We start from the raw sequence: 230,686 nt of genomic DNA, 5'->3' as shown, positions 1-230,686 counted from the left end.
CTGGAAAACAATGCCGCCTATTTTGAAGACCTGAAAAATACCGCCGCAAAGGATGGAAAGGTATTGCGCTATATCGGGAAAATGGAACAGGGAAAAGTCTCCATTACCCTGCAGATGGTAGGCGAGGGGCACCCCTTCTTTACGCTTTCGGGCAGCGACAACGTCATCTCCTTCACCACCAACCGCTATAAAGACCGCCCGCTCGTGGTCAAAGGTCCGGGTGCAGGGGCCGAGGTTACCGCTGCCGGCGTTTTCGCAGACATCATTAATATAGGTAAAAGATAGATCAGAGATAACCATGAAATCCGTAAAAGTATTTGCCCCGGCCACTGTTGCCAATGTCGTATGCGGATACGATATCCTCGGCTTTGCCGTCAACCAGCCGGGAGATGAAGTCGTCATGCGCCTCACCGGCGGCAAAGGCATCAGCATCACCAAAATCACAGGCGACGAAGGCAAACTGCCGCTCGACCCTGAAAAGAACACCGTAAGTGCCAGTGTGCAGCACTACCTGAACCACATCGGCATGCCCGATACCGGAGTAGAGATCGAGCTCCACAAGAAAATGCCCATTGGAAGCGGGTTGGGTTCCAGCTCGGCCAGTACCGTCGCAGGCCTTTTCGCCATCAATACCCTGTTCGACAACCGGCTGAGCAACCGCGACCTGGTTCCCTTTGCTATGAAGGGCGAGGAACTGGCCTGCGGTTACGGGCATGCGGATAACGTAGCGCCCGCACTGATGGGCGGTTTTGTCCTCATCCGGAGCTACGAACCGCTCGATATCATCAGCCTGCCCTTTCCGCAAGACTTCCATGCGGCCATTGTGTACCCCGAGGTAGATGTGCCGACTAAAGATGCCCGGCAGATGATCCGTTCCAAAGTCCAGCTGAAAGACGCGGTTACCCAATGGGGAAACGTAGCCGGTCTGGTCAGCGGATTGTTCCTCAATGACTATGGGCTTATCGGGCGCAGCATGACCGATATCCTGGTCGAACCGGTCCGCTCCATCCTTATCCCTGATTTTGCGGTGCTCAAATCGCTGGCACTGGAAAACGGAGGCTTGGGTTTCGGCATCTCCGGCTCCGGGCCTTCCGTATTTGCACTCACCCGCGATGCAGAAACCGCCGCTGGCATTACAGCCAGGCTGCAGCAGCACCTGAAGAAAATGGACATCAACAGCCTTGCCTTTGTATCCGAAGTCAACAAAAAAGGGCCGATCCTGCTTGACTAACGGCATTTTATTATTACCCTCTCGTCATTCCGAGGCACGAGGAATCTCTTGATTTGCTACCTCAACAAGAGAGCTCTCACGATGTTCGAGATGACGGCGTGATGAACTATTAATGAACTAAAACCAGAAATGAAACTCTATAGCACCAATAACCACGAACTCCGCACAGACTTCCAGACTGCAGTGTTCAACAGTATGCCTGCAGACAAAGGTTTGTATATGCCACTGCACATCCCCAGGCTAGATGCAGACTTTATCGATCATATTGAAAACTATACCCTCGCTGAAATCGCCTTCAAAGTTGCCGCTGCACTCCTGCAGGATGCCATTCCTGCCGCAGACCTGAAGTACATCATCGATGAGGCCATCAATTTTGACGCCCCTGCAGTTCCGCTTCAGGAGGCCGGCGAAACCCAGCCGGACAGCTATGTCCTTGAACTCTTTCACGGCCCCTCACTGGCCTTCAAAGATTTCGGCGCCCGTTTCATGAGCCGCATCATGGGCTATTTCCTGAAGAACAACGAAAAGACCCTCGATGTACTTGTGGCCACCTCCGGCGACACCGGTGGTGCAGTTGCACTGGGCTTCCTGGGCGTTCCCAATACCCGGGTAACCATATTGTACCCCAAAGGAAAGGTCAGTGACATCCAGGAACTCCAGCTCTGTACCAATGGACAGAATATTCATGCCCTTGAGGTTTCCGGTACTTTCGATGATTGCCAGGCCCTGGTCAAACAGGCTTTCGCAGACGAAGAACTAAACGATAAACTTCGGCTGACATCGGCCAACTCCATTAATATTGCAAGGCTTATCCCCCAAAGCTTTTATTATTTCCATGCCTATGCCCAATTGAAGCGTCAGGGCAAGACCGATGTGGTATTTTCTGTGCCCAGCGGTAATTTCGGCAATATCGCCGCCGGCCTGCTTGCACATAAAATGGGCCTGCCCGTCAGGCAGTTCATTGCGGCGACCAATATCAACGATACCGTGCCGCGCTACCTGGAAAGCGGTGTTTACGAAACCAGACCATCTGTGCAGACCTATGCCAATGCCATGGATGTAGGCGCTCCCAGCAACTGGACCCGCATTATGGACCTTTTCGGCAACGACCTGGAAGAAGTCAGGAAAATCGTAACGGGCTATACCTTTACCGACGAACAGACATTGCAGGGCATCAAAGAACTCTACAGCCGTTTCCATTACATTGCCTGCCCGCATACCTCCATTGCCTGGCTGGCACTGGAAAAGTATAAGGAGAACACGATAGCTGATGCTGATTTTGCAGGCATTTTTGCCTCAACTGCGCACGCCTGCAAATTCCCTGATATTTTTCCTGAGGACATAAAGTCCAGGATTGAGGTTCCCGGACAAGTAAAGGAGCTGTTGGGTAAGAGCAAACAAGCCACCCCGATCCAGGCAGATTTCGGAGAGTTTAAACGCTATTTAAATACTTACCAGGGGCAGGAAGGGAACGCTACTTCTTACTGAACCGCATAATGGCGATATCCCCCATTCTGAAATTAAGGGTGGTATCGCCAACAATATCATAGTGGCTTACCTTTTTCAGCACCTCCAGGAAGGTTGCTTCCCCTTCTCCGGGACAGGCCATTTTCGTCATCATAAAAGGCTTTGTGAAATTGATCGTCGTATCATCTGCCGCCAGCGCCCCTGAAAAGGAATTACAACTGGTATTCCCGCTGAACCGCTTTTCAGAGACCTCAAACTTAATGACAGGTTTTTTGGCCGGATACAAGCCGTTAAATGCAATCCTTGGCCCCGAAATATAGTTCAGCTCCCAGGTGCCGCTCAGTGCCGACAAACCACCGTTTCCTATCGCGCCGGGTTTCATGGTGGTACAGGCCGTAAGAAGGGCCAAAATCACGACGGTCAATAGCAAATTTCTCTTCATAGCGTTCTGTCTTATCTGTATGAAATTACAAAGAGTATTCCAAAAAAGCTAAATCAGGACCCATCTTAATAGGCCAGGTTCGGGCTCAGCCATTTTTCCGCCTCTTCCAGCGACATTCCTTTGCGCTGTGCATAGTCCTCTACCTGGTCACGGGTGATTTTACCCAATCCAAAGTACCTGGAATCGGGGTGCGCAAAATAGAACCCGCTCACTGCTGCGGTAGGATACATCGCAAAACTCTCCGTAAGCTTCAGTCCGATCCTGTTCTCTGCATCCAGCAGCGCAAACAATGTACCCTTTTCTGTATGTTCAGGACAAGCGGGATAACCTGGCGCCGGGCGTATTCCGACGTATTCTTCCTTGATCAGCGCCTCATTGCTCAGCGATTCGCCCTTCGCATAACCCCAGTATTCCTTTCGTACAAGTTCATGCATCTTTTCTGCAAAAGCCTCGGCAAGCCTGTCGGCCAGTGCCTTCACCATAATGCTGTTATAGTCGTCAAACACGGCTTCATATTCGGCTACCAGCTCATCGCAGCCAATGCCGGCCGTCAGCGCAAAGCCACCGAAGTAATCCTGCACACCGCTGTCTTTCGGGGCAATAAAATCGGATAGTGCATAGTAAGGATTACCGGCAGTCTTTTCCGCCTGCTGGCGCAGCGTGTGAAATGCCACTTCAGTCTCCGGCAGCTGTACCAGAATGTCATCACCAACCGCATTTGCCGGCCAGAAACCGATCACTGCTTTTGCCTTCAGTAATTTCCCGTCAACGATCCGTTTCAGCAAGGCCTGTGCATCATTGAACAGCTTCTGTGCTTCCGTGCCTACAGCCTTGTCCTCCAGAATGCGCGGGTAACTGCCGCGCAGTTCCCAGGTCTGGAAGAAAGGGGTCCAGTCGATGTAATCCAATAGTTCCTCCAGCGGAAAATCTTCAAAAACCTTAGTTCCTGTAAACGATGGGGCAGGGGCCACTTTGTCCAGGTCAATTTTAAACCCTTCTGCACGGGCCTCTTCAATGGTCTTATAGCGCTTATCCGAACGCTTGTTCAGGTGCGCCTCGCGGGCCTTGTCGTATTCCGCTCTGATCCCTGCAATATACTCGTCCCTCAGGTCTTTGTTCATCAGCGTACAGGCCACGGTTACACTCCTGGAAGCATCCAGTACGTGTATGGCTGGTCCGGAATAGTTAGGGGCAATCTTCACCGCCGCATGGATCCGAGAAGTGGTCGCGCCGCCGATCATCAGCGGAATGGTAAAGCCCTCGCGCTCCATCTCCTTGGCGAAATGGACCATTTCGTCCAGCGAAGGCGTGATCAGCCCGCTCAGTCCGATGATATCCGCATTAATTTCCTTTGCTTTTCTGATGATCTCCTGCGCAGGTACCATTACCCCCATGTCCACGATCTCAAAGTTGTTGCAGGCCAGTACCACCCCGACAATGTTCTTGCCGATGTCGTGCACGTCACCTTTTACCGTCGCCATGAGGATCTTTCCTGCAGACGAGCCGGCGCCGCCATCAGGATTGTTCAGTTTCTCTTCCTCGATAAAAGGCAACAGGTAAGCCACCGCCTTTTTCATGACCCTGGCCGATTTCACGACCTGGGGAAGGAACATTTTTCCGGCGCCGAACAAGTCGCCGACCACATTCATTCCGTCCATCAGCGGGCCTTCGATCACTTCAATCGGCCGTGCATATTTCTGGCGGGCCTCTTCCACATCTGCATCCAGGTGCTCGATCAGCCCTTTCACCAGCGCATGCGATAACCTTTCCTCTACCGTTCCCTTGCGCCATTCCTCATCACGCACCACCTCTTTGCCCTTAGATTTGATCGTATCTGCATACTCTACCAGCCGCTCTGTAGCGTCGGGCCTGCGGTTCAGCAATACGTCTTCCACCATCACCAGCAGCTCCGGCGGAATCTCTTCATAGACTTCCAGCATCCCCGCATTGACGATACCCATGTCCATGCCTGCTTTGATCGCATGATAAAGGAATGCCGAGTGCATAGCCTCGCGCACCACATTGTTGCCCCTGAAAGAGAATGAAATGTTCGAAACACCGCCACTCACCTTGGCCAGCGGAAGGTTCTGCTTGATCCATCGTGTGGCGTTAATAAAATCTACCGCGTAATTGTTGTGTTCCTCCAGACCGGTGGCTACGGTCAGGATGTTCGGATCAAAAATGATGTCTTCCGCGGGAAAACCCAATTCTTCAACCAGTATCCTGTAAGAGCGCGAGCAGATCTCTACCCTGCGCTCGTAATTGTCTGCCTGTCCCTGTTCGTCAAAGGCCATGACCACAACGGCAGCGCCATAGGTCATGATCTTGCGCGCACTTTCCCTGAACTTGTCCTCACCCTCCTTCAGCGATATCGAGTTCACAATGCCCTTACCCTGCAGGCATTTCAAACCTGCTTCAATGACTGTCCATTTGGACGAATCGACCATGATGGGCAGCTTTGCGATATCCGGTTCCGAGGCGATCAGGTTGAGGAACTTTGTCATCGAAGCCTCCGAGTCGATCATGCCCTCGTCCATGTTCACGTCGATCACCTGCGCGCCGCCTTCCACCTGTTGCCTGGCCACCGCCAGGGCAGCCTCAAAATCGCCGCTAAGGATCAGTTTCGAGAATTTCGGCGAACCCGTGATGTTCGTCCGCTCGCCTATATTTACAAAAATGCTTTCAGGAGTTATCGTTACCGGTTCCAGTCCGCTCAGGCGCAGGTAAGGTTCAGTCTTAGGGATTCTTCTTGGCGTCACGCCTGCGGCTTTCGCTGCAATACAGCCAATGTGTTCCGGAGTAGTGCCGCAACAGCCACCTACAATGTTCACGAAGCCATGCTGTATAAAATCCTCTACCAGATGTGCCGTTTCATGTGGCTTTTCATCATAAGCACCAAATTCATTGGGCAGCCCGGCATTTGGATAGGCAGATACATAACACTCCGCTTTTGCAGCCAGCTCTTCGATGTGCGGGCGCATCTCTTTGGCTCCAAGCGCACAATTGAGCCCGATACTCAGGGGCTGTGCATGCCGCAGGGAATTGTAAAATGCCTCTACAGTCTGTCCGGAAAGTGTTCGGCCAGACGCGTCAGTGATCGTTCCCGAAATCATGATCTCAATCTTCCGGCCGATCACCTCTTCATATTTCTTTACCGCCGCGATCCCTGCCTTGGTGATCAGGGTATCGGTTATCGTCTCAAAAAGCAGCAGGTCGGCACCGCCGTCAATCAGGCCGCGTACCTGTTCATAGAACGCATCAAAAAGCTCATCAAAGGTTACTGCCCGGTAGCCCGGATCGTTCACATCCGGCGACATGGAAGCCATTTTTGTAGTCGGCCCCAGCGCCCCGGCAACAAAACGCGGTTTGTCCGGTGTTTTCGCCGTAAACTCCATCGCTACCTCTTTGGCAATGCGCGCACCCTCATAGCTCATTTCATAAGACAGGTCTTCCATTTCGTAGTCTGCCATGGAAATGCGTTGCGTGCTGAAAGTATTGGTCTCGATGATGTCCGTACCGGCTTCCAGGTACGCCGCGTGGATTGCCCTGATCACATCCGGACGGGTAATGTTGAGCAAATCGTTATTGCCCTTCACCTCGCAGGGATGGTCCTTAAACCTTTCCCCCCTGAAGTCTTCTTCAGTCAGCGCATAGCGCTGGATCATGGTGCCCATTGCACCGTCAATAATCAGGATGCGCTTTTCTAGTTCTTCTCTAATGTTCATTTAATGAGGATACAGTATGAGCATACAACAAGCTATTTTTGATAGAGGCCAGGGCCTAAACAAGTGCCGAACCCATTGTATGCAAAGCCTGACCACCGCACCTCCGTGCGTATACTGCAGGCCTTACAAAAATGCAATAAAGAAAAATTAAATCCAAAAATGAACGGGCCTGGAAGGTCACAGGCCCAGCACCAGTTCCTTTGCCAGCTCCAGCTCCTTCGGGCTGATGGTATGCGGCCGGCCGTTAAAGATCCTTGTGGTTACTTTCGCATTCATCTTAGCCAGTATCCCGGCGCTTAATTCTACCCGGCGTACCGGTACATGCGGATCGGGGTCGCCCGTAGTGATCAATACAGGGGTGTTTTTGAAATCGCCTTTATAATTTGCCATGTTGATTTCCTGGCCGATGAGCCCGCCGGTGAAGGCGACCGCCCCACCGTATTGCTGTGCGTTCCGGGTAATGTATTCCAGCGTGAGACATGCTCCCTGAGAAAAGCCCACAAAATACAGTGCACTTGCCGGGATGCCTGCCGCAATCACTTCATCTGCCAGTTCTTTGATCAGCGTAAGTGCAGAATCCAGCGCGGGCTGGTTCTGGCTTACGGGTGCAATAAAACTGTAAGGGTACCAGCTATTATTGGTGGCCTGTGGGGCCAGCAGCGCAGCATCTTCTATACCCAGGTGCCTGCCCAGCGACAGGATATCTGTCGCTGTGGCACCCCTGCCGTGCAGGAAAATCACTGCCTTTTTTGCCTCCGCCAGCGGAACGCCGGCGGCGACTATTTGTCGATCATGCGTGTACATTTTTAATCCAGTTTAGGTAAAACCTTTTCTATTTCCTGTCTGTCTGCTTCATATTGTGCAGGCAGTTTGAGGTTGCTGCCCAGTTCTTCCAGCGGTTCATCCACCGTAAAGCCGGGGTTATCGGTAGCGATCTCGAACAATACACCGCCTGGTTCCCTGAAGTAAAGCGAATAGAAGTAATTCCTGTCTATCTTTTCGGTAATGTGCAGGCCCATCGCCAGTGCCCTGTCCCTGTAGTGCATCAGGGTCTCCTCATCCTTTACCCTGAAGGCAATGTGGTGTACAGATCCGCCTGCGACATGGCCTATCGGTTCTCCGGGAGCTTCCACGATATCTACGATAGCTGCATACTCCACGGCATTTGTCACAAAGCGGTGCCGGTTCACTTCTGTCGCGGCAAGTTTATAGCCCAAAAGTTCCGTAAGCACTTGTGCGGTGGCCTCCATTTTGTTGGCGGTAATAGTTACATGATGAAAACCATATACCGCATTTTCAGTACCGATCTCCGGGCTGAGCCATTGTTTCCTGGTATCGGTTTCCACCTCAGTCAGTTCAAACTTCAGACCGTCGGGATCCAGAAAGGTCAGGTATTTCTGCCCGAACTTTTCGGCAGGCTTGTTATAGATCACATTGTTCTTCTCGAACCGGTCCTGCCAGAAGGCAAGACTGCCTGAAGGTACACTGTAACCGATCTCGGTAGCCTGACGCGAGCCCCTTCTGCCCTGTACGATGCCCTCCCAGGGAAAGAAAGTCAGGATGGTGCCCGGCGTTCCCTGTTCATCGCCATAATAAAAGTGGTAAGTTCCCGGATCATCGAAGTTGACCGTTTTTTTGACCAGTCTCAGACCCAGTACCCTGGTATAAAAGTCGTAGTTCCTTTTGGCGTTCCCTGCTATCGCAGTGATGTGGTGGATGCCTGAAATTTTAGTTTCCATAATTGTTCTCCTTAAAGACAAACAAATTTACGGCAGGTCTGCCAGGTAAATCTTAACATAGAATAAGAAATGGAGGCTGATTGTCCGGTCCTGGTATTGGGCTGAACCAGGCCTGGTACAGGGTTTAGACGGGATTTGTTCGCAAAACGGGTACCCTTTTGCGAACAAAGTGCGAACCAATCCCGACTCAGCCCCGAATCATGTGGGTTGAGAGACCATTGTGTCTCGTCCTATGTCTCGTCCTGGTATAGTGCTGGTCTTGTTCTTGTATCGCTTCAGGAATTATTTTCTGCGGCATTGGTTTTATCGGATGATTTGCAATAATTTAGCATATATGATGGCTGATTACAGCAAACACAGCGAAAACGAGTTGCTTTCTCTTTTACAGGGAGGCAACCAGCAGGCATTCGGCGTTTTGTACAACCGTTACAAAGCCCCGCTTTACCTGCATGCTTTCCGTATGCTGCAGGATGATGAGGAAGCGCGTGACATTGTTCAGGAACTTTTTTCGGTCATCTGGGCAAGGCGAGAATCGCTGAAGATCAGTACAACGTTTGAAGGTTACCTGTTCAGCACCATCAAAAACCGGATACTCAATTTCATTGCCCACCGGAAGGTCGTTGACCGTTACACGAAATACCTGAGTACTTTTGTTGAAGAAGGCATTTCAGGCGAGGATGAGCGTTTCGTCAACAGGGAACTGCTGGCGATCATACAGGAAGAAGTGGCCATGTTGCCGCCGAAAATGCGTGAAGTATTTGAAATGAGCCGGTACGAGGGAATGAGCAACAAAGAAATCGCGGCCCGTCTGGGCATCTCTGATCTTACCGTAAAAAAGCAGTTGAACAATGCAGCCAAGATACTGAAGCCGAAGATCGGCCTTTGCGTCGCGCTGTTCCTTTCCCAGCTTTAGGTTTCCGTTTATAGCGTCAGCTTATTTTTTATTTGTAGTTTCGATTGACGAGATTTAAATAAAAAAATAAGTTACGAACTATACATGAAAAACTCAGATAAGATACTGGAGGATAAGGAAATCGCCACGATGCTGGACCAGAACGCCGAGCACATGAGGAAGCTGCACGAGATCGTTCAGAAGACGATGCAGGAGGAAAAGCTCATTGTCGATAACCTGCTGCACCCGCCTAAGGAGACCTTAACCAGCGGGCAACGGGTTTCAGACAAAGTAGCGCGGTTCGGGGGTAGCTGGAAGTTTATTATCGTGTTTACGGTGATATTGATTGTCTGGATCATATACAATAGTTCCCTGCCGGTTGCGGACAGGTTCGATCCTTATCCTTTCATCCTGATGAACCTGGTGTTGTCCTGCCTTGCCGCACTCCAGGCGCCCATCATTATGATGAGCCAGAACCGGCAGGAGGAGAAGGACAGAATGCGTGGAGAGAACGATTACCTGGTCAACTTAAAGTCTGAACTGGAAATCAGGAGCCTTCATGAAAAGATAGATATGCTGCTGCAAGAGCAGATCAAGGGACTTTATGATGCACAGGTAACGCAGCTCAGGTTGCTGAAAGACCTGTCGCAGAAAATTGAGGGATTGGAAAAGCATAAGTGACGTTGTTAGCTCAAACCGTTGGGGAAAGCGGTTTATGCCAACAGAATAGCAGCAGGAATGCCTAATTGTTTATGCAGTATTTTGGCTATTCTTAATGTCAAAGGTTTTTTTTTATTGAGTAAAGCCGAAACATATGCCTTACTACCAATCCAGTTTACTAAATCTTTATTCATTAAACCCTTTTCTTCCATTTTTAACTTTACAACTTCAATAGGATCTGGAGACGGGACTGAGTAATTCTCATCTTCGTAATGTTTGATCAGTAACAGGGCAATTTGAAGTTTTTGACCCTCTGGAGAGCTAGGGAGGGTATTTTCATCGAATTGCTTATCTACCCAATCTAGTATTGACTGATATTGTTCTTCTGTTTTTATAATTTGTAATTCCATAACTAAGCCTTGAATTTAACTTTTGTCACGTCTATTTTATCGTATTCCTTATGCGTGCCAAACCACTTGATTTGTATAACCTTATAAATAAAAACAATCCTAACGACCAGGCGATATCGATTACCCATAATATTGATCACTACACGATCATCCCCGATCAGGCTTGCGTTTGCATATTGAGATTTAAGCTGCTGAAAGTTGGCAAATTCAGCATTTAAAAACTCATAATACCATTCATATAAAGCGTTTTTGGCAGTAGGATACTTTTCTGCATATTCTAAAAGTGTCTTTCTATTTATAATATTAAACATTTTAGGTTTACTATTAGTGAACAAATATAAGTTGTTTTTTGCAATCTTAGTTAATTTCTGGTTGCTGAGGCGGAGATTATCCGGATAAGTTATATTGTGTTGATTTTCAGCGTTTTTGTTTCTATAAGTTCTGCGAAATAGCGGGATAAAAAATATTTTCATTTTTCCCTACTACCAAATGCAGGTCTTGCTGTCTTATAGTTGTATGGGCCGAAATGAGCGGATATAGCAGAAATAGAAACAGGGGAATATAAAAGCGGCTGGAAAGCAATATGAATAAGGAAGAACTGGAAATATTGTTGCAGAAATACATGGACGGGACGCTGACCGGCGATGAGCGGTTGCGGCTGGAAAGGTGGTATTTGCATCAGGCCAGGTCTGGAAAGCCGCTGGAAGATGCAGGAGTTTTCGCGTCAAGGTTAAGGGAAATGGATATCGAGGTGCTTGCAGATGTTCTCGGCAATAACGAGCCGGGTCGAAAGCTACTGATAAGCCCGTGGACAAGGTGGGTAGCCATGGCTGCGGCGGTGGCGACGGTGGTGTTTGGCGTGTGGTTTTTCAATTATAAGATTGCTTCGCAGGCTCGCAATGACGGTTTGGTGATGAATGATGTTGCTCCGGGTAAGTATGGTGCGACGATCAGACTGGCAAACGGGCAGATAATACAACTGGACAGTGCGAAGCGTGGCGTGGTTGTGGGAGGTGCTGCGGGCATTGCTTATAGTGACAACACTCCCGTCATTTCGAACGAAGAGAGAAATCTCCTGAACAGCAAAGACAAGAGATCCCTCGGAACTCGGGATGACGTTGTGCAGTTGACCGCGACGACCGCCAGAGGGCAGACTTACCAGTTTACCTTGCCGGACGGAACTAAGGTATGGCTGAACGCAGACTCAAAATTGGAATTTCCTGATCAGTTTTCTGGAAAAGAGAGAAAAATATTGATGCAGGGTGAGGCATATTTTGTGGTAAAGCATAATGATAAGCAACCATTCAGGGTAGTGAGCAAGGCAAGAGATGGAAGGGAGCAGGTTGTTGAGGACATTGGAACTGAGTTTAACATTAAGGCTTATCCCGATGAGCCGAGTGTGAAAACGACGTTGGTGGAAGGCAGTGCGCGGGTTATACCAGTGGCGAGCCTAACCCGTCATTCCGACGACAGGAGGAATCTCTTGAATAGCAAAGACAAGGGATCTCTCGCTATGCTCGAGATGACGGGTAAGGGCGGAGAGGGCGTGACGCTAACCCCTAACCAGCAGGCAAGTTTAGCCAACGGTACCCTGAAAGTGGAAAAGGTAGACACCGAAGAGGTTACTTCCTGGAAAAATGGCTTCTTCGTGTTCAAGTCAACAACGCTGGAATCGGTGCTGAGCCAGGTGGAGCGATGGTATAATGTAGAGGTGGTCTACAGCAGTGAAGCATTGAAGAAGCTGACGCTGAGCGGTTCGGCTTCCAGGAACAGCAATGTATCGGTAGTGCTGCAGGCGATAGAAAATACCGGCACAGCAAAATTTAAAATAGATGGAAAGAAAATAACTGTATTGAAATAAATGATGAACCGCCTGACCAGCGGCTGGCTATAGGTATTGATCGTCCCTGTAGAGAGCATCAACAAACTATCAACTAAACAACCAAAACGACTATGATCAGATATTTACGACAGCAGAGTTAATGCAGCAAAGGGGCAGACCAGATAAAAAAAGCCGGAAAGTGAGTTCGAGACACTTGCCGGCAAAGGCCTGAGTCAAACCCAACAGAACAATTTTGACAAGTTTCCAAGGTATTTAACTCAAACCAACTAAAAGTATGTATAAAATTACTTTTAACCAAGGTATGCTGCGAAGGCGGCTGCCTCAAAAAATACTATTGATTATGAAGTTGATCGTAATCATCATGACCACCTGCCTGGTGCAGGTAAGTGCCGCGGGCTTTGCCCAAAAGCTCAATTTCACCAAAAGGGGCGCTTCCCTTTCCCAGATCTTCACGGAAATCAGGAAGCAGACGGGCTATTTCGTGATCTATTCAGACGAGCAGGTAGACGATGAGGCTAAACTGGATGTAAATTTCAAAAACACAGACCTAAAAGACGTCATGGATGTGATCGGCAAGAGCCAGTCCCTGGATTATTCCTTTGCGGAAAGGAACATTAGCCTGAAGCCGAAGGAGAAAGGATTTCTGGATAACATTATTGCGCGATTTCAGGCGATTGATGTACGGGGTAAGGTGGTGGATTCGCTGGGTAACGGACTGGCCGGTGCGACGGTAAGTGTGAAAAATGGTAAGGGCTCTACATCTACCGATGCCGCCGGAAATTTCCAGTTGAAGAATGTGGATGAGGGGGCCGTGTTGGTGGTGAATTATCTCGGGTATATAACCAGGGAAATTGCTGCCAGTAAGGAGTTTATGAATGTGGTTTTGCAGCAGAGTGCAAGTAAGTTGGATGAGGTGCAGATACAGGCGTATGGGGTGACTTCAAGGAGATTGAGTACGGGAAATATTTCGACAATTAAAGCTGAAGATATTGCTAAACAACCGGTTGTGAACCCACTTTTAGCGTTACAGGGAAGGATTCCGGGATTAAACATAACACCGACAACGGGTCTTTCTGGTGGATCAGTAAAAGTAAGATTGAGGGGGCAAAACTCATTGAACTTCAAAGCCGAACCCTTAATTGTTCTCAATGGCTTACCTGTTGATAATAACGTCGTCGGACTCGGGCATTTTAATTTGAGTGATCTTTCAGCATTGAGCTTTCTCAATAGCAATGATATTGAATCGATAGACGTTTTGAAAGATGCCGATGCGACCTCAATTTATGGAAGCAGAGGAGCGAACGGTGTTATCCTTATAACCACCAAGAAAGGAAAGTTGGGTCGACTCAGCGTGGACGCGACGCTCCAAACGGGTATAGGAAATGTTCCCAAAAAAATGGAGATGTTAAAGACACCTGACTACTTGGCGCTGAGAAGACAAGCGTATTTAAACAGTGGCATTAATATCAACAGCTTGTCTCCTGCACTTAATAATGCTGATGTACGTTACTGGGATCAAAAACGGTATACAGACTGGCAGGAAGAACTGATTGGCAAAAGTGCTCGCTACACCGACTTCCAAACATCAGTGTCAGGAGGAGCTGCTAGCTTTCAATATCTGTTGGGAGGAAATTACCACAAGGAAACCGTTGTGTTTCCGGGTGACAATGCTGATAAAAAGGGCAATGCACATGTCAGTATTTCTGGAAGCTCGCCCGATCAACGATTAAAAGCTACAATGATGGCTAGTTTTCAAGTAGACAATAACTCCTTGCCTGGAATTGATTTGACTGCACAGGCATTAAATTTAGCACCAAACGCACCTTCGTTGTTTACAAATGAAGGGCTAATAAATTATGAGCCATTGCCAAACGGCAATAGAAGTTGGAATAACCCATACCGGGAATTGTATAAAACATATGAGGCGAGAGTTACAAACTTAAATGCAGCAGGCAGCTTTACCTATAATCTACTTGATCCTCTAACTTTCAAAGTCCAATTTGGCTATAATGAATTGAGAGGCGAAGCATTCAATAAGATAGTACCTTTCGCTGGGCGGCCCCAAGAATCGTCGAATTTATTAGCAGCGGCTGGATTTAATACAACAGGGACAATAGGAGTTTCCGTAGAACCACAAGTCACATACAGGTCCCCTTTGCTCTCAGGTGACCTCGACATTTTAGTAGGCGCCGCCTACAACTCAAAATCAAATACTGACCAGTACATATTCGCTTCAGGAGCAACAAGCGATGCCCTACTAGGTAGTTTAGCAGCTGCGACTTCTTATATCCTATCAAACAACACACTTCAATATAAATATGCTGCTATTTTCGGGAGAGCAAGTTACAACTTTAAAAATAAGTATCTTTTCAATTCTACTATTAGGAGAGACGGCAGTAGCAGATTTGGGCCAAATAAAAAATATGGAACTTTCGGATCCCTGGCCGCGGGGTGGATTTTCACGGAAGAGGCAGCCCTCAAAGAACATTTGCCTTTGTTAAGCTTCGGAAAAATCAGGGCAAGTTATGGAAGCAGTGGTAATGATGGAATTGGGGATTATGCTTACTTCGAGCGATTCAACCCTGTGGATGTCGATGATTTATATCAAGGAGTAAGGGGATATAGAACGAGCGGTTTATTTAATAGCTATTATAGTTGGGAAGTCACAAGGAAATTAGAAGTCGGATTAGACCTTGGATTCTGTAAGGATAAACTTTTACTTAATTTTTCGGCATTCAGAAATCGGTCGGACAATCAGTTGATCGCTAACGCATTCCCTAGCATTGCAGGCCCTGGCCAACCGATTTACAATTTTCCCGCATTGATTCAGAACTCGGGACTCGAAGTAACTGCTACAGCCAATGCGGTAAACTCCCAAAACTTTACCTGGAAGCTGTCGTTTAATATTTCAAAAGACCGCAATAAACTTGTTTCGTACCCAGACATTCAAAATAGCGTCATCTATCAATCTGTCATAGGAAAGCCTTTCTACGGCGAAGTACGAGTCTTCAAAGCTGCAGGCGTAGATTCGAAAACGGGGCTGTATCAATTTTACCAGCCTGACGGGCAAATTACATCGGCACCAGATGACTCCTATTTGCTCGACGAAGAAGCATCCACTAGAATACTAACCATTCCGAAATATTATGGTGGTATTTCGAATTCGTTTACATATAAGAAATTTAGTTTAGACATCTTTCTTCAATTTACTAAACAAATGGGTAAAAATCCGATGGTTGATTTCATCGGTGCAGCGGGTAATGTCCTCAGCAACTTACCTATAGAATTCTTAGACAGATGGCAAAGAGAGGGAGATGTTAAAAGATTTCAGAAGGTGTACAGGAATTATCCAGACGAATATTTACAGGCCGCCGGTCGTGCCCAGGCAAGCGACTTTGGATATGTTGATGCATCATTTTTGAGGCTAAAAAATGTTGCGCTTTCTTACAGTATCTCGAATTCATCACTCACTAAACTAGGATTAAACCAGCTCCGCTTTTTTCTGCATGGACAAAACCTCCTAACCTTCACAAGCTATAGAGGTCTTGATCCAGAGACTCTTTCGACAAGCACATTGCCGCAACTCAGAATAATAACAACAGGGTTACAGACCACTTTTTAAAACATTTGAAATGAGACCAACATCAAGACTTTATATAATCCGATTGGCAGTACCTATTATCGCAATCCTAAGCTCTTCATGTAAAAAGATTATTGAGGTAGACCCACCTGTTAACTCGGTTATTGGACGGGAAATATATGAGAATAACACAACGGCGACTTCAGTTCTAATTGGAATTTACACGGACATGAGCCTAATGGACGGTTTTACCGGGCAAAACTCAATTTCTGTAAGAACCGGATTGTCAGGCGACGAGCTAGTATCTGTTGCCGAGCCAAATAGTATACTAAGCCTTCTCTATACCAACCAATTGACAAACAATGGTAATCTCTTATTCTGGCCAATTTACTACTCTTACATATTTAGGGTTAACTCGGCGATTGAAGGAATTACCAATTCAAATAACATATCCGCTACAGTTAAGCGGCAACTTATAGCTGAAGCGAAATTTTTGCGTGCATTTCTTTATTTCTATTTGGCCAACTTGTACGGAGACATACCTCTAGCTACTACAACAGATATTAAAAACAACATTGTTCTACCAAGATCTAACAAAGCGCTAGTGTTTGAACAAATACTCAACGATTTAAAGGATTCTAAGAGCGAAATTAGCAGCTTTTATGTTGGTGGAAACAGTATTACAGCCTCCGACCAAAGAATAAGGCCAAACAAGGCTACTGTGACCGCCTTGTTAGCTAGAGTGTATTTATTCCTTGGGAACTGGAAAGAGGCAGAAGCGGAAGCCGACTCGATAATAAGCAATAGCTCAAATTATACTTTAGAAAGTCTAGATGAAGCCTTTTTATCAAATAGTCGAGAGGCGATTTGGCAACTTCAACCAGTCGTTGCGGCGTTAAATACGATGGACGGTAATCTTTTTGTTTTATTGCCAGGCAGTAACCTACCGGCTGGTCCGGATGGCTTTGGGAGACCGGTATATTTAAACAAAGACCTTTATAACTCGTTTGAGGAAAGCGACCTTCGTAAAACGCATTGGATAGACAGTGTATCTGTATCAGGCACAACATATCCTTTCCCTTATAAATACAAGGCTTGGGAGTATCAACAGCCTCGCACTGAATACTTAATGGTATTTAGACTCTCGGAACAGATATTAATTAGGGCCGAAGCAAGAATGCATCTTGGACGCTTATCTGGAGTTAATTCTGCGGAATCAGATTTGAACCTAATTAGAAAAAGAGCAGGATTGAATGACATTAGTTTAAGCACTGCGAACGCTATGGAATTAATTGTGAGCGAGAGGAGACATGAACTCTTTACCGAATGGGGACATCGATGGTTAGATCTTAAAAGGCTCAATAAAATCGACGAGGTGATGAACAAAGTAGCATCGACAAAGGGAACAACTTGGGCAAACTATAAATCTCTCTATCCTTTACCGATTGAGGACATCAAAAGTAACCCAAGCCTAGTAGGACACCAAAACCCCGGTTATCCGGAGAATTAGCCTATAGGTCAGTATGCCCGTCGCGCCGCGAAGGCTTAGTGACCTTTTTCTAGTATTCACAAACTAAATGAATCGTGAAGAGAAATATAATTTTTCCATTCTTAATATTACTGCTTTCATCTAATTTATACAGTCAGGCGACCGACAGAAGACAGGCTATCGACAGACAAGCTATAGAGAATTGGCAAACTGTGGAAGAGCCTAATATTTCTAGCGATGGACGCTATGTAAGTTTTATGATCGCTAGCAACTCATCAAGGGAGAAAATAGCAGTAATAACTAGGCGTTCCGACGAAAAGAACGCGATAATAAAAGGTTGTATATCAGCACCTTTGTTTTCTGGGAAAACTGACCAGGCATTTATACTAACTAACAATAATTTGACGATTTGTAAATTAAAGAACTTTTATACATCAACACTGCGAGATGTATCCAGGTTTCACTTGATACAAGTTGGAAAAAAAGAACTACTACTGACATACTCAGACTCCTCTAAACATTTCACGATACGCGACGCCGACTTAAAAAAAATAGGTGAATACGTCAACGTACATTCCTATAACTTGAATGAAAAAGCTGAAAGCATTGCATTAATGATGAAAGATAAGTATGATACAAATCGAGTCCAAACCATCGTATGGATTAATCTCAAGGAAGGCGTTATAGAACATATGGAGTCGGCCGACCAAATACTATTTTCAGACATCAGCAACAATGATAAATACTTAGCGTATGTGACGGAAGAGCCTAAAAGCGGCCGAAGAAAAATTTGGCTGAAAGAACGGGAAATCAAAAACCCGAAACTGACTTTTAAGGATGAGGACACCGGTAAGCTGCAATATGATGTCAAGTTCACCCAAGATAACAGGAGGCTTCTATTTAAAACTGAGAGAGAAACGAAGCTTGACACTTCATCAGTACTGTTATGGTCTTATAGGGATATGTTCCTACATGGCCAAAGGAAGCCATTAGGAGTCCAATACAATAACAATAACGACTACTATATCTATGATATACGTTCTAATCAAAAGGCTAGACTTGGTGATGATCACACATATATCTACATGCCGGAACGGATTAATTCAGTTGCATTGATTTGCCCTGCGCTTGATGGCCTCTGGTTCGACGAGAAAAGTAAGGATTCTCTTAAAGTGTTAAATCTTAATTCTGGGTCTTTGGACAGTTTCCTTCCTCTAACTCATGAGAACAGACGCTTCTATATATCTCCAGATGAAAGTTTTATTGTTTGGTTTGACGCATCACTTGGATCTTGGTTTTCTTATGAAGTTTCTAAAGGCATAACAAGAAATATTAGCGAAGGCATTCCAGAAAAGTTTTATAACGAAGAGTTCCAAAGGCGGGGTAGACGATCGAACTTCGGCCTGTTTGGTTGGACTGACGAAGGCCGTTCGGCAATTATTGCAGATCAGTATGACATTTGGGAAGTAGCTCTGGATCTAACTAGTTCGCCCAAGAATCTAACTGGGGGTATCGGGAAGAAAAATAGGATAGAATTAACAATTGCAAATCCTGACTTACAAAGAAGTTATAAAGTAGACGAACAATTAATAATTATCGGATATGATAGAGAGTCAAAGAACGGCGGCTACTTTAAACTTCGATTAGGTAACAGGTTTCAGTTTAAGCCGGGACACCTGTATCCTTTTGCCGTATCGTCCAGATTAGAACCTGGGTTTAGTGAAGCACCTGCAGGTTTCGTGAAACGTTCAGAGAAATGTGAGATTTTCTTGGTAATGCGTGAAAATGCTTCTACATCACCAAACTTATATCTGACAGCAGATTTCAATTCGTACAAACGGATATCAAGTGTCTATCCTGAGGCTGATTACAACTTCCTGACTGCGACATTAGTTCGTTTCAAAGGTGTCGACGGACAAGAATTATCGGGGATTCTATATAAGCCTCAAGATTTCAAATCTGAAAACAAATACCCCGTAATTTTAAATTATTACGCGAAGCGAAGCGACTTACTACATAAATATCTTAAGCCAGCATATTCTGAGGGAAATATAAATATACCTCTTTTTGTAAACCAGGGATACCTAGTCTTCGTGCCCGATGTTTACTCTGAGTCAGGCGAAAATGGAAAAGGCACCTTCAATTCTATTGAGGGAGCCGCCAAACATCTGGCATCGTTGCCTTTTGTCGATCCTTCCAAAATCGGTATCCAAGGTCACAGTTATGGTGGATGGCAAACGAACTACATGATAACACATTCTAAACGCTTCGCTGCGGCATGCGAAGCAGCAGGTGTCTCGAATCAGATATCCGCTTATAATCAACTTCAATATGATTTGGGGCCAGACAGACAACAGTTCTATGAGATGCAATCACAAGGTAGCCCATATGGTTTAAATGTAACCCCATGGTCAAGTACGGAGCTATACCTCGCCAACTCACCCGTGTTGAAAGTGGACCGAATATCCACCCCGTTTCTTATGATGCATAACAGAGAGGACGATTTGGTGCCATTTGAGCAGTCGGTAGAAATGTTCTTAGCCATGAGACGGGCGCGTAAACAGGTTTGGATGCTAATTTACAAAAATTCTGGGCACCAACTGTCTTCGGATAACGCTAAAGACTTTCATTCAAAAATGCTTGAGTTTTTTGATTACCTATTAAAAAATAAAAGTGCTCCAAACTGGATGAAACACAATAATGAAATTTAATACTCTTTGAAATCAAAATTAAACTGCGTCATGAACAAACAACTATTAGCCCCGATAATATTTATTTACGCTATGCTACCGGTAAGAGTGTGCCAAAGTCAAGAGTGGCGACCTAAAGAACTGGCACTACCAACTCAATGGGCGGAGAGAGTGGGGCCAAACAACGCAATGACAGCATATCCACGCCCGCAAATGATACGGCAGAGCTGGCAGAATCTGAATGGCTTGTGGCAATATCGCATAACAAAAAAGGTGGACAATCTACCGACCAATTACGCTGGGGACATTCTAGTTCCGTTCCCGATAGAGTCGTCTCTATCAGGCGTTAAGAAGCAGTTAATGCCGGACGAACTACTTTGGTATAAAAGAAGCTTCTTCCTACGACGGATTTCGAAAAATGAGCGGATATTATTACATTTTGGCGGGGTCGACTGGGAATCTACCGTTATAGTTAATGGAAAAGAAATAGAAAAACATACTGGAGGTTATACTTCTTTTTCAGTTGACATCACTGAGTGTGTGAAACTTGGAAATAATGAACTTATAGTTAAGGTTTTGGATCCTAGTGATCGCGGCATTGGTCCACATGGAAAACAAGTGTTATTGCCTGGAAGTATCTATTACACTCCAAGTTCCGGAATATGGCAAACTGTATGGATCGAAACAGTTCCTATAAACTACATTAAAAGCCTTAAAATCACACCTGATGTTGATCGGTCACTCGTAAATGTAATAGTGAATTCATCGAAGCAAGCAGCTGTCACTTTGACCGTTTCGGGTAAGAGTTTCACTGGGATGAGTAACACTACTATCTCTATACCTCTCTCAAGTGTGCGGCTATGGTCGCCTGATGACCCATATTTATATGACATCGGTGTTAGTTTGGGAAAAGACATAGTAAAAAGTTACTTCGGTATGCGAAAGATAGATGTCCAAAAAGATGATAATGGAAATGATCGCATCTTTTTAAACAACAAGCCTTTCTACAACCATGGTGTGCTTGATCAGGGCTTTTGGCCAGATGGTCTTTATAGTGCACCTACTGACGACGCCCTAGCTTTCGATATTAAACTTGCTAAAGCAATGGGATTTAATACAATTAGAAAGCATATCAAGGTAGAACCTGCAAGATGGTATTACTATGCTGACAAAATCGGAATGCTTGTATGGCAGGATATGATAAATCCTCATCAAGACTTGCGTGAAGGAGCAAAACTGAGATTCGAACAGGAGTGTGCAGAAATTTTATCCCAACTTCATAATTTCCCTTCAATCACAACTTGGGTGTTATTCAATGAACATTGGGGACAGTATGATCAAGAAAGACTTACTAAATGGATCAAAGACTCCGACCCTTCAAGAATCGTTAACGGACACAGTGGTGAGTATTTATACGTGAACAGTGACCTTAGATCACCGCCTGATAATCCATATGCCGCGTCAGATATTACCGACGTTCATAGTTACCCAAACCCAATGATGCCAATTAAGCAAGCAGGCAAGGCGCAAGTTCTAGGAGAGTTTGGAGGAATAGGTGTTAGAGTCGAGGGTCACCTATGGGACGACATCAAGGCTAGTTGGGGTTATGACGGGATAAATTCTCCCAAAACAATGGCTCTCAAATACTCCACAATGGTTGATTCCCTGGCAATGCTTAAAGCTCAAGGATTGAGTGGATCAATCTATACACAACTTTATGATGTCGAAACCGAGCAAAATGGGTTGGTGAGCTACGATCGAAAAATTATCAAAATACCTTTGGATACAATAAGGCTAATAAACGAAAGATTATCTTCAATCAGCAAAAAACAAACCATCGACGTGATGGACCTTAATCTAGCGGTACAGGTCACTTCATTTCAGAACTATGAGGATATGTTAAGAGAATATCACCATGGACGACTAGATTCCGCTTTCTTAAGACAGCTTGCAATCATGGCAAATCAACGTAAGGATACAACTAGTCTCAAAAGGATCTCTAATGAATATATCAGAAGATTAACTAATCCGCTAAAAGAAATAAATTTGAAATTCCTCAAAGCATTCACTAACTCCACATCAGACAGAGGCTTTGAAATTTATTATAATAATATTCGAAAAATAAATGAAATCTTAGGTGCCGATAAGGCAGAATTTAAGATTCTAAGTGTCATTGAAGAAACACACATCAAGCCTCTCACCGGTCGTTTCAATGTTCTAGATTGGGATGAACTCGACAAAAAAATGACTGCGAAGTACGGTGCCTTAGGCCAAGAATCTGTTTGGCAATCCCGTTGGCTGTACAGCATTAATCATTCCGATTATGAGACTTTTTACACGATCACCAACAATTGGTTTGAAAAATATGGAAAGAAGCGTAGTTGGATCAACGGGGGAATAATAAATAACATTTGCTGGAATATTTTTGAGAATAGTTTGGACGAGAGAATTCTTAGGCAAGCGGTTGTCTTGACTTCACACGCACTAATGTTGGAAGAAACGGGTTTACTGTTGGACACCCATGCAAATCTGTTATACAAGTTAGGCGAAAAGGAGAAGGCACTCCTGTATGAGGAGAGAGCAATTGAACTCGAACCGAACAGACCAGATATCCATGATTCGTATAGAAAGATGCTGACTGGCATTCCCACATGGAATGTGCCTGAGGACGATAAGAAGGGAGGCAATTTAATGCCAAAACACTAAAAAGAGTCAATACAATGAATTCGTATATTCCTAAAATACAGTTGACCAGATGTGAATTCTTAGGTTAGTTATGATGTTTTTCGTAAACACTTAGCTGACTACAGCCCGATTTGCTTAGCAATATAAACAGCTTTTGATTTCATTAAAAAGCTGAAGTCTGCAAGAAATATGACCATCGAATTCGAAATCCTTCTTGAACAGCATTTCCGGGAGCAGCATCATCCGGAGTTTTACGCGGCCCGGTTGAATACCACGCTGTACGTACTGAACGGCATTACCAGGCGCCGCTTTGGCAAGACAGTTTACGAGCTGATCCAGGAACGGCTGCATCAGGAAGCGCTTCATCTCCTCATACATTCATCCCTGAAAGTAAGCGAGATCGCGTATACCATTGGCTGTTGTGACCACGGGCATTTTACAAGAAGTTTTAAAAGGAGGGTAGGGGTTTCACCGGCACAGTTCAAGAGATCTCTCGTAACCTCCAGATGACGGGGGTAAGCTGCGAAATTCATTCGGTAAAGAACTAACGAAATAAGATAAATTAATGGCGAAAAGAATACCATCTAAATTAAGCGAGCGACAAAAACTGGAATTTAAACAAGAAGTATGTGACTATTTAAAGGGACTTTACAGCAACATACCCGATGAGATGATAGCGGGGCTGATGTCGGATGACGGGCTGAAACCATCTATTAAATATAAGGGCGATTTTTTACTGTCGCCGGGTATAGTGGTAAATCAGGCCTACTTTCTGCGTAAGGGCCTGGTGAAACTTTACCAGATTGATCCCAAAACGGGCAGGCAGATTATTTTATTTATATGGCCTGCAAAAAAGATTGTGGTGCTTTTTGATGAGTTTGTGCAGAATACGAATAGTAGTGATCTGTACATGCAGCTGTGTACGGATTGCGAGTTGGTAGCCATAAGCAACGTGTTTATGGATGGCTTGTATGAAAAGCACATTGCGGCGCATAAGCTGACGCAAAAGATACTTGGCGATAAGATGCAGGTTTGGCGGCAGCATACGGCACTTTTGAAAAGCGTAGATAAGAAGTTTCGGTATTGCGAAATGAAGCAGGTTTTTCCCTGGTTGTTCGATGCTGAGGGCAAGTGTTTGCTGAGCAATGAAGGGGTTTGTGATTTTCTGGGTATTTCGGAGACGTGTCTGAAGCTGTCGAAAGGGAGCTGCGATTGAGAGGGGTTAAAGTGTCTCTGCGGCGGGGGCTAAAGTGACTTTTGGATTGCTGGCTGCCTTGATACTTTTGTACTATTCAAGAATTACAAAATCTCTATTTATGACGCAAAGATTGACGCTTAGAATTAGTTTTTACAGGATGTACAATGGCCGGAAGGCTTACCTGGTATTCAGGAAGCAGGGCGTTAATTTCAGGATCGCGGTGCGCAATCCGCTGCCTTTTATTGGCGATCTCCAGCAGCTGGCCAGATCGGCTGAAGCCGGCGGCAGGATTGATTTTTCCTGTGAGCTGGATGGTTGCCGCGGCAATGCCTGGAGGTTTGCGGTAATGCTTGTAAATGATGCGGTTGATCTGCGGCTTGAACCGGTTGTGGGGAATGAGGGAATGGCTGGTAAAAGGTTCGAGTGGGGCGGAGGCCCGGCAGTTTTTACCGCCGCCATTTATTACTTAACGAATGCAATGAAAGGGTAATCGGCTCGCCCTAATGAGCTTCATCACGGCCCCGGCGGTTGTTCATATCAAATTACTTTGCCGGGGTACGTGATGTTTTGAACCCATTAAAAATATAGAAGAATGGGAAAGTTTAAACAAGGCATCCTGGGGGATGTATCTGGACGGGTTGGCAACGCGGTTTTCGCGAGCTGGCGCGGAATCAATGTGGTAAGGGAGCGTCCGACTCCGACTACCAAACCGGCCACGCTGCCGGAGCTGGCCGCAAGAGCTGCTTTTACATTAATGAACGGATTTATGAATGAAGACTGTGCGCCGCTGTTTAAGGTGGGCTTCCAGTCTGTGGAGAAAGGGATGACACCGTTTAACAAGGCGTTTTCGCTGAATCGCAGGGAGGCGGTGACGGGTGTTTATCCTGCGCTGTCGATCGACTATTCAAAGATCGTTTATGCAAGGGGCAAGCTGCTTTCGGTATCAGCGGTGGTGTTGGCAACGACAGTGGACGCGCAGATCGATGTGAGTTGGGAGAACAATGCACCTGCTCCGGTAGTGCCGGCTGATCCGCTGGACCCGAATGACGACAGGATTACGGTGGTGGCGTATTGCCCGGTGAAGCAGGGCTGGGCAATAAGGCAAGGTGCTGCCGAGCGGAGTGCTGAGGGCTATGACCTGCAGGTGCCTGCCTCGTGGGCAGGGTCTGTTGTGCATGTCTGGTGTTACTTTGTAAGGAGTGACGGAATGAAGGTCTCAGACTCGGTTTACGCGGGGCAGCTTGAAGTGCAGTAAGTTAGTGCTCCGTCATTGCGAGAATGCGTAGCTTTCGAAGCAATCTCTGACAAGCGAGTGAGGGATTGCTTCGTCGTTCCTCCTCGCAATGACGAATGGATAATTATTGGGATTTATTATGGCAAAATATAAAAGTGGAATCATCGGGCCGCTGAGCGGCAAGATGGGTAATGTGGTAGCGGCGAGCTGGCGGGGTGTTGCGTATTTGAGGGAGCTGCCGGGGAAGAGCGGGAGCAAGGGGACGGCGAGGCAACTGGAGCAGCGTTTTAAAATGGCGTTGGTATCGGGCTGGCTGCGGCCGCTTCGGGATGTCATCTGGCTGGGCTTCCGGTCTCACGATGAGGCGAAAACGCCGATGAATGCTTGTATCGGCTACCACCTGGTACATGCGCTGAAGCAGGATGCGGAAGGAGTCTGGGTAATTGATTTTGAAAAGGCAGTGTTTAGCCGGGGTGAGTTGCTGGTTTCCTATGTGACGGGACTGACGGCGGTGAACGGCTTGCTGATGGTGAAATGGATGAATGGAACAGCGTCGGTTTTTTCTGCACCGGATGACCGGGCTACGTTTGTTGTTTATAGTGTGGCCCGGAGGCAGTTTGTAACTTTTGAGGAGGTCTGTAAGCGCATTGATGGTGAAGTGGCGCTACGGCTGCCGGATGTTTTTGCCGGGGAAACCCTGCAAGTATGGATGTATTATGTGGCTAGGGAGCGGCGGGCAGTAAGCACGACTTTGTATCTGGGCACGGTAGCGGTTATTGCCTGAAAAATTGTGGCTAAAATTTTATATTTGATGCGGAATGAAGAAAACACTGGTACTTTTTATTTTATCTCTTTTCCTTTTTTCGAATACCGGATTGAGGGAGATGGTGAAGTTGCCGGTGCTTTTCCAGCATTACTTTGAGCATAAGGAACTGGACAGCAGTATTACGTTTTTGACTTATCTCATGGATCATTATAATTCTGTGCCGCATACGGATAATGATGAGGACAGGGACAACCAGCTTCCTTTTAAGTCGGTACATTTTGCGGGAGTTTTCAGCCCTGCGATTGCTGCTATTTACATCAGCCAGTTAAAAAAGCCTGTTGCTGCGATTATTACAGGGCAGCATCCGGTTTATACGGACTGCTTTGTGCCCGGTGCCACCGGGGGCAAGATCTGGCAGCCTCCGAAATCAGGATCAGTTTTCATTGTTTAGGGCATGACCTTTTTTGGTCTGTCCGTATTATTCAGAGGATTGATCAAATAAAATTGTCATGCTTAACCATATTATCGGGTTTTCCATAAGGAATAAACTCATTATTGCGCTGTTTACGATAGCGCTGTTGATATACGGGATTTTTGAATTGTTTAAACTCCCCATAGATGCTGTACCGGATATTACCAACAACCAGGTGCAGATCATTACTGTGGCCCCTTCTTATGGGGCTACGGACATTGAAAGGTTGGTAACCTTCCCGGTTGAACAATCGAGCAGTAACATTGCCGGGATTAAGGAGATCAGGAGTTACAGCCGCTTCGGGCTTTCGCTGGTGACACTGGTATTTAACGATGATGTAGATGTGTACTGGGCGCGCCAGCAGGTTTCGGAACGGCTGGCGGTGATACAGGAGGCGATACCTGCGGGTATCGGCAAGCCGGAAATGGGCCCTATCTCTACGGGCCTGGGTGAAATTTACCAGTATGTGGTGAAACCAAAAAAGGGCTTTGAAAGCAAATATGACATAACGGAACTGCGGACGATCCAGGACTGGATGGTGCGTAGACAGTTGCTTGGTGTAAAAGGGGTAGCTGAGGTGAGCAGCTTTGGCGGTAAGCTGAAGCAATATGAGGTTGCATTGAATACAGGGAAACTTCAGGCCCAGGGGGTGACGATTGCCGATGTGTTTAATGCACTGGAAACGAATAACCAGAATACGGGTGGTTCGTACATTGAGAAGCAGTCTACGGTACTTTACATCAGAAGTGAGGGCCTCATTGGCAGTAAGGAGGACATAGAGAATGTGGTGATCAGGAGTGGTAAAGGGGGTGTGCCTTTGCTGGTCCGCGATGTTGCTGAAGTAAATATAGGTGCGGCTACCCGCTATGGGGCACTGACTTATAATGATGAGGGTGAGGTTTCGGGTGCCATTGTAATGATGCTGAAGGGTGCCAACAGCAATGTGGTGATTGAAAGCATTAAAGCGAAGATCGCGGAGATACAGAAGACGCTGCCGGAGGGTGTGGTCATAGAGCCGTTCCTGGACCGTACGGATATGGTGAGCAATGCCATTCATACGGTGGAGACGAACCTGCTGGAAGGGGCGCTGATTGTGGTTTTTGTGCTGGTATTGTTCCTGGGCAACCTGAGGGCGGGCTTACTGGTGGCTTCGGTGATCCCGCTGTCTATGCTTTTCGCAGTGATCATGATGAACTGGTTTGGGGTGAGCGGTAACCTGATGAGCCTGGGGGCGCTGGATTTCGGGTTGATTGTGGATGGGGCGGTGATCATCGTAGAGGCGGTGATGCACCAGCTGAGCCATAGCCGGAAGCTTGCGGGTGCGGCGATATTGTCGCAGCACGATATGGACAAGGAAGTAAAAAGTGCCTCTTCGAAGATGATGAACAGTGCGGTGTTCGGGCAGATCATCATCCTGATCGTGTACCTGCCGATCTTCAGTTTGCAGGGCATAGAGGGTAAAATGTTTAAGCCAATGGCACAGACTGTGGCTTTCGCGCTGCTGGGCGCATTTATTTTATCGCTTACTTATGTGCCGATGCTGAGCAGTGTATTCCTGAGCCGGAAGATGAAGCTGAAGCAAAACCTTTCGGACAGGATAATGGCACGTGTGGAGGCTTCGTACAAGTCGCTGCTGGTGAAGGCGCTGGGGATGCCGAAAGCAATTGTGGCTGCGGTGGTGCTGATGTTTGTGTTTGCGCTGTTCCTGCTGGGCAGGATGGGCGGAGAGTTTATTCCTTCGATAGAAGAGGGCGACTATGCGGTGGAAACCAGAGTGCTTCCCGGCAGCAACCTGAACACGACGATGGAAAATGTGCAGAAGGTGGCGGGTGTTTTGAAAAGCCGGTTTCCGGAGGTGAAGAACATTGTCACCAAGATTGGCAGCAGTGAGGTGCCGACTGAGCCTTTGCCGATGGATATGGGGGATATGATCATTAACCTGAAGCCGAAGAAGGAATGGACATCGGCAAAGTCCTTCGATGAGCTTTCGGAAAAAATGGGCGCGGCGGCCTCGGAAGTGCCCGGTGTGACGACCAGTTTCCAGTTCCCGGTGCAGATGCGGTTTAATGAACTGATGACCGGTGCGAGGCAGGATGTGGTATGTAAGATCTTTGGTGAAGATCTGGACACGCTTGCGGTATATGCAAAGCAACTGGGGAATATTGTAAAGAAGGTGCAGGGAACGGATGAGTTATATGTAGAGCAGGTTACCGGCACGCCGCAGATCGTCATTAAGTATAACCGTGCGGCCATAGCGCAATATGGGTTGAATATTTCAGACATCAACAGGAATATCAATGCTGCATTTGCGGGACAGCGTACCGGGTTGGTGTTTGAAGGCGAGAAGCGTTTTGACCTGGTGGTGAGGCTTCAGAATGCACAGCGCAGGGACATCAGTGATGTGCAGAACCTCCTGGTTGCCACCGGAACCGGCATACAGATACCGCTTTACCAGGTGGCTTCGGTTGAACTGGTGGACAGCCCCAGCCAGATACAGCGGGAAGATACGCGGCGCAGGATCCTGGTAGGATTTAATGTGAATGGCCGGGATGTGGAAAGTATCGTGAAGGAGCTGCAGGAAAAGGTGGCGCAGGATATGAAGTTGCCGGCTGGTTACACGGTGAGCTATGGTGGTTCTTTTGAGAACCTGAACGAGGCAAAGGCAAGGCTCTCTGTAGCGGTGCCGGTATCGCTGATACTGATTTTCCTGCTGCTTTACTTTGCCTTCAATTCGATCAAATACGGCCTGCTGATCTACACGGCGATACCGCTTTCGGCTATTGGCGGTATTTTCTTGCTGGCGATGAGGGGCATGCCGTTCAGCATCAGCGCCGGGGTAGGCTTTATTGCGCTTTTCGGGATCGCCGTGCTGAACGGCATCGTGCTGGTTGCAGAATTTAACAGGATAAAAACTTCGGGAGAAACGGATATGAAAACGATTGTGACCAAGGGAACGGTGACCCGGCTGAGGCCGGTGCTGATGACCGCCTTTGTGGCATCGCTCGGATTTTTGCCGATGGCGCTGAGTAACGGGGCCGGTGCTGCTGTGCAGCGGCCTTTGGCGACGGTGGTGATTGGCGGATTGATGATTGCGACGCTACTGACTTTGTTTGTGCTGCCCATATTGTATATCGCATTTGAAAGGGGCATTAAACCAGGACGGAAGAAACGTGCAGCGGCGACGGCAGTCTTGCTGTTGCTGGCATTTTGCCCGGCTATGGCCCAGCGGCCGGTACGGATCGCTGAGGCCCTGGATTCTGCCGTGAAAAACAACTGGCAGGTGCGTAACAGGGTACTGCGGGCGGAGCAGGCGAAGGCCCTGCTGGGTACTGGGGTAAATTTGCCGAAGACTGTGGTGACTGCGGAATACGGGAGGTTTAATAGCCCGCTTACGGATGACCGGATAACGGTTTCACAGAACTTTAGTTTGCCGACGGTATACCGGAGGCAGGCTGAGCAGTTGAAGGCGGAATGGAAGGCTGCTTTGCTGGATGCTGAGCTAAAGGAGGCTGAAGTAAGGAAGATCACGGCCGGGATATTTTATGGCTTGCTGCTGAATGCGGAGAAGCAGGCACTGCTGGCAAAGACAGATTCTGCCTATAGTGCTTTCCAGCAGGTTGCGGCATTGCGGCTGAAGGCCGGGGAGAGTAATCTGCTGGAGAAGGCGGCTGCAGAGAACCAGCTGTTGCAACTGAAGATAAGGCAAAAGGAACTGAAGCGTGAACAGGGCGTGATGATGCAGGAGTTTATGTTGCTGCTGAATACGAAAGAGCAGCTGGTGCCGGTGGCGGAAACTTTCAAACTGACCGGTGCCCTGACGGATACTGCCGGACTTTCTGCCCACCCTTTGCTGAGATGGCAGCGCCAACAGGAAAAGGCTGCTGACGCGGCGCTGCTGGTAGAGCAATCGAAGCTGCTGCCGGATGTGAGCGTGGGTTATAACAACATGAGCATACAGGACGGGATCTTGTATGACCGCGGCAACCGTTTCCAATCTTTCCAGCTGGGCCTGGAGATTCCCTTGTTTTCAGGCGCGCAGCGGGCGAAGATCAGATCGGCCAGGGCCGGACAGCAGATTGCCAGGAATGAGACGGCTTACCGTATGGCGATGCTGCAGCGCGAATATGCGGCGACGCTGGCCCAGGTGCAGCAGTATGGCGATATCGTGTCGGAGTTTGAAAAGGCCGCACTGAAAAATGCCCGTGATATTGCACAAACCCTGAACAGGCAGTTGCGGGCCGGAGAGATCAATTACCTGGAATGGACGGTATTGAACCAGCAGTCGCTGAATACGGAGCTGGAGTACCTTGATGCGGTGGAAAACCTGAATAACAGTATGATCAATTTGAATTACCTTTTGTCTAAATAAGCTATGAATTTTAAAGCAATTTCTTTCAGCACAGGCCTGATGGCATTTTGTGCTTTGGTATATGGATGCGGCGGTAAGGCCGGGGATAAAACTGCAGAGGCCGTAGTACCCGCCGATCCTCAGCTGGTGACTTTGACCGCGGAGCAGGCCGCCAATATTGGCCTGAAAACAAGTAGCCCTGTGGAGCAGGAGATGAGCGGTGTGTTGAAACTGAGCGGACAGATCGATGTGCCGCCGCAAAACCTGGTCTCTGTGAGCATTCCGCTTGGCGGTTACCTGAAGTCTACCCGGATGCTGCCGGGTACGCATGTACGGAAGGGTGAGGTCCTGGCCGTGATGGAAGACCCGCAGTATATCCAGTTGCAGCAGGACTATCTGATCGCTAAGAACAGGTTGGGTTATGCGGCGAGGGAATATGAACGACAGAAAGAACTGAACAGTACCAAAGCTGGAAGTGACAAGGTGTTGCAACAGGCCGAAAGTGAATTTAAAGGTTTGAGTATTGATACCAGGGCATTGGAAGCGAGGCTGGGCCTGATTGGTATTGATGCCCGGAAGCTGACGGAAAATTCGATTTCGAAGACGGTCTATATTTATTCTCCGATCAGTGGGTATATCAGTAAGGTAAATGTGAATATTGGCAAGTATGTGACACCATCGGACGTGATCTTTGAGCTGGTGAACCCCGAGGATATTCACCTGAACCTGACCGTATACGAGAAGGACCTGGACAAGCTGGTGGTAGGGCAGTCGGTTACGGCCTTTACCAATGACAAACCTGACCGTAAATATGCAACGAAAGTGATATTGGTAGGGCATTCGCTGGGTGAGGACAGGAGTGCGGAGGTGCATTGTCATTTTGAGCGTTATGATAAAAGCCTGGTACCGGGGATGTACATGAACGCGGAGATACGTGTAAAGAACAGCAAGGAGAAGGTACTGCCTGATGAGGCTTTTGTCAGTTTCGAAAATGCCGACTATGTTTTTGTGCAGGAGCAGGCACGTACTTTCCGGATGGTGCCCGTGCAGAAGGGCCCTTCGGAAAATGGTTTGACAGCGCTGGCCTCTGCTAACCTGGATGGCAGGCAGGTGGTGACTTCAGGAGCTTATTCTCTGCTGATGAAACTGAAGAATACGGAAGAATAGCACGTTGCTGTCTCCGTTTAGGTTCATAATGAATAAAAAAAATCCCCGCAATTGCGGGGATTTTTATAAAGTAATACTTGGTTTTTTAATCTTAACGCCTGTCGCCGAAGATCCTGAGCAGGTAAAGGAAAATGTTCAGGAAGTCGAGGTATAGGGAAAGTGCACCCATAATGGCCAGTTTCTTGGTATCGGCATCCTGGATCTGCCCGCCGTTTTCTTCGATACCTGCACCGATCCTTTTCAGTTTCTGAACGTCATAGGCAGTGAGAGCGGTAAAGATGGCAATGCCAACAAAGGCCAGCACAAGGCTGAAGCTTTCACTTTGTATAAAGGCATTCACAACGCTGGCTATGATAAGGCCAACGAGGCCGACCATTAAAATGGTACCGAATTTACTCAGGTCTACATCTGTAGTGTAACCCAGGAAGGCCATGATGCCAAAGATACCTGCGGCCGCGGCGAAACAGCTGATGATGGAACCTGAGGTATAGATGAGCAGGATAAAACTTAAGCTGACGCCTGTCAATACGGAATAGAGCAGGAAAACACCCAGCAGGGCGCTGTAAGACAACTTGCTGAGTCCTGCGCTCATCAGCAATACCAGCCCGAGCGGGGCCAGCATGACTACCCAGCCCAGGATACCCATTTTGCCGGTTTCGTAGTTGATGAGATAGCCCATGAGCTGAGGATTGCTGCCTACGAAGTAGGCGGCGAAGGTAGAGATGCCAAGGGCCACGAACATCCAAAGGAAAACGTTCGCAAAGAATCTTTTTGCCACCGCACCTTCTTTTTGTACAAAGACGGAGTCTTGTACATAGGTCCAATTTTTATCGTCGTTCATATTCATATCTATTTAATACTATTAACGTTGTTTATTGCTTTTAAATATAGGAATACTTTTACTGCATCAAAAGCTATGCCCCCAGCCTTTTTGTCAGGATTTCCTCAACTTTTTTGAAGAATTGTAAGGGTTTCAGGGTACGCCATGCCAAATCGTCAAGCTGGCCACCGAAATTGAGGTAATAATCGATGTTGTTGTTGCGGAATTCGTTGATGACGTGTTCCTGGAAGTTGATGCCGGTGATCCAGCCATCTTCTACGTCCTGAAACCATTCTTCGTAATAACTATCTTCAGAATAGTGGAAATTGAGCACATTCTCTCCGATGAGGATGAATTTATTGATCCCTTCGTTCATCATCAGTTCGATGATTTCACGTTTCAGCATCATAATGTCGTTGCCGATCGCATCGTTCCATTCGCCGATCAGCTCGATGATGGCGTATTGCCGGTCGTAATCGGCGAACAGCACTTTGATGTAAAGTGTATTGGAGCCAAAGTCGTCCCACTGGGGATGGATGAGGAAGTTATAGAGCTGCTTGTCGAAGTAGAACTCGGAGTACTCGGTGTTGTAGAAGGGAGAGCGTTCGTCTTCTGCCGCGATGTAATCGTCTCTCCAGAGGTAAAAAGGTTCTATTTCGTGCATGATTCGACTGCTTTACGTACACTTCCGTAGCGGAGCAGCAGATCGGCTGCGGCGGCATGATCAATGTTTAATGCTTCCATGACCATTTGGGTGCCGCGGTCGACCAGCTTGTGATTGGTTAACTGCATATCGACCATTTTGTTTCCTTTGATGCGGCCTAATCTGATCATGACGGTGGTACTGAGCATGTTGAGTGCAAGCTTTTGTGCAGTACCGGACTTCATGCGGGTAGAGCCGGTAAGGAACTCGGGGCCGACTACAATTTCGACAGGGTAATCGCTCTCTGCTGCTACCGGGCTGCCTTCATTGCATACGATGCAGCCCGTGAGGATGCCGTTCTGACGGGCTGTCCTGAGCCCGCCGATCACATAGGGTGTGGTGCCCGAAGCTGCGAGCCCGACCAGGCAGTCTTTTTCATTGATATGGTATTCACGAAGATCTGCCCATGCTTGCCCGGTGTCGTCTTCTGCATTTTCTACAGCCTTTCTTATGGCCCTGTCGCCGCCCGCGATGATGCCGACTACCCAGTCGAAAGGCACGCCAAAAGTTGGCGGACATTCAGAAGCATCGACCACACCCAGACGACCGCTGGTGCCGGCGCCGATATAAAATAACCGGCCGCCCTGCTTCATTTTTTCCGCAACGGCGGTCGCCAGTCTTTCGATCTGGGGAATGGCGGCCTCTACGGCCAGGGGCACGGATTTGTCTTCGTTATTGATGCTTTCCAGGATTTCCCGGACGGACATCTGGTCTATGTCCCTGTAGTTGGATTCCTGTTCGGTTACTCTTATCATCCCGGTGGTGTTTCATTTTTAATGAGGCCGGACTCGCGGCCTGCCGGTAAAAATCGTCAATTTCTTTTTAAGGGAAAAAAATATTGGGAAAACAATTAAAAATGATGAGGGTTAGCTATTTACAACCTAGTATTTGTGTAACTTTACACTGTCGCTATCCTGATGAAGAAAAATACCCGAATTAATGTCCTTATTGCGCTGGCTTATTCGCTTACGCTTATAGGCGGGATGTTTATGGGCTATAAATTTTTAAAGGACCAGGGATATGAATTCCGACGCGTGACCCTCCATGCAGATAATAATACTGCCAAAGTGGATGAGATTCTTCATATCATCAAGAAAAATTATGTGGATGATGTGAATGCAGATTCACTGAACCATTTACCGATTGACAGCCTGTTGCATAAACTGGACCCGCACAGTGCATACCTTCCACCTGCTGCGGCTTCGGAACTTGCGGAAAATCTGGGTGGTAACTTTGATGGTATCGGTATTGAGTATTATATTTTGAAGGATACTTTACTGGTGACGGATGTGATCCGGGACGGGCCTGCATATCTTGCCGGGATCAGACAGGGTGACCGCATACTGAAGATAGATACGGTTTACGTGAGCGGAAAGGCTTTGCCGCGCGAACAGATGGTGGGAAAGATCAAGGGAAAGAAGGGTACGGTGGTGAAGCTGACGATCATGCATCCGGGTACCACTGATGCGGTTGTATTTACGGTAAAGCGGGACCGCGTAAAAGTAAGCAGTGTAGATGCGTCTTATATGTTGTCTGACGATATAGGATATGTCAGGATCAGTAATTTTGGTGCGGAAACAGACAGGGATTTTATTGAATCGGTGCGGACGCTCAAGGCGAGGGGAATGAAGAAGCTGGTGCTTGACCTGAGGGATAACGGCGGCGGTTACCTGACTGCTGCCACGGGATTGGCTAACCAGATTCTGCAGGAAAATGCCCTTATTGTATATACGGAGGGCAAGCATGAGCCGCGTACGGACTATATTGCTACCGGTGGGGGAGAGTTTGAAAATGGTAAACTGGCGGTACTGATCAATGAGAATACGGCTTCTGCCAGTGAGATACTTGCGGGCGCTGTACAGGATCTGAAGCGTGGCATTATTATCGGAAGGCGATCTTTCGGTAAGGGGCTGGTGCAGGAGCAGTTTCCTTTTGGAGATGGTTCGGCGTTGAACCTGACCATTGCGAGATATTATACACCTTCGGGAAGAAGTATCCAGAAATCTTACAAGGATGGGTACCAGGTTTATCAGAATGAGATTGACAACCGGTTGGCAGATGGAGAGATCACCGGTATGAAGAAAAAGGATAGTTTGAAAGCCAGGGGTTTTTCGGGCGGCGGGATTTTGCCAGACATCTATGTGAAGGCGGATACCTCAGGGTTTAACCGCTTTTATGCTACGCTTTCGGAAAAGCGGGTATTGCCTGATTTTGTATATGATGTGCTTGCCCCAAGGTATACGGCGTTATTTATTGAACAGAATATTAACGGGTTTAACGTATCTGAAGCCGACTTTAAGGACTTTGTCCGGTATGTGCAAAATGAGGGAATTGCTGTTGACCAAAAGCAGTTATCTGCCTCAAGGCCATTGATCATGAGTGACCTCAAAGTGCTGTTGTGTAAGTATTATCTGGGTGAGGCAGGTTACTATAAGGCGCTGAACCAGGACGATCCGGTAATCCGGCAGGCCATGAGCAGCTTACAGTAAGCCTGTTTATTTCTGCCTGAAATAGATCTGGATGGGCACGCCGCTGAAGTCGAAGTTTTCCCTTAGCTTGTTTTCCAGGAAACGTTTATAAGGCTCCTTGATGTATTGCGGAAGGTTACAGAAAAATGCGAACATAGGCGAAACACCGTTGATCTGGGTAATGTATTTGATCCTGATGTATTTGCCCTTGGTTGCAGGTGGCGGGTAACTTTCAATGATTGGCAGCATGACATCATTGAGTTTCGAAGTAGGAATTTTCTTGCTCCGGTTGTTGTAAACCTCGAGGGCCTTTTCTATGGCCTGGAAGATCCGTTGTTTATTGAGGACCGAAATGAATAGGATGGGGATGTCGGTAAAAGGCTCTAGTTTTTGACGGATCTGGCTTTCAAAGACATTGATGGTCTTGCTGTTTTTTTCGATGAGGTCCCATTTATTGACGAGGATAACAATGCCTTTTTTGTTCTTTTCAGCGAGGTGGAAGATGTTGACGTCCTGTGCCTCGAGCCCTTCTGCGGCATCGATCATGAGCACGACCACGTCTGCTTCTTCGAGGGCTTTGATGGTGCGCATGACCGAATAAAATTCGATGTTTTCCTTTACCTTGGTTTTTTTGCGCAGTCCGGCAGTATCGATGAACATGAATTCGTGGCCGTACTGGTTATAGTGGATGTGGATGGAATCGCGTGTGGTACCTGCAATCGGCGTAACAATGTTCCGCTCCTTGCCGATAAGTGCATTGATGAAAGAAGACTTTCCAACGTTGGGACGGCCTGCTATCGTGATTTTGGGCAGTGCATTTTCTTCTTCAGGTTCTTCGCTGAAGTTTTTGATAACGTCGTCCAGAAGATCGCCGGTTCCCGACCCGGTCATGGATGAGATGGGATAAATCTCGCCCAGGCCGAAGCTGTAAAATACAGCGGCCTCATGCTGGAGCTGGGTATTGTCTACTTTGTTGACGACGGTAAAGACAGGTTTTTTACTTTTCCTGAGCAACTGGGCAATCTCATCGTCAAGATCTGTAATGCCTGTAGTCACATCTACCATGAAAAGTAATACGGTAGCTTCCTCGATGGCGATAACGACCTGTTCACGGATCGCAGTTTCAAATACATCTTCGGAATTGGCAACATAACCTCCTGTGTCTATGACTGTAAACTGCTTGTCTGTCCATTCTGCAGAACCGTAATGACGGTCCCTGGTTACACCACTGAAGTCGTCGACAATGGCTTTCCGGGTTTCAGTAAGGCGGTTGAAGAGGGTCGATTTGCCTACGTTTGGTCTTCCTACGATTGCGATGATATTGCTCATGGTGTGCTGTGAATGGTATTAATTATTAAGGGGTTGCAAAGGTACGCTTAATTTTCGTACCCGAAGCTCTTCAGGTAGTTCTTTTTAGTGCGCCAGTCGGGAATGACCTTTACAAAGGTTTCCAGGAAGACTTTTTCGCCGATAAATTTTTCGATGTCTTTGCGGGCTTCCATGCCTACCTTTTTCAGGCTAGCACCGCCTTTGCCGATCAGGATATTTTTCTGAGAATCACGTTCTACAATAATTTCTGCACTGATGCGGGTGATCTTTTCTTCCTCTTTATAGGAGGTGACGATAACCTCGGTGCTGTAGGGTATTTCTTTCTGGTAATTGTTGAAGATCTTTTCGCGGATGATCTCGGAAACGAAGAAACGCTGATTGCGATCGGTAAGGTCTTCTTTGTCGTAATAAGGCGGGTGTTCGGGCAGATAATTAAGAACGGTATCGAGCAGGCCCCCGAGATTGTATTTTTCCAAAGCAGATATGGCAAATATTTGCCTCGGATTGAGGGTTTGTTGCCAGTGGTTTATTTTTTCATCTACTTTTTCCGAGGTTGCATTGTCTATTTTATTGATGAGTACAATGATCGGGATGGAGGAATCTTTGATCTTTTCGATAACATCGTTCTCATCATGCTGCTCGTTGACGTCTGTTACAAAGAGGATAAGGTCTGCATCGATGAGTGAACTCTTTACGAATCCCATCATGGAATCCTGCAGTTCGTACTTCGGTTTGATAATTCCCGGGGTGTCCGAGAACACAATCTGGTATGCTTCTTCATTGACGATGCCAAGTATACGGTGCCTGGTTGTCTGCGCCTTAGGTGTAATGATGGACAGTTTTTCTCCTACCAGGGCATTCATTAAGGTGGATTTGCCAACGTTTGGCTTGCCGATGATGCTGACGAAACCTGCTTTATGGGACATAAAAAATTTTTTAAAATAAATTTGCAGTACAAAGGAACGAATTATATCTTTGCATTCCAATTCGGAAGGAACGTTAAGGATTTAATTACTACCAGGAATTGTATAGAGTGCGGGGTGGAGCAGTTGGTAGCTCGTCGGGCTCATAACCCGAAGGTCGCACGTTCGAGTCGTGTCCCCGCTACCAAATAAGGTTCACAGTTGTTAAGACTGGGGCAATCTTAAATGGCCCGTTCGTCTAGGGGTGAGGACGCAAGATTTTCATTCTTGAAACAGGGGTTCGATTCCCCTACGGGCTACAAACCCGCTCTATGCTAGATAGGGCGGGTTTTTCGTTTTTAAGGAATTTTTGAAACCGCGCTGATTGAGCTTAAACTTAGCTTTTGTGTTCGATTCCCCTGTCAGTTCTTATTATAGAACCCTAAAATTTTGGCTTTGAAGACATTGTTACAATTCTGGTCAATTCTTTCTTGTGCGTAGCTGGCCCCTAAATCCTTCGCGGTATGCCAATCTTCGCAAGCTCCTTTTTTATCCTTTAAATTGAACTTTGAATTGCCTCGATTAAAATACGCCATCGCATTTTGTGGCTCCAATCCTATAACTGTTGTATAGTCTTTTATCGCATCATTGTATTCTCCAGCTTCATCCTTATTAGCAGCTCTATTTACTAATGCATCTGTAAAATCAGGTGCTAATACAATCGCTCTGTCATAATCTCTTCTCGCGGATTTCCACGTGTGTAATTCATCTTTGACGATCGCTCGTGAATACCATGCATTAGGATCTTCTGGATTAATTTTAATTGCCGTTGAAAAATGAATGAAAGCCATGCCTAAATTTCTTTTATCGTATGCCGCCATTGCAAGATCAAAATATTCATTATATCGGTCGGAGTCTAAGTTGAGGAATGCTTGATCATTTGGATCACCCATTGCACCATACCCGTCTAATTTACAGTCAAATTCATAACCTTTGCAATATAAATCAAGCGCCCAATACAATAGATTATGTTCGTCAACCGGAAACTCCGTACTATCTCCCGCCATTTCATAATATTCCTCATGTCGAGTTACCGATTTGATATTATACTTGTAATTTTGAGATAGAAGTTCCCCGAGCAATTTAAGTTTTTGTTCAGTATCTGAAATGAAAACAAAATCGTAAATAGCTAAGGAGTATTCTATCATGCCACTTTTTTGGCGTTGCTCGTAAACGCTGGTTGCTGAAACCATTTCTTTTCCAAAATTGGCATTGAAATCGGACTGAGTATGGAATGTATTAGCCATATTATTTAGTCAAGTTCTGTGATAGCTAATGTATATAATATTTGCAAGTCTTCTACAAACGTGTTCGACCTTGGTAGCTTATCGGCTACAAATGGGATTACTCCCAAAGCAGACAAGGGTTGCTCCAAAGAGCAGCCCTTCTTCTTTTAGTATTTGTGAGTTAGGAGTGGTACCTTTTGTCCATATACATTAACGAACATGGTAAGAATTGTATATTTTGTTTTTTTTCTTTTGGCTGGTGCTATTGCGGCATTTGGTCAATCCCCGATTGAACATTTATCTGAGAAGCCACATATTTCGTTGAACACGTCACAGGAAGCGTTCATTGATGCGTTCAAGCTGCTGTTAATTGATCATATTGATAATAAGGCCCTAAATGCAACTCCGAAAGGATCATCATATCCACTGGCGATTGCGCTTTCTATGGATAAGGATGGTAAAGTTGACCAAGTTTACACCTCGTTAAATTTGACATCGACTATAAAGCGATTTCTCAGGCCGGGGAAGGAATTGCTCGCTACAATGCAAAAATTAAAGCCGATCTATAATGATCTCAAAAACAAGATTGTCATTGTCACCGTACTTTTTATTAGGGCTGACGCGCTCACAATAAATGCCGACAAAGAATTTAGCACATCTTTTATCGACCTTTGGCCTGATTTTCCACAGGACAATTCAAAGCCAGTTATCCTAATAAAACCCAGCATTTGCCGATACGACTTTCCTGTCAGGCATTAGCATTATTTGATACGCTGCGAGAGTCCGTATCGGACGCTATCGTTCCAGGCATCGTAAATGGTGCAAAGTAAACTTCTGTTTAGTGGCTGCTGTAAAATCTTTAGAGAATAAACAGGAAAGAACATTTTTGGCTACAACAATAGCAGATCAGGCTACAGCTGTTTGCTGAGGCCGGCCTAATTTTGCTATAACAAAACCAAAGAAAATGAAGATTGTATTAACTGGCTCGCTTGGCCATATCAGCAAACCGCTTGCAATAACATTAATTGAAAAGGGACATGATGTCACCGTTATAAGTAGTCAGGAAGAACGAAGCACAGCAATAGAAGCAATAGGGGCAACACCCGCCATTGGTCAGTTATACGATACCAGTTTCCTTACAGAAACATTCATGTCAGCGGATGTTGTTTACCTGATGCAGCCTCCGGGAATCTATTTTGATAAGACACCTGACCCCAGGATGTCCTGGACACACCTGGCAAACGTGTATGCAGAAGCGGTACATGATTCAGGAGTAAAAAAAATAATTCATCTCAGCAGTATCGGCGCACACACAGATACAGGTGTAGGCATGTTGGCCGCACACCACAAAGTTGAAAGTGTTTTGAAGGAGCTCCCACCGGCGGTGAGTATTAAATTTATGCGTCCCGTCGGATTTTACTATAACATGTTTGCTTTTATACCGGCTATAAAGGCACAAGGTGCTATCATTCAGAACTATGGTGGTGACTTGCAGGAACCCTGGGTATCTCCATTGGATATCGCAGCAGTTATTGCTGATGAGATAGAAGCGCCATTTGAAGGAAGAGCAGTGCGATATATAGCAAGCGACGAGGCATCGCCTAATGTGGTGGCAAAAATATTAGGCAAGGCTATCGGTATGCCTGAGCTGAAATGGAAAGTCGTTTCCGATGAAGATTTTCTTAACGGGTTACTGTCTAACGGGATTAATGCCAATACTGCGAAAGGACTGACAGAAATGAATGCAGCAAGAATGAAGAACCTGTATGACGATTATAACAAGCATAAACCTGAGGCTGGCAAAGTAAAACTGGAAGCGTTCGCAAAAGATTTTGCCGAAGTGTATAGCAGGTCTTAGTCTGACCTCGACTTTACCCCGCACAATATACACTTGCGTCTTATCTGGAGAAAAGGCAAAAAATTTACACTCCTGACAAACAGCTGTCATAAAGGCCAGCGAATTTTGTTCTAAATCAAATTAAAGAACAAGAACATGAATTTCGTTTCAACCAGAATTATTACCGAACAGGTCAGTAAATTAATAACTTTTTATGAGCAGGTGACCAAAATTCCTGCCACTCGTTTTACTGAAGACTTTGCGGAGCTGCAAAGCCCGGGCGCAACACTTGCGATTGGCAGCACGAGAACGCTTCAATTTTTTGGCGGTTCCGAAGTGGCTAAAGCCGCAGCAAACCGTACAATGATCATTGAATTTATCACCGCTGATGTGGACGGATTTTTCCAGGAACATGCTGCTTTCCTGGCACCTTATCTGGTGCAGGAACCAACCACGATGCCCTGGGGTAACCGATCTTTACTTTTTCGCGATCCGGACGGTAACCTCGTTAACTTTTTTACCCCCGTCAGCGCAGAGGCTATCAGGAAATTTGGAGGCAAAGCCGTTCAGATGTAATTTAACGGGAGTCAAAGCGCGGGCGATCGCATCAAATTAAGTTGCAAAAAATTATCAGTAATAATTTGTTTAACTAATTGGTTAGTTTTAAATTGGTTTTTCTAACCTAACGCTCATGACTACAAAACCAATACTATTCCTTTTCTTTTTCCTGGGTTTTTATTTTATTGCCAGCGGTCAGGAAAAATTCCGGGTAAAGGGAACGGTTGTGGATTCTGTGAACAGGGTTGCACTGACTGATGCTACCGTAACTGTTCTAGCTGCAAAGGACTCTGTCCTGGTACGGTTTTCCTACACTGATAAAGGTCTTTTTGAGATTAATAACCTTGACAGCGGACAACTTTTGCTGATAGTCACTTATCCTGATTATGCGGATTTTATTGAGCGTTTCTCGGTTAATTCCGGACATGTCTTACATGATTTCAAACGTATTGAAATGATCTCTGAAGTCAATTTGTTGAAAGAGGTCATAGTGAAAGCCAGAATGGCCTCAATTAAGATAAAGGGTGATACGACAGAATTTAATGCCGCAGCTTATAAGACCCAAAAGAATGCAAAGGTTGAAGATTTGTTAAAGCAACTGCAGGGCATGAAAATCAATCAGAGTGGCGCAATCATCTTTCAGGGCGAGCAGGTAAGCAAGGTACTCGTAGACGGAGAGGAGTTTTTCAGCGATGATCCTGCTTTAGTGACGAATACGGTACGGGCAGATATGGTAAGCAAGATACAGGTATACGATGATAAGTCGGTAGAAGCAAAGCAAACTGGTGTGGAAGACGGGAAAAAGGTTAAAACCATTAATATCGTATTGTTGGAAGACAAGAAACGTGGTTTGTTTGGAAAGGCGGATGTTGGTTATGGTACAGATGAATATTACACCGGCCAGCTGATGTTCAATAAGTTCAGTCCGAAGGAAAAGGCATCTATATACGGAAATATGGGCAATACTGGTAAGGTTGGCCTTTCTGGTGCTGATCATAACAAATTTGGCGCTGGTTATAGTCCGGGTGACTATGGTGGTAACGGGTTACCATTCGCACGTGATGGAGGAGTTCATTACGATAGAAAATGGAATAAAGATAAGCAATCGGTAAATGTGAATTATAAGACCGGGTTCCTTCAAACCGAAGGGATCAGTAATAGTCTGACACAGAATAACCTGCCAGGCAACTTTAATAAGAGTAGCGCTGACAGGAGTTTTGTAAACAGGAGTGGCAGTCAGATTTTCGAAGGAAATTTTCGTTCAGCGATCGATTCTGTTTCTGACTTAAGTACCTATGCTTCTGCATCAAGATATAAGTACAATTCCATGAACACGACCACCTCGAAGACCCTGAGGGGCAATAACGTGATTCAAAACAGCAATGATAGCAGAGCTGAAAACGAGACCGATAGCAGATACTTTTCCTTTAGCGCAAGTTATACACGACGTTTTAAAAAAAAGGGCAGAAGTCTGACGGTCAATAGCCGAATCAACGCAAGCGATGCTAATAGTGAAGGATATCAATGGTCTGCGCTAACTTATTATGATGGTTCCGGGAATCAGGATAGTACAAGAAGTATAAATCAGTTTAAGCCAACAATCTCGAATTCGAAGGTATTTTCGGCAGGTGGTACTTATACGGACGTAATAAGTAAACCGCTAACGATAAGCGGGGGCATTAATTATAGTGCAGATGAACAAGATAATAAAAGGCTTGCCTATGACAAATCTGCGGGGGGAATGTATGATCAGTTGGATACTGTATTCAGCAGCGATTACAGCTCGGGTACACAAAGAAATGGCTATAACTTAACCCTGAATTATTCTTCTGGTAAATCAAGAGCTTCAATAGGAAACAATACTGACTTAGTATGGCAGAGACAGAATGATCAGTTTTCTTCAACGTCACTTGCAAGGAATTTCATTAACTGGTCCCCGTATGGGAGTTTCAGTTATCAGCTCAGCAAAGCGGCATCGTTAAATTTTAACTATAATGGATATACGCTTCAACCCAGTATCTTTTACCTTCAGCCAATCAGGCAAAACAGTGATCCGCTGAATATTACTGTAGGCAATCCAAACCTCAAGCCGGAGTTTGAACAAAGGTTTAGTTATAACTACCGGGTATATCAGCCTACGAAGGACCAGGGAATTAATTTTCGTGGAAATTATACATCAACTTTGAATGACATTGTGCAGGATAAGACAATTGACTCGGCGGGGGTAAGTACCATTAAATATGTAAATGTACGGGGCAAAAGTCCAGGTTACTGGAACGTGTATGCGGAAGTATATGGTCACGCTACAAAACTGGATTTTATTATGAGCATTAATCTAAACGTTAATGGCAGCACGTATTACAATTTAATCAATGGTCAGCTTAACAGGACGAAGTCTGTAAGCTACTTCCCACAACTTGATATATGGACAAATAAGGGGAGCTATTCTTATAGCTTTAGTATTGGTCCTAACTTTTCATTCGGAGAATCCTCACTGCAGCAACAGTTTAAAAATAACACACGTGGATTCCTAGTGAGTGGAAACTTTTATACGAAGTTGCCGGGAAAATTTTTCATCGGTGCCGACTGCAGCTATAAGAGCAATGCGGGTAACGTGGTTTTTGACAAGCCTTTCGAACAGACTTTACTGAAGGCTTATACTGGCAAGACCTTTTTAAAGGATGAGAATCTGAAGCTCACAATTACTGGTAATGACTTGCTTGACCAGAATACCGGATATTCGCGGTCTTCCTCGGAAGGCCGGTTCTCGGAGTCGAGGAATCAGACGATCAGGCGTTATTTCATTTTTACCGTTACCTGGGACTTTAGCAGGTTTAAGAAGACACTTCAAAGGCAAGAATCATGATCAAACCAATTTTACTGACACTTTTATACCTAACGCTAACTTTGGATGTCAATGCCCGGCAGAAGCACTTTATTAACAGCGGGACGATAGAATTTGAACGCACCGCTAATATGTTTGCGCTGGTTAAGAAAAAGGTGACCAAGAATACCCAGGATATAAAACCTTATTATGAACGTTATCTAACCAGCGAGCCTCAGTTCCGAAAGCTTAAGAGTACGCTGTTCTTTAATTCTTCTAAGAGCTTATATGTGCCTGTACCTCCTGAGAGAGGGCTGTGGCATTACTACGATACACCAATGGCCAACCAGTTGAATACCGTTTTTTCAGATTTTAGAGGCGGTAATAGTGTGGTACAAAAGGAATTCTATGAACGAACTTATCTGGTAAAGGATCAGATGCGGAAGATTAAGTGGAAGATTACGGAAGAAAAGCGCGTTATAGCAGGTTTCAGATGTCGCCGTGCTAATGGTCTGATGCTGGATTCAATTTATGTAGTTGCCTTCTATACTGATGAGATCCATATACCTGGAGGCCCTGAATCTTTCAATGGATTGCCGGGTATGATCCTGGGTGTATCTGTTCCGCATGAGAACGTAACCTGGTTTGCAACAAAAGTAACCGAGGCTCCGGTGATTGAAGCGCAACTTGCTGTCCCGGTTAAAGGTAAGGTGGTGAACAATAAGCAGCTTTTCGAGGAGATTTGGAAGGCGGTGGCTAATTATGGTGACTACGCTATGGTAATGGTGAAGGGCTTGTTGTTATGAAATAGAATCAGGGTTCCATCTTAAGGTAAATCTGCCTACCTGTTGAAGTGATCCTAGTCAGAAAAGCAGTAGTTGCTCCACTTCTGTGTCGCTGCCGCTGAGTTTAAAGCTAGCTACTCTTTGATATGCTCCCGTAGCGGCCATTGTTTCGGGGTCTAATGGCCGTTTCAGTAATAAAATCTCCTCTGCGTTTACGATTGCTTTAAAAGGGCGGTTCCTCCATTCATCCCAGGCCAGTTCAAACTGTGCTTCATTCATTTTGCGGGCAATGGTAATGTGGGCCTTTTTGACGTAAACAGGTTTGAGGGTCTCTATCTTTTGCAGGAAGGGACGAAGTTTGACCTTTATGTTTTTCATGATCTTTTCCAGTTCCGGGTTTTGGTCGACCCCGACATATATCGTATGGTGAGGGAAATTACCAAAACCGTCCAGATTCAATTTAGCAGGAGTTAAGGTGCGGGCAATTGACTCAAACCGTTTAATCATCTGCTTTTCCAGGTGTGTATATTGCGGGAACTTTAACAATGTACAATGTGGCTTCAGCTGTGCCGCGTATTCACAGCCATATTCATTCTGGAAATAATTCTTAATCTCCTTAATTCTGGCACTTACTCCATCGTCGGGCTGGAGGACGGCAAGGTATTCGAAAACAGGAATATCCATTGTATCGTTTGCTAATTTTTTTATTAAACGTATAAAAATACTAATTTATTTAGTTTATTTGATCTGTTGTTGTAATTTTTTTGGATTATATATTCTAACCGTTATCTTTGCGTGCCTTTCCCGAAAATCATGAAGGATTTTCTGATAGGAAATGGCCCGTTCGTCTAGGGGTGAGGACGCAAGATTTTCATTCTTGAAACAGGGGTTCGATTCCCCTACGGGCTACAGAGCCGCCTTACGAAATAAGGCGGCTTTTTTTGTCCTTTCACTAAAACAGCCCTGCAGGCATCTGACTGCAGGGCTGTTTTAAAAGTGTTGTGTTGAATGATCCGGTGTTTATTTCCAGCCTCCGCCGAGGTCACGGTAAACATTGACTACAGCATTGAGCTGTTCTTTTTTGGTGTCGATCAGTTCCAGTTTCGACTCCAGCGCATCTCGCTGGGTCATCAGCACTTCAAGGTAATCTGCGCGGGCCGACTTGAACAGATCGTTAGAGACTTCGATGGACTTGTTAAGGGCGTCTACCTGTCCGGACTTCAGGCCGTAACGCTTTTCCAGGTTTTCGATATTGGATAGCTGGGTGGAGACTTCGAGGTAGGCGTTTAGGATCGTCTTTTCGTAGTTGTACATCGACTGCAGCTGGCGTGCATTGGCGTTAAGGAACTCTGCCTTGATGCCGTTACGGTTGATCAGCGGTGCTGCCAGGTCTCCGGCCAGGGAGTATAGCATGGATTCGGGAAATCTGACCAGGTAAGAGGGTTTGAAGGCCTGTAACCCAAATGCTGCCGAGATGCCAAAGGAAGGATAGAATTCTGCCCTCGCAACCTTTACGTCGATCTTAGCGGCGGCAAGGTCCAGTTCTGCCTGTTTGATGTCTGGACGATTGGCCAGAAGTTGTGATGGAATTCCTGTATGGACTGCAGATGGTACGAGATCCAGGAAGTTCTCCCTGTTTCTGGGAATTTCCTGTGGATAGCGGCCCAGTAACAGGTTGATCCGGTTTTCTGTCTCTTTCCTTTTCTGGAGGATCTCGTATTCAAGGCCTCTGGAATTGAGGACCTCTGCCTGAAATTTCTGTACCGCGAGCTCGGTGACGCGGCTGGCTTCTTTCTGGATTTTGACAATTTCAAGTGCCCTGTTCTGAAGTTCGATGTTTTGTCTTACTACTGCAAGCTGGTTATCCAGTGCAAGCAGCTCATAATAAGAATTGGCTACTTCTGCGATAAGATTGGTCAGTACGAAGTTTTTACCTTCGACGGTAGACAAGTACCTGGTTACGGCCGCTTTTTTTGCATTGTGCAACTTTTTCCAGATGTCTACCTCCCAGTTGGCATAAAGTGACGCGCCGTAGTCCATCAGTGGATCGGGTACTTCTTTTCCCGGAATAATGTCTGTAGAGGCGTCACCAGCACCCTGGCTGGTGTATCGGCCTACCTTTTCGACGCCGACACCGGCTCTGACCCCTACTGCCGGAAGGATATCACCTTTTCTCATGCGGATTTCGTTTCTGGCGATCTCGATCTCCTGAAGGGTGATCTGCAGTTCCTGATTGTTCTTGATTGCAGTGTCGATCAGGCTGATCAGATTTTTATCGGTAAAATAATTGCGCCATTGCATGGCTGCCATGTTCGTCGTATCAGCATTGTTGCTGTAGGCCGAGGGAACAGATTTGTTCTCGGTGCGCTGCACGACCGCCGGTATTTTACAACCCAGGGCCATTACCGTGCCCAGCACGGTAATGGTCTGAAAGATCCTGTGTTTATACATTGTGTTCGATTTCTTCTGTTAACGGATTTTCCTCTTCATTTTTAACGAACAGGTGTTTTTCGGATATCTTACCGAAGATATAATACAAGCCGGGAATGATCAGTACACCGAATACTGTCCCGAAGAGCATACCGCCGGCTGCTGCCGTTCCTATCGTCCGGTTACCGAGCGCACCGGGACCGGAAGCAAACACCAGTGGGATCAGGCCAGCGATAAAGGCAAATGAGGTCATCAGGATAGGACGGAACCGGACTTTTGCACCTTCCATGGCCGCCTTATAGACAGAGTATCCTGCCCGGTGCTTCTGTACGGCAAATTCGACGATCAGTACTGCGTTCTTGCCCAGCAGACCGATCAGCATGACCATAGCGACCTGTGCATAAATGTTGTTCTCCAGGCCAGAGATTTTCAGGAGCAGAAAAGCTCCGAAAATGCCCATGGGCAGTGAAAGGATAACGGATAGGGGCAGGATGAAACTTTCATACTGTGCGGACAGGATCAGGTAAACGAAGCCCAGACAGATCAGGAAGATGTAGATGGCCTGGTTGCCCTGTGCGACCTCATCTTTTGAGATGCCGGCCCAGTCTATCCCGAAACCTCTCGGCAGCGTCTTTTTCGCTACCTCGTTGATGACGCTGATGGCTTCGCCGCTGCTATAGCCCGGGGCGGCAGCACCGCTGATCTCGGAAGCATTGTACATGTTGTGCCGCGTGATCTCTGAAAGGCCATATACTTTTTCCATTTTCATGAATGCCGAGAAGGGAACCATCTCATCCTTATCGTTCTTTACGTAGAGTTTCAGGATGTCGTCGGGCAGGGCGCGGTATTGCGGAGCCGCCTGTATGATCACTTTATACTGACGGTCATACTTAATAAAGCTGATCTCGTAGTTACTGCCAACCAGTGTGGAAAGCGTGTTCATGGCATTTTCAATACTTACGCCTTTCTGCTGTGCAATATCATTGTCTACACGGAGCATGTATTGCGGAAAGCTGGCACTGTAGAAGCTGAATACTGAAGACAGTTCGGGCCGTTTGCTGAGCTCTCTTACAAAATCCTTGCTGACGGTTTCCATCTTCTTGTAGTCTCCTGAACCAGCTTTGTCCAGCAGGCGCAGCTCAAAGCCACCGGCAGCACCATAACCGGGAACGGCGGGCGGAAGAAAGTATTCGATGGTGGCACCGGTGATATCTTTGGATTTCTCTTCCAGTTCGTCCATGATCTGCTGAACAGAATGCTTGCGCTGGCTCCAGTCCTTTAAGTTGATCAGACAGGTTCCGGAATTCGCGCCCGTACCTTCTGTCAGGATCTCGTAACCAGCGAGTGCAGACACAGACTGGATGCCGTCAATGCCTTCTGCGATCTTTTGCAGCCGCTCTGCAATCTCGTTGGTCCTTTCCAGTGATGATCCCGGAGGTGTCTGGATAATGGCATAGAACATACCCTGGTCTTCATTAGGAATGAAACCGGAAGGGACCTGGCTGTTCAGGAACCAGGTGCCTGCGCAAAAAGCTGCAAGTACAATGAACGTAACTGCCCGCCTGGTCACGATGCGCTCGAGCAAGCCCTGGTATTTATCGGAAGTACGGTTGAATATCCTGTTGAAGCCGTCGATGAACTTGTCTACAGGTGTTTTCTTTCTGGCTTTGCCATGGTTGTTTTTAAGGATCATGGCGCATAGCGCCGGTGTCAGCGTTAATGCTACGATACCGGAAAGGATAATGGATGTCGCCATGGTAATGGAGAACTGCCGGTAAAACAGTCCGACCGGCCCGGCCATAAAGGCGACCGGGATAAAAACGGCGGCCATCAGGAAGGTAATGGCAATGATGGCCCCGCTGATCTCTTTCATGGCTTTTTTAGTAGCCTTCAGGGCAGACAAGTGTTCCTCTTCCATTTTGGCATGGACGGCCTCAATTACCACGATAGCGTCGTCGACGACCACGCCGATGGCAAGTACCAGCGCAAACAGGGTGATGAGGTTGAGCGTAATGCCAAAATATTGCATAAAAAAGAAGGTACCCACGAGTGAAACCGGAACGGCCATAGCAGGAATGAGTGTTGAGCGCCAGTCACCCAGGAATATGAAGACGACCAGGCCTACCAGGATGAAGGCTTCTACCAGGGTGTGGATCACTTTCTCGATGGAGGCATCGAGAAATTTTGAAACGTCGTAGCTGATCTCGTAATCCATACCTTTGGGGAAGGAGTTCGCTTTGATCTCTTCCATCCTTTTTTTGACATTTTCAATGACCTGGCTGGCATTGCTTCCGTAAGACTGCTTCAGCACAATGGCTGCCGAAGGCTTTCCGTTAAGGTTGGAATAGATATCGTACATTGAACTGCCGAATTCTATATCGGCTACGTCTTTCAACCTGAGCAATTCGCCATTTGGATTGGATTTCAGAATGACGTTTTCGTATTGCTGCCTGGTGGTAAACCTGCCTGAATATTTCAGTACATATTCGAATGCCTGAGATCTTTTTCCCGAGCTTTCTCCTGTTTTGCCCGGTGATGCCTCCAGACTTTGTGCACTCAGGGCTTCCATCACCTCATCTGCCGAGATTTTGTACGCGAGCATCCGGTCTGGTTTTAACCATATCCTCATGGCATATTCCCTGTTACCCAGAATATCTGCGTAGCCTACGCCGTCAACGCGTTTGAGCTCGGGCAGGATATTGATATCTGCAAAGTTAAACAGGAATTTCTGGTCGGCGTTGGGACCTGTATTGTACAGGTTGATGTACATGAGCATATTGGATTCCTCCCGGCTCACTTTTACACCTTCACGCACGACAAGAGGCGGCAATTTGTTGACTACCGAAGCTACCCGGTTCTGAACATTCAGTGCGGCCTGGTTCGGGTCGGTGCCCAGGTTGAATACGACCTGGATGGAGGCTTCGCCGTCGTTGCCGGCATCGGATGCCATATATTTCATGCCGGGGACACCATTGAGTGCCCTTTCAAGTGGAATGAGTACCGACTTTACCATAAGTTCGCCGTTTGCGCCAGGATATTCTGCGGTTACATTTACCTTGGGCGGCGATATAGAAGGAAACTGGGTGACGGGTAATTGGGTAATGGCCAGTACCCCCAGGAAGACGATAATGAGTGAGATCACTATCGACAATACAGGCCTTTGTATGAATCTGTTAAACATTGGTTTTCGCGATTGAAATGAGCGGTTATTCTGCTTTTAACCTCAGGTGAGTGAGTACGTCCTGCGGTTTCTCAAAGATGTAGTCGATCTTGTCGTCATCTTTTACCTTTTGTACGCCTTCAAGGAGGATTTTATCGCCTTCCGAAAGTCCGTTTGTCACAACATACAAGTCGGGTATACTGCCACCTACCATAATGTTACGGGACCTGGCAACATTATTTTTGTCGATAACAAACACAAAAACCTTATCCTGTATCTCGTATGTGGATTTTTGCGGGATAACCAGCGCATTCTTTAGCGGCATTACCATCTGTACCTTACCGGTTTCCCCGTTTTTCAGCAGCTGATCAGGGTTGGGAAAGCGTGCCCTGAAGGCGATATTGCCGGTTTCATTGTCAAATTCGCTTTCTATGGTTTCTACTTTGCCTTTGTATTTTAACGGCTGATTATTGGCCAGGAGCAGGCTTACCTGACTGCTGCCGCGATCTTTTGCGTTAGTCTGATAATCGAGGTATTCCGGTTCGGAAACATTGAAATAAGCAAACATCTGCCGGTTGTCGGACAGGCTGGTAAGCAATTCACCTTCATCGATCAGGCTGCCCAGTTTCTTAGGAATACGGTCAATAGTACCATCAAATGGTGCCCGGATTTCCGTGAAGGATAAGTGTAGTTTTGCGAGTGCGGTTTCAGCCTTTGCCTGGTCTAGCTTTGCCTGGGCCATAGCGAGTTCATTCTTCGATACTACGTTTTTGTCAGCAAGCGTCTTTGTATTCTGCAGTTCGATTTCGGCGGCCTTAGTTTCGGCCTGAGCCTTCATGAGCTCAGCCTCATAGATCTTTGGCATGATCCTGAACAACAACTGGCCTTCTTTTACAAACTGCCCTTCATCGACATAAATGTTTTGCAGATAGCCTTTTTCCTGGGCCCTTAATTCGATGTTGCGGACAGAGCGGATCTGTGATACATACTCTTTCGTGAAGGAGGTGTCAATTTTCAGGGGATTGGTTACCTTGTACTTCTCTACTTCTTCTTTCTCTTTTTTTTCAGATGTGCAGCTTGTATGGCATAGTATTCCACACAAGCCCATGAGCAATATGCTTCTCTTCATGGCATTAATTAATAAATTACTTTGCGAATTGATGATGTGACGGGCCTTAAGCGCCCGTAGATTGAAATAAATGGATAAGACAGAATGCCTTATCTGAAGAAGATCATAGTCTCAATACCCGTTGAAGGATATATTTAGACGAGGATAAACAAAGTAAGTGCCTGCAGGAGGGCAGCGGCTTTTTTAAGAACTGGTAAAAGCCTGTATATAATGCGATATAAGAGAGTGTAAAGAAATAACTGCTCAGCAGGGCGGATTTGCGTGAAACGGAAATGCCGTCATCTTCGTCCTCTGAACTGAGTGCGTAATCCTTTTTGTCTTCAAGCTTAGACTGTGGAGCTTTCTGGATATGTCTGGCTGCAGAATTATGGGTAGACTGCGGCGGTATTGCAGCACGAACGGAATAACTGATCCCTAAGACCAGGAAGCATAGTGAAAGTAAGAATATTGCAGCCGCTCTCATATCCGGGGCCAAAAATAATACTGGTTTGTGTAGTTACGCTACGCTTAACATTATTTAACGGTCAAAAATTTGTAAATAATGTACATTCAGGTGACGCTGCACAGCGAAATTCGGTTTTTTCAGGGCTAGCGTAGGAAACTGACTTCATTCCGGAGCTGATCCTGCAATCTTCACAACGGGAATCACCAGATATGGCACGCGCAGAAAATCGATTTAGTTGTTACATTAGCAATTGTATTATATTATTTACCTTAGGCCCATAAATCAATAAATTATGAAAAAAATATTCGTCGTTTTGGCTGTCCTTGTTCTTTTCGTTGATGCGGTAATGGCCCAGGCTCCTAACAAACTGACAAAAAAGGAAGAAAAAGAAGGCTGGAAATTGTTATTTGATGGTAAGACTACCAATGGCTGGCACACCTATTTGAGAGATACGGTAGGTTCGAAATGGCAGGTTGTTGACGGGGCGCTTGTTTTTGACCAGACTAAACCCAGGAGCGGGGGAGGGGACATCGTTACTAATGAGGCGTATGAAAATTATGAGCTTCGGTTGGAATGGAAGATATCCAAGGGCGGGAACAGCGGTATTATATTCAATATCCAGGAGGATCCGAAATATACGGCAACTTATGCTACTGGCCCCGAGATGCAGGTACTGGACAATATCGATGCCTCAGACAATAAAAAGCAAAACCACCTCGCAGGATGCCTTTATGATATGGCAGGAGATGCAACGGTTTCCAAACCTAAGCCTGTAGGCGAGTGGAACCAGGTCAGGCTGATACAGGATAAGGGACACCTTACCTTCTACCTTAATGGCATTAAAACTTTTGAAGGTCAGATCGGAAGCCAGGAATGGAAGAATATGATTGCCAACAGCAAATTCAAAGATCCCTACTTTGCAGATTTTGCCAAGGTAGCAAAAGGAAAGATTGCTTTTCAGGAGCATCCCGGATCAAGCCAGTGGAGGAACATTAAGATCCGTTTATTATAAGAGATCTATTTTTCAGATTCTCTTGGTAGAACATAAATTGACAGGGGGTGTCTCAATTGAGACACCCCCCTTTTTTAATGCACGAGAAGCGAATGGCATGACTGGATCAAAGCTTGCCGATCTCCGTATTTAACCACGAAACCCGGGCAGACAGCCATTTTTTGAGTTGCGCAACTTCATTTGTATAGCTTCCCAGTACATATTGATTTGGCCAGACGTATGTGTTCAGGATAGGCCATCTTTTAAAATTTTCATTCTGGGACAAAGACAGATATAGGGCAGTCTGGTCGATTACGGTGAATGTGCCATCTATGTGTGTTGTCTTTACCTCGCTCCATCGCTGTTTTACTTTTTTCCGGAATTCGGGATCGTTGAACAGATGTTTGAATAATGGCCCCTCTTTTATCCACCAGCCAGTTGAAAACTTTGAATCAGAATAATCTATATTTCCGGCTCCGATATCGAAGTCCCATAATGGACCGAGTCCGAGTTTCCCGTTACGGTCTTTGAAGTAAAAAATACTTGTTTTCTCTTGCGCATCTTCATTTTTCATAATTTCCTGGACAATGAACCAGTCAATAAATGAAGCCGTATTGATGAAATGGTCATAACTTTTTTCCGGATTGGTAAATTGCTCTGAGGTAATGGCGTCTTCCGTTTGCTGCAGATAATCTTTGATGTAGGCCAGTTGCGCATCTGTAATGTCTTCCGGAGATTTGACCGTGATGGGCAGCCCACCTTTCGTACGAAACCACACTTTTTCATCCAGCCTCATATCTTGTTCCAGAAGGTAACCGCCGGTAATATCTGTCGCTGATTTTTTTAATTCAGTAATATTAACCCGGTTTTCGTGCACTTCCACCTGGCTGGTAAGATAATAGTTGCCCTGGTAGTGACCGTTCATAACCAATTCGACAAATAACCCCCTGGGTGTAAATGACGCGTTTAGCTTTCGGCCCAGATCAAGTGCTATAGCGTTTCGCATGAGTGTCTTATCACTATAATTAGCCAGTAGTACCCAGTTTTTGGCAGCAGGCATACCCAGGATCTCTGCCTTGTCTGTCAGTTTTAAACGGTAGGGCTTTTTGGGCATATTCCATGTTGAATTTCCCCTGCCTTTTGCCTGCAGCGCGATGTGTTGTTTAGGCTGTTCGGTAAGCTGGTTGGTATTGATGTCCAATGTTCCTGTGACGTATGTATCTTTTGAGGTGATCGAATCGCTGGTATTAAGGTAAAGAATAGGGATTTTGGTGAAGTTCTTAAGTATGATCCGGTAGGTCTTTGTCGTTCCTTTTCCAGAAGTGAGTTTGTATTCAACAGGTTTACTGAAGTCGGTTAGGGTAACTCCGCTTTGCTGTAGGGTATCCCCTACTTTGACGGAGGCGTTTTCTGTGCTGAAAGTAACGACGAATTTTTTGTTGTTCAGAAAGGAGGGGATGGTCACGTTTACCGTTTGTCCAATTATTTCAGCATACACATCCTGTAATAGCTTTCCCGGATTTTTACTGGATTCTATTTTCATAGACAGGAGTGCTACACTGTCCTTTATTTCCGGTTGCGGATCCTGAGGTACAGTATTGCCACTGTCCTTTTTACAGCTATACAAGAGCAATACTATGCACAACAGATATGGTATTTTTTTCACTATGATTATATTTGGCTGATGCAATATATCAATTTTTTACGCTGCTGTTCACATGCTTATTAATTTGTAATGTTGTCTTATGGTCTTTATCTTAGACACTTAGAGAAAACTGATGAAACACATATCGATTATTGTTCCTAAAGGGGCTATTCTGGGTAGCCTGGAAGGGTCGAGGCAGATATTAAGTCAGGTAAATGACTTTTTTAAAATGAAGGGACAGCCGGCTGTTTTTGATATACGACTGGTTGGATTATCAAAAGCTACTGCTGTAAGCGGAGGTTTGTTTACCGTAAATACAGATGTGACAATTGCTGATGTCGATAGAACTGATCTGATCATCATTCCGGCGATTGATGGCGTCATTACTGAGGCATTGGAAAGAAACAGTGAATTTGTTCCCTGGATAAAGAAACAATATGAACAGGGAGCAGAGATTGCCAGTCTTTGTCTTGGTGCATTTTTGCTTGCTTCGACCGGTTTGCTGGAAGGAAGGAAATGTGCTACCCACTGGTTGGCGGAAAATGATTTCAGAATGATGTTCCCTGAAGTGGATCTGGTCACGGAAAAGATCATTACAGACGAACACGGCATTTATTCCAGTGGTGGTGCTTTTTCCTATCTGAACCTGATCCTATATCTGATTGAAAAATATGTCGGCCGTGAGATTGCTATTATGGCGGCTAAAGTATTTGCAATTGAACTCGATCGTAAGGATCAGTTGTCATTTACGATTTTTCAAGGTCAGAAGGCCCATGAGGACGAACAGATCAGAAATATCCAGGAGTTTATAGAAAAAAACTTCCACGAAAAGATCACCATCGACCAGCTTGCAGATATGCAGGCAATAGGCAGAAGGAACCTTGAGCGCCGGTTTAAAAAAGCTACTGCAAACACGATCGTTGAATATATTCAACGTGTAAAAATGGAAGCTGCTAAGTTTAGCCTGGAAACCTCCAGAGAGAATGTAAATGAGGTGATGTATAAGGTTGGTTACTCTGATACCAAAGCCTTCCGTACTACCTTTAAAAGGATTACAGGCCTTTCTCCGATCCAGTACCGCGCAAAATATAACAGGACGATAAGCGTTAACTGATGTACCTGTAGTCTTACTTTACAGACTGCCCTTCTCATCCCATGAATACCGTATCGAAGAACAGTTTTGTCAAAGCGATGAAGAGCAAAGTGATTATTGCTTTGATGCTTGCCTGTTGTGCGTTGTTTCTTGCCTGGGGTATCAGCAATGTTGCTTTTAAGGAGATGTTGGGAACGCTGGAGAGCATTTCTGCTCCGAGTGAAAAACTGCGGCTCGTAAATGTGGTTTCCAGAAAAATCAGTTCGATGGACCAACTGCAGCGGGAACAGATCCTGCAGAACCCTGAATCTTATCGGATCGGTATCAGGGCCTCGAGACAACTGAGGAATGTCCTGGATACGCTGGGAACACTATACGCAGAGGATTCGGCGCAACTGGCGCGTATTCTTAGTATAAAGCGCTTGCTGGCAGAAAGAGATAAACAGTTTGCCAGCTATCTGAGAATAAGGGAAAAGGTTATAAATGATGACGCTGTTTCCGATAAGGTAAGGGATATCAACTCAATTGTCTCCAGAAGTAATGGGAGGCCAGACAGTACCGTACTCGCTTCTGAGGAAAGGTCCTCTACCACCACCATCTATCCGGAAGAAAAGGAACGTGGTTTCTTAAGCAGGCTGTTTGGTAAAAAGCGTAATGAGGAAGGAAAATCTATAAAGATCGTTAGCGAGGAGCGTGTAAAAAGGGACACAATTGCTTTAGCTGCCGAAGATAGTATAGCACGCGAGCTTGAGCATTCGCTGAGGGTGATGGAAGTGGAGCGGAAGAAAAAGAGTGCAAGCTTTCTGAAAGAGGAAGCTGTACTGGCCAGAGCCAATGCCAACCTGATCCGGCAAATGCAGGATCTGCTTGGAAAGGTAGAAAGTGAAGTCGTCTCACAAATTGAAGTGAACAGTGTCCAGGCGAAGCGGGTAGTAAATACCGGGATTGATACAATGGGTATAATCATGGTGGTTTTTGGTGTAATCACCGTCGTGTTGTTATACCTCATTTTAACGGACATCACCAAAAGCGCAAAGTACAGGCATGAGCTGGAGCTGGCAAGAGATGAGGCTGAGTATCATGGGAAGGCGAAGCAACGTTTCCTGTCGAACATGAGCCATGAGATACGCACGCCGCTGCAATCTATTGTCGGATATTCAGATTTGATTAAAGATCAGGATATACCGGACAAAAAGCATATTCTGGCCATTCGCCATTCGTCCGAACATCTGCTTCAGATCGTTAACCAGATACTGGATTATAATCGGATTGTCTCGGGGAAATTTACTTTCAATCGGGAAGTCTTTGATATATGGTCTCTGGTTAATGAAGTTGTAAACGTGATCAGGCCCCAGGCTGAATCAAAAGGGCTGACATTGAAGACACATCTTGAAATTGAAGGCGCCAGATATGTGGAGGGTGATTCTTTCCGCTTAAAGCAAATACTGTATAATCTGCTGGGTAATGCGGTAAAATTTACTGATTCGGGAGAAGTACTCCTTAAGGCTTTTTACAAGCGTAAAAATGACGAAGCTTTTTATACTTTTAGCGTTAAAGATACGGGCATTGGTTTTTCAGAGGAGGAAGGTAAAAGGATCTTTGGTGAATTTGAACAGGGTGAATCTACTATTACTAATCATAACGCAGGAACTGGACTTGGCCTGGCTATTGTTAAATCCTTAACCGAAGCACAAAACGGACGGATCTATGTGAAAAGTAATCCCGGAAAAGGAAGCCTGTTTACAGTTTATCTCACCTACCAGATTGCAGAACCTCCCGCAGTTGTACCTGAGGATTCCAAAAGCACACATGCTTTTGAAGGCTTAGTCTGGATAGTAGATGACGATCGTCTGATACTCGATCTGTGTGGTATTTTTTTGAAGAGAAACGGGATTTCCTATCATTCTTTCGATACACCTTCAGCACTCTTGGCACAGAAGGTCACGCATGGCCTGAGGTTTGTATTTATGGACATCAGGATGCCTCAAATGGATGGGATTACACTTTGCAGATTGTTGAGGGAAAAGGTAGGCGACCTTGTGAAAATTTATGCGATTACCGCACAGGTGCTTCCCGATGAACGGGAGTTTCTGCTCGAGAATGGTTTCGACGGGTTATTGATGAAACCTTTCAGGGAAGAGGAGCTTCTTTCCATGTTGTCGAATGAGGGTCAGTATGAAGATACTGGTGCTATGTTTGACTTTACCGCGTTAAAAAAGATGACAATGGGTGATGAAAAATTGCTCAAGGCAATAGTGGAACGCTTTAAGACGGACAGTATTGAAGACATCGGTATGGTTAGAAAGGCAATGAAAGATGACCGCATTTCCGATGTCATACTGATTGTCCATCGTCTGGCAGGAAGAATAGCCCAGATAGGGAATAGGGAGTTATCCGCTACTTTCCGCAAATGTGAGATCAGGCTGGACAAGTCGAAGGTGCTTGATGAAGAAATGCGTAACGAATTATCCGGATTGCTGTGGGAACTGGAGATATTTTGCTACTCAATTTCATAACGTTCCATTTTGCTGTAAAGCGTTTTGCGGTCAATATTCAGGAGTTTTGCGGCTTTGGATTTATTGTATCTGACTTTAATCAGCGTTTCCTGTATCAGCGCCTTTTCATTAATCTCATTGATGGCCTTCAGATCTGAGCCGGACACACTGGTGTCCCGGTCAATTGCGAGCATCATCTCCTCCGGAAGGGAATCCAGTTCTGCGATGTCGCCATTTGTCAGCAATATCATTCGCTTGATCACGTTTTTCAACTCGCGTAAGTTTCCCGGCCAGTCGTATTGAAGCAGCAGTTCTTTTGCGGGGTCAGCTATTTTGACGACGTTTTTTCCCAGTGCCTGATTTGACTGTTTAATGAAATGATTGATGAACAGTTCAATATCCCTGCCCCGCTCCCGGAGTGGTGGCAGCTGAATCTTGAATTCGTTCAGCCTGTGGTAGAGATCTTCTCTGAACGTGCCATTTTGAACACTTGCTTTCAGGTCGTCATTGGTCGCCGTAATAATGCGTACATCTACCTTAAGGTTCTTCGTGCTTCCCAGAGGCTGTATTGTTCTTTCCTGGATGGCACGCAGGAGTTTTACCTGTACTTCATAGCTTAGGTTGCCTACTTCGTCCAGGAATAATGTCCCGCCATGTGCAGCCTCAAACTGTCCTTTTTTATTATTCAGCGCTCCGGTAAAAGCTCCTTTTATATGTCCGAACAGCTCGCTTGCAGCCAAATCCTTTGAAAGCGCCCCGCAATCGATGGCTATGAAAGGGTTGTCTCTTCTCTTACTCTGCATATGCAGGCTCCTGGCTGCGTATTCTTTGCCGGTACCGCTTTCTCCCTGAATGATCACAGACATATCTGTTGGTGCAACAAGACTGATATATTCATTGATTTTATCTGAAACAGGGCTCTTCCCTTTAATCGCATCCTGATACTCCACCGTACCTGAGTTAGATGAAGTACCTTTGTTTAAAACTGAATTGATAATCATCAGGAGTTCATCAGGATTAACGGGCTTTGTAATGTAATCTGAAGCACCCATCTGGATTGATCTTACCGCTGTTCTTACATCATTAAAACTGGTCATAATGACTACAGGCTGAGTAGCTGCCTGGTCCGTGATGTAGGTAAGTACATCCAGCGCTGTTCCGTCCGGCAGGCGGTAATCCGCCAACAGCACATCCGGGCACTCACTTTTAAATATCTCCAGCGCTTTACGGACATTATTTGCTAACATTACCTGATGTCCATTTTTACTTAAAAAGCCGTCAAGTATTTGAGAAAAAGTCAGGTCGTCTTCAATAATAAGTATCTTAGCCATAGGGATCAGTTTTTTCAAAAATACAAAAAAGCTAATAAAGTATTTTCAAGCGGGTTCCATCCAATGAATAGAACGTAGAGGTCCTTTTTGGTTGTTTTGATGTGGTTATAAGAAGTAATGATGTTTTTATTTTAGATTATAGTTTTTGTTTATTTTATATTCGGTTATTTTTGTGGGTAACTATGTGGGCTTTTCCGCTAAGACGATGTAACTGGCCATATTTATGTTCCGGAGACATGTTTTTTCTGATAACTTTATTTCGTAAATTTGCTTATATGCTGTCTAAGAAAACAAAATATGCCATTAAGGCTTTAGTTGCACTTGGGAAAAACATCGGGAATCCTCCTATGCAGATTGTAAAACTGGCAGAAAGGGAAATGATTCCCAGGAAATTCCTTGAACAAATCCTGCTTGACATGCGTAATGCAGGTTACCTTTACAGTAAAAAGGGTGCCGGAGGAGGATATAGCCTTAATAAGGCTCCTGAGGATATCTTTCTTGCAGATATTTTAAGGATAACAGACGGGCCTATTGCAATGGTCCCTTGTGCAAGCCTGAAATTTTATCGTAAGTGTGATGAATGCCATGACGAAATTACCTGCGGAATTCGCAAGACCTTTATCGATGTTAGAAATGCTACACTGAATGTTCTGGCCAGTACATCAATTGCTGATGTAATCTCCAGAGAATCTGACGGTACTAACCTCTTTTAATTAATTTATATCATTGTTTCTTTCCCAGTTATTGAACTTACCTGAAATGTTATTGTCTTCTATAAAGCATAACATGTCGTACTTAAATTCGTTAGCCCGGGTATGATCATTCATTTTCTTGAAGATTTCTATGATCGTACTGTAGATATATGTACAATGTAAGTTCAACTTGTTTCTTTTAAAGATCTGAAGACAATCCAGATAATATTGATAGGATACAGCGTACTCTTTTTCCAGAAAATTTAGTTGGGCATTGATAAGCTTGGTAGTTGCTTCTGTATATTTGGTAACGCCAAATCTCATTTTGTCTTTACCCAGTAGGCTAAGGATATTACCAAACTGAAATATCCTGGTATTATTTCCCTGGATCAGGTTTGCCAGTGCCAGGAGGCTGACCAGGAATATAGCCAGTTGAGAGCGGGGCTGAGACTCGAGGGCTGTATGATTATAAAGAGATCTAATGTTCTTTACGTCTGCATCGTTATATTTATAAAAAAAGCCCAGTACAATGATCAGGATAAGCGAAACAGTTTGCTGGATCGAATAGACGCCGGAATAACTCTCTGAACAGGCCTTTATCAATTCCTGCATGGCGATCTTGTTATCTGTTTTTCCGTTTATCCGGTCTAATATAAGCTGATTGATTTTTTGAGGATGGACAGGCCATTTTTTTGAGTCAAAACTATAAAGTATGTTCGTACGTTTTTTAATGAGATCGGTATTTAAGCTGAAAACATCAAATATCGACAAGATAGCGTGATAAACCATTAATGTTTCTTCATCTTCAGTTATCTCGATCAATACATTAATGGCATCACGATAGAAAGAATCAATAAAGTCGAAACTGATTAATTCCTTTACTATTGCTTCGTGAAACTTATGTTCGTGCAAAAGCCTATTTGTGTCTGGGTTGTTCTTGCACCTGTAATGGAGATTTTCCGCAACGAATAGAATAAGATAATTCTTCTCGTAGTTATTCAGATCAAGCTCGAAGAGCAGTGCAAGAGATTTAAAATCGCCAATTCTTATGATGAAGCGAATTGTCCACTGAAGTAACTGGAACCGAATTTGTTCACTTTTGTATTCTTTCTGGATAAAGTCAAAATATGAGCCGTCTACCTTAAGGTCAAATTTTTCAAGTATTTCAATAAAAAGGAAATACTCAAATATATGAGGGTGGATAAATTTAACATACTCCTTGGGATGAAAGTCTTCGTTACTTTTTTCTTCCATGAGTATGCCATCGGAAAGTAACTCTATATATGCGTTCTTGAAGGCGAGCAGGTCTCCAATCAGGTCGTCTTTTAATATTGAGCTTCCATTTCTTCCGAAATCAGTCAGTAGTATGATTTTCTTCAGGAAGAGGATTTTTTCCGTGTAATAGTTTGAACGATAAATCTGGTTCTGTATAAATTTAAAGATCAGCTCATAAAAAGTGATATTGGTTGAATAATTAAAATTCGGATCTTCCTTTTTCAACTGATGGTATAATTGAATGTGAAAGGGGAATTTTAACTGGTCTTTCAGATTTGGGCCTATTTCCGGATGTTCCTTCGAATTGATTTTAGATAAAATCTGGTCTACCTCTTTTTCTGTGAGTGGAGGGACATTTGAAATCTCAGCAACATTGAAGTAACTTCCGGGAAACCACTTCGATTTGAGGTATGCGGAATGCCTGATTTCATTGTAAAACCGAATCCAGGTAGTTGATCTCATACTTAGGACCAGTTTGATCGCCTTGCAGTTCTCGATGGTACAAAGAAAATTCGTAATGCTTTCAAATAGCTGTTTTTTTAAGTCTTTTTCGAATTCATGATCTGAGAAGCCGTCAATAAAAATAATCAGCTTTCCACCTGTTGTATCGTAGTTCTGGGCCGCCTGAGCGATCAGGCTGTCCTTTGCAGGAATGCCAAGATGAAACTTAAGCTGTTCTTCAAAATTGACCAATCCTTTTTCGCCGTTGAAAAGGCTGCTTGTTGTAATAAACAACAGAGAGGAATCTGAGAAGATATTCCGTTCATTGCTGATTAGTTTCTCAGCAAGGTGGGTGAGCAGAATGCTTTTGCCATATCCAGGCTGCGAAATATAGCTGGTAAAACTGTAGTCACTTTTGAAGAAGAGTTCAAAATCGTGTTCACTGAACTTTCTGCTGATCGTCATTTCATAGGGAATGCCAGAACGGTTTTTTATCGCTTTGACAGTATATTCGGAAACCTTTATCGCTTTCTCATGAATTTCTTTCCAGGTCCTGGGCGAGTTTTGAATGTTCAGGCCCTTGTTTGGGGAGCCTTGTTCAAGATGCTCTTCGTTCACATATTCTGAAAGCGTAGTCAGCGTAAACTTGGAGAAGTTGTGCTTGACCATGGCAAAACCAAACAATCGCTTAATCGTAGTTTCGCTCACATTCTTATTTAATGTTTTGCTTATCTCAATCGAAATGCGCTTACAATCAGCTGGCGTAATTGTACGTATTCCTGTCTTGGAAAGAATTAAGCTTTTTAGTTCATTTAATATAAATGTCTCGTCCATACAATATTTCGTTAAGCGTTAAATTCTTGAATGTATCGAATATAACGCTTTAAACAAAAACAAAGAACCCCTTTGTGTGAACGAAAAATGAATGGGAGTAAAAATATTTGAGTAATCGTCTATAAAGCAAACAAATATGCGGGTTTTTATTGAAAAAGCGCGAATACCTCTTGTCCCAAAATGAATAAAATGAACAGCGTGTAATTGGCGAGAGCGCTTAAATGAACAATTCGAACGGGAATTACGAGCTGATCTATGATTAAACTTGCATCAAGTTAATTTAAGATAATCTCAATCTCTCTCCTATGAAATGGACATCTACCTTATTAGGGAAATCTCAAAAGTCTGTTATTATTCTTATTGCTTTATTGGGTATAACGTTTTTTGGTTTCAAATCGTATGCGCAGTCCCGGATTTATGCTAATCAGGTTACTATCGGTAGTGCTGCTGACGACCATGTGGATAATCCTGGTAATGCGGTTTTGGCCAACAATAGTTTTGCGACTGTAAAATCGAACGGAGGTTTGGCCCTCGGCATCGGGCGTTACACCGGGCAATTGGAAATCAAATTTCCTTCTGTTGTTGCGGCCGGTACAACATCTTTTGTGCGTATAGATTTTGACCCAGACGTTTTAAACGCCCTTATTGGTGGAAACCTGGGCGGAGTACTCGCTGATGTTTTGGGGAATGTCGCGTTGGGTAATCATTTCTTTAAAATAGAGGCGAGAAACGGAAGTTCTGCTGTGCTTTCAGGGAGTAGCACGGGGGCGTTTACTAACCCTAACCTCAGATTGATCAAAGACGCCTCTGGAAATTTCTATGTGGCGCTTACACCTTCATCAAGCTATGATCGTATTTATATACAGGACGTGACCAATGCGTTGTTGCTGGGTGCCAGTAACAGCATGAGAGTATATAATGCTTTCTATACAACGGGAACTGACCCCTGTGCCCAGGGATTTGCTACCGGTTATGAAGGAACTGGGCTTACGGTTGATCTGCTGGGATTGGGCAAGGCTGGTGTGACCAATCCTGAGAGAGCAATAGATACCGACCCGAACAACTATTCTGAGCTCAGTTTAGGCATTCTTGGTGTGGCGGGGACAATTAGTCAGAATATATACTTCGAAACCCTGTCTAATCCGACTGATGATATCAATATAAAGATCCAGGCAGATCCGGCGCTTTTAAACGTAGGTTTATTGAACAATGTATCGGTAACTGCATACAATGGGATTACAGAAGTTGGTACGGCCAGCTTATCTTCACTGATCAACCTCGACCTCCTTGGTTTGCTGAACAGCGGACAAGTTGTGTCTGTTTCTTTTGCACCTGGAATAGCCTACAACCGTGTTAAAGTGTCCATGTCGTCACTGCTAAATGCCAGTTTGACACAAACTTTAAACCTTTATGCTATAACGCGTTCTGCAGGAAGGCCTACTTTTACAGCTCCGGCCTCAAATATGGTCTCCGTCTGTTCAGGGAGTGCTGTGAGCCTAACCGCTACAACAGCAGCTACCAACGAACTGCGCTGGTATGATAGTCTGACCGGAGGCAGCCCTTTAGCTACTGTAGCCTACAACGCTGCATTTGTTACACCTGCACTGAGTGCCAATAAAACTTATTATGTAGCGGCCAGAAGAACCGGCTGCCTGGATGAGTCTGTGAGGGTGCCGGTGCGGGTTACCGTTACAGCTGTCCCCGCTGCTCCTGCAGTGACAGCTGTTGCGCCAGTATGTTCCGGTTCAACTGCATTGCTGACAATCAGTAATCCTGTAACAGGTTTGACTTACCGCTGGTATTCCACTCCGACGGGCGGCACGCCACTGGCTACAGGCAATGCGTTTACTACTCCTGTACTTACCGCAACTACAAATGCTTATGTTGAAGCTGTAAATGGAAGTTGCGTAAGTGCTACCCGGACAAAAGTCGAAATTGTGGTAAATCCCGTTCCGGATTTACCTGTTGTATCTACAAATAACGAAACAATTACCGCAGGTCAGACTGCTACATTGAGGGCCACAGGTACAGGTACATTGAGATGGTATGCAGTGGCTACTGGTGGAACTGCAATCGGCAGCGGGGCTGAATTGACTACCCCGGTATTGACTGCTACAACTACCTACTATGTAGCGGCAGAGAATGCAACAGGTTGCGTTTCTAAAAGAGTTCCTGTTACGGTAACTGTAATAAATGGTACTACAAATACAAATTGTAACGCAGCAGTGGCACAACAGACCGGTATCGACGGTATCTGTGTATTGTGCAGCATACAGGGCGCTGGAAATTCTACTGATGCCAATCTTAATAATTTTACAAAAATAAACCTGGCTGTGGGTGTCGGCGCTACCGGTTACCAGAGATTGATCTTCGGTAAGGATGGCGTTGCTTCGGATAGTATACGTCTGGATCTGGAAACTCCGGTTGGGCTTGCAGATCTCAGTGTGCTTAGCGGTGTTACTATCAGAGTGATGAATGGTGCCGATGTCATCAAGACTTACCAGCTCAATTCTGCCCTTGTTGATCTGAAGCTCTTGAGTGGCAACAGATTTAAAGCCACATTTCCTGCCGGCGGGACATTTGACCGTGTAGAGGTAAGATTTGGGGCACTTGTAGCAGCATTAAGTAACCTCAGTATTTATGGTGCCGAGATCGTTTATCCAAAACCCACTATTAATACTGTTGGCCAAACGGTATGTTCGGGAAGTGCAGCAACATTGTCTGCTTCTGCAAATGGTGGCACAACATTAAGATGGTATAGTGCTGCGACTGCAGGTACGCTCCTTCAAACAGGAGAGAACTTTACGACTCCAGTACTTACCGCAAACACGACTTATTATTTAGAAGTAAGCAGGGGAAGCTGCACCAGTACTCCAAGAATACCTGTTACGGTTAACGTAACCACAGCTCCTGCTGTTCCTGTTGTCGCTGCTGTTGGCCCTGTTTGTTCCGGATCTTCCGCAACAATCCAGGTAAGTGGGCCGGTAAGTGGTTTAACTTATAACTGGTATAATACTGCAACCGGTGGAACTCCGGTATTTACTGGACAGACATTCAATACTCCGGCACTTACGGCTACAGCTACTTATTATGTAGAAGCTGCAAACGGAGGCTGTACAAGTGCTTCCAGAAGACCAGTAACCATTACCGTCTTGCCCTTGCCTGCGTTACCACAGGTACAGGCTTCTTCTGCTACGGTGAATCCGGGCCAGACGGCAATACTGACTGCTACTTCTTCGGAATCGAATATTACCTTTAGCTGGTATACATCAGAAACATCAGTAACTCCTGTTTATACAGGTCCTACTTTTGTTACCCCGCCGTTAACTGTTGCTACAACCTATTATGTAGAAGCAAAATCGAACGCCAGCGGTTGTTCAGCGCCTGGAAGGGTCTCGGTTACGGTCAATGTAAGCGGCGGGGGGCTGCCTAACCCTGTACCTTGTGAGGCACCTGTCGCCCAAGTAAATGGTGTAGATGGCGTAGCTTTGCTGGCGGGTGTATTCAATCCGCAACTGGCGATCGACAACAATACAACTACCGGGTCTTCACTGGTAATGCCAGTCGGCCTTCTTGGCGCATCCGTTTATCAGCGGTTGAGTTTTGCAAACCTTTCTAATATAGGTGATACAGTACGTATACTGCTCACTGCTCCCGGCAAATTACTTTCAGTTGGCGTCCTTTCAAATATTGAAGTAGGTACTTATAATGGAAATACCGGCAACAATGATGTAATTAAACTTAACAATGCCCTGATCCGTATCGAGCTTTTAAGCGGAAACAGCAGAGCCCTGGTGAGTTTTGTCCCAACCAAGCAATTTGATAAAGTTGAAGTAAGGTTGAATTCAGGGCTCGCTGGTGCATTGACTTCGATCGATCTCAACTATGCACAACGTGTTCCTGTTTCACCTGAAATAGTCGCGGCAGATGTTACGGCCTGCGCAACGCAAACCGCAGTCCTCACCGTTAAGAATCCAAAATCAGGAATCACCTATAAATGGTACGATGCTTCCGGCAACTACCAGACAGGTAAGGACGGCGTTACCTTTACTACACCAGCCTTGTCTGCAAATACAAAATATTATGTTGAAGCAACCACCGCTTCTGGCTGTTCAAGCTACAGGACTGCAGTGAACATCACTGTAACACCTGCACCACAGACGCCGGCATTGGTTTCATCCTCTGTAAATACTTGTGCTGGTAATTCTGTAGTACTCTCCGTAAGCAACCCAGTTACCGGAATTACCTATAAGTGGTATAACAACGCAGGTGTTTATCAGACAGGTAAAGACGGCCCTACTTTTACCATTGCCTCGGTAGCTGCCACGACAACTTATTCAGTAGAAGCTGTAAACAGTTGTGGTGTGGCTTCGGCGTCGAAGGCAGTGGCTACTGTACAAGTCGGAACACTGGACGCCCCTGTAGTTACGCCTGCAGCTCCTGTAATTGCTTCCGGTTCAGTTGCAGTATTGACAGCAACGTCAAGTACTGCCGGTGCTACATTCAGCTGGTTTAATACTACTAATCCTGGTGAAACTCCTGTTTTCAACGGGGCAAGGCTTGTGACTTCCCAATTCATTAACGATGGCACTGCTCCGATCCAGATCACTTTCTATGTTTCAGCATCGGTAGCCGGAGGTTGTACTTCGGTGCGGAAACCTGTTGTCGTAACTGTGCTGCCCAGGGTTGCACCTACAGATGTCCCTTGTGAAGCTGCCACAGTATCCGTTAAACATGGTGTAGATGGCGTGGCCCTGCTTACCGGGGTATTTAATCCAGGCCTGGCCGTGGACAACAATGCACAGACGGGATCTTCATTTGTAATGCCTGTCGGCGCACTTGGTGCTTCTGTTTACCAGCAGGTAGGCTTCAACGGTCTGTCAGCAATAGGTGATACTGTCGTCGTAAGGATCAGTTCGCCCGGAAAATTGCTGTCACTGGCAGTTCTCCCATCCATTGAACTGAGAACTTTCAACGGGGCGACAAGCAATAATGACCAGCTTGTGGCCAGCAACCCGCTTATCCACCTGGAACTGCTGAGCGATAACAGTGCAGCGACACTTAAGTTTGTTCCCCAAAAGCAATTCGATGGGGTGGAATTAAGATTGAAATCAGGCCTGGCAGCGGTCCTGACTACGCTGGACTTTAATTATGCTAGAAGGATCATTGCGGCACCTAAAGTGGCCAGCCAGACAGTGACTGCCTGTGCAGGAACATCTGCTATACTAGCAATAGCCAACCCCGCACCAGGTACTACTTATAAATGGTACAGAGGTGCTACTTATCTGGCTGGGAAAGATGGCATCTCTTTTACTGTTGACAATACTTTAGCAGCAGGTACCTACGACTATTTTGTATCTGCTACACGGAACAATTGTGAAAGCGCAAAAACAAAAGTAACAGTCACCATAGTTGAAGCACCGCTTCCGCCAGTTGCTGCGGCGGGCAACCCTGCGACGGCCTGTTTCAACACTCCGGTTACCTTACGTGTAAATGCCGTAGCAGGGGTAACGTTTAACTGGTACGATGCGGCATCAGGGGGTAATCTTGTCGCCGCTAATACAGCAAGTTTCACTACCCCGGCCAGCCTTGCTGCAGGTTCACATGACTACTATGTTGAAGCTACAAATGCAAATGCATGTGTCAGCGTAGGTACAAGGACCAAGATCACGATTGTGGTGAATCCTGCAGCACTTGCGTCAGACTTAAATGTAACCGGAGCCGGATCACCTTTCTGTGCCGGAACCAAAGCCAAGCTTACCGCCAGCAGTGTGACGGTAACTAATCCTGTATTTACCTGGTATACTGATGCGGCATTGACCAATGCAGTGTTTACAGGTGCTGAATATGAAACCCCAGTGCTCACGACGGGCAGAACTTATTATGTAACGGTACGTGGTACCAACAAATGTGCAAATACAGCGGCTGAGGCTAAGGTTGTTGCGCTTAAAGTAAATCCACCGGCCACGGCAGCTGATCTGGAAGTTTCAGGAGCTGGTACTACTTATTGCGCCGGTACTACAGCGAAGCTTACCGCAACCACTACTACAGTGACCAGTCCGGTCTTTACCTGGTACAAGGATGCAGCGCTGACTGATGTTGTATTTACCGGACCTGAATTCACCACGCCTGTACTGACCGCCACAGTTACTTATTATGTAACTGTAAAAGGGGCAAACAAATGCGAAAATCTTGCAGCCGGGGCAGAAGTGGTTACTTTAAATGTCAATCCACCTGCACTAGCTGCAGACATCAGTGTGAGCGGCGGAGGAGCACCTTTCTGCGCCGGTACAAAAGCAACGCTTACTGCCTCGAGTACTACTGTGACCAATCCTGTATTTACCTGGTACAGCGATGCAGCCCTGACCAATGTAGTCTTTATCGGTGCGGTGCTTACTACTCCTGAACTGACGGGCACAAAAACATACTATGTGACTGTTAAGGGATCTAACAGATGTGAAAATACTGCTGCGGGGGCGAAAACTGTTGTGCTGACGGTCAACCCACCTGCAGTAGCTGCCGACGTAAATATCGCCGGAGCAGCTTCACCTTTCTGTTCAGGAACTTCAGCCAGTCTGACAGCTTCAAGTACTACCGTTACCAATCCTGTATTTACCTGGTATAGCGACGCGGTATTGACCAATGCGGTGTTCACCGGAGCAGTATTCAATACGCCTGTACTGACAGCTACCAAAACATATTATGTAACAGTAAGGGGTGCCAACAAATGTGAAAATACTTCAGCAACAGCTAAAGCCGTTACGCTGACGGTTAATCCACCTGCTGTGGCGGCAGATATTACCGTTTCGGGTGCAGGAAATCCTTTGTGTGCAGGTAATAAGGCAACTTTAACTGCCGGCAGTACCACCGTCACCAATCCGGTGTTCACCTGGTATACCGATGCAGCATTAACAGATGCAGTATTTACCGGAGCGATATTTGAAACACCAGTGCTGAATGCAACAACGACCTATTATGTAACTGTAAGAGGTGGTAATAAGTGCGAAAATACAGCGACAACTGCAAAAGCAGCAGTAGTGACCATCAACCCTCCTGCGTTGAATTCTGATATCGCTGTTGCGGGAGCAGGAACTTCATACTGCGCCGGCACAAAAGTCAAGCTTACCGCCTCAAGTACTACTGTTACTAATCCTGTATTTACCTGGTATACCGATGCCCAATTAACAAATGCGATATTTACAGGAGCTGTATTCGATACACCAACCTTGCAGACAACAACCTCTTATTATGTAACTGTAAGGGGAAGTAACAAATGCGAGAATACTGCTTCTACAGCAAAGGCGGTAACCATTAACATCAATCCATTACCTGAAACTCCATCGGTAACTTCTTCAGGTACAGTGTGCAGTGGAGAAACTGCAATACTTGTCGTGGAAAATGCAAAAGCAGGCATTACTTATAAATGGTATACGCAGGCTACCGGTGGTACACTTTTATTTACAGGTAACCAGTATACTACATCAGCACTGAATGCTACAACCGACTTCTATGTAGAAGCTAACAGCGTATCCGGCTGCGGAAATGCCAGTGGGAGAGTAAAGGTGACCATAACGGTGGCACCTAGGCCGAATACACCTGCTGTGGTTTCAGCTGCTGTCACAGCCTGTGAAGGTAGTATTGCTGTCCTTAGCGTTTCCAACCCGCAAAATCAAGTTACTTACACATGGTATAATACGGCCACAGGTGGCAATGCTATAGGTACAGGTAGTGACTTTACTACACCGGTGATCATCTCAAATCAGGTATTTTACGTAGAAGCATCTACAGCGACCTGTACCAGTAGCTCACGTGCTGCGGTGACCATAACTGTAGCGCCGAAACCAGTGCCGCCTGTTTCAGTATCCGGAGCAGCTGACCCGCTCTGTGCGTCATCAACAGCAGTATTATCTGTCAACAATCCGGACGCAGCCTTAACATACAGATGGTATTCAGTACCTACCGGAGGAACTAAGCTTGCCGAAGGTAATACCTTTACCACTCCGGCAGTTTCAGCCAATACCATATACTATGTCGAAGCAGTAAGCAATATGACTGGTTGTACCAGCAACACGCGTACGCCAGTCCAGATAACAGTGCTTGCTAAGCTGGATGCACCGGTTGTATCAGTACAATCGACAACTGCAACCAGCATCAACTTCCAGTGGAACGCTATTGCTGGTGCGGTTGCTTATGAAGTTTCCATCGACAACGGATTGACCTGGATAGCGCCAAGTGGCGGACCGTCTGGTACAACCTATCTGTATGCGGGACTGCAACCAAATCAGACGGTCTCGATCAGGGTACGTGCTAAAGGCCAGCTGGATTGCCAATTGAGCGATGCCACCACTTTCTCCGGTAAAACCGAAAATCCTCTGGGCAATACCATATTTGTTCCCAACACTTTCACTCCTAATAACGATGGAAGGAACGATGTCCTGTATGTATATGGAAATACGATCGCTAAGATCAGGTTCAGGGTTTACAATCAATGGGGACAATTCCTTTATGAATCACAGCATATGCAGAATGGGTGGGACGGTACATATAAAGGAAGCCTGCAGCCAAATGGTGTTTATGTGTATTATCTCGAGGCTGAGTTTACCGATGGTACAAAGACAACTAAAAAAGGTACGATAACGCTATTAAGATAAAAGATGATCGCAGTAAACTTCAATCATTTACCTACAAAACTGAAAAACAACTTAGTTATGAAGAAGCTAATCAATATACTGGCAGTGGGAGCTGTATTGTGTTTCGGAGCCACAAAGGTCTCCGCACAGATAGATCCGCACTTCTCCCAATACTATGCGCATCCGCTTTGGCTTAACCCGGCGCTGACGGGTGTGACCGACGGCGAATACAGGGTTTCTCTTAACGCCAAGCAACAATGGGGGTCGATATCCAATTCATTCCTTACCGGGGGTGCTTCCTTCGATATGGCACCTGTAAAGAATCTGGCGTTTGGTGCCATGGTATTAAACCAGAATGCCGGTGATGTCAGTTATAATCATCTCAATGCACTGGTTTCAGGTGCTTATCGTATACACTTTGGTAAACAAGGGTTGAATATGATCAATTTCGGATTGCAGGCAGGTATTCTTAACAAAAGCTTTGATCCTTCAAAGATTACCCTTGGTGCCCAATTCAATCCTCTAACCGGCTATGACCCTAATTTCGGTATCAACGAGTCATTCGCTTCTTCAAATACACTTGTTCCTGATGTGAATGCAGGGATTATGTATTTCGATGGAAACCCAGGACAACTGGTAAATGTTTTCGCCGGAGCGATGGCAGGCCACCTGACAAGGCCCGTTGACAAGTTTCTAGGCAGTAGCGTACGCATGCCAATTCGCTACGCCGCACATGGAGGGGCAAGGATCAAGGTTTCGGAAGCGCTTGACGTTACTCCAAATGCACTGTACATGAAACAAGGCAATGCGCGGGAAATTGCCGCAGGTGCATATGCGCAACTGATGTTAAACCAGGAGACAGATCTGCTGTTCGGTTCCAACTACAGGGTAGACGATGCAGCGATCGCATTTTTTGGCCTTCATCTGAAGAATATGGTTTTCGGGGTAAGCTACGATTTCAATACTTCCAACCTGAGCAGGGCTACGAGAAGTCAGGGTGGACTTGAGCTTTCAGTTTCGTTCACCAGCAGGAAAGGCTTGTTTGGTCCCAACTTTTTCTGTCCAAGGTTATAATCAAACGCGATAACTATCAAATTACTTTTACAGATGAAATTGCTTAAAACAATATTGATCCTGTGCTTATTTTCAACAGTGGTAAATGCGCAGTTTGTAACTGACAGCAAAAGGGCAGCTGATGTTTACTTTCAGAATAAGGAATATTATGCAGCTGCTGAGTATTATAAGAAGACATTACAATTGTCGGCGGACAGTTCCGGTTTTGTAGTGCCTTATGGCTTTATTAACAAGATAAAGCAGGAAAGCCCGGATAAGAGCGACTATGAATACAGCGTATTCCAGCTTGCAGAGTCCCTCAGGCTGTATAAGGACTTTAAAGATGCGGAGGCCTGGTATGCTATTGCCAAAGGGTTTACTGAGCCGAAGTATATTTTAAGCGGCTTCTGGTATGGAGAGACTTTGAGAGCCAACCAGAAATATACAGAAGCAATTGAGGCATTTAATGATTTTCTTTCAAAGTACAAGGCTTATGACACTTACCTGGCCAAAGCCAGATCAGAAATCGCTTCTTGCCAGTTTGCACTTTATGAGTTACGTTATCCAAGGCTGTTTAAAGTCAGCAGGCTGAATAACGGTATCAATGACAAAGGGTCCAATTACGCAGCGGTATGGAATAATAGCAGTTTTTATTTTACCTCTTCAAGACCCGTAGGTTCATCAGGGAAGAAAGAGGTGCTTACAGATAAGGATAATGCGAAGGTAAGCAAACCAGAAACACCTTATCTGAACGAGATTTACGAAGCCTCCGGAAATCCGCTTACAGACAAGGTGACCATCCGCAAGATCGTGACATCGGATGGTAAAAACAGGGAGTCAGCAGCTCCGGCATTGCATCCGAATGGTAAAGCAATGTATATTACCGGCTGGAACAATAATGGAGAGAAGAAAATCTATCAGCTGGTAGCTACTCCAGGCACTTCCAAACCCTGGTCTGAGCCCATAGAACTTCCGGCACAGGTTAATGTTAAAGGTTTTAATTCTATTCAGCCTTTTATTACCAAAGATGGTAAATACCTTATCTTTTCTTCCGATAAGCCAGGCGGCTCGGGTAAATATGACCTTTGGTATTGCCCGTTAAGAACTGATGGTTCTTTGGGGCAGTCTGTAAATATGGGACCTGCGATTAATACCGCAGATGACGAGCAGGCACCCTATTATAATTCTGATAGCAAGAAACTTCTTTTCAGTACAAATGGAAGAGTAGGTATGGGTGGATATGACTTCTTTGAGAGCGAAGGTGAATTTGGGGCGCTGTCAGTACCCAGAAATCTTGGTTTCCCTTTCAACTCATCTAAAGATGATATGTACTTTACCCCTTCAGCTGATCACGATTCAGAGGGATACATTAGCTCTGACCGCGAATCCTTGTGCTGTCTTGAGATATTCCATATCCAGCGCCAGTATCTGACTGTCAAGGGAATAATCCTGGACTGCAATACACTGAAACCGCTTGCCGGGGCAATGGTTACCCTAAGCGATTCGGCAGGTTCACAGGTTCAGATCACCAGCGAATCAGGTGCCTATAACTTTCAGCTTAATGCTAACCGTGGCATGAAGATCAAGGCCGAAAAGGATAAGTACTTTGCGAAAGTACTGACCTACACTAAAGAGGACATGATGAATAAAGATACGCTATTCAGTCCGGAGATATGCCTTGTGCCGTTTGAGGTTGACAAGCCGATAGTGCTCAAGGACGTATTCTACGAATTTGATAAAGCGACCTTAACCGAGGACTCGAAAACCAAACTTGACTATCTGTATACCATTATGGTAGATAACCCGAGTATTGAAATCGAACTTAGCGCCCACACCGATAGTAAAGGGTCTGATATTTATAACCTTGATCTTTCCAATCGCCGTGCTAAATCCTGTGTCGATTACCTGATATCAAAGGGAATTTCCCAATCGAGGATGACGAGCAAAGGATATGGTGAATCAAGGCCTGTGGCACCCAATACGCTACCCAATGGCAAGGATAACCCTGAAGGAAGGGCACTTAACAGGAGAACTGAGTTCAAGGTGACCAAAAAATAAATGTATTTTTTCTAAAGCAATACTCTTTCTGAAAACCCCGGGACATGTTTCCGGGGTTTTTTTATTTAAAAAAAGAACGAGAAACTTCAGGTCAGATCCGGCTAAAAATAATACATTTTCAAAAATACAACCGATGAAAAGACGTATTTGCCAACAATGCGGAACCCAACTTAGGGGCAGGACCGATAAAAAATATTGTAATGAACGCTGCCGGGCGAGAAGCAGATATTTGTTCAGGAAACAACAGGCAACCAATCCGGTACGCCTGATCGATGCCAGGTTAAAACAGAACCGCAACATGCTCAGTAACCTCCTGTCACAGGGAATCCATCAGGTAAGCAAAGCACAATTGCAGTCCGGAGGTTTTGACTTTACATTCTATACTTCCATAAAGCACGAGTGTCCGGAAAGCCTTTCCATCTATTGCTATGACTTTGGTTATTCAATCGTCGACGATATCAATATCAGGATCTTTGAAGTTACAGCTTTACCAGTTTTAGTATAACAGGCTTAGATCCCGGTAAACTTAACTTCAGCAGGTATGTGCCGGTTTCGAGTTCATGACAACTGATCATTGTTCCTCCCTTACTGACAGGCAGTGCCCTGTATGCGGCTCTGGTCTTACCTGAGAGATCAGTAATTTCTAAATCCATAATCGTATTCTGTTCAGCGGGCACTTCTACAAAAAGGTCAGAGGATACCGGGTTTGGGTAAATCCGATAGGACCGCCCCGGTTTAATATTTGTGTGCGGTCGGGTTTGTGTTATAGAGTCTTTTTTGGCAGTGAGTTCAAGCACAAACCGTCCTTTGCCTGCAGCAACTTCTGCTGCCTTGGTGTTAAAAAATGTATAGTCAAATGAAGTTTCGTTTACCTTGATCAGGTCGTTCGTATAACGGTCGTTCAATTGGATATCTGCAAGTTGCAGAAGTGGCTCGCTTAACTGCAAACCTAGACGACAGCTGCCTTCCCCTGGTAATATAGTATGCAGTTCCAGCCTTGCCGGTAAAACTAGCCTTGCACGTTTTTCAATAGCCATTAGCGTATCGTTTCTTTGCACTGCAATACTGACAAGCCCTTCATTGATCTTTGGAGCATCAAGTTCGTCTATACAATCGTTACCGTCCTCTGTAAAGCTGACACGATACGTGTCAGTATAATTTCCGTAGGTAAGACAGGCGCTGATTTCCTGTACCGACGCTGCCCGGTTAATATTTTTAGCAGACGCTAAAGCAGACTGAGGCCGGGAGGATGACAAGAAAGCTGGCACGGTAGCGGATTTTTTAGCCGGCTCATTGAATCTGACCATTCCAAAGGTTTTTCCAGAAACCACCCTTACGAAGAATCCGGTACCTGAAGGGATTTCCGTGTCAGGCAAATCAGTGACTTTATAATCCTTATTCATTGGGTCATACACCCAGATATATGGTCCCAGATTCTCTTTTTCAAGTGCGCCCCATATCACAGGTGCAGGATAGGGGTTTCCAACCAGGTTAAATCCGTCCCCGGGAGTGCCGTGATTGATATTGCTCAGTTTAACAAGTAATTCTCCGGTAAACACTTTTCCAGTATATCTGATGCGGTATCCGGCAGGATTAGAGAATACAGGCCCCTGCACTTGTTCTAAATAGGCGTTAGCGGCGTCCCTTGGCCCTCTGGAAAACACAAAGACGCCCCTCCCCAGCGGTATGGTGGCGGTCATGTCGGCTATTGGAACATACTTCTCGACCAGGATACCGGTTTTTTGTGGGTCGTGGGTATAAATCGTATGGTTGTTCAGGGGAGACGGATCGAATCCCTTCGCCGTACCTCCCGGTCCGGTGATAAACATAGCCTGTTGATAAGCAGAAAGCGTATATGCAGGCAACTCAGTATCCGTGTTCTGAAATACCGGCGATGACAGCAACCGCCAACCCCTGGCTGATCCTGGGGCCGGATACATTCCCGTTACCCAGTATTGCACATTTACATCGCCTGTGATGGCTGCTGTTTCCCTGTTCAACACCGGTAAAATCCTTGCCGTGCTTTTTCCAGGGGTGTCCGTCAGGGTAAGAAAGCCACCGGCATCCAACACGCCAGACCTTAGGTCGAGCCATGCCGCCACATCCAGCGGAGTTTTCAGCACTACGGTGTCTGTAAGTGCAGTCTTGTCTATTTCCATCTTGTCCGTGTAAGCATGCCCCCTTCCGCGCAGTTCCTGCCTTACACTTTTCCCTGAGATCAAAAGCCCGCCTGACTTAATGCTGCCATCGTTGACCACATCTCCCAGGCAAGTCAGCACTCCGGTCAACTGCATTGACGCTTCCGCATTCAGGCACAGGGTGCAACTGACTTTTATGCCGGCAGCACTGGTCAGGCTGGCGCCCTCCCGTACAATGAGCCTGCCAAATGTCAGACCTGTTCCCCCACTGATGACAGCCGATTTACCTGCACCGATCACTACATTCCCGGAAGCAGATGGCATTGCTGAATTTTTCCAGTTGGCAGCCAGATTCCAGGAATTGCCTGAGGTTCCTGTAAATGTCGCAAACTGAGCAGGATCATATTCCTCTTCGCCGGCTGAAATAAATCCACCCGGATCGTTCTGGTTTATACGCTGGGTATTGTACCATTCAGCTTCCCGGGATGTACTTTGTATCCGCAGTTCATCCAGTACTCCTGAAAAAGACATGCCGCCCTGTTTAGCCTGCCCGATCCGTAACGATCCGCCGGTACCCAGTACATTTGAAGATTTACTGCCGATAATTTTGTCGTCCAGTCTGATATTTGCCACCGCCGACGAAACAGTGATCACCAGGTAATGCCATTTGTTGACTTGCAATGCCGTGCTTCCTGTGATGATCGAAACCGACATGCTGCGGTACATTTCCAATACAGGTTTTCCGTCGGTCGTCAGTCTGACGACACAGCCATTACGTATATTTCCGCTAACGCTGTCATTGGCAAAGATGACCTGATCAGAGCCAGCCGATACCGGTTTCAGCCATAGGGAGATTGTAAACGATGAAGAAACGGCTTCCGCAGAAGCCAGGCAGCCATTCTTACCACTGAACCCCGCACCTGTTCCGGCTTTGCCATTTACTGCCTGTACAGCACCCGCAGCTCCATTGGTCAGTAGGGTCCTTGCGGTTACACCGAGCGCGTCAGGTACGTTGCCGGACGATACCCCGTCCATGTGCCATACCCGCAGGAAGTCACTCGTCCAGGTCATTACAGAGGGAGTGCTGTAAGGATCATTCCATATAAGCCCCCCATAATACAAATAAAGTGATGTTGCAGCAGTAGCCGTACCATTTGCAGATAGTGAAGCCAGCCTTACCCAGCAACTCAATTTACCCGACGATGGTTCATAATGTTCCAATTGGAAGTTCAGGGATACCGAGGGAGAAGAAGCCAGTGCAAAGGAAATGTCCATTCCGGCAGCATCGGCCACCTTGTTGGCGCAGGAGCCCGGTACATGGACGAGGTCTGCATCCTGTATCTCGATCAGTACCTGGAAATCGCTGAGGTCTTTGACCACAGGTTTTCCGTTTTCGGTCACCGTAACCGGTAATACCTTACTTTTATCAATCGTGATCTTCTTCCTGTAGGCATAGCCCGTCATCCATGACTGGGCACCAGCCTGTTCTGCAAGGGTCAGCACCATAATAAGGCCCACCCATTTCATCTTTTCCGTTAAACACATGCGGACAAAGATGACAGCATAAGCGTAGACAAACGCATATTATCCGGATAAGTTCAAAACCGACTTTTTTTTGACAGATCATTTATCTAGCATTGCCTTATGAAAATAACGAAATACCTGACCGCACTGTTACTGCTTGTCTTCCAACTGTGCATTATGATACCTGCGGCCAGAGCTGATGAAGACCCGGGCGTTCCCGGAGGCGACCCCGATGTTCCCCTGGATGGGGGAACAGGGATATTACTGGCGGCGGGTGCGCTCTATGGTTTCAGAAAACTTAAAAAAGCGAAGTGAATTACGCCAGGATACCCTCTTTGCGCAGAATATAGTTATAAATGCCCTCGATGGGCTTCTGCAGGATCTTACCTACGTTCACCCCGTTTTCTCTACATACGGTACTCAGCATATCCTGATAATAGAAGGCGATGGAACCTACAAAGTGACAATCCAGACTCCTGTAATCGGGGTAATCCTTGATATTCGTATCGATAAATTCCTGGAACCCCTCGCGCAAAATACCCTGTATATACGGATGTTCCATGTGTGCGGACATAAAGCGGCTCACCGAAGCCAGGTATATATTCGGTGCCGGCTTCTGGTAAACATTGGTAATTACCGCTTCCTTGTCGATCTCATAGGCAGCAGACAATTCTGTACCCAGATCTGTAGGCATATGGCCATAAAGGTAAGCTGTGATCAGCTTGCGGCCGAAATAAGTTCCGGACCCTTCATCTCCCAGGGCATAACCGAGGCCGTGAGCCCCGTTGTGCAGGTCCTTTCCATCAAAAAAGGAAATATTAGAACCCGTGCCCAGGATGCAGGTCAGGCCCGGCTTGTCCCCGCAGGTCGCGTAGGCCGAGCCCATCAGGTCATGCTCCACTGATACATAAGCATTGGTGAAAAAAGAAGAAATCCCGTTAGAGATGAGTTCAATTTTGTCAGGAGAGGAGCAGCCCGCCCCAAAGAAATAGATTTCCCTGACCCGCTCCGCATAAACAGCAAGCTCCTTTTTCCTGGAAAATAACTTGAAAATATCATGGGCATTCAGAAAGTAGGGATTAATCCCCTGCGTACTGAAGCTGACGGTTTCGTCCGGGCTATAACCCATCCAGTCTGTTTTGGAAGAACCACTATCTGCTACTAGAATCATGGTCTAAAAATAGCAAATTATCGGATATTTAAGGTCCCGCTGATTTCCTTCAGGCTAATTTCGTTCAGCTTTGCCTGGTACCGGGCTTCCAGCAGTCTGGTTACTGCATCAATTGCATTTCGCTGGGCCTCACGGAGTTCGAGCGGTGCGATGCTTCCGAGGCGGTATTTTGCCAGAGTAATGTCCAGACTTTGCCTGGCAATCTCTACATTGTTGCCTTCTACTTTCAGCAGATTCAGGCTGGTCTGGTAATCCTGGTAGGCAGCGGTCAGCTGGGCACTGATATCCTGCCGTGTTTTCTCCAGCGCCAGTTCAGACGAATTCACTGAAATCTTTGCATTCCGTTCGTTCTGCCGTTGCAGGAAACCGTTGAAAATGTTCAGACTGGCTGTTACGCCATAGGTAAAACCTTTAGTCTTCTGCTGTGTATTGAAGCCGGTCGGGCTGGTACTGCGCTGGTATTCATAACCACCGTTCACCCCGATCACGGGGTAACGCTGCCCCTTTATCTGCTTAAGGTTCAGTTCCGCCAGTTTTTTGCTGATGAAGGCATTCTGCAGGTCAGGGTTCAGCTGTTGCATCTGGCCCGCGAGCGTAGTATAGTTCAGTGCGCTGTCCACAGTAATATCACCTTCAGCGATAAGATCTGTGTTCACATCGCGGGCCATTACCTGGTTCAAAGCTGTCTTCGCATTCTTCAATAAGCCTATCTCCTGCAGATAAGCAGATGTGTCTGTGTTGTAGTCTACCTGAGCGGTAATTACATCCAGTTTAGAACCACGGCCTATTGATAACTTATTATTTGCTATTCGCAGGCGCAACTGAGAGACGTCCAGGGCACTGTCCCTTGCCATTACCAGTTGCTGCTCCTTCAAAACGTTGTAATAAGCTGAAATCACGGTGCTGATCGTATTGAGTACCGTAGCCTTAGCCGTTACCTCACCTTGCTTTTGTAGTTCTTTCAGCCGTTCATAATTGGTAAACATCTGCAGGCCATCGAAAATGGTCCAGCCAAGTGATGCCCCGTAACTCATGTTTGTGTTGCGCACCCCGCTCAGCGTCTGTTCGTTGCCGTTGCTCTGTGTCCGGGTCGTATTCTGCCTGCTTCCGCCATCGGAAAAACTCGCATCTAGTCGTGGCAATAGCCCCGCGTTTCCTGCATTCACATTGTTCGTGGCAATCTGCACGTCGTTGTTCACCAGCCTGATGTCATAGTTGTTCTTCAGGGCCACGGTAACCGCTTCCTTCAGGGAAAGTTTTTCCTGGGCGTGTAACGGCATAAATCCCCAAATCATGACTATCGTCATAGCGGTGCCTTTGAGTTTATCATGTAACCAACTTCTAAACATGCCCGCTCCTCTCATTTTCCAAAGCAGATTTCAAAGATTTTTCCAGTTCTGTATTTGCTTTATGTTCTTTTGACCAGTAGGAGTAAATCGCTGGGATCACAAATAAAGTCAGGATCAGCGAAAACGTCGTTCCGCCAACGATGACGATACCCATGCCCATACGGCTCTTTGCCGCTGCACCCAGAGCCATTGCAATTGGCAAGGCACCTATCGCGATGGCGAGGCTTGTCATCAGGATAGGACGCAGCCTCGCTACTGCAGCTTCCCTGATGGCATCGTGGATACTTGCGCCCTTTTCCTTCAGCTGGTTGGCGAACTCTACGATCAGGATACCATTCTTCGTCACCAGTCCGATCAGCATGATTGTGCCGATTTGACTGAAGATGTTCCAGCTCTGGCCAAATAGCCATAACGAAAGGAAGGCCCCTGCTACTGCCATCGGCACCGTAAGGATGATGATCACCGGGTCTATGAAGCTTTCGAACTGCGCCGAAAGGATCAGGTACACCAGCAGCAATGCCAGTCCGAAGGCAAACATTGTATTCGAAGAACTTTCCTTAAAATCCCTCGATTCTCCGCCCAGATCAGTAGTAAAGGACTCGTCCAGTACCTTGGCCGCAATCTTGTCCATAGCGTCCAGGCCATCACCAATACTTTTACCCGGAGCCAGACCTGCCGATACCGTCGCCGATATAAAGCGGTTGTTACGGTACAATTGCGGCGGGCTGCTTTCTTCGCGGGCTGTCACCAGGTTGTCCAGCTGGATCAGCTGATTCTTGTCGCTGCGTACATATACGGAACTCAGATCAACCGGGTCCTTTCGGTCATTCACTTCAAACTGCCCGATTACCTGGTATTGTTTGCCATTCATGAAAAAATAGGAAAAGCGCTGTCCGCTCAATCCCAGTTGCAGTGCCGAACCGATGTCTGATGCCGAAATCCCGAGATTTTTTGCCTTGTCGCGGTCTATCGTCAGGTCAATTTCCGGTTTATTGAATTTCAGGTTTACATCAGAAGTTGTAAAAGTCGGATCTTTGGAAACCTCATCCATAAATACGGGAACCTTTTCCCTCAGCTTTTCGAAATTCTGAGCCTGTATAATGTAATTGATCGGGAGGCCGCCACGGCGCCCCACAGAGATCGTCGGCTGCTGGGTCACCACCACTTTACCTTCTGTATATTTCCTGGTAATAGCGGTTAGTTTATTGGCGATGTCTGCCTGCGAACGCTCGCGCTCATCCGGGTTTACCAGTCCCATCCTCACAAAACCGCTGTTGGTAGATGCTGTACCACCGAAACCGGGAGATGTGATGGTAATGTTTACCTTCTTTTCCGGGACGGAGTCATTCACCATCTGCTGAATCTTGCTGATAAAGCGATCTGTAAATGCAAACGTGGAGCCCTCTGGTGTAGTCACGTTCATATTGATCGCGCTGCGGTCGTCATAAGGGGCTGTTTCCTTAGGCAACACATTCCAGAACAAAACGATCAGGCCTACGCAAACCAGTATGACCGGTATTGCCAGCCAGCGCCTGTCCAGGAAGATGTTCAGTTTTTCTTCATACCATTCGTTCAGGCGCACGAAATAAGGCTCGGTCAGATTGTAAAACCTGGATTTCTCATGTCCCGTGTTCTTCATCAGGTATGCATTCAGCATAGGGGTAAGTGTCAATGACACAAAGGCGGAGATGAGTACCGCCGCGCCGATCACAATCCCGAATTCTCTGAACAGTCTGCCTACGAAACCCTGGAGGAAAATAACGGGCAGGAACACCGCCGCCAGCGTGATCGAGATCGAGATCACCGCAAAGAAAATCTCGTTTGAACCTTTGATGGCCGCTTCAAACGGAGAATAACCTTCTTCCACTTTTTTGAAGATATTTTCGGTCACCACAATGCCGTCATCCACCACCAGGCCCGTCGCCAGTACAATCGCCAGCAGGGACAACACATTAATGGAAAAGCCAAAAATGTACATGATGAAAAAGGTAAAGACCAGCGATACGGGTATGTCCAGCAAAGGCCTGATGGCGATCGCCCAGTCTCTGAAGAACAGGTAAATGATCAGGATCACCAGGATCAGTGAAAGAATGATCGTCTCGGCTACCTCTGTTACTGATTTCTTAATGAACAGCGTGTTATCGAGCGAGATGTTCAGTTTAATGTCTTCCGGTACATCTTTTTTCAGTTGCTCGAAACGTTTGTCAAATTCTTTGGAGATGTCCAGGTAATTGGCCCCCGGTTGGGGGACTAGACCTACGGCTACCATCGGCTTTCCAGATTCTCTCAGCACGGTTTCTTCATTTTCTGACCCCAGTTCCGCGTAACCCACATCCTTCAGGCGTACTACGTTTCCGGTATCATTTTTCAGGATGAGGTCATTGAATTGCTCCGCATTCGTCAGCTTGCCCAGCGTCTTTACGATTAGTTCCGTATTGGCCCCCGTGATCTTCCCCGAAGGCAATTCTACGTTTTCCCGGTCCAGTGCAGTCACAATGTCCTGTGACGTCAGTCCATAAGCGGACAATTTATCAGGCGATATCCGGATACGCATCGCATACTTGCGCTGACCCTGTATCTGCACGCTGCTCACCCCGGTAATCGTCTGCAGGCGGTCTGCGATCACATTTTCCGCATAATCACTCAGTTCCATGACGTTGCGCTTGTCACTTTGAATCGTCATGGTAATCACCGCATCAGAGTTTGCGTCCTGCTTGCTCACAACCGGGTTCCCATCGATGTCTTTGGGCAGGCTTCTTGCCGCCTGCGACACCTTGTCGCGCACATCATTGGCCGCGTCGTCTATGTTTTTGTCGAGGTTAAACTCGATGGTTATATTGCTGGAGCCCTGGTTGCTCGAAGAAGAAATATTCCTGATCCCGTCAATACCGTTGATCGACTTCTCCAGCGGTTCGGTGATCTGCGACTCGATGATGTCTGCGTTCGCCCCGGGATAGGAAGTTCGCACCGACACCACCGTCGGGTCAATGTTCGGATATTCCCTGATGCCCAGGAAATAATAACCGATCACCCCGAAAAGCAGGATCATCAGGTTCATTACAATCGCCAGTACCGGCCGTTTTATACTAATGGTCGAAATACTCATAGCGATTATTTTTTTACCAGGTTTACCTTTACCGGTGCATCTTGTTTCAGGGCCATCGCCCCCGTTGTCAGTACCGTATCCCCAATCTTCAGGCCAGAGACCACTACAATCCGGTCTGCCGTGCGTGTACCTGTTTCTATCTTTACCTGTTGTGCTTTTCTGCCCTTGCTGATGTATACTGTTTTGCCGTTCAGCACCGGGATGATCGCTTCGTTCGGGATCAGTATCGCGTCCTTCAGCGTGTTCAGCTTCAGTTTGATCCTTGCAAAGGAGCCTGGCAAAAGTTTATTGTCCGCATTCGGCACCAGCGCTTTGATCTGCAGTGTCCGGGTCTGGACGTTGACGCCCGGTTCAATCGCGTAGACCTTCCCGGTAAATGTCTTGGTAAAGCCATCGGTAGTGAAACTGATCTCCGAACCCTTTCCGATCTGTCCGATGTACTTCTCTGGTACTGAAAATGCGATCTTCAGCGGGTCGATGCTCGACAGTGTAGCAATCACTGTAGCGGGCGTAATATAACCGCCTGCAGAAACCGAACGCAGGCCTATTCTGCCACTGAAGGGCGCTACGATTGAAGTCTTTGCCAACTGAGCCCTGATGAGCTGGGTCTGCGCCCTCAGGGATTGCAGGTCAGCCAGGGAAGTATCGTATTCCTCCTGGCTGATGGCCCCCTTTTCCAGCAATTGCTTAGAGCGGTTCTCATTGGTTGCCGATAACCTTTCCCTGGTCAGTGCATCTTGCAACTGCGCCTGAATATCTCTGTCATTGATCCTGACGAGCACACTACCTTTGTTCACATTAGATCCTTCCGTAAAATTGATCTTGGTCACCAGCCCCGGAACCTCGCTGTGCAGTTCCACGGATTCGTTCGCTTCAAGTGTTCCTGTAATGTCCAGATCCGAACTGAAGTCTGTCACTGCAACCACGACGCCATCTACGTTCATTCCGACTCCGGAAGATCCGTCCTTCCCGCTTTTCATACCCTGCCGGCCCCTTCCACCACCTTGCTCCTCTATTTTTTTATTGGCAGATATGCGGTAATAGACCAGGTAGGCAAGGCCAAGTATGATGATCGTGTAGATAATGTACTTTAGCTTCATGATTTCGTGTAATTCTCTTTAGTCAGCATGCAAAAATATTCAAATATGGTACCTCAGGCCGCTTGTATTAAGGATGTTACAGCCTATTCAGGCTTCATCTCGGTAAATGTTACATCTCCTGTAAAATATAGTTAATTTTGCAGCATGAAAGCCACAATAGCAGGAGTCTTAATTTTATTAGCAGCCAGTATGACCAGCAGATCACAGGTAAAGATCGGTTTTGAGGTGAGTTTCACCGAGCCTCAGGCCCACTATGCCGAGGTACAAATGGACCTTTCGGGTTTAGACAAGGACTACATCGATCTTAAGATGCCTGTATGGACGCCCGGATCTTATCTCGTGCGTGAATTTGCCCGCAACATCGAAAGCTTTAAGGCAAGCAGCGACGGCAAAGCCCTGAGGTTTGAAAAGGTAAGAAAGAATACCTGGAGGATTTATAACAATAAGGCTGGGCAGGTCAGGGTCAACTACCGTGTCTATGCCTTTGAGATCAGTGTTCGTACCGCTTTCATTGATGAAAGCCATGCATTCTTATCGAGCAGCGGCATCTTTCTGTATCCGGACGGTATGCTCAACTTGCCAAGTACCGTGCAGATCAGGCCTTACAATGGATGGAAAAGTGTATCTACAGGCCTGGAGCCTGTTCCCGGAAAGGCTTTTACTTATACCGCGGCAAATTTCGACATTCTGTTTGACAGCCCGATCGAAGTAGGTAACCAGGATATTTTTGAGTTTACCGCTTCAGGCGTGAAGCATGAGGTAGCCATGTACGGCGGTGGAAACTATGATAAGGAAAGACTTAAAAAGGACATGGCCAGAATCGTGGAACAGGCCACTGCCATTTATGGTGAAAATCCAAATAAGCACTATACTTTCATCGTTCACAATTTCCAGCAGGGCGGGGGTGGCCTGGAACACCTCAATTCTACGGTACTCGGCAGCACCCGGGACGGTTACAGCGATGAAAAGAAATATAAGGAATTTCTTGCCCTCGTAGCTCATGAATATTATCACCTGTGGAACGTAAAGCGTTTGCGTCCAATGGCGCTTGGTCCCTTTGATTATGACAATGAAAACTATACGACCAATCTTTGGGTGGCAGAAGGATTCACCTCTTACTATGAGAACAAACTGCTGCTCAGGTCTGGTTTCAGCAGTACACAGCAAACCGTACAGAACCTGGCCGATGCCATTTCTGTGGTCATGAATACCCCCGGATCAAAAGTGCAGTCAGCAGCAGAAGCCAGTTATGACGCCTGGATCAAGGCTTACCGGCCTAATGAAAACTCCAGTAATTCAACCATCTCTTATTATAATAAAGGAGAAATCATCGGTATGCTTATGGATATTGAAATTGCAAAGGCTACCAAAGGCAAAAGGAATCTTGATGATGTGATGAACGCGATGTACGATGCGTATTACAAGAAACAACAGCGCGGTTATACTGATGCCGAGTTCAAGGCGATGGTGGAAAAGATAAGCGGTATCAGCTTCAGTCCCTTCTGGGACAAGTACGTCAATGGTACCGACGAGATCGAATATGAAAAATATTTCGGTTACGCAGGCGTGACGGCGAAAGACCTGTATAAAGGCAACCAAACACCTTACCTAGGTGCAGCTTCCAAACGGGTAGAAGGCAGTGTCGTCATAACCAAGGTGATACGCGGTACGGCAGCCTGGGATGGCGGCCTGAATGTTAATGATGAAGTGCTGAGCGTAGAAGGCTTACCGGTAGAGGCGTCCATAGACAAGATGTATGTCATTACCAGCCGCAAGCCTGGTGATCTTATTACGATCATGGTACGCAGGGACGGGCTCATCAAGACCATTGGCCTGAGACTTAAAGCCAATCCCAATGTAAAGATAGAAGCCACCATAGATCCTGCGGCCAGCCCGGAGCAGGTTGCTGTTCGTAAAGGCTGGTTAGGACAATAACTGAATAGGCCAATAAAAAAGGAGCAGAATTCTGCTCCTTTTTTATTAACAATAGGATAGATGTAGGGGGGATGTTATTCAGTCGTCTTATTAAAATGCGTAGCGGAGTGATATGCCGAAACGGGCTGCCGTAAATTCAGTGCCCTGATTCAAGGTAAACATCGGGCGCCAGTCAAAGGCGAAGTCGATGGGAGCACCCGGAACTTTGAAGTCAAGGCCTGCTACCGGTCTGAGTTGAACTGCTGTGTCGTGCTTGCCAAATAGGAAATTCGGGCCGACACCAATGTACCAGTCCAGTCCTTTTGCACCCGCAATGCGGTCGTTGTACTGAAATTCTGCACCCAGCCCAACTACGCCACCGTCAAAAAACACCAGGTTTCCATCAATTGCTCCGTTACGTGAAAAGAAATGCTTCGCGTTAAAGCCAACGCCTGTAGAGCCATCACCGGCATCGATGCGCATACCTAATGCGGTCTTATAATTCTGTGCCTGGGCGTTGGTTGTGCTTACCAGGAAAGCACCTGCGCACATCATTAGGGTAAAGATTAATTTCTTCATAGTGGTTATTTTGTTTGTTTTTCTAAGATTAAACAACATTAACAACTATTGTGCCGTTCTGTTGAGCTACTTCAGTATGATCTTGCCGATCTTAACCTACATCAATGCGTCACGATATATTAATTGTCTAATTTTGAGCAGATCAAGAAAGGAAATAAATTATGGAATTAGGAATTGGAATGTTTGGCGATCTTTCGTTTGATGCGCAGACCGGGAAGCCCCGTGAAGCAAAAACAAAACTCAGAGAGATACTGGAACAAGTGAAACTTGCTGATGATATTGGTCTTGACGTGTTCGGGCTTGGTGAACACCACCGGCCGGATTACGCGGTCTCATCACCGGAAATCGTATTGGCTGCTGCGGCCGGCATTACCAGGAACATTAAACTCATGAGTACCGTTACTGTATTGAGTTCAGCTGAACCCGTTAAGGTCTACCAGGATTTTGCGACGATAGACCTTATTTCTGATGGAAGGGCAGAGATCGGTGTCGGTCGTGGCAGTTTCATCGAATCCTTTCCCCTGTTCGGGTACAGTTTGAGTGATTACAACCAATTGTTTGAAGAAAAACTGGATCTGTTGCTCCAGATCAATAATCATGAAATTGTCAACTGGAAAGGCAAGCTTCGTGCACCACTGGTAAATCAGACGGTATTACCCCGGGCACTCAATGAAGGCAGGCTTCCTGTCTGGGTGGCTGTAGGAGGTACTCCGGAATCTGTACTGAGGGCTGCAAGATTAGGTTTGCCGCTCATCGTAGCGATTATAGGTGGTATGCCGAAACAGTTCCAGCCGCTTATAGAATTCTATAAGCAGGAATACATCAGCAATGGCCACGACCCGGCAAAAATGCAGATCGGCGTACATGCACATTCATTTGTGGCAGACAATGAGGCCGAGGCTGATGGGTATTTTGTCAACTATTCTGCCCAGATGGACAGAGTGGGGGCCTCCCGTGGCTGGCCACCTTATACAAAAGTTCAGTACAATGGCGGACGCGACGCTGAAGGCGCCTTGTTTATCGGTGAGCCGGCAGCGGTAGTGGATAAGATTTTGTATCTGCATGAAATGTTCGGGCTTACCCGCTTTATCGGTCATATGGACGTAGGTGATCCCTCTCATACCAGCATGATGAGGTCGATAGAACTGTTTGGTGTCAAAGTAGCGCCTGAGATCAGGAAGGCCGTAGGTTAAAATCAGTTTTTTCATTATTTTGCTTATCTTGATACAAGGAACCACGCGACGTTGAGCGGGTTCTTTAATTAAACGAAGTGTTATGGCCGGACCGATTACCAGGGTATTTGATTTGCTCAGATACAATTTAGCGCAGTTTCCCAAAGAAGATTTCATTAACGGCAAAATAGCGGGTAAATGGGTTTCCTACAGTACCCGGCAGTTTTGTGAAACAGTCGATGCACTTAGTCAGGGCCTGATCAGCCTTGGAGTGGGTAAGGGTGCCCGGGTAGCGGTCATGTCGCACAACAGACCGGAATGGAACATTGCGGATTTTGCCATTACGCAGTTGGGTGCATATCAGGTGCCGTTGTACCCGACACTGGCAGAACATGATATCGAATTTATCCTTACCAATGCAGAAGTGACGGTGATTTTTGTAGCTGATGAGGCACTGTACCGGAAAGTCATGCCGGTTTGTGAGAAAGTAAACGCCTCAATCAAGATATTTACCTTTAACAAGGTCAAAGACGCTGAATACTGGGAGACTTTGATGGAACTGGGCAAGCAGTCTGTTGCCGACCTGGAGGCTTATCGTTCAGCAGTGAAGCCGGATGATATCCTGACGCTGATCTATACCTCCGGAACAACGGGTACGCCGAAAGGAGTGATGCTGACGCATGACAACCTGGTGAAGAACTTCGAGAACTCTGCGGTATTGCTGCCGGAAGGAATAAAGAAAGGACTTAGCTTTTTGCCTCTGTCGCACATATTTGAGCGCATGGTGGTATATCTTTATATGTATGGAAACGTTTCAGTGTACTACGCGGAAAGCATGGATACGATCGTAGCCGATATACAGGACGTAAAGCCCAACGTTTTTTCTACAGTCCCGCGCCTGCTGGAGAAGGTGTATGAGAAGATCATGGAAAGGGGCAAGGCGCTGACAGGCATCAAGCGGAGCTTGTTTTTCTGGTCAGTAGGCCTGGCTGAGAAGTATGAGTTTGGCAGTGGCTGGTGGTATAAGATGCAGTTGGGCATCGCGCGTAAGCTGGTATTCAAGAAATGGCAGGAGGCATTAGGGGGCGAGATCGTGGTCATTATATCGGGCGGCGCAGCACTGAACCCAAGGCTGGCACGGATCTTCTGGGGTGCCGATATGCCGGTTTTTGAGGGATATGGGCTTACGGAAACCTCCCCGGTGATTGCGGTCAATCATTTTGGCAATACGATGTTCGGTACCGTTGGCCCGCCGATAGCGGGTGTCGAAGTGAGGATCGCTGAGGACGGTGAGGTACTGGTACGGGGACACGACGTAATGAAGGGCTACTATGGTCGTGACGACCTGACGGCGGAGACAATCGACGCTGAGGGTTGGTTCCATACCGGCGACATCGGTGAAATGCTGAACGGCAGATTCCTGAAAATTACCGACAGAAAAAAAGAGATCTTTAAGACGGCCGGCGGAAAGTATGTCGCGCCACAGACACTGGAAAATAAATTTAAGGAAACGCCACTGGTAGAGCAGGTGATGGTACTGGGTGAGAACCGTAAATTCCCCGCTGCCCTGATCGTGCCTAATTTTGCAGCACTGAAAAATTGGGCTGCAAAAAAAGGGATCAGTTATACTACCGACCAGGATATGGTGGACAATGAACAGGTGCTGGCTAAATTTGAACAGATCATGAAGGACAGCTGTAAGGATTTCGGACGTTGGGAACAGGTAAAGCGTTTTGTCTTACTGCACAAGCTGTGGAGTATAAATGGTGGGGAACTGACGCCGAAGCTGAGTCTTAAACGTAAAGTTATTTTGGAAAAAAATAAAGACCTTATCGAGAAGATCTACCGGGACGCGGAGGACTATCATGCACCTGAACACGAATCCTGAGTACTGCAAATCGCAGCAGGCGTGACAAATAATTAACAATCTGGTCTTGCAAAGTAAATTTATATTCGATAGCTTTGTTATGCAAGCATAGTATTTTGATGAAACAGCAGGAAACGGTAGACTATTATTTGAAGGTGGTGTGGCAGAATATGGCAAACACCTACAACCAGATCGCTTCTGGTTTTGGCATTACACAGGCAATTGGCTATGTGCTGATCAATATTGAGAAAGAAGGAACCGCGGTAACCCAGCTTGCGGGGCTGCTGGGTGTAAAGGCGACAAGCTTGTCGCGAATGCTGAACAATATGGAGGAACTGGGGTTAATATACCGTGAAGCTGCGCAGGGAGACAAGCGTTCAGTGAAGGTCTACCTGACAGAATTTGGTGTAGAAAAAAGACATGAAGCCAAAGGGGTAGTGATCGCATTTAATGAATACCTGAATGCGAACATGACGATACCTGAAAAGAATGCGCTGATCAAGACATTACAGAAACTGAATAAACTGACTTTAGCATATACAATCCCTAACCAACATGAGCAACAGAAAAATAAGTAAGGTAGCTGTTTTGGGCTCAGGCATTATGGGCTCGCGTATTGCCTGCCATTTCGCCAATATCGGCGTAGAGGTTCTGCTGCTGGACATTGTGTCTAAAGAGGGAGCCAGGAACAGTATCGTAGATGCGGCCCTTGCCACAGCGGTGAAGAGCAGCCCTTCGCCGGTTTATTCGCGGAAGGTGTTGGGTAAAGTTTCTACGGGCAATTTTGAAGACGATATGCCGAAGATCGCAGATTGTGATTGGGTAATTGAGGTGGTTGTAGAAAACCTGGACATCAAGAAGAAGGTATTTGAACTGGTGGAGCGGTTCCGCAAGCCGGGAACGTTGATCACTTCAAATACCTCAGGCATCCCGATCCACCTGATGGCAGAAGGCAGGAGTGATGACTTCAAGGCACATTTCTGCTGCACGCACTTTTTTAACCCACCGCGGTACCTGCGCCTGCTGGAGATTATCCCTACCCCGCATACTTTGCCGGAGGCGGTTGATTTCCTGATGCGGTATGGCGACAGGTTTCTGGGCAAGACCACAGTGATGTGCAAGGATACGCCGGCCTTTATTGCTAATCGGGTAGGGGTATTTTCGATCATGTCGCTGCTGCACCTGGTAGAAAAAATGGATCTGACGGTAGAAGAAGTAGACAAGTTCACAGGTCCTGCGCTGGGCCGCCCCAAATCGGCGACCTTCCGTACGAGCGATGTGGTGGGGCTGGATACGATGATTAAGGTTGCAAAGGGTTTATATGACAATGCTCCTGAAGACAAGGCACATGACTTGTTTAAACTGCCGGCATATGTGGAAAAAATGGAGGCCAGCAAATGGCTGGGCGATAAGACAGGTCAGGGTTTTTATAAAAAGACAAAGACACCTGAAGGTAAAACGGAGATACTGGCGCTTGACCTGAAGACGCTGGAATATAAACCGCAGGCGAAGGTGAAGTCGGCTACGCTGGACATGACTAAGCCGATAGCGCATGTACGGGAGCGGATGAAAGTATTTGCGGCTGGCAAGGATAAGGCAGGCGAACTGTTCCGGGCCTCTTCCTTTGGCCTGTTTGAATATGTTTCTGACCGCATACCGGAGATATCCGATGAACTTTACCGCATCGACGATGCGATGCGTGCAGGATTTGGCTGGGAACTGGGGCCTTTCGAAGTCTGGGAGGCTATCGGTGTAAGGGAAGCGATAGCAGGCATGAAGTTATACGGGCATGAACCTGCAGCCTGGGTAGTGGAGATGCTGGAAGCCGGCAATGAAAGTTTTTACAAGGTTGAAGGCGGGGTACGCAAATATTACGACATCCCTTCAAAAGTTTACAAGGCTTTGCCGGGTGCTGAAAGCTTCATCATCCTGGATAACCTTCGTGCGGCAGGGAAGGTGGTGTGGAAAAATGCTGGGGCCTCAGTGCTCGATCTGGGCGATGGGGTGCTGAACGTGGAGTTCCACTCGAAGATGAATACCATTGGCGGTGATACATTGCAGGCCATCAATAAGGCGATCGATATGGCGGAAAAGGATTACCGTGCGGTGGTGATCGGAAATGACGGCGCGAACTTCAGTGCAGGGGCAAACGTAGGTATGATCTTCATGATGGCGGTAGAACAGGAGTGGGATGAATTGAACCTGGCGGTAAAGCTGTTTCAGGATACCTCGATGCGGATCAGGTACTCTTCCATACCGGTGGTCGTCGCGCCGCATAACCTCACTCTCGGCGGGGGGTGTGAGTTCAGTCTCCATGCCGACCATGTGCAGTTGCATGCAGAAACGTATATGGGGTTGGTGGAATTCGGCGTAGGGGTAATCCCGGGCGGTGGCGGTACCAAGGAGTTTGCCCTGCGGGCTTCCGACGAATACCGGGACGATCAGATCGTTCAGCAGGTATTGCGCGAGCGTTTCCTGACGATCGGTATGGCAAAGGTTTCCACTTCTGCTGCCGAAGCTGCGGAGTTGGGTTATCTGCAAAAAGGCAAATATGCCATTACGATGAACCGGAGCCGGCTAATTGCGGACGCTAAAGCCCGGGCTGTAGAACTGGCGGAGGCAGGCTATACGAAACCGGTGCCACGCAAAGACATCAGGGTGCTGGGCAAACAGGGGCTCGGGATTGTCTACGCTGGTGCCAATACGATGTATTCAGGACATTACATTTCGGAACATGACAAGAAGATCTCTGAAAAGCTGGGTTGGGTCATGTGCGGGGGCGACCTTTCTTCCCCGACAGAAGTGACCGAGCAGTACCTGCTCGATCTGGAGCGGGAAGCCTTCCTGTCGCTTTGCGGTGAGCGCAAGACGCTGGAGCGCATTCAGAGCATCGTAACCACGGGCAAACCATTGAGGAATTAACAGCTAAAACTGAAGGACATGCAGGAAGCATATATCATAGCAGGATACCGCACCGCAGTGGGCAAGGCCCCCCGGGGGGTATTTCGTTTTACAAGGGCCGACGACCTGGCTGCGGAGCTGATCAGGTACCTGGTGGCTTCGGTCCCTAACCTGGATAAGGAACAGATCGACGATGTGATTGTCGGTAATGCGACGCCGGAAGCGGAACAGGGCCTGAATATCGGCCGTATGGTTTCGCTGATGGGCCTGGATACAGACAAGGTGCCGGGCGTGACCGTGAACCGTTACTGTGCTTCGGGACTGGAAACCATCGCGATGGCAGTGGCGAAGATCAGGACAGGTATGGCAGATTGTATCGTGGCCGGAGGTGTAGAGGTGATGTCGGGGATGCCTTTCGGAGGCTGGAAGATTGTACCGAATGCCGATGTAGCCCGTAAAAACCCCGACTGGTACTGGGGTATGGGCCTTACCGCCGAGGCGGTGGCCAGTATGTATAAGGTAAGCCGTGAAGACCAGGATGAGTTCGCTTACCGGTCACACATGAAGGCCGTCGAAGCGATAAAAAACGGCCATTTGAAGGCAGGGGTCATGCCTTTTACGGTTCATGAGACTTATCTGGATGAAAGGATGAAGAAACAGGTACGGAGTTATATAGTAGATACGGATGAAGGTCCGCGCGCGGACACTTCAGTAGAAAAGCTGGCTAAACTGAAACCTGTGTTCGCGGCGGATGGCTGCATTACCGCGGGTAATTCTTCGCAGACTTCTGACGGGGCGGCTTTTGTGCTCGTGGTGTCGGAGAAGAAGTTGAAGGAACTGGGTGTGGAGCCGGTGGCCAGGCTGGTCAGTTATGGAATTGCGGGAGTGCCGCCAAGGATCATGGGTATAGGCCCTATTTATGCGATACCAAAGGCATTAAAGGCTGCAGATATGGACTTGGAGCAGCTGGACCTGATTGAGCTGAATGAGGCTTTCGCCTCACAGTCGCTTGCCGTTATCCGCGAGCTGGAGCTGGACCAGTCTAAGCTGAATGTAAACGGAGGTGCGATCGCACTGGGGCACCCGCTGGGTTGTTCCGGCGCGAAACTGTCTGTGCAGTTGTTTAATGAAATGAAGCGGCGTGGCGGGAAATATGGTTTGGTAACGATGTGCGTGGGTACAGGGCAGGGAGCTGCAGGTATTTTTGAAGTGTTTTAAGCTTAAACCAAATAGGAGACGATGGAAAGTACAGCGAAAAATATAAAGGGGGGTGAATTTCTGATCAAAGAAACAGTTTATCAGGATGTTTTTATTCCCGAAGAGTTTGATGAAGAGCAGCGGATGATTGCGCAGACCTGCCGGGATTTCCTGACTGCGGAGGTATTCCCGAACCTGGAACGCATAGACCAGCAGGAAGAAGGGCTGATGCAGTCGCTGATGGATAAGGCCGGCGAGCTGGGTATACTAGGGGTTTCAATTCCTGAGCAGTATGGTGGATTTGGCAAGAACTTCAATACTTCTATGCTGGTGGCAGATGTGATTGGTGCGGGCCATTCCTTTGCTGTGGCGCTTTCTGCGCATACGGGCATTGGTACGTTGCCGATCTTGTATTATGGCAACCAGGAGCAGAAGGACAAATATATCCCTAAGCTGGCTACCGGTGAATGGAAGGCAGCCTATTGTCTTACTGAACCTAACTCTGGCTCCGATGCCAATTCAGGAAAGACAAAGGCCCGGCTTACCGAAGATGGCAAGCATTATCTGATCAACGGGCAGAAAATGTGGATTACCAACGGTGGTTTTGCGGATGTATTCATTGTATTTGCCAAAATTGATGATGATGGGAACCTGACAGCCTTTATTGTTGAGCGTGGTTTCGGCGGGATTACCATGAACCCGGAAGAACATAAAATGGGCATTAAGGGCTCTTCGACCAGACAGGTATTTTTTAATGATTGTCCGGTGCCGGTGGAGAACATCCTCTCCGAAAGGCAGAATGGTTTTAAGATCGCGGTAAATATCCTCAATATAGGCCGGATCAAGCTGGCTGCGGCCGCAATAGGAGCTTCTAAGTCGGTGATCGATACTGCAGTGAATTATGCCAATGAACGGATACAGTTCGAAAAGCCGATCTCTAAATATGGTGCGATCAGGCACAAACTGGCCGAAATGGCCGCCAAGGTATATGCAGTGGAATCGGCAAACTACCGGGCGGGTCAGAACATCGATGATGCATTTGATGCGCTGGTGGCTGGGGGTATGGATGAAGGTAAGGCAAAGCTGAAATCTACCGAGCAGTTTGCTGTGGAGTGCGCTATATTAAAAGTATGGGGCTCTGAGGTTTTGGATTATGTGGTGGATGAAGGTGTACAGATCTATGGAGGGATGGGCTTTTCTGCGGAAGCGCCAATGGACAGGGCTTACCGGGATGCCAGGATCAACAGGATATTTGAAGGTACGAATGAAATCAACAGGCTGCTGACAGTAGACATGATGCTGAAGCGCGCAATGAAGGGTGAGTTGGATCTGATGACGCCGGCAACTGCCGTTGCTGCGGAACTGATGGCGATACCGGATTTCGGAGAAGAAGACAACGCACTGTTCGCGGCGGAAAAGAAGATGATCGCGAACCTGAAGAAAGCGACGCTGATGGTAGCGGGTTCGGCAGTGCAGAAGCTGATGATGAGCCTTGCAAAGGAACAGGAGATACTGATGAATATTGCAGATATGGCCAGTTATGTGTATGTGGCGGAATCGGCAATGCTGAGGACGGAAAAGCTGGTGGCCCTGCGCGGCGCAGAAGCTTGTGAAGGCCAATTGAACCTGATGCGCATTTATTTTGTTGAAGCGGTAGATGCGGTTGCGAAGGCAGGTAAGGATGCGCTCTGGGCTTTTGCGGAAGGCGATGAACTGAAGATGATGCTGGTTGGGCTGAAGCGGTTTACGAAAATGGAACCTTTTAATGTTAAACAGGTGAGGCAGGCAGTGGCACAACAGCTGATTGCCGTCAATAAATATTGCTTTTAGCAAAAGCGGTTCATAATTTAACTGATGGCGTTCCGGTTTAATTACCGGGACGCTTTTTTTATTATGCCGGATGTTTTCTTTATCTGCCGGATGTTCATTGGATTTGTTAAAAATGGTTAAATATTGCGGCAACGCTGCGAAAAGGTTACTTTTGTGCATGGTGTTAAAAAATAGGCTTTTACTTGGTCTGGCTTTTACAGTTGCCGCTTTTGCTGCCTGTGAAAGGACCTCAGCCTATGACGAGGGCCTCAACCAAGAACTGGACGAAGTAAAGATTAAAAAGTGGCTGGATTCAACAGGTCTTGCGTTTATCCGGCATGAAAGCGGGGTCTATTACAGGATAGATACACCGGGTTCAGGCGGGCCATTGCAGGGAACCGATACCCTTTATACCCAGTATACAGGTAAATTGCTTACGGATAGTGTGTTTAGCCGGACTACGGGCTCATCCGTTTATAAAGTGGTATTGAACAGTGCGATTCCGGGATGGCAAATTGGCCTGCCGCAGATCCGGAAGGGGGGGACAATCCAGTTGCTGGTGCCGTCTCCCCTGGCATACAGAGATCAGGTGGTAGGAACAATTCCTGCCAATTCGCCACTCTATTTTTTGATTTATTTGAGTGACGTTAAAAAGAAAATAACAAAATAAGATTACAATTATATGCTAAAAAGAATAAGCTCATGTGTGTTTGCTGCTGTGGTAGCGGTGATGGTGATGAGTGGCTGCAAGAAGGATTATGAATCGGCACAGACCATAGATGATGCAAAGATTGAAGAATATCTGAGGAAGAACAATGTTGCTGCAACAAAAGATCCGCAAGGCACAGGCTTTTATTACCAGATTGTTAATCAGGGGGCCGGTGAATTCTATAAGAACACGGATTCGGTATTCTTCACCATAAGCCTGAAGTCGCTGCTTAACGGAAATACGTATTATACTTCCCCTGCCTATTCCAATTCTGGGACCTATGTAGGTTACGCAACCCAGATATTGGGTATGAAGCTGCCGGGACTGCAGATGATGCTGAATATGATGAAGCCAGGTGCTACGGTGAGAATGATCCTGCCTTCATATCTGGCATTCGGGAAAAATGGTTCTGAGACCATCGGAGTACCTTCAAACGAGATTGTTGACCTGGCAATTACCACCTATACTGAGAAGAGCCAGGCGCTGCTGGACGACAAATGGATAAAGCAGTTTATTGCAGATAAGGGATTGACTAATGCCATGAAGGATACTGCTACTGGTGTATATTACATTGTCAACTCTGCCGGCGACACCTCGGGTGCCGCCATAGATCTTACTTCTCTGCTGACCATTAATTACACCGGACGTTTCTTTGACGGGGCGTCTTTTGAATCCACCACTGACGGTAGCTATTCTACTGAGCTGACATCAACAATCAGAGGCTGGGAAGTACTGACAAAATTCAAAAAGGGCACGAAGGTAAGGTTACTGATTCCTTCCTGGCAGGGTTACGGAGCTGCAGGTAAACCCGCTTCGGTTTACAATGCGGTTGCCATACCGCCGAATACCAACCTGGATTTTGATATCGAAATTGCTGAAGCGGTAAAGTAATTTCGTCAGACATTTAGTGCTGTTTTAAAGACCTTTAGTGCTCTTTCCCTTGCAAAGGCATGTTCAACGATGGGCTGAACATGCTTTTTTTGCTTATACTCCGGCAGCCAGCGGTCGATGTACTTTTGATCCGGATCAAATTTCTTTGACTGTAGTTCTGGATTAAAAACCCTGAAATATGGGGCTGCATCGTTACCGGAGCCACAGGCCCATTGCCAGCCACCTATGTTGCTGGACATTTCATAGTCCAGAAGCTTTTCAGCAAAATAGGCTTCACCCCAGCGCCAGTCGATGAGCAGGTGCTTGGTCAGAAAACTGGCGGCGACCATGCGAACGCGGTTGTGCATAAAGCCAGTCTGGTTCAGCTGCCGCATACCGGCGTCTACCAGTGGGTAACCGGTTCTTCCTTCGCACCAGGCCTTAAATTCGGTTTCGTTGTTTCTCCACCGGATATTGTCGTATGCTGGTTTAAAGGATTGTGTGCTGGTGTGCGGAAAATGCCAGAGGATCATCATGTAAAAATCCCGCCAGGCAAGCTCCGAAAGCCATTTGTCTGCCTTCTGGCGGATGGCTTCTGATACGGCTTTTCGGATGCTGACTGTACCGAAGCGCAGGTGCAGACCGATACGCGTTGTCGCATCCGCCCCCGGAAGGTCCCGTAACCTTTCATAATCCTCAAGTTTATCCTCAAAGTTAACGGATGGTATTTCCTGTGCGGAGCGTAAGAAACCCAACGTCTCTAAGGCAGGTACCTGCTGTCGGGAAATGTGCAAGAGCTTACCGAGATATTTCTGGCTTGGGTAGGATTTGTAATAGAATTCTTCCAGCTTTTGCTGCCATTGTCTGAAATAAGGTGTAAAGACGGTGTATGGAGTGCCGTCTCCTTTGAGGATTTCATTTTTATCGAAAAGAACCTGGTCTTTGAAAGTATGAAAGGTAATGCCTTCAGAAGCAAGAAATTCGGCCAGCGTATCATCCCGTCGGCATGCTTGCGGCTCATAGTCATGATTTGTGTACACCGCCCTTATATGATGGGCTCCGACTATTTCCTGCCACACGGTTTCAGGTGTGCCGTATTTGACAAGGATGCTGGAATGGTGCTGCTCCAGTTCCTTGTTAAGTCCGGTTAGAACATCATGTATAAAGGTGACACGTGTATCCCCAGGATTCTCCAGTTTATCAAGGATATTCTTATCGAAGATGAACAACAGGAGTACAGGATAGGGACCTTTTAGCGCATGGTAGAGCGCAGCATTATCTGCCAGTCGCAGGTCGCGGCGGAGCCAGCAGATGCTGATTTCTTTCTTCATTTGGTATAAATTGCAGCAAGGGCGTCTTCCAGGTGCGTATATTTGAAACGGAAGCCTTCATCGAGGAGCTTTTGAGCAGAAGTATTGGTGCTGGTAAGGACGATTGTGCTCATCTCTCCAAGGAGCATGCGAATTACTTTTTCCGGGACATGAAATGGCCAGACCGGTCGGCGAAGTGTTTTCGCTATGGTTTTGGTTAGGGTCTCGTTGGTTACCGGGAACGGGGCGCAGGCATTGTAGACGCCATTGAATGCCGTATTGTCCAGGGCCTTGATGAACATGCTGACGATGTCGTCAATGTGCACCCATGGAATCCATTGCTTGCCGCTGCCCAGCGGTGCCCCGGTAAAGAAGCGGATGGGCTTTTCGAACGAAGCGAGTGCGCCTCCGTCTTTGGACAGGACTACGCCGAGCCTGAACTTGACAATACGCATACCAAGCCGGCGTCCTTTGTCAATGGCATCTTCCCATTGTGCACAGCATTCTGCCATAAAGCCATATCCGTTAGCAGAGGTTTCGGAAAGGATTTCGTCCCCGCAGTCGCCGTAATAACCCACCGCGGCAGCTGAAATAAATGATCCGACAGGGGCATTGGTGTCCCTGATCAGTTTTTGCAGAAGTTGGGTAGACTTGACCCTGCTGTCGATGACCTGTTGTTTATAAGCTGTACTCCATTTCTTTCCGGCAATGCTTTCTCCGGCGAGGTGGATGATGGTATCTGCATCCGTTATGCATGCGGGGTCTATAGTGTCTTTATAGATGTCCCATAAATAGGTTTTGACACCTGGTATGGGTTTATTGCTGCGTATGAGCGCGGAAACGGTATGGCCTTGCCGGAGCAGTTCGCTGATCAACTGCTTTCCAACCAGCCCGGAAGCCCCTGTAACAAGAATGTGCCTTTTCATCTTATGAAATTAACGGGTAGCCCTGGTTTTTGTTTTGCTTGTGTAAATATTGTATAAGTGATTCGAAGTAACCTAATATTTCGTATATTTTTGTATTCTCTAACACAACACTGAGCATTTAGGGGATGAAATCTAGAAGAATTCTGGTCTGGTTTAGGAATGATCTGCGCCTGCACGATAACGAAATGCTGGTAGAGGCCATTGCAAAATCGGAAAGAATACTCCCGGTTTATTTTTTTGATCCCAGGTATTTTGAAATCACAAACTTTGATACACTTAAGACAGGTATTCAAAGGAGTCGTTTCCTGATTGAAAGTGTACGGGCATTAAGAACTGCCTTTCAGCGTTTTAGCGGAGATATCCTATTGGTGAAAGGCCGTCCGGAAGACCATATTTTGAACTTGACTGAGCGTTTTGAAATTTCCGAGGTTTACCATCACAGGGAGGTCGGTCCCGAGGAAACCGCGATTTCAGCAGCTGTCGAAGATGCGCTCTGGAAGCAGAAGATCAACCTGAGGCACTTTATCGGTCATACCTTGTACAACAAGGAAGACCTGCCTTTTCCGATCAGGGACATACCGGATGTTTTCTCGCAGTTTAAAAAGAAGACGGAGCGCGATGCCGTTGTAAAGGCCTGCTTTGATACGCCTGAAAAGATCAGCTTTGTGGAAAATGAGGAATGGGGAGTACTGCCTGGCCCGGAAGATCTTGGTTTTGGGGTTGAAGAATCTGTTCCTGATGCATTGCAGGGAGGTGAGGCAGCCGGCCTGGCCCATCTTGAGGAGTTGCTGACCCCTTCTTCAGTTATCTATTATAAACCTTCGGGTAAAACCGGAGACAAGAATGGTTTTTCTTCAAGGTTGTCCGCCTGGCTTTCGCTGGGCTGCTTGTCGCCGCGGATGGTCTACTGGAAGTTCAAGGCTGCAGAAGAGCGCATCGGGGGAAACGCAAATTTCAATCAAGTACTGCTTGGTCTGCTCTGGCGGGACTACTATCGCTTTATGTTTAAAAAGCACGGCATCAGGTTTTTCCGGGAGCCAGGGCTGGAGATACTTGTGCAGGAACCGGAAATGCCGGATAGCCGCGAGGTAGCGGACTGGAAGGCTGGTAATACAGGTAATGCCTTAGTGGACAGATACATGAGGGAGCTGAACAATACCGGTTTTATTCCTCATGCAGCACGTCTGGTTGTCGCTACTTTTCTCGTGCACGTGGCCGGAGGGCACTGGACTAAGGGGGCAGCTTATTTTGAAGAAAAGTTGCTGGATTATTCGCCCGCAAGCAACTGGGGCAACTGGGCCAACATTGCAGGGACAGGACTGGGAGCAGGACATAAAGGCGCATTTGATATTGAGAAACAGATAAAGCTGCTGGAAACTGCGGCGGCTGAGTCAACTTCAGTTGCATAGTCCACCGGAATTTGGTTACTTAGTTGAACAAGATTTATTTTTGCAAACATTGTTGTTTAACATTTGTTAAAGGATAAGTGTGAAGAAATTCTCTATCAGCGACATAGAAGGCCTAACCGGTATTAAGGCGCACACCATTCGGGCGTGGGAAAGCAGGTATAACCTGGTGCCGCCTAAACGCACTTCTACGAATATCCGCTATTATGACGAAGACGACCTCAAAATGCTGCTCAACATCGTTACACTTAACGAGAATGGGTACAAGATCAGTAAGATCGCGGAAATGGGGCCAAAGCAGATTGGCGATCTTGTCGCCCAGTTGAAGATGAACTGGAACAATGATTCCGTGCAGTTACTCAATCTTTCCGATGCCACAGTAGCTTATGATGAAGTGACTTTTTCACAGGTGCTTGCGGGTTGTGTGGCGCAGATGGGACTGGTAAACACCATGGATACTGTCTTATTTCCCTTTATGAGAAAGGTGGGGATGCTATGGCAGACAGGAGCTATTGATCCGTCACATGAGCATTTTGCTTCCAGCCTGATTAGGGACCGGCTGATTGTGGAAATAGATCGCGTGGAAAAGCCACAAATTGAGGCGCCAAAACGCTTCCTGTTGTTTTTGCCTGAAGATGAACTGCGGGAAACCGGTTTGCTTTTTGCCCGCTATCTGCTGAAAAAATGCGGGCATGATATTCTTTATCTTGGTTCCGAGGTCCCTTATACAGACCTTAAGAAGGTCACTGAATCTTATCATCCCGATTTTGCCTTTATTGTGCTGACTTCGCTGAACCTCGGCAAGAACATCAATAAGGTAATTGGCAGGGTAATGGATTATATCGATGTACCACTTATCGTTGCGGGGAGTCTTATCGCTGAATTCGATATTCTTGTAAATGACCAGCTGACACCCTTGAAAAATGTTTGCGACATGGTTGATTTCCTGGAAGATTTATAGCGTTTTTTTGAGCATTTATTCAGGTAAAAAACGCTAATTTTGCATTACACAGAGCAACAAATATATAATGGATAATTTATCTTATCTCAGTGGCGCCAACGCCGAGTATATAGAATCACTATACCAGTCTTTTAAAACAGATCCCGCTTCGGTAGAATTCGGATGGCAGAAATTTTTCGAGGGTTTTGACTTTGGAAGGGGCTCTTCCGGGAATGAGGTAAGCCGGGAGGCACCTGAACACTTTCTTAAGGAGATCAACGTACTTAACCTGATCAACGGCTACAGGCAGCGGGGCCACTTGTTCACCCAGACCAATCCGGTAAGGGAAAGGCGGGTACATCTTCCCACGCTGGATATTGATAACTTCGGACTTTCTGCTGCTGATCTGGATACGGTTTTTAACTCTGGTATAGAGATCGGTATAGGGCCCGCCAAGCTGAGCGACATTGTTGCTTTTCTGAAGCAGACCTATTGCCGTTCTATCGGAGCGGAGTACAAATACGTGCGTACGCCGGAAGTGTTGAAGTGGATAGAAGAGAAAATGGAAAGTGCCCGTAATACTCCTGACTTTTCAATAGAGGAAAAGCGGAGAATGCTGAAGAAACTGAACGAAGCGGTGAGCTTTGAGAATTTTCTGGGTACCAAATTCCTGGGCCAGAAGCGCTTTTCACTGGAAGGTGCGGAAGCATTGATCCCCGCGCTGGACTCCGTTATTGAAAAGGGAGCAGCGCTGGGCATCGAGGAATTTGTGATCGGCATGGCACACAGGGGCAGGTTGAATGTACTGGCCAATATTATGCAAAAGGCCTATAAGGAGATTTTTGCTGAATTTGAAGGTAAGGCCTACAGCGCCGAGTCGCCTTTTGGCGGAGACGTGAAATATCACCTTGGCTATTCTACAGACGTAGCTACAAATGACGGCAAGAGCGTCCACCTGAGCTTATGTCCTAACCCTTCGCACCTGGAAACGGTGAACGGTGTGGTCGAAGGGATGAGCCGTTCAAAAATCGATTTTAAATATGGCGGCGACAATTCCCGCCTTGCGCCGATCCTGATCCACGGGGACGCTTCTGTTGCCGGACAGGGCATTGTTTATGAAGTGATCCAGATGGCGGGGCTCGACGGTTATAAGACCGGAGGCACAATCCATCTGATCATCAACAACCAGATCGGTTTTACCACGAATTTCAAAGATGCCCGTACCAGTACTTATTGTACAGATATTGCTAAGGTGACCCTTTCGCCGGTATTCCATGTGAACGGCGATGACGTGGAGGCCCTGGTATATGCGATTAACCTTGCGATGGAATACAGACAGCGGTATAAGAATGATGTTTTCATAGATATTCTTTGCTACAGGAGATTTGGTCATAATGAGTCAGATGAGCCGAAATTTACCCAGCCCCTGCTCTACAAAGCGATTGAGAAGCATGCCAATACCAGGGACATATATATCCAGCAACTGGTCGGGGAAGGCAAGCTGAACGCTGAAGAGGCTAAGGAAATGGAGAAGGAGTTCCGTGGCTTATTGCAGGAACGTCTGAATGAGGTAAAGGAACTGACCTCTACCTATACCGATGTAAAGTTCGGTGGCGCATGGGCAGATATGCGCATCGCGACGCCTAAAGACTTTGAGGAATCGCCGGATACCAGCGTAAAAGAGTCTACATTGCTGGAAATTGCAAAAAGGATCAGCACCCTGCCTTCCGATAAGAAATTCTTCAAAAAGATTGAGAAATTGTTTGAGGAGCGAAGCAAGATGGCAAATAAGACACATGTCTTTGATTGGGCAATGGGCGAACAGCTGGCCTATGGTACTTTGTTAGCTGAAGGCAAGCGCGTGCGTCTGAGCGGACAGGATGTAGAAAGGGGTACCTTTTCTCACCGTCATGCGGTACTTACGCTGGAAGATTCGGAAGAAGAATATATCCCGCTGGCAAATATATCAGATCAGCAGGCACCTTTTGATATTTACAATTCACATTTGTCAGAATATGGTGTACTCGGTTTCGAATATGGGTATGCCATGGCAAATCCAAATGCCCTGACGATATGGGAAGCACAGTTTGGCGACTTCTTTAACGGCGCCCAGATCGTAGTGGACCAGTATGTAGCCAGTGCGGAAACCAAATGGCAGCGGGAGAATGGCCTGGTAATGTTGCTGCCTCATGGTTATGAGGGCCAGGGACCTGAACACTCCTCTGCACGGATCGAGCGTTTTATGGAGCTTTGCGCCGATTATAATATGCAGGTGACCAACTGTACTACGCCGGCTAACTTTTTCCATGCCTTGCGCAGGCAGTTTAAGCGTGATTTCAGAAAGCCCCTGATTGTGTTTACACCGAAAAGCCTGCTGCGCCACCCATCCTGCGTATCTAAGCTGCAGGAATTCACAAGTGGGAAATTCCAGGAGGTCATTGACGATGTTAACGTAAAGGCGGCTGATGTAAAACGTGTGCTGTTCTGTACTGGCAAGATCTATTACGAATTACTGGAAAAGCAACAGAAGGACCAGATCAGAGATGTGGCCATTGTTCGCGTAGAGCAGTTGTACCCTACACCAGTGGTACAGATGGAGGCAGTTTATAAGAAATACAAAAATGCCGGTGAGATGGTATGGGTTCAGGAAGAGCCAGAAAACATGGGGGCCTGGCCATATTTGCTTCGCAGGCTGAGAAGAACGTTATTTAATGATATCGAAGTGATCTCCAGAAAAGAAAGCAGCAGTACAGCTACAGGATATGCTAAGCAGCATGCCAACCAGCAGGCTTATATTCTGGCAAAAGCTTTTGAGACCCCGGTTACCGAAAAAGAACAGAAGATCGCGAAAAAGTCTGTAAGCAAAGTTTACAATGTTGATTAAAAAATAATAACCTGTTATGAGTATAGAAATTAAAGTTCCGCCGGTAGGCGAGTCGATCACGGAAGTTGTTTTGTCCCGCTGGGTAAAGGCTGATGGTGAATCTGTGGAAATGGATGAGGTTATCGCCGAACTGGAATCGGACAAGGCTACATTTGAACTGACTGCTGAACAAGCCGGAACTTTGAAAACTGTAGCTGCCGAAGGCGACACGCTTCCTATTGGTGCCGTTGTTTGTACAATAGAGGAGGGCGGTGCTGCCGCTCCGAAAGAAAAGGAGCCTGCTCAGGAAGAAAAGCCTGCTGCAATAGCAGACAAAGCTACTGCGGTACCCACAGCAGAAAAGGCCGGCGACAGCTATGCTAAAGGCTCACCTTCTCCTGCTGCCGGAAAGATACTGGCGGAAAAAGGGATTGAAGCTACTGATGTGAAGGGTACCGGGGTGGATGGCCGCATCACTAAGGCAGATGCGCTCGGTGCGCAGAAGACGCCTCCTGCTGCTGCGAAGGCTGAAAGTTCTAAGGCTGCAGCTCCCGCAGCTGTTGCTGGTTCGAGAAATGAGCGTAGGGAGAAGATGTCGCCATTGCGTAAAACAGTGGCCAAACGTCTGGTGACGGTCAAGAACGAGACAGCGATGCTCACTACCTTTAACGAGGTGAACATGAAGCCCATTATGGATCTGCGCGGAAAATACAAAGATCAGTTTAAGGAGAAACATGGTGTAGGACTTGGTTTTATGAGTTTCTTCACCAAAGCGGTGTGTGAAGCTTTGAAGGATTTCCCTGCGGTGAACGCACGCATTGAAGGTGAAGAGGTTGTTTATAATGACTTTGCGGATGTAAGCATTGCGGTGTCTGCCCCTAAGGGACTTGTGGTGCCGGTAATCAGAAATGCGGAAAGCATGAGCCTCGCGCAGATTGAAAAGGCAGTTGTGGAACTGGCTACCAAGGCACGTGACAGCAAGCTGACCATTGAAGAGATGAGCGGCGGTACCTTTACCATCACCAACGGCGGGGTATTTGGCTCAATGATGTCTACGCCGATCATCAACGCGCCTCAGTCTGCCATCCTGGGTATGCACAACATCGTAGAACGCCCGGTTGCGGAAAAAGGAGAAGTTGTGATCAGGCCGATGATGTATGTAGCCTTGTCTTACGACCACCGTATAATCGATGGCAGGGAATCAGTAGGTTTCCTGGTAAGGGTGAAGCAATTGCTGGAAGACCCCGCAAGATTACTGCTGGGGGTATAACCAGAATAAGAAGATAATTTATAAAGTGATAAGGGCCGCATCTTGATGCGGCCCTTTCTTATGGGAGATGTGGCAGGTGGCTGCCGACTACCTGGCTTTTTCCTCTAATCCGATGTAAAAATTGGGGTCTGCCTTGAAATTGTTTTTACTGATACCTGAAGCCAGCGGCACGGCCTTCCAGGTACTGCTTGGATAGATCCAGTCATAACGGCCCGGTTTCAGGCTAACCTTTACCGGCATATCGAAGTTTCTGACATCAGCTCTCCAGCGATAGCTTAGCCTGCCCTTACTGATGTCATATTCAAGTACAGGTAGGTCCTTGTGTCGCAGGTACTGATCGAAAACTTTGTTCAGGTTCAGTCCGGATTGGACGGCTATATAGTTTTCAATCTGGTGCGTGGTTACGGTCTGGTGATGGAAAGTCTGGTTAAGGCCCCTCAGTATGGCCCTGAACTTTTCGTCGTTATGGATCAGCTGGCGGATGTTGTGGATCATATTTGCCCCTTTGTAGTACATGTCACCAGAGCCTTCAGTGTTTACATGGTAAGGCCCGATAATAGGCATGTCGTTCATGATATTCTGCCGGATGCCGGAAACATAGGCGGTCCCGGCATCTTTACCATATTCAGATTCGGTAAACAGTGTTTCTGAATAACAGGTAAAAGCCTCATGTATCCACATGTCGGCAATGTCTTTGGAAGTGATGTTATTGCCGAACCATTCGTGTCCGCTTTCATGAATGGTAATGAAATCAAACTTCAGGCCCCATCCGCTGCCGGAAAGATCCTTTCCAAGGTAGCCCTGCCTGAAGAGATTGCCATAGGCAACCGCGCTCTGATGTTCCATGCCCAGGTGTGGCGCCTGTACGAGTTTGTAGCCATCCTTATAGAAAGGGTAGGGGCCAAACCAGTATTCAAAAGACCTGAGCATTCTTTTAACATCAGCTTCCCAGTGTGGCCTGGCCTGAGCACTGTCAGATTCCAGCGACCAGAAATCGAGGCTTAGCTTTCCTTTTTCACCGTTATACTGATCTGACCAGTGCGCGTATTTGCCGATATAAAGGCTGATATTGTAATTGTTAATGGGACTGGCGACAAACCAATTGTATTGGTTATATCCCTCATCGGCGGGAATGACACTTCTGAGACGGCCGTTAGACACTTCGCGGAGCTGTCCGGGGACACTGATGCTGATGAGCATGCTGTCCACTTCATCGCTTTGATGGTCCTTGTTTGGCCACCAGGAACTGGCACCAAGTCCCTGGCAGGCAACGGAAACCCAGGGATTACCGGAGTTGTCTTTGCTGAAGATAAAGCCCCCGTCCCAGGGCGGCCTCTTGGCAATGACCGGCTTACCGGCATAGAAAACCTTAAAACTTTGTTTTTCTCCTTTTTTAATCTGCTTGGGGAAGGTCAGAAAAACCGCATTGAACTCACGGGTAAAATGGAGTTCTGCGCCCCGGTAAACGACCTTGCTGATCTCCAGGTTTTCGAAAAGATCAAACTGAAGCCTGTCAAAATCCTGAGTGGCCGTAAAGGTAAATTCATTGCTGCCGGCTATAGATTGCTCCTCAATATTTATTTTGATATCCAGGTGATAGTAGTTGATGTCGTAGCAGCTTCGGAGCGGGGTCAGCAAGCCCCTCAGGGTGTCAGCTTTGGTGAAACGCTGTGGCTGTTGTGCTGCGGCATCCATACCGCAGAAAAGGGCCGATATTGCCAGAATAAAGCAGAAAGCTAGGTTCGTTTTCCTCATTTGAGCACAGGAATAGTAATGGACGATGCATTGTGGACATCATGGAAAATACGGTGGGTAGCTTTCCTGAAGTCGGAAGGTTCGGCCTCATAGACATTCATGAATTGCTGGGGGTTCCTGTCTGCCAGGGGAAACCAGGTATTCTGAATCTGTACCATGATCTTGTGGCCTTTCTTAAAGGTGTGTGCAACATCAGGCAAGGTATAACTGATCTTTGTGACTACTCCCGGTTGCATGGGCTCTGGTTTTTCGAAGCTGTTGCGGTATTTTCCGCGCATGATCTCCGCACGCACCAGCATCTGGTATCCGCCCATAATAATGTTCTTCTGATTGTTTACGGTGTTTTGGGCATCTTCCGGATAAACGTCGATGAGCTTGACCACATAATCTGCATCGGTGCCGGTGGTAGATACGGCAAGGCTGGCCAGCACCGGCCCGGTCAGTGTAATGTCTTCGCTGAGCGGATCGGTCTGATAAGTCATCACATCAGGCCTGCGTGCCGCGAAGCGCTGGTCATCGATCATATATTCCCGGGTTCGCCTGGCCTGTATGCCGTCCTGATAAGGTACCGGGTGGTTGGGATCACTCACATATTCATCCCAGCTGTCGGTACGGCCTACCTTTTCAAAGCCAAGCTTTCCGTTTGGCTGAAGATATAATGTCCTGTTCTCCGTCTCTTTTGGCGGCCAGGTCGCAAAACCCTTCCATTCGTTGCTGCCGGTAATGAAAATATTGGCTTCTGCCGGTTTGAAATCGCCCTCTCCTTTCAGGTAATACTTAAAAAATGGAAGTTCAAACTGGGTCTGATAGTCAATGCTGGTGCTTCTCCCGAAACTGATGTCTCCGAAGCTGCTGCCATCACTGCGTACCCAGCCACCGTGAAACCACGGGCCTGCTACAAGGATATTGTTCGCACCGGGATTCTGCTTTTCAATGCTTTGATAGGTCGCAAAGGTGCCATAGGCATCTTCCGCATCAAAAAAGCCGCCGACCACCATCACTGCAGGTTTGACATTTCGGAGATGGGGCTGGATATTGCGCGCCTTCCAGAAAGTGTCCAGGTCGGGGTGTGCAAAAAGATTGTTCCAGAACCGGATACTGTCTGCGAAGTATTTTTCTTTCAGGTTCTTTGCCGTTCCGGATTCCAGGTAAAAACGGTAATTGTCTGATATCGGAAACTCGAACCCCTTCGGACCCTGGTCTGGGGTGATCGGTTTTGGTCTCGGGACACCAAAGGTACTCATAAAGCCAAAGGCATCGGCCAGAAAGAGCACGCCATTGTGGTGAAAGTCATCGCCCCTGTACCAGTCTGTTACCGGCGCCTGCGGAGAGACTGCTTTCAGTGCCGGGTGAGCGCCAGGCAGGGAAGTTGTCGAATAGAAGCCTGGGTAGGATATACCATAGATACCTGCTTTCCCATTGTTGTTTTTGATATTTTTGACCAGCCAGTCTATGGTGTCATAGGTATCCGTACTTTCGTCGGTGTCCTTTTTACTTTTTCTGCTGGCAACCTGGGGGCGTATGTCATCAAAGGTACCCTCGCTCATCCACCTCCCGCGTACATCCTGATAAACAAAGATAAATCCTTCACGCATCATCGCCGGGAAATTACCCAGACTGGTCTTATACTTATCAGCGCCGTAAGGAGCAACAGTATAGGGCGTCCTGTTGACCAGGAAAGGGTATTTCCTGCTCTGGTCTTTAGGGATATAAATGGACGTAAACAGCTTTACGCCGTCCCGCATCGGGATCTGTCTTTCCAGCTTGGTGTAGTTGGCCCGCACATAAGCCGAATCGCTCAGCTGGGCGGCCGAATGCAATGCGCAGCTCAGCAGCAGGACCAAGAGCCAGGTGTATTTGAAAGTGGTTGTCATGAAATAATAAGGTTTAGGTGGTTAAAGATAGCAAATACCCGCATTTGTTCAGGATTTACCGATAGGTTTCTTAACTTAGGGCGTCATAAAAAAATCCATTATATGCAATACGATGTAGTTGTCATTGGCTCCGGACCTGGTGGTTATGTAGGAGCGATCCGGTGTGCGCAATTGGGCCTGAAAACCGCGGTTATCGAGAAATATAAAACCTTTGGCGGTACCTGCCTGAATGTAGGCTGCATTCCCTCAAAGGCCCTGCTGGATTCTTCAGAGCACTTCCACAATGCAGCACACACGTTTAAGACCCATGGTATTGAACTGAAAGACCTTAAGGTAGATATGGCACAGATGATCGCCCGTAAGAACGATGTTGTCGCACAAAATACCGCAGGTATCCAGTACCTCTTTAAAAAGAACAAGATCGATGCCTTCGAAGGCGTAGGTTCCTTTGTGGATAAAAACACCATCAGGGTTACCAGGCAGGACGGTTCATCTGAAACCGTTACGGCAAAAAATGTCATTATTGCGACAGGTTCCAAACCTACCGCTTTGCCTTTCCTGCCCATCGACAAAAAGCGGATCATCACCTCTACAGAGGCGCTGAACATTACCGAAGTACCCAAACAACTGGTCGTGATCGGTGGCGGTGTCATCGGATTGGAACTGGGTTCCGTATATGCAAGGCTCGGCACAAAGGTGTCCGTGATTGAATTTATGCCCTCTATCATTGCGACTATGGACGGCGGCCTGGGCAAGGAACTTCAGCGCGTGCTGAAAAAATCCCTGGGCATGGAATTCTTCATGGGGCACAAGGTAACCGGAGCTACCGTGAAAGGGAAGAAGGTCACCGTTACAGCGGATAACGCAAAAGGTGAGCAGGTGAGCTTCGAGGCCGACTATTGTATTGTTGCAGTAGGACGTACTGCCTATACCGAAGGTCTTGGTCTGGAGAATATCGGCATTAAGACAGAAGAGCGCGGTAATAAAGTCCCGGTCAATGAACATCTGGAAACCAGCGTTTCTGGCGTTTATGCAATTGGTGACGTGATTAAAGGTGCCATGCTTGCCCACAAGGCAGAAGATGAAGGCATCTATGTGGCCGAGCGCATCGCCGGTCAGAAACCACACATTAATTATAACCTCATCCCAGGTGTCGTTTATACCTGGCCGGAAGTAGCTTCAGTAGGTTATACCGAAGAGCAGCTCAAGGAAAAGGGCATCACCTATAAGTCTGGTTCTTTCCCCTTCAAGGCCAGTGGACGCGCAAAGGCAAGTATGGATACAGACGGCTTCGTGAAGGTGCTTGCCGATACGGCTACAGATGAAGTATTAGGCGTTCATATGATCGGGCCGCGTGCCGCAGATATGATTGCCGAAGCTGTCGTAGCCATGGAATTCCGCGCCTCAGCGGAAGATATCGCCAGGATTTGTCATGCTCATCCAACCTATACCGAGGCGCTTAAGGAAGCTGCGCTTGCGGCAACGGAAAACAGGGCTATTCATATATGATCCGGAAAAGCATTTAAAATAAACAATACCATAAGGGCCGCGGTCATTCTGCGGCCTTTTTTTGCTTTAAATGCGGGTAAACCTCAAAGAGTGCCTTTATGGCTTTTTCGATCAGTTCCAGGTGCACCTGCTGATGCCCATGCTGTACTTCGACATTAATGTAGGGAATTTTATGGGCCATTGCGTAAACGGAGAGTGAGCCGTCCTCCGGCCCCCGGTCAGATTGCAGGATGACATTCACATTTTGCACCTTCAGATGTCGGAATAAAGCAGGATCAGTTACCAGTACCAGATCATCAGCGTCCATCTCCGGGTTTACATGAACGGAATCAGCAGTGAGTTCAAGGTCTTCGCCTTCCTGGTAAGAGTTAATGCCAAAACCGCCATCGGCGTTATTATGAAGGGTAAAGAAATAGCCATGTTTTGCACCGTCGTAGTATTCGAGTATCTTTTTGCCTATGTCTTCCAGTTTGTCGATGACACTGTCATTATCGGTGTTCTCATACTTCACCAGTGCGGAGACGATACCCTGATAAGAATAGATACTGTTCGGATCGGTCATAAAACCAGATGACCGATGACTGAACCTAAAGTTCCGGACAGATCCGTACTGGCAGTCAATGATGCTGCCCCCGCTGAACTGAATGTATTCAAAAGCTGCCTTCACACCCGTATCCTCATCATCATGAATGACCAGGAAATTGACGTTGGGCATGCGGTAGCTGTATCTGACCAGTTTGATGTCCAGGTCGTAAAGCTTCAGCGCAACGGTATCTGTTTTTATTCCATCAAAAACCGGCGGATGCTGCGGCTTTGCGGAAAGTGTGGCCAGGATCAAAAGCAGGGTACAGCAGTATTTAAGCATGACTTTAACAATATTGCAAAATAGCGATAATTGTTTAGTACAAAAAAAAGGGACCTGTAAAAGGTCCCTTTCCGGTTTTCAGATCTATATGTGTTATTTAATGAGGTCTGCGTCGTATTCCAGCACGTCCTTATGATCATAAGGCTCTACCATCAGTTCATCAATGGTCTTTCCTTTCTTATTGAATCCAAACTTATCCAGCATCCGGTCAAAGATCAGATAGATCACCGGTACCACTACCAGGGTCAGGAACAGGGAACTGATCAGACCGCCGATGATTACCCAGGCCAATCCGTTTTTCCATTCTGCACCCGCTCCGCTGGCAATCGCTATCGGGAGCATACCAAATACCATCGCAATAGTAGTCATCAGGATCGGCCGCAAACGGGCGTGGTTAGCCAGCACCAATGCCTCACGTGTCGTTTTGCCTTCGGCCTTCTGATGGTTGGTAAAGTCGACAATCAGGATCGCGTTCTTCGCTACCAGACCCATCAGCATGATCAGACCGAGGATCGTGAAAATACCCAGTGAGTTGTTGGACAGCGCCAGTGCGAGAAGCGCACCGATCATCGCCAGCGGCAGTGAGAACATGACTACCAGCGGGTACACGAAGCTATCATAAAGTGCCACCATGATCAGGTATACCAGGATAATGGCAGAGATCAGGGCAATACCCAGTGTTCCGAAGCCTTCGCTCTGGTTTTCCTGGTCACCTGCCCAGGTATAGCCAACACCTAGAGGTGCCTTCAGCTTTCCGTTTTTCTGATATTCTTCCAGCTTGGTCCTGAATTCCTCCACAATGGATCCGGTAGGTCTGCCTATAGACTGGGCCTGAACGGCTACAGATGTAGACTTATTCATACGCTCCAGCTGGCTCGGACCGGAGCCTTCCGTGATACTGGCAAACTGGGACAGTTTAACCTGCGCACCCTTGTCATTGATAAATACCAGGTTCCGCACGTCATCTATATTCTTCCGGTTAAAATCCTGGAACTGGATATTGATATCATATTCATATTCACCCTTCCTGAACTTTCCGTCGGTATTGCCCGCAAAGGCGGTCTGCATGGTAGAACCTACCGTAGCCAGTGTGAGGCCCATCGCCGACATTTTATCCCGGTCTACCTGGACGTTGATCTCAGGGGTTCCTTTCTCCACCGAGAGCTTAAGTTCCGTGGCACCTGAAATCGTTGACAGCAGGTCTTTCGCACCCTGAGCATATTTCAGTACGCTGTCCAGGTCAGAACCCGTTACCACCAGGCTGATCGGTGCATTTTCTGCAATCCCCAGGATACTGATCGGCACGGTCTTCACCTTTGCGCCCACCAGTTCCTTGGCCAGGGCACGGCTCATCTTTGTGGCAAAGATATCGGACGATACCCCTTCGCGCTGGTCACGTTCAACAAGCTTTACATTGATCTCCGATTTATAGGCTGTAGCCTGTGTACCACCCATATCACCGCTGGCCTGGCCTACGGTCGTGATCAGCTGGGTAATTTCCGGCTGTTTCTCCAGGAAGGCCTCCGCCCTTTGTGTAAAGAAGTTGGTCTGTTCCAGAGAGGCATCTTTCGGTAATTCGATCTGTACCAGGAATTCTCCTTTATCTGACTTGGGAAAGAACTCTGTCCCGATAAAGCCTGCACCTAAAAGCCCGCATGAACTCAGGAACAGTATAAATACGCCAACTAAGGTAATGGCCTTATGGTTTAGCGACCAGTTCAGGATACCAGTGATCCATATCGTAAACTTCTTCAGTTGTTTCTCGAACCAGAGGATGAAACGGCCGAACATGTTCTTGCCTTCAATATGTTCCAGTTTACCGTAACGTGAGAAAAGCAGCGGCACAATCGTAAACGAAGCCAGGAGGGAAAGCAGGGTAGCGATAATCACCACTACACAGAACTGGCGAAGTACGTTGGAAACCAGGCCGGTACTGATCGCGATCGGGAAGAATACCACCACGATTACAAAGGTGATGGACACTACCGTAAAGCCGATCTCACGGGTCGCGTCAGATGCCGCGCGTACCTTATTTTTACCCATTTCCATGTGGCGCTGGATGTTTTCCAGTACCACGATAGCATCATCCACAAGGATACCTACCACCAGTGAGAGACCCAGCAGGGACATCAGGTTCAGCGTAAAGCCAAACAGTTTAATACCAATAAATGTCGCGATCAGCGATGCCGGGATGGATACCATCACGATCACCGCGTTTCTCAGACTATGAAGGAAGAACAGCATCACGAAGGCCACCAGGACCACCGCGATCATCAGGTCATGGATTACCGCGTCCGCAGATTGCAGCGTAAATATAGAGCTGTCGTTGACGATCCTGAGCTGAAGTTTGCTGGCGGCATATTCGGTCTGAAGTTTTTCTATGATCGCATGTACACCTTTACTCACTTCAACCGCGTTTGCGTCGCTTTGCTTGATGATCTGGATCGCAATGGAAGCCTGCCTGTCTACACGTGCAAGTTTCTCCGTTTCTTTTTTAGCGTCCTGAACATCGGCGATATCGCCCAGACGGATCTGTGCCCCGTCCTTGCCGGTCGTCAATACCAGGTTCCTCAATTCTTCAATACTCCTGTATTTACCCGATAAACGGATCAGTACATCCTGGCTCTGGGTCTTTACGCTTCCGGTTGGAAAGTCAAGGTTAGAGTTCAGGATCATCTGCTGCACCTGAGGGGCCGATAAGTTATAGCCCTGCATTTTGTTGGCGTCCAGGGAAACCTGTATCTCGCGCTCAGACCCGCCTACCAGGTTCACCTGGGCAATACCGCTTACCCTGGAGATCACCGGGGCAATGCGCTGGTCAATCAGGTCATAAAAGCTCACGTCGTCCATGTTTGCCGCTGCGGTCATGGTGATCACGGGAAGGTCGTCCAGTGAAAACTTACTCAGTGATGGTGTTTTCACATCTTCAGGCAGGGTAGCCAGGATGGCATTTACCTTACGCTGGGCGTCATTGAGCGCAATGTCAATGTTAGCCGCATCTGTAAGCGTAATGGTTACGTTGGAAATGCCCTCGAAAGATACCGAATTGATCTTCTTGATATTTTCCATCGAAGATACCGCATCCTCGACCTTTTTAGTTACGGTATTCTCCACCTCACTCGGCGAAGCGCCGGGGTAGATGGTCGATATAGAGACTACGTTCGGGGAGAATTTAGGAAGTAATTCATAACCCAGCGAAAAGTAGCTCAGCAGCCCTAGGAGGGTAAGCGCGGTAAATACCACAATTACCAGCGAGGGCCTTTTTATGGATATGTCTGTTATTTTCATTTTTCTTTCTGTTGGGGTGGTTTACTTAACGATCGTCACAGCGGTACCGTTGGTCAGGTTGATCTGGCCGCTGGTGATCACTGTTTCGCCTTCTTTCAGTCCATCCAGGATCTCCACATTGTCACCCAGGATGCGGCCGCTGACCACCTTTCTGACCTTCGCGGTGTTACTGGCCCTGTCCAGCACAAATACTTCGTTACTGCTCACGCTGCCTACAAATGAGGTGCGCGGAATCAGGATAGATGGCGCATGTTTAGGAAACTTGAATACCGCAGTGCCATACATTCCCGCTTTAAGGCTGTTCTTGTGGGTGTTTTCCACCTCAATTTCAACCGGGAAGTTCAACGTAGCATCAGCTTTGGGCGCTATGAAGGTCACCTTGCCCGAGAATTTCTCGTCAGGAAATACCGAAGACTGAATCTCGATACGGTCCCCGATTTTCAGGTTGGCCACCTGGGCTTCATTTACGTTCACTTTCAGCTTCAGTTTAGATACGTCTACCAGTTCGAACAACTGGGTTCCCTGTGAGTTGACGAAAGCACCAACTTCAATATACCGTTTGTTTACCACGCCATTGATCGGAGATTTGATGTTCGCATCGCTTACCCTGCGCTGCGAAGCCTGGAGGCGTAGCTTTGCGCTTTCAGCACTCAGCCTTGCCTGGTCCAGTTGCTGCTGGGTCACGCCGCCGGTCTTGAACGAACTCTCATACCTGGCCAGGTCCTTGAGTGCATTCTGGTAAGTAACTTGTGCAGTTTCCCTGTCAGTATTGATAATTTCAGCATCAATGCGGGCCAGTACCTGGCCTTTGCTCACACGGTCACCTTCATCTACAAATATCCGGGTTACCCGGCCCGAGTTCTCGTTCAGCAGGTTCAGTTCCTTGTTAGGTGCAAAATTACCGTTCGCACTGAAGTCCTGGTCCACTACCTTTTTTTCTACCTGGGCCACACGAACCGCAACGGCACCGCCGCCCTTAGCAATGAAGGCCGTCTTTGCTTCGTTCTTTTTCTTATTATTGGTCAATACCAATGCAATGCCACCTAAGGCAAGCACGACCACCAAGACTGTTATAACTATTCTTTTCATTGTAAGAGTGATTTGATATTTCCTTTTGATTTGATTAATTGTATTTCCGCTACCTTATAGTTCAGCAGCGCCTGGGTATAACTGTTCTGTGCGTTTGTAAGTGCATTCTCAGTATCCAGCAGGTCGGTCAGGCTGGCCAGCCCGTTGTTGTAATTGTTTTGCGTGCTCCTGTAGATCTCATCGGCAAGCTGTGCATTCTTTCTCTGTGCATTGATTGTGCTCACACTGTTGCGCAAAGCGATCTTGGCATTTTCGTAGGCCAGGTTCAGTGAATTTACCGCCTGTCTGCGGTCTTCATTCGCTTTTTTAATATCAATATCGGCCTGGCGTATCTTTGAGCGGGTGAGAAAGCCGTTAAAGATCGGTACCCTAAGCGTCAGCCCTATGGCCGAAGCATCATAGCCAATGGCCGCCATATTCGATTTCAGATAATCAAAGCGGTTAGCCTGGCTCGAATACATGTAATTGGCCGAAAGAGAAAGATTGGGAAAGTATTCCGAAACATAGGCCTTTCGTTGCAGTGACAACAGCTTGTCCTGTATATCCAGTAACCTGATCTCTGTACGGTTATCCAGGTTTACCGATTCTGCGAGTTCCGGCAACTGGCTCACCTCGGTCAGTTCCGTTTTAGGCAGCTCAATCACCGTAGTCACGGGCATACCCATAGAAAGCTTCAACTGGTTTTCAAGCTGTGTGACCGCGTTAATGATTTGTGTACGTTGTGTTTCCAGATTAGTAATGTTCACCTTGATGCGGTCCACATCGATCTTTTTTGCCAGGCCGTTGGCATACTGGTTGGTAATAATCTTTTCAACCACCCTGATGTTTTTTAAGTTGGTGTCGATCACATTCAGTTGCTGCCTGTTTACCAGCACCTGGTAATAGTTGTTAGCTACCAGTTCAATCACCTGCTCTTCAGTAAGCTGTGAAGAAAGCGCATAGTATTCCTCACTTGATTTTGCTGCCTGAAGGCCGGTGAATACCTGCTGGTTGAACAGCTGCTGCGAAAGCTGTACTCCGGCACTGGAATTCCAGGCCTGGCCCAGCTGGATCGACTGAGTCTGTCCTCCGAAGTTCGCGACCAGCTGCCCGATGATCGGGTTATAGGTCAGCCCTGTAGTTCCCGTGATCTGCGGCAGCGCCTGAGCCCTTACCTCCTGGGTCTTATACTTGCCGCCGTCAATGTCAAGCTTGGCTTTCCGTGCGTTGGCATTGTTCTGGACCGCATAGTTCAAGGCATCCCTGAGCGTCAGTGTCTGCTGTGCATCTGCCGTAACTGCCAGTACCATCGCCAGGATCAGCAGTGGTATGGTCTTTATCTGTTTCATTACAGTTTTCATATGATAAGTGGAATCTATTGTAATCCTTTAATAAATATGCCGGAGAGGTCCAGCTGCTTTTCAAGCATTAATTTCATTTCCTTCTTGCTGGGAAAAAGTTCCTTATTGCCATGAAGGATACAGAGCGAAGTGATGCCCGCCTGGCTTTCCAGATAAAGCTCTGCAATTTTACTCACATTAACGGGTTTGATCTCACCCCTGTCAACGGCCTGCTGGAATATGCTCGCATGGAAATCCTCGTTCTTTTTCTTCATTTTTAAAAAGAAGTTCTTCAGTTCCTCGGAATTGAGTGCCGGGTCCGGGCTGCCACCTGAAAGATGGAGCATATAATACTTCTGGAAAAAACGGTGCTTCACCTCAGCGAAATAGGCAAGCCGTTCTTCAAGCGGTTCCGTTGAATCGGCTTCTCTTTCTACAATCTCGAAGTAATCGGAAAAGATCTTGTCGATCACTCCGTGTACCAGGCTGCTCTTGTCGGGGAAATAATAATATAACGAAGGTTTGGATACCGACAGGTCATCGGCGATCTCATTCATCGTCGTCTTATTAATGCCATAGTGGATAAAACGCTTGATCGCCCCATCGATAATCATCTCACGCTTTTTATCAGTTTCTACCATTTTACTTTTTTACTTTCTGACTTTTTTATTCTTTGGGTCAAAAGTAAGGCCATAAACCTTCACAGGAAATTTTGTCTTTCAAAACTTCCGGAAATTGACAATGCTGTGACTTATTGCGTGTTTTTTAAGCCGTTCAGGAAAATCTCGGCAAACATCTTTTCCTTCAGGAAGATTTGCCTGAACTGTTCCTTATCCGGCAAAATGCTCTTTTCCCTGGTCAGTACGTTAAAGTGGATGCCGGATATGGCATCTATAAAGATTTCGGTGGCCAGCTTTACGTCTTCTATTTTCAGTTCCCCGCTGGCAATACCCCTGTTGAAAAGAGAATTGAGAATAATGGCCTCAAATGTCCGCGCACGCTGAAACTTATCCTTCAGGCCTTCAGGCAGCTCATGGCCGATGAGCTGGTTGGATTCAAAAAGATTATAGTATTTCTGGATATAAGACTGACGTTTCTGCAACAGTTTAAGCACGCCTTCGGTACAGGTGCTGGCCTTGTCGATGGACCTGACCAGGTCGCGGCTCACAATCTGCATCAGATGTTCAATGGTACTTACATAGAGGCTTAGTTTGTCTGGAAAATAGTAATACAGCAGCGCTTTGGAAAAAGAAATGTCTTTGGCAATCTCGGTCATTGTGGTCTTGGCCAGCCCGTAATGGGCGAAACGTTTTAATGCAGCTTCTATAATCAGTATTTTCTTTTTGTCCTGGTTTTCCATGTTTCATATTGAACCTAAATCTCCCTTTTGCTAACGCAGGGGAAAAATAGGCAATTTTTTTATCTAAGTTTGTACCATTTATATAACGTGTTATCACAAAATTATGCCAGTTATTGAGCAGCAAAAAGCCCTTAAACCTTTTAATACTTTCGGCGTACCTGCTACAGCCAGAAAATTTACCGAGATATTCCATGAAGATGATCTCAGCCAATTGTATGTACAAGGCGCTTTTCAGGAGCCATACCTGGTGCTGGGCGGCGGCAGTAATATCTTATTCACCCATGATTTTGACGGGCTGGTCATCAAGGTCTCTGTTCCCGGCATCGAGGCGCGAAGGGAAAAAGAAGTTGTATATGTGACTGCGGGCGCCGGTGTAGTATGGAACGACCTGGTGCAGTTTTGCGTGAAGAGCGGTTTTGCGGGTATTGAAAACCTCAGCCTCATACCCGGGACCGTAGGCGCCTCCCCCGTACAGAACATTGGCGCTTATGGTGTAGAACTGAAAGATGTCTTCGAGTCCTGTACTGCTTTTGAAATCGCTTCCTCGGCCGTAGTCCGGTTCAACAAAGCCGAATGCCGCTTCGGATACCGCGAAAGTATCTTCAAGAACGAACTGAAGGGCAGATATATCATCACGTCAGTAACATTCCGGCTCAGTACCGTTCCATCGCTCAATACCCGGTACGGCGCCATCGAAGAGGAATTGAAAAAAAGGCAGATAGCCGTTCCCGGTATCGCCGATATCTCCAGAATAGTTTCCGAGATCAGGGTAAGTAAGCTCCCAGATCCCTCAACCATTGGCAATGCCGGCAGCTTCTTTAAAAACCCGGTAGTTGAAAAGTCAGAAGCAGATGAAGTACTCGCGAGGTTCCCTGAGGCCGTGTGTTATCCCGCCCCGGGCGATAAGGTTAAATTTGCTGCCGGTTGGCTGATTGAGCAATGTGGTTTTAAAGGCTTGAAGTGCGGACAAACCGGAACCTGGAAGCATCAGGCTCTTGTATTGGTAAACTATGGTCATGCTACAGGTCAGGAGGTGTACAGTTTTTCAGAACAGATTATAGAATCCGTATATGCCAAATTTCACATCAGACTGGAAAGAGAGGTAAATATTCTGTGACAAATGTTTAAAGGAACAAAAAAGCAGTAAAAGAGATTTGATAATTCAAAAAAATGTTTTTTGGTATGCCAATTGTATATGTTTTGGTGTTCAACATTAAACAAATCATCTGCGGTTAATCCGTAGTTTTATTGACAGTCTGCTTTTTAAAACCCTAAAAATTAAAACATTATGACAAAGAATGAATTTGCCCTTCAGTTAAATGACCACTCGGTTTCTTTACAGTCATTCGCTTTAAATTTTACCAGAGACGTTGAGGACGCAAACGACCTGGTACAGGATACGATGCTGAAAGCGGTTACCTATTATGGCAAGTTTAAAGAGGGGACCAATTTGAAAGGTTGGTTATTCACCATAATGAAAAATACATTTATCAATAACTACAGAAGGCTGGTCAAAACCAATTCCCTCATTACGCAGTCGGAAGATATCTCATCTGCAAATTTGCACTACAGCGCAGCTACAAATGCCAGCGAAAGTAAATTTGTCATGGGTGACATCAACAAGGCCCTGGCCAACTTACAGCCTGAATATTATGTGCCGTTCATCAAATATTTTGAGGGCTTCAAATATCATGAGATTGCAGAGGAATTGAATATTCCTATAGGAACTGTAAAAACGCGTATACATGTGGCCAGGCAGATCCTGAAAAAACACCTGAAAACTTACTCAAAGGAAATACTCGGCGCAAACGTAGCCTGAGTAGGTGGCGCGTCAGATAACATCGCGTAAAGCTTAAAATACAAAGAGGTGGTTTGAATCTATCATGATTTCAAGCCACCTCTTTTTTTTAATCCTATTTTTGCACTGCCTTCGGGCAGAACATATGACCGGACTAACCACATATACCCCTCAGCAACTTGCCTTGCGCAACGGGCAGGACAAACCTCAAATTTGGGTAGCCTATAAAGGCTTTATCTACGACGTTTCGGAAAGCCGCCTCTGGCGGAACGGCAAACATTACGAACACTGGGCAGGCCAGGACCTCACAGCTGAACTGGGGGATGCCCCACATACAGAAGCCGTGTTTGAAAAATTTCAGGTTGTAGGAATGCTGAAGTGAGTTATTGCTCCCGCATATTTACTATTGCCAGGAAGCTTTCCATCCGCAGAAGCGAAACTCATGTAGCAGTGTAAGGGGCCGTTAAATGTCGCGGGAACCTCCATTTCAAAACTGAGTTCATGGCGTTCCGCAGCACGCAGCCTCACCACGAAGTCTTTTTCATCTTCAGCGCAGACCAGGAAGGAAGCCAGGTCACTGAGCTGACAATAAAAGGATTGTTGCTGCGCAGACCAATTGAACACGACATGGTTGCCATGTCTGCTTACATTCAGTCCATCCGGCATAGCAATGTCGCCTCTGCTATATACCAACGCGGAAAAGTTGAGCCGCGGCCCGGCGGTTTTAGCTTCTTCATCCGCGTTTTCACCGGTGGCACTATGATCATTGTCCGGGGTGGCTGGCATAAAGGCATTGGGATAATTATAGGAATAAGCTGCATTCAGCGCGCTTTTCTTCTTTGCATATTTTTTAAATCCCGGCGCTACCAGGTCAGGGATGCAGCTTAAAAAGCCATTTAACAATCTGAATTTTTCTCTTTCCCACAATTGTACCCCGGTAGGTGGTTTTCTGCTCTTTCTGTAGGCCGCTACGATCAGATTCTGTCCGTTGTGCTTACGGCCCACTGCAGGACCAATTTTATTTCTAAAGGGGCCAAGCAGCCCCGATTCTAATATTCCCATGGTTTCATCCGTTTTGATTGAGACTGCCCAGGTACAGGCTGTCTGACACCTGTGTCCGGTCTGCAGCGATAAATGAAATGTAAACTTCCATGTAAGCGGTACACAACGCTTCCGGTAAAGCCAGCAGGTCCGTGCCCGATTGTCTCGCCGCGCCAAAAGGTTTGCTGACCGACTTCCCGTGTTCAGGAAAATAAGCCAGTAACATCGCCTGCTCGTTCGCTTCTGCAAACGACATTCTTGGGTCGGTATCCCAGCTGAAACGCAGCCCGGCATCTTCAACCGCTACCAATGGGTTTTGTGCCGGTTTGAGCTTTCCCTTGCTGACGATCAGCTGGGGATAATCAATTTCCAGCCCGGGATAAGTACCTTTTACCAAAGACCGAAAATTCATCTTCACTGCCATATTGAATGCATTTTTAGTAGTGCCCAGGCTTTCCGGCCCAAAACCGGTGCGCAGAAAATCCTTAATTGTACTTAAAAACGTGTTGACGAGTTTTACCTTTGCCCAATGCTGCAGCTTCCCGGATGTCGGAGGTTTTGTCGTCCGCCCGATCTTTCGGGCGATCTGTTGTCCATTGAGTATATAATAAACGGTATTTTCTATTTTCCCGCGATGGACCCCTAAAGGTCCGTTTTCAGCTATTGCCATAATAAGTTAGTTTATATTAAGTTTTGACAACCAGGAGTTGTTACGATTGTGAAGGTAAGTAAAACAAATCGTATCGTGTTATTCCTACAAGCAATAAATTTGTGTTGTTCTCAAAGTATGAACCTGCTGAGTGCAGTTTTGAGCTATGGTTCTTATATCTCTGAACTATCCTTGAACTATGGTTGGAATATCTATCGGATAGTCCAAGGATAGTCCAACCATAGTGTAACGATAGTCCAAGGATAGTTCAAGACGGAATTGATGCAGAACTGATACCGATCTGATTTCGTAATTATACAGGATAAAGTGATTTCGGATAAAAGGGTATTGCAGGCGTTTCCGCTACAGTTCTTGTCCGACGGAAGCAGGCTGAGGTCTTCTGATGCCTTTATCGGCCATCATTTCCGAAACCCTGTTTACGATATGCACCGATGCTTCAATTTCGGTCTTCCGGATTGCCACGCTTTCAATATTGAAGCCAAATGGAATGGACCTGGCTGCGCAGAAATCAGTCAGCTCACGGGCGATGTCAAGGCATACGCTGACTGATTTTTCCAGCATATCTTCGGCCTGCAGAAACTCTGCCTGCAGGTTTTCCGGAATGTGGATACCCAGCCATTTCATGAATTCCAGTGTTTTTACCGAACCACAGGCCGTAAGTGTAAACAGGATCGTAGGGAAGCTCCTGTTCTCCTGAGTACAGGTATGACTAAGGTCCTCTATCACCTGCTTTGCATAAGCTACGTTAAAGACACATTGTGAAATGAAATACGAGACGCCGCAATCTGCTTTCTCCAGTATCCTTCTATCTTCATCCTTGAGCACTTCGTGCCGTTCGGGAATGGTAACGGCGCCAATCACCGAATGCGCTTCATACCTGCTCCATAGTTTATAGGCTTCCGGCAAGCTGGTTTTTACGCGAAAATCTGGTGCGGGTACACCGACAAAAACGGGGTAGAAATGATGTTGCTGAAGGTCGTCCAGCCAGTCTGACAATTCTTCCTTTGAGAATTTACCCGCAGGACGGTAAATGACTTTAGGTACTTTCAGTTTTTGCAGATACTTACTGGCGAATTCAAACGGATCTAATGCTTTCAGAAAAGGGAATGGCCTTTCTTCAGAAGTACGTGCAGATTCATCCTGTACGTCGTAAACGATCAGCGCGTCGATATCCAGTGGTATAAGCCTTGAAATGGTCTTTTCAGCAATTTCAGCAATCTTCTCCGTACTTGTTTCCGATTTTGGCGGCGTAATACCATAGGTCAGTATCCCGGACTCGCCGGCTTTGATCTTATTCAGGAACATAGCTATTGTCAGTTGTAGCTGCAAAGATAGCTATTTTTAGGGTTGTCATAAAAAAAAAGCCCCACCGGACTGGTGGGGCTGACCTTGTATTGTGGCTCCCGAAGCTGGGCTCGAACCAGCGACCCTCTGATTAACAGTCAGATGCTCTAACCGGCTGAGCTATTCGGGAGTATCCGGTTATCAAAACGGCTTTGGCTTGCCAGTTAAAGCATTGTGCCTCTTTCGTTTTGGGAATGCAATATTAGGGGTTTTAAATTATTTATGCAATATTTGCGCTGAAAAATTTTCAAAAAAAATCCAAGTCAATTTTAAAGCCTTAACAATCAAAAACATGAGCCTGATCATCATAGGAACTGTAGCATTCGATGCCATTGAGACACCTTTCGGAAAAACGGATAAGATCGTCGGGGGCGCTGCAACGTATGCGAGCCTGGCTGCTTCCTACTTTTACAATAAGACCAAGATCGTTGCCGTGATCGGTGACGACTTCGGTCAGAAGAACATCGATACCTTTACGCAGCACGGGATTGACATCGAGGGGCTACAGATCCGGGAAGGCGAAAAGTCATTTTTCTGGTCGGGCAGATACCACAATGACATGAACAGCAGGGATACTCTGGTGACTGAACTCAACGTGCTGGAAAGTTTCGATCCGCTCATTCCGGAAAGTTACCAGGACTGTGAATACCTGATGCTGGGCAACCTGACCCCCGTAGTGCAGTCTACGGTGATCAAAAGACTAAGGAGCAGGCCTAAGCTGATCGTCCTGGATACGATGAATTTCTGGATGGACATCATGATGGATGACCTGCTGGAAACCATCAAGCTGGTAGATGTGCTTACCATCAACGATGCAGAGGCGAGGCAGCTGTCCGGCGAATATTCCCTGGTCAAAGCTGCCCGAAAAATCCTGACGATGGGACCAAAGTACCTCATCATCAAAAAAGGCGAGCACGGGGCCCTGCTGTTCCATGAAGACAAAATCTTTTCGGCACCGGCACTTCCGCTGGCCGAAGTGTTCGATCCGACCGGTGCGGGCGACACCTTTGCAGGCGGCTTTATCGGGTACCTTGCCAAAGTGGGTACCGTAAATTTCAACAATATGAAAAATGCCATCGTCTTTGGATCGGCACTCGCCTCGTTCTGCGTAGAAAAGTTCGGCACTGAGAAGATACTCAACCTGACTGAGGAAGAAGTAGCAGCAAGGGTACAGGAATTCGTCAATCTGAGTACTTTCACCATCGACGCTCCAGACCAGGAGGCTTAATGGTTTTTTGTTAATTTCAAATCGTTCAAAACAAAGTTAAAGGCTTCTGTGTTATCAGGTTAGACTAATCCCTGATGATATGGAAGCCTTTGACATTAAAATCGCTTATGGCACTCAAGAGGTGTCGCTGACAGTTCTGCCGGCAGAAAACAATATTTACAGGCTCCTTTACCATGGCGGTATCCTGGGTGCAGTATGCTTCGATGGCAGGGACTGGGACCGCGTCACTTCCGATACCCTAATCTATACTGATGAATACCCGCGCTACATGCCCGGCAAGGTCGGCGAACGCATCGAGATCGAACTTACTGACCATGTGATTGACCGCATCGGTTGGGAAATCGAGCTCGAGTTCTTCGAGGAAGTTGCTTAACCGCCGGACGGGCTCAGATCACATACAGGTCCACAAACCGATTTACATCCATGCCGGTGATCGTTTCATAATTCAGCGTATGCTCCAATATGACTTGCTGCTGTTTCTCAGGGAACATGCGTGCAAGATTGACTTTGTATTTTTTGACCAGTTCCGGAATGCCTTCGTCCCGTCTGCGTCTGTGGCCGATCGGGTATTCGACCACTACCTCTTCCAGTACCGTTCCGTCTGCCAGTTCCACTGTTAATGCATTGGCAATGGAGCGCTTTTCCGGGTCATGATAATCCCTGGTAAACTGCGGGTCTTCCACACATTCGATCTTGTCCCTGAGGATGTCTATGCGCGGATCGGCAGCGACATTGTCTTCATAATCTGCCGCCGTCAGCCTGCCGTAAATCAATGGTACGGCCACCATGTACTGGATGCAATGGTCCCGGTCGGCAGGGTTGTTCAGGGGGCCTTTTTTATCGATGATCCGGATGGCCGCCTCATGCGTCCTGATGGTGATCTTTTTGATGTCATCCGCGATTTTGCCAAGCGCGCTGATTTGGTAATGCAGCGTCATCGCAGCTTCTACTGCGGTCTGAGAATGGAACTCCGCCGGGAAGGAAATCTTGAACAGTACATTCTCCATTACATAGGTGCCATAGTCGCGCTGAAACTTAAAGGCATTTCCCTTGAACGAGACATCATAAAAGCCCCAGGTTTTCGCTGTCAGCACGGAGGGGTAGCCCATTTCGCCGGTCCGGGCGATCAGCGCCAGTCTTACTGCCCTTGACGTCGCATCTCCGGCGGCCCATGATTTGCGGCTGCCTGTGTTGGGCGCATGCCGGTAGGTGCGCAAGGCCTGGCCGTCCACAAAGGCCAGTGACACGGCGTTAATCAGTTCTTCGCGAGTCAGGCCGATCAGTTTCCCGACAACGGCGGTAGAAGCTACTTTTACCAGGAGTACATGGTCAAGACCGACCTTGTTGAATGAATTTTCCAGCGCCAGCACGCCCTGTATCTCATGGGCCATGACCATTGCTTCCAGTACCTGTCTTACCTTCAGCGGGGCTTTGCCTTCTGCAATATGGGTCCTGGAGATCCAGTCGGCTGTGGCCAGTATACCTCCCAGGTTATCAGAGGGATGTCCCCATTCCGCAGCCAGCCAGGTGTCATTAAAATCCAGCCAGCGGATAATGGTGCCGATATTGAACGCCGCCTGGATGGGGTCGAGCTGGAACTGTGTGCCCGGCACCTTCGCACCGTTCGGCACAATTGTCCCTTTTACGACCGGGCCCAGTAGTTTGGTGCAGGCGGGGTAGGTGAGGGCCTCAAGCCCGCAGCCTAAGGTATCCAGCAGGCAGTAATGTGCCGTTTTCAGGGCGAGTTCACTTTTGATCTCGTAATTCAGTACATAATCTGCTATGGCAGTCAGCACCTGGTCGGGCTGAGGTCTTTCGTTTGATATATAAGATGACATTATTTTATCTTGATTCCAATGGTATAAAGGTTCTGTTCTCTGGACCGGTATAATTCGCGCTCGGCCGGATGATCTTGCCGTCGGCCCTTTGCTCCAGGATATGGGCACTCCAGCCGGTCACTCTGGAGATGACAAAAAGCGGGGTAAACATCAATGTAGGCACACCCATTAAATGGTAGGATACTGCCGAAAACCAGTCCAGGTTGGGGAACATCTTCTTCTCCTGCCACATCAGTGTTTCCAGGCGTTCAGCGATATCGAAAAGCAGGAGGTCGCCCGCCTCTTCAGAAAGTTCCCTGGCTACTTTTTTGATCACCACGTTCCGCGGGTCGGAAATGGTATATACCGGGTGCCCGAAACCGATGATCACCTCTTTGTTTTCCAGTCTTCTGCGGATGTCTGTCTCTGCCTCATCCGCAGACCCATACCTGCTCTGGATGTCGTAGGCAACTTCGTTGGCGCCGCCGTGCTTCGGTCCCCTGAGTGCACCTATGGCGCCGGTTACTGCAGAATAGATGTCTGAGCCTGTGCCTGCGATTACCCGGCTGGTAAAGGTAGAGGCATTGAATTCGTGCTCTGCATACAGGTTGAGCGATACCTGCATGGCGCGTTCCCAGGAATCCGGCGCCTTTCTGCCGTGCAGCAGGTGCAGGAAATGTCCGCCGATCGTATCATCGTCCGTTTCTACGTCTATTGTTTTCCCGTTGTGCGAAAAGTGGTACCAGTACAATAAGGCGGAGCCGAGGCAGGCCAGCAGTTTATCGGCAATGTCCCTTGCCCCGGCGCTGTTGTGGTCGTCCTTTTCCGGTTGTATGGTGCCCAGCATAGATACAGTAGAGCGCAGTACGTCCATGGGATGTGCTGAAGCCGGTATCTGCTGCAATATTTTCTTCAGTGAGATCGGGAGGCCCCTCAGTGACTTCAGTTTGGTCTTATAGGCCACAAGCTGCGCTTTGCCGGGCAATGCGCCGTAGATCAGCAGGTAGGCTACTTCCTCAAACTGGGCGCCCTCGGCAAGGTCAAGGATATTGTAACCGCGGTAGTGCAGGTCGTTCCCGCTTTTCCCAACGCTGCACAGTGCAGTATTACCCGCTGCGACACCCGAAAGCGCCACGCTTTTTTTAGGCCTGAAAGCCGTTGTTCCGTCTGTATTACTCATTGCCTTTCTGTTTAAAGAGTTGATCTAATTTTTCTTCATAGCTGTAATAACCGATGCTCTGGTAAAGTTCTTCCCTGGTCTGCATGGTGTGCAGCACGTTTTTCTGCGTACCTTCTCTGCGGATGTGTTCGTAGACATTTAATGCGGCTTTGTTTGCGGCGCGGAAGGCGGATAGGGGGTAAAGGGCTATGCTCACGCCGGCATTCCGCAATTCTTCCATGGTATACATCGGGATCATGCCGAACTCAGTGATATTGGCGAGCACGGGCAGACCGGTCGCTTCCACAAACTTCCGGTAATGCGACAGATCGGGGACGGCTTCTGCAAAAATGAAATCTGCACCGGCTTCCTTATAGGCCACGGCACGTTCCAGCGTGAGCTCCAGGCCTTCGCTGGCAAAGGCATCCGTCCGGGCGCCGATGACAAACTGCGGGTCTGTCCTGGCATCTGCGGCTGCCTTCAGGCGGTCGGTCATTTCGTCCCTGCTCACCACTTCCTTGCCGGGCCTGTGGCCGCAGCGCTTGGCGCCGACCTGGTCTTCAATGTGCATGGCTGCTGCACCAGCTCTGATCAGTGATTTAACCGAACGCGCTACGTTAAAGGCGGAAGGCCCGAATCCCGTATCTATATCCACCATCAGAGGAAGGTTGCAGACATCGGTGATGCGGCGGACGTCTATGAGTACATCTTCGAGATTAGTAATGCCGAGATCGGGGATGCCCAGTGACCCTGCGGCCACACCGCCACCGGAGAGATAGATGGCATGAAACCCGGCTTGCTCCGCCAGCAGGGCATGGTTGGCGTTGATGGCGCCCACAATCTGCAGGGGCGATTCCCTTTGCAGGGCTCCCCTGAATTGTTTCCCTGGGGACTGAGCTGATGAATACTCCATGTGATTATCTTTTATAAGTTAGTTGCGATGTGTTAGTCCGGCGCTGCGGTTCCATCAGGAACCATAAGGCCAGCAGGGTTCCGTAGCTGCCGCCACGCTCTACCCATTCAAACAGTTCCCATTGCGGATAGAACAGCTCGGAACCGATCTTCCAGATCAGGAACAACAGGACCAGCGGGCGTAACGGCCGGATGAGCAGGAGGAGTGCAGCGGCGATTTCAAAAATTCCGGCAAAAAGTGCCACCTGCTGCGTATTTTCGAAACCGAGGTTTGCGTATTGTGCCAACAGACTCTTCTTTCCGGTAAGGTTTAGCCATCCGTGAGCGGCCAGCAGCGTAGCGCCGATGACTTGCAGGCATCGTTTCAGCTGCTTCATCTGCATTTCAGTGATGGCTGCCGGCGGTTGTAACTGCTGAAACCATGCGGCGATTCCCTTTCCCGGCGGACATAAGATCAGCAATGCCAGCGGGGCACCGAAATTACCGGCGCGCTCCAGCAGCTCGGCAAACGGCTCGCCGGAAAGTGGGCGCATCGCTGCAGTAGCCAGCCCCCAAAACACCAGCCATAGTGCAACAGCCCTTATAGGGCACACCAGCAGGATGATCCCCGTGAGGATATCCACTGAACCGATTACCGGCATCAGCTGATAGGCGAGGTCCCGGCCGATACCCGCGACCGCCAGGTAACTGCACCAGGCTTCCTTGGTAATGATCCCGAATGCTCCATGCCCGATCAGGCACATTGCTGCGGCAATCCTCAGCGTATGATAGATTTTATGTTCCGTTACCACGATTATATTGGCCAGACGGGTTTTCACCGGTCAGCCGTAAATATGCGATAAAAAATTTTATGTTGTTTGGTTTTTACAATAACTTAGTAAGTACCAAATATTAACCCATGCTGCCTCAGGGGGGCGGCAGCTACTGAAACTGTACGAATGAAGAGATTGCTACTTAACGCTTTGCTGCTGCTGGCTTTCCTGGCGGGCTGTAAAGAGAAACCTGATCCGCAACTGACCAATAAAGACATTGCCAAAGTATTGGAACAGATGACACAGCTCATGATCCACGATGTGAGCAATCCACCCCTGGCCTCGAGGTTTTACGCCTATGCCTGTATTTCCGGATATACCGTGCTTGCCCTCAACGACTCGACTATTGTGCCTTTAAAGGGTGTGCTTAACGAATACCCGGATGTTGTCAAGCCACTGGATTCCGGCCGGTATTCCTATCAGCTGAGTGCAATTCTGGCCATGACCGGGACAGCTAAGAAAATGCAGCCGTCGGGAAAGGAATTCAATAAGTTCGAGCAGCGCTTCCTGGATTCCTGCCGCAACATCGGTTTCTCAGATAAGGTGATTGCCGCTTCTCAATCTTATGCCAACCAGGTAGTGAAGCAAATTTTGGCCTATGCTAAAAAGGACCGTTATAACAGGATCAGCAATTATCCGCGCTATACTCCGCTAAATACAGAAGGCAGCTGGTATCCGACTCCTCCAGCCTATTTTGCACCGGTGGAGCCCTATTTCAATACCGTTCGGCCGTTTTTTATCGATTCCGCGGAAGCCTTTAAGTCTGTCCCGCCGGTGCCTTACTCAAAGGATAAAAACTCGGATTTCTTTAAGATGCTAACGGCTAATTATGTAGATGGGGGATCTGGCTTGACGCCCGAACACCGGGAGATTGCCGCATTCTGGGACTGCAACCCTTTTGCGCTGAAAAATGAGGGACACTTACTGATCGGTCTCAAGAAGATCTCTCCGGGGGCGCATTGGGTGGGCATCACCGGCATCGCCTGTCAAAAAGCGAATGTGGGCTTTTCTAAAACCCTGGAGATTTATACAGTTGTTGCAGCCGGGCTGACCGACAGCTTCATTAGTTGCTGGGACGAAAAGTACAGGAGCAACCGGATACGCCCCGAAACCGCGATCAGAAGGCTTATAGACCCAAAATGGAAGCCGATGCTGCAGACGCCGCCTTTTCCGGAATATATGAGCGGCCATTCACATATTTCATCAACCACTGCAACTATTCTTACCTATTATTTTGGGGACAACTTCAGTTACACGGATAACGTTGAGGAAAAATATGGGCTGAAGTCCAGAAAGTTCGCCTCATTTAACGAAGCTGCGAAAGAGGCAGCGATGAGCAGGTACTGGGGCGGGATCCATTTTAAGGATGGAATTATCAATGGGGTAGATGTCGGCAATGCGATAGGAAAACACATTGTTGACGAGCTGAAAACAAGTCACATCAGGCCGGTCGGCAATTAACGGCTGTTCATGCCGCCTTCACCTCAAATACATGGGAAAAATTGGAAAAGGTTTCATTGGCAGACTTAATGGCCATCGCCTGGTCTTTCTCTGCTGATATGGTCTGGTTCATTACACTTGTGAAGTTGTCCCACATACGGCCTGTTTCTTCCCCGTAGCCAGAGAAGAAGGAAAAGCCTTTGTCAATACCACTTTTCTGCAGCATCTTTACAATATACGGACCACCCATAATAGAACCTTCCATTACGTACAGTGCGCCGAGTGCCTCGGTTACATTACCTATGGCAGGGATGGTAACAGGGGGAAGGTCATTGATGAAAGCACCTAATTCTTCGATGTCTTGTTTCAGATAGCTTGAATTGCGCCTGGAAGCATAGTCAGGCAGCAATCCTTCAGTGATATAAGGTTTGATCGCCGCTTCAAGGGTGTTGAAATAGGCATAAAAGTGTTTCAGGACATCTGCATAATCTGCTTCGCTGCGGATGGCTTTCAGCTTCTTCACTACTTTTCCTTCCAGTTCCTGATGTGCCATTTTGGTCGCTTCTTTAATATTGGTGCTTAGCATGTTCTAAAATTAGGTCTGTAAATCTAATCATTAAGTTCTGGTTTCCATACTGACATTAGATATACTGACCTTATCTTCCTCCAGATGGGCCGTTTCAAATTCCAGATAAATCGTTGTGCCGGATCCGGGTTCGGAGGTTAATTCAAATATCCCGCCTTTTGCGAAAGTCCTCGATCTGAGGTTGCTCAGACCCATACCTCCGGTTCCGATCCTGGAAAGATCGGTCCCGACACCATCATCTTCGATCGTGAGGCTCAGTACACCCGCGCTTTTTGACAACTGCACCAGCACCTTTCTCGCCCGGGCATGTTTAATGATATTACTGATCCCTTCCTGTACTGCCCGGTAGATAAACAGCTCAAAATCCATATGGAAACGGCCGATGTTCCCGATCATGTAGTGGCTGATCTCCAGAGTACTGTTGCTTGTCCTTTCACAGAACATCGCTATTGCAGCTTCCAGGCCTTCATGGAATAACACCTGCGGGGCCAGGTCATGTGCCATTGACCTGGCTTCATGAGACGCGGTGTTCAGTATCGCCAGTGTTTTATGATAAACAGGTGCACCGGATAACGCGGGATATTCCCTTGACAAGGCATCTACCTGCATTTTTGCCACAGATAATATCCCGCCAATGCCGTCATGCAGGTTGAGGGCAAGCCTGGAACGTTCTTTTTCCTCACCGCTGATCATGGCTTCCAGAATGGCCATATCCTTTTCCTTGCGCACCAGGCGGTATTTGCTTTTGTAAATGAAGTATACAAAGAAGGCAACGAAGGTCAGGAATACCACGGCAAGTGAAGACAATAAGATATATCCGTTTTTTTGCTGTAGTTCCAGCTTATTCCCTGAAATGACCAGTTTCTGATCGGCAATTTCCTTTTCCTTTTTCACCGATGCATATTGCAGTTCCATGCGGTTCACTTCTTGTTCAGTTTCCCGTTCTACCAAGGAATCCTTTATCTTTCTGCCTTTCCGGAAATAATCCAGCGATGCTTTGTAGCTGCCCAGATTCTCCAGGATGTTTGATGTAATCTCATAAGCTTTACTCCTCTGGTCCGGGCTGCCCGTCTGTTCAGCGAGCTTCATGGCCTTTCTGGCAAATACCAGTCCCTCGGCATTGCGCCCCAGATTTTCCAGGCCCTCTGCAATGGCCATCAGTGTATACGTGTGGTAATCGTGTATAGCATGCTTTTCTGCTACCGCCAGCGCCTTCAGGTAATAATCGAGGGACTGTTTAAACTCCCCCTTTTTTTTGCTCAATACACCCATGTTCAGGTACGCAGTGATCAGATATCTGTAGTTTCCGCTGAGTATCGACAGCCGCACTACTTCCTGACGATATTTCATTTCCGCAGAAAAATCTCCGTTTACTCCTTCGCTGTCCGCTAGATTGCCAAGTGCGATGATCGTAGACACGGTATCACGCTGTTGTTTCGATAATGCATAGGCCTTCCGGGTATAATACAGTGATTTCTTGTTGTCATTCAGGCTGAGGAATACAGCAGACAAATTTGAGGTTAAATGTAGTTGCCTAAGACTATCATTCGCCTTTTCCGCCAGTTGAAGCCCCCGGACCCAGACAGAAGTCGCATTTTTATAATCATTAAGGTGGAAGTATTGTGCGCCTGTCCTGATCATGGCTTCAAGGATCAGTGTCGTATCTTTCAGCTGTTGGCTAAGCCTAAGCGACTCCCTGGCATAGCTCAGGCTTTCTTTAAATTTGCTTTCTGACCGGAGTACGGAGGTTATCCCTGCGATTGCTTCTATCACCTTTTTTTGATCGCCGTATTCCACAGCCAGTTGATGAGCATGCCGGTATTGCGCCTTCGCAGAATCCAGTTTACGGTTTTTCAGTTGACGGCCTGCATTGTCTAAGAGCCTTCTGACGGTCAGGGTATCGCTGCTCTTGTGAAGCATTTTTTGTTGCGGAAAGGCGCTGACAACGGGACAAGCCATTAGAAAGCATGCAGCAATGATCAAACGGACTAGCATAACCAAATTTAGTGATCAATTGGTTTAATGCAATGTATAAAGGATGTTAGGTTTACTGCGTGGTAAAAAAGGTGATAATGGCACATAAAAGTGCCATGGTCGGTGTGGCCCGATCAGCGGCTTATGGCATGTTAAGTAGCTCCCGTTGCATAACCCGGGCAGTCTGGGTGCTGCCATCGTGACTCCAACCCGGAGGATAAAAAATATATTTCAGCTTGTCACTCCATTTCGGAGACTTTTTCATATCCTGGAAAAGCGCGATGAACTCATGAAAAATAATGTTTACCGGACCAGTATTTTCCGGTTGCTTGGTCAGTCCGTAGGCAATTTCTTCTCCGTCAATTTCTTCCTGGAAAGTCCCGAACCAGCGGTCCCACAAGATCAGGACCATGCCCATATTCTTATCCAGGTAACGCAGATTACTGGCATGGTGCACACGATGATGAGAAGGAGTTACAAAGATATATTCAAAGACCGGATGGAGTTTGCCGACTGAACGTGTATGTACGATATTGCCATAAATCTGTGTGATCAGGTAGGCAAAAAGAATATCAAAGGCATTAAAGCCCATGAGTGCGAGCGGCAGGTAAAAAAACACCCGGTAGAGTGGTTCAAACACCGTAGACCGGAATCCGGTGGTCAGGTTAAAATGTTCTGAGGAATGATGGGTTACATGCATTGCCCAGAAAAAGCGCACATAATGCCCGGTATAGTGTAGCAGCCAGTATAGAAAATCCTGCGCCAGCACAAGTACTAACCAGTAAATGTATACGTTCGATATTTCAAAAAGACGGTATTGATCGTAAACATACTGCAGCAGGAAAAAGGTGGCTGTTTTGCTGAGCAGATTGATAACAAACGCTGAGGCCATCAGGTAAATGTTGGTCAACGTATCCCTCCTGGTATAATGTTTCTTATCATGTATGTAGCTGAAGTACATTTCGACTAGTGTAAGTACAGCTACTCCGGAGAACAATACGATTACAGAAACACTTTTGTCAAATTCAGTCATTGATTGTGGTTTGCTGGCGCAAATTTAGTGACAAATACCCAAGCAGAAACCTGGTAAAGGTCATAAAATTTACATTTTCAGCGTCCCGAAAGGTCGATATGATGCTCGTCAAACAGGGCGGCACCATAAATGCCGCTGTCTGCAGGTACGGTGTAATAACCAATTTTCATTTGAAGGCCGAAAGGAGTCCGTTTCAGGCTCACTTTCAGGAAACCGTGCCGGTCGTCGCAGTATTTCTCCAGGCTCAGGCCTTTGAAAAGGTCATGACTGGCCTCATAGCCCTCATCTTCCGGGCTGGCCAGCGCATGCAGCTCGTCAAAACCCCCGGCACCGGCGACAATAAAAGGTACAGTCCCGCCATCCGGATACTGCTTGGTAAAGCGCTGATAATTGTGCACATGTCCGCTGAATACCACATCAGGGCGCACCCCTGAAGCCTTAAAGGCATCGTCCAGCAGTTCGATCATTGCCACGCTTGACCCGTGATTCACATCTGCAGAATAGGGTGCATGGTGCAGGCAGACAATGATCGCCTTGTTCTGATGACAGGCCGCGGCGTTCTTCAGTTCGTCAATAAACCAACTTTTCTGCACCGGATCTACGTAACCATACTTGGGGACATTGGTATGAAGGCCGATCACTATAGCCAGGGGGGAGATCATGGTCCAATAGACATTCGGCTGTACCTGGCTTTTTCTTCTTGTCTGAGGTGCAAAATGTATCGTCGTTGGGGTAGTACTGCAAAAAGCAGTGTAAAATGCACCCAGGCTTTCCTGTTCCCAGGTTTCCGGGTTAATATCAGTGTCATGGTTACCTGCAATGGCATAGATCGGGGCAGGGTATTGGGCAAAGGGTGCAAGGAACTGAGCTTCATAGCCTTCTTGCTCGCCATAATGATAGACGATATCACCAAGATGATACATAAAATCAGCATGCGCTTCTTTTGCCTGGGCAGTCAGTTCTGCGGCTATCTTGTGCTGCATTTCCGCAGAACGGGTACCACCGGTATCTCCTGCCAGGTGAAAGACCATATTATCGGCACTGCTCTTGTTTTTACAGACCTCTAACCGGTAAGGATAACTTCCTACGGGAGGCGGGGCCGACTGTTGTTTATGTGAATCGTCAGCTTGCCCCAATTTCAACACAGCCTTCCTGGCAGTCTTTGTACTGATCATAAGACGCTCTTTTTGTTGTACGTCCGAAGATAACATCCTTACATTAAGCCTGGATTAAAATTGAATTATGATTAAGATCAACTGCTGATATAGCTTTCCAGTTGTGAAATCGTTTGTTTTTGGTCCGCAATGATAAATTTGACTACATCTCCGATAGAGACCATACCGATTGTACCCGAACTATCTGCAACAGGCAAGTGCCTGATGTGCTTTTCTGTCATGATCTCCATACAATCTTCTATACTGTCTGATGGACTTACCGTGATCGGGTCGGATGTCATGACTTCACCTACCGGGGTTTCTGCGGAAGACTTGCCGTGCAGCACGATTTTTCGCGCGTAGTCCCGTTCTGTAAAAATGCCCAGCAATTTCCCTTCTTCGATCACCAGCAATGCGCTGATGTTCTTTTCCATCATCAGTTTCAGGCCGTTCAGGACAGATGTTCCGGCAGTTACAGAGAATACTTCAAGTGGTTTAATGCCCAGGATTTGTTGTACATTCTTCATAAACAGTTCATATTTAGCTATTTCAATATAACTAAATTCCGGAGCAATATGAAATAAAATGAAAATCAGCGTAACAGCGGCAGGATCTCCTCTACATACTGCCGGTCATTCGACAAACGGGGTACCTTATGCTGACCGCCAAGTTTGCCCTTCGATTTCAGCCAGTTGTAGAAAGTATGCGCAGGTGCATTGTGCACTTTTGGCCTCCGCAGTGCCATGTCTTTAAACCGTTTGGCGTCATAGTCAGAGTTCACTTCACGCAAAGTCTGATCGAGTACATCGACAAATTGTTCAAAATCAGCTGGCTGCTGATCAAACTCAATGATCCACTCATGGCCACCTGCTTCTTCTCCGCTGAAATAGATCGGGCAGGCGGTATAGTCTTTAAATACGGCGCCGGTAGCATCGCAGGCCCTGCAGATCGCCTGTTCCGCATTATCAATGATCACTTCCTCGCCAAAGGCGTTGATGAAATGTTTGGTGCGGCCTGTGATACGGATGCGATAGGGAGAGAGGCAGGTAAACTGCACGGTGTCGCCGATCATGTACCGCCACAGTCCTCCGTTGGTAGAGATGATGATCGCATAGTTTTTGTTCAGTTCTACCTGGTCCAGGGAAATGGTATCGGGGTATTCCCTGTCCAATTGGTCCATGGGCATGAATTCATAATAGATACCATAATCCAGCATCAGCAGCATTTCATCGGAATTGACTTCATCCTGAATGCCGAAAAAGCCTTCCGAAGCATTGTAGGTCTCCAGGTAATACATCTCCTCACTCGGGATCAGTTCTTTAAACTGCTCGCGGTAAGGTTTGAAATTGACCGCGCCGTGGATGTAAAGTTCCAGGTTGGGCCAGACCTCCAGGAGGTTCTTTTTGCCCGTCATTTCGAGTACTTTCTTGGCGAGTACGATCGTCCAGGTGGGTACTCCTGCAATATTCGTGACATTCTCCCTGATGGTGGCTTCCGCCATTTTTTCCATTTTTTGCTCATAATTATCCATGAGTGCTATGGAAATATTCGGCGTCCGGTAATATTCGGCCCACATAGGCAGGTTCTTGATCAGCACTGCAGAAAGATCTCCGTAAAAGGAATCTTCGTTCAGCTGGTTAATCTGATGGCTGCCCCCCAGCACCAGGCCCTTGCCGGTCAGGATCTGGTTATCCGGCCGGTTGTTGCAGAAAATGGACAGCATATCTTTGCCACCCTTGAAATGACAGTTCTGAAGGGATTCTTCTGAAACGGGAATAAATTTACTCCGGTCGCTCGTCGTGCCCGAAGATTTGGCAAACCACTTGATCTCTGAGGGCCAGAGAATATGCTGTTCGCCTCTCAGCATCCGTTCGATATAGGGTTTCAGCGTGTCGTAATTCTGGACGGGTACCCGTTCCCGGAAGTGCTTTGGTGTTTCAATGCTCCTGTACCCGTACTTTTCGCCCCATTCGGTGTCCTCGGCACCGGAGATCAGTTTATGGAACCATTCTTCCTGTACGTCGTGCGGATATTTCATGAAGAGTTCGATCTGGTGGACGCGCTTCTTCATGTACCAGGTAAATATGGAATTGACAATAGCCATGCGCTTTGGGTTATAAGTTTTTGCTACGCAGCACGAAGTTAGCGCCCAGATACACCCTTCGTACCATCTCATTGGCAGCAAGGACTTCGGGAGTGCCTGATTCCAGGATCTTGCCCTCAAATAACAAATAGGCCCTGTCTGTAATCGACAGGGTCTCCTGTACATTGTGGTCCGTGATGAGGATGCCAATGTTCTTCTTCTTTAGTTTCGCCACAATGGTCTGGATCTCTTCTACTGCAATGGGATCGACACCCGCAAAAGGTTCATCCAGCAAAATAAAGTTAGGGCTGGCAGCCAGCGCCCTGGCGATTTCCGTACGTCTGCGTTCGCCGCCTGATAACAGGTCGCCGCGGTTGCGGCGTACCTTGTGCAGGCTGAATTCGCTGATCAGTTCCTCCAGTTTTTCCTGCCGTTCCAACTTGTCCAGGCTGGTCATTTCCAGGATTGCCATGATGTTGTCTTCTACGGAAAGCTTCCTGAATACTGAAGCCTCCTGTGCCAGGTAGCCGATCCCCTTTTGCGCACGCCGGTACATTGGATCCTGGGTAATGTCCTGGTCGTCGAGGTAGATCGTACCTTCATTGGGTTTGATCAGTCCCACGATCATATAGAAAGAGGTTGTTTTTCCCGCACCGTTAGGTCCCAGCAGTCCCACGATTTCTCCCTGGCTTACGTCGAAGGAAACATCGTTCACTACTGTACGCTGCTTATATTTTTTGATCAGGTTTTCCGCTCGTAATATCATTCGGGTCTTCCGGTTTTAATGGCTTTAACATTCAGTTGCAGTCTTCGCTGTTCTTTCCAGACATTTTCTTCAATGGTATAACAAACAGTGAATGGCACGTTTGGTTGTAACAGACGCTCATATTCCCCAAGGCCAAAACCAATACCTTCAAAAATAACGGAATTTTGTTGTTTTAGGAGTAATTTTAAATGTTTTGCGCCAACCACCTGTGTGGGACCGGCCAGGAATACTTCGCTGCTCATGAATACAGGCGCGGGATTTTTAGGGCCGAATGGCTCCATTTGGGCTAATATGCGCTGGAATTTCGGGGTGATCCGGTTAAATTCCAGGTCTGAATCTATGCGCAGTTCAGGCTGTAGGAGTTCATCGGTGATTGAAGTCGCCACAATACGCTCAAATTTCTCCGAAAACAATTCCAGGTGCTCGGGCCGCATGGTCAGGCCGGCCGCAAACTGATGGCCGCCAAATTGTTCCAGCAGATCCTCACAGCCACATAGCGCCTCATAAAGGTCGAAGCCTGTTACGGATCTTGCCGATCCGGTCAGCAAGCCGTTAGACGCAGTGAGCACCACCGTGGGGCGGTAGTATTTCTCGGTCAGTCTCGAGGCCACAATGCCGATGATGCCTTTATTCCAGCTTTCATGATATACAACGGTTGTCTTCCGGTTTTGCAGAATTTCGCAATCGTCCAGCAGGGCCAATGCCTGTGCCGTCATTTCCTGGTCCCAGCTTCTCCGGTCCATATTGTGAAGGTCAATCGTATAGCTCTGTTCTCTGGCCGCTTGTTCTTCAGTACTGGTCAGCAATTTGACGGCTTCATTGCCATGGTGCATTCTGCCTGCTGCATTGATCCTTGGAGCCAGGACAAACACGACATCGGTAAGTGTCAGTGGTCCCTTACGCCCCGACACTTCAATCAGGGCCTTTAATCCGGGAGAAGGTGTGGTGTTCAGCCTGGCCAGGCCGTAATGTGCCAATACCCGGTTTTCCCCTTCCAGAGGCACAATATCGGCTGCAATGCTCACCATCACGAGGTCAAGATAACACTCATAGCGATTGGTAGGCAGGGTATGACGCCTACTGTAAGCCTGCACCAGCTTGTAACCGATCCCGCAGCCCGGGAGTTCCTTGAAGGGGTAGGGACAGTCCGGCCGTTTCGGGTCCAGTACTGCGACTGCATCCGGCAATTCCTGACCTGGCAGGTGATGGTCACAGATGATGAAATCGATGCCTATTGAACGAGCATAAGCGACCTTATCTGCCGATTTGATACCGCAGTCCAGCGCAATGATCAGCCCGAAGCCGTTTTCCTTCGCGTAGTTGATACCTGTTGTTGAAATGCCATAGCCTTCCTTATGCCGGTCGGGAATATAATATGCCGTATCTGGTCGTATGCGATTAAAGAAACCGAATACCAGCGCGACTGCCGTTGTACCGTCCACATCATAATCTCCGTAAACCAATATCTTTTCCCCTGAATCCAGTGCCTGATCGATCCTGTCAATGGCCAGCTTCATATCCTTCATCAGGAAAGGGTCATGCAGGTGTGTAAGCTGCGGCCTGAAAAAGTCTCTTGATTTGTCAAACGTATCGATACCGCGCTGCACCAATAACTCCGCGAGACTTATATCTATGTTGAGTTGCTGAGCAAGCAGTTCCGTAGCTTCCTTATCGCCCTTTCCGGCCCGCACCCATCTTTTTTCCATCCAGCTTGTCTTGTTTTATGCTCGTATGTCCGGCTCATAAGTTCGCCGGGTTGCGTATCTTTGCAAATGATATCGTAAATATATGCAAGTTTTCCCATTATTTGAAGGCTCTTATTCCGTAGCGGCAGACAAGAAATTCATTCCTTTCGATCCAGTAAAAGATAATCCTAAAGACCGTCCGGCATCACTGTTCGTTCATATTCAGCCCTTTCTCATCCATACCGGGGGTAGCCTTTTGCTTTGCGATACCGGCCTCGGCTTTAGCGGACCAGACGGCGAACTGATCTTGCATCAGAATATCCGGAAGGCAGGTTTTGATCCCGATGACGTTGACCTCGTGCTGATGTCGCACCTTCATTTTGATCATTCGGGTGGTATGGTACATCGCCAGGGTGAAGATATAGAGCTAAGTTTTCCTCACGCGACTTATGTGATCCAGCAGGGCGAGTGGGAACAGGCCTTCACCAGCAGTTCCTCGTCTTACCGGACGGAGATTTTTGACTTTTTGCAACGCAATGCCCAGCTCAGTTTTCTGGAAGGTTCCGGACAGCTGACCAGCAGCATCAGCTATGAGTTTACAGGAGCGCATACCCCCAACCACCAGGTCTTCCTGTTCAGTGAAGGCAAGGAAAAGGTCTTCTTTGGCGGGGACGTATTGCCTGAGCCGGAGGAACTGCTTAGAAAGTTCGTAGCCAAATATGATTATGACGGCCGCAAGGCAATGGCGCTTAGAGAGGAATTTGGCCAAAGAGCGATTTCAGAAAACTGGAATTGTCTGTTTTACCATGGCAAATCAAGGGCGATGGGCCATGTCAGTTTGGACGGAGGGCAGTTCAGGATCGGATAATAGATCAGGCTAGCCCAGAAGCCTGATCAGCTCCGTTAACCGATCGAGAGACATCGGCTTTGAAATGAATCCGTTTACTGCCTTATAGGATTTGGCTTTTTCGATATCGTTTTCATATACGGAGGAAGAAACCATATATACATGTGTCCCTTCAGGCACATTCAGGCGCTCATAATTCTCTAGGAATTCCCATCCGTTCATTAATGGCATGTTGATGTCGACCAGGATCAATTCCGGAAAGGGTTTGTGATCTGCTAAAAGACTGGTAAGATAATCAAGTGCCTGTTGTCCGTCGCCTTTTGCCTCAAGATTCACCGTGTAGCCGGTTTTTGCTGCTATCTTTCTGACGATAAATATGTTAATGTCGTCATCGTCGACAACTAGCATATTGATTTCTTTTTCTTCCATAGGTAGCAGTGTAGCGGTTAATATGTGTTGTTCTAAGTTAATAAATAAAATGATGTTTAAACACCTAGGTTGTTGTTGAAAATAAAAAAAAGTCCCTGTTTTCTAACAAGGACCTTTCTATAAGGTTTTAGATCTTTCCGCCTTTATGATTTGCCGGCTGTGAGTTTTACAGAAAGCTGGAAATCGTCATAGATCATTTTATCACCCACGTCAGGGAATATGCCCTTGGAACGGTATTTAATTCCATATTTTGTCCTGTCTACGATGATCTTATCAGCGACTGCAGTCACGGAGCCATCGGCATTCCAGGTAATCTTTGCAGGAAAGGCAACGGGGTTGGTTATTCCTTTAATGGTCAGGTCTCCGGTCACGTTAACAGTATTTGTGCCAGCATCGGTCACTTTTCTGATGACGAAAGCAGCTGTCGCAAACTTGTCCACGCCGAAGAAGTCATCGGCTTTCAGGTGGTTTTCCAGACGGTCGCTGCCATCTGCATCTTTAATACTGGTCATATCGATCACAAATTTCCCACCTGTCAGTTTCTTTCCGTCAAAGTCTAAGTTTCCTGATTGAAGTGTAATTGTGCCATTGTGACTGCCGGTCAGTTTCCTGCCCATCCAGGTCAGCGAAGATTTTGCAGGATCAGCTTTATAAGTTATCACCTTTAAGGCAGATTTTGTAACAGGAGGGACGAAAGCCATGGTCACAGCAGCGATGAAGACCAATATTAAAGAAGTGAATTTCAGTTTCATTATTTTCAGGTTTTGATTTCCGGTTTGACGGTATATCCGGCTACATTAATAAATTTGACTTACAAAGTACAATACAAGAATGTAGCCGGAGTGACCTATGTTAAAAAATTAGGATAACGGTTTTAAATGCCGGCGTAGCTTTCTTCATAACTCTCAATCGGAGGGCAGGCACATACCAGTGAACGGTCACCGTATGAGTCATTTACCCTGCCTACGGAAGGCCAGAACTTATAGGCCGCAACATAAGGTAACGGGAAAGCTGCAGTTTGTCTGCTGTAGCCATATGTCCAGTTATCGCCGGTCACTACAGCCGCAGTATGCGGTGCATTCTTCAGCGGGTTGTTTGTCTTGTCCAGGATGCCTTGCTCAACAGCGGTAATCTCGTTTCTGATCGAGATCAGCGCGTCGCAGAATCGGTCCAGCTCATGCTTCGGCTCACTTTCCGTAGGCTCTACCATTAGCGTACCGGCTACCGGGAAGGATACAGTAGGCGCATGGAAACCGTAGTCCATCAGGCGCTTGGCGATGTCCACTACCTCGATGCCGAAATTCTTGAAGCTGCGGCAGTCCAGGATCATCTCATGCGCGACACGGCCGCCTTCGCCGGTGTACAGCACAGGATAGTGCTGCTCCAGCCTGGCTTTCATGTAATTGGCATTGAGGATTGCATATTTGGTCGCACTGGTCAGACCTTCGCCGCCCATCATCGCAATATAAGCATGTGAAATGATCAGGATAGAAGCAGAACCCCAGGGGGCAGAAGAAACGGCATGGATCGATTTCTCGTTATTAATATCTACTACTGCGTGTCCGGGCAAATAAGGTACAAGGTGCCGGGCTACACCAATCGGGCCCATTCCAGGGCCGCCACCGCCATGTGGGATGCAGAAAGTCTTATGCAGGTTCAGGTGGCAGACATCCGCACCAATGGTTGCCGGGCTGGTCAGTCCGACCTGTGCATTCATATTCGCACCGTCCATATAAACCTGCCCGCCGTGCTGGTGGATAATATTGCAGATGTCAATGATGCTTTCCTCAAATACCCCGTGGGTAGAAGGGTAGGTCACCATCAGGCAGCTCAGGTCGGCAGCATATTGCTCCGCTTTTGCCTTCAGGTCATCCACATCGATATTTCCGTTTTCCAGTGATTTCACCACCACAATCTTCATACCTGCCATCGCAGCAGAAGCCGGGTTGGTACCGTGCGCCGATGAGGGGATCAGCGCAATGTTACGGTGTCCTTCGCCGCGGTCCTGGTGATAAGCCCTGATCACCATCAGGCCGGCATACTCGCCCTGTGCGCCTGCATTCGGCTGAAAGCTCATGGCCGCAAAGCCGGTAATCTCACTCAGCCACTTGTCCAGTTCATTAAATACATTGTAATAACCCAATACCTGGTCGGCAGGAGCGAATGGATGTATCTTTCCAAACTCCGGCCAGGTTACCGGGATCATTTCGGTGGTCGCGTTCAGCTTCATGGTGCAGGAACCCAAAGCGATCATTGAATGACATAAGGATAGGTCTTTCGTCTCAAGTGACTTAATGTAACGCAGCATTTCATGCTCCGAGTGATGTGTGTTGAAAACCGGGTGCGTCAGGTATTCCGAAGTACGCTGTAGTGCAGCCGGTATAACGGTCTGCAGGCCCTTGTCTTCCAGTTCCACTGCATCCCCTGCAATCGCTTTCACTTTAGAAAAAACTTTAAGCAGCAGTTTCACATCTTCCGGAGAGGTTGTCTCGTCCAGGGAAATACCCACTACGCTGCCGTTGTAATGCAGGTTGATCTCGTTGTTCAGGCACTCGCCATGAATGGCGCCTGCCAGGTCACCCAGTTCTACCTGAATGGTATCGAAATAAACGTTGTTCAGTACCTTGTAGCCAGCGTTTTCCAGGGAACGCGCCAGCGATACGGTCAGTCCATGTACCCTTTCAGCAATCAGCTTCAGGCCCTGAGGGCCATGGTAAGCCGCATAGAAACCGGCCATAATGGCTAAAAGCGCCTGTGCTGTACAGATATTGGAGGTTGCCTTGTCTCTGCGGATGTGTTGCTCACGGGTCTGCAGGGCCATACGCAGTGCATAATTGTTATTGCTGTCAATGGTCACTCCGATGATACGGCCGGGAATGGAACGCTTGTATTCTTCCTTGGTCGCGAAATAAGCAGCATGAGGGCCGCCAAAACCCATAGGTACACCAAACCGCTGAGTTGTACCCACGACAACATCCGCACCCCATTCACCTGGAGGCGTCAGCAGTACAAGGCTCAGCAGGTCAGCAATTACTGTTACCTTTACATTATAATCATGGGCCTTTTGTGCAAAAGCCGAATAGTCAAATACTTCACCGTTACCGGCCGGATACTGGATCGCCGCGCCGAAAAACTCCGAATTCAGCGCTACCGTTTCATGGTCGCCGATCACCAGCTCAATGCCGTAAGGATTGGCTCTGGTCTTCAGAATATCGATCGTCTGCGGGAATACCAGTTCAGAGACAAAGAACTTTGTCGCCTGCTGGTTCTTGCGCAGGCTGTACTGCATGAACATAGCCTCAGCGGCTGCTGTGCCTTCGTCCAGCAATGAAGCGTTCGCGATCTCCATTCCGGTCAGGTCAATCACCATTGTCTGAAAATTCAGCAGCGCCTGCAGACGGCCCTGCGCTATTTCCGCCTGGTAGGGCGTATATTGCGTATACCAGCCTGGGTTTTCCATGACATTACGCAGGATCACGCCGGGCGTTACGGTATCGTAATAGCCCTGTCCGATATAAGATTTAAATACCTTGTTTAGGGAAGCCGTTTGGCGTAAGGCGGTCAGGTAATCCTTTTCAGACTTGGGCGCCGGAAGGTTCAAAGGTTGTTTCAGCCTGATCTTATCGGGCACTGTCTGTCCGATCAGCTGGTCTATGTTGTCCACGCCAAGCACATCCAGCATCTCTTTCGTGTCCTTTTCACTAGGAGCAATGTGACGGTCTTTAAAATCTTCCTGGTAATGAATGTTTAGGTTCATGTATCTATGAATAAAAAGTTGCGCAAAGTTAATAAAATGCGCCTATTTCTCTAACTGTCTGCGGTACATTTGTATGGTGTTCTCCAGGCCAAGGTAGAGGGCATCACTGATCAGTGCATGTCCGATGCTTACCTCCAGCAATCCCGGGACGTGCTGCGCGAAAAACTTCAGGTTATGCAGGTCCAGATCATGCCCTGCATTCAGGCCCAGGCCCAGTTCGTGGGCTTTGTGAGCCGCCGCTGTATAAGGCAATACCGCCTTATCTCGGTTCTCATAATAATTGTGGGCATAAGCCTCAGTATACAGCTCAATCCGGTCTGTACCGGTGACTGCCGCGCCAGCTACCATCTCTGTCACTGGATCTACAAAGATCGATACCCTGATGCCTGCTGCCTGGAAAATACCCACCATCTCTTTCAGATAGTCCTTGTGTTTAATCGTATCCCAGCCATGATTGGAAGTGATCTGCCCTTCTGCATCAGGGACTAGCGTCACCTGCGCCGGCCTGACGGCCAGCACCAGGTCTACAAACTTCTGTTCCCGGCAGTTCCCTTCTATGTTGAACTCGGTAGAGATCACGCTTTTCAGGTCATATACGTCCTGGTAACGGATATGTCGTTCATCCGGCCTTGGATGCACGGTAATGCCCTGGGCTCCGAAACGTTCGCAGTCCAGCGCCACTTTAACCAGGTCCGGGTTGTTGCCACCCCGGCTGTTGCGCAGTGTAGCGATCTTGTTGATGTTTACGGAGAGCGTGGTGTCCAGGGAGTGCATATCGTTCATAACGGCAGAATCTGTTTTTTAACAAAAGTAAATAAAAAAGGGCGCTGCACAATCGCAACGCCCGGTTAACTGTTCAGCCCGGTTTCAACCGGAATGCTGCTTAATACCTGTAAGCCTCAGGCTTGAATGGACCCTCAACAGGAACGCCGATATATGCTGCCTGGTGCGGGTCAAGCGTATCCAGCTCGGCACCGATCTTGGCCAGGTGTAAACGTGCTACCTTCTCGTCCAATGCCTTAGGCAACACATAAACCTTGTTCTCATATTTATCAGAATTGGTCCATAGCTCCAGTTGCGCCAGTGTCTGATTGGTAAATGAGTTCGACATTACAAAGCTGGGATGTCCGGTAGCGCAGCCCAGGTTTACCAGCCGGCCCTCAGCAAGCAGGATCACATCCTTGCCATCGATTGTATATTTATCTACCTGTGGCTTGATCTCTACTTTCGTATGTCCGTAGTTCTGGTTCAGCCAGGCGACGTCGATCTCATTGTCGAAATGGCCGATGTTACATACGATCGCTTTATCCTTCATGGTCCTGAAATGCTCGGCACGTACAATGTCACAGTTACCGGTAGTGGTCACAATGATGTCCGCCTCCTTCACTGCGTTCGCAAATTTCTGTACCTGGTATCCTTCCATCGCCGCCTGCAAAGCACAGATCGGATCGATCTCCGATACGATCACCCGTACGCCCTGCGAGCTCAGCGACTCTGCAGAGCCCTTGCCCACGTCGCCGTAGCCGGCAACTACAGCAACTTTACCCGCCATCATTACATCCGTGGCGCGACGGATCGCGTCTACCAGCGATTCACGACAGCCGTATTTGTTGTCAAACTTAGATTTGGTCACTGAGTCGTTCACATTGATCGCCGGAAGGTGCAGCGTACCGTTCTTCATGCGCTCATACAACCGGTGCACGCCGGTGGTGGTTTCTTCAGAAAGGCCTTTGATGCCCCCGATCAGCTCAGGGAATTTGTCAAATACCATATTGGTCAAGTCACCGCCGTCGTCCAGGATCATGTTCAGTGGCTGGCGTCCTTCACCAAAATATAAAGTCTGCTCAATGCACCAGTCAAAGCTTTCGGCATCCATGCCTTTCCAGGCATATACCTGAATGCCCGCTGCCGCGATTGCTGCTGCCGCGTGATCTTGCGTAGAAAAAATATTACAGGATGACCAGGTCACTTCAGCGCCTAGTTCCACCAATGTCTCAATCAGCACCGCAGTCTGTATGGTCATATGCAGACAGCCTGCAATGCGCGCGCCCTTAAGCGGTTTGGAAGGGCCAAATTCTTCGCGGAGTGACATCAGGCCAGGCATCTCAGCCTCTGCCAGTTCGATCTCTTTGCGGCCCCATTCTGCCAGTGAAATGTCCTTAACTTTGTAAGGAACGTAAGTTGTCTCTACTGATGACATATTTTTTTGTTTTAAATTGAACTGCAAAGTTAGCCAATAGTTTAACCAAATTCAAAACCGCTCCCGCATCTCCAGGATTACAGATTAAATGTTAACTTTAATCAGCAGCACTGCTGCGACCGCAACCAAAACAAACCAATGGACCAACCACAACGTTTTCTATCACTCGACGTGTTCCGGGGCATGACCATCTGCTTCATGATCATCGTCAATACACCCGGCAGCGGAGCAGAACCTTTCAGTATTCTTCAGCATGCAGCCTGGCATGGGTTCACCCCTACAGATCTCGTATTCCCCTCCTTTTTATTCGCGGTTGGCAACGCCATGAGTTTTTCCATGGATAAGTTTTCCCGAATGCGAAACAGCGAAGTTCTTTACCGGATATTTAAACGCACTTTGCTGATCTTTCTGATCGGTTACCTGATGTACTGGTTCCCGTTTTTCCGTTATGGGGCAGATGGCCACCCGGTACTTTCACCTATCGCCAATACCCGGATATTGGGTGTCTTGCAGCGCATCGCCCTTTGTTACGGTATTGCGTCGTTGCTGATTCATTACCTCAGCTCCAGAACGGTTTTTGTGCTTTCCATCGCTTTTCTGGCAGGTTACTGGCTGCTGCTACTGTTGTTCGGCGATCCGGCCGATCCCTTCAGCATGACAGGCAACGCAGGTCAGTACCTCGACCTCTTTTTATTCGGGGAAAAGCACCTCTACCATGGCGAAGGCATTGCCTTTGATCCCGAGGGCCTGCTGAGCACAATTCCTGCATGCGTCAATGTCATCATCGGTTACTATGCCGGGCAATTTATCCGGCAAAAGGGCAAAGGTTTTGAAACCATCGCCAAGCTGCTGCTGGCAGGCGGTACATTGATCTTGCTGGCGATGTGCCTGGGTCCTGTATTTCCCATCAACAAGAAATTATGGACCAGCACCTTCGTGCTGCTGACCTGCGGACTTGACCTGGTCATTATCGGTGCCCTGATTTATGTGGTGGAAGTACTGGGCTATGTGAAGTGGACACGCTTCTTTACCATATTGGGGAAAAATCCACTGTTCATTTATCTCGTATCTGAAGTGCTGGTCATCTGTACCTATACCATCTTTGCAGATGCAGATCTCTTTGGACGGGTCAACCGCGGCTTCTTCCAGGTGATTGCTCCCGGCCCTGCAGGCTCCCTGCTTTTTGCCGTTACTTTCATGCTGGTCTGCTGGCTGGTGGCTTATTTCCTCGACAAAAGAAAAATCTATATCCGTGTTTAGATTAGCTTCCCTTGATTTTATGCGCGGGCTCATTATGATCCTGCTGATGCTGGAAAGTGCAGGTCTTTACGGGGCTTTGGGCGAATACAGCCACGGTTCTCTGCTGGAACCGGTCATGCTCCAGTTTGAGCATCACCCATGGAACGGTCTGCGGTTCTGGGACCTGATTCAGCCGGGATTCATGTTCATCGCCGGTACCGCTCTGGCACTTTCACTCCATAAACAGCGTCAAAATGGCGTATCCTGGGGTGATTCGTTTAAGAAAGCGCTCAAAAGAAGCGGCTGGCTTTTTTTCTGGGGTGTACTAGACTATGCCGTCCGCGGCGAACATTTGTCTTTTGAGCTTTGGGATGTGCTTACCCAGCTTTCCTTCACTTTGCTGGTCGCCTTTCTGCTCTATGACCTTCGGGCTGGTTATCAGTTGGGTGTAAGCCTGGCCCTGCTGCTGTTGACTGAACTCTTGTACCGGTACGTACAGGTACCGGGTTTTGATCAGCCTTTTACCGATCAACATAATTTTGGCAACTATATAGACCTGCTGCTCATGAACAAGATCAATGGCGGCGGCTGGGTGGCCATCAACTGCCTCTCTACTGCTGCCCATACCATTTGGGGCATGATGGCTGGAAAACTGCTTCTTGGAAACAAGCCAGCGGTCGTGAAGATCAGGACATTGCTGGTCACAGGGCTGATTTGCCTGCTTACCGGTTATGGTATGGATGCAGCCGGGCTCACTCCCATCATCAAAAAGATAGCTACCAGTTCCTTCGTATTGGCTTCCGGTGGCTGGGTACTGCTGCTGCTCGCTTTCTTGTACTGGTGGATAGATGTGCTTGGCCATAAAAATGATATCAGGTTTGTGACTATTGTGGGTATGAACTCCATTTTTATTTACCTGTTTTTCGAAATTGTGGGCAGCCGCTGGTTCAATGGGTATATTTCTGTTATCGCAGGCAATCTGCTCGGTATTATACATGCTCCTGACGTATTAACAAAAGTCATTACTGCACTTTGCATTTTCTCACTGGAATGGGGCATGTGCTATTTCCTGTACCAAAAGAAGATTTTCTTCAGGTTGTAAGCTGGGTTATTAACCCGGCACCCATAGTAATTTGAAGGTCAAAACTATAAGGCAGGGTAGCGCTGTGTTTTGACGGAAGCGTATTGCACCGTACCTTTGCGGTACATAAGTGTCATACAAAAAGAAATTAATCACATTAACATATGTATCCAGAATATTTAGTTGAACCGATGCGCAAGGACCTGACCGGAGCCGGTTTCCAGGAACTGAAGACACCTGAAGAGGTAGACCAGGCCATTACCGGGGAAGGAACTGTATTTGTCGTAGTGAACTCTGTTTGCGGTTGTGCTGCCGCCAATGCCCGTCCGGCGGCTAAGATCGCAGCGTCCAATGAAAAACATCCGGACAAACTGGTCACTGTATTTGCAGGTATGGAGAAAGACGCGGTGGACCGCGCCAGAGGATATATGATTCCCTTCCCGCCATCGTCTCCTTCAATGGCATTGTTTAAAGATGGTAAACTGGTGCACATGATTGAGCGCCACCAGATCGAGGGCCGCCCCGCGCAAATGATCGCAGACAGCCTGATCGGCGCATTTGAACAGTATTGCTAGAATCTCCCTTAAATAAAAAAAGCCGCTGCATCAGCGGCTTTTTTTATTCTTCTCCACCATTGCAATTCATACAGGCATTGGAGTAGGCGTCGTACTCATCATAGGCTGCACCGGGTTTGCCAAAAAGTGTAATGATACGGTCGATGCGGATCTCCACACCTGTGTCAAGCAGGATATATATTCCTTTCTTGCTGACCTCCTTCATTTCTTTAATTGATCCTTCGGCATCACAGATGCCCTGTTCTCCGCAGAAAAAGTTGATCCTGCCACGTGTTTTCCTGATGATCTGCTCATCAATGATCTCCCGGTATTCATAAGCTACCGGCATATAAGAAGGGTTAATGGATTCCTGGTTAAGATTCATTTTTATTTGCAAAGATATTATTCGGATCGCAAAATTATCTTACATCATCATTACTTCGCAGCAACCCGCCATACCATACCGCTGACATCATCAGCGACAAGCAAAGCGCCGTCTGGGGCTACTGCTACACCAACCGGACGGCCATATACTTCGCCTTTGTCCAGGTCGGCAATGAAGCCCGTCAGGAAGTCTTCAGGTTTACCGGAAGGACTGTTATTGCTGAAGGGTACGAAGGCAACTTTGTAACCGGAAAGTTCGGACCGGTTCCAGGAGCCGTGCTGACCAATGAAGGCTCCATTGCGGTATTTTCCGGGAAATATGTCGCTGTTGTAAAAAGTAAGTCCCAGAGAAGCAGTATGTGCACCAGTAGCAACATCGGGAACGATGGCCCTGGCCACCAGGTCTGGCTTTTGTCCTTTCATGCGCGGATCTTCATGCTGACCATAATAAGCGTAGGGCCAGCCATAGAAACCACCTTTCTTTACGCTGGTGATGTAATCAGGAACGAGGTCATCACCCAGTCCGTCACGTTCATTGACAGCTGTCCAAAGCGTATTGGTGCCGGGTGCCCAGGCCATACCAACCGGATTGCGCAACCCGCTTGCATAAATGATCTCTCCTGAGCCGTCTGGATTCACTTCCAGGATGTTGGCACGGCGTACTTCGTTCTCCATCCCGTTTTCGCCATTGTTGCTGCCGGAACCTACGGCAATATATATTTTGGAATTGTCGGCACTGGCAATCAGGTTTCGGGTCCAGTGGTTGTTATAGCCCCCGGCAGGAAGGTCGAGTATTTTCTTGCCTGGTGCAGTAATGCGGGTATCGCCAGCCTTATAGGGGTACTGCCATAGCCCGTCGGTATTGGCTACGTAAAAGGAGTTTCCTATAATTAAGACACCGAACGGCTGATTAAGGCCGCTGAGGAAATTGGTTTTTACTTCCGGTATGCCGTCTTTGTTGGCATCGCGCAGGAGAACAACGGTATTGGCGCTTTCCCCGGTGACTTCAGATTTAGACTTGCCGGTAATGGCCCCGGCTACTTTTTCCTTTAATGATCTTTCTGAGTTGGAAAGGACAACGAAAATATCGCCATTCGGGGCGATATAAATATTACGTGGGCTTTTCAGGTTTTCAGCGAACCTGGCAACGGTGAAACCCGCAGGTGCAACAGGAGTTTTGCCGGAAGGCCAGCCAATGACTTTGCTGAATTTTGTCTTTGCGGCATTGGTGTCCGGTTCGGGAAGCTTAACCATACCGGTGACAGAAGTGTCTTTGCCTGTAGTATCAGTTAAAGTGTCCTGTTTTTTTGAAGGGCTGTTGCAGGCTGCGGTAAATACAATGACTGCCGCTGCGAGTATCTTTGTTTTCATGGCAAAAAATTAGCTGTTGTCATATTGTTCATTGATGATAACACCTAAGCCACCGGGTTGTTTTCGCTGATGGCCTGCACCCTGGCTGCCGCGGTCAGGCTTAGAGCAGTCCCTTCAACGCGCTCCAGACATTTTCGGCCAGCACTTTCTGTCCTTCGGCTGTAGGATGTATGCCATCCTGCTGATTGAGCTTGGGCACACCCCCTACGCCCTCAAGCAGGAAGGGGACATAGGTCATCTGGTTCTTCGTCGCCAGGTCACTGAAGATCTGTTTGAACTCGCTGGTATATCTTGCCCCCATATTGGGCGGCATCTGCATGCCGAGCATAACCAGTTTAGCCTCCGGATATTTTTTTCTCACTTTGTCGATGACTGCCTGGAGATTGATCGAAGTTTGTTTTACGGACAGCCCGCGCAAACCATCATTGGCGCCAAGTTCGAGCACAAAGATGCTGACAGGTTGTTTGAGGAGCCATTCGATGCGGGCTTTTCCCGCCGCAGAGGTCTCGCCGCTAAGGCCTCCGTTAATCACTCTGTAGGGCAGATGTAACGCGTCTATCTTTTCCTGGATGAGGGATGGATAGGCTTGAGCGGGGTCGTCCAGGCCATAGCCTGCTGTAAGGCTGGTACCGAAGAACAGGATGTTCCTGGTTTGTGATGCCGGTGTTGCTGTCGCAGGCTTCGTCTCATTGCCGGAACCGGTCAATCTTTCGGCCCGGGTTTCTTTTTTCTCGTTGTTTCCGCATCCTGCAAAAGTTGCCGACAGGAGCAATAGGGTGATCATTTTCTTTCGTAACATAACTGTAATCAATAGTTCTAAGGTAAGGATTTGGCCCGATATATGATTTCACCAGGCATGTCTTATTATACACCAGAACAACAAAACACGGCTGCCATCCTTGAGTTGCGGCAGGTAAACAAAATCTATAAAAGTGCCGGCAGGGAGCTGCAGGTATTAAAGGACATAGACTTTTCCGTATCCAGGGGTGACACGGTAGCCATTACGGGGCCTTCGGGAAGTGGAAAGACGACCTTGCTGGGAATATGTGCAGGCCTGGACAGGGCGAGTGCCGGGAGTGTCATACTGAACGGTATCCTCCTTGACGGACTCAGTGAAGATGAAAGGGCAAGGTTAAGGAACGATTACGTAGGCTTTATCTTTCAGAATTTTCAGCTGATGCCTACGTTGACGGCTTTAGAGAACGTGATGGTGCCCATGGAACTGAGACACCGGAAAGGAGCCAGGACAAGGGCGCTGGAACTGTTGGAAAAAGTAGGTTTGGCTGAACGGGCGGATCATTACCCGGTACAGCTTTCAGGCGGAGAGCAACAACGGGTATCGTTGGCCAGGGCCTTTTCTAACCAGCCAGCGCTGCTCTTTGCAGATGAACCTACAGGAAATTTGGATGAGGAAACCGGGGAGCGGATCGAAGCTATGTTGTTTGAACTGAACCGGGAAGCGGGAACTACACTGGTCATCGTCACACATGACCCTGAACTGGCTTCGAAGACATCGAGGGTCATACGGATGAAAGGTGGCAGAATACAATGATGGCGTGGTTGTTTAAAATGGCATGGCGGGACAGCAGGCGAAACCTGGGCCGGTTGTTCCTGTTTATCGCTGCAGTGGTGATGGGGATAGCAGCACTGGTCGCAGTAACTGCCTTTCGCGATAACCTGAGCCGGGATATCGATACTCAGGCTATGGAGCTAACGGGCGCAGACCTGGTGCTGGACGGTAATTCGCCACCGGGTAAAGGCACAAACGCACTGATGGATACCCTGGGCGAGGAACGTTCCTTTGAACGGAGCTTTGCCTCCATGATTTATTTTGTAAAGGATGGTGGCAGCAGGCTGGTGCAGGTAAGGGCGCTGCAAGGCAACTATCCTTATTATGGGGCAATTGAAACAACTCCGGCAAAGGCGGCAAAGGAGTTCAGGGATTCATCGCGCAGCGCATTGGTAGACCAGACGCTGATGCTGCAATATGGTGCTCAGGTTGGCGATTCGATAAAAGTAGGTGCATTGAATTTCCTGATCAGGGGTGCGCTGCACAAGGTGCCGGGACAGACGGGGATTTCTTCGACTGTGGCTCCCGTAGTATATATTCCTTTGCAGTTCCTGGAAGAAACCGGTCTGACGAAGATCGGTAGCCGGATTAAATACCGATATTATATCAAGTTTGCCAACCCTTCACAGGTAGCTGCGGTGGTAAAAAGGTTGGAAAAGGATCTGGACAAATATGGGCTTGATGCGGAAACGGTGGCTTCAAGAAAGGAGGATACGGGCCGGTCTTTCCGTGATGTGAACCGGTTCATGTCACTTTCGGGTTTTGTGGCCCTGCTGCTGGGCTGTATCGGTGTAGGCAGCGCGGTGCATGTATACATCAGAGAAAAACTGGAGAGTATTGCTACGTTGCGGTGTATGGGATTAAAGGCCAGGCAGGCCTTTTGGATATTTATGATACAGATTGGGGTTATCGGGCTGACAGGTGCCATTTTGGGTTGCCTGCTGGGGACAGGGTTGCAATATCTGCTTCCATATGTATTGAAGGACTTACTGCCGGTTGAGATGAACATGCGTCTGAGCTGGCCGGCTATAGGGCAGGGACTTGCCCTGGGCCTGCTCGTTTCCATATTGTTTTCCCTGCCTTCTTTGCTGATGGTGAGGCATGTTTCACCGCTGAACGCGATGAGGATCTCGTTTGAGCCTGCGCAGCGCCGCCGGGACCCGCTGCTATGGCTGGTTTACCTGCTCATATTATTATTTATCCTGGGCTTTACTGCTTTGCAGATAGGGGGATGGCAGGAAGCCGGAATTTTTACCGGAAGTATTGTTGTCGCTTTTTTACTGTTATATGGGCTTTCCAGGCTGTTGACGTGGTTGTTACGGCGCTTGCTACCTGAGCGTACCGGTTACCTGTGGCGGCAGGGCTTTGCTAATTTATACCGTCCGCAAAACCAGACGATGGTACTGATGGTGTCTGTTGGTTTATCGGCAGCATTTATCGGATTGTTGTTCTTTGTACAGCAGGTGCTGATCAAAAGAGTGACGATAGCAGGTGGTCCGGATCAGCCGAACACGGTATTGTTTGATATACAGACGGAGCAGCGTGATGCGGTAGCAGCGCTAACGAGGAAGTATAAGCTGCCGGTGTTGAGCCAGGTGCCGGTGATTACCGTCAGGATTGATGAGATCAACGGAGTGCGGGCAAGTAATCTGGCGAAGGCGGATAGTGTAGCAGTTGAAAAGCACACCAGGCTAAAAGCTGCTCCCGGAGCACCGAAGCAGGAAGGCGGAGGTCGCCGCGGCGGTTTTCAGGAACCTCCTGGCAGGGCCTTCAACGGTGAATTGCGGGTTACATTTCAGCGGAAGCTTACCTCGGCAGAAAAAGTATTACGGGGAGTGTGGCGCGGAGACGCGGATGACGGCAGGATCCGGGTATCGCTGGAGGAAAATTATGCCCGCCGCATCCATGTAGATGTGGGTGACAGCATCGTGTTTAACGTACAGGGAGTCATGATCGGTACGGTTGTAGGTAGTATCAGAGAAGTGAACTGGGCCAGGATGCAGACAAATTTCCGCGTAGTGTTTCCGACCGGGGTGCTTGAAGAAGCACCTCAGTTTCATGTGTTGATGACCAGAGTACCTGATAGCAAGGTTTCTGCGGCTTTTCAGGCAGATGTGGTGCGTACATTTCCGAATGTTTCGGTGATTGACCTGAAATTGGTACTCCGTGTGCTGGATGAGTTACTTGGAAAGATCGGTTTTGTCATCCGTTTTATGGCGGGATTTAGTATGGTGACGGGCTGGATCGTACTGGTATCTGCTGTCTTGGTCAGCCATGCACAGCGCAACCGGGAGCAAATGTTATTGACGACGTTAGGGGCCAGTCGTCGTCAGTTGCTGGTTATTACGGCAGTGGAATATTTTTTCCTGGGCATGGTGGCGACAGGTGCAGGTATGATGCTGGCGGTTACCGGGGCCTGGGGGCTTTCCAGGTACGTATTTCAGGCGGGGTTTGAGCCGTCTCCGCTGGCCATAAGTGGCTTTTTCATGGTCATTTCTGCCATTGTGATGCTCACAGGGATATTGAGTGGAGGCAGGACCTGGAAGCGAAAATAGATTGATTAAAGAGGCATTTGAAAATATTCTTATTTTTTCCGGTTGTTACACAATAATATTTCTGCACCAGCGTCTTATATCCGAGAGCGTTAATTTAGATAGGCGGGCGTGGTCGGAATGACCATTCCCGCTTTTTTAATGATCGCATATTTCGATCAGTCTCTGTCAAACCTTAATCTTCCGGCGTTGTTATAAGACTGTATCAAAACCTTACAGCTATGAAAACAGAAGAAACAGAATTTGAAAACAGCAACCCTGATCCGGGGTTTGAAGGAACTGGCGGGGACAATGCGCTGAAAGGCCGGGAAGACAAAAGAGAACATGATATAGACGTCAACCTGAGCATTAAGGAAATGCGCGAAGGAAAGACAAGGCATGATGAAACCCCTGAAGAAGCAGAGGGCAAGGGTAATCCGCAGGCGCGTGAACATGCAGACGAAAGCCATGACGATGCGCTCAATTATCAAAATGACCGCGAACACGGATCATTCAATCCTAAGAATATTTAGTACGTTGTTGCAGCTCCCGATAGCGGAACAATGCGATATCAGCAAAACAATATTTTTTTTTTGAAGGCCACTTGCTGAGCGAATACATGGCTTTCTTGCTGTAATACTGTATATGTGCCGCAGATCTGTACCAACCGGAATTATATCCGGAGGCAATGAAGCTGAGCACATGGGTATTTCCAGCCTTTTTCAGATAGGCTTTGTGCCTGGACCTCATGCATTGTACCATGCCAATGACATACCTGATCTGCCAGTTGGTGCTTTCAAGACGGCTGATGCGCTGGTACCGGTTGCTTGCGTTATCTGTTGTATCATCAGACTTGAAGCCAAGTTGGGTGGCTAGTTGTGCATAATTACCTTCCCATAGGAATTGTTCTACTGAGTAGGCAAATGAGGGCTTCATTTGAAAGCGGCCAATGGAAAAGTCTGCATAACGGATACCCAGGGTAGTGTATAGGCTGATGAGCGAACTGGTCTCCACTGCATCGTAGACTTTGTGATAACGCATAAGTTCAGGAAAAACGATGCTCTCGATAAGCCGCCAGTCTTCCCCGTATTGCCGGGCGATTTGTATCAGTTGCGGTCTGATGCCTTCTGCGTAGCGTTCGGCACTGGTATAGCTGTCGTCGAAAATCCGGCGGTAGTTTAGTGCATGGGCCTGAATGCCCATGCACAGTATTAGGTAGAGTAGGGTCTTACAGGTCTTTTTTACAAGCATATACCTGCTGATTTTGGATGGCTATCCAGTGGACAGCAGTTTTGTCTCCGATCCGGGAAATAGTAGGCATGATGGCTCCCGCAATCCTGGTGCCGTCTGTGAAGGAGAGTTCGCCACGCTCAAACCAGGCACATGAGGTTTCACTGCCAATAAACAGCTTTCCGTCTCCGTTGAAGTTTTCGCTGTATCTGATAACTTCCTTGCCATTAATGAATACTGCATGCCGGCTCCGGGAGACCTGGATGAAACGTCCCTTGTCGTCGAGGTAGCTTTCCTGAGCCTGTACTTCCTGAAATGGACCTAGTGTACGGCCGTCGGTACAGATGAGGTAAAAGTCGTCATTTGCGACATACTTGAATTTTTCTTCATCCGTCTTGGCATTGTATTGTGTTGCCGTTACTTTGGCGGCGGCGAACTCGTCATTTTCAGCAATAATAAGCTCACCACCGGTCATGGGCAGCTTACGTTTTCCCTTGTCGCTGATAAGACTGGTGGTCATATTGTTGTTCTCCAGGTTCATCGCTACCCCATAGAATTTCTTTTTTTCTTTGTTGTGATAGAAACTTGCAAGCGCCATGTAATTTCCCTGGTTTTTGCCGTCTACAGTGAGTACGCCTGCTCTTACATACGGCTGCCAGTCCGTTTTCTTTTCTTCGGACCTGTCACTGTCTTCTTTATGGGGCCAGCCGTCCAGCTGATTTACGGGTGCGGTTTTGAACGGTCCGGTTTTTTGATCGTTCTCATAAAGATAAAATTCCCTGTTCTTTTTAGTGATGACCTTAACCGCAGAAGTTCCGTTGGTTACTTTGAGGCTGTGTTCGTTATAACAGAAACTTTCGCCGCTTTCAAGTTTGAACAGGGCACTGCCATATTGCTGTATCCCGGCACTGGCAGGAGCCTGTGTTCCTGAAACGTTTGTGGCCGGTGCTGGCATATCGCTTTCCCGGGTTGTAGCTTGTTCCTGGTTTTCTTCCTCTTCTCCGGAGGTATTTTTCTTAATGGCTTGCTGTGCCTTTTGTTTTAGCTTGTTCAGGAACTGGGCCTGACCGGGGGCTGTTGCTGCAAGCAAAAGCCCGCTTAGTAGAAGTATTTTTTTCATTGTGCTTGATTATAGGTCAGACCTGAGGAACTGATATAGTGCATTGATCTCTTCATCTGTATAATGTGCGGTCATTTTCCAGGGCATATCTTCGTTTTTCAACTGTTTGCCGGACGGGGTTTTGCCGGTGCGCAACACCATACGAAACTGGTCTTCCGTCCACTTGCCGGGATTACCCGAAGCAGTAATATTGGGTACCGGAGGCCCGCCGGGAATAAATGCCGGTCCGCCTTTAAAATCGGAACGGTGACATCCTGAACAGGAAACTGCCAGATACATACCCGTCTCGACAAGTGTCTGTGGCATTTCGTTGGACACTTTTGCTGCCTTTTGATGATCGATCATTTCTACTGAAAGCAAGGGAATTTTATTGAAGTTGGTAAGTATTTTGCCCAGGGGTCCCAAATGGTTCGGTGGCAGTTTATTGTCTGCAGGAGCTACCGACCGGCAATACGCGATGATGGCTGCGATATCCTGATCGGTAAGCTGAGTAGATTCATGAGACGGCATGAGGAGCAGCGGCTTCCCATTTGTACCTATCCCGTGTTTGAGTGCAGTTATCCAGTCTTCCACGGTATAATCCGGGCCAAGCCCGCCTTTGCCGGAAGTCAGATTGGCAGCGCTTAACTTTCCCATAGGGAAGTCGTTGATCATGATTTTCCCGCCAAGATTATCTCCGTGGCAGTCGTTACATCCTTTGATCATGACCAGGTGCTTTCCTCTGGCAACAGTTGCACTGTCGGTACTGATAGCTATACTTCTTTTGCTGAAGCTGTATGTCCTGTTGACTCTCTTGCCTACTTTATAAGAGATGAAGCCAAAACCTGCCGCGAGCAGGATTACTAATGAAAGAAGGGCGATACCCGCCCATTTAAGGATTTTTCCAAACATATACTTTGCGTTTATCGGATATATCAGAAGACTGGAAACGAGGCGAAAGGTTACAGCCGAAAACGCCGGATCAGCCTAAATCACATGATTATGCGATAGGCCGCACTTCTGCTATTCGCGAGTTTTGTATTATGAAGGATCACTTTTTTAACCTTATATTCATGAGTAACGAATAAAAGGGCATATGATAAAGGTACTCATCTATGAAGATAACCAGCAGTTGCGCGAGGGATTGGGCATACTGATTTCCGGAAGCATTGGTTTTCAGCTTACCGGGGCATTCGGGAATTGTGCGGAAGTGGAGCAGCAACTGGATGAACTAAAGCCCGATGTTGTGCTGATGGATATTGATATGCCAATGGTAAATGGTATCGAGGGGTTAAGAAAAATAAGAGCTGCGGATAGTGATGTGAGGGTGCTGATGCTGACAGTTTTTGATGACAACGAAAATGTATTCGAGGCGGTAAAGGCCGGTGCGAACGGATATCTGCTGAAAAAGACACCACCGGCCCGTTTGCTGGAATATATCGCAGACGTAATGGAAGGAGGAGCACCTATGACCTCTTCAATCGCTACCCAGGTGCTGAATATGGTAAAGTCCGGAAATAACGCGGGAACGCAGGACTTTGACCTTTCTGCCAGGGAGATGGATGTGCTGAAGCTATTGGTAAACGGCTACAGTTATAAAATGGTGGCGGCAGAACTTTTTATCTCCATTGATACGGTGCGCTCGCACATCAAAAATGTTTATGAAAAGCTGCAGGTTAACTCTAAAAGTGAGGCAGTTGCTAAGGCGTTGAAAACCAGGTTATTTTAGATAAATCCCATGAACGTGTGATTGTTGGGTTTTAAGTCGCCCGGTAATTTTGCCGGTGAAACTGACAAACCAAGAATTAACATGATAAAGCTCAATAATAAGGTTCCGGATGTGCTTCTGGAGCAATGCAAGGCGGGTGACAGACGGGCACAGGAAATGATCTACAAAGCTTTTTCGCCCAGGCTTTTTGCGGTGTGCCTTCGTTATTCATCGGACCACATGGAAGCAGAGGATCTTCTGATGATCGGCTTTACCAATATTTTCCTGAAGATAAACAGTTATACAGGTGACGGTTCTTTTGAAGGCTGGATGCGGAGTGTAGTGGTGAATGTGGCGCTTTCCAACTACAGGAAGAAGCAACGCAGGGTCAGTACAGTAAGCATGGATGACCATATTATACTTGATTATTCCACTTCTCAATACAACAAGTGTGATACGGATTACCTGACGCAAGCTTTACGTGTACTTCCGCGGCATTATCGCATCGCCTTTAATATGCACGCCGTAGAAGGTTATTCTCATAAGGAGATCAGCGAGGCACTGAATATTACTGAAACCTGTTCTAAAGTGCATGTATCCAGGGCAAGGAAGATCCTGCAGCGTACCCTGAGGGACAGTATAGCGATGGGGGCGAAGGAATTTGCGGCCTGATATTATTCCGGGCGCCTTTAAAAATCTTTATTGAGCAGCTTCTCAAGTTCGCCAAAGGATACATTCATCCTGACCCGGCCCTGCTTTGCATAGGCGATCTCACCCGTTTCTTCTGAAATGATGACGGCTACGGCATCCGTTGCCTCCGAAACACCAATGCCTGCCCTGTGGCGCAGGCCGAACTGTGGTGGAAGCTTGTCATTATCGGTGAGCGGCAGGATACAGCTGGCACTTTTGATCTTGTTTTCGGCAATGACGACTGCACCATCGTGCAGGGGGCTGTATTTCTGGAAGATACTTTCCAGTAACCGCTTAGAGATCTTTGCGTCCATGACTTCACAGCTGTTGGCGAATAACTGGTCATCATAAAACTTAACAAATACCATCAGTGCGCCGGTGCGTGATTTCTTCATGCTCTTGCAGGCATCGATAATAGGTTTGATGCGGATGAGGTTATTGCGTTCTATATTTTTACTGCCGAAAATGTAACCCCACCAGGCTTTGTTTTGTTGCAGGAAGGTATTCTTGCCAAGGAGCAGGAGGAACCTTCGGATCTCGGGCTGAAAAATAATAATGAGTGCAATGATCCCGACACTGATGAACTGATTGATGATGGTCGATAGCAGGCGCATGTGCAGCAGCTCTACCAGCCAGTGGATGATCAGGATGATGACCATTCCGAGAAAGAGGTTTACGGCGATGGTGTTCTTGATCAGGTTATAAATGTAGTAGATCAGCAGGGCGACCAGGATGATATCGACCGAATCGGTGATGGTGAGTTTGAGAAAATCGAAGTCCAGGCCTTTCATTACGCCAATTTAGGAATTAATCAGATTGCTTCAGTTTTTCTGTTAAAGTAATACATTGCCTTGCTGCTTTTACATCGTGTACACGCAGGATGCAGCTGCCTTTAGACAGGGCGATGGTATGAAGTACGGTAGTACCGTTTAATGCTTCCTCCGGCGTGGTTTCCAGTAATCTGTAGATCATGCCTTTTCGGGAAATACCCGTGAGCAGGGGCAGGCCAAAGATATGGAAGTCTTCGAGGTGCTGCATGAGCTGATAGTTTTGGTCAAGTGTTTTGGCAAACCCGAAACCAGGGTCAAGGATGATGTCGTGCACACCCGATGCGGTTAGTCTGGCAACGCGTTCGGAGAAGTAGGTGGCAATGTCGAGAACAAGGTCTTTATACTGTGTTTCCTTTTGCATGGTCTGCGGGTTGCCCCGCATGTGCATCAGGATGTACGGAGCCTTCAGGCCAGCGACGGTGTCGAACATTTTATCATCCAGGGTTCCACCGGAGATGTCGTTAATCAGGTGGGCCCCAGCCTGTATGCCTTCATAGGCGACCCTCGCCCGGAAGGTATCTACAGAAAGCAGCGCCTCAGGGAACTTTTCCCTGATGGCTGCAATAACCGGGATGAGCCGTCGAAGTTCTTCGTTCTCGCCGATGTTCGTGGCACCAGGGCGGGAAGAATAGGCACCGATGTCGAGAAAGGTGGCGCCTTCATTGAGGAAGGCTTCGGCATTGAACAGCGCCTGGTCGGTACTTTGTATCCGGCTGCCGCTGTAAAAGGAATCGGGAGTGATATTAAGTATACCCATAACTTTGGGGGTACTCAGGTCGATCAGCCTTCCGCGGGCATTTAGTGTGCGTTTTGGGTTTAAAAATGTATCTTTAGCCATTGTTTACATGCAAACTTAATGATTTGCATGGCATTCGTTCGAACTTAATACTTAAACTGACTTGGCAACTAATACTTCCCTGGAATATGATGCGGTGATCGTTGTGTGCAGATCGCTTTTTCTGAAAAAGACCAATGATTACGGTACGGCCTGGCGCATCCTTCGCCCGGCGTCGATCACGGATCAGCTCTTTATTAAGGCACAGCGGATCAGGACACTGGAAGAGAAGCAGGTGTCGCTGGTAGGTGATGGTGTCGTGCCGGAATACATCGGTATTGTGAACTATTGTGTAATTGCCATGATGCAGCTGGAACTCAGCGATGAGGATCCTTATGAACTGGACCCGCTCCGGGTAGAGGCATTATTCGACGAAAAGATCAGGGAAACCAGGGAACTGATGTTTGCCAAGAACCATGATTACGGGGAGGCCTGGCGGGAGATGCGCATCAGTTCGCTTACCGACCTGATTCTGATGAAGCTGCTAAGGGTGAAGCAGATTGAAGATAACAAAGGGGTTACCCTGGCTTCAGAGGGTGTTAATGCAAACTACCAGGATATGCTGAATTACGCTGTTTTTGCACTGATCAGATTGGGGGTAGAATAACATGAAAAAGTCTCTGGTCAATTTCTGCCGTGTTTTTGTCGGCGTTCTTTTTATCTTTTCAGGACTCATTAAGGCCAATGACCCTCTGGGTTTCGGCTATAAACTGCAAGAATATTTTGAGGTATTCCATATGCCTTTCCTCAGTAGTATGGCAACGGGGATTGCCATTGCACTTTGTGTTTTTGAGGTAGTGCTTGGGGCATTGCTGCTCTTTGGGTTTTGGCGGAAACAGGTGACATGGGGTTTGCTGCTGGTGATCGTTTTCTTTACCGGACTTACGTTTGCTTCCGCATTTTTCAAGGTAGTCACTTCATGTGGCTGTTTCGGCGATGCGATACCGCTGACGCCATGGCAATCCTTTTCTAAGGACGTTGTATTGCTGGTTATGATCATTTACCTGTTCAGGTATCGGGAACTGATCAGATCTGTCACCGGGAATGCAGGTTTGCAAAAGGGATTGTTTGTGCTCGTGTTAGTACTTTCTGTATTGTTTAGCCTGTATACTTATACCCGGTTGCCGGTGATCGATTTTCTTCCCTATAAGATCGGTGGTAATATTCCGGAATTAATGCGGATTCCGCCGGGAGCGAAGCCTGACGAATATTCGATCATCTATACGCTGAAGAATAAGGTTACGGGCGAAACTAAAACGATGGACGATAAGGATTATCTGAAAACGGAGATATGGAAGGATGAAAACTGGGAAATTACCGGCAAGCCGGAGAGCAAACTGGTAAAGAAAGGTTATCAGCCAAAGATCAGGGACCTGATGATCGCTGACGCTTCGGGCACTGATTATACAAAGGAACTGATCGAAAACCCATATTATAACCTGGTCGTAGTAGCTTACGACCTGGCGCATACCCATGAAGAGGCGATAGGTAAGCTCAATGCCATTGCGCTCAACGCTGCGGAGCAGTTCAATATCAGGACTGTATTGCTGACTTCGGGAACTGCTCAGCAGGCAAATGAATACAGCAACCGGCTGAAGTTGTTTATGGAGATCTTTTATGCGGATGCGGTGCCATTGAAGAGTATGGTCAGGGCTAACCCCGGAGTATTATTGCTGAAGAATGGGGTCATTGTCAATAAGTGGCATTACAATACCATGCCTTCCTTTGAAGAACTCTCGGAGACTTACTTTGCTAAATAAGATTTATGCTGCACTACATCATCAGGAAATCATTATATGGACTGACGGTGATGGCTGGTGTGGTTGTGGTTGTGTTTGTTCTTTTCAATATCCTGCCTGGCGATCCGGCCAGAATGACATTGGGGCAACGTTCAGATGTGCAATCTCTGGAGGCCGTCAGGAAGGAGTTTGGTCTAGACCGGTCAAGGCCAGTGCAGTTTATGCTGTATCTGAACGATCTTTCACCCATTGGGCTTCATGAGGACAGTCCGGAGGCAAGGGAAAAATACAATTATGTGAAACTGTTTCAATTGGGTAAGGAGACTGTGGCGCTGAAATGGCCCTATCTGAGGCGTTCTTACCAGACCAAAAGAGAAGTGATGACCATATTGAGGGAGACAGTACCGAATACCTTTGTGCTTGCGCTGACAGCAATGATTTTTGCTACACTGACCGGGATTTTCATGGGGGTGCTTTCTGCGGTTTACAGGAACTCCTGGATAGACCGCGCTGCGAATGCTTTCGCCATTCTCGGGATTTCTGCGCCCTCCTTCTTTGCCGGGATCATCATTGCCTGGTTTTTTGGTTTTGTACTGAGTGATTATACAGGGTTGAGTATGTCAGGTAGCCTGTATAGCTACGATCCTTTTGAAGGTGAGGTACTGACCTTGAAAAACCTGTGCTTGCCGATGCTGACATTGGGACTGCGCCCGCTCGCCATTATTGTTCAGCTGACCCGCAGCACGATGCTCGAGGTACTGGCGCAGGATTATATCCGTACAGCCCGGGCTAAAGGGCTGAGCCGGAACAGTATCATTTACAAGCACGCACTGCGAAATGCGCTGAACCCGGTGATCACCGCCATATCGGGTTGGTTCGCTTCGCTTCTGGCGGGTTCTTTCTTCGTTGAATATATATTTGGGTATAATGGGTTGGGGCGTACGACGGTGACTGCCCTGGAAATGTCGGATTTTCCGGTGGTGATGGGATCGATACTGTTCATAGCCTTTATATTTGTAGTCATTAACATACTGGTAGATATAGGATATTCCCTTATCGACCCCAGGATAAAGATAGCTTGACATGAAGATATTTCTGGTAGGGTTTATGGGCTGCGGGAAGACCACGACGGGGAAGCAACTGGCGCGTAAACTGGGTTTTGCATTTGTAGATCTGGACCATGTCGTCGAGGAGCGGACAGGAAGTACCGTCGCAGCTTACTTTGCCGCACATGGTGAATCCGGTTTCCGCGAACTGGAAAGCAAAACGCTGAAAACCTATTCCTATCCCGAAAACTGTGTAGTCGCTACGGGTGGAGGAGCGCCTTGTTTTTTTGACAATATGGATTGGATGAATGCCCACGGGCTTACCGTGTACTTCAGCCTGTCACCAAAGGCATTGGTAAAAAGACTGGAATCCGGTAAGCATACCCGTCCGCTGCTGAAAGACCTTGACGAAACGCAAATGGAATCCTTCATCCGGGAAAAGCTTTCGGAACGGTCTTTATTTTACGAAAACGCAGCCCTGATTGTGGAGGGCCTTAACCTAACGGCGGACGCCCTTTTTCATTTGCTCATCGACCGAATAGGGACCCGAGCCGACTACCCAGAACAGCACGAGCAGCAGCAGCACAATGACCGACAGCCAGAGCTCTGAATTGAGTGCCGAAAATCCATTGGCGATATTGACAAAGAATACTGCACAGAGCAGGATCGGGATCTGAATAACCACCGCAAACCTGGTGACCAGGCCGATAGCAATCAGGATGCCGCCTACTAGGTGCACAAAACCGATGATGTGCACAGCGAGGCTGGCCATCATCCCGGAAAATCCGAATACATTGTTTTGCAGCAGCAAGTCCTGAAGCGACGAGGTGTTGCTGACAATGGCGATGCCTTTGCTGAAAATAAGGATGCCGAGTGCGACACGGATAATATCCAGCCATTTGGCGTGATGATGGTCGCCCCAATGTTCAATTTTTTGAATGACAGTCATAAATGCCTCCTGTTTTATATTGGTTAGATACAATGTAACAAAAAAGTCTCAGAAAAGCAAGTGCAATTTGTTAGTCGTCAGATAATTAGGAAAGGTTGGGCAAAATCAGTCCGTGGGGGCAGGTTGAGATAAGGATAACTCACTTTAGAAAGGTAAAGGCCTTCGGGATGGGCAGGAGACAGCAACTTAGGGGTGGTCCTGCTGTTCAGGTAATGTTCAAATTCGTCTGTACTCAACCTGTGCTGTCCTACTTTGAGCAATTCACCCATGATAATGCGGATCATCTTGCCCAGGAAACGATTGGCCGAGATCTGAAACCGCATTTTCTGGCCGCTGGAATCGAAGTGTAGTTGCGCAGACATTACGTTGCAGCGGGTGTGTTCATATTTGTCCGGGCTTGTGCAAAATGCCCGGTAGTCTTTGTATTTGGGAAGCAGAGCCGCTGCCTCCTGCATTTTGCTGAAGTCCAGTTCAGGGTAAGGATAATAGGAACTGATATGATGCAGAAAGGGGTTTTTGTAGGTATGAAGGTAATAATCATAAGAACGGAGCACTGCGTCAAACCGAGCATGCCGGTGTGCTTCGACAGGAATAATATCAAAGACAGCTATAGTCGGCGGCAGTAGCTTATTGAGCCGGAACGACAGATCGTATGTCCATTCCTCCCCGATGTCCATATGGAAGAAGAACTGGCTGGCATGGACATGGGTGTCTGTGCGGCCACAACCGATAATTTCTACCGGGGTTTTCAGTGCCTCAGTCAGTTTTTGCTCTATAATTCCCTGTACGTTGAGCAGGTTTGGCTGCTTCTGCCAGCCGTTATAACGATAACCGTTATAACCTATATGTACGAAATACCTCAATTTAGCGTTTCCAGGATCTTTTGTTCAGTTCTTCAATGGGCATGACCATCATGCGGCCTACGGGGGTCTTACCTCTGTAGGTGATTACTTTCAGTGTGGTCGCATCCTTCGGCGGGGTCAGCTTTTCAGTGTACTTCGGATAGAAACGGTCCGGAAAGGAGTTGTCAAAGCTGTAGTAGATGTCCAGCCCTTCAACCTCAGTACTTAACTCAATGATCAGTTGTTTATCGGCAGAACGGCTGACGGCGAAAATAGGATCATAGACGCTGGGCGCGTATTTGGTCTCGGCGATGTCCAGGCGTTTGAAATGCTGCTCTACCCTGGCGAAGAAATTGTTCCAGTTTTTCTTCTCGGCCGGAGACCATACCGATTCGGCAATGGCCATACCTCTGGGCCAGGTCATGTACTCTGCCTGGCGGATGTTGTAAACCTGCTCTGTCCAGAGATTAGCCTGCCCGCCTTTTACATAGCGTGCATCTGCGCTTGGCGGAACCGGATCGAACTGATAGGATTTGCTTAGTCTTAATGAGGCATAGACTTTAGGTTCGGTAATTACATCGGCCTGCATATAATCGAGGTAGGCGTAGTCCGTAGGGCTCATTACCACTTCATGCTTTTTCTTTGAGGCTTCGATTCCGTACTTCATCCCGCGCCAGCTCATCACTGCTGCACTGGACGGCATGTCGCCCTCAAGTACTTCGTCCCAGGCCATGAATTTCTTGCCTTTGGATTCTACAATCTTCTGAATCCTTTTTTCAAAATAACCCTGCACCTGGTGCATGTTCTTCAGGTTTTCCTTTTGCATCAGGGCCTTTATGGCGTCGCTTTTTTGCCAGAAGTTGATGGGAGCCTCGTCACCGCCCATATGGATGTATTCAAATGGAAACAGCTGGGCAACCTGGGTAATTACTGTATCCAGGAAACTGTAGACCTTTTCATTAGCAGGGCACAGTGTGTTGTCAATCAGGGCAATGGGAGGAGCACCCCTCGACCAGTCCATGATCTGTTCTCCCGAACGCACCCGGTATTTGTCTGCACCCGGAGTGCAGGAAAGTTCGGGGTAAGAAACGATCGCCGCAAGACTGTGGCCGGGCACATCAATTTCCGGCAAGACGTTGACGAAACGTTCTGCGGCATACTGGACGATCTCTCTGATATCATCCTGCGTATAGAAGCCGCCATAGTTACGGGGCTCGTCCGGCCCTGGAGGACTGAAAAATCCAAATTCTCCGACTTTATCAACGCGCCAGGCACCGATCTCCGTCAGTTTGGGCAGGCCTTTAATCTCGATCCTCCAGCCTTCATCATCGGCCAGGTGAAGGTGGAGGATGTTGTATTTGTACCGTACCATGGCATCGATATATTGTTTAACCTCTGCTTTGGTGAAGAAATGACGGGCGACATCGAACATCAGCCCGCGCCATCCTAAACGCGGGTAATCAGTTACTTCTATACAGGGTGCCGTCCACTCGACGCCGGTCACCTCCTCTTTGCTTTCTATCTCTTTCGGAAAAAGCTGGATAAGGCTTTGGGCCCCGTAGAACAGGCCGGCTGGCTTATTGGCTTTGATCGTAATGGTGTTTGGGGTGACGGATAACTGATAGCCTTCATTGCCAAGCGTATGATTTGGTTTGTCGTTCAGGACCAGTTTGATCCCGGCTGCCGGACCGGGGCTATTTACAACTGAAACAAAACTGCCGGTAGGTATGGATAGCCTTTCCTGAAGAAACGCAGTCGTCTGTTTGAGTTCAGGCAGGGCAGGCGCCTGGATAACTAGGTTTTCAGGAAGGATGTAGTGGCCTTCGCTTTTACTGACCGATACGGGCTCGGGTATAATGGCGATTCCCGGAGCATTCGGATTGCTTGTGCCGGGATCAGCTGCTGAAGTTTCTGAAAGTGCTGTTTGTCCGGGTGATTGCAGGGACAGGAGTACGAAAATAAACAGGATTAATGTCTTTTGCATGATTGCCGCTTGAATAGGTGTGCTTTGCAAGTTATCGATTTGTTGCGCTTATTTCAACGCATCCAGCACGTTAAATAACTTTTTGTTGATGCCGGAGCCGGAATAGTTGTTGATATTGATTACGATGACATATTTTTTTCCAGAACCGGAAGTAAAATAACCGGCGAAGGCGGAAACATCATTGATGGTCCCGCTTTTCAGTTTCATTCCATTGTTTTCCGGCAACGATTCATAGTAGGCCGGAAACCAGCTTTCCTTTTGGGCGAGAAAGAGTACCTGGGCCATGGCCGCTGCAGTGACCCTTGTCGCCGGCGAAAGCCCGCTGCCATCCATGATATTCAGGGCATTTCCGGCCAGGCCCCGCCCGGCCCAGTAGCTGATCGCTGTAGCTGCCCCATTCCTCGTCGTAGCCTCCTTACCAGATTTCCAGGCCAAAGCCTTTAGCAGGGCCTCGCCATAAAGATTAATACTTTTCCGGTTGAACCAGTAAACGATACGGCCAAGGTCCGGTGAATTCAGGGTACTGATGGTCTTTGTAACGGCAGGCATCGCAGTCCCCCGGGCTTTAAGTATCCTGGCAGTTGTGGGGGGCTGGTTTGCAGCGATGCCGATACGGCGAAGGGTATCCTGCAACCGGAAAGCAGCATCAAATGCCGGGTCGGGTAAGGCTGCGGAAATACCGCTTTTCCCAATGCCCAGTGCCCAGGTTCCTCGCAGATAAGCTGTGGTAGCCAGGGGAGGTAAATAGGCATACACCTGGTCTCCGGAGCCTTCCGGTCCGGCTTTCATTTCATTGACAAACTGCAGGTACGGCATTTCAGGAACTACTTTTAATATAGAAACGCCCTGATCGGTCCTGCTGGCACGGAGATGAAGGTCAAACTGGTTCTCTCGCCAGTTCAGGGCCGAAGCACCTGCCCCGTAATAATTCCCGATATCCTGCCAGATCCAGCCGTCAGGAGTAGTTTGAGTACCCCATAAACTGTCATCGCCAATTACATTTCCTTCTATCCTTTTGATGCCGGCCTGTCTGATCGCATTGACCCATTGGTCAAGGATATATTTTTCTCTGCTGGTTTCATAGCGCCAGGATGCGAGGGTAGGATCTCCGCCGCCTATGACAATCAGGTTCCCTTTCAGGGTACCTGTATTGTCGATTGCACCCGAATAGGCAAGGTTGGTCTGAAACTTGAAATCCTGGCCCAGCAGACTGAATGCTGTTGCCGATGTAATGGTCTTCAGCGTTGAAGCCGTAGCCAGGCCTGTCTGTTCGTTTCTGGCAAACAGGGTTTCACCTGTACCTGCATCCAGTACACAGATTGCCGCTATGCCATATTTGGTCTGAGGGTCATTTTGAAAATTGGTAAAGGCCTGCTTTAGCTTTTGTACAGGTGTTTGTGCACTTGTAGTTAAACAGGTACAAAGCAGCAAGAAATGGATCGTTATTTTTTTTAGCATCGTCTTTAAAGAATCAGGTCTTCCGAAAAATAAAAACGGCCGGTGCCCCGAAATATTTCGATACACCGGCCGATTCGTATTATGGTGTTGTCTAGGACATCAGATCAGTTCCTTCTTTACGAGGTATTCGGCGATCTGTACCGCATTGGTAGCAGCACCTTTACGCAGGTTGTCTGCTACAACCCACATATTAAGCGTATTTGGCTGGGATTCGTCGCGACGTATGCGTCCAACAAAGACCTCGTCCTTTTCGTGTGCATCTTTTGGCATCGGATATTTCAGGTTGGCCGGGTCGTCTACTACGATCACCCCCTCGGTGGCCTCGAGTAGTGCCCTTACTTCCGCCAGGTCAAAATCCTGCTCAAACTCGATGTTTACCGATTCAGAATGGCCGCCCATTACCGGTATACGTACGGTAGTTGCCGTTACCCTGATGCTGTCGTCACCCATGATCTTTTTGGTCTCCAGGATCATTTTCATTTCTTCCTTGGTATAGCCATTGTCGGTGAAGACATCAATATGCGGGATCACGTTCAGGTCGATAGGGTAGGCATAGGCCATCGGGCCATCAGTTACACCTTTGCGTTCGTTCATCAGCTGGTCTACCGCTTTCACCCCGGTGCCGGTTACCGACTGATAGGTAGAAACGACTACACGTTTGATCTTGTATTTATCATGCAAAGGCTTTAGCGCAACCACCATCTGTATGGTTGAGCAGTTCGGGTTGGCAATGATCTTGTCGTCTTTACCCAGGACATCTGCATTCACCTCGGGAACTACCAGCTTTTTTGAAGGATCCATACGCCATGCTGACGAGTTGTCAATCACGGTCGTACCTGCTTCAGCAAACCTGGGGGCTTCTTTCAGCGAAGTACCACCGCCTGCCGAAAACAAAGCGATATCTGGTTTCATGGCAATTGCAGTGTTCATGCTGACCACAGCGTACTTCTTGCCCTTGAACGAAATTTCCTTGCCAACGCTCTTCTCAGAGGCTACTGGGATCAATTCGGTCAGCGGGAAGTTACGCTCTTCTAGCACTTTTAACATTACGGTACCTACCAGTCCGGTGGCACCTACTACTGCAATTTTCATGATTTAATAATTGTTGTTTACTTGTTTTTTAATATAAATTTTGTTGTACCATTTAGAGGCGCAAATATGGCGTTTTTTTCTGACACTCCGCCTAAGCGCCTTAGTATAAACGAAAAAGGGAGATGATTTGACGATCACCTCCCTTTTCTTACCGGACCCCTTCAGGTCTTATACAAGTTCGTGATCTACATAGTCAAAGCTTTTCTTAATGCTTTCAAATGGGTCGATACTGAAATTTTCCTGCTCGACAATCAGGTGTTTCAGCCCGGCCTGCTTGGCCTGCTTGTAGATTGCCTTGAAATCAATGGTGCCGGTACCTACCTCAGTATTGATGGTATTGTCCTTCTTATCCATATCCTTCACATGCCACATGGCGAAACGGCCAGGATGCTGATTGAACAGTGCAACCGGATCATTGCCCGACCGTACTACCCAGTACAGGTCCATTTCAAACTTGACCAGCTCTTTATCGGTTTCATTCAGTAATACATCATACCCTCTGCCATTTCCCTGCTGCTGGAATTCAAAATCGTGGTTGTGATAGGCCAGCTGAAGCCCAGCCTGTCTGGACAGCTCGGCCGCTTCATTCAATCTGGCGGCAATTTTCTTATAAGCATCCAGGTCTGGCCTGAGGGCTGCGTCCAGATACGGGCAGGTAAAATATTCCATTTCCAGCGTAGCAGCCCCTTCCAGCAAGGGCTTAAGTAATTCCTTGTTCCCTGTCTTAATAAATTCATCCATGCCAAAATGCCCGCTTGGCGCTTTCAGTCCATTTGCGTCCAGTAACGCTTTGAAGGATTTGGCTTCCAACCCCCAGAAACCGGCTTCTTTTGTGTAGCCATAGGTTTCTACTTCTTTATAGCCGGTCTTCGCCACTTTTTCAATGACTCCTTTTACATCCTGCGGTAAAAGTTCCCGGAGCGTATACAGCTGAATGCCTACGGCCCTGCCAGCTTTTGCAGCCGGGGAGCAGGCAAAATCAGGAAGTATGGCGAGCCCTGCTGCAGCCACCGCGGCCTGTTTGATAAAGATTCTTCTAGAATTCATAATAGCAATTTTTAAACATCACAAAGGTTTACTGCATCCTTTAACGACTTGAACTTATCTGCATTTTTCGGGATGAATTCCTGGGCCAGGTACCCCTTGAAGCCGGTAGCGATGACAGCCCGGATAATGGCGGGATAATACAGCTCCTGGTTTTCGTCAAGCTCGTTACGTCCCGGTACTCCGGCAGTATGGTAATGCGATATGTACTGGTGGTACTTCCTGATGTTCGCGATCACGTTGCCTTCATCGATCTGCATATGGTAGATGTCATAAAGCAATTTAAAATTTTCCGAACCCAGTCGTTTACAAAGTTCAGCACCCCAGGCTGTAGTGTCGCATTGATAGTCCTTATGGTCAACTTTGCTGTTCAGCAGCTCCATGACCAGTACGACACCATGCTTTTCAGCAACAGGAATTACCTTTTTCAGACCCTGTACACAATTGTTCCAGCCGGTTTCATCATCTTTTCCCCGCCGTGCACCACTAAAGCATATCAATTGCTTATACCCTGCCGCCGCAACTTTAGGGATCATTTCGGAATAGCGTTTCACCAGTTCATCGTGAAATTTGGTGTCATTCCATCCGTCATCCAGACTGATCTCTGCACCATTGCACATGGAAGAATACAGCCCATGTTTTTTTAAAGTAGCCCAGTCATTCGGGCCGACCAGGTCAATGGCTGTAATCCCGATCTTTTTGGCCTCGATACAAAGGGTGTCCAGGTCTACGCCTCCAAAGCACCAGCGGCATACCGAGTGTTTAATGTTTCCTTTCAGCATATTTGTTGTTTTGGCTTCTGCTTCTGCGGCTACTGAACCCAAAGCAGGTAAGGCCGAAGATACGCCAATTGCAGCGGTACCCGCCACGATGTTTTTTATTGCAGTTCTCCTGCTCAGTTCTGGTTTCATATAAACGGGTCTATATATTGATGGCGTCTTCGCTGATTTTTTTCTTATCATTGAAGAAGACCGCAAAGATCAGGAACACCGCGAACGCGATTCCGGAAGGAATGATCCATACCATTTTCCAGTCATAGGCACCTTCACCCAGTTTATAGGCATCAGTGATCTTACCGGCAACTTCAAAGCCGATCAGCATGCCTACGCCATAAGTCGCCAGCGTGATGAGCCCCTGGGCCGCACTCTTGTACTTTTCACCTGCCGCAGCATTGGTATAGATCTGGCCCGAAACGAAGAAAAAGTCGTAGCAGATGCCATGCAACGCAATGCCGATGATGAGCATAAAGCTCAGTTCACCAGCGTTTCCATAGGCAAATAAGGCATAACGGATGCCCCAGGCCAGCATGCCGACAAGGATCGTTTTCTTAAAGCCGAAACGACTGAAGAACACAGGTAGCAGCAGGAGGAACAAGACCTCCGAGATTTGTCCGATGGTCATTTTCCCGGTAGGGTTGTCCAGACCTACATTGGAAAGGAAAGGGTGCGCGTTTTGGTAATAGAAGGCGAGCGGGATACAGATCAGGATCGAGGAAATAAAGAAAATTGCAAAATTTTTATCCTTCAGCAGTTTGAGCGCGTCAAGCCCGAGGATCTCAGATACCTTAACCTGTTCGCCGGAACTTCCTTTAGGCGGTGTCTTAGGCAATATAAAGCTGAAAAGACCGAGAACCAGTGAGGCTGCGCCAGCCATAGCGAAGGTATTTTTCAGTGCGCCCGCTGTTGTCGCCTCAGGGGTATCCCAATGAAAGATATAACTGATGATGAGCCCCGCAGCGATCCAGCCGATGGTACCGAAAACACGTATGGTCGAAAATTCCTTCTCAGGGTCTTTCATCTGGTTAAATGAAACCGAATTGACCAGGGCCAGGGTAGGCATGAACAGGATCATATAACCCAGTACATATGGATAGAATGTAGAAATATCTGTCGAATTGTACATCTGGTACATCAGGAACGCACCGATCAGGTGCAACACGCCAAGTATCCGCTCTGCATTAAAAAAACGGTCAGCGATCAGGCCGATAATAAAAGGGGCAATGATCGCTCCCCAGGATTGGGTAGAAAATACAGAGCCCGTTTCGGCCCCGGTTGCTTTCAGGTTGGCACCCAGAAAGGTCCCTAAAGTTACAAACCATGCGCCCCAGATGAAAAACTCCAGGAACATCATAAGTGACAATTTGATGCGGTTGTTTGAGTTCATTATTATTCGTCTCTCTCTCTTTAATTTACAGTTCTTTGATCATTATGTTACGGTACCACACATTGTCCCCGTGGTCCTGCAGGGCAATTTTTCCGGACTTAAAGGCACCAAATCCTTCCCACTGTGCAAACTTGCTTTTGGCGACCAGGTCTTTCCAGCTCTGGTCCCACAAAGTAGTCTTTACTACGGTCACCCCATTGAGTTTCAGTTCAAGGTTGCCTTTGTTGGAAATTACTTCCGCCGTGTTCCATTCGCCGACAGGTTTTACAGGTTCCGAGCTGGCCTTAATGAGGTCATAAAGGTCGCCTGCACGGTGCTTCGTGATCTTGCCGTCCGGATGACCATCGTTGTCCAGGACCTGCATTTCCGGTCCGGTCATATAAGTTGCGCCGTACTTGGCCGCATCGTCCTGAACATAAAAAATGATCCCGCTGTTCGACTTGGGTGCTACCTTCCAGTCTACTTTCAGGTGAAAATTGCTGTAGGCTTTGTCCGTCACGAGATCTCCGCCTTCACCTTCTGCGGATGGATTGAAGTGGAGTATGCCATTTTCCACCTGCCATTTTGTGCTTGCTGCGGTTTGCCCGAAGGTATGCCATCCTTTTGTACTCTTTCCATCAAATAATTTCACAAAGCCTTTGCTTTGCGAATAAACAGTGCCATAACCCACCAGCAGGGTTATGGCACATGCAGTAAATATGCGCTTTTTCATTTGTTCTGTTTGCCATTTAGCTTACAAGGTCCAGCCTTCGCGGTACTGACGCTTAACAAACTGGTTCGCTTCATCGAAGTTGGTTACTTTCATATTGTCGTTATCCCACAGGTATTTTTTCTTGCCACCTTTCAGTGCATGTCCGCGAACGGCTAAGTTAGCCATCAGCAGTGCTTCTGTAAGCGGTCCTGCGATCTCGAACGAAGAACTCAGTTCTGTTTTTCCATAGCCTGCGATACAGCCTTCTACCCATTGTGCATAGTGGCCGTTCGCACCGCCCTGTACGCGCGCCCATTTTTGTTTTGCCTTCGCATCTTTTGTGCGTTCCTTAGGCAGCAGGGTAGGTGCATCTGAATAAGTGCTCGCGTACATTTTTCCCTTAGTACCAATGAACAGTGTTCCGTTACCTTCTTCGCCGCCCCATGGTTCGTCGGCTTTGAGCTCCACCGGTCTTTCAGGTTGAATGCCACCGTCCATCCAGTGCAGGGTAACGTCACCTTTGGTTTTCGCAGTTTTCGGGAAAGTCAGGGTAATATGGCTTGATGGCGGGCAACTCTCAGGGAAGAAACCTTGTTTGAACTCATCCACATAGACACTGCCTACGCTCGCCTGTACATCCTTTGCATAGCGGATGTCCAGTACACGGAAAGGAGCTTCTACCAGGTGACAGCCCATATCGCCGAGTGCACCTGTGCCGTAGTCCCACCATCCCCGCCAGTTGAATGGCACAAGTTTGTTAACGTAATCTTTGTAAGGAGCTGTTCCCAGCCAGAGGTCCCAGTCCAGTTCTTTTGGAACTTCAGCTTTACCAGCAGGCCATTGGATGCCTTGTGGCCATACCGGGCGGTTGGTCCAGCAGTAAACCGTATGTACATCTCCGATCAGTCCTGCATCATACCATTCCGATAGTAAGCGGGTACCGTCATTGGAGGCACCCTGGTTACCCATCTGGGTAACTACTTTATATTTTTTTGCAGCTTCAGTCAGCATGCGGGCCTCATAAATGTCATGAGTCAGTGGTTTCTGCACGTATACGTGCTTGCCTAGTTGCATGGCATGATACGCGATGATGGCGTGGTTATGGTCAGGTGTGGAAACCGATACGGCATCGAAGTTCTTAGACTCCTTGTCATACATTTCCCTCCAGTCCTTATAGTATTTCGCCTTAGGGAAATTCTTGCGTGAAGTTGCAGCCCTTCTGTCGTCAACGTCGCAAAGGAAGCCGATATCCGCCTTGCCGCTTTTCGCGAACATGGCAATGTCCGATTCCCCCTTGCCCCCGGCACCGACACCTGCAACGATCAGGCGGTCACTCGGTGCCAGGAAGCCTTTGCCTCCAAGTACGTGACGGGGCACGATCATAAATGCAGAAGCCGCAACGGCACCTGTTTTAAGAAAGCTACGTCTTGAAGTAGCATTCTGGTCTTTTTTTATTTGTTCCATGGCTCCATTTTAGTTTAAGTTCAGATGTTATTTTTTGAGGGAAAGTATATACTTTACCATCTCTTTGGCGTCAGTCTTGCTGAGTGCAGGGTGTGGGCTCATGGGTACTGCGCCCCATACACCAGCACCTCCATTGATGATCTTTTCAGCAAGCGCCTCAATGTTCGCGTCGTTAGCTTCGTATTTAGCTGCTACCGCTTTATAGGCAGGCCCTACGATCTTTTTGCTTACGTTGTGACAAGCCAGACAGTCAGATTTCTGGATCAGGCCTTCGCCCGCAAGTTTTTCCGGTTTGGGTGCCGGTGTTTCCGTAGCTGTGACAACCGGAGGACCGACTTTTGGTTCTGCAGATACTGCGGTAGCCGTGTCCGGCTTTGGCGCAGCCGCTGTATCGCCGGCCGGCTCCGAAGGGCCGGTGGTTTCAATTTTGCCATGGGCAGCTGAATCGGCAGAGGCCTTCATCGCGGCCCGTTCCTCAGGGCTGTGGCAGGATGCCCAGGCCAAGGCAACGCAGCTTAAGAACAATAGTGTTTTTTTCATGGTGTGCAGATATGTTTATTTTAAACCCAGAATCTTAGCGTTAAAATCGTCGTCACCGCCCGAGGCAGCAAAATCGTCAAAAGCTTTGTCAGTTACCTTGATGATGTGTTTTTTAATGAACTCGGCACCTTCAGCTGCGCCTACCTGCGCATCTTTGATGCAACATTCCCATTCCATAACCGCCCAGCCCTTATAGTCATACTGAGCCAGTTTGCTGAAGATGGTGCCAAAATCAACCTGTCCGTCGCCGGGTGAGCGGTACCTGCCGGCGCGGTCTGCCCAACTCTGATAGCCGCCAAAAGTACCCTGTCTTCCCGTTGGGTTAAATTCCGAGTCCTTTACATGGAACGCCTTAATGCGTTCATGATAAAAATCAATATACTGGATATAATCCAGTTGCTGTAATACAAAGTGGGAAGGATCATAGAGCAGGCAGGCACGTGGGTGATTATTTACCTTTTCCAGGAACATTTCGTAAGTGATGCCATCAAACAAGTCCTCACCTGGATGGATCTCATAGCAGACATCTACACCGCAGCGGTCAAATTCATCCAGGATTGGAGTCCATCGTTTTGCCAGTTCCGTAAAACCGGCATCTACCAGACCCGCCGGACGCTGCGGCCAGGGATGGAACATGTGCCACAATAACGATCCGCTGAAAGTAGCATGTGCGTTCAACCCAAGGTTCTGTGAAGCCTGCGCCGCATATTTCATCTGCTGCACCGCCCATTCCGTTCTTGCCTTTGGATTATTACGAAACTGCTCCGGCGCAAAAGCATCAAAAGCCAGGTCATAGGCCGGATGTACCGCCACTAATTGCCCCTGCAGGTGAGTAGAAAGCTCAGTGATTTCCAGTCCGTGCACCGCTATCCTGCCTTTAAGCTCATCTGCATAGGTCTTACTCTCGGCAGCTTTCTGCAGATCGATAAAGCGGCTGTCCAGAGTTGGCATCTGTATGCCTTTGAAACCAAGACTTGCTGCCCATTCGCAGATTGAATCTAAAGAGTTAAAAGGCGCCTCATCGCTGATGAACTGCGCCAGGAATACTCCGGGTCCTTTAAGTGTAGTCATGCTGATTAAACGTTAAAATCAAACCATTTTTGATCGGACTGGCTTGAAGCCACCACATTATCGATAAAGGCCATACCCCTGACACCGTCTTCTACCCTTGGGAAATCCAGCGCCGCTTCAGCAGGTTCCGTACCATGTATCTTCGCAGAAACTGTCAGCGCAAAGTTGCGGTATATGTTCGCGAAAGCTTCCAGATAGCCTTCAGGGTGGCCTCCCGGTACGCGAAGGTTATGTTTTGCAACATCAGAAAGATAGGCCTGTCCTGCGCGGTAAACCTGTGCAGGTTCGTTCAGCCATTTTACCAGTAATGTATTTGGTTCCTGCTGGTTCCATTCCAGACCTCCTTTTTCTCCGTACACACGGATCTTTAATGCATTTTCTTCTCCTGCGGCAACCTGTGAAGCAGAGAGCACACCACTTGCGCCGTTGTCAAAGCGCAACAGCACATTGCCATCATCATCCAGAGCCCTTCCCGCTACCAGTATATTAAGGTCGGCACACAACTTTGTAATCTTAAGTCCTGAAATATACTCCGCAAGCTGGGCAGCGTGAGTGCCGATATCGCCCATACATCCGCTTTTTCCACTTTTCTTGGGGTCTGTGCGCCATGCAGCCTGTGCATTTCCCTCCCTTTCGGTCAGGGTACTCAGCCAGCCCTGAGGATATTCTACCATGATCTTCCTGATCTTGCCGAATTTGCCGTCTTTCACCATCTGGCGGGCCTGTTTTACCATTGGGTAGCCAGAATAAGTATGGGTAAGGCAAAGGATAAGGCCGGTTTCCTCTACTTTTTTCTGCAATTGCTTCGCTTCGTCAAGTGAGAGCGCAATCGGTTTTTCGATCACCACATTAAAGCCATTTTCCAGTGCCAGCATGGCAGGGCCAAAATGAGCGAAGTTCGGTGTAACGATCGTTACAAAATCAATACGCTGATCAGCGGGCAGTTTGCTTTCTTTTTCGATCATTTCCTCGTAGTTCAGATAGATTCTGTCTTCAGGAAGGAAAAGCATTTCACCGGATTCCTTAGCGATTTCCGGATTGATGCTCAAAGCTCCGCAGCAAAGTTCAATTTGCCCGTCAATGTTCGCGGCAATGCGGTGAACAGCGCCGATAAATGCGTCTTTGCCACCGCCAACCATGCCCATTCTGATTTTTCTAGTCTTCATGTGTTGTGTTATAGATTAATTTCTAATTCATTTGAATACCCGTTCCATGTGCTGTCACTGATCTCTAAATGACCGGAAAAACGAGTGCATTTTCAATATTTGGTTATAATTTTCAGTGTGTGTGCCGTTGTATTTCTGCACCGTAATATTAAGAAAAAAATAAACGGTTAGTGTTTCAGATACACAATTAAAGTAAATATATAATGTTTTTGTTACTTTAACAATCCGCTTCAATTGATCACTCGGGAAGTATATCTGATAATTTAATTAAATTTGCCCAAACCGCGGTATTTATGACTGAGAAGCTAATCGTTTTAGGATCCAACGGACAGATCGGCACGGAGCTGGTCACCGCCTTGCGCAAACTGTATGGGGAAGAGCATGTTGTTGCCTGTGATATCAGGCGGCCAGACTATGACATGAAGAACTCGGGTCCTTTTGAATTTGTCAATGTGCTGGAAAAGGACACACTGAACCATATCTTTAAAAAATATAAGCCCACACAGGTTTATTTACTTGCCGCACTGCTTTCTGCTACGGGAGAGCAGAATCCGAAGCTGGCCTGGGACCTCAATATGAACGGGCTGCTGAACATCCTGGACCTGGCGATCGCCTACGGGACTTCAAAAGTCTACTGGCCAAGCTCCATTGCAGCCTTCGGCCCAAACTCACCTAAAAACAATACCCCACAATTCTGTATCATGGATCCGAATACCGTATATGGAATCAGCAAGCTCGCCGGTGAACGCTGGTGTGAATATTATTTTCATAAATACGGGCTGGATGTAAGGAGTATCCGCTACCCGGGGCTCATCAGCTGGAAGGCGGCGCCTGGTGGGGGAACCACAGACTATGCAATCCATATTTTCCACGATGCGTTAAAAAAGGGCAGCTATACTTCCTTTCTCAACGCTGAAACCGAACTACCGATGATGTACATGGACGATGCGATCAGGGGTACGATAGAATTGATGAATGCAGAGGCGCACAAGATCAATATCCGCTCCAGCTATAATTTCGCAGGGGTCAGTTTTACGCCGGAAATACTCGCCGGCGAGATCAGGCAGCACCTTCCGGAATTTAAACTGGAATATAAGGAACATGATCCGCGGCAGGAAATAGCAGACAGCTGGCCAAAGTCCATTGACGATAGCCATGCAACCCGGGACTGGGGCTGGAAACCGGCATACGACCTGTCCCGTATGACGGTGGATATGCTGAATAACTTAAAAAGCTAAAAAGAAAGACAAATATAAAACCGAGATAATGGGAAGAGCATTTGAATTCAGAAAGGAAAGAAAATTCAAGCGTTGGGCCAAAATGGCCGTACAGTTTACCAGGATAGGCAAGGAGATCGTAATCGCCGTAAAAGACGGCGGACCCAGCCCTGATACCAACTCAAGGCTGCGTACCGCCATCCAGAACGCCAAGGCAGTGAACATGCCTAAAGACCGCGTAGATGCGGCAATCAAGAGGGCCTCCAATAAAGACGAAAAAGGTTATGAAGAACACGTTTATGAAGGTTACGCGCAGCATGGTGTAGCGGTGCTTATTGAAACGGCCACCGACAATACCAACCGTACTGTCGCTAACGTCCGGAGCTATTTTAACAAGACCGGCGGTACACTGGGCAAGACCGGATCGCTTGATTTTATTTTCAACCGCAAATCGATATTCCGTTTTGTGCCCGGAGACAAAGACCTGGAAGAACTGGAACTGGAACTGATCGACTTCGGTCTGGAAGAACTTTACCTGGAAGCAGACGAAGAGGGAAATGACGTAGCGGTAGTACAAACTGCTTTTGAAGATTTTGGCAGGATGCAAAAGGCGCTGGAAGACCTTGGTGTCGAAATGAAAAGCGCCAAACTGGAACGCATTTCACTTTCAACTACGGCTGTTACCGAAGAGCAGGCCGCCGATGTGCTGAAACTCATTGACAAGCTCGAGGAAGACGATGATGTACAGGCCGTATATCACAATATGGCAGAATAATTATTTGTGGTTGCCGAACAACCACGGCAATAGTTCGGGCTCTGCAAATGCAGAGTCCCAGCTATTGTGATTGGCTTCAGGATATAAAGTCAGTTTAGGTGTTTCTCCAAGAACAGTAAGCTGGTCAGCTATGGCAGTAGATAAGCTTACAGGCACTACGTCATCCTTTTCCCCGTGAAAGATCCACAGGGGCGTCTTCGCATATTTTTTCACGTTCGCAACATTATCGCCGCCACAGATGGCAAATGCCGCGGCAAAAGTATTGCGCTTGCGTCTCAGCAGCTCAAGTGTTCCCATCCCGCCCATGGAAAGCCCGCCCACATATACCCGGCTTCTGTCTATATAAGGTTTCTCCAGGAAATCATCGATCATTCCCAGCAGTGCCTGCATTGATCTGGTTGGCTTTCCGCCCGTTAGAAACTCAAAAAACCGCTTGCCCTCCATGTCCGATTTAATGTTCACATTGGACCAGAAACTGTCGCTGCTGCATTGCGGGAATACCACGATTGCCGGAAATTGCTTTCGGACTGAGGGCTTTAAAAACAACTTTCCACCATTGGACAACTGTTTCGCATTGTCATTGCCCCGCTCACCGGAACCATGAAGGAAAAAGACGATCGGATAGAGCTGTTTAGGGTTGAAATTCTCCGGGAAAAGAATTCGGTAATAAATGGTGTCCTTACCATCAATGTAATTTCCCCTGTCATATTTTGACAGGTCCTGCGCAGTCACATTCATCGTTAAAGTCAGCATCAGCAGGAGAGCGGTCCATTTAAATCTTTTCATGTCCCTAAAATAGCAAATTACCTGACATCAGCTATAGTGAGAAGGTAAATTGGGAAGTCAGGACATCTCTTGAATTTCCACCGATAAATACCTTGAAATCGCCCGGTTCTGCTACATATTTCAACGCTGAGTTGTAAAACTTCAGGTCTGTGGCACTGATCTTAAAGCTGACCACCTTACTTTCACCCGGTTCCAGGCTGATCTTTTGAAAACCCTTGAGTTGTTTTACAGGCCGGGTAGAACTGCCCACCAGATCCTGCAGGTAGAGCTGAACGATCTCCTTTCCTGCTTTATCTCCGGTGTTCTTTACCGTTACACTGGCTGTTATTGACTGGCCTGCCTTAAAGTTCCTGCCGTTCAATACCAGGTTGCTGTAACCAAATGTGGTATAGCTCAGCCCATAGCCAAAAGGATAAAGTGGTTCGTTGCTTACATCAAGGTAATTGGAACGGAACTTAGAGAACCACATGCCTTCCCCGAGCGGTCTGCCGGTATTTTTGTGGCTGTAATATAACGGGATCTGTCCCACGTTCTGCGGAAACGTAGTGGTCAGTTTCCCGGAAGGGTTCACATCACCAAATACTACATCGGTAATGGCTTTGGCCGCTTCAGTACCGCCGAACCATACGTTCAGTATAGCAGGTACGTTTGCCTGTTCCCAGGTCAGTACCAGCGGCCTTCCGCTAAAGAGCACCAGTACTACGGGTTTGCCCGTCCTTAACAAAGCATGCAGCAGTCTGCGTTGTACATCCGGTAATTCCAGGTTGGTCCTGCTGGATGACTCGCCGCTCATTTCCGAGCTTTCACCCAATGCGGCGATCACCACATCCGATTTTTTTGCAATATCCACGGCTTCGCTGATGATTTCTTCTTCCGGACGGTTGTCCCTTGGAATGTCTCGTCCAAACATCGTCGCTCTTTTCTGGTAAGCGGTATCGGAAACCAGGTTAGATCCAAGGCTGTGCAATACCTTCACATGGCTTCCCAGAACTTCCTGCATTCCCTGCAGCAGCGATTTTGTATTCACCAGGTCACTGTTCACACTCCAGGTACCCGGCATATTCGGGCCTGTATCGGCCAATGGGCCAATCAGTGCTACAGTGCCCGATTTTTTCAAAGGCAGTAGGTTCTTGTCATTTTTCAGCAATACGAAGGACTGTCCGGCGACTTCCCGTGCAAAGGTGAGGTGTTCAGGTTTCAGGATTTCTGTCCTCGCTCTTTCTTCATCGCAATAGCGGAAAGGATCTTCGAACAGTCCAAGTTTATATTTTGCTTCCAGCACCAGCCGGCAGGCTCGGTCGATCTGCTGAATGGTCACCTTGCCTTCTTTCAGCGATTTTTTCAGCGTGGTCAGAAAACCTTCACCTACCATATCCATATCCACACCAGCATTCAGGGAAAGGGCAGACACCGTTTGCAAGTCACCCAACCCATGATCAATCAGCTCGTTCACCGCGGTATAATCAGTTACGACAAAGCCATTAAATCCCCATTGTTTGCGCAATAAATCGGTCATCAGCCATTTGTTAGCTGTTGCAGGCACCCCGTTGATGTCATTAAAAGAAGTCATGACGCTTCCCGCCCCGGCATCAATAGCTGCCTTGTATGGCGGCAGATATTCGTTATACATGCGGTCCAGGCTCATATCGGTGGTATTGTAGTCCCGTCCGGCCTCTGCGGCTCCGTATAATGCAAAATGCTTGACACAAGCCATCATCGTATTGTATTTCGATAAATCATCGCCCTGGTAGCCACGTACCATCGCCTTTGCGATCTCCGAACCCAGGTAGGTATCCTCTCCGGAGCCTTCGGATATCCTTCCCCAGCGAGGGTCCCTGGATACATCTACCATAGGTGAAAAAGTCCAGTTCAGGCCATCTGCCGTCGCTTCTATCGCAGCTATCCTGGCGGTTCGCTGAATCAGCGGCAGGTCCCAGGTACAGGAAAGACCTAAAGGAATCGGGAATGTCGTTTTATAACCATGTATCACATCCTGTCCGAAAATAATCGGAATCTTCAACCTGGTCTGTGTTACTGCAATCTCCTGCGCCTTCCTGATCCTGGCAGGCGTGGTCAGGCTGAAAATGCCACCCACTTGTCCGTTTTTTATCTTTACTTCCACGTTTGTGCTCACCGCAGCACCCGTCGTCGCTTCACCGCCCGTCAGCAGGTTCAATTGACCGATCTTCTCGTCAACCGTCATTTTCGCCATCAGGCCACCGATAAAAGTGTTCATCTTCTGACTGGCAGTACTCACTGGTTTTTTCTGCGCAAACAGCGCAGTCGCGTTAAACAGAATGGTAAGTAAAAATAAGTGGGTAGCTTTCATATATTTTTATTTCTTTTTTAAATAGGGGGTGATGGCCTTCACCCAGATTTCATAACCCGCAGGTCGCATGTGCAGCATGTCCTCCCGGAACAGTTCCGGACGCATTTTTCCGTTACTGTCCAGCATCTTAGAGGTAATGTCGATATAGGCGGCATTTTTTTGTTTCGACAGGTAGTCCCTGATCAGGCCGTTAGCCTTAAGCACTTCCGATGAAAATTTCTCCCTGGAAGGACTTAGTTTCATCGAAACATAGGCGATGGCCGTCTTGGGCAGATGGTTACGGATATTGCTGAACAGTATCTTAAAATTCTCTGATGTCTGTTCAGCGGAAATACCGGATGCAATATCATTCTCTCCACTGTAGATGACTACCTGGCGCGGCTTGTATTTCAGGACCAGGTCTTCGAGGTATTCATTGGCCTGGGGAATAACAGATCCGCCAAAACCCCTGTTGATCACGTTGTAATCTTTATAGACTGTTTCCAGGTCGCCCCACATCCGTATAGAGGAACTGCCCGTAAAAACGATGCCGCCGGGAGCAGGCATTGCCACACTGTCCTTTTTGCGGAACTGCTGGATCTCATTCCAGAATGGTTTGGTCTGCGCAAAAGCAGGAGCAGATAAACTGACTAAGGCGACAAAGAAAATACGGAATAACAAATTGTGTTTCATTTTATGATTTGGTTTTAGTTTACGGTAGCCATGCTGCTACGGGCTGATACCCCGTTTTCATTAATGGCTTCCGCGCTAAAATAATAAGTTTTGTTTTTATCCATTCCTTTAAACCAGTAGTCGTTGTCACCGTATACCATGATACAGTTATATAGTTTATCTGGTTCAGTACCGATGTAGATATTTACGGCGTATGCGTCGTCTGGCTTCTTCCATTTGATCCAGGCACTGCGTTTATCAGTTTCCGTCCGCAACACCGTAAAATCCGCTATGGGCGCCGGTTTCGACTTTCCACCCTTACCAAATACGCGCAGTCCGCTGATGGCGAATTTTCCGGTTGGCATATGTATGTTCTCCAATTTAACAAAGCGCGCATTCACGGGCTTTTCAAGCTCGACATAATCATGTGGCACGTCCGTTTTGTTCCGGCTCTTATCGGCAAGTATCCGCCAGTTTTTTCCGTCCGCAGAGTGCCATAGCCGGTACTGATGGTAAATGCCTTGTTGTTTGCCCAGAAACTCGGCATCCTGGTCAGCGTAGTTGATCTGTACCGCACGTATCTCCGAAAGCATACCAAGATCAGAAATGATCCATTCTCCCTTATCCGCAGAAGCTGCACTCCAATAGGTTTTGATGTCTTCATCTACTGCATAGTTCGCAGTATAGCCTCCCAGGGTAGACGATACCTGCACCGGCTTATTGTAATTCAGCAGCATCCATCCGGTAAAGCCGCTTTTCAGATGGTCCGCGGGGCCATCAGGCAGGTAGTGCGGATAATCACCAAAAGCCGCGTCCATATACAGCACATCGTCTTTGTCAAAGCCCGCAGGCCAAATCCCCAGCCGCCGCTCAAAATTATTTTTGACGGAAACCACTACCGTAGACACGTGCCAGTAGTTTTTCCATTTATCCTGATAAGTAGCTCCGTGTCCGGCACCTCTTGCAAATCCGCCGGGCTTATAGGAAAAAGGCATGGATTGATGTTCAAAAGGACCCAGCGGTGTTTCACCTATCGCCACCCCGTCTGCATAGCCGCTGAACTCCGTACCCGGAGCCCCGTATTGCAGGTAGTATTTTCCGTTATGCCTGTTCATCCAGGCTCCCTCCATAAAGGGCTTTAAAAAGGTATTGTCCAGATGTGCTCCGAAACGCTGCCATCCGAACCGGTCAGGATCGAGCAACAGCAGTTCTTTTCTGGTACCTACCGGTTGAAATGTCTTCCTGTCCAGTTCGATACCATACAAAGGGTACACATTGCTGCTGCCATTGTACATGTAGAGCCTGCCATCCTCGTCTACGAAATGTGCAGGGTCCCAGCCGCCGATCCCGAATTCATGTACTGCCTCTTTCCATTCATTGTTTTTCGGATCAGTACTCATCCATATCGGGAAGTTCCTGCTGTAGGTAGAGCCGAAGACCAGCATGGTATCGCCCTGGACCCATACAGAGGGAGCGCAAAGATCGTCGTATACCTTATGTTCGGGCCTCAGAAAGTGTCGAGGGACAAATTTCCAGTTGTACATATCACTGCTCCACCAGTAACCCCATTGGTTTGTCGAAAAGAGGTAATAGTCATCTTTATAGGTCACCATCACCGGATCTGCCGTAGCACGGTGTCTGCCCTGTCTGGAAAAATCCGGTATTGGCGTATAGCCATAGTCCAGGTTAACCGGGTTGCAATAGGTCATTTGCTTTTGCTGGGCAGCAAGATCAAATGCTGTCAGTATCAGTAAACCCAGAAGAATTTGTCTGATCCGGTCCATCTTTATTTTCCGATTGCAGGACTCTCAAAGCCCAGTTTCTTTAATCCGGCCTGCACTTCAGGACAGCTCATAAACAACTTCCAGAGCAAGCCGCTCCTGTAATTCTCAATCATCACAATGATTGGCCCCTGGTCTATGGCCAGGTGCGATTTTGCATACCAGTTATGCGATTCACTGAAAGCATCCACAAACCCATACTGGCTCCAGAGCTTATCGCCCAGGTCAAAATAGAAATGCTTCAGGGCTTCCATGGAATATTCCGGGGTATAAGGAAATGCAGACAAAGCTGCGGTAGGTGTGATTACGCCAAGGTCTTCATTTGGCGAATGCGCAGCGTAACCCTGCCAACTGTCACTGGCGGTCAGGCCCCAGCTGTTGGAGCCGTAACCTTTGTAGTTTTTAGGATTAGCCAGCACATAAGCACGGTTTACAAGTGTGTGGTTTTTATTTTGTTCCCAGTAATCTGCGTACTGGTCTTTCAGGCCTCTTGGATCGAGCCCCAGGAAGGAATAGTGCGAAAAAAACAAGGGGCCGCCGTTGTCAAAGCCCAGGGGCAGCTTGTATCCGTAAAATTCCCTGCCATTGATAAAGAAATTACTTTGCGCCCAGCCCCTGTGGTATACCGAAGCCGGTACCGGATACCTGGTTCCCGAAGCCGCCAGTACATAGGTGATCAGGCATTCGTTGTAACCGCGAAGCGGAAAGTTCATGGCCCAGTCATTGTTCGGACTCCAGTGCCAGTATAATACTTCCTGACCACCCCGGGTAAACCAGTCCCATTCAATGTCGTTCCATAACCAGTTGATACGGCCGCGCAGTTCATTTTCAACCGGATTGTCCGCATTGAAATACTGCCTTGCGGTCAGCAGGCCCTGGAACAGAAAGGAAGTCTCCACAAGATCGGCACCATCGTCTTTGCGGCTAAAAGGGATCGTTTTACCAGTAGCCCCGTCGAGCCAGTGCGGGAATACGCCATGATAAGCGTCTGCCTTACCCAGGAAGTTCACCATTTTCAGCAGAAAGCGGGCAGCGGTGTCGCGTGTGATCCACTTGCGGTCTGCGGCTACAATAGTGGCCATGATTCCGAAGCCTGTGCCGCCGGTGGTCGTCACTTCATGGCCATAGTTAAAGGAGGTATTGCTGCGTTCCCTGGCCAGTCCGCTTACCGGGTGGGCAAAATCCCAGAAATACCTGAAGGTCTGTTTCTGGACCAGGTCCAGTAATTGCGTATCGCTTAGATTCTTATCAATCTTCAGTTCAGGTTTAATGGTGTTACTTGCCGGTTTGCCAGACTGGGCCTTGGCGCAGGCTGTAAACAGGCAGCCACAGGCCATTAAAAGGACGGTAATTTTTTTGTAGCAGTAGATCATGGAATTCGGTTAAGGGGTTGCCCGGCAAGCCAGGGCAACCCCAAAATAACAAATAAAAACCTAGTTGTACCCGGGATTCTGGGTCAGTTTGCCACCGCTCAGGTCAATTTCGGTAGCAGGGATCGGCCAAACCTCGTTTTTGTTCGCTTTCCAGCCTTTAGGCCCGAATACCTGTGCGGCCCGACCCTGGCGGATCACGTCAAAGTACCTGTCGTTTTCCATCGCAAGTTCTACCTGCCTTTCATGCCAGATCGCGTTGCGCAGCTCGGTTTTGTCATTAGTGGTCACATCAGGCAGGATGTTCGGATTGCCGCCCCTGGCACGTTGCCTTACCCGGTTGAGTGAAGATTTGGCCTGAGCAGGATCACCCAGTTCATTGGCCGCTTCCGCATTCATCAGCAGAATATCTGCAAAGCGCAATACCCTGATGTTTTGTTGTGCGCCTTCGTTATAGCCGGAAACGTACAAGCTGAAAGGCACATAAGATTTCTGGTTGTACCTTTCATTAGGAACGGTAGTAGGAATGACATCGCCCTGAGGAGTGGTTTCACCTCTGAAAATGATGGTTGCATCTCTTCTGGGGTCACCTGGTTCAAACGCATCGGCCAGTGCCTGTGACGGTGTGTTGAAACCCCAGCCGCCACCTCTTACACCGGCAACACCCTGCACCTGACTGTACTGGGAGTTTGAAGCAGCCGAGTTTCCGATCAGCAGTTCTGCCTGGATCTCAAATACCGATTCAATATTGTTTTCGTTTTCCGTGCGGAATCCTTTTTCAAAGTTGGGGAACAGGTCATAACCCAATCCCATAACCTGGTTGGTAAAGGAAAGCACATCATTCCATTTCTGCTGGTACATGGCTACCTTCGCATGCAGGCCAAGGGCAGCACCTTTAGTAGCCCTGCCTTTATTATCGGCATCATAAGATGGTGGCAATACCGAAGCAGCTTCGGTCAGGTCCTTTTCGATCTGGGCATACACCTCGGTTTTTTCAGCCTGCGGAATGTTATACTCCGTAGGGTCCTTTGGTTCATGCAATCTAAGTGGCACACGCCCGTATGCCCGGACCAACCTAAAATAAGAGTAAGCCCTTACAAACTTAGCTTCTGCAATATATCTCGATTTCAGATTTTCATCCATGGCGATCTTCGGAATGCTGTCGATTGCCTGGTTACAGAGTTTGATGTTCTGGTACTGACCGTTCCAGAAGCCCTGCAAAGAGCCCTGTGTAGAAGTAACGGTAAACGTATCGAACAGGTTGAAGAAAGTAGCGTCCGTTGGCGTACTTCCCTTATCTGCTTCGTCAGCCCCGGTACTTTCAATGACTATGGCATTAAAGGCAACATTGTCCCAGCTGCGCAATTTGGCGTAAACTGCATTTACCGCCTTGTCCGCGTCTTCAGCGGTTTTCCAGAATGCGGTTTCCGGTTGTTGCGCCTGCGGCGGAACATTCAGAAAATCTTTTTTACAGGAAGCCGTAAGCAGCATGACGCCAAGAGCAGTAACGGCTAAGCAAGACTGTATATTGATATGTGTTTTCATTGTTGAATCGATTAGAATGTTAAGTTGACACCGAAATTGTACGTAGCATATAATGGATAAAGGTTAGTGTCAATACCCGCATTGGTCGGCGTACCACCGATTTCAGGACTGAAACCTTTATATCCAAAAAGGTTCACCGCGTTCTGTGCATTCAGAAACAGCCTTAGTCTTTGTGCTTTCCATTTAGAGGTGAGTGCTGCAGGCAGGGTATAGCCCAGCTGTACATTTCTCAGCCTGATATAGTCACCGCTTTCTACATAGAAGGAGTTTGGCGCATTGTTAAGGCCACTGGCCAGGTTTGTAGAAGCGTAAGTATTGGAAGATCCTGCCCCGTTCCAGCGGTTATTATAGAAATCCTTGGTATAGTTCTCATTTCCGAACCTGTTGGCCAGGTTGGAATTCATAATGTCCACACCCGCTACTCCCTGAATGTCCAGTGTCAGGTCAAAATTTTTGTAAGCAAAATTGGTATTCAGGCCATAAGTCACCTTTGGATTCGGGTTGCCCAATACTACCCGGTCACGCGAATCGATCACGCCGTCATTGTTAATGTCAGCATATTTAAAATCACCTGCTTTAAAGCTGTTGCTGGTCCATTCCGCAGCTTCGGCAGCATTCTGGAACACACCCACCACCTGGTAGCCGAAGAACTCACCGATCGGCCTGTTATTAATTGTCCTGGTCGCCAGGTATCCGCTGGTCAGACCAGCACCGCCAGCATAGATCGGGTTGTTGCCGGATGCCACATTAAGTACTTTGTTATCGTTGATGCCGACGTTACCGCTGATGGAATAGGTAAAGCCGCTTTCATTTTTATCTGACCAGGAAGCCATCACTTCGTAACCCCTGTTCCGGATATCGGCCTGGTTACTGGTAATCCCATTTGCACCACCCAGACTTCCAAGGATCGGAATAGCGAAGATCGCCCTTTCTGTTGTGCGGCTGTAATAATCCGCCTCAACTTTCAGTCTGTTTGCCAGGAAGCCCATTTCCAGGCCCACATCCATACCATTACTCCGTTCCCAAAGCAATACAGGATTGACCAAAGTCGTATTGCCAGCACCAGTGTGAGGTTTTCCGCTAAAGAAGGCCACGAGTTCACCGCCCTGATTGATCAAAGCTGTGGAAGGGTTTACTGGGATTCCGGCATTACCGATCTTACCCCAGCTTCCGCGGATTTTGAGGTTGCTGAGCAGCTTCTGGTCTTTCATAAAATCCTCGTTACTCACCACCCAGCCTGCGCCGATAGAGGGGAAATCGCCCCAGGTATTTTTGCCGAAGAATTGTGAGGCACCGTCCCTCCTGAAAGAAGCATTCAGTAAGTATTTATTCCTGTAAGCATAGTTTACCCTCGCAAAATAAGAATTGAAAGTTGCCAGCTCTCCGCCGTCCTCCACAGCCTTGGTGCCCGCATTGCCCAATGCCAGATAGAGGTCACTTGCAGAATTGTAAGGTACGCCCTGCGCTTCGGCATTCAGGAAATAATACTTTCTGCGTTGAGCCCCCTGCCCGAGAAGTACGGTAAACCTGTGATCTTCCAGTTGTTTGTCGAAAGTAAGTGTGTTTTCAATGATCCAGTTGCGGCGTTCGGACCGGTCGATATCCAATTTGGAAATTGTGGTCTGTTGGCCGGTAGTCGCTTTGTATTTTGGAACATAACCCAATACTTCCTCTTGCGAAAAGTCACCGCCGGCACTGGTCCTAAAGGTGAAGTCTTTCAGAAACTTCAGTTCTGCGAACACGTTACCTGTTACGTTGTACTTTGTTGTCCTCTGGTTAAAGAAATCCAGCGTCGCCTGTGGGTTTACGTTACTTCCGTTACCCAGGTTAAAGCTGGCCGGATCGCCGTAAGATCCGTCTGCATTGAACACAGGGACTACAGGCGAGGCGGCATAAAGTGCCCGGAAGATCGTTGTTGGTGCGTCGTTAGACCGGCTGGATGTTCCCGCAATGTTATAGCCGATCTTTAAGGGCTCGAACAACTGGATATCATTGGAAAGTCTGGCCGTATAACGTTTAAAATTGTTCTTTTTGACGATTCCATCCTGATCCAGGTAACCAAGGGAGAGGTTGTAGGTAGATTTCTCTGAACCACCGTTTACAGAAACCTGGTGGTTGGTAATCAGGGCATCCCTGAGTACCTGACCGTACCAGTCAGTTCCTGTTCCCAAATTTGTATTGGTAAATAAAGGCGCCTGGCCCAGCAATGCATAGGCTTCATTCACTGCCGTAGCATATTCTGTCGCATTAGTCATTTCTACTTTATTCGTCACCTTCTGAAAACCGACTGTTCCGTTATACGTAATGGTTGGGTCCCCCTTCTTACCCTTAACTGTAGTAACCAATACTACACCGTTTGCACCGCGGATACCATAGATAGACTGTGCCGAGGCATCCTTTAAAATGCTGATGTCTGCGATATCCGATGGGTTCAGGAAGTTGATGTTGTCATACCATACCCCATCTACTACATAAAGCGCGCCTGTATTGGCATATAGTGTACTCGTTCCCCTGATATTGATCTGAGGCGTCGACCCTGGCGCACCCAGATTCGTGATCTGCACGCCGGCAACCTTGCCCTGCAAGCCGCTGACCGGGTTAGGAGAGATCTGCTTTGCGATTTCCTCACCCTTAACCGTCGCCACCGAACCAGTCACATCCAGTTTCCTTTGTGTACCGTATCCTACCACGACCACCTGTTCCAGCATTTCTGAAGAAGCGGAAAGATTCACATTGATCGTCGTCTGATTGTTTACTGCAATTTCGCGGTTGGTATACCCTATATAAGAAAATACCAGTGTTGCATTTGCCGGGGCGCTAATGGTAAACTTTCCGGCTGCATTTGTCGTTGTTCCTGTTGTAGTACCTTTTACCAGTATACCCACACCGGGCAGCGGGGTATTGTCTGCCGAATCCAGTACAGTGCCTGACACAGTGATGTTCTGTGCCGACACGATGCCGGTAACAAGCAGAAATAGTAAGGTGAAGACAGAAAACCGAGTAAGAATTCTTTTCATACGTTTAATTATTTTAGTTAGTTAAATCTCAGGAGATGTAACAGCGAAAGCAAAAAAACGGCCTTCACATTACTACATCAAACCTGTAGTCTCTACTCTCAGAACAAGCTATACCAAGTCTTGTTTTCATAAAAAAAGCGTTTCTTATATCCGCAAGGCAAAAAACGGTACTACACGGAGTCGTTAAGAAAAATAGTGTCTGAAAGCAAAAAAAGATGGGTATGAGAGGTAATGATGTAGTGTTATAGCTCCATCAGGAACTCTGAAAGGTTCTTGTCATGAGGTACTTCAAGCTTCTTGCGCAGCCGGTAACGCCGGATTTCAACACCACGCAATGAAATGTTGAGCAATGAGGCCATTTCCTTACTGCTCATATTCATGCGCAGATAAGCACAAAGCTTCAGGTCATTAGGGACCAGATCAGGATGGTTTGCCTTCAGCTTCTTGAAGAAACTCTCATGTGCCTCATTGAAACTGTTCTCGAAAAGGTTCCAGTCCCGCTCGTCGTTCATGCCTTCATCGATCACCTTCTGTATCCTGCGCAACTGGTCTTCGCCCAGCAGGTTCCCATTGGCGTCTTTCAGCTTCAGTATCTCCTGGCTGATCTTCTGCAGCAATTCATTTTTATACACCAGGCTCATCGCCGAATTGGCCAGTTCCCTGGTCTTACCGTCCAGTTCAACCTGAAGCTTTTCGGACTGAAGCCTGATGATCTCACGCTCGCTGGCTTCTGCCTCTTTCCGCAAAGCCTCGTCACGCTCAGCCTGCATACGCTCGGTGATCAGCAGGCTATCTTTTCTAAGTTTGCGCTCATAAAGCTTTCTGCCCAGCAGTAGCAGACCAGCCGCCATCAGTGCATAAATCAACATGGCCCATTCATTAAGATAAAAGGGGGGCAGTACAGTAAACTTTATACGGGTAATCTCGCTGATCAGCTGATCATTTACCTTCGCCCTTACGCTGAACACATAATTGCCCTGGCCCAGGTTGGTAAAATCCTTTTGCGATACTGTTTCCCATTCAGACCATTGCCGCGAATAACCCTCAAGGTAATACTGGTATGTTACTTTCCCCTGGCGGTACCAGGGCAGGGCATAAGCGATCCGGATATTATTACGGGAATAAGGGATTTCCATATTTATTCCGCTATTGCCTGTCTCGCTCAGCAAGGCATGTGTATCGGTAATGTCCTCGATTTTCCGGACGAGCACCGCTGGTAGTTGAACAGCCTGCCCTGCAGCTCCCTTATCGGAGTGATAGATCACAAATCCGTCATCCACACTGATCAGGTAAATGCCGTTCCCGATCCTGCTGATGTTCTCATAATATTGTACCATTCTTCCGTTCAGTGCACTGAAGGTATTGGAATCTATATCGATCCTGCCTGTTTTTGAGAAATCCGCCAGGGCCGTTTTGCCGTGGTTGATGAACCAGTACTTGTTTTGCCCTGCGTCAATGATTTTGTTGGAAGCGGCAAAAGTGCCTAGTGCCCTATTCAATGCGGTGTATGCCGTAAAGTGGTTGCTGATCTCGTCGTAAGTGTAGAACCCATGGTCGGAGGAAAAGACCAGCTTGTTCTGCAATGAAAAGATATTGATGTTGAAATCCTGCGGCAGGCCGTTGCTCTGGCTGTAATAATTGCTGCTGACCACCCTGGTCAGGCCCTCATCAAGCCTCAGCCGGTACAATCCTTTATAGGCATGCGCTACCCAGATATCACCACGCTCGTCCTGTTCCACATAACGTGATGGTTCACGGAAACCAGCGATTTCCCTGGAAAAGACCCATTGCCCCCGGGTATCTTTCCGGAACAGCACCAGGCCGTTATAGGCCCCCTGGATCAGGTACTCTGGGTTAGAACGGAGTTTTTTCAGCGTCCAGCCACCCGCAGCATAGGAAATACCGGTAAAACGATCACCCTCTACCCGGAAAGTACCTCTGTTGTGTCCGCAGAATAACTGGCCGTCAATTTCAGTCAGGTTCCATACCTGGCCCTGCGAGCCGGGCACCAGACGGAAATTGAAGGCATGATAGGTGCCGCCTGTTCCTTTCCAGGGTGCATAAAACAAACCCTGGTTGGTGCCAAGATAAATGAACCCTTTATAGATCAGGCTTGAATAGACGGTTCCGAACTGGCCGCTCTGGTCAAAATAGGCATATAACGGAGAATTCAGCTCAATGCGGTCAATGCCATTATCCAATCCCAGCCAAACGTTTTGGTCGTTGTCAGTGAACATGCTCAGCACCGTATTGTTCTGCAGGCCGCTGGTCTTATTCATCTGCTGCACCATATTGCCCTCCTCATCCATCATCACCACACCGTTCAGTATGGTTCCGAAGGCATAATACCGGCCCATGATGAAATTGCCATTGTTCAGTTGGTAGCTTTTCAGGAATGTACTCACTGCAGGGGCGAAGCGGGTAAACTTTTGCCCGTCATAAAGAAAAAGGCCGTCGTTGCTCGTACCCACCAGCCACTGCCCGTTGCGATAAGGCAGTATCGTCATGACCAGCGCCGGATGCTCCGAACCCTGGTTCTTCACAGGCAGCAACTGGTCTCGCTGCAGTTCAAAGATGCCCTTGTTCAGCACCTCCACATAGTATTTGCCGCCTAACTGGTGCATGAACAGGAAGCCCTCCGGCTTTCGTACCACGCTAATGCGGCCTCCTTCATAAATGAAAATCGATTTGAAAGACTGGAAAATCACTTTTTTACCATCAGCATAGATCTTCCAGACCTCATCTTTAATCGCATCCGGCTTAGGGATCAGTTTTATCAGCGAAGTATATACCAGCCTGTTGTCCCGGTAAGACCAGTAGCCGAATTCGCCGAAACCCCCGGTATAAATGCGTCCGTCCCTGGCCGCCACTGCCCGCACGATCTGCCGGTTGGGCATTTCATGCTGTTCCCAGTACCGGCCATCGTAGCTGAGCAGCCCCTGTGCATTGCCAAAATAAAGCACGCCCTGCTTGTCCTTGGTTACAGACCAGTTCTGGTTGCCTGAAAGATAGACCGATTTGGGATAATTCTGGATATAGGGTACTCCAATGCTTTTGATGACCTGCGCTGAGCCGGTAATTGTCGAAAAGCACAAAAGAAAGAGAAAGGCCAGGTATTTCAGCCTCAGGAAATTCATGCCTTGTTTACCGGCTGCGGTACCTTCACATAATAACCTGTGCCGTCGTAGGTACGCTTTCGCGGATGTGTGGTACATTCCACAGAACAGCATCCCTGGAGTTCTTCGCCACATTGGTCGCACTGTGTAAAGTGCTCATTGCATTCAGGGTTTGCGCAGTTGATCATTTTGGGAGTTGTCCTGCCGCAATTCCTGCAGGTAGATACTACTGTCGGGTTCACCCTGTTCACGTCAACTGCAACCCTGTTGTCAAATACGTAGCATTTTCCTTCAAAGTTCTCGCCACCTGCTTCCTTCCCGTACTTAATAATGCCACCATGTAACTGGTATACATCACTGAAGCCGTGGTGGAGCAATAGCGCAGAAGCTTTCTCGCATTTGATGCCGCCGGTGCAATAGGTCAATACCTTTTTGTCTTTATACTGTGCGAGTTCATTGATCTTTTCCGGGAAGTCCCTGAAGTTGTCAATATCCAGCGTTACTGCATTTTTAAAACGGCCCAGGTTGTGCTCATAATTGGAGCGCACATCCAGCACCACGACGTCGTCACGATCCAGCATATCCCGGAACTCGGTTGGCTCCAGGTGTTTGCCCGTGCGCTGATTGGGATTAATGATATGCGGATCACGTAGTCCTGAATGGACGATCTCTGCCTTGTAGCGGCAGTGCATCTTGATGAAGGAAGGCTCTTCCACATCGTCGATCTTGAACTCCAGTCTGTCAAAGCGTTCATCGGCCCTGATTGCCGCCATATAGGCCGCGCAAGCTTCACGGGTACCGGAAACGGTGCCATTCAGGCCTTCATCGGCCACGATGATGCGGCCGGTGAGGTTAAGCGATTTACAAAAAGCCAGATGGTCGGCAGCAAACTGTTCTGCCTCAGCTATAGGCGTATAGCAATAGTAAAGTAATGTCTGAAATGCTGTCATTTTTCATTGATACCGCTGCAAACGGCGTTTAATGCGGTGCAAAGATAAAGATTATATTCCTTTTGTTCAAGAAACCGTTCACGGCTCAGAAAGCCAGCAGCTCATTTACCATTTGGGACACGCCTGCTGTTGCGGGCGCTTCAATCTTCTTAAAATTGCCGCTGACATACGGTATTTTACGGTCAATGATGTATTTTACCGAATCATAAGGTGCATAATCCGTCAGTCCGGCCGCAGGATATACATTCAGGGAAGTGCCGATGACCGCAAATACATCTGCCTGAAGGCAAAGCGCGGCAGCCTTTCTCAGGTTCGGCACATCTTCTCCAAACCAGACTACATGTGGCCTCAGCGGAAGTCCGTGTGCACAAAGGTCGGTCATCTTCAATTCCCAGCCATTTATCGGGTAAGTCAGGCCCGGGTCTGCGTCGGATTGTGATCTGGTAATTACTCCATGCAGGTGCAGGACGTTGGAAGAACCTCCGCGTTCATGGAGGTTGTCTATGTTTTGGGTGATGATATGTACTTCATATTTTTCCTCGAGTTTAGCCAGTGCTTTGTGGGCATCATTAGGCTCAGCCGCCAGCACGTCTTTACGACGTTCATTATAAAATTGTTGCACCAGTTCCGGATCGCGGTGCCAGGCCTCTGGTGTGGCAACATCCTCTATCTTGTGGCCTTCCCAAAGCCCGTCGGTATCCCGGAATGTCTTCAGCCCGCTCTCGGCGCTGATCCCTGCACCGGTAAGTACCACTATTTTTTTCATTCCGAAAGATACTTGTTTTGAATGGTAATGCCATGCAGTACCGGCGGACCATTAACGGTGCGTTGTCGCACCCAGAAGGTGCGTTAAGGGTGCGTCAATGGTGCGTGAAAGGTAGGTCAAGGGTGCGTCAGGGATAGGTTCAGTACGGATCTGCAACCAATTGAAAAGAGAAGTATGAAATCACAGATGCTATTGTTACATTCGTTTACTTACAACCAAATGAAACCGATGATGAAAAAGAACCTTTTCTCGCTGAGCTTGCTTCTGGCGGGTATGTCCCTGGCCATTTTCCTGGATAATGAGGCCCTTGCGCAGACAGCGCAACGCTGGAGCGTTCAGAAAGCGAATGCCTGGTATGCCGGGGAGCCCTGGCGGGCCGGCGCAAACTATACTCCTGCGTCTGCCATTAACCAACTTGAATTCTGGCAGAAGGAAACCTTCAATCCCAGGGAGATCGACAAGGAACTGGGATGGGCGGAAGGGATTGGACTGACCACGTTGCGCGTGTACCTGCACGATATGGCCTGGAAGCAGGACCCGGCAGGTTTTAAGGAACGCATGAAGACCTTCCTGTCCATCGCAGACAAGCATCATATTAAACCACTTTTTGTGTTCTTCGATGATTGCTGGAATGCAGATGGCGCAACAGGCAGGCAGCCGGAACCAAAGCCAGGTGTACACAATTCAGGTTGGGTTAGAAGCCCGTTCAAACCGGTGCATGATGATGCGCAGCAATGGGGCTACCTTAAGGAATACGTGCAGGATGTGCTCAAGACCTTCAGTAAAGACAGGCGCATACTGCTTTGGGACCTGTACAACGAGCCGGGGAATTCGGGTAACGGGTCGAAATCGCTGCCTTTGCTGAAGGCTGTGTTTAGCTGGGCGCGAGAAGTTAATCCATCGCAGCCACTCTCTGCAGGAGTATGGGACGATAAGCTGACAGCACTGAACGAATTCCAGATAGCCAACAGCGATGTGATTACCTACCATAGTTACGACGTGGTGGCGGTCCATCAGAAACGTATTGACGGGCTGAAGAAGGAAGGACGTCCGCTAATCTGTACAGAATATATGGCCAGGCGCAATGGCAGTACGTTTCAGACCATTTTACCGATGCTGAACAAGCAGAAGATCATGGCGATCAACTGGGGCCTTGTGGATGGCAAGACCAATACCAAATATGCCTGGGATGAGCCGGTCAGTGATGGTTCAGAGCCTAAGCTCTGGTTTCATGAGATCTTCCGAAAGGACGGCAGCCCTTACAAGAAAGAGGAAACGGATCTGATCCGGTCGCTGACAAAGAAATAGGGAAATGAAGAAGGAGATTTTGCTGCTGGGACTGGTCCTGGCTGCCGGTATGGCAATGGGGCAGAAAATCACGCCCAGGGAAAGGACTGCGTTTCAAACAGGAAGTGCATGGAGGCCGGAGATTGATGTGCGCTCAGATATTGCGATCGTATATGGTGCGAGAGATCATAAGGATATGACTTTTGAACAAAGGGTCGCCAGCTGGCGGAATAAGGGCTACAATACACAATTCATGACCGGGATTGCATGGGGAGAATATCAGGATTACTTTCTGGGCCGGTGGGACGGTAAAAACCACCAGGACATCGGACAGGTGGAACGTGACGGGAAAGTGATCTGGCACGGCGGCGGGGTGCCTTACATCGTACCTGTGGCATCTTTCCTGGATTATATGAAAACCGGAATTATCAAAAGGGTGATTGATGCAGGGATTACGTCTATTTTTCTTGAGGAGCCTGAGTTCTGGGCACGTGCGGGCTACAGCGAGGTATTAAAACAGGAATGGAAGAAGTTTTACGGATTTGACTGGCGACCACAGCATGAGTCGGCAGAAAATACGTATTTGTCTAATAAGCTGAAATATCAGCTGTATTACAATGCGATCAGAGAAGTATCGGAATATGCGAAAACTTACGGAAAGCGCGCAGGGAAAGATATCAAGGTATATATTGCTACCCATTCACTGATCAATTATGCCTCGTGGCGCATTGTGAGCCCGGAGGCAAGCCTTGCTTCCCTACCCGGAATTGACGGTTATATTGCGCAAGTATGGACGGGCACTTCGCGCGAGCCTACTTACTACAACGGAAAACGGCTGGAACGGGTGTTTGAGAATGCCTTTCTGGAATATGGCTCTATGGTGTCGATGACCGCACCTACCGGACGTAAAATGTATTTTCTGACAGACCCGATTGAAGACTGGCCGCGTGACTGGGGCGATTACAAGCGCAATTACCAGGCTACCTTTACGGCAAAGCTCCTTTACCCGATGGTCAATAATTATGAAGTAATGCCCTGGCCCGAAAGGATTTATACCAGACCCTATAAGCTGGCGAACGGGGGAGGGGAAGTGCTGATCCCGAAATATTATGCTACCCAGATGCAGGTAATGGTCAATGCATTGAACGACATGCCGCTTGCCCCCGACCGGGTAACTGGTATAAACAGTATCGGGGTACTTATGGGAAACAGCCTGATGTTCCAGCGGTTCCCTGAGCATAAGGGATATGACGACCCGCAGTTCTCCAATTTTTACGGACAGACGCTGCCCCTGTTGAAAAACGGGGTGCCGGTACAAACTGTACATATGGAAAACCTGGGCTTCAGGAATACGCTGAAAGACATCCGGGTGCTGGTCATGAGCTATGCAAACATGAAACCTTATGGGGAAGAAGTGCACCGTCACCTGGCAGACTGGGTAAAACAGGGCGGTGTGCTGGTGTATTGCGGGGCGGATAAAGATCCTTATCAGTCGGTAATGGAGTGGTGGAACAGTAAGGGGATGAATTATCAGTCGCCGTCGACGCACCTGTTTGCGATGATGGGTCGCCATACTGATACTGGTGAGCGTTTTACTTACGGAAAGGGTACCGTACATGTCATCCGGCAGGACCCTAAGGAGTTTGTATTGAATAAGGGCGGAGATGCCGGATTCCTGAAAGTGCTTGCCCGGGCCTTCGAAACAGACGCAAAAGCCGGCAAGCTGGTCTTTAAGAACAGCCTCTACCTGAGACGCGGTGCATATGATATTGTGGCCGTTCTGGATGAACAGGAAGGATCGGAACCTTACCATATCAGGGGCCCGGTAATCGATCTTTTTGACCCAGCCTTACCGGTTGTTGAAGATAAAGTGGTCATGCCTGGAGAACAGGGCTTTGTGTACAATCTGCAACGCGTAAAGGATTTAAAAAGACCTCAGGTACTGGCCGCGGCATCGAGGGTATATGAAGAGCAACATTCCGAAAGAGCTTACGAATTTGTATGCAAGAGTCCGGCTAATACGGTAAATGCCATGCGGATTTTACTGCCTGAAGCGCCGGTCAGTGTCGAACTGGATGGCAAAGCTGCTGCGCTTGCCGGAAAATCCGAATGGGACGCACGTTCGGGAACGCTTTTTCTGGGTTTTGATAATCATCCTGAAGGAGTGCACGTTCGTATAAAGTGGTGATAAATTTTATTTTCCTGAAAGGTATATTTTTTTGCTATTTTTGAATTGATCAATCATTTAACCGTTGAGGATATGACTTTGAAAAGACTTGCCATGCGTCGTCATCAGTTGTTTCCGAATTACAGGATATTGGTAAAGCATGTACGGGAACAGGAATTGCGGGACCAGCGCCGCTTAAGGGAACTGGAACTGAAGTATGCGCAGCAACTATCACGTGAGAAGAGCCATGAGGACTTTGTGCACATGGCGGTACATGAACTGAAATCGCCGGTAACTGTATTAAAGGCTTATCTGCAGATGATGGGTATGAAGCTGAGCAGGGAGGAACAGCATACGCTCTTATCGACAATAGAGAAAATGGACGTTCAGCTTGACCGGATCACTCACCTGATCTCGGATTTGCTGGACGGTACCAGGGCGGGATTGGGTACGTTGCATTGCCTGATGAATGACTTTGACATTAATGAGTCTGCGAGGGTATGTATGGCGAATCTTAAAGCTGCACATACAGATTTCGTAACAGAACTGGATACTGATCCGTCGGAGCCTGTGGCTTATGGTGACCGCGAACGCATTGAGCAGGTCATGAATAACCTGCTGACGAATGCGGTGAAGTATTCGCCCGGAGAGAAGTATGTGAAGTTGCAGACGCGGCTTGTTGAGGGGCAGATAGTGGTAAAGGTAACAGACCATGGAATGGGTATCCCGGAACATAAGCAGCAGCAGGTGTTTGATCAGTTTTACCGTGTAGATACGGACGGAGGTAAAAAGGTACCCGGACTGGGGTTGGGGCTGTTTATCTGTGCGGACATCATCAGGAAGCACAGTGGCCAGATTGGTGTATCCAGTCGTGAGGGCGAGGGCTCGGAGTTTTGGTTCAGCCTTCCTTATCGCGGCTGAGCACGTTTAATTACTGCCTGAAAATATGTATGTTTGCTATTGGATATTATAAATAGCTAACTTTTTAAACATACAAATGACTAAAAATTTAATGAAGTCCTGGTGCCTTGCGGCTGGTTTGCTGCTGGGGCCGTTTGCAGGCATTGCACAGGATAACCTGGTGAATTCACTGAAGAATAACCAGAGCGATGCGAGTAAGGAGAGTTTTAAATTTACTCCCGTGATCAATGTGGAGGTGACTTCTGTCAAGAATCAGAAATCAGCGGGCACTTGCTGGAGCTTCAGCACCAATTCCTTCCTGGAATCAGAGATGATCAGAATGGGTAAAAAGCCGGTTGATCTTGCAGAGTTGTTTACCGCGCGGAATGCCTATGTAGAGAAGGGGATTAATTACGTGCGCATGCATGGTGCCCTTACACTGGGCGACGGCGGCGCATGTCATGACGTGATCAACATGCTGGCAAAATACGGCGCCCTGCCGCAGGAGGCTTACAGCGGCAATGATTACGGCAGCCCGGGTTCTTCTGACCGTATGAATAAACTGACTGAGGCGATTTTGAAGAAAGCAGTTTCCGGTGACTTCGATCCTTCATGGAAGGAAAGGTACATCCGTACGATCGATTCCTGTATGGGCGCTGTACCGGAGAAGTTTACTTACGAAGGTAAGGAATATACACCGAAGACTTTTGCTAAGGAGGTGGTAGGTATCAATCCTGAAGATTACGTAGAACTGTCTTCATTCAATACTTCTCCTTACTATAAGAAGGCCGTACTGATGGTGCCGGACAACTGGTCTTATGACCAGGTATATAATGTGCAGATGGATGACATCACGAAGACCATTGATTATGCACTGAAGAATGGTTTTACGGTTGCCTGGGCTTCTGATGTGAGCGAAAAGGGCTTCAGCTGGAAGAACGGTGTGGCTTATGTGCCGGAGAAGGATTTTTCGAGTATGAGTGCCGCGGAAAAGGCAGCGATGTTCAACGGGCCGAAACCTGAGAAAGAGATCACAGTGGAGATGCGCCAGGCTGCGTTTGACGATTATGAGACTACTGACGACCATGGCATGCAGATCACTGGTTTGGCGAAGGACCAGAATGGCAGGGAGTATTACATTGTGAAGAACTCATGGGGGGCTTCCAATGATTACCAGGGTTATTTATATGTGACCAAGAATTTTGTGAAGTATAAGACGACTGCGTTTTTGCTGCATAAGAAAGGGATTCCTTCCGACATCAGAAAGAAGCTGGCGATCTAGCCGACCATTGGTTGAAGAGATTTCTCTTTCGTTAAAATGAATGATATACAGGGGCTTTTTGCCCCTGTTTGTTTTAGGGACTATTACAGGTTGTAGGTTAGCCTGAAGCCGTGCTGCACACGTTTGTTGCCGTCATAGGCAAAGCCGTAGGCGGCACGGAAGATGAGCCGTTGAAGGCCGAAATAAAACTCGGTATAGTTCCTCTTGACAGGTTGGGTAAGGTAGCTCGCACCGATGACTTCTTCCAGTTTGAGCTTACGGAGTATGGGCACCTTATTGGTGAGAAGACCGGAAAAATTATGTTCGTAATGAAACTCCGCATATTCACGATCGGTACCGTAAAGATAGAAATCCAGAAACAGGAACCGCCTGATGTCAGGTTTGCTGAGAAAGGAATTATTGCCTCTGAAATGCTGCGCTTCCGGATAGTAAATCTGATTGCGGTTGAAGAATTTACCAATACCCGCGACAAAAGAAGAGTAGCCGAGCATGCCGGTACTGATCCGGGTTTCTGAGGCCTCGAAGGACAACAGGTCGTAATCTACATCGCTGCCTAGCATATGGTTAATGCCTTTGCGGTAGCTGAGCTTCAGCACCGGGTATTTAGAGGGCTGGTAGAATTTCCCGTCAGGCCGGGTGATATAGGTTTGCCCGATGGTGTAGGTCAGCGAGGCGGAAAGCGTGAGTGCCCGGTATGTAGGGAAAAGCGGGGTTTCGGTAGCAGGGCTGAAGGGATTGTTGGAGGTGAATTGTTCATCTTTGAGGTCCCTGATCTTAAATGAACTGGTATTGCGGAGCCAGGTATTCCATGAGTAGTCCATTTTCAGATCTGCCAGCAACCCATTGCTGAGTTCGCGGGAGGTGCTGATATTGACGAATTCCTTCTTGTAAAATTTGGAGAAGTTGGTTTCAAAGAAAAGGGTATTGAAGGTGTTGGCAAAAAGGCTCATTGAGCCCAGATTGTTCAGGTCATAAATACCTGAACCGCCGCTGACACTGATCCCTGCAAGTTTGGTCGGATCGTAATAATAGTTTGCGCTGAGGTTACCGGTAAGCAGCTTATTGGAAAAACCATACCTGAGCTCGGGGCGTATGCTGTAGTATTTGCGGTCATCCAGTTGCCGGGTATAAGTGAGTGCCGGCTTCAGGGCAAAGCCTTCAACGGTATTGTAAAGGAAGCTGCGGTAAAAGGGGTCAAAGCTGTAGGATTTTTTCTCATAGCGGTTGTTGATGGTATAACCGCTGACAATGAATTTGATGGCCCCGAACTGGTTATTGGCCTTTTCCAGCGAGTCAAGGTAATGCCTGGATACCTTAAGGGCTTCCAGGCTATCCTTACGTCTGTAGTCGCGGCGCTCTTCTGCGGTAAGCGGTATAGGCCGGTTGTTAAGCCAGAAAAGAGAATCTTTTTTGTTCACGGCCTTATTGACCTTAAGGATCTCACCATTGAAGTAACCCTCAGGGAATTCCGGATGGAGATTATAGTTACTGTAAACACCTATATAATAACCTGCGAATTTGAAACCGAAAACATCGCCGTAGAATTGAAAGTGGACGTTGGACGGCATATAGGTCTGATCTGTCCTGAGGAACTGCTGGGAGATATTCAATGTGTCGAGCAGGTTGATGCCGGTGTTTTCAGTGAGATAGACATGGGCACTGGTAAGGTGATAGGTATTATCCACTATGTAGATATGGCCCCGGAATACCGGGTCGTAGTTCCTTCTGGGCAGGAGTTCTATCTTATAAATCGTGTTGTCGTCTTCCGTGGTGGTGCCGACGAGCCTGTAGCGGTAGTACCGCAAGGCATTGTCTGCCAGTGGGGAAATGAAGCCCCTTGTACTCAGCACATTTTCAAGTTGTATGTTCTCGTAGAAATTGATGACGAGATCTGATGCCTTGTTAAAACTGAAGGCATTGTTTCTGCCCGCTACCTTGGAGGAAACCATTTCTTCGCGGATCTTTCCGGGATGCTGGTAGGCAAAACGTGAGGTAGATTCGGAAAGATAGAGGATACCATGACGATTGGTGTCCAGATCGAGCGTTTTCTGGATGTCACGCCCGAAAAAGCGCTTTGGAGCCCCGACAAGTTTCTGTACGCCTTTGATGTAGACATCGGCAGTGTAGGCTTTGACTTCATTGAGGTGAATGCCCCGGTTGCGTATGGCCTTCCGCATGATGTCCATCGCCGGGTCTTCGCCTCCGGGTGTAATGGTGATGTTGCGGAGGGTGTAGGCCTCTTCCCGGAGTGTGATGTCTTGCCGCACGTCACCACTGATGTCGAAATACTGTTCAGCCGGGCTGTAGCCTAGTGCCCTGTACACAATAGTTGCTGCGCCGGAACTGACGCTGAAACTGTAAAAGCCGTCTATGTTGGCGGAAGTGCCGGTGGTCGTGCCCTTGATGTAAACGGAAGTAAAGGGGACGGGCTGGCCGTTGCTGTCTTTTATAGTGCCGCTGAGTTTGTAGGTTTGCGCGTAACAGGTAAGAGCAATGAGAACAACTACCAGCGTCAACAAGCTTTTTTTCATAGTGGATTAAAAACAGAAATATAGCATTATAGTTTGATTTGTATACCTTTGGCCATAACTAATCGAATTTATTTATGTATAAAACACTACAGCCGGTGCTGCAGCAGGAGCTGGCACAGATAGAACAGGATGGATTGTATAAGCGGGAAAGGATCATTGTAAGCCCGCAAGGCGCGGACATTAAGATCAATACGGGCCAGGAGGTCGTTAACTTTTGTGCGAACAACTATCTTGGACTTTCTTCCCACCCGGCTGTAATCGCAGCAGCTAAGGCAGCAATTGACAAATATGGCTATGGCATGTCTTCGGTGCGTTTTATCTGCGGTACGCAGGACGTACATAAAGAACTGGAAAAGAAGATTTCTGAGTTTCTGGGGACGGAGGACACCATTTTGTATGCGGCGGCTTTTGATGCAAATGGCGGGGTGTTTGAACCTCTGCTGAATGACCAGGATGCAATCATCTCTGATGAGCTGAACCATGCTTCGATCATTGATGGCGTGCGCCTGTGCAAGGCAAAGCGGTTCAGGTATAAAAATGCGGATATGGCAGACCTGGAACAGCAGCTCATCGCCGCAAAGGATGCACGTCACCGGATCATTGTAACTGACGGTGCATTTTCTATGGACGGGGTGATCGCCCCGCTGGATAAGATATGTGACCTGGCGGATAAATATGAGGCGCTGGTCATGATCGATGAATCACATTGTACAGGCTTCATCGGTAAGACTGGCCGGGGAACGCATGAGCATTTTGGGGTAATGGACAGGGTAGATATCATCACCGGTACGCTGGGTAAGGCGCTGGGTGGTGCGTCCGGTGGCTTTACCTCGGGCAGGAAGGAGATCATCGATATGTTGCGCCAGCGTTCAAGGCCTTATTTATTCTCAAATACGCTTGCGCCCGCGATTGCCGGTGCATCAGTAGCGGTACTGGATTTACTGAGTGAGACAACTGATCTTAGGGATAAACTGGAGCAAAATGCGGCCTATTTCCGCAGGAAGATGACGGAGGCCGGCTTTGATATTAAGGAAGGGGTACACCCGATCGTGCCGGTAATGCTTTATGAGGCAAAGCTGGCGCAGGAGTTCGCGACCAGGATGCTGGAAGAAGGTATTTATGTAATCGGATTTTACTATCCCGTAGTCGGGCAGGGTAAAGCGAGGATCAGGGTGCAACTTTCTGCAGCACATGAGCAGCACCATCTGGACAAGGCGATCGCCGCATTTACGAAGGTGGGCAAGGAGCTTGGGGTGATATAAATTGTATAAATAGCTGTATATTTGAACCCATGTTACAGGATAAGATCACTCAGTATACTGCAGAGATAAACGCGTTTTCGACGGATAAGGCCGATGAGCTGGAACAGTTCAGGATCAGGTTCCTGGGCACCAAGGGGATCATTAAGGATATCTTTGAAGAGTTTAAGGCGGTGTCTCCTGAGGAAAAACGGAGCTTGGGTAAGGTGCTTAATGAATTTAAGCAGCTTGCAGAAGCTAAATATCAGTCACTAAAGGAGCATTCCGACGGAACTGAGGTTGCTGCAGACAGTGGTCTGGACCTGACCTTACCCGGTGAGGGTTTTGATGTGGGGACACGTCATCCGCTGGCGCTGGTAAGGAAGGAGATCATCGGCATTTTTGAGCGGTTAGGTTTTGTGGTGGCCGAAGGGCCGGAAATTGAAGATGACTGGCATAACTTTTCAGCATTGAACTTCCCTGAGGAACATCCGGCAAGGGATATGCAGGATACTTTTTTCATTAAGAAAGGTGGAGAAAAGGGTGATATCGCACTTCGGACACATACTTCTTCAGTACAGGTAAGGATGATGGAGGCCGGTAAACCGCCATTCAGGGCGATCATGCCGGGAAGGGTGTACCGCAACGAGGCGATCTCCGCAAGGGCGCATTGCTTTTTTCACCAGGTGGAAGGTTTGTATGTGGACGAGAACGTTTCCTTTGCCGACCTGAAACAGACCCTGTTTTATTTTGTACAGGAGCTATATGGTGAAGGTACTAAGGTAAGGTTCCGTCCGTCTTATTTTCCATTTACAGAGCCTTCTGCGGAGATGGACATTTCCTGTACCATCTGTAAGGGCGATGGTTGCCAGATGTGTAAGCATAGTGGCTGGGTAGAGATATTGGGTTGTGGAATGGTGGATCCCAACGTGCTGGAGAACTGTGGTATTGACAGTAAGAGATATAGTGGTTTTGCTTTCGGAATGGGGATTGAGCGTATCGCCAACCTGAAGTTCGAGATCAGGGACCTTAGGTTGTTCTCAGAGAATGACGTACGTTTTTTGAAACAGTATAAATCTGCACTGATATGATAAGGAAACTTGCCGGATTTGGATTGGTGCTGCTGCTCTTTGCCTGTGGTAAAGGGGACCAGGCAATACCGAATGTGGCAGTGAACTATACGGCCCCGCTTACGGATCCGAGACTGATCAAACTGAGCAGTCCCGGTGGTGCGGTACTGGTAAATGGCTACGGTGTGGCCGGACTGATCATTTACCGTAAAAGTGATGGTAGCTATACGGCTTATGACCGCTGCAGTACAGTGGATCCGGAGCGTAAGTGTGCGCTGGTGCTGGATGACCCCAGCTTCACGGCAACGGATAAGTGTACAGGTGCTAAGTTCCTTCTTGAAGACGGCAGCCCGGCGAAGGCTCCCGCCAAGATATCCCTTAAGCGGTACAATGCGTTTGTTGCCGGTAATAATATACACGTGACGAATTGATGGAACCGGAAAAAATTAAAGAGAGTATCATAAGGGCTGCGAAGGAGCTTTTCAGGAAATACGGATATCATAAGACCAGTGTCAATGAGATCGCTAAGAAGGCACGTATCGCAAAAGCCACCATCTATAAGTATTTTGACAGCAAGGAGCAGGTATTGGATGCGATACTTATGGACTATCTGGACCTGAACCTAAAGGAAATCCTCAACAATAAGGCACAGTTTTCGGATGAACAGGAGCATTTGAAGGCTTTGGTGATGAAAACCTGCCGTTTGACCTATACCGTCTGCAATGAATTTATCGGCTGGGACTTTGTCCGGGAGAACACCAACTCACAGGAGTTTCTGAAGCATTTGTCCGACCAGCTGGAGTCGTTATTGTTGTCTGCCTATTCTCAGCTCGATAATTTTAAGAACAATCCGTCGCGTAAGGAGGGGCTGGCGTTCCTGTTAAAAGCAAGTAAAAGTATTGTATTCTCCTTTGCGTTCACTTCGGTAAGTGATTCGGATGTGCGCAAGAACTTCGTAAGCTTTCAAAAAGAGCTTCTGCCTTTCCTTGTTAAGGCAGCACTATAGACCGGTTTCTTCTGTACCAATTTTGCTTTTGGTTCAAAAATGGTTATATTCGATGTATATCGTTGTTGCTATGAGTAACGAGACATTGGAAATTTCTGTTGGTGTCGACGAAAGGTTTGACATGAGCTTTAACATTTCGGAGGGAGTCCTGGGATTTATCCTTGATTTGTTCCGGAGCTGAAGTGACTGCCTGGCGTTACTGATCATGCCATTGCGCGTGCCAGGCCTTTATGTCTGGAAAATTAGCTAATTTTGCCGGAGAATGAGTAGAAAACGAAATTCCGGTGCGCCGATGGCGATCCCGGACCTATTGATCACTGATATTGCTGAGGAAGGTAAAGGCCTGGGCCGGGCGGGTGAGCTGGTGGTATTTGTAGACAAGGCTGTTCCCGGAGATGTAGTGGATGCGAAAGTGGTAAGGAAGAAGAAGAATTTCGCAGAAGCGGTGATTGAACAACTGACTAAGGCCTCTGATCTGAGGACTTCTCCTTTTTGTACACACTTTGGCACTTGCGGCGGATGTAAATGGCAGCATATGGGATATGATGCGCAGCTGCATTTTAAACAGAAAAGTGTCGACGCTGCATTGCAGCGCCTGGCTAAGATCGATACTTCGGGTATGGAGCCGATACTTGGGTCGGCGAAAAACACTTACTACAGAAATAAGCTGGAATTTACCTTTTCGAATAAGCGGTGGCTGGACAAGTCGGATATTGCAACGGGTGAGCAAGCAGGGCCTGACCCTGATCTCCAAATGAACGCGCTTGGCTTTCATGTGCCGCTGCGTTTTGATAAAATACTGGATATTGATCATTGCTGGTTGCAGGCCGATCCTTCGAATGCGATCAGGAACAGGGTCAGAGCTTATGCACTGGATAAGGGATTGAGCTTTTATGACCTGCGTAACCATGAGGGTAACCTGCGTAACCTCATTATCAGGACTTCCTCTACTGGTGAGCTGATGGTTGTAGTGGTCTTTGCATATGCTGGACAGCAGGAGATTGATGGGGTCATGGGTGATCTGAAAGCTGCTTTTCCGGAAATTACTTCGCTGCTGTATATTGTGAACCAGAAAAAGAATGACACGATATTCGATCAGGAAGTGATTACTTATGCCGGGCGCGACCATATTTTTGAGGAGATGGACGGCCTGAAATTCAAGATCGGTCCCAAATCTTTCTATCAGACCAATTCGGAGCAGGCTTTTGAACTCTATAAGATCACGAAGGAGTTTGCCGGCTTTGAAGGCGGAGAACTGGTGTATGACCTGTACACGGGGGCTGGTACCATCGCTAATTTTGTGGCCCGTAGTGTAAAGCAGGTAGTAGGGGTCGAATACGTCCCCTCGGCTATAGAAGATGCTAAGTTCAATTCTGCAATGAACGGTATCGGCAATACGGTATTTTATGCCGGGGACATGAAGGATATTCTGACGGGTGCCTTCGTAACGGCTCATGGCAGGCCGGACGTAGTGATCACGGATCCGCCCCGGGCCGGGATGCACCCGGATGTCGTGGCGCGCTTGCTGGAAATGGAGGCAGAAAAGATCGTGTACGTGAGCTGTAATGCGTCGACACAGGCACGGGACCTGGCTTTGCTGAAAGAGAAATACGGTGTGGCACGGATCAGGCCGGTAGATATGTTCCCGCATACACAGCATGTGGAGAATGTGGTGTTGCTCAGGCTAAAAAAACAGGAGAATCAATAATGGACATGGAAGAATTAATGCCGGGAAGAACCGGGGAAGGTCAGCCTGAGGCAAAGCGGCAAAGTCCGCTGGTGAGCCTGGAGAAGGATCTTGATTTTTACGCATCTTCTATACGGGAGGTGGCTTTGGAAATCTTGGTTGAAGGGATTTCGGCTGCACCGATCTTTATTGCGCATCAGCATTCGGTCAGTATCGGTGAGGTCATCCTGGACCGGAAAGAACTGAATACGGAATGGACAATCCAGGCATCTACTTTTGAAGAGTTTGTGGAGAAAGGTATTATACAGCCGGAGAAAAAGGAGGTTTTTCTGAAAAATTATAAGAAGCCTGAAGAGTATATGTGTGTGTTTGTGATCGTGCCAGAAGGAGCCAACTTTGTATTTTATCCCTATAAGAAACGGGAGAAATAGTTTGATCATTTAGCGTAAAATCGTTCTTTTGTAATGCACAATTAAGAAATACCGTAATGGCAGAATCTCAAATACTTATTCTGGATAAAGTGCAGATGCAGCAGAAGATCAACAGGATTGCTTACCAGATACTGGAAGACAACCTGGATGAGACAGAAATTGTACTGGCTGGTATATGGGACCGTGGCTATAAACTGGCACTCAGGCTGCAAAAAGTACTTGGCGAGATTTCCGACCTGAAAGTAACGTTACTGAGGATTGATCTGGAAAGGGACAACAGCAGATTGGTTGCAGATACGGACCTCGATGAATCAGAATGGAGGAGCAAGGTGATCATACTGGTGGATGATGTGCTGAACAGTGGCAAGACACTGGCTTACGGACTGGGCGTATTCCTGAATACGCCCCATAAGAAAATCAGGACGGTGGTGCTGGTGGACAGGAGCCACAAGATCTTCCCGATTGCCACGGACTTTGTCGGACTGGAGCTGGCGACTGTACTGAAAGAACATGTGGATGTGATCATGGATGTGGAGGGCGAGGAGGACAGGGTTTACCTGAGCTGAGGTAATGTTTGTCCTGGTTTATGCGTCCCTGTTGTTCCTGGTGCTGAGGTTCTCGGTTACACTCTTTAATTTTCTGTCCAATCCTAAACTGGGTTATTACGGTAAGCATTATAAGGACAGGGTTTCTGTGGTTTTTTGCGGATATGAAGGACACCCGGATGGTACCGGGATGACACAGGCTGAGCTGAGCAGGCAACTGGCTTATGACAACCTTCAAGTGGTACTGCCAGGCCGGGACCAGGGAAAGACGGCGCTGTCGGCATGTATTGATGGAGACTATGTGCTGGTATTGGAACCCGGTATGGTTTTAGGAAAGGGTTTAGTAAACAGCCTGATTTTCCGTATAAAGACTTTCAACCTGGGGATGGTAGCGGTGTTACCTGATAACCTGCTGCAGACGTTCAGCCATTATCTTTTTCTGCCCATGGCGGATTTTGCCCTGATCAATCTCTTCCCGCTGAAGCTGGTTTCGCTCACTGCGCAGCCCGCGCTTTCTTTGCCGGTCAGAGGATGTATGTTTTATGACGCAGAAACTTACCTGGCCTGCCTGGAATCATTATCGGGGGGTATGCCCGCCAGCCAGGACGCTGTGCGGCAAATCAAGCAAATGGGTCTGGGGGTAGAAGTGTTGCTGGCCAATGGCTTTGTCCGTGCAGAGACCGCGAGGCCTGACATCACTTCTGAACGGGTAATCTTCAGTGTGTTTGGGGGTAACGCACTGATTGCTCTCGTCTATTTGCTGATGACTGTGGCCGCGCCTTTGGTCATGATGCTGAATTTCGGCCCGGAATTTCTGGTGTTGCCCTTTGGACTGATATTTATGGCCAGGATCATGGTCTCCCTGATGTTCCGTCAGCATCCCGTGATTAATTTGTTGCTGCACCCCCTGCAACTGGGGGCGATGGTACTGCTGGTTTTCCGCCGGCTGATATTCGGCAAGAGGATTGCTTAAAATTGTGTAAATTTGTTGGAACAATCCAATTGTGGAGATGCAGAAATTAGATTTAACGGTAACAATAGACAAGGGTTCCGGTTTTTGTTTCGGAGTGGTTTATGCGATTGATATGGCCGAGGATATTCTGGATAGGGAAGGCTATCTGTATTGTCTGGGAGACATCGTGCATAACGATGAGGAAGTAAGGCGGTTGAGGGATAAGGGATTGAGGATCATTGATCATGACCAGCTCAAAGATCTGCATCAGGAGAAGGTACTGATCCGTGCTCATGGCGAGGCCCCGGCTACCTATCAGCTGGCCCTGGAAAATGAACTTACACTGATCGATGCATCCTGTCCGGTCGTACTGAAGCTTCAGAACCGGATTAAGAACGCACATGATGAGGATGAGCGGATATTGATCTTTGGGAAGCATGGCCATGCAGAAGTGATCGGTTTGCAGGGACAGACAGATGGTAAGGCGCTGGTGTTCCAGGACATCGCAGAACTGGACCATGTCGAACTGCCCGCAAAGTTTACCCTGTACAGTCAGACGACGAAGAGTACGGATAAATTCTATCAGATTAAGGATGAATTGATTGGCAGGGGATATGACGTGAAGGCGAATGATACCATTTGCCGGCAGGTTTCTAACAGGTATACGGATCTGGAGAAATTTGTGAAGAACTTTGACAAGATCATATTCGTTTCCGGTAAAAAGTCCTCTAACGGTAAGGTGCTGTACGATGTCTGTAAAAAGTATAATCCGAGTTCCTGGTTTGTATCGCAACTGGATGAAATTGACCTTAACTGGTTCAGTCCGAACGACAGGGTAGGCATTTGCGGAGCGACTTCGACGCCAATGTGGCTGATGGAGGAAGTAAAGGCCTTTTTATTGGACCATTGAATCAATCATTATAAAGTAAATTAGTTTTTCGCTGGGCAATTAAACGAGATAATCCATTATTTTCGCGCAATCATGGGAAAAAAAGGTGTATTGTTAGTGAATCTTGGGACTCCGGACAGTCCTGCCGTGCCTGATGTACGAAAGTACCTGGACCAGTTTCTGATGGATGAACGGGTCATAGATGTGCCGGCGCTCAACCGGGCCTTACTGGTGAAGGGCATTATCGTGCCTTTCCGCAGCCCCAAAACTGCTAAACTGTACCGGGAGATCTGGGATGAAAAAGGATCGCCATTGTTATATTACAGCAAGGTGCAGGCTGCGATGGTGCAGGAGAAGCTGGGAGCGGATTACCATGTAGAACTGGCGATGCGCTATCAGAATCCTTCCATTTTGTCCGCGCTGGAGAAGATGAAGGCCGGCCTGGTGGAAAACATCCGGGTGATCCCGTTATTTCCCCAGTATGCATCGGCCAGTACAGGTTCGGTGATACAATTGGTAATGGAGATCGTATCAAAATGGCCGACAATTCCTCCGGTGTCTTTTGTGAACTCTTTTCATGACCATGATCTGGTGATTGAAACTTTTGCGGAGAATGCAAGGAAATATGATCCGGCAACTTATGATCATGTGTTGTTCAGTTTCCACGGCTTGCCAGAACGGCAATTACTGAAATGCGACCATACCGGGCATCATTGTCTGAAATCTTCGGATTGTTGTGAGGAGATCTCGGATGTGAACAAGTTTTGCTATTCTGCACAGGGCCATGAGACGGCTAAACTGATCGCTGCGAAACTGGGTATTGCGAGAACGGATTATACAGTTTGTTTCCAGTCGAGACTGGGAAAAGAACCCTGGGTACAGCCCTATACTACAGATGTACTGAAAAGACTGGCTGCGGAAGGCAAGAAGCGGTTACTGGTTTTTAGCCCTGCTTTTGTGGCAGATTGCCTGGAAACACTATATGAGATTACGGTAGAATATCATGAAGAGTTCAAAGGGCTTGGCGGAGAGCATGTGCAACTGGTAGAAAGCCTGAACGATCATCCGAAATTTATCGATGCCCTGGTTGATATGGCGGTTAATGGCTGATTTTTTTTGAAAGATAGCTAAGGATATGCGCCGTTGCACCGGTATGCGAGGCGACATAGCGTGCTGCGTTTTTTCCCGGGCTTTCGTTTGATTGTAATTTGCTGAATGCAGCCTCAAGTTCTTCTGCGTTTTTTATACTCAGGGCGGCACCTGCTGCGATGAGGTCTTTTGCTTCCTGGAATTTTTCATACCTGGGCCCGAACAGGACCGGTAATCCAAAGGCTGCGGCTTCCAGTGTATTGTGTATGCCCGCGCCAAAGCCTCCGCCGATATAGGCGATCTTACCGTATTGGTATACAGAGGACAATATGCCTATGGTATCAATAATGAGCGTTTGTGTTGCAGGTACTTTGTCCTTCATTTCCGTATAACAGGTGCTGTCTGGAAACTGCCTTCTTAGTGCTTTGACACGGGAGATATCTGTCTCGTGCGGCGCAATGATGAATTTCCAGTCAGGGTGTCTCTGAGCAAGCGTTACGAGCAGTTCTTCATCGGCAGGCCAGGTGCTGCCGGCAACAAGTACGGGGGCGTCTTTGCAGAAGCGCCTGATGTTTTCGAATGACCCCGGGTTTGCCAAGCTGCCCGCTACGCGGTCAAACCGTGTATCGCCGCTGATGCTGGTATTGTGCAGGCCTAAACCGGAAAGCAGTTGTTTGCTTTCTTCATTTTGCAGAAAGAAATGCTGAACGCGCCGGAGGATACTGCGGTTGAAACCTCCGTACCATTTGAAATAAACCTGGTTTGGACGAAATATGCCGGAGATGATGAATATAGGGATTTCCTTCCTGTGTAAGGTATCGAAGTAATGATACCAGTATTCGTACTTGGTAAAAATGGCGATTTCGGGATGGATCGCCTTTACGAACCGGTGGGCATTTGATGCCGTATCTAAAGGAAGATAGCATACCGCTTCGGCAAGCGGATAGTTCTTTCTGATCTCGTAACCTGAAGGTGAAAAAAAGGTAATGATCACAGGCTTCTCAGGGTATTGCGACTTTAATGCCTCCAGCACGGGACGGCCCTGTTCGAACTCTCCGAGTGATGCGAAATGGAACCATATGTGTCGTTTTTCAGAATCCGCAAGAATTTCGAGCCGCTTGAAAATCCCCTTCCTTCCCTGAACAAACAGGGCTGCCTTTTTATTGAAGGGTGCATATAGGTGAACGGCAAGATTATAGAGCTGTATGGCGATATTATATATCCAAAGCATTCTTCTGTTTATTTATTATATTCGCTCGTTATCTTTGCCGAAGATACTTGAATAAAGTCAAATCAAAACGAATATACTTATGGAAAAAAAGCGGGTATTGATCACCGGTGCTGCAGGTTTCTTAGGATCTCACCTGTGCGACAGGTTCATTAATGAAGGCTACTATGTGATCGGGATGGACAATCTGATCACCGGCGATCTGCAAAACATTGAGCATTTGTTCAGGCTGGAGAACTTTGAGTTCTACCATCATGATGTTTCGAATTATGTGCATGTACCGGGTAAACTGGATTATGTGCTGCATTTTGCCTCGCCCGCAAGTCCGATAGATTATTTGAAAATACCAATACAGACCCTGAAAGTGGGGTCCCTGGGTACCCATAACCTGCTGGGACTCTCGAAGGCCAAGGGCGCGCGCATGCTGATCGCCTCGACCTCGGAGATTTACGGCGACCCGAGCGTGAACCCGCAACCGGAGGAATACTGGGGAAATGTAAACCCTGTGGGCCCGAGGGGAGTCTATGATGAAGCCAAACGCTTCCAGGAAGCAATGACGATGGCCTACCATACTTTCCATGGGCTGGAGACCCGGATCGTCAGGATATTTAATACTTATGGGCCCAGGATGCGGCTTAACGATGGCCGTGTGTTACCGGCGTTTATTGGTCAGGCGCTGCGGGGAGAAGACCTTACCGTATTTGGTGACGGTTCACAGACCAGGTCCTTCTGTTATGTAGATGACCTGATCGAGGGAATTTACAGGTTGCTGCTCAGCGACTATGCACAGCCGGTGAATATTGGTAATCCCGATGAGATTACCATCAGGCAGTTTGGCGAGGAGATCATTAAACTGACAGGAACCACTCAGAAGCTGGTCACCAAGGAACTGCCCGTAGACGATCCGAAACAGCGCCGGCCTGATATTACCAAGGCCAGGGAGATACTTGGCTGGGAACCCAAGGTGAGCCGTGCCGAAGGGCTTAAGATTACTTATGAATACTTTAAATCATTGCCTAAGGAGGCTTTGTTCAACAGAGAGCATAAGGATTTTACAACATATAACCGTTAACAGAGAATAAATGTCGAAAATATTAGTTACAGGAGGAACCGGCTTTATTGGTTCCCATACCGTGGTAGAATTGCATAATGCAGGATATGAGGTAGTGATCATCGATAACCTGTCCAATTCCAATCCAAGGATACTGGACCAGATCGAGTCGATCATCGGCCTGAAGCCAGAATTTGCTGAGCTTGACCTTTGTGATGAAGCGAAGGTAAATGCATTTGCAGAGTCGCATCAGGATATTTCGGGAGTGATCCATTTTGCTGCCTACAAGGCAGTGGGTGAGTCTGTCCAACAACCACTGAAATATTACAGAAACAACTTTTATTCACTGATCAACCTGATCAACGCTTTTGGCAGCAAGCTGAACCTGGTGTTTTCTTCCTCCTGTACCGTATATGGACAGCCGGATGTTTTGCCGGTTACCGAAGAGGCTCCGACAAAGAAGGCAGAATCTCCATATGGAAATACCAAACAGATCGCCGAAGAAATCCTGCAGGAGACCTGTGCTGTCGTTCCGGACCTGAAGGTGATCTCGCTCCGGTATTTTAACCCAGTGGGTGCACACGCTTCTGCACTGATCGGGGAACTTCCTATTGGCGTGCCTCAGAACCTGGTGCCATTCATTACGCAGTCTGCCATCGGCAAACGCGGCGCGATCACCGTATTCGGAAATGATTATAATACCCCTGACGGAAGCGCGGTAAGAGATTACATTCATGTTGTGGATTTGGCTAAGGCGCATGTGGCCGCGGTCCGCAGGTTAGAAAATGGTGATGCCGCGCAAAATTATGAAGTGTTCAACCTGGGTACGGGAAAAGGATCTACCGTTTTGGAGGTGATCCATGCCTTTGAGCAATCAACCGGAGAGAAACTGGATTATATCATAGGCCCGAGAAGAAGTGGAGATGTAGAGAAAGTATGGGGAGATGTGACTAAATCCACACAAATACTGGGCTGGAAGGCTGAGCTTGGCCTCGAAGAGATGATGTCTTCCGCCTGGAACTGGGAAAAATACCTTCGTGATAACCCTTTTTAATAAGCAGATGAAAAAGATATTGATTACCGGCGGTGCCGGTTTTATCGGTTCGCATGTCGTAAGGCGTTTCGTAAAAAATTATCCGGACTATGAGATTGTGAACCTGGATAAGCTTACTTATGCAGGAAACCTGGCAAATCTCAGGGATATTGAGGCATATGACAATTACAGGTTTATCAAAGCCGATATTGTAGATGCCGCTGAGATGAGCCAGCTCTTTAAAAGGGAAAACTTTGACGCGGTGATCCATCTGGCAGCAGAATCACATGTAGACCGTTCGATCTCGGACCCGACTGCTTTTGTGATGACCAACGTGATCGGTACCGTAAACCTGCTGAACGCGGCAAAGGATTCCTGGAAGGGAGATTATGAGCGCAAGCGCTTTTATCATGTATCTACGGATGAGGTATATGGCGCACTTGGGGAAACAGGAATGTTCACTGAAGAGACGGCATATGATCCGCATAGCCCTTATTCTGCATCGAAGGCCTCTTCGGACCATTTTGTAAGGGCTTATCATGATACTTACGGGCTGGATACCGTGATCTCCAACTGTTCCAATAATTACGGATCGCATCATTTTCCAGAAAAGCTGATTCCGCTGGCGATCAATAACATCAAAAACGAGCTTCCGGTGCCGGTGTATGGCAAGGGAGAAAATGTGCGTGACTGGCTTTGGGTAGAAGACCATGCCCGGGCAATTGACGTGATCTTTCACAAGGCCGCAAGCGGTGAGACTTACAATATCGGCGGCCATAATGAGTGGAAGAATATTGACCTGATCAGGTTGCTTTGCAGTATTATGGACAAAAAGCTGGGACGTGAGGAAGGAGCATCTGCCGGACTGATCACTTTTGTAACCGACCGCGCGGGACATGACCTGCGTTATGCCATTGACTCGACGAAGCTTCAGCGGGAACTTGGATGGGTGCCAAGCCTGCAATTTGAAGAAGGCCTGGAAAAGACTGTAGACTGGTACCTGGAGAATGAAAAATGGCTTAATGACGTGACTTCAGGAAGCTACCAGGCTTATTACGAAACGCAGTATCACGGCAGGTAAAAATCAAAACCAGCGCTATTCGTACCTGAGCGCTTCCACGGGATCGAGTTTGGATGCCTTTTTTGCAGGATAGTATCCGGACCCGATCCCTACAATGACGCATATGCCAAACCCTAACATCATCCAGCCCCAGGGGATAAGAAATGAGCCACCCATAGAGAAGGATACCAGGTTGCCGATGCCGATGCCCAATAAAATTCCAAACACCCCGCCGAGGAGACAGATCATCACGGCTTCAATAAGAAACTGTTTACGTATGACTGCAGGGTTTGCCCCGATGGCCTTCCGGACACCTATTTCCCGGGTTCTTTCGGTTACAGATACCAGCATAATATTCATGAGCCCTATAGAAGCCCCGATGAGCGTGATGACGCCAATGGCTACACCGCCTATGACTACAAAGGCCAGGTTTTCGAAAAGTGACTGAGCCATGGCATCGCTTTTTGTGATCTCGAAGTTATTGGGCTCTGTGATCTTTACCTTTCTTATTTTCCTGAATTCAGCCGTTGCTTCACCGATCACGATGTCCATTTGCTCATTATTGGGGACAGCGACGGTAATGGTGTAGGAAGGATTGGAATTTGAATTGATGAGTTTGGCCTTGAGCAGGGGAATATATACCGACCTGTCCCCACTGAAGCCCATGCTCTGACCTTTAGATGCCAGTACGCCAATTACCTTCAGCCTGCTGTTACCTATATTGATCACCTTGTCTATCGGGTCTTGGTTTTTGAACAGTTTATCCTTGATCTCGCTGCCGATAATACACAGATTATTTCCGGAAAGGGCTTCTGCTGAAGTGAAATTTCTTCCCAGCATCAGGTCGAGCCCCTGGGCGCCAAGCCCGTTTTCGTCTATACCCTGGATGTTAATGTTGGGGTTGGTCTTTTCGGTCCCGTATTTCGCTGTGGCTCCTCCGCTGGTGAAGACACTGATCGCTACTTTTGCAGGGGCATTTAGCCGTTCTTTAAAGGTTACTGCATCTTCATACCGGATGGAGCGAAAGGGTTTGGGCCGTTTACCGCCGCCGCCGATCCGGATACCCATACCACGGTTCCGGATGGTAAATGAATTGGCGCCCATACTTGAAAAGGCATCTGTCATACTTTTTTTAACCGCATCCAGGGTCGTAAGGATACCGACCAGGGCAGACAGACCTATGGCAATGATCAATGCGGTGAGCAGGGTGCGCAGGCGGTTGCTCTTTATAGACTGTATGGCAAGTCTTACATTTTCGGCGTAGGTCATTGATCGGTCTGGTATAAGGTATTTATAGGGTATAAAAATAAAAAGTCCCGCTGTTAAGACAACGGGACTACCTATAATGTTACATTCTTCGGGCTTAAACTGAAAAACTGGTGCCGCATCCACAGGTGCTGGCCGCATTGGGATTACTGAAGGTAAAGCCTCTCGCATTCAGGCCATCCTGCCAGTCTACCTGCATGCCGAGCAGGTACATCTGGTGGGCTTTATGCATGAACACTTTAATGCCATCTATGATAAATTCCTGGTCACCGTCTTTTTTCTGATCAAAGCCAAGTACATAATTCATGCCTGCGCAACCGCCGCCTTCTACGCCTACGCGTAAACCAAACTCCTCTGAAATTTCCTGCTGGTCCTTAAGTTTGAAGATTTCCTTTACCGCTCCTTCTGTAAAGGTAACCGGTGCAAACGCTGTGTCAATAGCTGTACTCATATTCCTGTGTATTTAATTAGGATATCAACTTTGGGATTTATTAACGTGTAAAGATAAATAAAATACACATTTTTGCTGACCTGACGGTATAATTATTACCATATATAAACAATAGATGAATTTATACAGTTTTGCAGAATCCGTTTTGAAATTAGCGGTTCCGGGTGTCCTGATCTTACTCGCGGGATATGCCCTGATCAGAAATGACCTGAAAAAGTACCTGAGCTTACAGGAGCAACGCAGTAAGGGTAGTGAGGTGCATTGGATGAATCTTCGTTTGCTGGCTCATGAACGCCTGATGGTTTTTGTCGACCGTATTAATCCGGAAAACCTGTTCATCAGGCTGCATCGTCCCGGAATCACCCTCGCGGAATTGCGTGCGCTGGCACTTCAGGAGATAAGATCTGAATTTCAACATAACATTGCGCAGCAGCTTTACGTAGACCAGGGGGTGTGGGACACTGTGGCAGGTTTAAAGGGAGATACGCTGACCCTGATCAAAAACGTATCTGCTGAGCTTGATGAAGAAGCCGAGGGGCTGGAACTCGGACGCGGTGTTCTCCTGCGCCTGTCCGTACTGGACCACAACCCCTATGAACTGGCCTTAAAGCTAATTAAGCAGGGGCTGCTTCCGGCAAAAAAGCGCTGATATCACCTGGCTCGGATGATGTTAAAAAATACGTTAAGAAATAGTTATCAACATAAAAAATTGAGGTTAATTGGGGTATGGTATTGCTGTTTAGGGACTTACCGAATAAATAAAAATTAAGTTTTTTTTGTTGATAATTTTTTGAATATTCGATCTCTCGAAACCGCAATTTTTTCGTGCTGGTATCGTCACTGAAAACCAACAAATTATAGATTACCCTATGGAAAAAACTTGTACAGAAGTATGGAAGAACTGTCTCCAAATCATAAAGGATAACATTCCGGGCCAGAGTTTCAAGACCTGGTTCGAACCGATATCCGCATTAAAACTGGAAGGCAAGGTTCTGACCATACAGGTGCCAAGTTTATTCTTCTATGAATGGCTTGAGGAGCACTATGTAGGGCTCCTGAGAAAGACCGTAAAAAAGCAACTGGGAGAAGAGGGAAGGCTGGAATACAATATTGTCGTTGATAAATCTTCCAACTCGGGGTCGCCTTATACGACCAATATGCCAAGTAACGGAAACGGCGCCGAGGCCAAGTCGCAGTCAATGCCGATTCCCGTATCGATCAATAAGGATATCAAAAATCCTTTCATTATCCCCGGGCTTAAGAAACTGAATGTCGACCCCCAGCTGAATCCCAACTATACTTTTGACAATTATATAGAAGGTGACTGTAACAGGCTTGCCCGTTCGGCGGGGTATGCCGTGGCTGCCAAACCCGGAGGTACTTCATTTAATCCCCTGATGGTCTATGGCGGTGTAGGTTTAGGAAAAACCCACCTGGCTCAGGCGATAGGCAATGAGATCAAGCGGAATATGCCTGATAAACTTGTGATCTATGTTTCCTGTGAGAAATTCTGCCAGCAGTTTGTAGACTCGTTAAAGAACAATACCATTAATGACTTTGTCAATTTCTACCAGGCAATGGATGTGATCATCATGGACGATGTCCACAATTTTGCCGGAAAGGAAAAGACACAGGATATCTTCTTTCATATCTTCAACCATCTGCACCAGTCAGGTAAGCAGGTGATCCTGACTTCTGACAAGGCACCCAAGGACCTGGCAGGGCTTGAAGAACGTTTGCTGAGCCGTTTCAAATGGGGGCTTTCCGCAGACCTGCAGGTTCCGGACCTGGAGACCAGGATTGCCATCTTGAAGAAGAAAATGTATGCGGACGGAATTGAACTGCCTGCTGAGGTTATTGAATATGTAGCCCATAATATTGATAATAATGTCAGGGAGCTGGAAGGAGCAATGGTGTCCCTGCTGGCCCAGTCTACACTAAACAAGAAAGATATCGATCTTGGACTGGCCAAGCAGATGCTGAAGAACTTCATTAAGAATACCTCCAAAGAGATTTCTATGGAGTATATCCAGAAGCTGGTCTGCGAGTATTTCGAAGTACCTGTAGATATGGTGAAATCGCAGACGCGGAAACGTGAAATTGTTCAGGCCCGTCAGATATCGATGTATCTTTCAAAGAGCCATACTAAATCTTCCCTCAAGACTATCGGTGCCTTCTTTGGCGGCAGGGACCATTCAACGGTGATCTATGCTTGCCAGACAGTTGAGGACCTGATCGATACGGATAAGAAATTTAAGGGATATGTTCATGATATCCAGAAGAAGCTGAAAATGAGCTAAGCGGATCAGCTGAACCGAAAGAAGGAATTTTACAATAGGGGCACTATTTCAGTGCCCCTATTTTTATTAGTCCATAGAAAAGGGCTGTGGAATGCAGCGCCTGAGCTATCTTGTTTTCCAGTAGCAGCTGTTTAACCTCTTCAACCGAATATTCTTCTACTTCGAGTATTTCATGTTCATCAAGCGCCTGGTCTTGTATTTTTATTCCCCCCGTGAGCAGGTAGGTGTAGGTAACATTGGTAGCCGTCGCCGGATTGGGGTATGCTGTACTGATCAGTTCTGCGCCTGAAAAGGAATACCCGGTCTCTTCCAGTAGCTCCCGCTTTATGGCCATCTCAGGCGTTTCATCCCCATCTATAACCCCTCCGGGTATCTCCAGTGAAATGATGTCTGCGCCGTGCCTGTACTGCCGGACCAGGATCATCTTATTTTCGGCTGTAAGTGCAACTGCGTTGACCCAGTTGGGATATTCGAGCACATAATAATCGTCTTTGACCTGACCATTCAGCAGGTCGCAGGTATCTACCCTAAGCGTGGCCCATTTTTCTTTGACCAGGTATTTGGAAGAAAGTGTCTTCCACTTTAAGATTTCCATTCGAAATTGATATTGTTTTTCTACCAGCTGCCGCTGCTGCCGCCACCGCCAAAGCTCCCGCCGCCGAACCCGCCGAATCCTCCACCGCCTGAACTTCCGCCACCCCAGCCACTGCCTCCGCCTCCGCTGCGGCCACCGCCCAGGAGCATGCTCCAGAACAGGGCGTCTGCCACGCCGCGGCTTCCGATGACCTGGCTTCCACCACCGCCTCCGCCACGTCTCAAAAGTATGACTACGATGATGATAATGACCAGAACGATGAATGCAGAAGGTCCCGTACTGTTTTTCTTTTTGGGTTTGTCGTTTTTATACTCACCCTTGGTGTACTTGATGATTGCATCCGTACCGGCATCAAGACCACCGTAGTAATCAGATGTTTTAAAATGAGGCTTGATCTCATTTTCAATAATGCGTTTGGCGTAGATATCGGGCAAAACGCCTTCCATTCCATAGCCGGTCTGGATGGACAGCTTCCTGTCGGCCAGTGCCACTACGATCATGATGCCGGTGTTTTTCTTTGCCGATCCGACGCCCCATTTCCGGCCGAGCTCAAGCGCATATTCGTTGATGTCATAATCGCCTACCGATTTTACCACAGCGATGGCAATCTGTATCGAAGTAGAGTCGTCGAAAGCAACCAGTTTACGTTCCAGGCTGCTCAGCTGATCGGAATTTAAAGTTCCGGTATAGTCATTGACCAACTTATCCGGTTTTGCCGGAAAGTCCTGCGCCTGTAAGCTGAACAGGTTAAGGCATGAAAAAAATAAGATAACCAGTATTTTTCTCATGCCCCGCTGTCTTTAGGTTTGTCCATAAAGATGATATCGTTGGAAAGCTCGTTGACGTCGTCTTTTTCCGATGGAAAGTAAGCCGAAAGCTGTTCCCCGGCAAGAGAGATACCGGTGAGGATGCCCCCGATCAGATCTCCCTTGATAAAACATGATCTCATTGCAGATTTGGTCATTTCCCAGAAATCCGCAGGGACAACCTTATCAATGCCTTTGTCTCCGATAATTGCGAATTTATGGTCCTCAACGGCAATATAGATCAGAACGCCATTGTGGCGGGTTGTCTTGTCCATGCCCAGTTTAATAAACATGGAAGCCGCTTTTTCAAGCGCATCGCCGCTGCAATGTTTTTCAAGCGCGATTCTGATCTCTCCCGAAGTAGCCTTCTCCGCATCGGAAATGGCTTTCGAAATGAGTTCCTGCTCATTTTCGGTAAATAACCCCATAATCTGTTTAGAATTCTACCTTAGGTGCATTCTGAGCTCCTGCCTCGGCTTTGAAGGCTGCCTTCTGGCTAAAACCGAATATTCCGGCGGTGAGGTTATTGGGAAAGCTCCGGACTTTGACATTATAAGCCTGTACGGCTTCATTGAAGTCTTTTCTGGCTACAGTAATCCTGTTTTCAGTGCCTTCAAGCTGGGCAGAAAGTTCGCTGAACTGTTGGGTAGCCTTCAATTGCGGGTAGTTTTCGGTCAGGACCATTAATCTTCCCAGTGCCTGGCTGAGTTGTCCCTGGGCAGCCTGATATTTTTGCATGTTCTCTTCTGTCAGCTTGTCCGGATCAATGGTGATCTGGCTGGCTTTTGACCTGGCTTCTATGACGGATGTAAGGGTGCTCTGCTCAAATTTTGCAGCTCCCTTTACCGTGCTGACCAGGTTCGGGATCAGATCGGAGCGGCGTTGGTATTGTGTTTCTACTTGCGCCCATTTGGTTTTTACGTCTTCATCCAGCTTTACAAGGTTGTTGTAGCCGCAACCACTTACCGCTACCATAAGGACTAAAACTGCCGCAATGGCCAATAGTGCTTTTTTCATGTTTATCGATTTTAATTTGCTTTGGTAATTTACACATTAGGAATCAACTTTCGTACCTTTGTTACAGTTCGGGATAAAAACCTGACAGAATTATGCAAAGAGATATTGAGATCACGCTGCTGCCGGAACAGGCGGGTGCGGACGAGGCGGTCAAAGCCGCTTTGCTTAAGGAACTGCGTATCGGTAAAACTTCGCTAAAGGGATTTAAAGTCCTGAAGCGTTCGGTCGACGCCCGTTCGAGGCGCGTAGTTTACCGGATGCAGGTAAGGGCCTTTATAGACGAAGCACCTGTTCCTGAAACTTTTACAAATCATTATCCGAATGTGGCCCAGGCACGGCCGGTCATCATAGTAGGGGCGGGTCCGGCAGGATTGTTTGCTGCGCTGAGGTGTATTGAACAGGGATTGAAACCCATTGTGATCGAACGGGGGAAGGATGTCAAGCAGCGCCGGCGGGACCTTGCCGCCATCAATAAGTCCGGTATCGTGAATCCAGAATCCAACTATTGTTTTGGCGAGGGCGGAGCAGGAACTTATTCTGACGGAAAATTATATACCCGGTCCAATAAACGTGGAGATGTGAATAAGGTGCTTGAGGTTTTCGTACAGCATGGTGCACCGGCAGATATCCTGGTAGATGCCAGGCCCCATATCGGTACCAATAAGCTCCCGGGTATCATTACCGGCATCAGGGAAACAATACTGAACGCGGGCGGTGAGATCAGGTTTGGGCATAAATTAGCTGATCTCCTGACCGGATCGGGGAAAATCGAGGGCGTAGTCGTCAATATTGAGGGAGATCCGGGCCGTACAGGAACACAATTGGCTGCAGATGCTGTAGTACTGGCCACGGGCCATTCTGCGCGTGATATCTATGAGCTGCTCCACCGGAAGGGTATCCTGATTGAACCCAAGCCCTTTGCGCTGGGTGTTAGAATTGAACATCCGCAGAAAGTCATTGATGCAGTGCAATACCACTGTGAGGTTAGAAGTGAATACCTGCCCCCTGCTTATTATAGTCTGGTACAGCAGGTTGGAGGCAGAGGCGTTTTTTCATTCTGTATGTGTCCGGGCGGGATCATTGCCCCATGTGCAACCGCTGAGGAAGAAGTCGTGGTCAATGGCTGGTCGCCTTCAAAGCGGAATAACCCTTACGCCAATTCGGGTACAGTTGTACAGATCGGGCTGGATGATGTGAGCGGGGATGATCCGATGAAAATGCTGCGTTTTCAGGCAGAAATTGAAAAGGCGGCATTTGCGGCCGGTGGAGGCAAACTGGTTGCGCCTGCGCAGAGAATGATCGATTTTGTCGAGGGCCGTCTTTCTTCAGATTTACCCGGAAATTCCTATCTGCCCGGAACAAAGAGCGCTATGCTTGCAGAAATATTGCCGGATTTCGTTACCTCATCTTTACAACAGGCGCTCCCGCTGTTTGGAAGAAAAATGAAGGGTTATTATACGAATGAGGCAGTTCTGGTGGGGGTGGAAAGCAGGACATCTTCTCCGGTACGTATTCCGAGGGATAAGGAGACTTTGCAACACCCTTTTCTGAAGGGACTTTTTCCGTGTGCGGAAGGCGCGGGATATGCAGGTGGTATCGTTTCTGCTGCCATTGATGGTATCAATTGTGCCGACGCGGTAAAACGATGCTTTTAAGCCGGAAGGATAGTTTGACGGAAAGGTTTTTTAAACCCTTCCGCATTTTTTGTTGTTTTGATGATGAGGGGCTGCAGATAGGCTGGCCTGAGCGATATGAATAAGAAGACTTTGATTATAGGTGCAACACCCAATGCTGACCGGTATGCCTACCTGGCCGCGCAAATGCTGACGTCCAAGGGGCATGATATCGTGAACGTAGGGATTAAGAAGGGTGCCGTCGCAGGTGTCGAGATTGAGCCTCCGGCCAGAATTCATGAAGATATCGATACCATTACTTTATATATAGGCCCTCAGGTACAAAAGGATTATTATGAGTATATCCTGAAAACCAAACCCAAAAGGGTAGTATTTAATCCGGGTACTGAGAATTCAGAACTGGAATCACTGGTAAGGGAGAGTGGCATTGAGGCTGTAAGGGCTTGTACTTTGGTGCTGTTGTCTACCGGACAATACTGACCTTTCCATTCTCTGGATATTATTCTTACGTTTTTACAACTGTTGCAGGTTTCACTGAGTTTTCCGTTGTGGAAATGACCCGGCAATACCCCGATATTGTCTAATATCAATTGCAGATGAGTCGTGGGTGACTTCAGTATTAATTCCGGGTTGGACTATCGTTGGACTATCGTTGTACTATGGTTGGACTATCCTTGAACTATCGCTGAGATAGTCCAACCATAGTTCAAGGATATTGCAATCATATGCTAACGATAGTTTAATCCTGAATTCATCCGCTATTTATACCATACGCAAAGAGTAATGATAGGGTACATTGGCTTATCTTATCCTTTTAGCTGCGGGGTCAGTTGTTGTTTTCACTTTTGCGGCATCCAGATTTTCAATTTTTTCTCCTTGTTTATCAGCGGGTTTATGTTCGTGTTGTCAGAAATGTTTGCCTGTTGTTTTGCAGGAGTAAAAAAGATTTCTACTTTTGCACTCCGCTTCGGAAGGAAGGGGTTTGAATGAAAGGCTGGAGGGGTGATGGTTGAGTGTGGCTTGATTTGATTTTTGGTTGTTTATCCGGTAACAGGGCAACAAAAAAAAGAAAAAAAAGTTCTTGACGAAGCCAAAAAGATTCCTACCTTTGCAATCCCAAACGACGGGGAGCTAAACGGCGGGATGGCCGGAAGCTGAAAAAGAAAGATTGAAACGACCGGTTTTTGAAACTGACTTCTGGAACAAGACGACCAGGGGGAAACTGAGAGAAGAGGTTGAAGATATATGAGATGGGCGAACTGCGAAAGGGAGCCTGGAAAGTTCATTAAAGAGATGTCATTTATAGCGCGAGCGAGGTATCTGTACGTTA

Annotated in this window: 185 protein-coding genes and 4 tRNA genes (1 of these 189 cut by a window edge); 93 read left to right on the top strand and 96 right to left on the bottom strand. The window is 47.6% G+C overall.

The window, feature by feature from the left end; all coding sequences use genetic code 11:
* The 3 genes from thrA to thrC form a co-directional block, all read left to right on the top strand.
* Positions 1–285: the end of a bifunctional aspartate kinase/homoserine dehydrogenase I gene (gene thrA, locus P2W84_RS14570; protein WP_276090883.1), read on the top strand. 2,163 nt of this gene lie to the left of the window's left edge; only the last 285 of its 2,448 coding nucleotides appear in the window; its start codon lies beyond the left edge, outside the window; its stop codon occupies positions 283–285.
* Between the two features lie 13 nt (positions 286–298).
* Entirely contained in the window at positions 299–1,231 is a 933-nt protein-coding gene (locus tag P2W84_RS14565; protein WP_276090882.1) for a homoserine kinase, read from the top strand.
* A gap of 129 nt (positions 1,232–1,360) precedes the next feature.
* Positions 1,361–2,719, top strand: a complete 1,359-nt coding sequence (gene thrC, locus P2W84_RS14560; protein ID WP_276090881.1) for a threonine synthase — start codon at positions 1,361–1,363, stop codon at positions 2,717–2,719.
* Here thrC and P2W84_RS14555 read toward each other — a convergent pair.
* The 4 genes from P2W84_RS14555 to P2W84_RS14540 all read right to left on the bottom strand — a co-directional run bounded on the left by P2W84_RS14555 (position 2,706) and on the right by P2W84_RS14540 (position 8,604).
* Positions 2,706–3,140, bottom strand: coding sequence for an META domain-containing protein (locus P2W84_RS14555; RefSeq protein WP_276090880.1), 435 nt, complete (start codon positions 3,138–3,140; stop codon positions 2,706–2,708). The two genes, thrC and P2W84_RS14555, sit on opposite strands and share 14 nt — an antisense overlap.
* 65 nt (positions 3,141–3,205) lie before the next feature.
* Positions 3,206–6,865: a methionine synthase gene (gene metH / locus P2W84_RS14550; RefSeq protein WP_276090879.1), complete on the bottom strand. Its 3,660-nt coding sequence runs from the start codon at positions 6,863–6,865 to the stop codon at positions 3,206–3,208.
* Between the two features lie 177 nt (positions 6,866–7,042).
* On the bottom strand, positions 7,043–7,669 hold the full coding sequence (locus tag P2W84_RS14545) for a dienelactone hydrolase family protein (protein WP_276090878.1): 627 nt from the start codon (positions 7,667–7,669) through the stop codon (positions 7,043–7,045).
* 2 nt (positions 7,670–7,671) lie between these two features.
* Positions 7,672–8,604 carry a ring-cleaving dioxygenase gene (locus tag P2W84_RS14540; protein WP_276090877.1) on the bottom strand — a complete coding sequence of 311 codons (933 nt, stop codon included), beginning with the start codon at positions 8,602–8,604 and terminating at the stop codon, positions 7,672–7,674.
* 334 nt (positions 8,605–8,938) lie between these two features.
* Here P2W84_RS14540 and P2W84_RS14535 point away from each other — a divergent pair, with 334 nt between their 5' ends.
* Positions 8,939–9,517: an RNA polymerase sigma-70 factor gene (locus P2W84_RS14535; protein WP_276090876.1), complete on the top strand. Its 579-nt coding sequence runs from the start codon at positions 8,939–8,941 to the stop codon at positions 9,515–9,517.
* 84 nt (positions 9,518–9,601) lie between these two features.
* A complete protein-coding gene (locus P2W84_RS14530; RefSeq protein WP_276090875.1) occupies positions 9,602–10,177 on the top strand; it encodes a DUF1003 domain-containing protein in 576 nt (191 codons plus the stop codon).
* Positions 10,178–10,209: 32 nt separating this feature from the next.
* On the opposite strand, the gene P2W84_RS14525 is transcribed toward P2W84_RS14530, so the two are convergent.
* The gene (locus tag P2W84_RS14525; protein ID WP_276090874.1) at positions 10,210–10,566 is read right to left on the bottom strand and encodes a transcriptional regulator; all 357 of its coding nucleotides are present in this window, start codon (positions 10,564–10,566) and stop codon (positions 10,210–10,212) included.
* 2 nt (positions 10,567–10,568) lie between these two features.
* On the bottom strand, positions 10,569–11,039 hold the full coding sequence (locus tag P2W84_RS14520; protein WP_276090873.1) for a type II toxin-antitoxin system HigB family toxin: 471 nt from the start codon (positions 11,037–11,039) through the stop codon (positions 10,569–10,571).
* A gap of 110 nt (positions 11,040–11,149) precedes the next feature.
* Here P2W84_RS14520 and P2W84_RS14515 point away from each other — a divergent pair, with 110 nt between their 5' ends.
* From P2W84_RS14515 to P2W84_RS14455, 13 genes are all read left to right on the top strand, one after another.
* Positions 11,150–12,427 carry a FecR family protein gene (locus P2W84_RS14515; protein WP_276090872.1) on the top strand — a complete coding sequence of 426 codons (1,278 nt, stop codon included), beginning with the start codon at positions 11,150–11,152 and terminating at the stop codon, positions 12,425–12,427.
* Between the two features lie 256 nt (positions 12,428–12,683).
* A complete protein-coding gene (locus P2W84_RS14510) occupies positions 12,684–16,031 on the top strand; it encodes a SusC/RagA family TonB-linked outer membrane protein (protein ID WP_276090871.1) in 3,348 nt (1,115 codons plus the stop codon).
* 10 nt (positions 16,032–16,041) lie between these two features.
* Positions 16,042–17,499, top strand: coding sequence for a RagB/SusD family nutrient uptake outer membrane protein (locus tag P2W84_RS14505; RefSeq protein WP_276090870.1), 1,458 nt, complete (start codon positions 16,042–16,044; stop codon positions 17,497–17,499).
* Positions 17,500–17,573: 74 nt separating this feature from the next.
* The gene (locus P2W84_RS14500) at positions 17,574–20,189 is read left to right on the top strand and encodes a prolyl oligopeptidase family serine peptidase (protein WP_276090869.1); all 2,616 of its coding nucleotides are present in this window, start codon (positions 17,574–17,576) and stop codon (positions 20,187–20,189) included.
* Positions 20,190–20,219: 30 nt separating this feature from the next.
* A complete protein-coding gene (locus P2W84_RS14495; RefSeq protein WP_276090868.1) occupies positions 20,220–22,874 on the top strand; it encodes a sugar-binding domain-containing protein in 2,655 nt (884 codons plus the stop codon).
* Between the two features lie 168 nt (positions 22,875–23,042).
* A complete protein-coding gene (locus P2W84_RS14490; RefSeq protein WP_276090867.1) occupies positions 23,043–23,363 on the top strand; it encodes an AraC family transcriptional regulator in 321 nt (106 codons plus the stop codon).
* 55 nt (positions 23,364–23,418) lie between these two features.
* Positions 23,419–24,069 carry a Crp/Fnr family transcriptional regulator gene (locus tag P2W84_RS14485; RefSeq protein ID WP_276090866.1) on the top strand — a complete coding sequence of 217 codons (651 nt, stop codon included), beginning with the start codon at positions 23,419–23,421 and terminating at the stop codon, positions 24,067–24,069.
* A 100-nt stretch (positions 24,070–24,169) separates the two neighbouring features.
* Complete coding sequence (locus tag P2W84_RS14480; protein ID WP_276090865.1) at positions 24,170–24,541, top strand: hypothetical protein; 372 nt, start codon at positions 24,170–24,172, stop codon at positions 24,539–24,541.
* Positions 24,542–24,643: 102 nt separating this feature from the next.
* Positions 24,644–25,306, top strand: coding sequence for a DUF6266 family protein (locus tag P2W84_RS14475; protein ID WP_276090864.1), 663 nt, complete (start codon positions 24,644–24,646; stop codon positions 25,304–25,306).
* 118 nt (positions 25,307–25,424) lie between these two features.
* Complete coding sequence (locus tag P2W84_RS14470) at positions 25,425–26,069, top strand: DUF6266 family protein (RefSeq protein ID WP_276090863.1); 645 nt, start codon at positions 25,425–25,427, stop codon at positions 26,067–26,069.
* Between the two features lie 34 nt (positions 26,070–26,103).
* Entirely contained in the window at positions 26,104–26,502 is a 399-nt protein-coding gene (locus tag P2W84_RS14465) for a hypothetical protein (RefSeq protein ID WP_276090862.1), read from the top strand.
* Positions 26,503–26,560: 58 nt separating this feature from the next.
* Positions 26,561–30,892: a CusA/CzcA family heavy metal efflux RND transporter gene (locus P2W84_RS14460; RefSeq protein ID WP_276090861.1), complete on the top strand. Its 4,332-nt coding sequence runs from the start codon at positions 26,561–26,563 to the stop codon at positions 30,890–30,892.
* A 3-nt stretch (positions 30,893–30,895) separates the two neighbouring features.
* Positions 30,896–32,038 carry an efflux RND transporter periplasmic adaptor subunit gene (locus tag P2W84_RS14455; protein WP_276090860.1) on the top strand — a complete coding sequence of 381 codons (1,143 nt, stop codon included), beginning with the start codon at positions 30,896–30,898 and terminating at the stop codon, positions 32,036–32,038.
* A 91-nt stretch (positions 32,039–32,129) separates the two neighbouring features.
* Here the strand turns inward: P2W84_RS14455 and P2W84_RS14450 are convergent, their stop codons facing one another.
* From P2W84_RS14450 to murQ, 3 genes are all read right to left on the bottom strand, one after another.
* A complete protein-coding gene (locus P2W84_RS14450; protein WP_276090859.1) occupies positions 32,130–32,879 on the bottom strand; it encodes a Bax inhibitor-1/YccA family protein in 750 nt (249 codons plus the stop codon).
* A 73-nt stretch (positions 32,880–32,952) separates the two neighbouring features.
* Positions 32,953–33,522, bottom strand: a complete 570-nt coding sequence (locus P2W84_RS14445) for a hypothetical protein (RefSeq protein ID WP_276090858.1) — start codon at positions 33,520–33,522, stop codon at positions 32,953–32,955.
* The gene (gene murQ, locus P2W84_RS14440) at positions 33,510–34,316 is read right to left on the bottom strand and encodes an N-acetylmuramic acid 6-phosphate etherase (protein WP_276090857.1); all 807 of its coding nucleotides are present in this window, start codon (positions 34,314–34,316) and stop codon (positions 33,510–33,512) included. Before murQ ends, P2W84_RS14445 begins: the two co-directional genes overlap by 13 nt.
* A gap of 162 nt (positions 34,317–34,478) precedes the next feature.
* Between murQ and P2W84_RS14435 the strand changes: the two genes are divergently transcribed.
* On the top strand, positions 34,479–36,050 hold the full coding sequence (locus P2W84_RS14435; RefSeq protein ID WP_276090856.1) for a S41 family peptidase: 1,572 nt from the start codon (positions 34,479–34,481) through the stop codon (positions 36,048–36,050).
* A 6-nt stretch (positions 36,051–36,056) separates the two neighbouring features.
* Here P2W84_RS14435 and der read toward each other — a convergent pair whose 3' ends face one another.
* Together der and era are read right to left on the bottom strand one after the other, a co-directional pair.
* A complete protein-coding gene (der, locus tag P2W84_RS14430) occupies positions 36,057–37,358 on the bottom strand; it encodes a ribosome biogenesis GTPase Der (RefSeq protein WP_276090855.1) in 1,302 nt (433 codons plus the stop codon).
* Between the two features lie 47 nt (positions 37,359–37,405).
* The gene (era, locus tag P2W84_RS14425) at positions 37,406–38,284 is read right to left on the bottom strand and encodes a GTPase Era (protein WP_276090854.1); all 879 of its coding nucleotides are present in this window, start codon (positions 38,282–38,284) and stop codon (positions 37,406–37,408) included.
* A gap of 108 nt (positions 38,285–38,392) precedes the next feature.
* Between era and P2W84_RS14420 the strand changes: the two genes are divergently transcribed.
* Positions 38,393–38,468 (top strand) — tRNA-Met (locus tag P2W84_RS14420).
* 40 nt (positions 38,469–38,508) lie between these two features.
* A tRNA-Glu gene (locus P2W84_RS14415) sits at positions 38,509–38,580 on the top strand.
* 102 nt (positions 38,581–38,682) lie between these two features.
* On the opposite strand, the gene P2W84_RS14410 is transcribed toward P2W84_RS14415, so the two are convergent.
* Positions 38,683–39,567, bottom strand: a complete 885-nt coding sequence (locus P2W84_RS14410) for a tetratricopeptide repeat protein (RefSeq protein WP_276090853.1) — start codon at positions 39,565–39,567, stop codon at positions 38,683–38,685.
* Positions 39,568–39,765: 198 nt separating this feature from the next.
* Here P2W84_RS14410 and P2W84_RS14405 point away from each other — a divergent pair, with 198 nt between their 5' ends.
* The 5 genes from P2W84_RS14405 (at position 39,766) to P2W84_RS14385 (ending at position 45,571) form a co-directional block, all read left to right on the top strand.
* Positions 39,766–40,305: a hypothetical protein gene (locus P2W84_RS14405; RefSeq protein WP_276090852.1), complete on the top strand. Its 540-nt coding sequence runs from the start codon at positions 39,766–39,768 to the stop codon at positions 40,303–40,305.
* 205 nt (positions 40,306–40,510) lie between these two features.
* Complete coding sequence (locus tag P2W84_RS14400; RefSeq protein WP_276090851.1) at positions 40,511–41,404, top strand: NAD(P)H-binding protein; 894 nt, start codon at positions 40,511–40,513, stop codon at positions 41,402–41,404.
* Between the two features lie 135 nt (positions 41,405–41,539).
* Entirely contained in the window at positions 41,540–41,959 is a 420-nt protein-coding gene (locus P2W84_RS14395) for a VOC family protein (protein ID WP_276090850.1), read from the top strand.
* A gap of 115 nt (positions 41,960–42,074) precedes the next feature.
* On the top strand, positions 42,075–44,807 hold the full coding sequence (locus P2W84_RS14390) for an outer membrane beta-barrel protein (RefSeq protein ID WP_276090849.1): 2,733 nt from the start codon (positions 42,075–42,077) through the stop codon (positions 44,805–44,807).
* Positions 44,804–45,571: a GLPGLI family protein gene (locus tag P2W84_RS14385; protein ID WP_276090848.1), complete on the top strand. Its 768-nt coding sequence runs from the start codon at positions 44,804–44,806 to the stop codon at positions 45,569–45,571. Before P2W84_RS14390 ends, P2W84_RS14385 begins: the two co-directional genes overlap by 4 nt.
* Positions 45,572–45,628: 57 nt before the next feature.
* Here P2W84_RS14385 and P2W84_RS14380 read toward each other — a convergent pair whose 3' ends face one another.
* A complete protein-coding gene (locus P2W84_RS14380; protein WP_276090847.1) occupies positions 45,629–46,234 on the bottom strand; it encodes a 2'-5' RNA ligase family protein in 606 nt (201 codons plus the stop codon).
* A 153-nt stretch (positions 46,235–46,387) separates the two neighbouring features.
* On the opposite strand from P2W84_RS14380, the gene P2W84_RS14375 reads away from it, so the two are divergent.
* Positions 46,388–46,459, top strand: a tRNA-Glu gene (locus P2W84_RS14375).
* A 111-nt stretch (positions 46,460–46,570) separates the two neighbouring features.
* On the opposite strand, the gene P2W84_RS14370 is transcribed toward P2W84_RS14375, so the two are convergent.
* From P2W84_RS14370 to P2W84_RS14355, 4 genes are all read right to left on the bottom strand, one after another.
* Positions 46,571–48,001: a TolC family protein gene (locus tag P2W84_RS14370; RefSeq protein ID WP_276090846.1), complete on the bottom strand. Its 1,431-nt coding sequence runs from the start codon at positions 47,999–48,001 to the stop codon at positions 46,571–46,573.
* Positions 47,994–51,161, bottom strand: a complete 3,168-nt coding sequence (locus P2W84_RS14365) for an efflux RND transporter permease subunit (RefSeq protein ID WP_276090845.1) — start codon at positions 51,159–51,161, stop codon at positions 47,994–47,996. The genes P2W84_RS14370 and P2W84_RS14365 overlap by 8 nt, the downstream gene beginning before the upstream one ends.
* Before the next feature lie 25 nt (positions 51,162–51,186).
* Positions 51,187–52,269, bottom strand: a complete 1,083-nt coding sequence (locus tag P2W84_RS14360; RefSeq protein WP_276090844.1) for an efflux RND transporter periplasmic adaptor subunit — start codon at positions 52,267–52,269, stop codon at positions 51,187–51,189.
* A gap of 103 nt (positions 52,270–52,372) precedes the next feature.
* Positions 52,373–52,732, bottom strand: coding sequence for a hypothetical protein (locus P2W84_RS14355; RefSeq protein ID WP_276090843.1), 360 nt, complete (start codon positions 52,730–52,732; stop codon positions 52,373–52,375).
* A gap of 274 nt (positions 52,733–53,006) precedes the next feature.
* On the opposite strand from P2W84_RS14355, the gene P2W84_RS14350 reads away from it, so the two are divergent.
* A complete protein-coding gene (locus P2W84_RS14350) occupies positions 53,007–53,726 on the top strand; it encodes a DUF1080 domain-containing protein (protein ID WP_276090842.1) in 720 nt (239 codons plus the stop codon).
* A gap of 106 nt (positions 53,727–53,832) precedes the next feature.
* Here P2W84_RS14350 and P2W84_RS14345 read toward each other — a convergent pair whose 3' ends face one another.
* Positions 53,833–55,371, bottom strand: a complete 1,539-nt coding sequence (locus tag P2W84_RS14345) for a CotH kinase family protein (RefSeq protein WP_276090841.1) — start codon at positions 55,369–55,371, stop codon at positions 53,833–53,835.
* A 112-nt stretch (positions 55,372–55,483) separates the two neighbouring features.
* Here P2W84_RS14345 and P2W84_RS14340 point away from each other — a divergent pair, with 112 nt between their 5' ends.
* Together P2W84_RS14340 and P2W84_RS14335 are read left to right on the top strand one after the other, a co-directional pair.
* Positions 55,484–56,464, top strand: a complete 981-nt coding sequence (locus P2W84_RS14340) for a helix-turn-helix domain-containing protein (RefSeq protein ID WP_276090840.1) — start codon at positions 55,484–55,486, stop codon at positions 56,462–56,464.
* Between the two features lie 41 nt (positions 56,465–56,505).
* Positions 56,506–58,959, top strand: coding sequence for an ATP-binding protein (locus tag P2W84_RS14335; RefSeq protein WP_276090839.1), 2,454 nt, complete (start codon positions 56,506–56,508; stop codon positions 58,957–58,959).
* On the opposite strand, the gene P2W84_RS14330 is transcribed toward P2W84_RS14335, so the two are convergent.
* Entirely contained in the window at positions 58,944–60,269 is a 1,326-nt protein-coding gene (locus P2W84_RS14330; RefSeq protein ID WP_276090838.1) for a sigma-54 dependent transcriptional regulator, read from the bottom strand. The genes P2W84_RS14335 and P2W84_RS14330 overlap by 16 nt on opposite strands.
* Before the next feature lie 275 nt (positions 60,270–60,544).
* Between P2W84_RS14330 and P2W84_RS14325 the strand changes: the two genes are divergently transcribed.
* Positions 60,545–60,982, top strand: coding sequence for an Rrf2 family transcriptional regulator (locus P2W84_RS14325; RefSeq protein WP_276090837.1), 438 nt, complete (start codon positions 60,545–60,547; stop codon positions 60,980–60,982).
* Here the strand turns inward: P2W84_RS14325 and P2W84_RS14320 are convergent, their stop codons facing one another.
* Complete coding sequence (locus tag P2W84_RS14320) at positions 60,983–63,385, bottom strand: hypothetical protein (RefSeq protein WP_276090836.1); 2,403 nt, start codon at positions 63,383–63,385, stop codon at positions 60,983–60,985.
* Between the two features lie 431 nt (positions 63,386–63,816).
* Between P2W84_RS14320 and P2W84_RS14315 the strand changes: the two genes are divergently transcribed.
* From P2W84_RS14315 to P2W84_RS14300, 4 genes are all read left to right on the top strand, one after another.
* Complete coding sequence (locus tag P2W84_RS14315) at positions 63,817–72,162, top strand: gliding motility-associated C-terminal domain-containing protein (RefSeq protein ID WP_276090835.1); 8,346 nt, start codon at positions 63,817–63,819, stop codon at positions 72,160–72,162.
* A 57-nt stretch (positions 72,163–72,219) separates the two neighbouring features.
* Positions 72,220–73,215 (top strand): PorP/SprF family type IX secretion system membrane protein, encoded by a 996-nt coding sequence (locus P2W84_RS14310; RefSeq protein WP_276090834.1) that lies wholly within the window; start codon positions 72,220–72,222, stop codon positions 73,213–73,215.
* A gap of 33 nt (positions 73,216–73,248) precedes the next feature.
* Positions 73,249–75,252 (top strand): OmpA family protein, encoded by a 2,004-nt coding sequence (locus P2W84_RS14305; protein ID WP_276090833.1) that lies wholly within the window; start codon positions 73,249–73,251, stop codon positions 75,250–75,252.
* A 133-nt stretch (positions 75,253–75,385) separates the two neighbouring features.
* Positions 75,386–75,757 (top strand): hypothetical protein, encoded by a 372-nt coding sequence (locus P2W84_RS14300; protein WP_276090832.1) that lies wholly within the window; start codon positions 75,386–75,388, stop codon positions 75,755–75,757.
* Here the strand turns inward: P2W84_RS14300 and P2W84_RS14295 are convergent.
* Complete coding sequence (locus P2W84_RS14295) at positions 75,732–78,935, bottom strand: LamG-like jellyroll fold domain-containing protein (protein ID WP_276090831.1); 3,204 nt, start codon at positions 78,933–78,935, stop codon at positions 75,732–75,734. The genes P2W84_RS14300 and P2W84_RS14295 overlap by 26 nt on opposite strands.
* Before the next feature lie 99 nt (positions 78,936–79,034).
* Here P2W84_RS14295 and P2W84_RS14290 point away from each other — a divergent pair, with 99 nt between their 5' ends.
* Entirely contained in the window at positions 79,035–79,229 is a 195-nt protein-coding gene (locus P2W84_RS14290; protein ID WP_276090830.1) for a hypothetical protein, read from the top strand.
* A 1-nt stretch (position 79,230) separates the two neighbouring features.
* Here the strand turns inward: P2W84_RS14290 and P2W84_RS14285 are convergent, their stop codons facing one another.
* The 4 genes from P2W84_RS14285 to P2W84_RS14270 are packed head-to-tail and all read right to left on the bottom strand — an operon-like array spanning position 79,231 to position 85,640.
* Positions 79,231–80,085: an N-acetylglucosamine kinase gene (locus tag P2W84_RS14285; RefSeq protein WP_276090829.1), complete on the bottom strand. Its 855-nt coding sequence runs from the start codon at positions 80,083–80,085 to the stop codon at positions 79,231–79,233.
* A 17-nt stretch (positions 80,086–80,102) separates the two neighbouring features.
* Positions 80,103–81,392 (bottom strand): TolC family protein, encoded by a 1,290-nt coding sequence (locus P2W84_RS14280; RefSeq protein ID WP_276090828.1) that lies wholly within the window; start codon positions 81,390–81,392, stop codon positions 80,103–80,105.
* A gap of 34 nt (positions 81,393–81,426) precedes the next feature.
* Positions 81,427–84,540 (bottom strand): efflux RND transporter permease subunit, encoded by a 3,114-nt coding sequence (locus P2W84_RS14275; RefSeq protein ID WP_276090827.1) that lies wholly within the window; start codon positions 84,538–84,540, stop codon positions 81,427–81,429.
* A gap of 5 nt (positions 84,541–84,545) precedes the next feature.
* Positions 84,546–85,640: an efflux RND transporter periplasmic adaptor subunit gene (locus tag P2W84_RS14270; protein WP_276090826.1), complete on the bottom strand. Its 1,095-nt coding sequence runs from the start codon at positions 85,638–85,640 to the stop codon at positions 84,546–84,548.
* A gap of 189 nt (positions 85,641–85,829) precedes the next feature.
* Here P2W84_RS14270 and P2W84_RS14265 point away from each other — a divergent pair, with 189 nt between their 5' ends.
* Positions 85,830–87,575, top strand: coding sequence for a PDZ domain-containing protein (locus P2W84_RS14265; protein WP_276090825.1), 1,746 nt, complete (start codon positions 85,830–85,832; stop codon positions 87,573–87,575).
* Positions 87,576–87,665: 90 nt separating this feature from the next.
* Here P2W84_RS14265 and P2W84_RS14260 read toward each other — a convergent pair whose 3' ends face one another.
* The gene (locus tag P2W84_RS14260; protein WP_276090824.1) at positions 87,666–88,133 is read right to left on the bottom strand and encodes a hypothetical protein; all 468 of its coding nucleotides are present in this window, start codon (positions 88,131–88,133) and stop codon (positions 87,666–87,668) included.
* A gap of 161 nt (positions 88,134–88,294) precedes the next feature.
* On the opposite strand from P2W84_RS14260, the gene P2W84_RS14255 reads away from it, so the two are divergent.
* The 8 genes from P2W84_RS14255 (at position 88,295) to P2W84_RS14220 (ending at position 98,679) form a co-directional block, all read left to right on the top strand.
* Positions 88,295–89,326, top strand: coding sequence for an Atu2307/SP_0267 family LLM class monooxygenase (locus P2W84_RS14255; protein ID WP_276090823.1), 1,032 nt, complete (start codon positions 88,295–88,297; stop codon positions 89,324–89,326).
* An 82-nt stretch (positions 89,327–89,408) separates the two neighbouring features.
* Complete coding sequence (locus tag P2W84_RS14250; protein ID WP_276090822.1) at positions 89,409–91,193, top strand: long-chain fatty acid--CoA ligase; 1,785 nt, start codon at positions 89,409–89,411, stop codon at positions 91,191–91,193.
* A 98-nt stretch (positions 91,194–91,291) separates the two neighbouring features.
* On the top strand, positions 91,292–91,750 hold the full coding sequence (locus tag P2W84_RS14245) for a MarR family transcriptional regulator (protein ID WP_276090821.1): 459 nt from the start codon (positions 91,292–91,294) through the stop codon (positions 91,748–91,750).
* Positions 91,728–94,094 (top strand): 3-hydroxyacyl-CoA dehydrogenase/enoyl-CoA hydratase family protein, encoded by a 2,367-nt coding sequence (locus tag P2W84_RS14240; RefSeq protein ID WP_276090820.1) that lies wholly within the window; start codon positions 91,728–91,730, stop codon positions 94,092–94,094. The genes P2W84_RS14245 and P2W84_RS14240 overlap by 23 nt, the downstream gene beginning before the upstream one ends.
* Positions 94,095–94,112: 18 nt before the next feature.
* Positions 94,113–95,291, top strand: a complete 1,179-nt coding sequence (locus P2W84_RS14235) for an acetyl-CoA C-acyltransferase (protein WP_276090819.1) — start codon at positions 94,113–94,115, stop codon at positions 95,289–95,291.
* A gap of 21 nt (positions 95,292–95,312) precedes the next feature.
* Entirely contained in the window at positions 95,313–97,100 is a 1,788-nt protein-coding gene (locus P2W84_RS14230) for an acyl-CoA dehydrogenase family protein (RefSeq protein ID WP_276090818.1), read from the top strand.
* A gap of 157 nt (positions 97,101–97,257) precedes the next feature.
* Entirely contained in the window at positions 97,258–97,749 is a 492-nt protein-coding gene (locus P2W84_RS14225; RefSeq protein ID WP_276090817.1) for an FKBP-type peptidyl-prolyl cis-trans isomerase, read from the top strand.
* A 12-nt stretch (positions 97,750–97,761) separates the two neighbouring features.
* Entirely contained in the window at positions 97,762–98,679 is a 918-nt protein-coding gene (locus tag P2W84_RS14220; protein WP_276090816.1) for an FKBP-type peptidyl-prolyl cis-trans isomerase, read from the top strand.
* Positions 98,680–98,684: 5 nt separating this feature from the next.
* Here P2W84_RS14220 and P2W84_RS14215 read toward each other — a convergent pair whose 3' ends face one another.
* The gene (locus tag P2W84_RS14215) at positions 98,685–99,989 is read right to left on the bottom strand and encodes a deoxyribodipyrimidine photo-lyase (protein WP_276090815.1); all 1,305 of its coding nucleotides are present in this window, start codon (positions 99,987–99,989) and stop codon (positions 98,685–98,687) included.
* Positions 99,986–100,894, bottom strand: coding sequence for a TIGR01777 family oxidoreductase (locus P2W84_RS14210; protein WP_276090814.1), 909 nt, complete (start codon positions 100,892–100,894; stop codon positions 99,986–99,988). The genes P2W84_RS14215 and P2W84_RS14210 overlap by 4 nt, the downstream gene beginning before the upstream one ends.
* Positions 100,895–101,019: 125 nt before the next feature.
* Here P2W84_RS14210 and P2W84_RS14205 point away from each other — a divergent pair, with 125 nt between their 5' ends.
* The 4 genes from P2W84_RS14205 (at position 101,020) to odhB (ending at position 107,373) form a co-directional block, all read left to right on the top strand.
* Positions 101,020–102,303 carry a DASH family cryptochrome gene (locus P2W84_RS14205; RefSeq protein ID WP_276090813.1) on the top strand — a complete coding sequence of 428 codons (1,284 nt, stop codon included), beginning with the start codon at positions 101,020–101,022 and terminating at the stop codon, positions 102,301–102,303.
* Positions 102,304–102,382: 79 nt separating this feature from the next.
* Complete coding sequence (locus tag P2W84_RS14200) at positions 102,383–103,261, top strand: MerR family transcriptional regulator (protein ID WP_276090812.1); 879 nt, start codon at positions 102,383–102,385, stop codon at positions 103,259–103,261.
* Between the two features lie 67 nt (positions 103,262–103,328).
* Entirely contained in the window at positions 103,329–106,124 is a 2,796-nt protein-coding gene (locus P2W84_RS14195) for a 2-oxoglutarate dehydrogenase E1 component (protein WP_276090811.1), read from the top strand.
* A gap of 16 nt (positions 106,125–106,140) precedes the next feature.
* Entirely contained in the window at positions 106,141–107,373 is a 1,233-nt protein-coding gene (gene odhB, locus P2W84_RS14190) for a 2-oxoglutarate dehydrogenase complex dihydrolipoyllysine-residue succinyltransferase (protein ID WP_276090810.1), read from the top strand.
* 87 nt (positions 107,374–107,460) lie between these two features.
* Here the strand turns inward: odhB and P2W84_RS14185 are convergent, their stop codons facing one another.
* Entirely contained in the window at positions 107,461–109,128 is a 1,668-nt protein-coding gene (locus P2W84_RS14185; protein WP_276090809.1) for a M1 family metallopeptidase, read from the bottom strand.
* On the bottom strand, positions 109,125–111,002 hold the full coding sequence (locus P2W84_RS14180) for a CocE/NonD family hydrolase (RefSeq protein WP_276090808.1): 1,878 nt from the start codon (positions 111,000–111,002) through the stop codon (positions 109,125–109,127). The genes P2W84_RS14185 and P2W84_RS14180 overlap by 4 nt, the downstream gene beginning before the upstream one ends.
* Before the next feature lie 102 nt (positions 111,003–111,104).
* Between P2W84_RS14180 and lpdA the strand changes: the two genes are divergently transcribed.
* Positions 111,105–112,511, top strand: coding sequence for a dihydrolipoyl dehydrogenase (gene lpdA / locus P2W84_RS14175; protein WP_276090807.1), 1,407 nt, complete (start codon positions 111,105–111,107; stop codon positions 112,509–112,511).
* Between the two features lie 43 nt (positions 112,512–112,554).
* Here lpdA and P2W84_RS14170 read toward each other — a convergent pair whose 3' ends face one another.
* From P2W84_RS14170 to P2W84_RS14145, 6 genes are all read right to left on the bottom strand, one after another.
* Positions 112,555–113,376 carry a hypothetical protein gene (locus tag P2W84_RS14170; protein WP_276090806.1) on the bottom strand — a complete coding sequence of 274 codons (822 nt, stop codon included), beginning with the start codon at positions 113,374–113,376 and terminating at the stop codon, positions 112,555–112,557.
* 93 nt (positions 113,377–113,469) lie between these two features.
* Positions 113,470–116,664 carry an efflux RND transporter permease subunit gene (locus P2W84_RS14165; RefSeq protein WP_276090805.1) on the bottom strand — a complete coding sequence of 1,065 codons (3,195 nt, stop codon included), beginning with the start codon at positions 116,662–116,664 and terminating at the stop codon, positions 113,470–113,472.
* A 21-nt stretch (positions 116,665–116,685) separates the two neighbouring features.
* Entirely contained in the window at positions 116,686–117,753 is a 1,068-nt protein-coding gene (locus tag P2W84_RS14160; protein ID WP_276090804.1) for an efflux RND transporter periplasmic adaptor subunit, read from the bottom strand.
* Positions 117,750–119,081: a TolC family protein gene (locus P2W84_RS14155; protein ID WP_276090803.1), complete on the bottom strand. Its 1,332-nt coding sequence runs from the start codon at positions 119,079–119,081 to the stop codon at positions 117,750–117,752. Before P2W84_RS14155 ends, P2W84_RS14160 begins: the two co-directional genes overlap by 4 nt.
* 26 nt (positions 119,082–119,107) lie before the next feature.
* Positions 119,108–119,713 carry a TetR/AcrR family transcriptional regulator gene (locus P2W84_RS14150; protein ID WP_276090802.1) on the bottom strand — a complete coding sequence of 202 codons (606 nt, stop codon included), beginning with the start codon at positions 119,711–119,713 and terminating at the stop codon, positions 119,108–119,110.
* Positions 119,714–119,823: 110 nt separating this feature from the next.
* On the bottom strand, positions 119,824–120,432 hold the full coding sequence (locus tag P2W84_RS14145; RefSeq protein ID WP_276090801.1) for a TetR/AcrR family transcriptional regulator: 609 nt from the start codon (positions 120,430–120,432) through the stop codon (positions 119,824–119,826).
* Positions 120,433–120,535: 103 nt separating this feature from the next.
* Here P2W84_RS14145 and murB point away from each other — a divergent pair, with 103 nt between their 5' ends.
* The 3 genes from murB to P2W84_RS14130 all read left to right on the top strand — a co-directional run bounded on the left by murB (position 120,536) and on the right by P2W84_RS14130 (position 122,612).
* Entirely contained in the window at positions 120,536–121,549 is a 1,014-nt protein-coding gene (murB, locus tag P2W84_RS14140; protein ID WP_276090800.1) for a UDP-N-acetylmuramate dehydrogenase, read from the top strand.
* Positions 121,550–121,720: 171 nt separating this feature from the next.
* On the top strand, positions 121,721–122,251 hold the full coding sequence (locus tag P2W84_RS14135) for a sigma-70 family RNA polymerase sigma factor (RefSeq protein ID WP_276090799.1): 531 nt from the start codon (positions 121,721–121,723) through the stop codon (positions 122,249–122,251).
* A 124-nt stretch (positions 122,252–122,375) separates the two neighbouring features.
* Positions 122,376–122,612, top strand: coding sequence for a cytochrome b5 domain-containing protein (locus P2W84_RS14130; protein ID WP_276090798.1), 237 nt, complete (start codon positions 122,376–122,378; stop codon positions 122,610–122,612).
* On the opposite strand, the gene P2W84_RS14125 is transcribed toward P2W84_RS14130, so the two are convergent.
* From P2W84_RS14125 to P2W84_RS14110, 4 genes are all read right to left on the bottom strand, one after another.
* Positions 122,588–123,292 carry a DUF6266 family protein gene (locus P2W84_RS14125; protein ID WP_276090797.1) on the bottom strand — a complete coding sequence of 235 codons (705 nt, stop codon included), beginning with the start codon at positions 123,290–123,292 and terminating at the stop codon, positions 122,588–122,590. The two genes, P2W84_RS14130 and P2W84_RS14125, sit on opposite strands and share 25 nt — an antisense overlap.
* 4 nt (positions 123,293–123,296) lie before the next feature.
* Positions 123,297–123,941: a DUF6266 family protein gene (locus P2W84_RS14120; protein WP_276090796.1), complete on the bottom strand. Its 645-nt coding sequence runs from the start codon at positions 123,939–123,941 to the stop codon at positions 123,297–123,299.
* A gap of 342 nt (positions 123,942–124,283) precedes the next feature.
* On the bottom strand, positions 124,284–125,270 hold the full coding sequence (locus P2W84_RS14115) for a hypothetical protein (protein WP_276090795.1): 987 nt from the start codon (positions 125,268–125,270) through the stop codon (positions 124,284–124,286).
* A gap of 68 nt (positions 125,271–125,338) precedes the next feature.
* Positions 125,339–125,415, bottom strand: a tRNA-Asn gene (locus tag P2W84_RS14110).
* A gap of 162 nt (positions 125,416–125,577) precedes the next feature.
* Between P2W84_RS14110 and P2W84_RS14105 the strand changes: the two genes are divergently transcribed.
* Complete coding sequence (locus P2W84_RS14105; RefSeq protein WP_276090794.1) at positions 125,578–126,513, top strand: PfkB family carbohydrate kinase; 936 nt, start codon at positions 125,578–125,580, stop codon at positions 126,511–126,513.
* A gap of 79 nt (positions 126,514–126,592) precedes the next feature.
* Positions 126,593–126,886, top strand: coding sequence for a hypothetical protein (locus P2W84_RS14100; RefSeq protein WP_276090793.1), 294 nt, complete (start codon positions 126,593–126,595; stop codon positions 126,884–126,886).
* Positions 126,887–126,899: 13 nt separating this feature from the next.
* Here P2W84_RS14100 and P2W84_RS14095 read toward each other — a convergent pair whose 3' ends face one another.
* Genes P2W84_RS14095 through P2W84_RS14080 form a run of 4 tightly spaced genes read right to left on the bottom strand, consistent with a single transcriptional unit; the run spans position 126,900 to position 131,219 of the window.
* The gene (locus tag P2W84_RS14095) at positions 126,900–128,351 is read right to left on the bottom strand and encodes a bifunctional 2-methylcitrate dehydratase/aconitate hydratase (RefSeq protein ID WP_276090792.1); all 1,452 of its coding nucleotides are present in this window, start codon (positions 128,349–128,351) and stop codon (positions 126,900–126,902) included.
* 4 nt (positions 128,352–128,355) lie between these two features.
* Positions 128,356–129,510, bottom strand: a complete 1,155-nt coding sequence (gene prpC / locus P2W84_RS14090) for a 2-methylcitrate synthase (protein ID WP_276090791.1) — start codon at positions 129,508–129,510, stop codon at positions 128,356–128,358.
* Complete coding sequence (gene prpB / locus P2W84_RS14085) at positions 129,503–130,402, bottom strand: methylisocitrate lyase (RefSeq protein WP_276090790.1); 900 nt, start codon at positions 130,400–130,402, stop codon at positions 129,503–129,505. Before prpB ends, prpC begins: the two co-directional genes overlap by 8 nt.
* Positions 130,403–130,406: 4 nt before the next feature.
* A complete protein-coding gene (locus P2W84_RS14080) occupies positions 130,407–131,219 on the bottom strand; it encodes a hypothetical protein (protein ID WP_276090789.1) in 813 nt (270 codons plus the stop codon).
* Between the two features lie 120 nt (positions 131,220–131,339).
* Between P2W84_RS14080 and P2W84_RS14075 the strand changes: the two genes are divergently transcribed.
* Positions 131,340–132,674: a vanadium-dependent haloperoxidase gene (locus P2W84_RS14075; RefSeq protein ID WP_276090788.1), complete on the top strand. Its 1,335-nt coding sequence runs from the start codon at positions 131,340–131,342 to the stop codon at positions 132,672–132,674.
* Between the two features lie 7 nt (positions 132,675–132,681).
* Here the strand turns inward: P2W84_RS14075 and P2W84_RS14070 are convergent, their stop codons facing one another.
* The 8 genes from P2W84_RS14070 to recJ all read right to left on the bottom strand — a co-directional run bounded on the left by P2W84_RS14070 (position 132,682) and on the right by recJ (position 141,955).
* A complete protein-coding gene (locus P2W84_RS14070; RefSeq protein WP_276090787.1) occupies positions 132,682–133,239 on the bottom strand; it encodes a biliverdin-producing heme oxygenase in 558 nt (185 codons plus the stop codon).
* 30 nt (positions 133,240–133,269) lie between these two features.
* Entirely contained in the window at positions 133,270–135,234 is a 1,965-nt protein-coding gene (locus P2W84_RS14065) for an ATP-binding protein (RefSeq protein WP_276090786.1), read from the bottom strand.
* A gap of 121 nt (positions 135,235–135,355) precedes the next feature.
* On the bottom strand, positions 135,356–136,246 hold the full coding sequence (locus P2W84_RS14060; RefSeq protein ID WP_276090785.1) for a sterol desaturase family protein: 891 nt from the start codon (positions 136,244–136,246) through the stop codon (positions 135,356–135,358).
* A 77-nt stretch (positions 136,247–136,323) separates the two neighbouring features.
* Positions 136,324–137,421, bottom strand: a complete 1,098-nt coding sequence (locus P2W84_RS14055; protein ID WP_276090784.1) for a metallophosphoesterase — start codon at positions 137,419–137,421, stop codon at positions 136,324–136,326.
* 77 nt (positions 137,422–137,498) lie between these two features.
* On the bottom strand, positions 137,499–137,927 hold the full coding sequence (locus P2W84_RS14050; RefSeq protein WP_276090783.1) for a CBS domain-containing protein: 429 nt from the start codon (positions 137,925–137,927) through the stop codon (positions 137,499–137,501).
* A 65-nt stretch (positions 137,928–137,992) separates the two neighbouring features.
* Positions 137,993–139,504, bottom strand: a complete 1,512-nt coding sequence (locus P2W84_RS14045) for a GH3 auxin-responsive promoter family protein (protein ID WP_276090782.1) — start codon at positions 139,502–139,504, stop codon at positions 137,993–137,995.
* A gap of 10 nt (positions 139,505–139,514) precedes the next feature.
* A complete protein-coding gene (gene lptB / locus P2W84_RS14040) occupies positions 139,515–140,249 on the bottom strand; it encodes an LPS export ABC transporter ATP-binding protein (RefSeq protein ID WP_276090781.1) in 735 nt (244 codons plus the stop codon).
* The gene (gene recJ, locus P2W84_RS14035; RefSeq protein WP_276090780.1) at positions 140,246–141,955 is read right to left on the bottom strand and encodes a single-stranded-DNA-specific exonuclease RecJ; all 1,710 of its coding nucleotides are present in this window, start codon (positions 141,953–141,955) and stop codon (positions 140,246–140,248) included. Before recJ ends, lptB begins: the two co-directional genes overlap by 4 nt.
* Before the next feature lie 82 nt (positions 141,956–142,037).
* On the opposite strand from recJ, the gene P2W84_RS14030 reads away from it, so the two are divergent.
* On the top strand, positions 142,038–142,802 hold the full coding sequence (locus P2W84_RS14030) for an MBL fold metallo-hydrolase (RefSeq protein WP_276090779.1): 765 nt from the start codon (positions 142,038–142,040) through the stop codon (positions 142,800–142,802).
* A 9-nt stretch (positions 142,803–142,811) separates the two neighbouring features.
* Here the strand turns inward: P2W84_RS14030 and P2W84_RS14025 are convergent, their stop codons facing one another.
* From P2W84_RS14025 to ahcY, 5 genes are all read right to left on the bottom strand, one after another.
* Positions 142,812–143,210 carry a response regulator gene (locus P2W84_RS14025; RefSeq protein ID WP_276090778.1) on the bottom strand — a complete coding sequence of 133 codons (399 nt, stop codon included), beginning with the start codon at positions 143,208–143,210 and terminating at the stop codon, positions 142,812–142,814.
* A gap of 143 nt (positions 143,211–143,353) precedes the next feature.
* On the bottom strand, positions 143,354–143,962 hold the full coding sequence (locus tag P2W84_RS14020) for a YceI family protein (RefSeq protein WP_276090777.1): 609 nt from the start codon (positions 143,960–143,962) through the stop codon (positions 143,354–143,356).
* A gap of 122 nt (positions 143,963–144,084) precedes the next feature.
* On the bottom strand, positions 144,085–146,967 hold the full coding sequence (gene gcvP / locus P2W84_RS14015) for an aminomethyl-transferring glycine dehydrogenase (RefSeq protein WP_276090776.1): 2,883 nt from the start codon (positions 146,965–146,967) through the stop codon (positions 144,085–144,087).
* 42 nt (positions 146,968–147,009) lie between these two features.
* Positions 147,010–147,750 carry a pyridoxine 5'-phosphate synthase gene (locus P2W84_RS14010; protein WP_276090775.1) on the bottom strand — a complete coding sequence of 247 codons (741 nt, stop codon included), beginning with the start codon at positions 147,748–147,750 and terminating at the stop codon, positions 147,010–147,012.
* A 100-nt stretch (positions 147,751–147,850) separates the two neighbouring features.
* Positions 147,851–149,167, bottom strand: coding sequence for an adenosylhomocysteinase (gene ahcY, locus P2W84_RS14005; RefSeq protein WP_276090774.1), 1,317 nt, complete (start codon positions 149,165–149,167; stop codon positions 147,851–147,853).
* A gap of 138 nt (positions 149,168–149,305) precedes the next feature.
* On the opposite strand from ahcY, the gene P2W84_RS14000 reads away from it, so the two are divergent.
* The 3 genes from P2W84_RS14000 (at position 149,306) to P2W84_RS13990 (ending at position 152,062) form a co-directional block, all read left to right on the top strand.
* Positions 149,306–150,427 (top strand): heparan-alpha-glucosaminide N-acetyltransferase domain-containing protein, encoded by a 1,122-nt coding sequence (locus tag P2W84_RS14000; protein WP_276090773.1) that lies wholly within the window; start codon positions 149,306–149,308, stop codon positions 150,425–150,427.
* Positions 150,420–151,508 (top strand): DUF5009 domain-containing protein, encoded by a 1,089-nt coding sequence (locus P2W84_RS13995; RefSeq protein WP_276090772.1) that lies wholly within the window; start codon positions 150,420–150,422, stop codon positions 151,506–151,508. Before P2W84_RS14000 ends, P2W84_RS13995 begins: the two co-directional genes overlap by 8 nt.
* 143 nt (positions 151,509–151,651) lie before the next feature.
* Complete coding sequence (locus P2W84_RS13990; protein ID WP_276090771.1) at positions 151,652–152,062, top strand: BrxA/BrxB family bacilliredoxin; 411 nt, start codon at positions 151,652–151,654, stop codon at positions 152,060–152,062.
* A gap of 43 nt (positions 152,063–152,105) precedes the next feature.
* Here the strand turns inward: P2W84_RS13990 and P2W84_RS13985 are convergent, their stop codons facing one another.
* From P2W84_RS13985 to P2W84_RS13975, 3 genes are all read right to left on the bottom strand, one after another.
* Entirely contained in the window at positions 152,106–152,426 is a 321-nt protein-coding gene (locus P2W84_RS13985) for a hypothetical protein (protein WP_276090770.1), read from the bottom strand.
* 50 nt (positions 152,427–152,476) lie between these two features.
* On the bottom strand, positions 152,477–153,796 hold the full coding sequence (locus P2W84_RS13980) for a sorbosone dehydrogenase family protein (protein WP_276090769.1): 1,320 nt from the start codon (positions 153,794–153,796) through the stop codon (positions 152,477–152,479).
* 100 nt (positions 153,797–153,896) lie between these two features.
* Positions 153,897–154,595 (bottom strand): arylesterase, encoded by a 699-nt coding sequence (locus P2W84_RS13975; RefSeq protein ID WP_276090768.1) that lies wholly within the window; start codon positions 154,593–154,595, stop codon positions 153,897–153,899.
* A gap of 57 nt (positions 154,596–154,652) precedes the next feature.
* On the opposite strand from P2W84_RS13975, the gene P2W84_RS13970 reads away from it, so the two are divergent.
* The 3 genes from P2W84_RS13970 to P2W84_RS13960 all read left to right on the top strand — a co-directional run bounded on the left by P2W84_RS13970 (position 154,653) and on the right by P2W84_RS13960 (position 158,430).
* A complete protein-coding gene (locus P2W84_RS13970) occupies positions 154,653–155,348 on the top strand; it encodes an ABC transporter ATP-binding protein (RefSeq protein WP_276090767.1) in 696 nt (231 codons plus the stop codon).
* A 17-nt stretch (positions 155,349–155,365) separates the two neighbouring features.
* Positions 155,366–157,921, top strand: a complete 2,556-nt coding sequence (locus tag P2W84_RS13965; protein WP_276090766.1) for an FtsX-like permease family protein — start codon at positions 155,366–155,368, stop codon at positions 157,919–157,921.
* A 218-nt stretch (positions 157,922–158,139) separates the two neighbouring features.
* Positions 158,140–158,430 carry a hypothetical protein gene (locus P2W84_RS13960; RefSeq protein WP_276090765.1) on the top strand — a complete coding sequence of 97 codons (291 nt, stop codon included), beginning with the start codon at positions 158,140–158,142 and terminating at the stop codon, positions 158,428–158,430.
* On the opposite strand, the gene P2W84_RS13955 is transcribed toward P2W84_RS13960, so the two are convergent.
* The 3 genes from P2W84_RS13955 to P2W84_RS13945 are packed head-to-tail and all read right to left on the bottom strand — an operon-like array spanning position 158,417 to position 161,138.
* Positions 158,417–159,100, bottom strand: coding sequence for a hypothetical protein (locus P2W84_RS13955; protein WP_276090764.1), 684 nt, complete (start codon positions 159,098–159,100; stop codon positions 158,417–158,419). The genes P2W84_RS13960 and P2W84_RS13955 overlap by 14 nt on opposite strands.
* A 25-nt stretch (positions 159,101–159,125) precedes the next feature.
* On the bottom strand, positions 159,126–160,247 hold the full coding sequence (locus P2W84_RS13950; protein WP_276090763.1) for a hypothetical protein: 1,122 nt from the start codon (positions 160,245–160,247) through the stop codon (positions 159,126–159,128).
* A gap of 9 nt (positions 160,248–160,256) precedes the next feature.
* Entirely contained in the window at positions 160,257–161,138 is an 882-nt protein-coding gene (locus P2W84_RS13945; RefSeq protein WP_276090762.1) for a c-type cytochrome, read from the bottom strand.
* Between the two features lie 184 nt (positions 161,139–161,322).
* Here P2W84_RS13945 and P2W84_RS13940 point away from each other — a divergent pair, with 184 nt between their 5' ends.
* Both P2W84_RS13940 and P2W84_RS13935 read left to right on the top strand, forming a co-directional pair.
* Positions 161,323–161,955: a response regulator transcription factor gene (locus P2W84_RS13940; protein WP_276090761.1), complete on the top strand. Its 633-nt coding sequence runs from the start codon at positions 161,323–161,325 to the stop codon at positions 161,953–161,955.
* An 81-nt stretch (positions 161,956–162,036) separates the two neighbouring features.
* Positions 162,037–162,606, top strand: coding sequence for a sigma-70 family RNA polymerase sigma factor (locus P2W84_RS13935; RefSeq protein WP_276090760.1), 570 nt, complete (start codon positions 162,037–162,039; stop codon positions 162,604–162,606).
* Positions 162,607–162,623: 17 nt separating this feature from the next.
* Here P2W84_RS13935 and cdaA read toward each other — a convergent pair whose 3' ends face one another.
* Complete coding sequence (gene cdaA, locus P2W84_RS13930; RefSeq protein WP_276090759.1) at positions 162,624–163,415, bottom strand: diadenylate cyclase CdaA; 792 nt, start codon at positions 163,413–163,415, stop codon at positions 162,624–162,626.
* 16 nt (positions 163,416–163,431) lie between these two features.
* Positions 163,432–164,292 (bottom strand): dihydropteroate synthase, encoded by an 861-nt coding sequence (gene folP / locus P2W84_RS13925; RefSeq protein WP_276090758.1) that lies wholly within the window; start codon positions 164,290–164,292, stop codon positions 163,432–163,434.
* A 61-nt stretch (positions 164,293–164,353) separates the two neighbouring features.
* Here folP and P2W84_RS13920 point away from each other — a divergent pair, with 61 nt between their 5' ends.
* Genes P2W84_RS13920 through P2W84_RS13905 form a run of 4 tightly spaced genes read left to right on the top strand, consistent with a single transcriptional unit; the run spans position 164,354 to position 167,684 of the window.
* Positions 164,354–164,896, top strand: a complete 543-nt coding sequence (locus P2W84_RS13920; protein WP_276090757.1) for a DUF1599 domain-containing protein — start codon at positions 164,354–164,356, stop codon at positions 164,894–164,896.
* Position 164,897: 1 nt separating this feature from the next.
* The gene (locus P2W84_RS13915; protein ID WP_276090756.1) at positions 164,898–166,049 is read left to right on the top strand and encodes a BT_3928 family protein; all 1,152 of its coding nucleotides are present in this window, start codon (positions 164,898–164,900) and stop codon (positions 166,047–166,049) included.
* A 5-nt stretch (positions 166,050–166,054) separates the two neighbouring features.
* Entirely contained in the window at positions 166,055–167,110 is a 1,056-nt protein-coding gene (locus P2W84_RS13910; protein WP_276090755.1) for an ABC transporter permease, read from the top strand.
* Between the two features lies 1 nt (position 167,111).
* The gene (locus tag P2W84_RS13905) at positions 167,112–167,684 is read left to right on the top strand and encodes a shikimate kinase (protein WP_276090754.1); all 573 of its coding nucleotides are present in this window, start codon (positions 167,112–167,114) and stop codon (positions 167,682–167,684) included.
* On the opposite strand, the gene P2W84_RS13900 is transcribed toward P2W84_RS13905, so the two are convergent.
* The 13 genes from P2W84_RS13900 to P2W84_RS13840 all read right to left on the bottom strand — a co-directional run bounded on the left by P2W84_RS13900 (position 167,574) and on the right by P2W84_RS13840 (position 181,538).
* Entirely contained in the window at positions 167,574–168,023 is a 450-nt protein-coding gene (locus P2W84_RS13900) for a DoxX family protein (RefSeq protein ID WP_276090753.1), read from the bottom strand. The genes P2W84_RS13905 and P2W84_RS13900 overlap by 111 nt on opposite strands.
* 77 nt (positions 168,024–168,100) lie before the next feature.
* Positions 168,101–168,886: a tRNA pseudouridine(38-40) synthase TruA gene (gene truA / locus P2W84_RS13895; RefSeq protein ID WP_276090752.1), complete on the bottom strand. Its 786-nt coding sequence runs from the start codon at positions 168,884–168,886 to the stop codon at positions 168,101–168,103.
* Between the two features lies 1 nt (position 168,887).
* On the bottom strand, positions 168,888–170,849 hold the full coding sequence (locus tag P2W84_RS13890; protein ID WP_276090751.1) for a family 20 glycosylhydrolase: 1,962 nt from the start codon (positions 170,847–170,849) through the stop codon (positions 168,888–168,890).
* A gap of 48 nt (positions 170,850–170,897) precedes the next feature.
* Positions 170,898–172,307, bottom strand: coding sequence for a D-alanyl-D-alanine carboxypeptidase/D-alanyl-D-alanine-endopeptidase (gene dacB, locus P2W84_RS13885; RefSeq protein ID WP_276090750.1), 1,410 nt, complete (start codon positions 172,305–172,307; stop codon positions 170,898–170,900).
* A 99-nt stretch (positions 172,308–172,406) separates the two neighbouring features.
* Positions 172,407–173,399 carry an aspartate-semialdehyde dehydrogenase gene (locus tag P2W84_RS13880; protein WP_276090749.1) on the bottom strand — a complete coding sequence of 331 codons (993 nt, stop codon included), beginning with the start codon at positions 173,397–173,399 and terminating at the stop codon, positions 172,407–172,409.
* A gap of 168 nt (positions 173,400–173,567) precedes the next feature.
* Positions 173,568–174,446 carry a sugar phosphate isomerase/epimerase gene (locus P2W84_RS13875; protein WP_276090748.1) on the bottom strand — a complete coding sequence of 293 codons (879 nt, stop codon included), beginning with the start codon at positions 174,444–174,446 and terminating at the stop codon, positions 173,568–173,570.
* 11 nt (positions 174,447–174,457) lie between these two features.
* On the bottom strand, positions 174,458–175,354 hold the full coding sequence (locus tag P2W84_RS13870) for a TIM barrel protein (protein WP_276090747.1): 897 nt from the start codon (positions 175,352–175,354) through the stop codon (positions 174,458–174,460).
* A 10-nt stretch (positions 175,355–175,364) separates the two neighbouring features.
* On the bottom strand, positions 175,365–176,606 hold the full coding sequence (locus P2W84_RS13865) for a nucleoside permease (protein ID WP_276090746.1): 1,242 nt from the start codon (positions 176,604–176,606) through the stop codon (positions 175,365–175,367).
* Between the two features lie 25 nt (positions 176,607–176,631).
* Positions 176,632–177,318, bottom strand: a complete 687-nt coding sequence (locus tag P2W84_RS13860) for a DUF1080 domain-containing protein (RefSeq protein WP_276090745.1) — start codon at positions 177,316–177,318, stop codon at positions 176,632–176,634.
* Positions 177,319–177,339: 21 nt separating this feature from the next.
* Positions 177,340–178,761, bottom strand: a complete 1,422-nt coding sequence (locus tag P2W84_RS13855) for a Gfo/Idh/MocA family oxidoreductase (protein WP_276090744.1) — start codon at positions 178,759–178,761, stop codon at positions 177,340–177,342.
* Between the two features lie 27 nt (positions 178,762–178,788).
* Positions 178,789–179,301: a c-type cytochrome gene (locus P2W84_RS13850; RefSeq protein ID WP_276090743.1), complete on the bottom strand. Its 513-nt coding sequence runs from the start codon at positions 179,299–179,301 to the stop codon at positions 178,789–178,791.
* Between the two features lie 15 nt (positions 179,302–179,316).
* Positions 179,317–180,372: a sugar phosphate isomerase/epimerase gene (locus P2W84_RS13845; protein WP_276090742.1), complete on the bottom strand. Its 1,056-nt coding sequence runs from the start codon at positions 180,370–180,372 to the stop codon at positions 179,317–179,319.
* 5 nt (positions 180,373–180,377) lie between these two features.
* Complete coding sequence (locus P2W84_RS13840) at positions 180,378–181,538, bottom strand: Gfo/Idh/MocA family oxidoreductase (RefSeq protein WP_276090741.1); 1,161 nt, start codon at positions 181,536–181,538, stop codon at positions 180,378–180,380.
* Between the two features lie 293 nt (positions 181,539–181,831).
* Between P2W84_RS13840 and P2W84_RS13835 the strand changes: the two genes are divergently transcribed.
* Entirely contained in the window at positions 181,832–182,776 is a 945-nt protein-coding gene (locus P2W84_RS13835; protein ID WP_276090740.1) for an NAD-dependent epimerase/dehydratase family protein, read from the top strand.
* A gap of 28 nt (positions 182,777–182,804) precedes the next feature.
* The gene (locus P2W84_RS13830) at positions 182,805–183,530 is read left to right on the top strand and encodes a YebC/PmpR family DNA-binding transcriptional regulator (protein ID WP_276090739.1); all 726 of its coding nucleotides are present in this window, start codon (positions 182,805–182,807) and stop codon (positions 183,528–183,530) included.
* Here the strand turns inward: P2W84_RS13830 and P2W84_RS13825 are convergent, their stop codons facing one another.
* The 10 genes from P2W84_RS13825 to P2W84_RS13780 form a co-directional block, all read right to left on the bottom strand.
* A complete protein-coding gene (locus P2W84_RS13825; protein WP_276090738.1) occupies positions 183,531–184,316 on the bottom strand; it encodes a prolyl oligopeptidase family serine peptidase in 786 nt (261 codons plus the stop codon).
* Positions 184,317–184,347: 31 nt separating this feature from the next.
* Positions 184,348–186,645 (bottom strand): beta-glucosidase BglX, encoded by a 2,298-nt coding sequence (gene bglX / locus P2W84_RS13820; protein ID WP_276090737.1) that lies wholly within the window; start codon positions 186,643–186,645, stop codon positions 184,348–184,350.
* Between the two features lie 6 nt (positions 186,646–186,651).
* Positions 186,652–187,317: a GDSL-type esterase/lipase family protein gene (locus P2W84_RS13815; RefSeq protein ID WP_276090736.1), complete on the bottom strand. Its 666-nt coding sequence runs from the start codon at positions 187,315–187,317 to the stop codon at positions 186,652–186,654.
* Positions 187,318–187,331: 14 nt separating this feature from the next.
* On the bottom strand, positions 187,332–189,080 hold the full coding sequence (locus P2W84_RS13810; RefSeq protein WP_276090735.1) for a family 43 glycosylhydrolase: 1,749 nt from the start codon (positions 189,078–189,080) through the stop codon (positions 187,332–187,334).
* A gap of 2 nt (positions 189,081–189,082) precedes the next feature.
* Positions 189,083–190,450: a glucoamylase family protein gene (locus P2W84_RS13805; protein WP_276090734.1), complete on the bottom strand. Its 1,368-nt coding sequence runs from the start codon at positions 190,448–190,450 to the stop codon at positions 189,083–189,085.
* Between the two features lie 60 nt (positions 190,451–190,510).
* A complete protein-coding gene (locus tag P2W84_RS13800; protein WP_276090733.1) occupies positions 190,511–191,992 on the bottom strand; it encodes a RagB/SusD family nutrient uptake outer membrane protein in 1,482 nt (493 codons plus the stop codon).
* 11 nt (positions 191,993–192,003) lie between these two features.
* Complete coding sequence (locus P2W84_RS13795) at positions 192,004–195,009, bottom strand: TonB-dependent receptor (RefSeq protein WP_276090732.1); 3,006 nt, start codon at positions 195,007–195,009, stop codon at positions 192,004–192,006.
* A gap of 242 nt (positions 195,010–195,251) precedes the next feature.
* A complete protein-coding gene (locus P2W84_RS13790) occupies positions 195,252–198,146 on the bottom strand; it encodes a triple tyrosine motif-containing protein (RefSeq protein WP_276090731.1) in 2,895 nt (964 codons plus the stop codon).
* Complete coding sequence (locus P2W84_RS13785) at positions 198,143–199,075, bottom strand: rhodanese-related sulfurtransferase (RefSeq protein ID WP_276090730.1); 933 nt, start codon at positions 199,073–199,075, stop codon at positions 198,143–198,145. Before P2W84_RS13785 ends, P2W84_RS13790 begins: the two co-directional genes overlap by 4 nt.
* A gap of 85 nt (positions 199,076–199,160) precedes the next feature.
* Positions 199,161–199,841: a Sir2 family NAD-dependent protein deacetylase gene (locus P2W84_RS13780; protein ID WP_276090729.1), complete on the bottom strand. Its 681-nt coding sequence runs from the start codon at positions 199,839–199,841 to the stop codon at positions 199,161–199,163.
* A 231-nt stretch (positions 199,842–200,072) separates the two neighbouring features.
* Between P2W84_RS13780 and P2W84_RS13775 the strand changes: the two genes are divergently transcribed.
* The 4 genes from P2W84_RS13775 to P2W84_RS13760 all read left to right on the top strand — a co-directional run bounded on the left by P2W84_RS13775 (position 200,073) and on the right by P2W84_RS13760 (position 205,477).
* Positions 200,073–201,149: a cellulase family glycosylhydrolase gene (locus P2W84_RS13775; RefSeq protein ID WP_276090728.1), complete on the top strand. Its 1,077-nt coding sequence runs from the start codon at positions 200,073–200,075 to the stop codon at positions 201,147–201,149.
* A gap of 4 nt (positions 201,150–201,153) precedes the next feature.
* Positions 201,154–203,316 (top strand): hypothetical protein, encoded by a 2,163-nt coding sequence (locus P2W84_RS13770; protein WP_276090727.1) that lies wholly within the window; start codon positions 201,154–201,156, stop codon positions 203,314–203,316.
* Between the two features lie 72 nt (positions 203,317–203,388).
* Positions 203,389–204,216: a HAMP domain-containing sensor histidine kinase gene (locus tag P2W84_RS13765; RefSeq protein WP_276090726.1), complete on the top strand. Its 828-nt coding sequence runs from the start codon at positions 203,389–203,391 to the stop codon at positions 204,214–204,216.
* 91 nt (positions 204,217–204,307) lie between these two features.
* The gene (locus P2W84_RS13760; protein WP_276091373.1) at positions 204,308–205,477 is read left to right on the top strand and encodes a C1 family peptidase; all 1,170 of its coding nucleotides are present in this window, start codon (positions 204,308–204,310) and stop codon (positions 205,475–205,477) included.
* A gap of 83 nt (positions 205,478–205,560) precedes the next feature.
* Here P2W84_RS13760 and P2W84_RS13755 read toward each other — a convergent pair whose 3' ends face one another.
* Positions 205,561–208,008, bottom strand: coding sequence for a DUF5686 and carboxypeptidase regulatory-like domain-containing protein (locus P2W84_RS13755; protein WP_276090725.1), 2,448 nt, complete (start codon positions 208,006–208,008; stop codon positions 205,561–205,563).
* 74 nt (positions 208,009–208,082) lie between these two features.
* Between P2W84_RS13755 and kbl the strand changes: the two genes are divergently transcribed.
* From kbl to hemH, 11 genes are all read left to right on the top strand, one after another.
* Positions 208,083–209,270 (top strand): glycine C-acetyltransferase, encoded by a 1,188-nt coding sequence (gene kbl / locus P2W84_RS13750; protein ID WP_276090724.1) that lies wholly within the window; start codon positions 208,083–208,085, stop codon positions 209,268–209,270.
* Between the two features lie 29 nt (positions 209,271–209,299).
* Complete coding sequence (pheS, locus tag P2W84_RS13745; protein ID WP_276090723.1) at positions 209,300–210,337, top strand: phenylalanine--tRNA ligase subunit alpha; 1,038 nt, start codon at positions 209,300–209,302, stop codon at positions 210,335–210,337.
* Positions 210,334–210,747 carry a hypothetical protein gene (locus P2W84_RS13740; protein ID WP_276090722.1) on the top strand — a complete coding sequence of 138 codons (414 nt, stop codon included), beginning with the start codon at positions 210,334–210,336 and terminating at the stop codon, positions 210,745–210,747. Before pheS ends, P2W84_RS13740 begins: the two co-directional genes overlap by 4 nt.
* Positions 210,747–211,322, top strand: coding sequence for a TetR/AcrR family transcriptional regulator (locus P2W84_RS13735; protein ID WP_276090721.1), 576 nt, complete (start codon positions 210,747–210,749; stop codon positions 211,320–211,322). The genes P2W84_RS13740 and P2W84_RS13735 overlap by 1 nt, the downstream gene beginning before the upstream one ends.
* 70 nt (positions 211,323–211,392) lie before the next feature.
* Positions 211,393–211,503 carry a phenylalanyl-tRNA synthetase subunit alpha gene (locus tag P2W84_RS13730; protein ID WP_276090720.1) on the top strand — a complete coding sequence of 37 codons (111 nt, stop codon included), beginning with the start codon at positions 211,393–211,395 and terminating at the stop codon, positions 211,501–211,503.
* A gap of 81 nt (positions 211,504–211,584) precedes the next feature.
* Positions 211,585–213,030, top strand: coding sequence for a 23S rRNA (uracil(1939)-C(5))-methyltransferase RlmD (gene rlmD / locus P2W84_RS13725; RefSeq protein WP_276090719.1), 1,446 nt, complete (start codon positions 211,585–211,587; stop codon positions 213,028–213,030).
* Positions 213,030–213,440: a hypothetical protein gene (locus P2W84_RS13720; RefSeq protein ID WP_276090718.1), complete on the top strand. Its 411-nt coding sequence runs from the start codon at positions 213,030–213,032 to the stop codon at positions 213,438–213,440. The genes rlmD and P2W84_RS13720 overlap by 1 nt, the downstream gene beginning before the upstream one ends.
* A gap of 56 nt (positions 213,441–213,496) precedes the next feature.
* Positions 213,497–214,006 (top strand): phosphoribosyltransferase family protein, encoded by a 510-nt coding sequence (locus tag P2W84_RS13715; protein WP_276090717.1) that lies wholly within the window; start codon positions 213,497–213,499, stop codon positions 214,004–214,006.
* Between the two features lie 4 nt (positions 214,007–214,010).
* On the top strand, positions 214,011–214,958 hold the full coding sequence (locus P2W84_RS13710) for a hypothetical protein (protein ID WP_276090716.1): 948 nt from the start codon (positions 214,011–214,013) through the stop codon (positions 214,956–214,958).
* A gap of 37 nt (positions 214,959–214,995) precedes the next feature.
* Complete coding sequence (locus P2W84_RS13705; protein ID WP_276090715.1) at positions 214,996–215,847, top strand: 4-hydroxy-3-methylbut-2-enyl diphosphate reductase; 852 nt, start codon at positions 214,996–214,998, stop codon at positions 215,845–215,847.
* Between the two features lie 72 nt (positions 215,848–215,919).
* Positions 215,920–216,936 carry a ferrochelatase gene (gene hemH / locus P2W84_RS13700; RefSeq protein WP_276090714.1) on the top strand — a complete coding sequence of 339 codons (1,017 nt, stop codon included), beginning with the start codon at positions 215,920–215,922 and terminating at the stop codon, positions 216,934–216,936.
* Here the strand turns inward: hemH and P2W84_RS13695 are convergent.
* Positions 216,926–218,146: a glycosyltransferase N-terminal domain-containing protein gene (locus tag P2W84_RS13695; protein ID WP_276090713.1), complete on the bottom strand. Its 1,221-nt coding sequence runs from the start codon at positions 218,144–218,146 to the stop codon at positions 216,926–216,928. The two genes, hemH and P2W84_RS13695, sit on opposite strands and share 11 nt — an antisense overlap.
* A gap of 79 nt (positions 218,147–218,225) precedes the next feature.
* Between P2W84_RS13695 and P2W84_RS13690 the strand changes: the two genes are divergently transcribed.
* From P2W84_RS13690 to rfbB, 3 genes are read left to right on the top strand one after another with little or no spacing between them, the layout of a single operon-like run.
* Positions 218,226–219,215, top strand: a complete 990-nt coding sequence (locus tag P2W84_RS13690; RefSeq protein WP_276090712.1) for a UDP-glucuronic acid decarboxylase family protein — start codon at positions 218,226–218,228, stop codon at positions 219,213–219,215.
* A 10-nt stretch (positions 219,216–219,225) separates the two neighbouring features.
* On the top strand, positions 219,226–220,248 hold the full coding sequence (gene galE / locus P2W84_RS13685) for a UDP-glucose 4-epimerase GalE (RefSeq protein ID WP_276090711.1): 1,023 nt from the start codon (positions 219,226–219,228) through the stop codon (positions 220,246–220,248).
* 7 nt (positions 220,249–220,255) lie between these two features.
* Positions 220,256–221,308: a dTDP-glucose 4,6-dehydratase gene (rfbB, locus tag P2W84_RS13680; protein WP_276090710.1), complete on the top strand. Its 1,053-nt coding sequence runs from the start codon at positions 220,256–220,258 to the stop codon at positions 221,306–221,308.
* 15 nt (positions 221,309–221,323) lie between these two features.
* Here rfbB and P2W84_RS13675 read toward each other — a convergent pair whose 3' ends face one another.
* Complete coding sequence (locus P2W84_RS13675) at positions 221,324–222,556, bottom strand: ABC transporter permease (RefSeq protein ID WP_276090709.1); 1,233 nt, start codon at positions 222,554–222,556, stop codon at positions 221,324–221,326.
* A 94-nt stretch (positions 222,557–222,650) separates the two neighbouring features.
* The gene (locus P2W84_RS13670) at positions 222,651–223,004 is read right to left on the bottom strand and encodes an iron-sulfur cluster assembly accessory protein (RefSeq protein WP_276090708.1); all 354 of its coding nucleotides are present in this window, start codon (positions 223,002–223,004) and stop codon (positions 222,651–222,653) included.
* 115 nt (positions 223,005–223,119) lie between these two features.
* Here P2W84_RS13670 and P2W84_RS13665 point away from each other — a divergent pair, with 115 nt between their 5' ends.
* Both P2W84_RS13665 and dnaA read left to right on the top strand, forming a co-directional pair.
* Positions 223,120–223,653, top strand: coding sequence for a hypothetical protein (locus P2W84_RS13665; protein ID WP_276090707.1), 534 nt, complete (start codon positions 223,120–223,122; stop codon positions 223,651–223,653).
* Positions 223,654–223,873: 220 nt separating this feature from the next.
* Positions 223,874–225,304, top strand: coding sequence for a chromosomal replication initiator protein DnaA (dnaA, locus tag P2W84_RS13660; protein ID WP_276090706.1), 1,431 nt, complete (start codon positions 223,874–223,876; stop codon positions 225,302–225,304).
* 43 nt (positions 225,305–225,347) lie between these two features.
* Here dnaA and P2W84_RS13655 read toward each other — a convergent pair whose 3' ends face one another.
* From P2W84_RS13655 to P2W84_RS13640, 4 genes are read right to left on the bottom strand one after another with little or no spacing between them, the layout of a single operon-like run.
* Positions 225,348–225,899 carry an NUDIX hydrolase gene (locus tag P2W84_RS13655; RefSeq protein WP_276090705.1) on the bottom strand — a complete coding sequence of 184 codons (552 nt, stop codon included), beginning with the start codon at positions 225,897–225,899 and terminating at the stop codon, positions 225,348–225,350.
* Between the two features lie 20 nt (positions 225,900–225,919).
* On the bottom strand, positions 225,920–226,687 hold the full coding sequence (locus P2W84_RS13650; protein ID WP_276090704.1) for a TPM domain-containing protein: 768 nt from the start codon (positions 226,685–226,687) through the stop codon (positions 225,920–225,922).
* Positions 226,684–227,133: a TPM domain-containing protein gene (locus P2W84_RS13645; RefSeq protein WP_276090703.1), complete on the bottom strand. Its 450-nt coding sequence runs from the start codon at positions 227,131–227,133 to the stop codon at positions 226,684–226,686. The genes P2W84_RS13650 and P2W84_RS13645 overlap by 4 nt, the downstream gene beginning before the upstream one ends.
* Positions 227,134–227,140: 7 nt before the next feature.
* A complete protein-coding gene (locus tag P2W84_RS13640; protein WP_276090702.1) occupies positions 227,141–227,722 on the bottom strand; it encodes a LemA family protein in 582 nt (193 codons plus the stop codon).
* Between the two features lie 92 nt (positions 227,723–227,814).
* On the opposite strand from P2W84_RS13640, the gene P2W84_RS13635 reads away from it, so the two are divergent.
* Complete coding sequence (locus tag P2W84_RS13635) at positions 227,815–229,377, top strand: FAD-dependent protein (RefSeq protein WP_276090701.1); 1,563 nt, start codon at positions 227,815–227,817, stop codon at positions 229,375–229,377.
* A gap of 96 nt (positions 229,378–229,473) precedes the next feature.
* Positions 229,474–229,836 (top strand): CoA-binding protein, encoded by a 363-nt coding sequence (locus P2W84_RS13630; RefSeq protein ID WP_276090700.1) that lies wholly within the window; start codon positions 229,474–229,476, stop codon positions 229,834–229,836.
* Positions 229,837–230,686 lie beyond the last annotated feature (850 nt).

Source organism: Pedobacter sp. JY14-1 (assembly GCF_029269825.1).
Lineage (GTDB): Bacteria > Bacteroidota > Bacteroidia > Sphingobacteriales > Sphingobacteriaceae > Pedobacter.
Note: the sequence above shows the minus strand (reverse complement) of the source record. Positions and strands in the feature narration are given on the sequence as shown.

Coding starts and splice junctions, on each gene's coding strand:
- P2W84_RS13910 (WP_276090755.1), top strand. CDS start 166,055: ATGCTGCACTACATCATCAGGAAATCATTATATGGACTGACGGTGATG.
- P2W84_RS14205 (WP_276090813.1), top strand. CDS start 101,020: ATGAAATCTAGAAGAATTCTGGTCTGGTTTAGGAATGATCTGCGCCTG.
- P2W84_RS14520 (WP_276090873.1), bottom strand. CDS start 11,039: ATGAAAATATTTTTTATCCCGCTATTTCGCAGAACTTATAGAAACAAA.
- P2W84_RS14050 (WP_276090783.1), bottom strand. CDS start 137,927: ATGAAGAATGTACAACAAATCCTGGGCATTAAACCACTTGAAGTATTC.
- P2W84_RS14120 (WP_276090796.1), bottom strand. CDS start 123,941: ATGGCAATAGCTGAAAACGGACCTTTAGGGGTCCATCGCGGGAAAATA.
- P2W84_RS14525 (WP_276090874.1), bottom strand. CDS start 10,566: ATGGAATTACAAATTATAAAAACAGAAGAACAATATCAGTCAATACTA.
- prpB (WP_276090790.1), bottom strand. CDS start 130,402: ATGGAGTATTCATCAGCTCAGTCCCCAGGGAAACAATTCAGGGGAGCC.
- P2W84_RS14490 (WP_276090867.1), top strand. CDS start 23,043: ATGACCATCGAATTCGAAATCCTTCTTGAACAGCATTTCCGGGAGCAG.
- P2W84_RS14220 (WP_276090816.1), top strand. CDS start 97,762: ATGCTAAAAAGAATAAGCTCATGTGTGTTTGCTGCTGTGGTAGCGGTG.
- P2W84_RS14475 (WP_276090864.1), top strand. CDS start 24,644: ATGGGAAAGTTTAAACAAGGCATCCTGGGGGATGTATCTGGACGGGTT.
- P2W84_RS14215 (WP_276090815.1), bottom strand. CDS start 99,989: ATGAAGAAAGAAATCAGCATCTGCTGGCTCCGCCGCGACCTGCGACTG.
- bglX (WP_276090737.1), bottom strand. CDS start 186,645: ATGAAAGCTACCCACTTATTTTTACTTACCATTCTGTTTAACGCGACT.
- P2W84_RS14240 (WP_276090820.1), top strand. CDS start 91,728: ATGAGCAACAGAAAAATAAGTAAGGTAGCTGTTTTGGGCTCAGGCATT.
- P2W84_RS14260 (WP_276090824.1), bottom strand. CDS start 88,133: ATGAAGAAATTAATCTTTACCCTAATGATGTGCGCAGGTGCTTTCCTG.
- P2W84_RS14130 (WP_276090798.1), top strand. CDS start 122,376: ATGACCGGACTAACCACATATACCCCTCAGCAACTTGCCTTGCGCAAC.
- P2W84_RS13715 (WP_276090717.1), top strand. CDS start 213,497: ATGGCAGAATCTCAAATACTTATTCTGGATAAAGTGCAGATGCAGCAG.
- P2W84_RS13870 (WP_276090747.1), bottom strand. CDS start 175,354: ATGAAACCAGAACTGAGCAGGAGAACTGCAATAAAAAACATCGTGGCG.
- P2W84_RS14270 (WP_276090826.1), bottom strand. CDS start 85,640: ATGAAGCTAAAGTACATTATCTACACGATCATCATACTTGGCCTTGCC.
- P2W84_RS14195 (WP_276090811.1), top strand. CDS start 103,329: ATGGATAATTTATCTTATCTCAGTGGCGCCAACGCCGAGTATATAGAA.
- P2W84_RS14435 (WP_276090856.1), top strand. CDS start 34,479: ATGAAGAAAAATACCCGAATTAATGTCCTTATTGCGCTGGCTTATTCG.
- P2W84_RS13905 (WP_276090754.1), top strand. CDS start 167,112: ATGAAGATATTTCTGGTAGGGTTTATGGGCTGCGGGAAGACCACGACG.
- metH (WP_276090879.1), bottom strand. CDS start 6,865: ATGAACATTAGAGAAGAACTAGAAAAGCGCATCCTGATTATTGACGGT.
- P2W84_RS14255 (WP_276090823.1), top strand. CDS start 88,295: ATGGAATTAGGAATTGGAATGTTTGGCGATCTTTCGTTTGATGCGCAG.
- P2W84_RS14145 (WP_276090801.1), bottom strand. CDS start 120,432: ATGGAAAACCAGGACAAAAAGAAAATACTGATTATAGAAGCTGCATTA.
- P2W84_RS14180 (WP_276090808.1), bottom strand. CDS start 111,002: ATGACAACCACTTTCAAATACACCTGGCTCTTGGTCCTGCTGCTGAGC.
- ahcY (WP_276090774.1), bottom strand. CDS start 149,167: ATGTCATCAGTAGAGACAACTTACGTTCCTTACAAAGTTAAGGACATT.
- P2W84_RS14470 (WP_276090863.1), top strand. CDS start 25,425: ATGGCAAAATATAAAAGTGGAATCATCGGGCCGCTGAGCGGCAAGATG.
- P2W84_RS13665 (WP_276090707.1), top strand. CDS start 223,120: ATGAATTTATACAGTTTTGCAGAATCCGTTTTGAAATTAGCGGTTCCG.
- P2W84_RS14290 (WP_276090830.1), top strand. CDS start 79,035: ATGAAAATAACGAAATACCTGACCGCACTGTTACTGCTTGTCTTCCAA.
- P2W84_RS14400 (WP_276090851.1), top strand. CDS start 40,511: ATGAAGATTGTATTAACTGGCTCGCTTGGCCATATCAGCAAACCGCTT.
- P2W84_RS14165 (WP_276090805.1), bottom strand. CDS start 116,664: ATGAAAATAACAGACATATCCATAAAAAGGCCCTCGCTGGTAATTGTG.
- P2W84_RS14105 (WP_276090794.1), top strand. CDS start 125,578: ATGAGCCTGATCATCATAGGAACTGTAGCATTCGATGCCATTGAGACA.
- P2W84_RS13735 (WP_276090721.1), top strand. CDS start 210,747: ATGGAACCGGAAAAAATTAAAGAGAGTATCATAAGGGCTGCGAAGGAG.
- P2W84_RS14540 (WP_276090877.1), bottom strand. CDS start 8,604: ATGGAAACTAAAATTTCAGGCATCCACCACATCACTGCGATAGCAGGG.
- P2W84_RS13740 (WP_276090722.1), top strand. CDS start 210,334: ATGATAAGGAAACTTGCCGGATTTGGATTGGTGCTGCTGCTCTTTGCC.
- P2W84_RS13985 (WP_276090770.1), bottom strand. CDS start 152,426: ATGAATCTTAACCAGGAATCCATTAACCCTTCTTATATGCCGGTAGCT.
- P2W84_RS14370 (WP_276090846.1), bottom strand. CDS start 48,001: ATGTATAAACACAGGATCTTTCAGACCATTACCGTGCTGGGCACGGTA.
- P2W84_RS14315 (WP_276090835.1), top strand. CDS start 63,817: ATGAAATGGACATCTACCTTATTAGGGAAATCTCAAAAGTCTGTTATT.
- kbl (WP_276090724.1), top strand. CDS start 208,083: ATGTATAAAACACTACAGCCGGTGCTGCAGCAGGAGCTGGCACAGATA.
- P2W84_RS14485 (WP_276090866.1), top strand. CDS start 23,419: ATGGCGAAAAGAATACCATCTAAATTAAGCGAGCGACAAAAACTGGAA.
- P2W84_RS14330 (WP_276090838.1), bottom strand. CDS start 60,269: ATGGCTAAGATACTTATTATTGAAGACGACCTGACTTTTTCTCAAATA.
- P2W84_RS14000 (WP_276090773.1), top strand. CDS start 149,306: ATGGACCAACCACAACGTTTTCTATCACTCGACGTGTTCCGGGGCATG.
- P2W84_RS13950 (WP_276090763.1), bottom strand. CDS start 160,247: ATGAAAAAAATACTTCTACTAAGCGGGCTTTTGCTTGCAGCAACAGCC.
- P2W84_RS13825 (WP_276090738.1), bottom strand. CDS start 184,316: ATGAAAAGATTTAAATGGACCGCTCTCCTGCTGATGCTGACTTTAACG.
- P2W84_RS14405 (WP_276090852.1), top strand. CDS start 39,766: ATGGTAAGAATTGTATATTTTGTTTTTTTTCTTTTGGCTGGTGCTATT.
- P2W84_RS14020 (WP_276090777.1), bottom strand. CDS start 143,962: ATGAAACTGAAATTCACTTCTTTAATATTGGTCTTCATCGCTGCTGTG.
- P2W84_RS13840 (WP_276090741.1), bottom strand. CDS start 181,538: ATGAAGACTAGAAAAATCAGAATGGGCATGGTTGGCGGTGGCAAAGAC.
- P2W84_RS14460 (WP_276090861.1), top strand. CDS start 26,561: ATGCTTAACCATATTATCGGGTTTTCCATAAGGAATAAACTCATTATT.
- P2W84_RS13765 (WP_276090726.1), top strand. CDS start 203,389: ATGACTTTGAAAAGACTTGCCATGCGTCGTCATCAGTTGTTTCCGAAT.
- P2W84_RS13795 (WP_276090732.1), bottom strand. CDS start 195,009: ATGAAAAGAATTCTTACTCGGTTTTCTGTCTTCACCTTACTATTTCTG.
- P2W84_RS14150 (WP_276090802.1), bottom strand. CDS start 119,713: ATGGTAGAAACTGATAAAAAGCGTGAGATGATTATCGATGGGGCGATC.
- P2W84_RS13805 (WP_276090734.1), bottom strand. CDS start 190,450: ATGATCTACTGCTACAAAAAAATTACCGTCCTTTTAATGGCCTGTGGC.
- P2W84_RS14210 (WP_276090814.1), bottom strand. CDS start 100,894: ATGAAAAGGCACATTCTTGTTACAGGGGCTTCCGGGCTGGTTGGAAAG.
- P2W84_RS13800 (WP_276090733.1), bottom strand. CDS start 191,992: ATGAAAACACATATCAATATACAGTCTTGCTTAGCCGTTACTGCTCTT.
- P2W84_RS13730 (WP_276090720.1), top strand. CDS start 211,393: ATGAGTAACGAGACATTGGAAATTTCTGTTGGTGTCGACGAAAGGTTT.
- P2W84_RS14225 (WP_276090817.1), top strand. CDS start 97,258: ATGGTGTTAAAAAATAGGCTTTTACTTGGTCTGGCTTTTACAGTTGCC.
- P2W84_RS14280 (WP_276090828.1), bottom strand. CDS start 81,392: ATGACGATAGTCATGATTTGGGGATTTATGCCGTTACACGCCCAGGAA.
- P2W84_RS13755 (WP_276090725.1), bottom strand. CDS start 208,008: ATGAAAAAAAGCTTGTTGACGCTGGTAGTTGTTCTCATTGCTCTTACC.
- P2W84_RS14515 (WP_276090872.1), top strand. CDS start 11,150: ATGAATAAGGAAGAACTGGAAATATTGTTGCAGAAATACATGGACGGG.
- P2W84_RS13835 (WP_276090740.1), top strand. CDS start 181,832: ATGACTGAGAAGCTAATCGTTTTAGGATCCAACGGACAGATCGGCACG.
- P2W84_RS14535 (WP_276090876.1), top strand. CDS start 8,939: ATGATGGCTGATTACAGCAAACACAGCGAAAACGAGTTGCTTTCTCTT.
- lpdA (WP_276090807.1), top strand. CDS start 111,105: ATGCAATACGATGTAGTTGTCATTGGCTCCGGACCTGGTGGTTATGTA.
- P2W84_RS13990 (WP_276090771.1), top strand. CDS start 151,652: ATGTATCCAGAATATTTAGTTGAACCGATGCGCAAGGACCTGACCGGA.
- P2W84_RS14100 (WP_276090793.1), top strand. CDS start 126,593: ATGGAAGCCTTTGACATTAAAATCGCTTATGGCACTCAAGAGGTGTCG.
- P2W84_RS14445 (WP_276090858.1), bottom strand. CDS start 33,522: ATGCACGAAATAGAACCTTTTTACCTCTGGAGAGACGATTACATCGCG.
- P2W84_RS14305 (WP_276090833.1), top strand. CDS start 73,249: ATGAAATTGCTTAAAACAATATTGATCCTGTGCTTATTTTCAACAGTG.
- P2W84_RS14010 (WP_276090775.1), bottom strand. CDS start 147,750: ATGAACGATATGCACTCCCTGGACACCACGCTCTCCGTAAACATCAAC.
- P2W84_RS13790 (WP_276090731.1), bottom strand. CDS start 198,146: ATGAATTTCCTGAGGCTGAAATACCTGGCCTTTCTCTTTCTTTTGTGC.
- P2W84_RS14340 (WP_276090840.1), top strand. CDS start 55,484: ATGAAACACATATCGATTATTGTTCCTAAAGGGGCTATTCTGGGTAGC.
- P2W84_RS14365 (WP_276090845.1), bottom strand. CDS start 51,161: ATGTTTAACAGATTCATACAAAGGCCTGTATTGTCGATAGTGATCTCA.
- P2W84_RS14495 (WP_276090868.1), top strand. CDS start 20,220: ATGAACAAACAACTATTAGCCCCGATAATATTTATTTACGCTATGCTA.
- dacB (WP_276090750.1), bottom strand. CDS start 172,307: ATGCTAAAAAAAATAACGATCCATTTCTTGCTGCTTTGTACCTGTTTA.
- P2W84_RS13975 (WP_276090768.1), bottom strand. CDS start 154,595: ATGTTACGAAAGAAAATGATCACCCTATTGCTCCTGTCGGCAACTTTT.
- rfbB (WP_276090710.1), top strand. CDS start 220,256: ATGAAAAAGATATTGATTACCGGCGGTGCCGGTTTTATCGGTTCGCAT.
- P2W84_RS13760 (WP_276091373.1), top strand. CDS start 204,308: ATGAAGTCCTGGTGCCTTGCGGCTGGTTTGCTGCTGGGGCCGTTTGCA.
- P2W84_RS14555 (WP_276090880.1), bottom strand. CDS start 3,140: ATGAAGAGAAATTTGCTATTGACCGTCGTGATTTTGGCCCTTCTTACG.
- P2W84_RS13945 (WP_276090762.1), bottom strand. CDS start 161,138: ATGTTTGGAAAAATCCTTAAATGGGCGGGTATCGCCCTTCTTTCATTA.
- P2W84_RS13670 (WP_276090708.1), bottom strand. CDS start 223,004: ATGAGTACAGCTATTGACACAGCGTTTGCACCGGTTACCTTTACAGAA.
- P2W84_RS14350 (WP_276090842.1), top strand. CDS start 53,007: ATGAAAAAAATATTCGTCGTTTTGGCTGTCCTTGTTCTTTTCGTTGAT.
- P2W84_RS13645 (WP_276090703.1), bottom strand. CDS start 227,133: ATGGGGTTATTTACCGAAAATGAGCAGGAACTCATTTCGAAAGCCATT.
- P2W84_RS13900 (WP_276090753.1), bottom strand. CDS start 168,023: ATGACTGTCATTCAAAAAATTGAACATTGGGGCGACCATCATCACGCC.
- P2W84_RS13635 (WP_276090701.1), top strand. CDS start 227,815: ATGCAAAGAGATATTGAGATCACGCTGCTGCCGGAACAGGCGGGTGCG.
- P2W84_RS14410 (WP_276090853.1), bottom strand. CDS start 39,567: ATGGCTAATACATTCCATACTCAGTCCGATTTCAATGCCAATTTTGGA.
- P2W84_RS14355 (WP_276090843.1), bottom strand. CDS start 52,732: ATGAGAGCGGCTGCAATATTCTTACTTTCACTATGCTTCCTGGTCTTA.
- P2W84_RS14045 (WP_276090782.1), bottom strand. CDS start 139,504: ATGGCTATTGTCAATTCCATATTTACCTGGTACATGAAGAAGCGCGTC.
- P2W84_RS13980 (WP_276090769.1), bottom strand. CDS start 153,796: ATGAAAACAAAGATACTCGCAGCGGCAGTCATTGTATTTACCGCAGCC.
- P2W84_RS14135 (WP_276090799.1), top strand. CDS start 121,721: ATGACAAAGAATGAATTTGCCCTTCAGTTAAATGACCACTCGGTTTCT.
- P2W84_RS14390 (WP_276090849.1), top strand. CDS start 42,075: ATGACTACAAAACCAATACTATTCCTTTTCTTTTTCCTGGGTTTTTAT.
- thrC (WP_276090881.1), top strand. CDS start 1,361: ATGAAACTCTATAGCACCAATAACCACGAACTCCGCACAGACTTCCAG.
- P2W84_RS14530 (WP_276090875.1), top strand. CDS start 9,602: ATGAAAAACTCAGATAAGATACTGGAGGATAAGGAAATCGCCACGATG.
- P2W84_RS13860 (WP_276090745.1), bottom strand. CDS start 177,318: ATGAAAAAGCGCATATTTACTGCATGTGCCATAACCCTGCTGGTGGGT.
- P2W84_RS13970 (WP_276090767.1), top strand. CDS start 154,653: ATGTCTTATTATACACCAGAACAACAAAACACGGCTGCCATCCTTGAG.
- P2W84_RS14065 (WP_276090786.1), bottom strand. CDS start 135,234: ATGCTAGTCCGTTTGATCATTGCTGCATGCTTTCTAATGGCTTGTCCC.
- rlmD (WP_276090719.1), top strand. CDS start 211,585: ATGAGTAGAAAACGAAATTCCGGTGCGCCGATGGCGATCCCGGACCTA.
- P2W84_RS14170 (WP_276090806.1), bottom strand. CDS start 113,376: ATGCTTAAATACTGCTGTACCCTGCTTTTGATCCTGGCCACACTTTCC.
- hemH (WP_276090714.1), top strand. CDS start 215,920: ATGGGAAAAAAAGGTGTATTGTTAGTGAATCTTGGGACTCCGGACAGT.
- P2W84_RS14480 (WP_276090865.1), top strand. CDS start 24,170: ATGACGCAAAGATTGACGCTTAGAATTAGTTTTTACAGGATGTACAAT.
- P2W84_RS14075 (WP_276090788.1), top strand. CDS start 131,340: ATGAAGAGATTGCTACTTAACGCTTTGCTGCTGCTGGCTTTCCTGGCG.
- P2W84_RS13810 (WP_276090735.1), bottom strand. CDS start 189,080: ATGGACCGGATCAGACAAATTCTTCTGGGTTTACTGATACTGACAGCA.
- P2W84_RS13940 (WP_276090761.1), top strand. CDS start 161,323: ATGATAAAGGTACTCATCTATGAAGATAACCAGCAGTTGCGCGAGGGA.
- P2W84_RS14285 (WP_276090829.1), bottom strand. CDS start 80,085: ATGATTCTAGTAGCAGATAGTGGTTCTTCCAAAACAGACTGGATGGGT.
- prpC (WP_276090791.1), bottom strand. CDS start 129,510: ATGAGTAATACAGACGGAACAACGGCTTTCAGGCCTAAAAAAAGCGTG.
- P2W84_RS13640 (WP_276090702.1), bottom strand. CDS start 227,722: ATGAAAAAAGCACTATTGGCCATTGCGGCAGTTTTAGTCCTTATGGTA.
- pheS (WP_276090723.1), top strand. CDS start 209,300: ATGTTACAGGATAAGATCACTCAGTATACTGCAGAGATAAACGCGTTT.
- P2W84_RS14155 (WP_276090803.1), bottom strand. CDS start 119,081: ATGAAACAGATAAAGACCATACCACTGCTGATCCTGGCGATGGTACTG.
- galE (WP_276090711.1), top strand. CDS start 219,226: ATGTCGAAAATATTAGTTACAGGAGGAACCGGCTTTATTGGTTCCCAT.
- P2W84_RS14450 (WP_276090859.1), bottom strand. CDS start 32,879: ATGAACGACGATAAAAATTGGACCTATGTACAAGACTCCGTCTTTGTA.
- murB (WP_276090800.1), top strand. CDS start 120,536: ATGCCAGTTATTGAGCAGCAAAAAGCCCTTAAACCTTTTAATACTTTC.
- P2W84_RS14055 (WP_276090784.1), bottom strand. CDS start 137,421: ATGATCAGTACAAAGACTGCCAGGAAGGCTGTGTTGAAATTGGGGCAA.
- P2W84_RS14455 (WP_276090860.1), top strand. CDS start 30,896: ATGAATTTTAAAGCAATTTCTTTCAGCACAGGCCTGATGGCATTTTGT.
- P2W84_RS13720 (WP_276090718.1), top strand. CDS start 213,030: ATGGACATGGAAGAATTAATGCCGGGAAGAACCGGGGAAGGTCAGCCT.
- P2W84_RS14505 (WP_276090870.1), top strand. CDS start 16,042: ATGAGACCAACATCAAGACTTTATATAATCCGATTGGCAGTACCTATT.
- P2W84_RS14510 (WP_276090871.1), top strand. CDS start 12,684: ATGTATAAAATTACTTTTAACCAAGGTATGCTGCGAAGGCGGCTGCCT.
- P2W84_RS13960 (WP_276090765.1), top strand. CDS start 158,140: ATGAAAACAGAAGAAACAGAATTTGAAAACAGCAACCCTGATCCGGGG.
- era (WP_276090854.1), bottom strand. CDS start 38,284: ATGTCCCATAAAGCAGGTTTCGTCAGCATCATCGGCAAGCCAAACGTT.
- P2W84_RS14300 (WP_276090832.1), top strand. CDS start 75,386: ATGAAAAGACGTATTTGCCAACAATGCGGAACCCAACTTAGGGGCAGG.
- P2W84_RS14335 (WP_276090839.1), top strand. CDS start 56,506: ATGAATACCGTATCGAAGAACAGTTTTGTCAAAGCGATGAAGAGCAAA.
- P2W84_RS13705 (WP_276090715.1), top strand. CDS start 214,996: ATGCAGAAATTAGATTTAACGGTAACAATAGACAAGGGTTCCGGTTTT.
- P2W84_RS14060 (WP_276090785.1), bottom strand. CDS start 136,246: ATGACTGAATTTGACAAAAGTGTTTCTGTAATCGTATTGTTCTCCGGA.
- murQ (WP_276090857.1), bottom strand. CDS start 34,316: ATGATAAGAGTAACCGAACAGGAATCCAACTACAGGGACATAGACCAG.
- P2W84_RS13845 (WP_276090742.1), bottom strand. CDS start 180,372: ATGACTACACTTAAAGGACCCGGAGTATTCCTGGCGCAGTTCATCAGC.
- P2W84_RS13965 (WP_276090766.1), top strand. CDS start 155,366: ATGGCATGGCGGGACAGCAGGCGAAACCTGGGCCGGTTGTTCCTGTTT.
- P2W84_RS14025 (WP_276090778.1), bottom strand. CDS start 143,210: ATGGAAGAAAAAGAAATCAATATGCTAGTTGTCGACGATGACGACATT.
- P2W84_RS14185 (WP_276090809.1), bottom strand. CDS start 109,128: ATGAGGAAAACGAACCTAGCTTTCTGCTTTATTCTGGCAATATCGGCC.
- dnaA (WP_276090706.1), top strand. CDS start 223,874: ATGGAAAAAACTTGTACAGAAGTATGGAAGAACTGTCTCCAAATCATA.
- P2W84_RS14360 (WP_276090844.1), bottom strand. CDS start 52,269: ATGAAGAGAAGCATATTGCTCATGGGCTTGTGTGGAATACTATGCCAT.
- P2W84_RS13890 (WP_276090751.1), bottom strand. CDS start 170,849: ATGCAAAAGACATTAATCCTGTTTATTTTCGTACTCCTGTCCCTGCAA.
- P2W84_RS13915 (WP_276090756.1), top strand. CDS start 164,898: ATGAAAAAGTCTCTGGTCAATTTCTGCCGTGTTTTTGTCGGCGTTCTT.
- recJ (WP_276090780.1), bottom strand. CDS start 141,955: ATGGAAAAAAGATGGGTGCGGGCCGGAAAGGGCGATAAGGAAGCTACG.
- P2W84_RS14125 (WP_276090797.1), bottom strand. CDS start 123,292: ATGGGAATATTAGAATCGGGGCTGCTTGGCCCCTTTAGAAATAAAATT.
- P2W84_RS14030 (WP_276090779.1), top strand. CDS start 142,038: ATGCAAGTTTTCCCATTATTTGAAGGCTCTTATTCCGTAGCGGCAGAC.
- der (WP_276090855.1), bottom strand. CDS start 37,358: ATGAGCAATATCATCGCAATCGTAGGAAGACCAAACGTAGGCAAATCG.
- gcvP (WP_276090776.1), bottom strand. CDS start 146,967: ATGAACCTAAACATTCATTACCAGGAAGATTTTAAAGACCGTCACATT.
- P2W84_RS14070 (WP_276090787.1), bottom strand. CDS start 133,239: ATGCTAAGCACCAATATTAAAGAAGCGACCAAAATGGCACATCAGGAA.
- P2W84_RS13695 (WP_276090713.1), bottom strand. CDS start 218,146: ATGCTTTGGATATATAATATCGCCATACAGCTCTATAATCTTGCCGTT.
- folP (WP_276090758.1), bottom strand. CDS start 164,292: ATGGCTAAAGATACATTTTTAAACCCAAAACGCACACTAAATGCCCGC.
- P2W84_RS13770 (WP_276090727.1), top strand. CDS start 201,154: ATGAAGAAGGAGATTTTGCTGCTGGGACTGGTCCTGGCTGCCGGTATG.
- P2W84_RS14250 (WP_276090822.1), top strand. CDS start 89,409: ATGGCCGGACCGATTACCAGGGTATTTGATTTGCTCAGATACAATTTA.
- P2W84_RS14265 (WP_276090825.1), top strand. CDS start 85,830: ATGACCAGCAGATCACAGGTAAAGATCGGTTTTGAGGTGAGTTTCACC.
- P2W84_RS13855 (WP_276090744.1), bottom strand. CDS start 178,761: ATGGAACAAATAAAAAAAGACCAGAATGCTACTTCAAGACGTAGCTTT.
- P2W84_RS14465 (WP_276090862.1), top strand. CDS start 26,104: ATGAAGAAAACACTGGTACTTTTTATTTTATCTCTTTTCCTTTTTTCG.
- cdaA (WP_276090759.1), bottom strand. CDS start 163,415: ATGAAAGGCCTGGACTTCGATTTTCTCAAACTCACCATCACCGATTCG.
- P2W84_RS13830 (WP_276090739.1), top strand. CDS start 182,805: ATGGGAAGAGCATTTGAATTCAGAAAGGAAAGAAAATTCAAGCGTTGG.
- P2W84_RS13690 (WP_276090712.1), top strand. CDS start 218,226: ATGGAAAAAAAGCGGGTATTGATCACCGGTGCTGCAGGTTTCTTAGGA.
- lptB (WP_276090781.1), bottom strand. CDS start 140,249: ATGATATTACGAGCGGAAAACCTGATCAAAAAATATAAGCAGCGTACA.
- P2W84_RS14310 (WP_276090834.1), top strand. CDS start 72,220: ATGAAGAAGCTAATCAATATACTGGCAGTGGGAGCTGTATTGTGTTTC.
- odhB (WP_276090810.1), top strand. CDS start 106,141: ATGAGTATAGAAATTAAAGTTCCGCCGGTAGGCGAGTCGATCACGGAA.
- P2W84_RS14245 (WP_276090821.1), top strand. CDS start 91,292: ATGAAACAGCAGGAAACGGTAGACTATTATTTGAAGGTGGTGTGGCAG.
- P2W84_RS13780 (WP_276090729.1), bottom strand. CDS start 199,841: ATGAAAAAAATAGTGGTACTTACCGGTGCAGGGATCAGCGCCGAGAGC.
- P2W84_RS14380 (WP_276090847.1), bottom strand. CDS start 46,234: ATGGATATTCCTGTTTTCGAATACCTTGCCGTCCTCCAGCCCGACGAT.
- P2W84_RS14395 (WP_276090850.1), top strand. CDS start 41,540: ATGAATTTCGTTTCAACCAGAATTATTACCGAACAGGTCAGTAAATTA.
- P2W84_RS14230 (WP_276090818.1), top strand. CDS start 95,313: ATGGAAAGTACAGCGAAAAATATAAAGGGGGGTGAATTTCTGATCAAA.
- P2W84_RS13785 (WP_276090730.1), bottom strand. CDS start 199,075: ATGACAGCATTTCAGACATTACTTTACTATTGCTATACGCCTATAGCT.
- P2W84_RS13655 (WP_276090705.1), bottom strand. CDS start 225,899: ATGGAAATCTTAAAGTGGAAGACACTTTCTTCCAAATACCTGGTCAAA.
- P2W84_RS13880 (WP_276090749.1), bottom strand. CDS start 173,399: ATGAAAATTGCAGTAGTAGGTGCCACCGGACTGGTAGGTACCGTAATG.
- P2W84_RS13955 (WP_276090764.1), bottom strand. CDS start 159,100: ATGGGCATTCAGGCCCATGCACTAAACTACCGCCGGATTTTCGACGAC.
- P2W84_RS14565 (WP_276090882.1), top strand. CDS start 299: ATGAAATCCGTAAAAGTATTTGCCCCGGCCACTGTTGCCAATGTCGTA.
- P2W84_RS14275 (WP_276090827.1), bottom strand. CDS start 84,540: ATGAGTATTTCGACCATTAGTATAAAACGGCCGGTACTGGCGATTGTA.
- P2W84_RS13850 (WP_276090743.1), bottom strand. CDS start 179,301: ATGAAAAAAACACTATTGTTCTTAAGCTGCGTTGCCTTGGCCTGGGCA.
- P2W84_RS13675 (WP_276090709.1), bottom strand. CDS start 222,556: ATGACCTACGCCGAAAATGTAAGACTTGCCATACAGTCTATAAAGAGC.
- P2W84_RS13775 (WP_276090728.1), top strand. CDS start 200,073: ATGAAAAAGAACCTTTTCTCGCTGAGCTTGCTTCTGGCGGGTATGTCC.
- P2W84_RS14295 (WP_276090831.1), bottom strand. CDS start 78,935: ATGTGTTTAACGGAAAAGATGAAATGGGTGGGCCTTATTATGGTGCTG.
- P2W84_RS13875 (WP_276090748.1), bottom strand. CDS start 174,446: ATGAATTCTAGAAGAATCTTTATCAAACAGGCCGCGGTGGCTGCAGCA.
- P2W84_RS13865 (WP_276090746.1), bottom strand. CDS start 176,606: ATGAACTCAAACAACCGCATCAAATTGTCACTTATGATGTTCCTGGAG.
- P2W84_RS14095 (WP_276090792.1), bottom strand. CDS start 128,351: ATGTCATCTTATATATCAAACGAAAGACCTCAGCCCGACCAGGTGCTG.
- P2W84_RS14385 (WP_276090848.1), top strand. CDS start 44,804: ATGATCAAACCAATTTTACTGACACTTTTATACCTAACGCTAACTTTG.
- P2W84_RS14235 (WP_276090819.1), top strand. CDS start 94,113: ATGCAGGAAGCATATATCATAGCAGGATACCGCACCGCAGTGGGCAAG.
- P2W84_RS14325 (WP_276090837.1), top strand. CDS start 60,545: ATGCTGTCTAAGAAAACAAAATATGCCATTAAGGCTTTAGTTGCACTT.
- P2W84_RS13650 (WP_276090704.1), bottom strand. CDS start 226,687: ATGAGAAAAATACTGGTTATCTTATTTTTTTCATGCCTTAACCTGTTC.
- P2W84_RS13935 (WP_276090760.1), top strand. CDS start 162,037: ATGATAAAGCTCAATAATAAGGTTCCGGATGTGCTTCTGGAGCAATGC.
- P2W84_RS14160 (WP_276090804.1), bottom strand. CDS start 117,753: ATGAAAAGAATAGTTATAACAGTCTTGGTGGTCGTGCTTGCCTTAGGT.
- P2W84_RS13815 (WP_276090736.1), bottom strand. CDS start 187,317: ATGAAACACAATTTGTTATTCCGTATTTTCTTTGTCGCCTTAGTCAGT.
- P2W84_RS13710 (WP_276090716.1), top strand. CDS start 214,011: ATGTTTGTCCTGGTTTATGCGTCCCTGTTGTTCCTGGTGCTGAGGTTC.
- P2W84_RS14545 (WP_276090878.1), bottom strand. CDS start 7,669: ATGTACACGCATGATCGACAAATAGTCGCCGCCGGCGTTCCGCTGGCG.
- P2W84_RS13630 (WP_276090700.1), top strand. CDS start 229,474: ATGAATAAGAAGACTTTGATTATAGGTGCAACACCCAATGCTGACCGG.